The following is a 230,686-nucleotide window of genomic DNA, read 5'->3' as shown; positions in this document are numbered from 1 at the left end:
GTTGGAGAGCATAATCAGCAGTTTTTGTAATATATGCTTTTACTTTATCATCAGTAGCTTCCATACGAGAGATTACATCTTTCGTAATTTCTACAGCGGAAATTTCTTTATTAACGAGCATGTCATGAAGTTCATGCGCTGTTTTATTAAATAATTCCACTACAAAGCCTCCTTCTTATTCTTCAACGATTTTTGGAACACGGAAATAGCCGTCTTCTTGTTCTGGAGCATTAGACAAAGCTAAATCGCGATTAAGTGATGGTTTTACAACATCTTCACGGAATACGTTTTGAATTGGCAATACATGTGCAGTAGCTGCTACATTTTCAGTATCTACCTGCTGTAATCTATCTACATATTCAAGAAAATCGCTAAGCTCCTGTATATTTTTATCCATATCTTTTTCATCAATTCTAAGACGGGATAAGAGAGCTACATTTTCTACATCTTCTCTCGTAACTTTCATTTTTTCACCCCATTTTCAAAATAAACTGTTTCCATTCTATCATATTTTATCAAATGATTGAATAGTGTTTTCAGTTACTATTATTTATTATATCAACTAAAACACAAAACCATAAAAAATTTTATATATTAATTAAAGTTAAATATAAAAAATAATTTCTTCAATAAAAAAAGACAGGAAATAAATCCTGCCTTTTTATCGTTTCATTTATTAATAAGCATATCCTTGAGCAAGCATTGCATCTGCCACTTTCAAGAAACCAGCAATATTTGCACCTACTACAAGATTGCCATCAAAACCGTATTCTTTTGCAGTTGTTGCTGCATTTTTGTAGATATTTACCATGATAGAATGTAATTTTTCATCTACTTCTTCAAAAGTCCAGCTTAAACGTTCACTATTTTGGCTCATTTCAAGACCAGAAGTTGCTACACCGCCAGCATTTGCTGCTTTTGCTGGAGCAAAGAGAACTTTATTATCGAGGAAATAATTAATAGCTTCGATAGTAGATGGCATATTAGCACCTTCACCAACTGCAAAGCAACCATTAGCAACGAGTGCTTTTGCAGATTCAAGGTCAATTTCATTTTGAGTTGCACAAGGAAGAGCAATATCACATTTAACAGTCCAAATACCTTTGCAACCTTCATGATATTGTGCACCTTCAACGCGTGCTGCGTATTCTTTAATGCGTTTGCGTTCAACTTCTTTAATCTGTTTCATTACATCAAGGTTAATACCGTTTTTATCTACAACGTAGCCATTGGAATCACTCATAGCAATGACTTTAGCACCAAATTGTGTAGCTTTTTCAGCTGCGTAGATTGCAACATTACCAGAACCGGATACTAAAACTTCTTTACCAGCAAAATCTTGACCATTATCTTTAAGCATTTCTTTTACGAAATAGCATAAGCCATAGCCTGTAGCTTCTGTTCTTACTAAAGAACCGCCAAAAGATAATCCTTTACCAGTCAATACACCAGTAAATTCATTGCGAAGGCGTTTATATTGACCGAATAAGTAGCCAACTTCACGCGCACCAACACCGATATCACCAGCAGGTACGTCTGTATCTGCACCAATGTGTTTAGCGAGTTCAGTCATAAAGCTCTGACAAAAACGCATGATTTCCATATCGGATTTACCTTTAGGGTCAAAATCGCTACCGCCTTTACCGCCACCCATAGGAAGTGTTGTTAAAGAATTCTTCAAAACTTGTTCAAAGCCTAAGAATTTAATAACAGAAGCACAAACGGAAGGATGAAGACGAAGACCACCTTTATAAGGTCCAATAGCAGAATTGAATTGTACGCGATAGCCACGATTTACTTGAACATTATTGTTATCATCTACCCAAGTTACGCGGAAAGTAATCATGCGTTCTGGTTCAACCATACGTTCAATGATATTAGCTTTTTCATAAGCAGGATTTTTTTCTATAGCAGGTGTGATAGATTCTAAAACTTCATATACTGCTTGATGAAATTCAGCTTCCCCTGGATTTTTAGCTACTACTTTGTCATAAACTTTTTGTAAATAAGCATTTTTTAAACTCATGATGTAAAATACAACCCCTTATAAAATTATGTCATTATAAACAGAAAAACAAAAAAATCAAAAAAATTTTACATATAAAAATATTAATTTAATTATAAAATAATTTATTTCTTCGCTGAAATTCATTATAGCATGATAAAACCTGTTTTGCCTAGAGTTTTTTTAGGTATTAACAATTAAATACTGTATACAATATTAACTGAACAACAAAAATAAATACAAAAAATTCACTATCATATTATATTAAATAATGCCCATCTCATTTTTATGCTATAATTAATTCTGTTTTAATAAAATTTTAAGGAATTGATGTTATGCAAGAATTAGATATGTATCTTAAAGAACAAATAAAAAATTTTGCAGGAGATTGGTCGTATTTAATCCAAAGATATGATGATGAAAAATTACCCAAAATTTCTTATCAAAAAAATTATGTACACAAATCTGCCAGCATGATTAAAGTTTTAATTTTAGCGACTTTATGCGATAGTGATATTGATTTTGCTAAAAAAATTCGCGTTGATACAGTGCCACACGTAGAAGGCGGTGGAGCATTACAAGAAATAAATGGTGATGCTAAGCTTACCATTAAAGCACTTGCTTCTCTCATGATTGTACTAAGTGATAATCTAGCGACAAATTTACTGATTAATCAAATAGGCATGGAGAAAATTCAAGCTTATGCCGATAAACTTCATTTGACTAATACGAAAATACAACGCTGTATGATGGATTTCGTCGCTGCCAAAAATAATAAAGAAAATTATATGAGCGTTGCTGATTATAACACGTTACTTTACCATATTTACACTAAACGCAATGAAACAAGATTTTCATTTGCTTGGGAAGTCTTGGCACGTCAACAATTTCGCGACCGTATACCGTATTATTGGGATGAAAATATCATTTTCCACCATAAAACAGGCATGCTCGATTATGTTGAACACGATGGTGGCGTTTATGAAGGTAAAAATGGCGTTTACAGCATTATATTTTTTGCTTCTAATCTGCCATCTAATGCCGTGGGCGGTCACCAAATGGGTGAACTCGGCAAATATACTTTAGAATATCTAGACTCCACAAAACAAAGGAGTTGATATCGTGCGAAAAATTTTAACATTGATGATGATTTTATGTACATTTATCATTGCAGGTTGTAGTGATACAGTCAACAATGATACTGTGCGCTATGCACTAGAAGCAGAACCTGCTACACTTGACCCAGGCAAAAGCACGGCACTTGCTGAGTCTAATGTCGAATTAGCTTTATTTGAAGGTTTAACTCGCCTTGATGAAAACGAGCAGCCTCAGCCTGCCGCAGCTGAAAAATGGGAAATTTCTGCTGATGGTACAGAATACATTTTTCATTTGCGTGATGGACTCGTTTGGAACGATGGTACACCGCTAACTGCATATGATTTTGAATACGCTTGGAAACGAGTACTAAATCCTGAAACAGCTTCCGAAAATGCTTATATGATGTATCCTTTATTAAATGGTGAAGAATATTTTTCCCAGAAAAAAACAATTGATGAAGTTGGCGTTAAGGCACTTGATGACAAAACCTTATTTGTAAAACTAAAAGCACCAATAACGTATTTTCTAAATTTGACATCTTTTCACTGTTATTATCCTGTGCCGAAACACGTTGTTGAAAAAGACCCAGAAATTTGGGCAGCAAATGATAAAATTGTATCCAATGGGCCATTTGTATTAACGCGTTGGATACATTCCAATCAATTACAATTTGTTAAAAATGATAAATATTGGGATAAAGACAATGTAAAACTCTCCACCATGCTTTGGCCTATCAGTGAATCACAAAGTACCCGCGTTTCCATGGTAGAAAGTGGACAAGCAAATTTAACAGTAGAACCACCAATTTCTGAACAAGACCGCTTGACTAAAGCTGGCTTATATCATATCAGCCCTTATTTTGGTGCATATTATTACAGCTTCAACACAGCTAAAGCACCATTTGACAATCCAAAAGTCAGAAAAGCTTTTTCCATGGCTGTCGATAGAGAAATGCTCGTCAATAACATCATTAAAGGCGGGAAAAAACCTGCTTATGCTTGGGTACCTCCAGGACTAAAAAATCCTGCAACAGGTGTAGATTTCCGTGAAGAAGGCGGCAATTTTGTCGAGTATAATCCAGAAAAAGCTAGAGAATTACTGGCTGAGGCAGGTTACCCTAATGGTGAAAATCTGCCACCGATAACAATTTTATATAATACAAATGAAATGAATAAAGCTGTAGCAGAAATAATTCAAGCCATGTGGAAAGATAATTTAAATGTAAATGTTGAATTGTTAAATCAAGAAACAAAAGTTTATCTTGACGCTAGAAATCAAGGCAATTTCCAAGTTGCTCGTGCTTCTTGGGTAGGCGATTATGCTGACCCTATGACATTTATGGATATTTACCTCGATAAAAATAATGATGGACAATATCATAACCCTGCATATAATGAATTAGTCTCAGCAGCACAAAATACAAATGACCAAGCTATACGCATGGAAAAAATGCATGAAGCAGAAAAAATTCTCATGGATGATGCTGTTGTCCTACCAATTTATTACACAACACAACCATATATCGTTCAACCATATGTAAAAGGTTATCGCTGGTCTATTTTAGGCACAATTGATTTTAAAGAAGCATACATTGAAGAACAAACTCCGTGATAAAAAAACTACCTGCAAAATAAAAAAGCAGGTAGTTTTTTATACGTACAATTAATTGACGCACACAAATTACCATGCTATGCTAATAAAGTATACTAGTTTAATATTATAAAGAAGGAGGACTCCTCTAATGATTAATCCGCGTCATAAAGGAAAAGTTCTACAATCTGGAAGCTGTATTGGCATTGTAGCTCCTGCTTCTGCCTGTGAAAATTTCGATTATACAGCCGGTATAAAATTATTACATGAATGGGGATATACAACTAAATTATCAACGACATTAACAGCAAATGAAGGTTATTTAGCTGGCAGTGATAAGCTTCGTGCTGATGAATTAAATAAGTTTTTTGCCGATAAAGAAGTTGATGCCATTTTATGCTTTGGTGGCGGTTATGGTTGCACTAGAATACTTGACTATCTCGATTACCAACTGATACGTCAAAATCCTAAACTTTTAGTCGGTTTCAGTGATGTTACAGCGCTTCATACAGCTATTGGTCAAAAAAGTCGTCTTGTCACAATTCACGGTCCAATGCTGAAAAGTTTATCACAAAATCCTACTAAATATACCATTGCTAGTTTTTGCCGAGGTCTTTGTTCATCCTTGCCTATTGGTGCTTTCCCAATACCTAAAAAATATAAAATGCAAGGTTTCTATCCTGGCAATGCTTTTGGCAGACTCATCGGTGGTAATTTAAGTGTTATTGCCGCAATGTGCGGTACACCATATGAATTAAAAGGCGATAATTCCATCTTATTTTTAGAAGATGTTGGCGAAGAAGCTTATGCTATTGATAGAATGCTCCAACAATTATGGCAAAATGGTTTGCTTAAAAATATCAAAGGACTCATCTTTGGTCAATTTACTCATTGTACACCTACAAAACAGTCCAAATATGAATTCACTGTCAAAGAAGTATTGATGCAATACGCTAGACTTGCCAAAGTGCCAACAATATATGGATTTCCAGCAGGACATGAAAAGACAAATGCTTTTTTACCGCTCGGTGTAAATGCAAAAATAAATATCAATGATGAACATGTTGAATTTTTCATTAGTGAAGCACATTGCAAAATACGTTAAACTTTAAGAAAGAATTTTATTACTCGATGAATAAAAATGATTTAAAACAAGAAATATGTAGAAAAATTGACCAATTAGCACCGCTACTGTATCAATTAGCAGATTTTTTAGCTAAAAATCCTGAAATCAGCGGTAAAGAAATAAAAGCTGTCAATTATTTACAAAAAATTTTAAAACAATTTAATTTTGATTTTACGCCAATTTTAACAGATAAGTATTCTACCGCTTTCATAGCAGTTAAAGGAAATACACATAATAAAAAAATTGGCTTTTTAACTGAATACGATGCTTTGCCCGATATCGGTCATGCTTGTGGCCATAATTTAATATCCATGATGAGTATTGGGGCAGCAATTGCCTTTAATCAACTCACGGATAAAATTGCTCAAACAATTGTTTTCGGTTGTCCCGCTGAAGAAACAGTCGGCGCTAAAATAGATATAGCCGAAAGTGGTTTTTTTGATGATGTCGATGCTGCACTCATCATTCACCCTGATGATAAAACTTCCATCGGTGGCACATCTTATGCTTCGCACCCACTGCAAGTCAATTTTATCGGCAAAGAAGCTCATATCGCTGACCCTGTTTATCATGGTATCAATGCTCTAGATGCACTCGTTGATTTTTATACAAAGTTAAAGCAGCTACAAAATACTTTCACTGAGCCTAATTTAATTGGCACTATTATAACAGAAGGTGGCATTGCGCCAAATATCATTCCTGCTAAAGCAACACTTCGTTCTACAATTCGCGCTTTAAATAGCGATTATTTGGAAAATACCATGCTTGTACAGATAAAACAATTGGCAAATGATATCGCCAAAAAACATAATGCAAAAGTTGAATTGTACCATTATGAACCACTTTATAAAGATTTGCGCAGTGATATGCGTTTAAATGAATACTATAAACATAATTTTAATTTACTCGGTGAAAAATACAGTATTTTTCCTGATGATTATGCTGATGGTTCAACTGATGTTGGCAATGTCAGTCATGTAACGCGTACATGTCAACCAACAATTTGTATTGGCAAAGATATTTTTGCACATACTGCTGAATTTGCTTGTGCTGCTAACTCTGCATTTGGCAAAGAGCAAGCAATAAAAGGTGCAAAAGCAATGGCTATGACTGCCATTGATATTTTGTTTGAATAAGAGGTATACCATGAAAATAATAAAAATAGAAATCGGGAAAGTTAAAATTCCTTTAAAAAAACCTTTTATCACAGCATTGCGTCATGTCGATTTTGCTGAAGATATTATAATAAAAATTATCACAGATACGGGCAATGTCGGCTATGGAAATGCACCACCTACTGCCGTGATAACGGGTGATAGCCAAGATTCAATTATTTCCGCTATACAAAATGTCATTGCACCTCAATTAATTGGACTTGATATCTGGGAAACAGAAGAAATATTTCAACGCATAGATAAATCCATGTTACATAATTCTTCTGCTAAAGCTTGCTTAGATATCGCTGTATACGATTTACTCGGTCAAATGTGCAATTTACCTTTGTATAAACTGCTCGGTGGCTATCGCCATAGCTTTAAATCTGATTTGACAATCAGCTTGCGCGAACCAAGCATAATGGCACAAGATGCAAGAGAAGCTGTGAATAATGGTTACACTGATTTAAAATTAAAAGTTGGTGGCAATGCAAAACTTGATTTTGAACGAGTAAAAGCCATTCGCGAAGCTGTTGGGGATAAAATAAACATTCGCTTAGATGCCAACCAAGGCTGGAAACCCAAAGAAGCTGTGCGCTTAATCCGCCAATTCGAAGATAAAGGCTTAAATATAGAGCTGATTGAACAGCCTGTAATTGCCCATGATATGAGTGGATTGAAATTCGTAACAGATAACGTTGATACTTTGATTATGGCTGATGAAGCGGCTTTTGGCACATATGAAGTCTTTCAACTTCTATCCAATCGAGCTTGTGATTTAATCAATATAAAATTGATGAAAGCAGGCGGTATTCATAATGCACTCAAAATTGCTGATATGGCTTCAACTTGTGGAGTTGAATGCATGATGGGCTGTATGCTCGAGTCTAAACTCGGTATTACTGCCTCAGCTAGCTTAGCTGGAGCAAAATCCATCATCACTCGTGCTGACCTTGATGCAGCTGATTTATTAGCTGAAGACCCAATAAAAGGTGGTATCAGTTACAATAAAAACACAATTTTATTGAATGAACAAGCAGGGCTTGGCATTAGCGAAATTCAAAATTGGCAATTTATCACAGAAATAAAATAAGCTGGAGATTTTCTCCAGCTTTTTATTTTTTATTAATACTATTAATTTTTAGCCATAGTTAAAAATTCTGTTTCAGTTAAAATTTTTACACCTAAAGTTTCAGCTTTTGTCAATTTACTGCCCGCATTTTCACCAGCCACTACATAAGAAGTTTTCTTAGAAACGGAAGAAGAAGCTTTTCCGCCTAAAGACTGGATTAATTCACTTGCTTCATTGCGACTCATCGTTGTGAGCGTACCTGTTAGTACAAAAGTCAAACCAGAGAATTTCCCTCCATTTGCTGTAACTTCTTGTTCCGTATTCACGCCAGCTTGTTTAAATTTTTCAAGCATTATTTTATTATCTTCATCTTGGAAGAAATCATATACTTGTTTAGCACTGATATCGCCTATATCATTTACTTCTTTTATCTCATCTTCATTAGCTTTAGATAATTTATCAAATGAACCAAAATGATTTAACAATGAGCGCGCTGCTGCTTTGCCGATATTTAAAATGCCTAAACCGCATAATAAGCGCCATGGCGCATTTTTTTTGCTATTTTCAATGGCTAAAAGTAATTTATCGGTATTTTTTTCTTTGCCAATTAAGCCTTTTTCAATCAATTCATCACGGTACATATATAAGTTATAAATATCTGCTGGATTTTTTATATAATTATTTTCAATTAAGGTTTTGATATACATCATGCCAAAACCTTTTATATCCATGGCATCGCGACCGACAAAATTTATTATCCAGCGTTCAATCTGTGCTGGGCAATGCGGATTGCTACATCTAATATCTGCTTTATCATCGCGAATTGTTTTAGCACCGCAGACAGGACAAGTATCGCCGATGACAAACGGCACCGTATTATCCGGTCTTTTTTCTTTGATTACACAGCGAACTTTAGGAATTATTTCACCAGATTTATAAACTCTTACTGTATCGCCAATGCGAATATCAAGGTCATTGATAAAATCCTGATTATGCAAAGTAGCTCTTTCCACTTTTGTGCCACAAAGTTGTACAGGTTCAAAAACAGCAGTCGGCGTAATACGTCCCGTTCTACCAACAGATAATTCAATATTTATGACTTTCGTTTCTTTTTCTTCTGGTGGATATTTATAAGCTACTGCCCAGCGTGGTACTTTAGAAGTAGCGCCAACAGTTTCTCTTTGCGCAAAATCATTTATCTTCACTACAGCACCATCTATATCGTATGGCAATTCACCGCGGCGAGCTCCAATTTCTTCGATTGCCTGCCAAACTTCATCTTTTGTCGTGCATACTTTATAAGAATGAATTATTTTCATGCCTTGTTTATGCATAAATTCATACGCTTGAGTATGTGTTATAAAATCTTTGCCTTCTGCTTTTTGTAAATTAAAAATGAACATGGATAAATTGCGTTCTTTTGTAATCTTACTATCTAATTGACGCAATGTACCAGCTGCGCAGTTGCGAGGATTAGCAAATAACCTTTTGCCTAAAAGTTCTTGCTTTTCGTTTACGAGTGCAAATGCTTCGCGCGTCATATAAACTTCTCCACGCACTTCAAAATACGGTATTTTATCTTTTAATTTTTTCTTTATATCTTTGATTTGCAGTGCATTTGCCGTTACATCTTCCCCTTGAACTATACCATCCCCGCGCGTTATTGCACGTTTTAATTCGCCATCTTGATAGCGCAAAGCTAAAGATAAACCATCTATTTTTTCTTCTACAACGAATTCTGGGTTTACAAGCTCTTGCTTCATATTATCTACAAAAGCATCTACTTCTTCACGTGAAAATACATCTTGTAAACTGAGCATAGGAACATCGTGCCGAACCAATACGCCAGCCTGTCTTTTAGCTGTACCACCCACTTTTTGCGTAGGCGAATCGGCTGTAATAAGTTCAGGATTTTCCTTTTCCAATCGCTTTAATTTTTCCATCATCATATCATATTCATAATCAGAAATCTCAGGCATATCCTGATTATAATACAAATCATTATGATATAAAATTTTTTGACGTAATTCTTCTATTTTTTGTTTTACATTATCCATAATTTCACCTACTAAAAATAAGCCAGCTATTATAAGAATAATAGCTGGTTTTTATCTAAATTTTTACTTTTTCTAATAACTTCACCAAAAGCTTTAATTCTTTTTCTGAAAAATTTTTATAAGCTTCTCGGTCAGTAGCTTCCATTATATTACCACATTTAGGTGCTAGTTCCAATCCATACGGTGTTAGATATAAATAATATTTCCGTTTATCAATTTTATCTTTAATTTTATAAACAAGGTTTTTACTCATCATCACTTTTATGGTATTTGTAACTGTTGGATTTGTAATATTCAAGTTAACTTCTAACATTTTCTGTGTTATTTTCTTATCTTTATTGACATATAAATAAATTAATATTAGTCCTTGTTGAACAGTTACTCCCATGCTTGTCAAATTTTTGTTTTGTTTGGCAATCATTTTTATATCAATATTATGTATTAATTGCCCCAATCTAACGATATCTTCTACTAACATAAACTTCACCACCTTTTATAAAACCTCTCACATTATATATTATATCAAAACAATAAAATTTTTTCTTGACAATAACACTCTTTTATAATACTATAATAAACATAGTTAGCTATGAATTTAAAAATAACCTTATAAATCAATTTAAAATAATATATTTATATTTTTTAAATAGCTAATTATATATTTTGAAACGAAGATTATAATGAATAAAATACAAAAATTATCACTAACTTTAGGTACAATTTTTACCGTAACCATTTCCTCAACCGTAGGATTTGCTGCTGAACAAACTACTACAAAAGTAGATATGTCTAGAGGCGACCAAATTATTACACCTATTACCGCTAGAAATATATTTGATGCAAAATCCAATACAAAAGTAGATATGCATCGCAATGACCAAGTTATTACTCTTGTTTTAGCAACAAATATACCTGATGAAAAAGTTAACACCAAAATAGACATGCAACGCAATGACCAAATTATCACGCCTGTTTTAGCAACAAATATTGAGGAATAACTACTAAATTTTAAAATTATACTGATTAAAATCAATATTATTTTTATTAAACTCACATCTTGACAATTAAATAATATTATATTATTATAATTAACATAGTTAACTATGTATTAGTTTTATTTATATTTTAAATATTATAGATATAATATTTAAAACTATATCTAAGTAACTATATAGTTTATTTTCAAATAGCTTCCCTTTTATTTTTAATTTATATATATATCCTTAGAACGCTATAACAATTAATCCTGTTATAGCTTTTCTTTTTATATTGATAATAAAATAAAAACTTTTTATCTTAGTTAAAAATATGCTAAAATATATAGGTTATATATTACAGCTATTTTAATTCTAGGAGGAATATAAATGCGCACATCTAAACTCTATGCGCCGACATTGCGTCAAACTCCAGCTGAAGCTGAAGTTCCAAGCCATCAACTCATGCTCAGAGCTGGTTTTATTCGCAAAGTAGCCGGTGGAGTTTATACTTATTTACCACTTGCTTGGCGTACATTACGCAAAATAGAACAAATTATCAGAGAAGAAATGGATGCTAAAGATGGACAAGAATTAGCTTTGCCAATTCTTCAACCAGCAGAACTTTGGAAAGAAACTGGCCGTTGGGAAGTATTCGGCGAAGAAATGTTCCGCTTAGTAGACAGACACAATCGTGAATTCTGCCTTGGCCCAACTCATGAAGAAATCATAACTGACCTCGTTCGCAATGAAGTTCGTTCTTATAAACAATTACCATTATTACTGTATCAAATCCAAAATAAATACCGCGACGAAATTCGCCCTCGTTTTGGCTTAATGCGCGGTCGTGAATTTATCATGAAAGACGGTTATTCTTTTGATAAAGATGACGCTGGTCTTGATAAATCTTACAATGATATGTACGATGCTTATACTCGCATTTTCAATCGTTGTGGACTCACATTCCGCCCAGTAGAAGCTGACGGTGGTGCTATCGGTAACGCTACAACACATGAATTCACTGTTTTAGCAGAAACAGGTGAATCCGATATAGTATACTGCGAAAACTGCGATTATGCTGCTAACAGCGAAAAATCCGAACTTAAAACAATTATTCCACCAGCAGAAGAAGAATTACCTTTAGAAAAAGTCTATACTCCACATACAAAAACAATTGAAGCTGTTGCAGAATACTTAAATACACCAATCGAAAAAAATATTAAAGCAGTTATCTTCCAAAACGAAAAAGACCAAGTAATTTGTGCTTTTGTTCGTGGTGACCATGAAGTAAATGACGTAAAATTACAAAATGTAACAGGCGCTATTACTTTAAAAATGGCAGAAGAAAGTGCTATTCGTGCAATCGGTGGTGTACCAGGCTTCATGAGCCCAATCGGCCTTAGCAAAGATGCCATTGTTGTCGTTGACCCAACTGTTATGGAAATGCACAATGCTGTTTGCGGTGCAAATGAAGAAGACCACCACTATAAAAATGCAAATCCAAAACGTGATTTCGGCGATGTAATCGTAGCAGATATCCGTCTCATTCAAGCAGGTGACCCTTGCCCACATTGCGGTCAGCCAGTAAAAATGACACACGGTATTGAAGTTGGTCAGGTATTTAAACTCGGCACAAAATACAGTAAAGCACTCGGCGCTACTTTCCTTGATGAAAACGGTAAAGAAAAACCTCTCATAATGGGTTGCTACGGTATCGGTGTAAGCCGTACTATGGCTGCCGCTATCGAACAGTTCCATGATGAACACGGCATAATTTGGCCAGCTGCTATCGCTCCATTTGAAGTTGTCATCGTACCTATCAGCGCGAAAGACGCTGCACAGATGGAAGTTGCTGAAAAACTTTATGCACAGATGAAACAAGCTGGAATTGATGTTCTTTTAGATGATAGAAAAGAACGCGCTGGCGTAAAATTCAAAGATGCTGACTTAATCGGCTATCCTGTACGTATCACAGTAAGTCCAAAACTTTTAGATGCACAGCAAGTTGAAATCAAAGTTCGTAAAAATGGCGAAACTATCAATGTAAATATTGATGAATGCAGTGCCAAAGTAAAAGACATGTTACAAAATCTTTAATTAGATAAACAAAAAGCGAGCATTTTAATTGCTCGCTTTTTTTATTGCTTGATTTACTTTTTATTAAAGAAGATAATTTCTTAATCCATCTATTATCATCTGTTGTCCATACTTAGAATCTTCTGTTCCGTGTACAGTAAAGCCATGTCTTGAACCCATGAATTTCTTAATTGTTACTTCTACGCCATTATGTGCCAATCTCATTGCATAATCAATGCCTTCATCACAAAGTGAATCGATTTCACAGACTAACATGACAGTTGGAGGCAATTTGCTCAATTCAGCATCACTTGCAAATATTGGTGAACAATGCGGATTTACTGACTGTTCGCTAGTGCAATAGCAACTGTTATAAAGCACGGAAACATTTGGTGGAATAGCGCCTTCAATGATTGGTTTTGTATATGGATTTTTAGCAAGGTCTATTGGTGGATAATCGAGAATTTGACATTTAAATGAAAATTCTTTTGTTTCATTTGCCATCATAGCCACAACAGTAGCGATATTTCCGCCAGCAGAATGACCACCGATTGCCATATTATTTGTATCGATATGGTATTTATCGTTATTCTTTACATAATAGTTTACTATATCATAAACATCTTCAATTCCTTGTGGCCATGGATTTTCTGGAGCTAAGCCATAATCCATGCTGATTACGCAAATATTTAATGTATCACTGATTAAACGAGATAATTTATCATCTTGTTCTAAAGAGCCGATGACAAATCCGCCACCATGAATATCAAAATAAACTGGAAGTGGTTTATCTAAATTATTTACATCCATACCTGTTGGATAATATACACATGCTCTGTATTCGCCGTTGCGTGTAGTGATTTTTTCTATTGTTCCGGATACTTTAACATCTCTTTTAATAAATATTATATATTTTAATTATAATAAACAAATTTTCGGAAATCAAATTTTTATGCAAAAAACTGCACCTTTAAAAATTATTATACGTCTAACTTTAAAAGTGCAGTTTAATTAACAATATTTTTTATTGATTAATCATCCCAACGGTCATCGTCCCAATCATCGTCCCAATCATCGTCATCATCATGTTCGTAGCGGTCATCGTCCCACCAATCGTCATCATCATGTTCATATCGGTCATCATCTCGCCAGTCATCATCGTCGTCCCAATCGTCATACATGATGATGTTTTTTTCTGTATTTAGCACATCTGTTTTTAATGGAAAAGCGTTTGTACTAACGGGAAAAAACATCACTGCCACTAACAATAAGCACCATAAAAATTTTTTCATCTTCTTCTCCTCCGTTTCTTTTTAGTTTATATATAATTGTATCATTCAATTGTTAAAATTCTGTTAAATTTTTAAATTTTTCATTGTAAATAATATATATATCAAATCAATATTAAATAAAAAGTAAATTGTATTTTAGTATCTATATAATCTTAATAATTTATTAAAAAATAAATAGAACTGTACCTCATATCTAACATTTGAAGTACAGTTCTATTAAATGATTTTTTATGTTTTTATTAAAGTTTTAATTGAGTTTTGATGCGTTCAACGGCTTTAATAGTATTTTCACGGCTACCGAATGCAGTAAGACGGAAATATCCTTCACCAGATGGACCAAAACCAGAACCTGGAGTACCTACGATGTTTGCTTCATGGAGTAATTTATCAAAGAAATCCCAAGAAGTCATGCCAGCAGGAACTTTAAGCCAGATATAAGGAGCATTTACACCACCAAAAGTAGTGAGGCCAAGGCTTGCTAAACCTTCACGAATGATTTTAGCATTTTCCATGTAATAGCCAACCATTTCTTTTGTCTGCTGTTGTCCTTCTGGAGTGAGAACAGCTTCAGCTGCACGCTGTACTACATAAGCAGTACCATTAAATTTAGTAGTATGGCGACGGTTCCAAAGAGGATTTAAAGCTTGTGCTTTACCATCTTTTGTGTAACCCATAACAGTTTTAGGTAAAACAATATAACCGCAACGAGTTCCAGTAAAACCTGCTGTTTTAGAGAAGGAACGGAATTCGATTGCTACATCTTTTGCACCTTCAACTTCATAAATTGTACGAGGTACATCATCTTCTGTGATATATGCAGAATATGCAGCATCATATAAGATTATAGATTTATTTTCTTTAGCATATTGAACCCATTTTGCTAATTCTTCTTTAGACAAAGTTGTTCCTGTAGGGTTATTTGGACAGCAAAGATAAATCATATCTACATGCTGAGTTGGAAGACTTGGAGTGAAGTTATTTTCAGCAGTACTTGGCATATATACTACACCTTCAAAAGTACCGTCTTCTTTTACAAGACCAGTACGACCAGCCATAATATTTGTATCAAGATATACAGGATATACTGGGTCTGTAATAGCAATTGTATTATCTTCGCCAAAGATTTCTTGAATATTACCGCAGTCAGATTTAGCACCATCACTTACGAAAATTTCATCAAGAGCAATATCTACACCGCGAGATTTATAGATTACATCACGGATTTTTTCACGTAAAAAGTCATAACCTTGTTCAGGGCCATAACCACGGAATGTTTCTTTATGAGCCATTTCATCAACAGCTTTATGCATAGCTTCGATACTTGCCTGTGGAAGAGGAAGCGTTACATCACCAATACCAAGACTGATAACTTCGGCAGATGGATTTTCTGCTTTAAATTTTTGAACGCGATGCGCAACTTCAGCAAAAAGATAACTGCCTTGTAATTTTAAATAGTTTTCATTAACTAAAGCCATTTATAATCCTCCTAATATAGTATAATATATTATATAATAATATTTTTTATTATACCGTATTTGAGCATTTAAAACAATGTTACAATATTTTATTGACAAAATATCTAAAAAAGCATACTATTTTAATAGAGATATTAATATTTTTAGTAGAAAGAGGTGTTTTTTATGATTAAATTGTTTAGAAGATTTGCTATATTTTTTGCAATATTGGCACTTTTTGCTGGCTATGCAATGCCAATTTCAAAAACAGAAGCTGCACCGCTATTCACCGTACAAAGCTATTGGAATGGTGATACAAATTATCCATTAGCCTTTTCACAAGGTACTACTAACAGATATGTAGATTTGTCTTCAGCTAAATTAGAAGAAAAAACTACTGATGAAGCAGGTATTACTACTGCAATATTCACTTTTAAAGTTGTAATGGTCAATAACAATGAAATGGTCAATAATTATGAATATAAAACCATGATAAAAGTTGGTGGAGAAGAACTTCTCATTGCGGCACAAAGAGCTAATAATACTAGTTGGTCTCAAATAACAAGTACTTCATTTAATCAACCACAGTACAATGCTACATTGATTTTAGCAGACCATTTTGGAATTCAATAAATAAAAAATAAATGGATATAAAAAAACTCCTGTCATTATAAAATGATAGGAGTTTTCTTTTTATTAAAGATTATTTTTAGCAACTTCAACGAGTTTTGCAAATGCAGCTGCATCATTAACAGCAACGTCAGCTAACATTTTACGGTTAACTTGAACGCCTGCTTTTGTTAAACCACAGATGAAACGGCTGTAAGACATACCGTTAGCACGAGTAGCAGCATTGATACGAGCAATCCATAATCTACGGAATTCGCCTTTTTTAGCACGACGGTCTCTGCGTGCATAATAAAGAGCTTTCATAACAAGTTCGTTAGCTTTTTTGAACTGTTTGCTTCTAGCTCCTCTATAACCTTTAGCTAATTTTAAGATTTTTTTATGACGTGCATGAGCGGTTACGCCACTTTTTACTCTTGGCATTATTTACCCTCCTAAATTTCTACAATATAATCAAACAATTAAGCGTATGGAAGCATTTTGCTTACGCGTTTATGGTCAGCAGCAGTGATGATAGCTGCTTTACGTAAATTACGTTTACGTTTTGGTGATTTCTTTTCTAAGATATGGCTTTTGAAAGCTTTATTACGTTTGAATTCACCAGAACCTGTAGCTGTAAAACGTTTAGCTGCAGCTCTGCGAGTTTTAATTTTTGGCATTAGTTTTTCCTCCTTTAGTTTGCGCTTTTTGTACTTTAGGCGCTAAAATCATAATCATATTTTTACCTTCAAGTTTAGGTTCGCGTTCAACAGTAACAGCGTCTTTCATCTGTTCAGCAACTTTTAATAAGAGTTCACGGCCCATTTCTGGATGTGAAAGCTCACGGCCACGGAACATTATTGTAGCTTTTACTTTATTGCCTTCAGCAATAAAACGCAAAGCATTTTTTACTTTGAAGTTAAAATCGTGTGTTTCAATACCAGGACGAAGTTTTACTTCTTTTACACTAATAACTTTTTGTTTTTTCTTAGCTTCTTTTTCGCGTTTTTGCTGTTCATAGCGATATTTACCAAAATCCATGATACGGCAAACAGGCGGTTTAGCCTTTGGCGCTACTTCAACTAAGTCAAGATGAGCTTCTTCCGCTTTGCGCAGAGCATCTCTTGTAGACATGATACCTAGTTGAGCACCTTTTACGTCGGTAACACGAACTTCTCTAGCGCGGATTTCACCATTAACTCTTAAAGATTCTTTACTAATAGGAAACACCTCATTATTTATAAATTTTTATATAATATTCGCGATAAAAAAGAGGATGACCTACGTCACCCTCTGATATTACAAATTAAATAATTAACATTATAACTTTAATTTTTAATAAGTAACCCTACTGACTGCGCGCCATAAGGTGAGAAGCGGTGACCTCTACTTGAAAACACATTAACAAATGCAACGTGAATACTATAGCACAATAAAAATAGGCTGTCAACAACTTTTTATAAAATAATCATTGTTTTATTAATCATTTATTATATCTAATAATCTAACAGATTAAACCCTATTTTATTATATACCTCTATTAAAATTCTCTATCCATTTTATATTAATTGTATTTCTCTGTACATAATTTTACTAATATATTCATATAAAATAAATAAAAAATTCTTACAAAAAAACTACACATGAATTTTATAAACAAAATCTTTATCCTAATGTCAAAAAAACTATCACAATATAAATTATTTATATTTTTCTCTACTTGCAATTATACTTTTAATATAATCAGATGGTTCATAATCATCATCATTATTGTCATTGTTTTTTTCCTCTTTTACAGGTGGTAAGTCTCTACCACAGTATCTACAAACTATAGCTTCTTTTTTTATTATTTCTGCACAATAAGGACATTTCTTTAAACTATCATCTTGTTTTAATAAAGCATCATCATTTTTACTAATACAAAGAGCATGTACAAGAGCAACTATAAAAAGGAAAAAGCCGTAAATATACCATAAAACAAACGAACGACCTTTATTACTAGCAATCAAAGCAGGAATAAGACCTAAAATTAAACAAAAAAACAACATTTCTAGTATACCGTCCAACATATCACCTTCTTTTATCATTTATCATTTAAATATATTTTATATTGCTATTAATCTTCAACGTCAAAAGATTTTAACACAAATAGTTATAGAATTCAAATATATCATATATTGCTATTAATCCACATAATTGAACATAATTGTAAATGTTTACACTTAATTCAAATACATCGTATGTTGCTATTAATCGTAATGCAGACTATTATAGACGCCCGCGCAATCGTAAAATTCAAAAACATCGTATGTTGCTATTAATCGTATTAAAAACACAACATACTTACACAATACCAAAATTCAAAAACATCGTATGTTGCTATTAATCAGCCGAGCGTGGGCAGGCGGAAACGGAAATTTGGGATTCAAAAACATCGTATGTTGCTATTAATCAAAGTTAGCATTTTGGATATTGGATAACTTAGATACATTCAAATACATCGTATGTTGCTATTAATCAAATCAGCTCAAGAACAATTAAATAATTTAAAAAAATTCAAATACATCGTATGTTGCTATTAATCAATTTTAGCATCAAAACCGCAACGAAAATTTCAAGCATTCAAATACATCGTATGTTGCTATTAATCAGCTGCTAAAGACATTGGTAAAGAAGTCCCAACAGAATTCAAATACATCGTATGTTGCTATTAATCTAACCTCCGTTAATAAGCTGTAATTTCGCAACGTCATTCAAATACATCGTATGTTGCTATTAATCTGTTGTTGGTGCTGTTGGCAATATTTGGAGCGCGCAATTCAAATACATCGTATGTTGCTATTAATCCGGCTGGAATCGTGGTTTTGGTAACGGAAGTGCAATATTCAAATACATCGTATGTTGCTATTAATCTTTAACATCTAAAAGTAGAACATTTGCACCAATCAAATTCAAATACATCGTATGTTGCTATTAATCTAAAGTTGATTCTTTTTTCTTGAAACAGCTGGATAGATTCAAATACATCGTATGTTGCTATTAATCGCCACAAACCCAATAAAATCAATACTTTTTACTCAGATTCAAATACATCGTATGTTGCTATTAATCTGTTTCTGGAGCGTCAGACCAGTACAAGCCTTGCGCATTCAAATACATCGTATGTTGCTATTAATCTTTTTCAAGCATATTGTATTGGTCAAATACACTTACATTCAAATACATCGTATGTTGCTATTAATCTAGATTAATCGGTGTATCAAATGGTGAATATATTAATTCAAATACATCGTATGTTGCTATTAATCACATAATTCATAAACGCTTTTCTATATTCAATAGAATTCAAATACATCGTATGTTGCTATTAATCGTAATAATCAACTTTTTACCTGTAGGAAATAGTTCCATTCAAATACATCGTATGTTGCTATTAATCCAAAATTGGCAATGAAAACATCTTTTATTTAGTCAAATTCAAATACATCGTATGTTGCTATTAATCGCTATACATAATAATGTCATCACGAAAAATAACATTATTCAAATACATCGTATGTTGCTATTAATCGCGACTGTCTTGTTTCCCGTATAAAATGCCATTACAAATTCAAATACATCGTATGTTGCTATTAATCAGAAAGGAGGAAATAAAGTGGCAAACGCAAAAACTTAATTCAAATACATCGTATGTTGCTATTAATCGCAAGAAGTGCTGTACCTGTTACATAAGCTGCTTTATTCAAATACATCGTATGTTGCTATTAATCTAAAATAATTGTGGCCAACAATAGACGTTACAGAATATTCAAATACATCGTATGTTGCTATTAATCTTAGCCATGTTCGGGTCTGTCATCCCAAATAAATTCATTCAAATACATCGTATGTTGCTATTAATCAAGGAATAAAAGAAAATGAAATTGCTTTTATTCAATTCAAATACATCGTATGTTGCTATTAATCTTATACGAACAATAATTATTTGGTTTTATTTGGGGAAATTCAAATACATCGTATGTTGCTATTAATCCTATGTATCCATATCCAACATACATTAACAAACGTATTCAAATACATCGTATGTTGCTATTAATCATAAACTGCGGATATTAAAATTGGAGGAATATAAAAATTCAAATACATCGTATGTTGCTATTAATCGAAGATTTATTATGGTCATTTATTGGATTAATTTCATTCAAATACATCGTATGTTGCTATTAATCAGCAATGTTTTTAGGCTCTATTTTAGGGGCAAGCAAATTCAAATACATCGTATGTTGCTATTAATCTATCCAGAAAAAAATAATTGATAAAACTTATTTTGTATTCAAATACATCGTATGTTGCTATTAATCCAGTAAAAACTATTTTTTATTTATGCTATATTTTTGATTCAAATACATCGTATGTTGCTATTAATCCCTCTATTTATCAAGGTTTCTTTTTTTATTATAATCTCTAAACCCTTGGTATTCAAGGATATGAAAAAATTTTACCAGGCGATTTTGATTTTTTATAGTCATGCTAAAAAACCGCTTCAAAAGCTTATATTTCTTAGCTTTATAGATTATTTATCAAAAATACACCTGGTAAAATCTTAATTTTAAGCTTGTACTGCTCCTATAAGTTCATTTACATCTTCAATATTGTGTTTTTTCATATAATCTGCAATGCCATCAGCTACAACTTTTAAAGCAGATGGGTCAACGAAATTATAAGCACCAACAGCTACAGCGGTTGCTCCTGCAAGCATAAATTCGATAGCATCTTCAGCACAAGTGATGCCACCCATGCCAATGATAGGAATTTTAACAACTTTTGCAACTTGCCATACCATGCGTACTGCTACTGGTTTTACAGCTGGGCCAGAAAGTCCGCCAGTTATATTGCCTAAAAGTGGTTTTCTTGTATTTATATCAATTACCATACCAGTTAAAGTATTTATCATAGAAATTGCATCTGCGCCAGCTTCTTCAACAGCTTTTGCCATAACAGTGATATCCGTTACATTTGGTGATAATTTTACAATTACAGTTTTGCTTGTATGCGTTTTTACTGCACGAGTTACAGCAGCGGCTGCTTTTGGGTCTGTGCCGAAAACGATACCGCCTTCTTTTACGTTCGGACAAGAAATATTTACTTCTACAGCATCTACGCCATCAATATCTAAACGCCATGCCATTTCAGCATATTCTTCTACTGTGCTTGCTGAAATATTTACAATAACAGCTGTATTGTATTTTTTTATTTTAGGTAAGATATCACAGATAAAAGCATCTACACCCGGATTTTCAAGACCGATACAGTTAAGCATACCAGCAGGAGTTTCTGCAATTCTAACGCCTGGATTGCCAGCACGCGGTTTTGGTGTAACACCTTTTGTTACGATTGCACCGATTTCATTTACATCGAGAAAATCTTCATATTCTTTACCAAAACCAAAAGTTCCTGAAGCACCCATTACAGGATTTTTTAATTCAAGATTACCAATCTTTACAGCTAAATTCATTTAAAAAACCTCCTTAGATGGAAATACAGGTCCTTCTGTGCAAACCTTGCGTCTTTTCTTTGTCAATTTGCCTTCAAAAGTACAACCAAGACAAACACCGATACCGCAAGCCATGCGTTTTTCTAATGAAACTTGACAGTCAATATCTTGTTCATGAGCAAGTTTAGCTACACCTTCCATCATTATATTTGGGCCGCAAGTGTAGATATGTTCGATTTTGTTTTCTGCTAAAATCTGTGGTAAAAGCTGAATTGTAAAACCTTTGAAACCAACAGAACCATCATCTGTTGTGATGTAGATTTTATCAGCAAATTCTTCTAAATAATCTTTCCAGAAAACTTCATCTTTATTTTTACCACCGATTAATAAAATCGGTTTTTCATCTTTTAATTTACGAGCTAAATAGATGAGTGGAGCGATACCAACACCGCCACCAATCAATAATGGTCTGCCGGATTTTAATTCAAAACCATTGCCGATTGGTCCTAAGATATTGAATTGTTCTCCTACTTTAAGTTCAGAATATTCAGCTGTTCCTTTACCTACAATACGATAAATTAAAGTAATAGTACCTTCATCTTTATTCACATCAGCAATACTAAATGGACGACGTAAAAAATTAACGCTGTCCATTTTTTTTACATGCACAAATTGTCCAGGCTGTGCTAAATCAGCAATTTGTGGTGCATCTATAACCATGCGCTTCACATTAACATTAATGGCTTCATTAACTAAAATTTTGCCAACTACTACGAGCTTTTTCAAAAAAATCCCTCCTAATTTTTTCACTTTATATTCATAATACTATATCAGTTGATATTTAGCAAAAACAAAAATCATCCTCCAAAAATTTTCTGTAAAATAAAAAATTATTAAAAATAAATTTTTTTCTATTTAAATTATTGACATATTTGTACGTACATGATATATTAATCTCAAACATATACGTACAAGTTTTAGGCTTTTATTTTAACAAGGAGGATTTTAACATGGCTAAATTTACAAAAGATGCAACATCTTTACTCGAATATGTTGGTGGTAAAGATAATATCCGCGCTGTCACCCACTGCGTAACTCGTATGCGTTTTGTCTTAGTAGATGAAAAAAAGGCTGATATAAAAAAAATAGAAGCTTTACCTTCTACTAAAGGAACATTCACTCAAGCAGGTCAATTCCAAGTTATTATCGGTAATGAAGTCAGTGAATACTACAATGAATTTACTAAAATAGCAGGCATTGATGGTGTTAGTAAAGATGCAGTAAAAAATGCTGCAAAATCAAATCAAACTTTCATTCAACGCTTGATGTCAAACTTAGCTGAAATTTTTACGCCACTTATTCCTGCGCTTATTTGTGGCGGTCTTATTTTAGGTTTTCGTTCTGTTATCGGCGATATCAAATTACTAGATAATGGTACAAAAACACTTGTTGAAAATTATCAATTTTTTGCTGGACTTTATTCTTTCTTATGGCTTATCGGTGAAGCTATTTTCCACTTTTTGCCAGTCGGCATTGCATGGTCTATCACTCGTAAAATGGGTACTACTCAAATTTTAGGTATCGTTTTAGGTTTAACACTCGTATCTCCTCAATTATTAAATGCCTTTGCTGTAGTTCCTGGTGCACAGATTCCTGTATGGGATTTTGGCATTTTTCAAGTTGAAATGATTGGCTACCAATCGCAAGTTATCCCTGCTATCTTAGCAGCATTTATTCTCGTTTATTTAGAAAAATTCTGGCGCCGTGTAACACCAGATTATATTTCCATGATTGTCGTTCCACTCATGAGTTTAGTTCCTGCTGTAATTTTAGCTCATGTTATCGTTGGTCCTATCGGCTGGGCTATCGGTTCATTCATTGCCAATATTGTTTATGCTGGTCTTACTTCTAGCTTTGGTTGGATTTTTGCTGGCATTTTTGGTTTTTTCTATGCACCACTCGTTATTACAGGTCTTCATCATATGACAAATGCCATCGACCTTCAATTAATGAGCCAATTTAATGGCACTATTTTATGGCCAATGGTAGCTCTTTCCAATATTGCCCAAGGTTCTGCTGTTTTAGCTATGATATTTTTACAGCGCAAAAATGAACGTGCAAAACAAGTCAATGTACCTGCTTGTATTTCTTGTTATCTCGGTGTTACAGAACCAGCACTCTTCGGTGTAAATTTAAAATATGGTTTTCCTCTTGTCTGCGGTTTAGTTGGTTCATGTATCGCTGCTATGATTTCAGTATCTAGTGGTGTAATGGCAAGTTCCATTGGTGTCGGCGGTATTCCTGGTATCTTATCTATTAAGCCACAATACATGTTTATGTTCTTTATCGCCATGCTCGAAGCTATCTGTGTGCCATTTATTTTAACTACAATAGTAGGTAAAAAGAAATTATCCCTAGAAGATATAAAAGGGGAAAATTCTTCCATAAGTGATAATACTCCAGTGCAAACAACTGAAAACAAAATTGAAACTACATTAACTGATAAAAGTGATATAGTATCTACTTTCAAATCACCGGTCAGTGGTATCACAAAAAATTTAAATGAAATTGAAGATAAAGCTTTTGCTAGTGGTGCGATGGGCGAAGGTTTCGCTGTTGAACTTACAGATGGTAAAGTAATAGCACCTTTTGATGGTGAAGTAATGGTATGCTTCCCAACTGGTCATGCTTATGGTTTAAAATCTACCGATGGTACAGAAATTTTAATTCACATAGGTATGGACACCGTTCAACTTGATGGCAAAGGATTTGATGTAAAAGTTGAAGCTGGACAAAAAATTAAACAAGGCGATGTTTTAGTTCAAGTAGACCTCGATTATGTAAAATCTCAAGGAAAACCATTGACAACACCAATCGTATTTACTGATGGTTCACATATTGAATTATTAAAGAAAAATTCCAATATTTCTATTGGCGATGATGATATCATTAAAATCACTAAATAAAATACAATTTATGTAATACAAACTAAAAATATTGTCAGAAAGGATGATGTCATATGACAGATTTTCAAAAGAAAGTAGTTTATGAAATTTATCCAAAATCTTTCTATGATACAACTGGTAATGGTACAGGCGATTTAAAAGGCGTTATAGCAAAATTGGATTATTTACAAAAACTCGGTGTAGATTATATTTGGCTAACTCCATTTTACTTATCACCGCAAAATGATAATGGTTATGATATCGCCGATTATTATAGTATTGACCCGTCTTATGGCACAATGGAAGATGTAGAATTATTGATTGCCGAAGCTAAAAAACGCAATATTTATTTGATGTTTGATATGGTTTTTAATCATGTTTCAACAGAAAGCATTTGGTTTAAAAAAGCTCTTGCAGGCGATAGTAAATACATGAATTATTTTTTCTTCAAAGATGGCAAAGAAGGTAATAAACCACCGACAAATTGGCAAAGTAAATTTGGTGGCAGTGCTTGGCAATACGTAAAAGAATTAGATAAATGGTATTTACATCTTTTTGATGTGACTCAAGCTGATTTAAATTGGGAAAATCCTGACGTTCGTGAAGAAGTAAAAAATGTTGTTCGTTTTTGGATGCAAAAGGGTGTTAAAGGTTTTCGCTTTGATGTAATCAACTTAATCAGTAAAAGTGCTTTTGAAGATGATTTTTCTTCTATCGGTGATGGCCGTCAATATTATACAGATGGTCCACGCATTCATGAATTTTTACAAGAATTAGCACAAAATAGTTTTGCTAAGGATATAGATATAATCACAGTCGGTGAAATGAGTAGCACGACAATGGAAAATTGTTATAAATATGCTGGGAAAAATACTGGCGAATTAACCATGGTATTTAATTTTCATCATTTAAAAGTGGATTTCATGGGCAATGAAAAATGGGTACTCGTGCCAACTGATTTTATGAAATTAAAACATATCTTATTTGATTGGCAGATAAATATGACGAAACATGATGCTTGGAATGCTCTGTTTTGGTGCAATCATGACCAACCGCGTGTTGTATCCCGTTTTGGCAGTGATGATAAATACCACGATGTATCCGCTAAGATGTTAGCAACTTTAATCCATTTATTGCGCGGCACGCCATACATTTATCAAGGTGAAGAAATTGGTATGACCAATCCACATTTTAAATCCATTGAGCAATATCGCGATATTGAAAGCCTCAACCATTATAAAATTCTCCAAGATAAAGGCATGACAGAAAAACAAGCTTTAATAATTTTAGATATTCATTCACGCGATAATGCCCGCACACCAATGCAGTGGAATAACACTGAAAATGCTGGTTTTACAACCGGTACACCGTGGATTAGTCCTGCTACAAATTACACAAAAATCAACGTAGAAAATAACTTAGCTGACGAAAATTCTATTTTTTACTATTATCAAAAATTAATTCAGTTGCGCAAACAATTAGACGTAATTGCTTATGGTGACATTAAACCATTATTATTTGAAGATAATAAAGTATTTGCCTATGAACGCAACTATAAAGAAACCAAACTTATCGTCATTTGTAATTTCTATCCAATTAATTATGAAATTGAGCTTCCTTATGACCTTACTGGCTATAAATGTCTCTTAAATAATTACCAAATTGACATAAAAAATAAAAAAATTGCATTAAAACCTTATGAAACAGCAGTTTTCTGCAATCTTTGATTGACAAAATAGATTTCTTGCTTTATATTAAGTATTAATCAAATTCATAGTAACCGCGCGGGGTTCAATCCATAGCGGTTACTTTTTTTCTGAAAGAAGCGAAGGGTATATTTATGGGAAAAATTACGATTATAGGATTAGGACCAGGAAATTTTGGTTTAATCACCCTTGACACTTGGGAAAAAATAACATCTACAGATAAATTAATATTGCGTACAGCTATTCATCCTACAGTAGCAGAACTAGATAAACGCAATGTCGTTTACACTGCTTGCGATGATTTTTATGAAAAATGTGCTTCATTTGAAGAAGTATATAACAATATTGCTGAAAAATTAATCACAGAAGCTAAAAAAGGATTAAATGTAGTATACGCCGTACCAGGCAGTCCACTCGTTGCGGAAAAAACAGTGGTGATAATTCGCGATAAAGCTAAAGAAGCTAATGTTGAATTAGAAATAATGCCTGGCATGAGCTTTATGGAAGTATTGTATCAGCGCTTAAATATTGACCCAATTGATGGGCTTACTATTTTAGATGCGGCTGACCTTGATAACTTGCCAAGCGAAGAAATGCCATCTGCGCTTGTTATAACACAAGTTTATAATCAACACGTTGCTTCCGATACAAAACTCACTTTGATGGAACATTATCCAGAAGATTATCCTGTTACATTTATTCGCAATTTGAGTTTGCCAGATGAAGAAATTCGTCAAATTCCATTATATGAACTCGACCGTCAACCAAATATTGACCATTTGACAAGCTTGTATATTGGTAAAATGCCTAAGCATGAAGAAACATTTGACCTTTCTCCATTAGAAGACGTTATACAGACATTACGTAGCCCAGGCGGTTGCCCTTGGGATATAGTTCAAACACATAAATCTTTGCGTCGCAACTTAATTGAAGAGGTTTATGAAGTAATCGAAGCTATTGACCTTGAAGATAAAGATTTACTCTGTGAAGAACTCGGCGATTTATTGATGCAAGTCGTATTCCATGCTCGCATGGCTGAAGAAGCAGGTATGTTCTCCATGCAAGATGTAATTGACGGTATCACAGAAAAACTCATTCGTCGCCATCCACATGTTTTCGGCGATATCAATGTAAAAGATGCTGATGAAGTTTTGAAAAACTGGGAAGAAATCAAACGCGCTGAGAAAAAAGACCGTAAATCTGTGCTCGATGGCGTACCAAAAGATTTGCCTTCATTAATGGCAGCGTATAAACTCCAGCATAAAGCTTCTAAAGTTGGCTTTGATTGGCCAGATATTGACCCTGTCTGGGATAAATTACATGAAGAAGTCAATGAATTAGAAGAAGCTACAGTTGATAGCTCTACAGAACGCATAGAAGAAGAACTGGGCGATGTTTTATTTACCATTGTAAATTTAGCTCGTTTCCTCAAGATTGACCCAGAAATTGCACTTACAGCAGCTAATCGCAAATTTAAACGTAGATTTTCTTATATTGAAAACAAAGTCAAGGATAAACAACAAAAATGGGAGCAATTGACGCTCTTAGACCTAGATGACCTCTGGCAAGAAGCTAAAATGCTCGAAGAAAATGAATAAGGACTATCAAGTCCTTATATAGCTGAAGAAAATCTACAAAAAAATCTTCTTTAGCTATATAAGGATTTGATAAGTTATGATATAATCCTTATGTAGAGGGAGCTTGCGCCATAATTTACTCACAAATTATGCTCTCGTTTAGAGGAAATAACCTCTTTAGCGGCGAACAAATATTAAATTTTGATAATTATTTTAAAGGAGGCTATCTTCGTGAATAAATCCGAATTAGTAGCAAGTGTTGCTGAAGCAGCAGAATTAACAAAAAAAGATGCAGAAAAAGCTGTTAACGCTGTTTTTGCAAGCGTACAAAAAGCTCTCGTTGAAGACGACAAAGTACAAATTATTGGTTTTGGTACTTTTGAAGTTAGAACTCGTGCAGCTCGCAAAGGTCGCAATCCTCAGACTGGCGAAACTATCGACATTCCAGAATCCAAAAACCCAGTATTCAAAGCTGGTAAAGCTTTAAAAGACGCTGTAAATCAGTAATTCTTAGCAAATTAATCCGTGAAGACCGAGTTCTTTTTAGAGCTCGGTTTTTTTCGTCTTTTATTAAAAAGGAGAAATTATCATCATGAAAATTGCCCTTATCACCGGCGGTACATCAGGTATCGGCCTTGCTACAGCAAAAATCTTTTTGGAAAATAATATCTGCACCGTATTAGTCGGCAGAAATAAAGATAAATACATCGAAGCTCGTAAATTCTTAAAACCGTATATCAAAAAAGATGTATTTTGTGATTTCATTCAATCAGATATTACTTCTGCCTCAAATTGCGAAAAAATAATCAACACAGTTATTGAAAAATATCATGGATTAGATATCTTGATAAACAACGCTGGTATTTATAAAGAAAACGCCATTGAAAACGTTTCTGAAGCTGAATTTGATGAAATTATGAATACTAATATTAAAGGTACATATTTTCTCTGTAAATACGCTGTTTCGCATTTGAAAAAGAGTCAGCACAATCCAGCAATAGTCAATGTTTCTTCTGATGCTGGTATTAATGGAAATTTCTTTTGTTCTGCTTATTGCGCATCAAAAGGCGCTGTGACTATCTTCACTAAAGCACTTGCACTTGAATTAGCCCCATATAATGTACGCGCTAATTGCGTTTGTCCTGGTGATATTGATACACCACTTACACGCAATCAATTTGCAGGCAATGAAGAAGAAGGCATTAAAGAAGCCGCTTCGCTTTATCCTATAGGACGTATTGGCAAGCCAGAAGAAGTAGCCGAAGTTATATATTTCCTTGCAAATGAAAAAGCAAGTTTTGTAACTGGAGCCGTTTGGAGCGTAGACGGTGGCATTACAGCTTGCTGAAAATTTTATAAAAAAAAGCCCTTGATTAAATCAAAGGCTTTTTTACATTATTTTTCTTCTATATATTGTATCTTTTTTAAAGGAAAAATCCATACTTTTCGAGGAATTTTATTTTCATCTTTTTGAACTTCTTGATATGGTTCATCTACAAGTTTGACAATTCCTTGATACGTGTATTTTTTAGGCTCAAACACTTCAAATAAATGTACCTCAACACCATTAGTATTTGACTCAGCTAATGTTCTATTTTGAGATTTAAGTACCTGGTCTCCATATTTTCCCATACCTGTATAATGTATTTCTTGATTGTAATATTTATCATCATACAAGGATTTTGTATGGTCTGCTATTATAACTAAAGTTCCCGTAGTCAATGAGCGTCTCATTCCGCCCATATTACCAACTTTAAATTCAGATACGATATCGTTATTAGAAACAACTTGTCCAATTTTAAATGAAGTTACAAATTTCATAAGTATTCCTTCTGTTTATTATTAGATATTTTTTCCCATATTATATGCTTCTTCCATGACTGGTTGTTCTTTGACTTTACCTGCATCCATCGTGTTTGGTGCATATAAACGGCCTTTTATTTCGTAGTGTTCAAAATGTTCTACAAAGCCAGTTATATCGCCTAAAGATTTTTCAATAATATCTGTGCCAAGACCAGCAGCAACGATATAATAAACTTCTTTACTGCCTAAATGTTGCCAAATAGGATACATACGGTCGATAAAAGTCTTCATTTGAGCACTAACACCATAAAAATAAACAGGTGTAGCAAATACAACTACATCAGCTTTTTGAAACAAAGTTATTATTTCAGCCATATCATCTTTTAAAATACAAGTACCACCATTGCGTATACATGCACCACAAGCACGACAAAAACCGATTTTTTTATCCATAATTCTAATGAGATTTACATTATGTCCTTGTTCTTTAGCACCTTTTTCAAATTGTTCGCAAAGTGTTTGAGTATTGCCGTTTTTGCGTGGGCTTGTAGAAATAATTAATACGTTTTTCATAAATATTCTCCTTTACCTTAAATATATTCATTAAATAATCATAAAGCTTATTTAAATTTTATCACAAAGATTAAAAATAATATGGAAAAATATTTTTATATGAATATTTTATTTCTATTTATAATACAAAAAAAGAGAACACTATTGAGTGCTCTCTTTCTTTAGCGTACTAATTATTTTACAGCTGCCATAACTTCTTCTACAAAGTTATCTGCTTTCTTTTCGATACCTTCGCCGAGTTGATATCTTACGAAACGACGAATGGAGATGTTTTCACCGATTTTAGCAATTTTGCTGTTTACGAGTTCGGAAATAGTTACGTCTGGGTCTTTAATGTATGGCTGGTCTAAGAGGCATACTTCTTTGTAGTATTTTTCAAGACGGCCTGCAACCATTCTTTCAACGATTTTTTCTGGTTTGCCTTCATTAAGAGCCTGTTCACGTAAAACTTCTTTTTCATGTTCTACTGCTGCTGGGTCAACTTCTTCACGACGAATGCAAGTAGGATTTGCTGCTGCAATCTGCATAGCGATATCACGAGCAAAATCTTTGAATTCATCAGTACCTGCTACGAAGTCAGTTTCGCAGTTTACTTCAACTAATACACCGATACGTCCACCAGCATGAATATAAGAAGTAACAACACCTTCAGCTGCAACACGACCAGCTTTTTTAGCTGCGGAAGCAAGACCTTTTTCTCTTAAAAAGTCAATTGCTTTATCCATGTCGCCATCAGTAGCTGTGAGGGCTTTTTTACAATCCATCATACCTGCACCGGTTTTTTCACGTAATTCTTTTACTAATGCTGCAGTAATAGCCATTAAAATTTCCTCCTTAGTCGATAAAAGGCAAGGGCAAAGCCCTTACCTTTTTCTTTTTAATTGTTATTTAAAATCTAAGATTAACTGATTAATTATTCAGCGTCTTCTGCAGTAGCTTCTTCTGCTACTTCAGCTTCGCCTGATTCACCCTGACGACCTTCGATAATAGCGTCAGCCATACGAGAAGTTAAAAGTTTAACTGCACGAATAGCATCGTCATTACCAGGAATTACATAGTCGATTTCATCTGGGTCACAGTTTGTATCAACAATTGCAACGATTGGAATATCAAGTTTTTTAGCTTCTGCTACAGCAATTCTTTCTTTGCGTGGGTCAACTACGAATAAAGCACCTGGTAATTTATCCATGTCTTTGATACCACCGAGGGATTTTTCGAGTTTTTCCATTTCACGTTTTAAGGAAAGAACTTCTTTTTTGCTGAGAACTTCGAAAGTACCATCTTGTTCCATAGCTTCAAGTTCTTTTAAACGATTGATGCTTTTGCGGATTGTAGCAAAGTTAGTCATCATACCGCCGAGCCATCTTTCGTTTACATAGTACATACCAGCTTTTAAAGCTTCTTCTTTAATAGCTTCTTGAGCTTGTTTTTTAGTACCTACGAATAAAATGCTTTTGCCTTCTTCAGCAACGCTACGTAAGAAATCGTAAGCTTCGTCAACTTTTTTTACAGTTTTCTGTAAGTCAATAATGTAAATACCATTGCGTTCTGTGAAAATGTATGGAGCCATTTTAGGGTTCCAACGTCTAGTCTGATGACCAAAATGAACGCCTGCTTCTAATAATTGTTTCATGGAAATAACTGCCATGATGGTGCACCTCCTGTTATTTTTTCCTCCACATTCTTTAGCTTTGTTTCAACCTTCAAAAATATTCTCTTTAGTAGACTAAACAGGTATATTTTAAAAGGCACAGCAACAAAATCGGAATGTGTGCGTTTTTTTACACCGTTTAGCATTATATCATAGAATTTCTTTAAATACAAACAAATTTTATGTCATTTTATGTTGATACTGCTACAAGTGCATAAAATAATGCAAAGTAATTTATCGCCATGGCATATGGCAATACTTTTTTTATGACTTTGTTATTATCTACTTGTATATACTGCATTACAGCAATATTTTGTACATCAATTGGGTCCATTATTTTTCGTAATGTATTCAATGACAACAACGCCATACCTAAAACCATAGGATTCATAGTAGTGGAAGCCATCACAACCGTGCTTAAACCTGCGCCCATACCTTGCAAATTAAACGGTCCTTTATACAGCACAAGTGGCGTCAAGATTGTAAAAAATAATAAACAGCCTGTAGGTGTTTGCGGTAATAAATGTAATAAAAGCGGTGCCATTAAATCAACAACAGCTTGTGTTTTAACAGCATGCATAAAAATACCAACAGCCCCTAATAATACAATAACATCTACTGATTTTATTATCGCTTCTTGCAAAGAAAACAACAAATCTATAAATGGTTTTTTACTGCCAATCACTAAATAACCATATGATAATGTTAAAATCAAACTACATTCTACATTTATCTTTAAAATATAGATAAAAACAACTGGCATTATTACCATACAAAGCAATTTAAAATTGACTTTTTGCTTTGCTGGTTTTTTCCAATTCTGTAATTTTATCATATTACTATTTATACTTATATAAACCATCAGCGCAATAAAACATAAACCAGCCATTATATAATAGAAATCTTTCACGCTTTCAAGATTTAAATTTAATAAGTTAGCATATAGTAAATGATATCCAGAATTTAAACAACTGCCAAGTCCCGTTGCGAGCAATAATAAAGATAGTGCTGTCTGTTTATTAAAGCCTATTTTTAAAAGCAGTGATATGAATAATATGGCTGATAACATGATTGCCCCAATATTCATGATTACAGTTGAAATTATTACAGTTACAATCGCAATACACCAAACAAGATAAACTGGTTTATCCATTAAATAAAATTCGCATAAATAATAAAGCTCATTTTTTATTTTATATTCAATGATAAATTTAGCAAACATCATACTTAAAACATAAATAAACATTGGTTCAGCTAAATTTATAACACCTTGAACGATGACAAAATTAGCAATATTTTCTCCATTACCTGTAATCGGCACACCAGCCAATAGGGCTGTGATGATACCAAAAGCAGGTAAAGCTCGTACAAATTCTATTTTTCTAACAATAATCATTCCTGCTGTGATTAGAAACATTATAAATATCACTACAGATAGTAATGTAAAATTTTCCATCATATCATCATCACTTTTTTTCGATAAAATACAAATTATTTAATAACAGGGTTATTGATTTCATTCACTTCGGCTATCGTTTCAGGTGATACTATGATTTTACAAGCACCTGCATCTTCAGGCATTAAATCACCTGGCTGGTATAAAAGACCGATAGAACCATCATGGCAAATAAAATAATTGTCGCTGACATATGGAATTGGCACTTCTAAATTTACACCATTATCAAGTCCATCAACGGCATATGCTCTACTATTGTTTAAAGCATCTTGCAACTGTTCTAATGTAATTGTCAAATATCTTGTTACAGGAACTTTTTCACCAGTATGTTTGTCATATGTCACAGTATAACCACTTAAATTAGACTGGCTAGAAAATTTTCTCGTTTTATTTACATAAAACATCAATGATATGATATTATCATCTTCGTATTTTTCATAGTAAGTCATATCAGCTTTTGTATACATTGAACTATCTACTTGCTGTTTAAGCTCTTCTGCTTGCGATAAAATATCATCATTTATTTTTTCTCTGATTTTTCTGTTATCTATTTGAACTACAGGATACGTAATTTGACAAGTATTATTATCATTCGTTAAAAACCCATTTGATACTTTAGCTTGGCTTGTTGATGGTATTACTCCAAGTATCAACAAAGATATCAAGCCTATGATAAAATAATTTTTCATAAACATCCCTCCGCAATTTAAAAATATATTATATATTATAAAACAAAAAGACGAATAATAATATAAATTTCTCATTTTTTAACTTAGTAAAAAGCGTACAGACCGTATATCTGTACGCTTTATTTTATACTCTTGTAATTGGAGCGTATTTTTGCATTAAAGCTTTTATGCCTTGACCTGGAAATGCGATTTTTAATTCTACTTCTTCACCGCTACCTTTTACTGATACGATTGTGCCAACACCCCATTTAGAATGTTTAGCTTTATCGCCAACTTTCCATTTTATGGATAAATCTGGACGAATAGTATTGCCTGCTGGTTTTATAGATTTAGCTCTATCATTTATGCTAGAAGAAATTTTCTTGCCAAAGATACTGCCACTTTCAGTGCCAATACTACTATTTACACTTCTATATGAATTGTAATGACTGTTAAAACCGCCACCAAATCCCATCTGTCGTTTTGCTTCTCTTTCTTCTAAATATTGAATTGGTATTTCACTTATAAAACGAGATGGTTCATAGCTTACACTTCTACCGAAAATCATTCGATTGCGCGCATTGGTGATGTATAATTTACGTTCAGCGCGCGTGATACCTACATAGCAAGTACGGCGTTCTTCTTCGATTTCCGTTTCATTCATTAAAGTGCGTGCATGAGGGAATAAACCTTCTTCCATGCCAGCTAAAAATACGATAGGAAATTCTAGACCTTTAGCTGAATGCATTGTCATGAGTGTTACGCAATCGCTTTCTAAATCAGCATTATCGATATCAGAAACGAGCGATACACTGCTCAAGAAATTTTCTAATGTAGGTTCTTCATTTGTCTTTTCAAAGTTTTTAGCAACGCTTAATAATTCTTTGATATTTTCTAAACGCGTCTGATTTTCAATCGTGTTTTCTTTTTCTAATTCAGCAATATAACCTGATTTTTCCATGACTTCTTCAATTAATTTATGCACTGGTAATTCCATGGAGCTGTTTATCATTTCTATGATAAATTCAGCAAAAGCAGTTAATGAATGTTTTGCTTTCGGTGTAATCGGTGCTGTTTCTGGTGCTGATACAGCATCAAATAAAGTCATATTGTACATATCGGCAAATTCAGCTAATTTATTCATGGTAACTGCACCTAAAGAACGCTTAGGCACGTTGATTATACGCATTAAGCTTACAGTATCTTCAGGGTTATAAATGAGTCGCAAATACGCCAAAATATCTTTTATTTCTTTGCGGTCATAGAATTTAAGCCCACCAACCATGGTATACGGTACGCCAGCTCGCATGAAACCTTCTTCTAATGCACGAGATTGAGCATTCGTGCGGTATAAAACTGCCATATCACCATAAGCTGTGTTGAACAATGTTTTTTGTTTAACAGCTTCTTGTGTTATAAAATTAGCTTCATCGCGTTCATCGTTAGCTGTATAGTGAATTATTTTTTCACCTTGTGCATTATTAGTCCAGAGCTTTTTCGGTTTGCGGTCGATATTATGTTCAATAACACTGTTGGCAGCACCTAAAATCGTCTTTGTAGAACGGTAATTTTGTTCTAATTTGATTACAGTTGCTTCTGGATAGTCTTTTTCAAAATCCATGATATTGCGAATATCTGCACCGCGCCAGCCGTAAATGGATTGGTCTGCATCGCCAACTACGCAAAGATTGCGATATTTACCTGCTAATAATGAAGTCAATTGATACTGTGCGCCGTTTGTATCTTGGTATTCGTCGACGAGAATGTATTGAAATCTATCTTGATATTTTTCGCGTATATCTGCATGTTCTTTCAATACTTTTACAGCCAACATCAATAAATCATCAAAATCGAGAGCGTTGTTTTCAATTAAATAATTTTGGTATACAGAAAAAATCTCTGCTACTTTGCGAGCAAAAAAATCACTGGCTTCACGGGCAAAACCCTCTGGTGTGAGCATCATATTTTTAGCATTGGAAATGGCAGATTGCACAGCGTACGGTGCATACTGCTTTTCATCAAGATTTAATTCTTTTAAGCATTTTTTTATCAAAGTTTGCGCATCAGAAGTATCATAGATGACAAAATTCTTTTTGTAAATGCCGAGAGCTTCTATTTCAAAACGCAAAAATCTTGCACAAAATGAATGAAAAGTGCTGAGCCATACGTATTTTGCCTTTTCACCAATCATATTATCAACACGTTGGCGCATTTCAGTTGCCGCTTTATTGGTAAAAGTAATCGCTAAAATATTATAAGGCGATACACCTTTTTCTAAAAGTGCCGCTATTTTACATGTTAAAACTTTTGTTTTTCCTGAACCTGCTCCTGCCATGATAAGAAGTGGTCCATCAGTATGAGCTACTGCTTGAGCTTGGGCAGGATTTAATCCATCGTATATATTCAAAAAAATCCTCCATTCTTTAAGAAAAATCCTATATTCTAAAAACAGTCTTTATTGTATCACAAAGCACCATCTTATTCCAAAAATTAAACAAAATTAAATTTAATCTTGCTCTAATGTATCCTTAATAATTATATGATATCATTAAGAAAAGATTAATTGTAAAGGAGTGTTAATAATGTATAAAAAATTATTAGTGGCTTTGAGCTTTTCATGTATACTCGGTATTCCTTTTTTAAGCCTTAATGCTGCAGAAGCTGCACCACCGCGACCACCACATCACCGTGTAGCGCCACCACCTCCACCACGTCATCGTGTAGAACCGCCGGCGCCACCAGCTGAAGTAACGCTTGAAAGATTGCGTCATAATAAAAGACCATTTGCTCCGCCCCCACCACCTCCACCAAGACCTCATCATAGATAAAAAATAAAAGAGCCAAGCAAAAATATAGCTATGGCTCTTTCTTGATTAATAGGATTGTGAGGTTTTTTTATTGAAATATATCGCAGAAGTCTTTTTTATATTGACGATGTTATTATTATCTACGACGACTATTTTTGCCAGTGAACAAAATAATGTGCTTAAAGGCACAGCTTTAAAACCGGGTGATTGTATCGGCATCGTTGCGCCAGCCTCTGGCATGGACGGCATGGATATTTCCATGGCTATAAATAAATTGCAAAGTTGGGGGTACAAAGTAAAATTATCGCCTAATTTATATCAACAAGCAGGTTATTTAGCTGGTGAAGATATACAGCGCGCAGCTGATTTAAATAATTTTTTCGCTGATGATGAAGTAGATGCCATTTTATGTCTGCGTGGCGGTTATGGCAGTGAACGAATTTTAGATTTATTGGATTATGAACTGATAAAACAACACCCTAAATTATTGATTGGCTACAGTGATATAACGGCACTTCATATGGCTTTATGGCAAAAATGTCATATGACGAGCGCGCACGGTGCTATGGTCATCGACATCAATGATAGTTCTTTAAATTACACGGACGAACAACTTCGCCATGGGCTTTCTTCTACGAATGTCAGTGAAGATGGACTTTTTCCTTTACCATACAATCAAAAATTAGAAGTTTTAAATGCAGGCGTAGCTGAAGGAACTTTAATCGGTGGCAATCTCAGTGTGATAGCTGCTCTTTGCGGCACACCATACGCTCTTGATAGTAAGGATTGTATTTTATTTTTAGAAGAAGTAGGTGAAGATTCCTATGCTATAGACCGCATGATGTGGCAACTTTGGCAAAGTGGTCTTTTGAAAAATGTTAAAGGCATGGTTATCGGCAATTTACGCCATTGTGAACCTACAAGTCCCAAACAATATGATTATTCTGTAAGACAAGTATTTGAACAGTACGCAAAACTCATGCAAGTACCTGTAATATACAATTTTCCAGTAGGTCATGGCAGTATTAATGGTTTTCTGCCGTTAGGTGTAAAAGCGAAAATAAATGCAGATAATACTAATCCTCAATTGATTATTGAAGAAAATTATGCTCAAAATTAAGTGCTTCATGATATAATATTTTTTTGCAAGCTATAGAATATATTATATTGAAAGGATTTGATTAAATGTTACCTTTAAATTCTCAAAAAGCAATGTTTTCAGCAGAAGAAACGGCTGTCATTCGCTTTGCTTTAAACATTTTTCTTCAAACTGATTTTTCAGGACTCACTTCTAAGCAGGAAGAAACGAAGGCTAAAAACTCAGCTAAAGAAATTATTGATAAAATAACAGCTAATATAAACGATTTTAAATTTAGAGAACTTTGTGTTATGGCTGGAGCTGTTGATAATATTATTTCATTGATTGATGATGGTGAAACTTTTGGCATAAGCAAAACTCAACTCGATAATTGTAAATTCTTTTTACCATCTGTTAAACAAAAATTAATTGAACTCGTGAAATAAATTTCCCCTTTTGATTGACATGAAGTAAACTCTAAATGTTATAGTATACACAAATCTTATTTTATTATTTATATAAATAAACGATTACTATAACAATGAGGTGATTTCATGAAAAAATGGATTATAGGTTTAGTTGTCATCATTATTATAGCAATAGTTGCAATCATGAATTATGCACCGCTAAAAAATAAAGTAATGCAACAATTTTTTGCAACGAAGGTATATGCACTGTTAAATGATGACGAGGTTATGAACCTGCATCAAGTTATTACAAAAGATAGCTCTAATAGTAGAACTGTAATGTGGCAGTCTTTAAATGACCGCGATGATTTTATTTTGGAATATGGCACTGATGAAGAAGGCGATTTGACAACTGTTTCGCCACAAAAATCCGTGCTGAATATTGATGATAAACAAATTTATATCTACAGTGTTTATTTAAATGATTTGACGCCAAATACCGCGTATAAATATCGCGTAGGTTATGCCGATAGCCGTACAAATTGGCATGATTTAAAAACGGCAGATAAAGATAATAACAATTTTAAAGTGTTAATCTTCCCAGACTCTCAATCAAATGATTATACTGATTGGAAAAATGTAGCTATGAATGCTTGGCAACAAAATCCTGATAGCAATTTCTTCATCAATATGGGCGATTTAGTTGACAATGGTTATGATTTATCACAGTGGAATGCTTGGTTTAATAGCGTAGAAGCAATGAATACACAAATACCTGTAGCACCAGTTCAAGGCAATCATGAATTTTACACTACTGAATGGGAAGTAGATTTGCCGATTGCATATGATAAATTCTTTGATTTACCATCTAATGGCACGGATAAATATAAGAATTTATATTATTCTTTTGATTATGGTGATGTTCATTTCACTGTACTCAATACACAAGATGATGAAATCAAAGAATATGAACCGAATTTATTACAAGATGAAATCGATTGGCTTCGCCAAGATTTAGCTTCTACAACGAAAAAATGGAAAATTGTCTTAATGCACCGCGATGTTTTAAATTACAGTCGCAATGCGGCACCGCTTGATGGCATAAGCTTTTCTCGCCATGGTGAAACATTCATGCCTATTTTCGATGAGTACAATGTTGATGCTGTGCTTACAGCTCATTTGCATACTTATCGCAGACGCGTACCAATTCGCGATTTTGCCGCTAATGATAACGGCACATTGTATATACTGACTGGTATTGCTGGAAATGTTCGTTATCCTAATCTTTGGCACAGAAATCTGCTTGATGCTTATGTTCCACCGCAACCAGAAACGGATAATTATATTGTGATGGATGTAAATGATGATAGCATAACATTTAATACGTATTTGCCAGATAATACACAAATTGATACAGTAACTTTACAGAAATAAATAAAAAACAATCTATGCTGAATAAATACTAGCATAGATTGTTTTTTTTATTTTCATTTATTTTTATTTAGTTTGTTTATCTTTTTCATATTCATTTATAACTTCTTCTAATACTTCAGCAGCTGTAGTAACTGTATTTAAACAAGCAACTTCTTTTGAATAAAATTTTGCTTTAATTTGCGCACATAAGCGAGAAGAAAATTTTGTTTGAAAAGCTCTAACTAATTTTAACATGATTGGTCTTAAATCAGCGCATTCATGTGCCTTTGTTTCAATATATTTACTAGATATCACGCAAGCTGAACCACTAAGAGCGCCACAGATGTCGCCAACTTGCAAGCCACCACCAAATGCTCCTGTCATGCGAAAAGCTTTTTCCTCAAGACCTAAATTGTAATATTCATTGCCGGCACGAGTGATGCTTTCAGCACAATTATAACCTTGTTTATAATATTGGGCAGCTAAATCTTTTAACATAAAAACTCTCCTTTATCAAAATAATCCATTGTACAAATTATTCATACAATAAGTAATATATACAATATGTAATATTATACTATTTTAGTTTTATTTTACAACATAGCGTTATTTTAACCACTTAACAAAATACCTTTTAGGCATAACACAGAATAAAAATAAGGTATTTGCTATTTTATTTTTAAAAAATTACAATAAAAATAAGAAAATATTAAGATTAAAAATACAATCATGAAATTCAATATAAATAAATGGAGGTTAAAATAATGGAAAACAATTTAAATTTAACTGATAAATGGGATAAAACTTTTCCTCAGAGTGATAAAGTAAATCATCGCAAAGTTACTTTTCATAATCGCTACGGTATAACTTTAGCGGCTGACCTTTATGAACCAAAAGATGCACAGGAAAAACTTCCTGCTATTGCTGTTTGTGGACCTTTCGGTGCAGTAAAAGAACAAGCTTCTGGTCTTTATGCTCAAATCATGGCTGAAAGAGGTTTTTTGACAATCGCATTTGACCCGTCTTTTACAGGTGAAAGCGGTGGTAGTCCAAGATATGTAGCATCACCAGATATCAATACAGAAGATTTTCAAGCCGCTGTCGATTTCCTTTCTGTACAGGATAATGTAAATCCAGAAAAAATTGGCATAATCGGTATTTGCGGTTGGGGCGGATTGGCAATCAATGCTGCTTCTGTTGATACTAGAATTAAAGCAACTGTTGCTTGCACGATGTACGATATGTCTCGCGTCACTGCCAACGGTTATTTTGATGCTGAAAACAGTGAACAAGCTCGCTATGAAAAACGCAAAGCTTTAAATGCTCAGCGCACTGAAGATTATAAAAATGGAAACTATGCGCTTGCTGGTGGTGTGCCAGATAAATTGCCTGAAGATGCACCATTTTTTGTCAAAGATTATTTTGATTATTATAAGACAAAACGCGGTTACCATGAACGTTCTTTGAATTCTAATGGTGGCTGGAATGTAACATCTTCTCTATCCTTTATCAATATGCCAATAATGCAATACATTTCTGAAATTCGCAATGCTGTATTAATCATTCATGGCGAAAAAGCACATTCTTGCTATTTCAGCAAAGATACGTATAAAAAATTAAAAGGCGATAATAAAGAACTCATGCTTATCCCTAATGCTGTTCATACGGATTTATACGATAGAGTAGATATAATTCCTTTTGATAAAATAGAAGATTTCTTCAATAAAAATATGTGAAATTTAAATACATCAGATAAATAAATACAGCTAAATTTTAGAGATTATGATAAAAGAGTACCTCTTGTCATAATCTCTTTTTTTATGGCGAAATATAAAAAATCCGTTGCTTGCGTAATGAGTTTTTCACTCTTATAATAAGTTTTGTATCATAATTTGAGGAGGGAGATTTTTGTTAGCTTATATTATAAAACGTATCTTCAATGCAGTAATAGTATTATGGGTTGTAACGACTATTACTTTCTTTCTAATGCATGCTATTCCTGGCGGGCCGTTTACTGTAGAAAAATCTTTACCGCCAATAGTTCAACAGAGCATTGAAGAGCGATATAAATTGAATGACCCACTTTATAAACAATATAGTGATTATCTGACGAATTTAATACAAGGCGATTTAGGCCCTTCATTTAAATATCCGGGACGCAGTGTCAACGATATCATAAAAGATGGTTTTCCTGTATCATTTCAATTAGGTATGGAAGCCGTTTTAATCGCTATTATCATCGGTATTCCTGCTGGAATAATCGCCGCTATAAATCAAGGAAAATGGCAAGACCATGCCGTCAATTTCTTCACGACTTTAGGGGTTGCTGTGCCTAGTTTTGTCGTGGCAGCACTGCTCATCTATGTATTATCTACGAAATTACATCTATTACCTTCGGCAATGTGGGAAGGTTGGCAGTATCAAATTATGCCAGCGTTGGCGCTGTCTGGTATGCCTACATCTTTTATCGCACGCCTCACTCGTTCTAGTATGCTTGATGTTTTAGGGCAAGATTATATAAAGACAGCTCGTGCCAAAGGTTTATCTCGTTTCACTGTTTTATTTAAGCACGCTTTGCCTAATTCATTAATTCCTGTTGTCACGTATGCTGGACCGATGACGGCTGGCATTTTAACAGGAAGTTTTGTCATTGAAAATATTTTTGCAATTCCAGGCTTAGGTCAATATTTTGTAACGAGTATTTACAATCGCGATTATACAGTTATTCTAGGTGTAACGATTTTTTATAGTATTATCATAATCGTATTGAATATGATAGTGGATTTGATTTATCCATTTTTAGACCCACGTATAAAACTCGGTGGCGGAAAGGGTGAATAAAATTGCTTAATAAAGATATGTTCGCTCCATTAGAGCGTGAAATAATCGAGGTGCAAAAACAGACTGAAACATTAGGTTATTGGCAAGATGCTTGGCTTCGTTTGAAGAAAAATAAAATGGCTACATTGGGTTTAGCCATCATTTTAATATTGATTTTAGCAGCCATATTTGTGCCGATATTTTCTGTTCATACCTATGATGAACAAAATTTGATGCTGCCTAATCAATCGCCGAGTTTTGAACATTGGTTCGGTACGGATAATCTCGGTCGTGATATTTTCATACGCGTATTGTACGGTGCGAGAATTTCACTTGCTATAGGTATTGTTGCAAGCCTTATAAATTTCTTTATCGGTGTAATTTATGGCGGAATATCTGGATTTTTTGGTGGTAAAGTAGACCGAATAATGATGAATATTGTCGATATTTTATATAGCATACCGACTCTTTTATATGTAATTTTATTGATGGTGGTATTAAAACCGGGACTTACTAATATATTCATTGCACTTGGTATCGGTTATTGGTTACAGATGGCAAGAATTGTGCGCGGTCAAATCTTAGCTTTAAAGCAACAGGAATTTGTCTTGGCGGCACGTTCTATCGGAGCAAGCAAGACAAGAATTTTATTGCGTCATTTAATCCCAAACACAATGGGAGCAATTGTCGTAACGATGACGCTTGCTATACCAGATGCTATATTTACAGAAGCATTTTTAAGCTTTATCGGACTTGGCGTATCTGCACCGATGGCAAGTTGGGGCGTATTGGCATCAGAAGGTATCAATAATATCAGAGCATACCCTTTTCAACTGTTCTTTCCTGCGGCGGCAATCAGTATTACTATGTTAGCTTTTAATTTCTTAGGCGATGGTCTGCGTGATGTATTAGACCCTAAAATGCGCCGTTGATATGAGGTGATTTTATGTTATTGCAAGTGAAAAATTTAGCCGTTTCTTTTTCCACTTATCGTGGCAAAGTAAAAGCAGTGCGCGATGTAAGTTTTTCTGTCGATGAAGGGAAAACCATCGGCATTGTAGGTGAATCTGGTTGCGGTAAATCTGTCACCTCACACGCTATCATGGGTCTTTTGCCACGCGAAAACAGCAAGATTGAACACGGTCAAATTACATTTAATGATAGAAATATCACTGATTTATCTGAAAAAGAAATGAATAAATTGCGCGGCAATGAAATTGCCATGATATTTCAAGACCCGATGACTTCATTAAATCCTGTTTTGACAATTGGTACGCAAATACAAGAAAGTTTATTTTTGCATAAGAAATTGACGAAACAACAAGCAAGACAGCGCGCTATTGAATTGTTAAAATTAGTTGGCATTCCTTCAGCCGAAATACGCCTTGATGATTATCCGCATCAATTCAGTGGTGGTATGCGTCAGCGCGTCATGATTGCCATGGCTTTGTCGTGTGAACCTAAACTTTTAATAGCTGATGAACCGACGACTGCACTTGATGTTACAGTACAAGCACAGATTTTAGATTTATTAAAGCAATTACAACGAAAAATGAATACAGCTATCGTATTGATTTCTCATGATTTAGGCGTAATTGCTAATTTATGCGATGATATCGCTGTGATGTACGCAGGTCAAATTGTTGAATACGGCAGTGCTGAGGATATTTTTTACAATACACATCACCCATACACAAAAGGTTTATTAAAATCTTTGCCACGCCTTACCGATAAAAAAGGTGAACCTTTATCGGTGATAGAGGGGCAACCACCTGATTTAAAACAAGATATAAATTTTTGCCCTTTTGCCATGCGTTGTGATAAAGCTATGCGAATTTGTGCAGCGCAAATACCAGCTGTTACACAGATAGGCAATCATCATTATGTAAAATGTTGGTTAGAGCATGAATTAGCACCAAAGGGGGAAGCTTGATGGCACTGTTAGAAGTAAAAAATCTATCAAAACATTTTGTAGTAGAACGTTCTTTTTGGGGCAAACCAACAAAAATCTTAAAAGCAGTAAATAATGTCAGCTTAAATATAGATGAAGGCGAAACACTTGGACTTGTAGGCGAATCTGGCTGTGGCAAATCGACAACAGGCAGAACGATTATGGGACTGTATAAACCGACAAGTGGAGAAGTGATTTTCAATGGTGAAAATATCTCAAAGCAAAATAAAATGCATAAAGACATTCAAATGATATTTCAAGACCCATACGCTTCATTAAACCCTCGCATGACAGTAGCGGATATAATTGGAGAACCACTGGAAATACACCATTTATATTCTTCATTAAATGAAAAAAATCGCCGTATTCATGAATTATTGTCTTTAGTAGGTCTTAGCCGAGAACAAGCCAATCGCTTTCCGCATGAATTTTCCGGTGGACAGCGCCAGCGCATTGGCATAGCTAGAGCTTTAGCGTGTGAGCCTAAGCTCATCATCTGCGATGAACCGATTTCTGCATTAGATGTATCTATTCAAGCTCAAGTTATAAATTTATTAGAAGAATTGCAACAGTATTTGGGACTTACTTATTTGTTTATCGCACATGATTTGGCAATGGTTCGCTATATCAGCCAAAAAGTAGCCGTAATGTATCTCGGCAGAATTGTCGAAATGGCTACGACAGAAGATTTATATGAAAATCCTCTGCACCCATATACAAAAGCACTACTATCGGCAATTCCAATACCAGACCCTAAAATAGAAAAAACAAAGCAACGCATACAATTAAAGGGTGAACTTCCCAATCCGTTAAATCCACCTACAGGTTGCCCGTTTAATACACGTTGCCCATATGCTAAAGATATATGTAAAAAAGAAAATCCCGAATTAAAAAATATAAATGGCAGATATATCGCTTGCCACTTATTTGAATGAAATACAATTTTACTAAATTAATATAGTTCATATTTAAATTGATTTAAAGGAGGCTTTCGTTTGTCAGGAGATATTTTTGTAAAAGGTGCGAGAGCACATAATTTAAAAAACATCGATGTAAAAATTCCACGTGATAAACTCGTTGTCATAACAGGTTTAAGTGGCAGTGGAAAATCTTCACTTGCTTTTGATACGATTTATGCAGAAGGACAGCGCCGTTATGTAGAATCATTATCTGCGTATGCCCGTCAATTTTTAGGTCAAATGGATAAGCCAGATGTCGACTATATCGAAGGCCTCTCACCAGCTATTTCTATAGACCAAAAAACGACGAGCCATAATCCGCGTTCAACAGTTGGTACAGTCACAGAAATTTATGATTACTTGCGTCTTTTATTTGCTAGAGTTGGTCATCCTCACTGCCCTAAATGCGGTAAGCCTATCACTCAACAGACAGTTGACCAAATGATAGATAATATTTTATCTTTGCCAGAGCGAACAAAACTATTGATAATGGCACAGATTGTGCGCGGTAAAAAGGGCGAACATAAAAAAATTCTCGAACAAATTCGCAAAGAAGGTTATGTACGCGTACGCATTGATGGTCAAATTGTAGATATCAATGAAGAAATTAATTTAGAAAAAAATAAAAAACACACGATTGAAGTAGTTGTTGACCGCCTCATAGTAAAAGATGGCATGCAACAGCGATTGGCTGATTCATTAGAAACAGCACTTGATATCGGTCAAGGCATTGTCTATGTTCAAATTGTCGATGGCGAATTATTGATGTTCAGTCAAAATTTTGCTTGCATTGATTGCGGTATAAGTTTACCAGAAATTGCGCCGCGAATGTTCTCTTTCAATAGCCCTTATGGTGCTTGTCCAGAATGTAGCGGACTTGGCAGTCATCAGCAATTTGATATTGATTTAGTAATGCCAGATAAAACATTAAGTCCATCGCAAGGATTATTTGCTCCATTATCAAAAAGTCCGACTTCTTATGCCATGGTACAGATTGAAGCAGTGCTAAAAAAATACGGCTATACACTCGATACTCCATGGAATGAAATCGATAAAAAAGTTCAAGATTATTTGTTGAACGGAACAGGTGAAGAACGCTTTAAGTATTCATATATAAATATGTATGACGAATACAAAGAATATTTTTCTCCGTTTGAAGGCGTGATGCCGATGTTGAACCGCCGTTATAAAGAAACAAATTCTGATGTGATGCGTGAAAGCTATGAAGCGTACATGAGCACTACGCCATGTCCAAAATGTAAGGGCGCACGCTTAAAACCAGAAATATTAGCGATTACTGTCGGTGGAAAAAATATCAAAGAAGTTACAGATATGACAATAGCTGAAGCAGATGAATTTTTCCACAATGTAAAATTCACAGAGCGCGAGCAACTCATCGCTAAGCAGATAATGAAAGAAGTACATGCGAGATTAGGTTTTTTAATCGATGTTGGCTTAGATTATTTAACATTATCACGAGCAGCTGGCACACTTTCAGGCGGTGAAGCACAGCGCATACGATTAGCTACACAAATCGGTTCAGGGCTTGTCGGTGTACTCTATATTTTGGACGAACCGAGCATTGGTTTACATCAGCGTGATAATAATAGATTGCTTGCAACGCTCAAACATCTTCGCGATTTAGGCAATACTTTAATTGTCGTTGAACACGATGAAGATACTATGTATGCTGCTGACCATATAATAGATATCGGTCCTAAAGCGGGAGCTGGTGGCGGTGAAGTTGTAGCACAAGGAACGGCGGAAGAAATAAAAAAATCTCTAAACTCCATTACAGGTCAATATCTCAGTCGTCGCAAATACATTCCTGTACCGCAAACTCGTCGCGCCGGCAATGGTAAATTCATTGAAGTCATCGGAGCAAAAGAAAATAATTTAAAAAATATTAATGTAAAATTTCCACTTGGTGTATTCACCGTAGTTACAGGCGTTTCTGGTTCGGGAAAATCCACTTTAGTAAATGAGATTTTATATAAAGGTCTAGCTGCAAAGCTCTATAATAGCAAAGGCAAACCGGGTAAACATAAAGAAATTAAAGGCATTGAAAATATAGATAAAATCATCAACATAGACCAATCACCTATCGGCAGAACACCGCGTTCTAATCCTGCAACGTATACAGGTGTATTCGATAGCATTCGCGAATTGTTCAGCCAAACAAATGAAGCGAAAATCAGAGGTTATAAACCTGGTCGTTTTAGTTTTAATGTCAAAGGTGGTCGCTGTGAAGCTTGTCATGGTGATGGCATCATTAAAATTGAAATGCACTTTTTGCCAGATGTTTATGTACCGTGTGAAGTTTGCAAAGGTGCAAGATACAATCGCGAAACATTAGAAGTAAAATATAAAGGCAAAACTATTTCTGATGTACTCAATATGACAGTGGATGAAGCGACTGTTTTCTTTGCCAATATACCGAAGATTTATCGCTATATGAAAGTCATTCAAGATGTTGGACTCGGTTATATTCAACTTGGACAGCCAGCAACAACTCTTTCAGGTGGGGAAGCACAAAGGGTTAAACTCGCTACTGAACTAGCTAAACGCAGCACAGGCAAGACACTGTATATTTTAGATGAACCGACGACAGGTTTGCATACAGCAGATATTCACCAACTTTTAAATGTATTGCAAAGATTAGTTGATGGCGGAGATACTGTTGTTGTAATCGAACATAATTTAGATGTCATAAAAACAGCTGATTATTTAATTGATTTAGGACCAGAAGGTGGCAATCGCGGTGGCACAGTAGTCGCCAAAGGAACACCTGAAGATATAGCCAAAGTGAAAAAATCATATACAGGTCAATTCTTAAAACCATTATTAGAAGAAGGTAAACGCCTCGCAAAACGCGATGCATGAAAAAAAGGCTTAAGTTTTAAACTTAAGCCTTTTTTTCTTAAATGAAGAGGGGTAAATATGTCATCAAATTGCACTATATAAAGTGTAAAGTGAGGAAAATAACAACATAACAAAAATTATACGATTAAACATTTTCTGCGAAAGATATGGAAATAATTTATTACCAAGCCATAAACCAACAAAGCAGAACGGTAATAAATAAATAGTTTGCTCAAAAGCAAATGAAAAATCTGTATTACCTATTAAAAATATAATGATTGCACTTACATTTGTTATAGCAAAATATGCTATACAAGTTGCTCGCATAGAAACTTTATCTCGTTTAGCATTAGCAAGATATAAAATAAGCGGTGGACCACCCATACTAGTAGCTGTTGTCAATATACCAGAGAGAAAACCTGCAACTGCTGTTTTTTTATCTGTTTCTTTTATAACTTTACGATTTAAATTCGATATAATCAAAAAAATCAAGATTGTAAGCCCGACAAATAATTTTAATGTATTATTTGGAGCAATTTGGAAAATAAATAACCCAACCGGTTGACCTATTATTGAACCAATGAATAATATCCACAAAAAATGTTTATCAATATTTTTATATAATGCCAAAGCAAAAAAAACATTAATTACAACACAGATGAGTTGAAGAATGAGTACGACTTGTTTAGGATCATATACCATTAAAAATAATGGTGTAGATACAATAGATAAACCAAAACCTGTCAATGATTGTATCATTGTTGAGCCAAAACCAATGAGAATAGCTAATATCAAATCTGAGGTAATCTCTGGCATAATATGCACCTCTATTCAGAAAATATATTTTATATTTTAAATTATAAACATAAAATCTATAACTTGTCAAATATAATTTTTTAAATATATCTTTAAAAATATATTTGACAAAAATTATTTTATAAGGTATGATGTACTTGTAAGTTTGAATTACACAAATTGTCAGTTTTATGAGAATTTAAACGAAAGGTGTGATATTATGACAAAATTGCAAAATGATAATATCGAATTAACGGTATCTAATCACGGTGCTGAAATACATAGTTTATTCGATAAAAGAACTTGTACAGAGTACATTTGGCAAGGTGACCCCACATATTGGCATTGGCATGGACCTATTTGCTTTCCTATTACAGGTAGAGTTCATGATGACACTTATACTGTTGATAAAAAACCATATCATTTAACAGTACATGGATTTGCAAGAGATTTTGATTTTAATTTGTTAAAAAAGACTGAAAATAATTTTATTTATGAATTAAAATATAGCGATGAAACTTTAAAAATCTATCCATATAAATTTTCCTTAAAAATAGAATATATTTTACAGTCCAATGGTGTTGAAGTTCTTTATTCTGTAGAAAATTTAGATGATAAAGACATTTATTTTGGTATTGGATTGCACACGGGATATAATTGTCCAATGGATAAAAATGATGATTTTGAAGATTATGAATTTATTTTAGAAAAAGAAGAAACATTATATCGTAATTTTTTAGAAAATGGCATTATGTCAAATAATACAGAACCTTTTTTACAAAATGAAAAAATAATTCCAGTAACAAAAGAATTATTTAAACGCGATATTATTTTTATGCAAAATGTACAATCCAAAAGCATTGTATTAAAAAGTAAAAAATCTAATAAAGCTATAAAAGTTTCTTATAAAAATTTTGACCACTTAGGTTTATGGACAAAACCTCAAGGAGCTCCATTTATTTGCATAGAACCATGGAAAGGTCTTGCTGATAAAAAAGATGTTCATGTAGATTTTTCTCAAAAAGATGGTAACAACTGCTTAAAACCATCAGAAACATTTAAATGTAGCTATAAAATAGAAATTCTTTGATTCTTAGATTTCTATTTAAAAATTAATAAAATATTTATTCAAAGGAGGACTCATTTATAATGGGCGATTTAGGGCAAGCAGTATCAACAACAAAGTTGAAACTCAAAGAAAAAATAGCTTACGGCTTAGGCGATGTCGGTAATAACTTTTTATTCGATTTAGGGCAAATTTATCTATTGAAATTTTATACTGACGTATTAGGACTTCCAGCAGTATGGGCAGGTTCCATATTCCTCGTAAGTAAGATTTTCGATGCTTTTGCAGATATGACAGTAGGTACAATTGTTGATTCGGGTAAATTTGGTAGTAAAAAACTTGGTAAATTTAGACCATTTATGATTTATGGTTTAATACCTTTAGCACTTTTAACTGTAGTATGTTTCACTAATCCAGATTTTTCAATTACTGGAAAATTAATTTTTGCATATGCTTCTTATATGTTATTCGGTTTATCTTATAGTATTGTAAACATTCCTTTTGGCTCTATGGCATCAGCAATGACACAAGACCCAATTGAACGTTCTCAACTAGCTGCTTTTAGACAAGCTGGTTCCAATACAGGTCTTTTAATTACAACTGTAGCATTTATGCCAATTGTTTTAATGTTTGACACTGAAGAACATGGTTACTTTGTAGCAGCATGTGTATTCGCAGTTGCTGGTGTTCTTGCTACATTATATTGTGCTTTAAATATTAAAGAACATGTTCAAATTGAACATAGAGCACATGAACGCGTACATTTAGGTAAAGCTTTTAGATCCATCTTAAAAAATACTCCACTTCTCGTTTTATGCCTTGTAAACTTATTTACATTCTCTGCTTTTAACGTAAAATTAGCAGTACAAGTTTACTATTGCCAATATATTTTAAATGATATGTCTATCATTCCTTATATGGGCTTCTTCAGTATTGGATGTGTATTCATCGGTGTAGCATTAGTAACTAAAGTCGTAAAATGGCTTGGCGGTAGAAAACAAACTTATATGTTTGGTTGTGCAGTATGGGCAATTGGTGATATCATCAACTATGTTTTTGTAACTGACCCAACAATGTTTATTGTATTCTCTTGTGTTGCATTCTTTGGTAGTTCTTTTGTAAACAGCTTAAACTGGGCACTCGTTGCTGATGCTGTAGAATTTGGTGAATGGAAAACTGGCGTCAGAGCCGAAGGTATCATTTATTCCTTCTTCACATTCTTCCGTAAATGTTCCCAGGCTGTTGCAGGTTTCGTTCCTGGTCTTGTTCTTACATTAGTAGGTTATGTACCAAATGCTGTACAAAGCGCAAGTGCTCTTGGCGGTATTAAAGGTTTAATGTTCATTTATCCAGGTGTATTAGCTATCGCAACAATTATTGTTATGGGCTTCTGCTATAAATTAAATGAACAAAAATTCAGAGAAATATTATTTGATTTACAAAAAAGAAAAAATCAACAAGCATAAATAAAACAATTACAATGGACTAAATAACATTTTCCTACAATAAAATTATCTTAATCAAAAATTTGTGGTAAAATAATAAGATAAATTATATAGAAGATAATAGTATAGTAATCATAATAAGAAATCATTTTATAGTTAATTTTGTTGTAAGGAGATTTTGACAATGGCTTTTAGTAAATCAGCCCCTATTCAATTACATTATCAGTTGGCAAATGAACTTAGAAATTATATACAAAGCGGTACTTGGAATATTGGAGATTTATTTCCTACTGACCGTGAAGTCATGGAAAAATATAATGTCAGTGCAACTACCGTACGTAGAGCAATTAAACAACTAGTAAACGAAGGTTGGATTGAAAGACGACCTGGAAAAGGTACTTTCATAAAAAAAGAACCGATAAAAGAATGATATGCACCCAAAATATTGGACATATTAATTAAGCTACTAATTGAGACTTAGTTCTGTATTCTACGGGACTAAGTCCTTTTAGTTTTATCTTTATCCGTTTTGTATTATAATATTTTATATAAGATTTTAACTCTTTTATAAAATATTCAACGGATTTAAATTTTTTTAAATAGAATAATTCGCTTTTTAGCAAACCAAAGAAATTTTCTATTACGGCATTATCTAAGCAATTTCCTTTTCGGCTCATGCTTTGGATAATGCCTTTTTCTTTTAATAACTTCTGATATCTTCTATTCTGATACTGCCATCCTTGGTCTGAATGTAGAATTATTCCTTTTGTTTCTTTTATCTTTCTTGTTGCATCTTCTACCATATCTAATACTTGCTTTAGTATTGGTCTTTTCGATATTTTATAACTTATTATTTCTCCGTTATATAAATCTATTATTGGTGATAAATATATTTTTTCATTACATAATGCAAATTCTGTTACATCTGTTGCCCATTTTTCGTTTGGTTTTGATGCTTTGAAATTTCTATTTAATATATTTTTGGCTATTTTCCCTTCTTGCCCTCTATATGATTTATATTTCTTTGCTCTTACTTTACATGTTAAATTTTCTTCTTTCATCAATCTCATAACTACTTTATGATTGACTTTTATTCCTTGTTTATGCAGCTGCAAAGTTACTCTTCTATATCCATATCTTCCATGATTTTTATTACAAATATTATGAATTAATGTTTTTAATCCTTTATATTTGTCTTCTTTTGATAATTTTTTTAATGCATCATAATATGTGCTTTTAGCTAATTTTGTATAGTTTAATAGGGCTTTTAGAGTATATTTTTTCCTTAATTTAGCAATTACTAAAACTAGTGTCTTCCTTCCTTTTCCCATTGCTTCATTAAGGCATGCCACTTTTTTAATAGGTCATTTTCCATCCTTAATTGATAATTTTCTTGTTCCAATTGTTCAACATAAGAAAGTTCTTTTTTAGGTTTGTTAACCTTATTTTTAGATTTAGATTTTTTCATAGATGGTCTACCTCGTTTCTTAGCAAGCAAACCAGAAAATCCATAAGAACGATACAACTTTTCCCATGTAGAAATTGTACCAGTATTAGGAATGGAAAATTTGGCTGCTGTTTGATTTAATGATAAATGATGTAGCCATTTATATTCAATAACTTTTTGCTTAAAGATAGGAGTATATTTACGATTTTTATGAAGAAGTTGTGAAATGCCACCATTTTCATAATGAAATATCCATCTGCGAAGAGAAGCTGTATTTGGCATGTTTAGAATTTTAGCTACATGATAAATAGAATCTCCTTTTAAAACCATTTTAATTGCTTTAACTTTAAATTCATTTGAGTATTTAGTCATAAAAAAACTGCACCTCCAAAAGTTGTTTTTTTGTCCAACTTTTGGGGTGCAGTTCAGAAGAATTAGGGCATTTGACAGGGTTTTTTGAAGAAATGACGAATAAGGGATTTGTACCAAATGCAGAGATTTTGGAAATAAAAGAAGTTATCGTAAACGATGCAGTCTTAAAAGAATTTCCAGAGTTAAAACGCTTAAATGAAGATAAATTAATGCTTATAAAAAAGCTCCATAAAATAAACGATAAAAAACTCGTATATGTAAATAGTTTTTGGACTTTAGAATACGGAAAAGAATTAGCAAAATATGATTTATCTAATACAGGTGTTTATGAAATTGCCAATAGGTTTTTAAATGTTCAATTAACAAGAGCAGAAGAAACCATATCTGCTAAAGCTGCTACTAAAGAAGAAGCTGAGCTCTTAGATATAAAAAAAGGTGAGCCTGTTTTATTGATGGAAAGATTAACATATCAAAATGATACACCAATTGAATATGCTTATAATGTGTATAGAGCAGATAGATATCGTTATAATATAGTTCTGCATAAAAACCAAATAGATAAAGAATGGCAATGATAATACTAGTTTAATAAATAGGTATAGGTTCTCTTATATTCAATTATAAGGAAACCTATACCATAAAATATATCTTGAAAAATATATTCTAAACGTTATATAATATTAATATAAAAAGTAATACTCAAATAGGAGGTTTTTGTAATGGCTTTAGTATCATTAAAAGAAATTTTAAGTCTTCAAAAAGAAAAAGGTGCTGTAGGAGCTTTCAGTACATATGATTTATTCAGTGCTCAAGGTATCATTGCAGGTGCAGAAAAAGTAAATATGCCTGTAATTCTCATGATTGGTAGTGCTGTACTCAGCAAACCTGGTAATGAAGAAATCGGTGCTCTCATGGTTAAATTGGCTAAAGAAGCTAAAGTACCAGCAGCAGTATTTCTTGATCATTCAAAAACATTTGAACTTTGTATGAAAGCTATTCAAATTGGTTTTAGTGCTGTAATGATTGATGGTTCTTATTTACCTTTTGAAGAAAACGTAGCTCTTACTAAAAAAGTTGTAGAAGCAGCTCATGCTGTAGGCGTTTCTGTTGAAGCTGAAATCGGTGCTTTGGCTGGTATTGAAGATGGTGAAGCTGTTGCTGATGCTAAGGTTACAAATCCAAAAGATGCTGCTGAATTTGCTAAACTCACAAATGTAGATGCTTTAGCTCTTTCTATCGGCAATGCTCATGGCTTATACAAAGGTGTTCCTCATTTACATTATGAAGTATTAGAAGAAACTGCTAAATTAATCGATACTCCACTTGTTTTACATGGAGGAACAGGTCTTTCTAAAGAACAGTTTGCTAAATGTATTGATTTAGGTGTTAAAAAAGTTAATATCGGTACAGAAATAAAACGTTCTTTCATGGACACATTCACAGCAGTACACATGGAAAATAAAGAAGCTTATGATTTCATCGGTGCTCCACAAAAAGCAAAAGCAGCTGTTGCTAAAACAGTAGAAGAAAATCTTACATTCTTTGCACAAGATTGGAAAAATAATTTAAAATAAAAGTTTGATTTAAATAGAATGAGGTTAATCTAAGATGGCAGCTAATGTCAATAAAATTGAAAAAATAGCAGTTGTCCAAACTGGTGGTTGTAGTGCTGTTATAAATTCTACACTAGCTGGTATTATAGACAATACACAAAAAAATAAATTAAAAATCTATGGTTTATTAAATGGATTTGAAGGGTTATTAAAAGATAAAATTATCGATTTGTCTAATTTGACAAATGATGAATTAACTAGACTTAGAAATACTCCAGCGATGTTTTTAGGTTCTAGTCGTATGTTTTTAACAGCAGAAATTTTTGCAGCTATTCCTCAAAAATTACAGGAAAAAGGTATTGATACCTTAATTATGATTGGCGGTAATGGTACAATGTACGCCGCTAAAGTAATCAGCGAATCAGCTGAAAAACAAAATATAAATTTAACAGTTATTGGTTCTCCAAAAACTGTAGATAATGATATGTTTGGTATTGAATACAGTCCTGGATTTGGTAGTGCTGCTAAATATATCGCTCAAGCTGTTAGAGATATAAGCATTGATTTAGAATCAATGAAAACATTTGAACAAGTCAGAATTATGGAAGTTATGGGACGTAGCGTAGGTTGGTTAGCAGCAGCTAGTGCTTTAGCAAAAAGAAAAGCAGATGGTGCTCCACATTTAATTTATCTACCAGAATATGATTTTGACGAAAATGAATTTTTATCTGAAGTAAAACGAGTTTATGAAGAAAAAGGTTTTGTCGTAGCAGTTGTTGGTGAAGGCATTCATGACAAAAATGGTTGTTCCATCGGTGAAAATCCTTTTGCTGATGTAAAACAAGCTAATAAAACATTTGATGGTGCTTCAACTTATTTAGCAAATTTAGTACATGAAAAATTAGGACTAAAAGCTAGAGCTCAAAACCTTACTATGGCTCAGAGATGTTTCGGTGCATTACGTTCTACTGTTGATGAAGAACGTGCTTATAAAATAGGTTTTGTAACTATATCAGCATTAATGGATGGTCATAAATCAGAAATGGTTGCATTATCTGATAATAATGTCGACTATTACACCATTGCATTAAGCGATGTTGGTGGAAAAGAAAAGAAAGTTCCAGTTGAATTCTATGATGTAACAACAAAACAAGTTACAAAAGATTTCATTGATTGGTTAGTACCAATTACTGGAGAATTTAAAGATAACTATTTATCTTTGGATGACATAAACTAAAATTTCATAAAAAAAGGAGTGTATATATTATGGCAATTAAAGCAGTTTTCGTTCCTCTTGCTAGAACTACATTTTATATGCCTAGTGCAGAAGAAAATTTTTCTAAATCTGTACAGCTTTTAAAAAATATTTTTGAAAATATCAAAGTTCCAGATAGTTTAATTACTGAACCATCTGATTTAAGTAAATATCTAGATGAAGTTTCCGAACCAGATTTAATCATTTATCAATGTACAACATTTATAGGTTCTGAATTTATGTATGAAATCATGCGTAAATCTAAATGTCCTGTACTCATTTGGGCTACAAGAGAACCTTCTATTGATGGTACACGATTAAAATTAAATTCATTAACAGGTGCTTTTTCTGCAGGAAATAGTGTATATACACAAAATAGAGATTTTGATTTTATTTTTGGCAATCCTGATGAAGACAGTGTTGTTGAAAGCTTAACAAAATACAATAAAGCAATTACTTTAATAAATTCTTTAAAAGAATTAATTATTGGTGTAGTAGGCAATCAACCAGCAGGATTTGGTTTTGGTAATGTAAATGAAACAGATTTAATCGGTACTTTAGGTAGTCGTGTTGCTCGTATTGAAGCTGCTGCTATTATGGACATGGCTAAAAATTATACAAAAGAAGAAGTTGCTGAAGATTTAGCTGAATTAAATGCTTGCACAATCAATACAAATATTCCAGATGAAAATATGGAAAAATATGCTCGTTTACACAAAGCATTTAAAACTTTTGTTGATGAAAACAATATTGGTGCTTTAGCATCTCGTTGTTGGCCAGATTTCTTCACTGGTTTTGGTGCTCCTGTTTGCGCTGTATTATCCATCTTAAACGATAATAATATTGCAGCATCTTGCGAAACAGATATTGGTGGAGCAATCAGCATGTTTATCGGTAGTAAGCTTACTGAACAAGCAACATATTTCGGTGACCCTGTAGCAATCGATGAAGAATGCGATAGCATTGTATATTGGCATTGCGGTGCTGGTGCTAGTACTTTAGCTAATAAATCTTGCGGTGCAAAACTCGGTGTTCATCCTAATCGTAAAATCGGCCCTGTTATGGATTTTGGTTTAAAATCTGGTGAAGTAACTGTAATAAGATTAGGCAAAGACCAAAACGGCTATAGAATGTTTATGTATAAAGGTGAAGCATTAGACGAACCTCAAAAATTCTATGGTACATCTGTAACAGTAAAACCACAAGGTGGCAAAGCTGCTGAATATGTTAAAAAATTCGTTAATGATGGTTGGGAACCTCATTTTGTAGTTGTATATGGAGATATTACAAAAGAAATTGAAATTATGTGTAAACTTCTCAAAATACGACTTTTCAAATATTAATAAATAAGTTATAAGTTAACTGAACAATTATAAAAATAATTTATTTGCAATAATTAGTAAACAACAATATTACTCCAAATCAATAATCTAAAAATCATAAATTAATACTCAATTATTAACTTTAGAAAATATATTTCGAAGGAGAAAAATATCATGAAAATTGGTTATATCGGATTAGGCTTAATGGGTGGTCCTTTAGCTAGAAATTTAATTCGTGCAGGTAAAGAAGTTATCGCATTTGATTTGAATAAAGAACATATTGAAAGAACATTAGCTGCTGGTACTACAGGAGTTGGCGCTAACTCTGCTGATGATTTAGCTGATTGTGACGTTGTATTTACAAGCCTTCCTATGCCAGCACATATTAAATCTACAATGCTCGGCGAAAATGGTTTATTAAGCAAAATGAAACCTGGTAGTGTTTATATTGATGTAAGCACAATTGACCCACAAACAGCAGAAGAATTAGAAAATTTTGCAGCACAAAAAGGTATTGGCTTTATGGGTTGCCCACTTGGTAAAGGCCCTGCACAAGCAGAAAAAGCTGAACAACCAATTTTTGCTGGTGGTAAAAAAGAAACTTTTGAAAAAGTAAAAGAAATTTTAGAAATTGTAGGTTCTCCTGTATATTATATGGGCGGTGCTAAACAAGCTTATGCTTTTAAGTTAATCAGTAATATGGTAGGTATGACAGACCTCGCTGTTTTATCTGAAGGTATGCGTCTTTGTGAAAAAGCTGGTATTGATGGAGAATTATTCCAAAAATTATTAGCTGATACTGGTGCAGATTCCGCACAACTTCATATGAGAGGACCATTAATGCTTGCAGGAGATTATGCAAATCGTTTTGGTGTAAAACTTGCACTCAAAGATGTTCGCCTCGGTTGTGAAATGGGTGATGCTTGGGGATTCGATGCAGCTTTTACAAAACTTGCTAAATCTTATTTTGAAAAAGCTGATGAAGCTGGTTATGGTATGGAAGACTGCGTAGCTGTTTATAAAATTATTAAATAATAAAAAAGAAGGTATTTTATAATGAGAAAAGCATTTATTTGTCCTACAAAATATGTTCAAGGTGAAAATGAACTTTTAAATTTAGGTTACTTTGTATCCACTTATGGAAAAACAGCATTACTTATTGCTCATCCTGATGATATTGCACGTGTTCAAGATAAACTTGATAAAACAGCTGAAAAATTTGGAGTAAAATTTGTTACTAGCTCCTTCTGTGGTCAATGTTCTCGCCAAGAAGTTGCAAGACTTCAAGAAGTAGCTAAAGAAAATAAATGTGATTGTACTATCGGCCTTGGTGGCGGTAAAGCTATTGATACAGCTAAATGCGTAGCTCAAGGCGATGCATTAATTATCGTTCCAACAATCGTAGCAACAGATGCTCCTACTAGCCATTCTGCAGTATTATATACACCAGATGGAGCTTTTGATGATTATGCATATTTCAAACAAAGCCCAAGTGTTATTTTAATTGATACTACAGTTATTGCTAATGCTCCTGTTCGTTTCCTTGTTTCTGGTATGGGTGATGCACTTTCTACTTATTTTGAAGCACGCGCAACTACTAGAGCTTTTGCTAATGTAAATGCTGGTCTTCCTTGCGGTTATCGTGAAGGTCTTTGTGGTCCAGCAAAATCCACAAACGCAGCATTTATCTTTGCTAAAACTTGCTATGAAATGTTATTAGAAAACGGCGTAAAAGCAAAACAAGCTTGCGAATGCAATAAAGTAACTCAAGCTTTAGAAAATATAATTGAAACAAATGTTCTTTTATCTGGCATTGGTTTTGAAAGTGGCGGTTTAGCAGCTGCACATGCTATTCATGATGGTTTAACTATTCTTGAAGGTAGCCATAAATATATGCATGGTGAAAAAGTTGCTTTTGGTACTATTATTCAACTCGTTTTAGAAAATGCTCCAAAAGAAGAACTTTATGAAGTTCTTGATTTCTGCTTAGCTGTTGGCCTTCCTGTATGTCTCGAAGATATCGGTGTAGATACAATTACTGATGAAGAATTAATGCAAGTAGCTGAAAAATCTTGCATTCCTGAAGAATCCATTCATTCTATGCCATTCCCTATTACTATTGAAGAAGTTGCTGCAGCAATTATTACAGCAGATAAAGTTGGTAAAGATTATAAATTAAGCAAAATGTCTAAATAATAAGGATAGATTTTATGAAAAAAATAATTAATAAACCAGAAACAGTCGTAAAAGAAATGTGTAGAGGTTTCGTTTTAGCTAACCCTACTCTTGAATTTATCGATAAATATAAAATAGTAAAGAAAAAAAATATAAATAAAAATAAAGTAAGCTTAATCAGTGGTGGCGGTAGCGGTCACGAACCAGCTCATGCTGGATTTGTCGGCAAAGGTATGCTTGATGCAGCTGTGTGTGGAGATGTTTTTGCATCTCCTTCACAAGTACAAGTTTATCAAGCTATTAAATCTACAAAAAGCGATAAAGGCACATTGTTAATTATTAAAAATTACAGTGGCGACATGATGAACTTCCAAAGCGGTGCATACTTAGCAGAAATGGACGGCATAAAAGTTGATTATGTAAAAGTTGAAGATGATATCGCTGTACAAGATAGCTTATATACTGTAGGCCGTCGTGGTGTTGCTGGAACTGTATTTGTACACAAAATTGCAGGTGCAGCTGCAGAAAAAGGTCTTGATTTACCTGAAGTAAAACGCATCGCACAAAAAGCTGCTGATAATGTAAGAAGCTTAGGTTTTGCACTTACTTCTTGTACTGTACCAGCTAAAGGAACACCTACTTTTGATATTAACGAAGATGAAATTGAATTTGGTGTAGGTATTCACGGAGAACCTGGTATTAAACGTGAAAAAATTTCTACAGCAGATGAATTATCTGCAAGAATTGTAGACGCTATTTCTAAAGACTTAAAATTAGCAGAAAATGATGAAGTAGCAGTTTTAGTAAATGGTTTCGGTGCAACACCTTTAATGGAACTCAATTTAATGAACTATGCTGTAACTAAAGAATTAGCTGCTAAAAATATAAAACCAGTTCGTATTATCATTGGTAATTACATGACAAGTATTGATATGGCTGGTGCTTCCGTTTCAATTTTAAAATTAGATGATGAATTAAAATCTTATTTAGTAGCAGAAGTAGATGCACCATCTTTAAAAATTTCTGCTGATGAACAAGATGTAAATATTCAAGACATCTTAGCTATAAACGAAAACAACAACGCTAAAGAAGTATCTTTCAATGTAGAAACTGATTCAAGTTATGCTGATGTATACAACAATAAAATTTCATTAAATAATATGATATATATTGTTGATAAAATGAGCGAAATTATCATTAAAAACGAAGTTCCATTCTGTGAATTAGACTCTCATGCAGGTGATGGAGACTTTGGTATGAGTGTTGCTAAAGGGTTCAAAGAATTAAAACGCCAATGGCATGAAGTTTTAGCTCAAGCAAAAGATATCGGTTCCTTCTTAGAAGCTTGCTCTATGGTTATCATGGAATATTGTGGTGGTGCTTCTGGTCCTGTTTGGGGATTTGCATTTAAAACTGCTGGCAAACGCTGTGAAGGAAAACAAGAAATTTCTGTAGCTGAATTTGCACAAATGATGCAAGGTGCTGTAGATGGTATACAAGATGTTGGTAAACGTGCTTTCGGTAGAGGAGCTGTCGTTGGAGATAAAACTTTAATTGATGCATTAGTTCCTTGCGCTGATATGTGGAAAGAAGCTGTAAAATACAACTGCAATATGCAAAATGCTTTTGAAAATGGTGCTAAAGCAGCTGTTGAAGGTGCAGATAAAACTAAAGAAATCGTAGCACGTATGGGAAGAGCTGGTACTGTAGGCGAAAGAAGTATCGGTTACCCTGATGCTGGTGCATATGCTTTAGGTGTTATATTTACAGAACTTACTAATAGTCTTAATTTTAAAGCATAATAAAAAAGGAGGTAAATAAATGGAAATAAATTACTTAAAAAATGGCTTTTCTGTAGTAGAAAACGGCAAAGTTATTTTTACTCATACAGAAGAAGCTCCAGCTATTTTTGTTGGTAAAGGTAAAGAAAAAATGGATATTTATCGCGGTAATTTCGATATCGAAGATTACGTAATAGAAAGATATCCTTTAAAAATAGCTAAAGAAGAAAATGGTAAAATTTTATTATCTGCTTGTCCAGATTCTAAACCAGAACTTGAATTAACAGCAGAATTAAAAGATAATTATGCTAAAATTAAAATTCAATCTTATGATAAAGCATTAAATCGTATCTGGATTAGAGTTCCTGCAGAAAAAGAAGAATTTGTATGGGGCTGCGGCGAACAAATGTCATATTTCAATTTACGTGGCAGACATTTTCCTCTTTGGACTTCAGAACCAGGTGTTGGTCGTGATAAAACAACAGAAATAACATTTTTGTCCGACAAATATAATAAAGCTGGTGGCGACTATTATCACACTAATTATCCACAACCAACTTTTGTATCTTCCAGAAAATATGCTTGCAATGTAAATAGTACAGCTTATGCTGATTTCGATTTTAGAAATGAAGCTTTTCATGAATTACAAATCTGGGAAATTCCTGAATCCATAGAATTCTTCACAGCAGATACATTCTTAGGTATTATTGAACAGTTAAGCGATAGATTTGGTAAACAACCAAAATTACCAGATTGGTTATATGATGGTGTTATCTTAGGATTAAAAGGTGGAGAAGAAAATACTTTCTCTCGCATGGAAAATGCTATAAATCATGGTATTCCAGTTGCTGGTGTATGGAGCGAAGATTGGGCCGGCGTAAGAGAAACATCTTTTGGTACAAGAAACTTCTGGGATTGGAAATGGGGTAAGAAACGTTATCCTAATTTAGATAAAAAAATCAAAGAACTTGAAAAAAGAGGTATTCGTTTCTTAGCATATGCATGTCCATATCTTTGTACTGATGGAGATTTATATCCAATTGCTGAAGAAAGAGGCTATTTTGCTAAAAATTCTAAAGGTGAAACAGCACTTGTAGATTTCGGTGAATTTTACTGTGGTATAGTTGACTTCACTAATCCAGAAGCAGCAGAATGGTTCAAAGAAGAAATCATTCAAAAAAATATGCTTGATTTTGGTGTTCGTGGTTGGATGGCTGATTTTGGCGAATATTTACCTACAGATGATGTTTATCTTTCAAATGGTGTAGATGCTAAAATAATGCATAATGCTTGGCCAGCACTTTGGGCTGAAGTAAATGCTAAAGGTGTTGCTGAAAGAGGTTTAACTGATGAAGTTACATTCTTCATGCGTGCCGGTGGAGCAGGAACTCAAAAATATTGTCCAATGCTTTGGGCAGGCGACCAATCTGTAGATTTTTCTCGTCATGATGGTTTAGTTACTGTTATCTGCGGTGCACTTTCTTCTGGTCTCTTAGGCAATGCATATCATCACAGTGATATCGGTGGTTATACAAGTCTGTTTGGTAATCGCCGTACTAAAGAATTATTTGACCGCTGGGTAGATATGGCTGTATTTACATCTATGATGAGAACACATGAATGTAACCGTCCATATGAAAACTTCCAATTTGACCAAGATGCAGGAACAATGGCACATCTTGCAAGAATGACAAAAATTCATCGTCATTTAAAACCATATTTAAAAGCTTTATCTGAAGAAGCAAGTCAAAAAGGCTATCCTGTTCAGCGTCCATTATTTGTTCATTTTGAAAATGATATTAAAACATACGATATGCAAACAGAATACATGTTCGGTCCAGATATGCTTGTAGCACCTGTTTGGCAGAAAGATGTTAAAGAATGGCAAGTATATTTACCAGCAGGAGAAACTTGGATAAATATATGGAATGACCAAGAAATTTGCGGTGGACAAAGTATGACAATAGATGCACCTATTGGTAAACCTCCTGTATTCTTCCGTAAGAATAGTAAATGGGCAGATTTATTCAAAGAAGTTAAAAATTATTAATTAATATTATTGTTACTAATGGTATAAATATAAATTGGAAGCAGTTTATTTTTATAGACTGCTTCCAGCAATTAATTTAATTTTATTTAAGTTGAATGGTTTATAATATTGAGAATATATAAAATAAATTGTAATATTGGGAGAAATTTTGATGAATAAACATTTATTAACATCTGCAATTATAACAGCTTTATTAAGTACAACTGTAGCTGGTACAGCATTAGCTGCTTCAAATCCTTTTAGTGATGTTCCAAAAGATAGTTGGGCATATGATGCCGTAGCTCAATTAGCTGCTGATGGCGTTATTGATGGTTATCCTGATGGAACTTTTCAAGGTCAAAATACCATGACACGTTATGAAATGGCTCAAATTGTAGCACGTGCTATGACTAAAACTGATTTAGATAAAGCTGATAAAGCTACAGTAGATAAATTAGCTTCTGAATTTGCTGAAGAACTTGATAACTTAGGTGTTCGTGTAGCAGACTTAGAAAAAAAATCTGATAATGTAACATGGACAGGTACAGTAAGATATCGTTACACTGACGTTGATAAAAGTACAGGCAATGCAAGCGAACACAATTTATTATATCGTTTAGAACCACATGCTTATATTGGCAATACAGGATGGATGGCTCATTCCCGTGTAGAATATTTAACTACTTTAAATGATGATGACAATTTTGATACAACTGTAGATAGAGCATGGGTTGAAGGTGATGGACTTGGCGCTCATTGGAAACTCGGTAAATATCCTATCTTACCAATGAACGGTATGTTACTCGATGATAAAGTTGCTGGTGCAGAAGCAAGCTTTGGCAGCGACGTTTTCAGAACAACTCTTCAAGCTGGTCGTTTTAACACTGATAGAAGTGCTAGCAATCCAGATATGGATGAAACAACAGCTGATTACTATTCTGTACAATTTAAATATAATCAAGATAAATGGACTGCTCAAGCAGAATGGTATTTATTTGACGATTATTATAAAAAATCCGTTATCGGAAATCAAGCATTCCCAGGATTCCCAAATGGTTTAAGCAGCCGTGATTTTAATGCTGATGAATTAAATCTCTGGTTTGTTGGCCTTGGTTATAAATTCGATGATAATGTTAAATTAGCTGCTCAATATGCTGAAAACACTAACGGCGATGGATATGATAAATACGGTTTAGTTAAAGGCGATGAATCCAAAGCTTATAATGTTGAACTTACTTATAAAGCATTTGATACAAAAGACCCTGGTTCTTGGGATGCTTTTGTAGCATATCGTTATGTAGGTGCTATGGCTTCAATTGCTCCTGTTTATAAAGGTGTATGGGCTGACCAAAAAGGTATCGAATTTGGTGTTGAATTCGTACCAGTAGAAAATGTATTAGCAACTTTAAAATATTTTGATGGTAAAGATATTTCCACTGATAAAGATGCAAGTAAATTCTTTGGACAGCTTGAACTTCAATTTTAATTAAATAGAAGGAGATATTATGAATAATAATACTGTTATAACTATTAGTAGACAATACGGTAGTGGTGGCCGTGAATTAAGTGAAATTCTGGCTAAAAAGCTTGGAGTTAAATTATATGACAGACAAATAATTCATATGGCAGCTGCTTTGCTTGGTATTGGTGACTTAAATGAACAATCCTTGCATGAATTAGAAAATAAAGTATTACCGTTATCATCAGGATTTATGCCATTTTATGCTTTTGGTTCTCATGCTGGCCCTAATGTAAATACAGAATTATTTTTCGCTGAATCAAAAGTAATTCATCAATTAGTAAATGATGGTTCTTGTGTTATTTTAGGTCGTTGCGCTGATTATATTTTAAGTGAAGAACCAAACCATTATTCTTTCTTTATCTATGCTGATGATGATTATAGAGAAAACCGTGGAAAAACTGCTTATAACGGCAAAACTCTAAAACAACTTAATGCTGAAGATAAAAAACGTGCTGAATATTATAAATATCATACTGGCAGAATTTGGGGAGAACCTAAAAACTACGATTGCATTATAAATACTAGCAAAATGTCTTTAGAAGAAGCTGCTGATATGATTATTGCTTATATAAACATCAAACAGAAAAAGGCTTAATGATTTAAAGATATTTTATTGTGAGGTTTTTTATTATGAAAAAAGTTACAGATGAAAGCTTTAAAAAATATGGCAGAATTCTTGATTTAGATACAAAAGAATTTGTAGAAGTAATGATGAAAAAAGATACTGTTATGGAAGGAACAGTATATAAAGCATCTGACCCTGATTTTGAACAATTACCATTGTTTACACAGCTACAAAAAGAAGTTTATGGTGATGTTCCAATTGAATTTGGTTATTGCAATGGTCGCAATAATAAATTAAATGCTGTTGAATATCATCGTTGTTCTGAAATTGACATTGCTGCAACTGACCTTATTTTAATGCTTGGTTGTCAACAAGATATCAATTATGCAAATAATACTTATGAAACAGAAAAAATAGAACAATTCTTCATTCCTGCTGGTACAGCTGTAGAATTATATGCAACTACACTTCATTTCGCACCATCTCGCGAAAATAATGAAGAATTCCGTTGTGGTATAGTTTTAATCAAAGATACTAACTTACCACTTGAAACAAAACCAACAGATGCTACAGGTGAAAATCGTCTTTTATTCGCTAGAAATAAATGGCTTATTTGTCATTCTGAAAGTAAACCAGCTAAAAATGGTGGTTGTATCGGCTTGATTGGCAAAAATCTTGAAATTTAATACTTAAAAATAAAAAGGCTGTCGCATAACATAATATGTGACAACCTTTTTTTACTTTAATAAGGGTGACACAAATGAATAAACCAATATATAAAAATGCTAAATACAATATAGAAGATAGAGTAAATGATTTACTTTCTAGAATGACTTTAGAAGAAAAGGTAATGCAATTATGTAGTGAATTACCTTCAAACTTTATATTTAACGGCGAAATAGATTATACTAAATTAAAATCATTCGGTAAAAATGGCTATGGACGGATAACACAATATTCACTTGTAGGATTAGTAAGTCCTCAAAAAATAGTAAAGACTAGTAATAGTATCCAAAAATTTTTTATTGAAGAAACACGATTAGGTATACCTATTATACTTCAAAGTGAAAGTTTAGTTGGTTATCCTGGAAAAGAGGGTACAATTTTTCCTTCCATGTTAAATTTAGCTGCAACATGGGAACCTTCTTTAGTAAAGAAAATGGCAGAAATTATAGGTGAAGAGTGCCACGCTGTAGGTATAAATACTGTCATGAGTCCAGTAGTTGATATATCCCGAGATTTACGCTGGGGAAGATGCTATGAAACTTTTGGCGAAGATGTATATTTAACTACTCAAATGGGAATAAATTATGTTAAAGGTATACAAAGTAAAAACGTTAGTTGCATAGCTAAGCATTTTTTAGGTTATGCTGAAACACAAGGCGGATTAAATACAGCTGTTACACGTTTAAACAAAAAAGAACTTTATGAAGTTTTTGCTACACCATTTGAAGCAATGGATAAAATTGCTAATTTAGATGGTATGATGGCTTCATATTCAGAAATTGACGGTTTACCTGTTGGTTGTAATAAAGAAATCATTCATGATTTACTCCGTAAAACAATGGGCTTTAAAGGATTATTAACTTCTGATGGAGCTGCTATTTGGAAAATATATGATTATTTTAAAATAGCTCAAACTTATGCTGAAGCTGGATTATTAGCTAAAAAAGCCGGTTTAGATACTGAAATTCCTGTCAGTGGTACATATAGACATTTGACCGATTTCGTAAAAAATAATAAATTAAATGAACACATTATCGATGAATCTGTAAAACGTGTTTTAACCATAAAATTTAAATTAGGCTTATTTGAAAAACCATATATTGAAGAAAAAAATATTTTTAATCAGTTAACTAACAATACTAAGAAAAAATTCAGTGAACAAATTGCTGAAAATTCAATTGTATTATTATCAAATAAAGAACATATTTTGCCAATAACTTCAAATTGTACAATAGGTTTAATAGGACCTCATGCAAATAGTAAAAGATATCCAATTAGTGGATATTCTTATCCAGCATATATAGAAATGGTTCAAGCATTAAAAAATAAAAGCAACAAAGACATTTCTTTTAATGGTGTTATTGATGAAGAAAATAAAATGCAAGATAGTCAAAGTTTCAATTCCATGTACAATATTTTCCAAAATACAGATTGGAATTATTTAAATAACACAAATACTATCATGCAAAATATACAAGCAACGACATTAAAAGAAGAATTAGAAACATTTTACAAACTAAATTATTCCATGGGTTGTGATATAACTAATACAAATTTTGATGATATTGAAAATGCCTATAAAATCGCACAAGAAAGTGATATTATTATCTTAACTGTAGGTGGTAATTGTGGTTGGGTTAATGTAACAATAGGCGAAGGCAAAGATAGATGTACTTTAGATTTACCTGGATTACAACAAAAATTATTATCAAAACTACAAATGGCAAATAAACATATAATATTGATAATGTACGGTACAATATATAATATTTCTTCTACTAAAAACATCAAAGCTATTTTATATGCAGGATTACCAGGCCCATACAGTGGAAAAGCTATTGCAAATATTATAAAAGGCAATGCAAATCCTAGTGGAAAATTACCTTTTACTATACCAAGAAGTGTTGGACAAATTCCTATATATTACAATCATAAAGTTGGTAGTGGATATCATTCTATCGGTGATAAAGCTATGTCAACTATCTTTAGCGGTGGATATATTGATGGAATTTATAGTCCATTATATCCATTTGGTTTTGGATTAAGTTATACATCATTTTTAATATCTGATATTAATATAAAAAATAAAATTATTAAATTAGGTGATGATATAAAATTATCCTGCAAAATAAAAAATACAGGTTCATTTGCTGGCTCTGAAGTAGTTCAAATTTATTACTATTTTAAAGAAGCTCATGTAATACGTCCTAATAAACAATTAATTGCTTTTCAAAAAATAACACTGAAATCAAATGAATGTAAAACTATATTATTTACTATAAATACTAAACAATTAGGATACTACAACGAAGAAATGCAATTTGTAATTGAACCTGGAATGGCTAATTTAATGATTGGCACTAGTTCTGAAGATATTATTTATCAGACAAATATCCAATTAATTGGTAACCCTCTTAATATTATTGGTAATCGAACATATTCTTCCCAGAACAAAATAATTTAATAAAAAAGACTGCTATTATTCTAGTTTGATAGATTTTAATAGCAGTCTTTTTCATAATGCTTTATATAAATAAAATATTTAATTTATAAAATTACACCAAAAATAATTAATATAATATATATTATATTGTCAATTTAAAGTTAGTAGCAACTTCTTTAATATTAAGTCGTTTACTCATTTCTATTTTGGCTTCTAAGCAAACACAATGTGCCGGATAAAGTGTCGGTATATTTTGTTTTGCTAGATATTCAATCGTTTTTTGCAATTTAGCGTCATTTTTTAATAAGTGAAAACCACCGATAATACCTAAAATTTGCTCATCATTACATATTTTTTTAGCATATTCGACAATATTACAAATACCACTATGGGAACAAGCCGTAATAATAAATATACCATTATCCGTTTTATAAGCAAGTGCACTATCATCAATATTAACATCTGGCACCCATTTATCATCTATCCATCTTTCACCTACGGGCACTCTTTCAAAATCAAAAATCGTAGGAATTTCACCTAAAAATACAAGATTTTCATTTATCCAATATGGTTTTTTTGTCAAATTTAAAGAAAAATACGACTCTAAGTCTTCAGGTTTAACAGATGAACCTATATCTTTACCATTTTTGCGTTTTTTATCAAAACAATTAGGGTGCGCTATAAATTGCACATTTTTCAATCCATAATTTAATAAATGTGTTATACCACCCGTATGGTCACTATGCCCATGTGAAATAATTAAATGTGTGATATTTGATAAATCTACATGCATAAGTTTTGCATTTTTTAAATAAATACCCGAATAACCTGTATCAAATAAAATTTTCTCTGTATCAGTTTCTAATAAATAACTAAGTCCAGGTTCACCAAAAAAATATTGGTCAATATACGTATTATTATCAAGTAAAACCGTTAATTTCATATAAAAACCTCTCTATTATCACCAATATTTATTAAAATTATGTATATAAATTACTTTAATTTTTTATTTTTATTTCTTATTATAATGTAAGAGCCTTTAGCTAAGTAAAGGCTCTTGGTTGTGTTAGATATTTATTTTATTATTCATTGCCAATTTAATAACGATAAATTTAAATAATTACTTTTTATTATATAATTTGTCAATATAATCAGTAAAGATTTTTATATATTTATATTTAGGATTTGATTTTTTATATAATAAATGACATTTTAAGCTAAAATTAGGGTCTATTGCATAGTATCCATCATAAAAGCCCATAGCATTTAATAAACGCTCAGATAAAACGGCACCGACTTGATTTTGTTGGCAATAATGCATAATAGCATACGGTGTAGAAAACCATGCTTCTATTTCTGGTGAATAATTATATTTCTTAAAGTAGTCCTGAATTGTTTCATACATTAAATAATATGGTGAATATTGCACTAAAGGATATTGACAAATTTCTTCGATATTAATGATATTACTGCCGTTTTGAATATTAGGCGCATAATAAACCATGCGTTCATTACAAAAGAAAATATTTTCATATTCATTTTCATCTAAATTTTCCAATGTAAATGTAGAAATAATATCAATGCTGCCATCTTCTAAACGTGATAATAATGAATTAGCTTCTAAATTAGATAAATTTATTTTAATATTAGCATTGTATTTTTTAAAATACGTTAAATGCTGGTCAAGTAAAACATCACCTAAAGACATCAAAGCTCCAACAGACAAGCAAACTTGTTCGCCGCCAGAAGTTTTTATATCTTTAACAGCTTGTCGTAATTGCTCTACAATATTTTCTACCTTAGATAAAAATAATTTGCCATCATCGGTTAATTCACTATTTTTATTGTTATGTGTTATTAATTGTATACCTACTGTTTCTTCTAACTTTTTCATTTGAAAACGAAAAGCTGATTGAGTTATACCTGCTTTTTCTGCAGCAAGTGCAAAATCTTTAAACTGACTATAAATAATAAAATTTTCTAATTGTTGGATGCTTGGTAATTCTATCATGCAAATTCCTCTCAATTGTTATAAATATCTTTTACAAAAAGTTATTTCTTTAATAGTATATCACAATATTGTTCATACATAGAAAAATTTTTACAATTTATTTTAATAAAGTTTTATTGTCAACTAATTTAAAATAGCAGTAAACAAAAAGGCCTTTTCGACAAAATAATTTATCGAAAAGACCCCATATATTTATTTACCTTCTAAAATACTACCTAAAGAATTAAGAAAATCTCCTTCAAAATCTTCAAATGTACCGGCATCACATCTTTGAGCTAAAGATGGCTCTATAGGTAATGTAGCAGTATTTGTAATACCATATCTTTCAGCTTCTTCTTTTAATTTAGATTGTCCAAAAATATGGTGTTTTTCTTTACAATTAGGACAAACAAAATAAGACATATTTTCTACAATACCTAAAATAGGAATACTTAAAAGGCCTGCCATATTAACGGCTTTTTCTACAATCATGGAAACAAGTTCTTGCGGTGTAGTAACAACAATAATACCATCAATTGGTAAAGATTGATATACTGTAAGTGGTACATCTCCCGTTCCTGGAGGCATATCTACGAACATATAATCAACTTCGCCCCAATTTACATCAGACCAGAATTGTTTTACAACTCCACCAAGAATTGGTCCACGCCAAACTACAGGGTCTGTTTCATTATCTAAAATTAAATTTGTAGAAATAATTTTTATACCTGATTTAGTCGTTGCTGGTGTTATACCAAGGTCTGTACCAGAAACTTTTCCTTGCAAATGAAAAACCTTTGGAATAGATGGACCTGTAATATCTGCATCTAAAATCGCTGTTTTATAGCCACGACGTTGCATAGTTACCGCCATCATAGAAGTAACTAAAGATTTACCAACGCCACCTTTACCACTCATAACAGCAATAACTTTTTTTATATGTGAATTTGGATTTGCTGGAACACGTAAGCTTTGTGATTCTTTACGTTCTCCACAAGTTGTACCACAACTTGAGCAATCATGATTACAATTTTCACTCATTATTAATTGCACCTCTAACTAAAAATAAATTTTCTTTATTATACTATATATTTAATCTTTATAAAAGTAAACTTGCGATATTATTTTGTCTATTGATTATAGATATGGTATTATAAGTATGATATTTTAGAATTATACTGTAATAGCAAAATTTAATTTGCACAATAAAATTAATTTAAAATAAGTAATATTTGAAAGGGGTTTTTTTATGGCTAGAATGTTTGGTACCGATGGGGTTAGAGGTAAATCGAATATAGAACTCACACCTGAATTAGCATATAAACTCGGACGAGCTGCTGCTATTTATTTTGCAAAAGAAAATGGAGATAGCGCAACAATTTTTATAGGACGTGATACACGTTTATCTGGCCCTATGTATGAAGCTGCTCTGACTGCTGGAATTTGTTCTGCTGGTGGTCATGCTGTATTAGTTGGCGTAATGCCTACACCTGCTGTAGCATTTTTAGCACGTAAACATAAAGCCAATGCAGGTATAGTAATTTCAGCTTCACACAATCCATTTTATGATAATGGTATTAAAATTTTTGGTGGCGATGGATATAAATTACCAGACGCTGTAGAAGATAAAATTGAAACTTTAGTACACAAAATTGAAGAAAATGATGATTTATATCGCCCTACAGATGAAAAAATCGGTTATTTAACTTATCGTCATGATTTATTAGATGAATATATCGGCTTTGTTGTAAGCACAACTGATATTGAACTTGATGGTACAAAAATTGTTTTAGACTGTGCTAATGGTGCAGCATATGAAGCAATGCCAAAAATTTTACGTCGTTTAGGTGCCGATGTAATTGTTATTAATGATAAACCAAATGGTATAAATATTAATGATAATTGCGGTTCTACTCATTTAGAATCCCTTCAAAAAGCTGTTATTGAAAATAAAGCTGATATCGGTATTGCTCATGATGGTGATGCTGATAGATGTCTTTGCATTGACGAAAAAGGTCAATTCATCGATGGAGACCATATGATTGCGGCTTGTGCAATTTACATGATGGGCAAAGGCACACTTAAAAATAATACTGTTGTAACAACTGTAATGGCAAACATTGGTTTCCATAAAGCTATTAAAGAAAATGGTGGCCGTACAGAAATCACAGCTGTTGGTGACCGCTATGTATTAGAAAATATGCTTGAAAACAATTATAACCTCGGTGGTGAACAATCTGGTCATATTATATTTACAGATTTCTCCACAACTGGTGATGGCCCTGTTACAGCACTTCAAGTATTATCTTATTTAAAACGTACACGTCGCAAAGCTTCAGCTATAACAAATATAATGACAAGTTATCCACAGCTTCTTGTAAATGTAAAAGTAGCTACAAAAGAAGGCTGGGAAGATAACGGCAATATTAAACTTGCTATCGAAGAAGGTAAAAAACAACTTGGCGAAAATGGTCGTATTCTCGTTCGTCCATCTGGTACAGAACCATTAATTCGCGTTATGGCTGAAGGCCCTGACCAAAAAGAATTAGAAGAAATTTGCCAAAAAATAGCCGCTGTAGTAAAAAAAGAACAGGGTTGAGTGCAATTTTTATTGACAAAAGCATAAGTTATATTTAAAATATGAGCATGTACAGAACAAAAGATATATTGTACATGCTCATTATTTATTTATTGAAAACGTTATAAAAAAAGTTTTACACTTTAGCGCTGGCTCTGCATGAGTTTAAGCAGAGTACGAGGAAGAAGTCGTCGAAATATCAGCGGATGCTTCTCGGCTTGGTCTAGTCGATAAAAACTGACAAAACTTTTAAGCGATTAAAAGGACAATACAGTAAAAGACCTCAATAGATATATTTGAGTTAAATTTCATTTATTTATTTGAGGAGGATATTGCTATGTGCGGTATTGTTGGTTATGTTGGTGAAAAACAGGCAGCTGATTTCTTAGTAGATGGCTTAACTAAATTAGAATACAGAGGTTATGACTCTGCTGGTATTGCTGTTTTTGATGGTGAAAAAATTGACATCGAAAAAACAGTAGGTCGTCTTGCCGCTTTAAAAGAAAAAATTAAAGGTCACACTCCAAAAGGTGTAATCGGTATTGGTCACACAAGATGGGCAACTCATGGACGTCCTTCTGATGTTAACGCTCATCCACATACAGATTGCTCCGGTAAATTTGCTATTGTTCACAACGGTATCATTGAAAACTTCATGTCCCTTAAAGAAGAATTAATCGCTAAAGGACATAAATTCGTTTCTGAAACTGATACAGAAGTTGTAGCTCATTTAATCGAAGATGTTTATGATGGCGATTTTGTAAAAGCTGTAAATGCAGTTTTAGACCGCATTGAAGGTTCTTACTCTCTCGTATTCATGTGCCAGGATTATCCAGATACACTTATCTGCACAAAAAAAGATAATCCACTCGTTATCGGTCTTGGTGATGGTGAAAACTTCATTGCTTCTGATATTCCAGCAATCATCGCTTATACTCGTCGCACATACATCATGAATGATGGCGAAATCGCAGTAGTTAAAAAAGATAGCATTTGGGTAACTGATAGAAAAGGCAATCCTATTACTAAAAAAGTATTCGAAGTAAATTGGAATGCTGAAGCAGCAGAAAAAGGCGGCTATGAACATTTCATGCTCAAAGAAATTTATGAACAGCCAAAAGCTGTAAGAGATACAATTTCTCCACGCCTCAATAAAGATAACACTGCTATTGTACTCAATGAACTTAAATGGACAAAACAATATGTTGAAGCTTTCAACAAAGTATATATCATCGCTTGCGGTACTGCTTATCATGCAGGACTTGTAGGTAAATACTATATTGAAAAATTAGCTCGTATTCCAGTAGAAATTGATATTGCTTCTGAATTTAGATACAGAGACCCTATCATCGATGACCATACACTCACTATTGTAATCAGTCAGTCTGGTGAAACAAGCGATACACTTGCAGCATTAAAAGAATCCAAACGCCTTGGTGCTAAAACTTTAGCAGTTACAAACGTTGTAGGTTCTTCTATCGCTCGTGAAGCTGACCAAGTTATGTACACTTGGGCTGGTCCTGAAATTGCAGTAGCTTCTACTAAAGCATATACAACACAGCTCGTTACAATGTTTATACTTGCTATGTATATGTCCAGCTTAAAAGGTACAATTTCTCCTGAAAGAACACATGAACTTTTAACAGAACTTCGTCATTTACCTGACCAAGTTGGTCGTACTTTAGAAGATGTTGAACCAATTAAAGCATTTGCTAAAAACTATGCTTATAACAACGATGTATTTTACATTGGTCGTTCTCTTGACTACTATGTAGCTCTTGAAGGCGCATTGAAATTAAAAGAAATCTCCTATATTCATGCTGAAGCATATGCTGCTGGCGAATTAAAACATGGTACACTCGCGTTAATCGAATCCGGTGTTCCTGTAATTGCCTTAGCTACACAAAAGAGCGTATATGAAAAAACTCTTAGCAATATCAAAGAAGTTAAAGCTCGTGATGCTGTTATCATCGGTATTGCTGCTGCAGATGACAATGAATTGGAAAAATACGTTGACCATGTAATTAAAGTTCCAACAACTGATGAATTATTAATTCCACTTCTTACAGTAGTTCCACTTCAACTTTTGGCTTACTATGCAGCAATCACTCGTGGTTGTGATGTAGATAAACCAAGAAATCTTGCTAAATCTGTAACTGTAGAATAAAATTTTATATAAATGTAAAACGGCTGTATTTTTTCAGCCGTTTTTCTTTAATTTTGTTTAATACCAGTTGACAAAATCTGAAAAAAATACTATTATCGAGAAAATACTTTTCATCATTTCATTTTTAGAGTATACTTATATTATACAAACTTAAGGAAAGAGGTATTGTCGTGGCATATTATTTTAAAGAAGCATCTCATACTTTTGGTGAATATTTATTGGTTCCTGGTTATTCTTCAGATAAATGTATTCCTGCGAATGTTTCTCTTAGAACTCCACTCGTAAAATTCGCAAAGGGTGAAGAACCTAAGATTTCACTTAACATTCCTATGACTTCCGCTATCATGCAGGCTGTATCAAACGATACAATGGCTATTGCTCTTGCTAAAGAAGGCGGCATTTCTTTTATTTACGGTTCTCAAACTATTGAAGAACAGGCTGCAATGGTTAGCCGTGTAAAAAATTACAAGTCTGGTTTTGTAAGTAGTGATTCTAATATTATGCCTTCCACCACACTCGGTGAAGTATTAGCTTTAAAACAAAAAACTGGTCATTCTACAATGGCAGTTACAGAAGATGGTACACCAACTGGTAAATTGGTAGGTATTGTTACTAGTCGTGATTATCGTATCAGTCGTATGACTCTCGATACAAAAGTAGAAACATTCATGACTCCATTCAGCAAATTAATTTATGCTGATGCTGAAACAACTACCTTATCTATGGCAAATGACCTCATTTGGCAGCATAAACTCAATATGCTTCCACTCGTTGATAAAAATCAACGTTTACGCTATATGGTATTCAGAAAAGACTATACTGACAACAAAGAACACAGTTTAGAACTTACTGACAAAAACAAACGTTACCTCGTAGGTGCAGGTATCAATACTCGTGATTATGCAGAACGTGTTCCAGCACTTTTAAAAGCTGGTGCTGATGTACTTTGTATTGACTCCTCTGAAGGTTTCTCCGAATGGCAAAGAATCACTTTAAAATACATTCATGAAAACTTCGGTGAAGATGTAAAAGTTGGTGCTGGTAACGTTGTTGATAAAGAAGGTTTCCGCTTCCTCGCTGAAGCTGGTGCAGACTTTATCAAAGTTGGTATCGGTGGCGGTTCTATCTGTATTACTCGTGAAACAAAAGGTATCGGTCGTGGACAAGCTACTGCTGTAATTGATGTTGCAGAAGCTCGTGATGAATATTACAAAGAAACTGGTATCTACATTCCAATTTGTTCTGATGGCGGTATCGTACATGATTATCATATGACACTTGCATTGGCAATGGGTGCAGATTTCCTCATGCTCGGTCGTTATTTCTCTCGTTTTGATGAAAGCCCAACAAATAAAGTTCGTATCAACGGCACATATCTCAAAGAATATTGGGGCGAAGGTTCTAACCGTGCTCGTAACTGGCAGCGTTATGACTTAGGTGGAGATAAAAAATTATCCTTCGAAGAAGGTGTTGACTCTTATGTTCCATACGCTGGTCCACTTCATGATAATGTAATGCTCAGCCTTAGCAAAATGCGTTCTACTATGTGCAACTGCGGTTCTTTAAACCTTGCTGAATTCAGAGATAAAGCAAAACTTACACTTGTATCAGCTACAAGTATCGTTGAAGGCGGTTCTCATGACGTTATCCTCAAAGATAAATTCAGAGGCAACGACTGATTTTAACTTAAACTATAATTTGATTTAAAATTAATAAAAGATTGCATTAGTATAAACTGATGCAATCTTTTTTTGTGCTTGACTTAGAGTTAGCACCATGTTTTATTATAAATAAGATGAACTAAAAGGAGCGATGAAAATGAACTTAAAAAATGTCATGCAAAAAATGATTGTATTACCTATGACAGCATGTGTATTGTTTTTAGGAATGCAATTCACAGAGGCTTCGCGTCTTAATCCGTTTTCTAATGTTCAAACATTAGATATTTCAGGCGAAGCTAAGGCAACTTATATCGATGAAAAGACTACAAACTTTTTTAATTCTCCAGCACCGACTGCAGAAGAATACATTGTACCAGATGGTTGGAAACAAGAAAAATTATCATTTGATGGCGTGCCGGTAGAAAAATACACATCTACAACAACAAAAACAGACCGAATTGTATTTTTCTTGCACGGTGGTGGATATGTTGGTGGATTAAATAATCTTTATCGCGATTGGGGCTTGCACAAAGCGGAAGTAGCGGGAAATGCTACTGTATTCATGCTCGATTACCGTTTAGCACCACAAAATGTATATCCTGCAGCTTTAGAAGATGCAGTTAAAGCATATAAAGGATTATTGCAAATGGGCTATAAACCAGATAATATAATTTTAATGGGCGATTCTGCTGGTGGTAATTTATCATTAGCATTAGCTGTGTATTTACGTGATAATAAAATCCCACAACCTAAAGCTATTGTCTTACTCTCACCTTGGACATATTTAGGAACAAATTTACCAGCGCATACAAACAATCTTGAAAAAGATAAAATGCTCGGCTCTAAAAATAAATTCATGTTAACAGAAGTAAGCAATCCATCTTATACTAAAGATATTGATATAACAAATCCATATGTATCACCAGCATATGCTGATTTGACAGGCATTTCTCCAATGCTCATCATAGCAGGTGGTGATGAGTTGCTTTTAGATGATACAGCACTTGTTAGTGCTCATGCTAAAGCTGCTGGCGTAGAAATAACAGAAAAAATTTATCCTGGTATGTCACACGATTGGGATATATTATTGCCGGAATTACCAGAATCAAAAGCTATGAATGAACAGATTGCTCAATTTATAAATCAAAAATTTAAATGATAAAAATAAAAAGGTAACAGAATTATTCGTTCTGTTACCTTTTTTTATACAGTAGATTGAATTAAAAGTTTTGTATATTCTTGCTGTGGATTTTGTAAAATTTCATTTGTTGAATTTTCTTCGACAATTTTGCCGCGATACATCACGATAACACGATTGCAAATCTGTCGCACTAAGGATAAATCATGCGTTATTAAAATTATGGAAAGATTGAACTGCTTTTGCAATTTTTTTAGTAAATCTACAATTTGTTTTTGACTGATGACATCTAAAGCAGATGTTGCTTCATCACAGATTAAAATTTTAGGTTTTATCGCAATAGCACGGGCAATAGCAACCCTTTGGCATTGACCGCCACTCAATTCATATGAGTATTTATTATTTATAAGCGATAAATCTAGCCCGACTAAATCTAACAAATATGGCAATTGTTTTTTTGCCTCTCGTTTGCTCATACCATTATTGATTAAAGGTTCAATTATAGCGTCATTTAATTTTTGATGAGGATTAAACGAGTCTTGCGGAAATTGAAAAACCATCTGCATTTTTTGATAAACACTATGCAATGATTTTCCTTTAGCAGAAGTGATATCTATTCCATTTAAAATGATTTTTCCGCTATCTACATCTTTTAAGCGCGTTATTAAATTGACTGTAGTGGATTTACCGCAACTAGACTCACCAACAATTCCCAAACAATCGCCAGAAAATAATTGAAAACTGATATTATCCACAGCTAAAACACTTGATTTATCTTGATTAAATCTCTTTGTTAGTCCTTCTACACTTAAAATAGGTTCCATATTTTGCTCCATCATAAATGATATATAGATTGTAATAATTCTTTTGTAAATTGATGTTGAGGATTGTGCATAATTTGCTTGGTGAAATTATATTCAACGATTTTTCCTTCTTGCATGATGGCAATTTTATTGGCTACACGGCTGACAAGATTTATATTATGCGAAACTAATATTATACTCGTCTGAAAAATCTGTTGCAATTTCATCATTTCTTTTATGACTTGCATCTGCGATACGACATCAAGAGCTGAAGTTGGTTCATCTGCCAATAAAAGTTTTGGTTTTAATAGCATAGCTATCGCAATGGCTATGCGCTGATTTGTGCCACCAGATAATTCAAATGGATAACTGTTTAAAATCTTTTCGCCATTTTGCAAACGAATTTTATCGAATAAATCAATTGCTTGAGCAAATATTTCTTTTTTTGTATAAGCACTATGCTCTGCAATAGTTTCATATAATTGTTGCCCTATTGTTCTAACAGGACAAAATGATGTTTTGGCATTTTGAAATATCATACTAATTTGTCTACCGCGTATTTCCTGCCATGCTTTGTTAGATAAATCATTTAGATTTTGCCCTTTGTAAAAAATCTCTCCACTTGTCAAAGAAGCATTATCAGGCAATATATTTAATATTGCCTTTAATAATGTCGATTTTCCGCAACCAGATTTGCCCACTATGCCGAGAATTTGCCCTTCATCAATCGAAAGGCTTACATCTGAAACAATATTTTTTTTATCATAAGTGATATTTACATTGCAAATATCCAATAATGCCATATTCATACCTCTCAATTATAATTTAAATCAGCAGTTAGCTCATAGTAATCCGAAGGGTCAGCTTCAAATCCCACTACATTTTTTTTCATGACGAAAGACATTTTTAAATGCGATACGAAAACAAATGCACAGTCATCTACGATTATCTGTTGCATTTTTATCGCTAATTCAGCTCGTTTTTGCGGGTTAAATTCATCGTGTAATTGGCGTGCTATCGCTTCTAAATCGATATTGTAATAATGACCTCTGTTTTTCGTTGAATTTTTTAAGCAATGTGTGGTAAAGAAATATTCTGGGTCGCCTGTCGGTGCTGTTACAAAAGCACTAGCATAGATATCCCAATCACCTCGATTGAAAAAATCCTGTTGATTAGTCGTATTATTTATGATGACATCAATCCCGATTTGCTTCAACGTTGCCTGTGCCGCTTCAGCGAGTAGTGGTAATTCTTGTCTACCGGGATAAGTGAGCCAACGAATTACTAATTTTTGCCCATCTTTATCTACATAACCATCATTATTCGTATCCGTCCAGCCAGATTTAGCCAAAAGCTCTTTTGCTTTTTCTATATCAAATTGAGGTGCTATTATATTTTGATTACCAAAACTAAAATTATCTGGAAAAGCCCCAGTTGCCACAGAGCCATTGCCGTATAATAGATTATTGCTAAAACTAGCTTTGTCTATGCCGAGTGCAATTGCCTTGCGTACATTGTAATCTTGAAGAGCTGGCGTTTCGTAATTGAATTGCATGAAGAAACAACGCGAAGTATCTGCACTGCTAATTTTATATTTATCGTTATTTTTAAATAAAGCTAAATTAATATACGACAAGCCTTGTACAGCATCAAGTTCACCTGATTGCATTGCCATTGTGAGCGTATCGCCATCGACTATTTCTTTGATAAATACTTTATCCATGCCTACCGTTCCATTCCAATAATCAGGATTTTTCTTTAACTCTATTTCTGTATTTGAAACTTTCGTCGCAATAAAAGGCCCTGTTCCAGCCACGTTATCATCTTCTGTTATGCCATATTGCATATCGATAATAGCACCATAAGGGTCGCTTAAATAATTTAATAATACAGGGATTTTTTCTGTAGATTTAATGGTAACAGTTTGCCCATCAGCTATTATACTGTCTATTTTTAAATCATTTGCTGCGCGGTCATGTACATGGATTAGATGTTCTAAACATTCTTTTACAGCTTGCCCGTCCAATTTTCGCCCGCTAGAAAATTTTATACTGTCTTTTAAAAATATCTTTACTGTATAATCATCAATTCGTTCATAACCAGAGGCTAACCATGGCACAAGCTCCATTTTATCGTTGAATTTAAATAAAGTTTCGCCCACACCATAGCGAACAGTAGACCAGCCAGAATAATTACTATGCGGATTAAGTCCCGTATTGCCCATTTCTATGCCATAAGCCGTTGTGCCATAACGAAAAATCTTTTCACCGTTGATATTATTATCAGTATTATTACCGCAACCTGTAAAAACTAATAGTGATAAAATAAAAAAATAAGCTAAAAAATATTTTTTCATTTAATGCTCCGTTGTTTAATTATAGATTGTATTTGTCTCGTATAACATCGCCGAACAAATTAAAAAGACTGACTGATATGAAAATAGCCATACCAGGAGCTAAAATCAGCCAAGGCGCTGTCTGTAGCATACTTTTACTGCCACTTATCATCGCACCCCATTCAGCCGATGGAGGAACTGCCCCTAATCCTAAAAAAGAAAGCCCTGCTATTTCCATTATTATTGTGCCTATCTCTAAAATTGCAGTGATTAAAATTATGCCAATTATATTCGGGAAAATATGCTTGAACATGATTTTCATATTACTGCAATTATTCAATCTAGCTGCAGCGATAAAAGTCGAACTTTTTACAGTCAATACCTGTGCTCTAGCTAATCTAGCAAATTTAGGCCAAGAAATAAACGTAAGTGCGATAACTGCATTTAACACGCTACCGCCTAACATACCAGCTATTGCGATTGCCAGTACCATGCCAGGAAAAGCTAAAAATACATCTGATATTCGCATTAAAATCGCATCTATTTTTCCGCCAAAATAACCACAGATAATACCGATAGTTGTGCCAATCGCTGTAGTGATGAAGGTAATCATCAACGAAGATAATATCGTGATTTGTGCACCTATTATGACACGCGATAATAAATCTCTGCCATATTGGTCTGTGCCAAATAAATGTATATTGTTTGGCGGAATTAAAGCGTTATTTAAATTCTGTGCATATGGGTCAAATGGAACGATAAATGGAGCAAAAAATACGATTATTAATAAAATGCTTATCAAGCTAGATAAAATAATAAATTTTACATTCATGAGCTTATTCCTTTAATCCCAATCGAATACGTGGGTCTAAATAGTGATATAAAATATCTGCAATCAAATTAAAAATTACATAAATGATGGCAAGCCATACTACATAAGCTAAAATAACTGGATAATCGCGCATTAAGATTGCATCAACTGCTAATTTGCCGACACCGTCCCACATGAAAATGGATTCAATTATGGCTGTTCCGCCCAACAGTGAACCGATAGATAATGAAATCAATGTTATAAACGATAATAATGTAACTTTAAAAACATCTGTTAACAAAATCGTTTTTTCACTGATACCACGAGCTTTTGCCGCTATAACATAATCTTTTTGCAATTCTTCTAATACAATAGAGCGAATTTGCCTGATGTATTTTGCGCTCATAGCGATGGTCAATGTCATAACTGGCATTATGAGGCTATGCAGGTTGATAGAAGAATTTATTATTGGCAGTAAATTTAATTGCAGTGAAAAAACGTATATCAATAATAATGCTACTAAAAAACCGGGCAGGGAATTGCCGACAAAGCTAAAGAAGCGAATTAGATAATCGCTCCATTTATTGTGATTGACAGCAGATATAAAACCAAGAGGAAAAGATATTATTATCGTACAAATTATTGAAGCTATCGTTAAAATTATTGTAGCAGGCAGTTTTTCTATAAAAATTGAAAAGACTGGTTTACCCGAAACAAAAGATTTACCCATATCACCAGATAATGTATTTTTTAGCCAAATACCGTATTGCACAACGAACGGTTTATCTAAATTGAGTTCAGCTCGCAACTTTGCTTTCGTTTCAGCAGATAATGCTGTGCCACGATTGGTTTCCATTATATCGACTGTATCACCTGCTACTACATGAATTAAACCAAAAGATAAAATCGTTACGCCTAAGAGTATTGGAATTAACTGTAATAAACGCTGTGCAACGTATCTTTTCATCGCAATTATTTCACCGCCTTGATTAAAAATAGCGGTGTTGGATTGTAAAATTGGTCATGTTCTTTATAAATGCGTTTTCCTACAGTTTCATCAGTATCAACGTGTGTAAAACCTATTTTTTTCAAAACATTGCTATCCCACTGTGGTCTTGTCAAATGAGATATATCGAGATTGTCTTTGATATAATCACATTCTTGCAGTAGTGTATAATTTATATTGTTATGTGCGTGATTTTTTGGCAATGAGTCTAAATCTTGCATGAAACGTTCTTTGCCATAATCAGCATCAAAATTTAATAAAAGACCGCCGTTTTTTAAGACGCGGTGCCATTCGCTATAAGCTTGTTGTGGATGTGGCAGTGTCCAAGTTAAATTTCGCGTAAGCACAACATCAAAACTTTCATTATCGTAAAGCAGATTTTCAGCATCCATGACTTTAAACGTAGCATCTACATTTGCTTTTTGTGCTAATATTTTGGCTTCATCAATCATTGAAGCAGTTAAATCAATACCTTCAACTGTATGACCGTATTTTGCTAATAAAATAGCAAAAAAGCCTGTACCAGTTCCTACATCGAGGATTTTGCAAGCTCTATTTGGCAAATATTTTTGAATTTCTTTAAGCCATAAGTCAGCCATATAACTGCTGAGTTCTTCATAGCGAAGATGAGCAAAGTCACTGCTGCGTTTATCCCAATAATTTACAATACGATTTTTTATTTCCATTATATAAACTCCTCAAAATAAATTAAAATACAATTAAGTTTAAAGCTTAAAGTAGACACAAAGTCAATAGAAACTGTCCTAGTTTATATTCAGTATAATAAGGAATAATAACTGTTACAAGCTCCACTGGGGGATATAAAAATAAAAAAAACAACAGAAAAAATCCGTTGTTTAATCAAAATTTTTGTAAATATAAAAGTAGATTTGTATATTTTTATTGCTATAATATCCATTAGATATAGATATTGGATAAATTTTATTTATAGAGTAGTTAATTGTGAATTTGCGATATTTAAGTATAATATATGTAAAATGAAGAGAATTGAGGCGATATTTATGAGTACAAAACAAAAATGGTGGCATAATGCAGTGGTTTATCAGATTTATCCTCGCAGTTTTTACGATAGTAATAATGATGGTATTGGCGATATCAATGGTATTAGAGAAAAGTTGCCATATCTTGAAAAATTGGGCATAAGTGTAATTTGGCTGAGTCCAGTATACTGTTCCCCTAATGATGACAACGGTTATGATATATCTGATTATTACGATATATCACCAGATTTTGGCACGTTAAACGATATGAAAGCTTTAATCAATGAAGCTAAAACGCATAATATAAAAATAATCATGGATTTAGTAGTCAACCATACTTCTGATGAGCATAAATGGTTTATTGAAGCAAAAAGCTCTAAGGATAATAAGTATCGCGATTATTATATTTGGCGCAGTGGAGATAAAAATACGCCACCAAATGATTTAAAATCTTGTTTCGGCGGTTCAGCTTGGGAATATGATGCTACTACTAATGAATTTTATTTGCACTTTTTCAGCAAAAAACAACCGGATTTAAATTGGAAAAATCCACAAATGCGCCAAGATATTTGGGATATAATGAATTATTGGATTGATTTGGGCATTGGCGGTTTTCGCATGGATGTTATCGATTTAATCGGCAAAGAAGTGGATTTAAAAATCAAAGAAAACGGCCCTAAATTACACGAATATATTCAAGAAATGTACGAAAACACATTAAAAGATAAAGATTTATTGACTGTCGGCGAATGTTGGGGGGCTAATCCAGATATTGCAAAATTATTCTCATCCGAAGATAGACATGAACTCAGCATGGTATTTCAATTTGAACATATCATGCTTGACCAAAATGGTGGAGATAAATGGAATTTAAAACCACTTGATTTACTGGAATTAAAGAGAGTATTTACGAAATGGCAAATTGAATTAAAAAATGAAGGCTGGAATAGTTTATTCTGGGATAATCACGATTTGCCACGCATTGTATCACGTTGGGGCAATGATAAAAAGTACCGTGTTGAATCGGCTAAAATGCTGGCAATCTTATTGCATGGCATGAAAGGAACACCGTACATTTATCAAGGCGAAGAAATCGGCATGACGAATATCGATTTTAATAATATTGAAGATTTTGCTGATATTGAAGCGATAAATGCTTATAAAGAACAAATATCTTTAGGCTATAATGAAAAAGATGTTTTAAAATCTCTGCGAACAAAAGCGCGTGATAATGCTCGTACACCAATGCAATGGAACGATAAAGCAAATGCTGGTTTTACGAAAGGCAAACCATGGTATCGCGTAAACTCTAATTACACACAAATCAATGTAAAACAAGCTTTAGCAGATGAAAATTCTATCTTTTATTGTTATCAAAAATTAATTCAAATGCGCAAAGAAAATCCTATAATGGTATACGGCGATTATGAATTATTATTGCCAAAGGATAAAAATATCTACGCTTATAAAAGAACGTATCAGAATAAAACATGGCTAATAATCTGCAATTTTTATGAGCATAATGTAGAATTTTCCTTAAACGGTACAGGCAAAATTTTAATAAGCAATTATGAAAACTCCTGCACTGATTTAACAAAAGGCAAACTTCGCCCATATGAAGCTATTATTTATGAATGGATACAGTAAAATGCTAAAATCACAAGAAATATCTGCAATTTTTAATGAACAAAAACAATTTTTTAACAAAAAAACAACTTTAAGTTATGAATACCGCTATGAACAGTTGACGAAATTAAAAAATGCCGTTTTAAAATATGAAACGGCACTTACTTCGGCATTGCAAAAAGATTTAGGTAAGTCAAAATTAGAAAGTTATACGACTGAAATCGGATTTGTGCTGCACAGCATATCCAATGCGCAAAACAATTTAAAAAAATGGGTAAAACCCAAAAAAGTAAAAACACCATGGTATTTATTTCCTGCTAAAAGCTATATAAATCATGTACCTTATGGCAATGTACTTATTATGGGGCCGTATAATTACCCTGTGCAATTATTAATCGAGCCATTAATCGGTGCTATTTCAGCGGGAAATTGCACTATATTAAGCCCATCGAATTTAACAGCTAATACTACGCAAGTATTAAAAAAATTAATAAATGAAACTTTTTCGCCTGCATATATTTACTGCACAGATGGAGAATTAGAAGAAAATATTGCTTTATTAAATCAGCCTTTTGATTATATATTCTTTACGGGCAGTAAACACGTTGGCAAAATCGTAATGCAGAAAGCTGCTGAAAATTTAACACCTATAACGCTGGAACTTGGCGGAAAAAGCCCTGTAATAGTCGACAAAACGGCTGATTTAGAAGTCTGTGCTCAGCGCATTATCTGGGGCAAACTGATGAATGCCGGTCAAACTTGTGTCGCTCCAGATTATTTATTCGTCGATAAATCTATACAACAAGATTTAATAACAGAATTAACTTTAGCTATACAAAAATTTTATGGCAATGATATCGAAAATAATCCTGATTATGGCAGAATTATCAACTTAAATCATTTTAATAGATTAAATCGCATATTAAAGCAAGATGAAGCGTATATCGTTTTTGGTGGAAAAACAAATGCAGAAAAATTGTTTATTGAACCGACACTGCTTTCACTTAAAAATGCGATGGCATCTTCCATGCAAGAAGAGATATTTGGTCCGATATTGCCTATTTTAACTTATGAAAATATAGATGAAGCTTTAGAGTATATCAATGCCCACGATAAACCACTCGCTTTATATATTTTCAGCCAAGATAAAAGACAGATGAATTATATTTTAAATCAAACAACCTCTGGCGGGGTATCCATCAACGATACGATAAATCACTTAACTAATTTAAATTTGCCGTTTGGCGGTATAGGTGCTTCGGGAATGGGAAATTATCATGGCAAATACAGCTTTGAAACATTTTCGCATAAAAGAAGCATTATAAACAAAACAACTAAAATAAATTTAAAATTGTTATTTCCGCCATATACAGATTTAAAATACAAATTAATACATCGCTTTTTCAAATGAGAAACATCAATATAGTATCATTTATCTTTTTGGTATTATATTGATGTTTTTTTTAGAATTACTTTTTCTAATACATTATTATCTAAGTCGTTTATATTGTATAAATGTGGTAAGATATCAAATGTTTCGTTTAAATTTCGCTTTGCACTATGCCAGCCTTTACCATCTGTAATCCAAATAAATTCTATATTAGATAAGTTTTTAAATTCTAAAGTCAATTCCTTATAACTACGTGCTACTTCATTTAATTTTGAACCACCTGTAGAATAAAAATTAGTTTCAATAATGTAGTATTTTTCACCATAAACGACAACAAAATCAAAGCGTTTTTCAGAAGAACTTCCATTTGTTTTGAATATTTCATTTAGTTTTATACTGGATAAATCCACTTTGAAATTTTCTTCTAATTTGCTTTTAGTCAATTGCTTAAAGTAATTTCTATCTTTCACAAAACCAGCTTTTATAAGATAGCTTTCAACTAAAGTTTCCATTGCTGTGCCAGTTCTATTTTTTCTAGCATTCGTATCAAGTCCAACTTCTACGCCTAAAACGTAATCGTATAAATTGGATATCAAATGATTAGTTAACAAATCGAATAAGCCTGTTTTTCGCATGAACAAAACATAATCATCATCAGAATAATTTTGTCGCTTAAAATTATAGTAGTATTTTTGTATAGCATCATTAATGATTATATTCGTTTCTCTTTTAGCAATTAATATTGGAATGGCTTTTAAAATTTGAGAATATTCTTTTAATAATTTCTTAAAATCAGCTTCTATATTTTGACTTTTTATTAAACTGTTTAAGATATATAATTCCGTTTTTATTTTGTCTACTTTATCATAAGCTTTTGCAAAATCAGTATAATAATCCCAAGTTGCTATGGAATCTTTCATTGTGTCTATCCATTTTAAAAAATCTCGTTTTTGCATAAATCTTGTCCTTTTACTTTTAATAATTAGTGATGATAATTTCTTCACCTTTACGGTTTTTAGCATCAGAATTTATATAACGGCGTACTGTTATTACTTTTTTATGATAATCTTGATAAAGGTCATTTATAAATTCAGTATTATGATTAGTCAACATACAATAACAACCGCGGCTACTAAGTTCTCCAAATAGTTTAGCCAATCGTTTATGGCTAGGTATATCAAATCCTTCTTTAGTATAGGCTTCAAAAGAAGTATCATTTAATGGAGCATAAGGACTATCAAGAAAAATAAAATCACCTTTTTTAGCATTTTGACAAGCATGTTCAAAATCGCCTTCTAATATGGTGACTTTCTGTAAAAAATGTGATACAGCTAAGATATTTTCAGCATTAAATGATTTAACATTACTATTATTAAATGGTACATTGAATAAACCTTTGCTATTTACGCGATACAATCCGTTAAAACAATGTTTATTTAAGTAGATAAATAGCGCGGCAAGTTCTAAATCGTATTCATCTTTCATCATTTTGTCATTGAATTGTTCTCTTTGTTCATAATAATATGCTTTATGTTCAAGTGGTATATCCGCATCTATTTTTGTCAAATACTGCATTAATTCATTGGGATGATATTTTATTTGTCTATATACATTAATAAGTGCTTTATTGATATCATTGATGATAACTTCTTTTTGGGGCATTAAATGAAATAAGACTGCACCACCGCCAATAAATGGCTCATAATAATTATCATACGTTTTAGGCATTAATTCTTGAATATATGGCAATAATTGTCTCTTTCCACCAGCCCATTTTATGAATGGTGCTACATTTTTATCAGTCAAAATCATATCATCTACTTTCTTTTTGAAATATAAATATATACTCATGTTTTATCAAATAACATTCATGTTCTCTTTGAGACCATTTTATTAGAGATTTACAATTATGTTGTTCTTTAATGATAATATCTTTTAAGATAAAACCAACTTTTAAAAATTCATTTATTACATAATGACCTAAAGGAATGAATTTCCAATTTTTGCGAATGTCAGCTACCATAATAGCACAAATTCGTCCGTTTTTTAATACACGATGTGCTTCCTTAGCTACTTTAGCCATTGCTTTAAAATATGAATTATACGACATTAACGAGAGATCATTTTTTATATCTGCGCTGTATTTTATGATATTAGCATACGGTGGATGTGTACAAATCAAAGAAATACTATTATCTTTGATAAAAGATAAATCTTGTGCATCGTTTATGCGTATATGAATATGTGATGTGCTATCATAAGCAAAATTTAATCTCGATTTTGTAATGGCATATGCTTTAGGATTTATATCAGTACCGATTATATTTCTATTCAATAATTTAGCTTCAATTAAAGTAGTTCCGCTACCCATAAATTGATCTAAAATCCATTCTTTTTCCAAAGAATATTTTAAAATTAAATTCCTAGGCACATACGGCGACCAATTGCCGGGATAATCACCATAATGAGTGTACCAATTTCCTCTATCGGGAAAAGACCATACAGAAGTTGTTTCTAATTTGAAATTTTTTAAATCCATGATAAATACCTGCTTTTTTCCTCTAGTATAATACATATTCAATTAACTAAGGTCATAGCATAAAATCATCAATTAATTTACCTCTTTTTAATTTAATATGTGTAATTAATTTTTACTTTACAAATAAAATTTTTCTACCTAAATATGGTACAATAGAAGATATTTATTTTTAAATATAATTTTTTTATTAACAAAAGAGGTATGTTATGAATTTGTTAAAAAGAAAGAAGAATATTCGCGTAATAAGCATAGAAGGCGAAATAAAAGCAAAGAATACTTCTATGATTAATAAACAATCTGAAAGTCAACTTGATTTATTAGAAAAACTTTATACTATCGAAATAGATGATAATATTCACGGTGTATTGCTTCGCATAGATAGCCCTGGCGGTGCAGCGGGAACTTCAGAAGAAATTTACCAAGCGATAAAAGCTATTGCCGTTAAAAAACCTGTAGTTGCTTCCATTGGTAATACAGGTTGTTCTGGTGCATATATGATTGCTTGTGCCGCCGATTATATCATGGCAAGTAAAATGGCTATTGTTGGCTCGGTTGGCGTCATAATGCAAATACCGAATGTGAGCAAAGTTAAAGAAAAAATTGGCATTGATATGATTACTATAAAATCAGGCAATATGAAGGATATGGGCAATATGTTTCGCGATATGAGTGAAGAAGAACGCGCCTTTATTCAATCTTTATCAAATGAATGTCATCAAGATTTTATTGACTTAGTAAAAAATAGTCGTGGTAATAAGTTGCAAGAAGGGGCAGATGAACTACTCGATGGAAGAATTTTATCACCAGCCACTGCCTTAAAATACGGCTTAATTGATGGCATTGGCACATATACTGATGCGTTGCGATTACTTTGCCAAAAATTAGATACTAAATTAGAAAAAGTAAAACTCATTCATGATAAGAAAAAAGCTGGTTTTATCAATAAGTTTATAGATTTATCTATGGAAAGTATTGCAGGAAATATGATTGTAAATTTACTAGAAAATCATAATCAAAAATATTTTAAATAGAAGATTGAGGAATAATATGAGAGAAAAACCGAGTATTCAACAATTAGAAAATTTTATTATATATGGGAAAGTGCATAATTTCGCTACGGCTGCGCGTTTAGCTAATATCACACAATCAGCTTTTAGCTTCCAAATGAAAAAACTAGAAGAAATTGTCGGTGTGCAATTGATAACTCGCTCTACACGTGGTAGCCATTTAACGCGTGAAGGCGAATTTTTTCTATCTAAAGCTATAAAAATTGTAGATGATTTAAATAATGCGATTGATGAATTACAAAAATTCAGCGGAAAAACTGTTTCTTTAAATATTGGAGCATTGATGTCTTTAGGTGATGTCTTGATGAATAGACATGTGAGTTATTTTAAGCGCCATAATAAAAATATAGATATCAATGTATATAATTTAGAAGCTAAAATACTCCTTCGCAAATTAGAAAATGGAGAAATCGATATTGCTTCATCTTTTTTACTGCCACAAATGTCTTTAGATGGATATGTTAAAGAATTTTTTTATCAAGATGAACTTGTTTATTATGCTCCTAATTTGAATTTATCAGATGAAGAGTTTTCATCAGATATCATTGAACAGATACCATTTGCAAGCTATTCACCAGATTATTTTATGGCAACAGCTATTGATGATTATTTTAAACAAATAAATATTAATCCAAATATTGAAGCACGCCTTTCGACGCCGTATGCTATCATGCAATACTGCAAAAGTAATAAAACTGGTGCATTTTTATCTAAGCGCATTTTATCTGAAATGGGACAATTAACAGGCTATTATCCACTTGAAAAACCATTGTGTTTCAATGCGTATTTAATTTATAAACATGAAAATCCTAAAATAAGTAGTATAAAAATATTTGTCGATTACATTTTAAATCTATATAATACAGCAAAAGAATAAGAGTACTCATCAAATTATTTTATAAGCTCCATTAATATCTTTGGCTATACAAAATTGTATACAGTGTATAAAATAAAAAACACCATAAAGATAATAAGTAATTGGAGATGAATTTTATGAGTTCTTACTCAAAAGAAAGTTTATGGACAAAAGATTTTATTTTGGATACGGGAATAAATTTTCTCGTGTATTTGATTTATTATTTGCTAATGGTAATAATTGCAGTTGTTGCCAAAAATGATTTACATGCATCACTTGCTGAAGCTGGTCTTGCCTCTGGTATTTTCATTGTAGGTACATTAATCGCTAGATTACTTGCCGGCCAACAAATTGAATTATTTGGTCGCAGAAAAATGCTTTATTGCGGTATTGTACTTTATCTCGTAACAACTTTATTTTATTTTTATATTCCGAACTTATCTATAATGTATCTAATTCGTTTGACAAATGGTTTTGCTTATGGTGTTGTTTCTACAGCAACAAGTACTATCATTGCTAGCTGCATACCACCTGCTCGCCGTGGTGAAGGCATCAATTATTATGGTCTTTCAACTAGCGTTGCTGCAGCAGTTGGCCCATTTATCGGTATGTTCATGATGACACGCACTAGCTTTAATGCCATCATTGAATTATGTGTAGGTTTGATTGTATTATGCGTTGTAGCTTGCCTCATGCTTCATATTGAAGAAATTAAACTTACAGATGCAGAAAAAGCACATCTCAGCAAATTTTCCTTTAATAATTTTGTAGAAAAACGTGTTTCTGTAATTTCCTTCATTGGTTTCTGGGTTGCTTTCTGCTATGCAAGTGTATTGAGCTTTTTAGCTGCATATTCTCAAGAAATCAATTTAGTAGATGCAGGTACATTCTTCTTCGTAGTTTATGCTGTAGTCATCACAATTTCCCGTCCAATGACTGGTGTTATTTTTGACCGCAAAGGTGAAAACTACGTTATGTATCCATGCTTCATCTTCTTAGCAATTGGCCTTTTCATGCTTGCCATTACAAATTCCGCATGGTTATTACTTTTATCTGGTGTATTCGTCGGTCTTGGTTATGGTACATTCATGTCTAATGGTCAAGCTGTTTGCATAAAATTAACACCTGCTCATCGTGTTGGTGTTGGTATCTCCACTTATTTCGTTGCTCTTGACTTAGGTCTTGGCGTTAGCCCATATATCCTCGGCGAACTTCGTCCTGTAATCGGCTTCAACGGTATTTATGAACTCGTTGCTATCATGGCAGTAATTTGCTTTGTTATGTATCACTTCATGTATGGCACAAGAAAACAAAAATACATCATTGCTGAAGAAAGCTCCGTTTCCAGAATGCCTGTTGAAGACTAATAAAAATACATCAAAAAATCCTGACTGCCACATTATGTGGTAATCAGGACTTTTTTTATTTATTTAGCTTTTAACACATAGATTTTAGAATCAAAATCACAACTTGTAGGACCACCATTTTGAACTTGCCCTGCGCTTGGGTCATTGATGATTAAACCGATATTCATAAGCTCATCACCAAAATATTGCCTTGTTGTGTTTTCTATTTCATAGCAAAAATCATCATTTAGTCCTTGCAGTTTAATGCGACTGTATGGAAGGTTTATGCCGTTTAATACGCGGTACCAGCCAACAATGACAGTCTTTTTATCTTCACTTACACTCATCCAAGCTGTAACATTATTTTCAAATGGACTTATTAAACGATAAAATGTGCCGAATTGAATGACTTCACGATATTTTTTCATGAATTTGATTTGCTGTTTAACGTCTTCTTGTTCTTCTAAAGTCAATTTATTTAAATCAAGTTCATAGCCGAATGTGCCGAAATACGCTACATTTGCCCTTGTATATAATGGCGTATTACGATAAATTTGATGGTTCGGCACTACTGATACATGGCTACCCATAGAACTTATCGGATAACAATATGAAGTGCCGTATTGGATTTTCAATCGTTCAATCGCATCAGTGTCATCACTTGTCCAACCTTGCGGAGCATAATATAAAATGCCTGGGTCGAAGCGAGCGCCACCACTAGCACAAGATTCAAATAAAATATGAGGATACTTCGTTGTTAAGCGTTCATAAAGGCTATACACGCCGAGAATATATCTATGAAAAACTTCACCTTGTCTATCAGCTGGAAGTTTTACGCTGTAACATTCTGTAATATAGCGGTTCATATCCCATTTAATATAAGAAATATGACTTTCACTTAAAATTTTATCAAGCATATTGTAGATATAATCAACGACTTCTGGACGAGAATAATCGAGCACATATTGATGACGACATTCTGATGAATGACGCTCTGGCACATGTAAAATCCAATCTGGATGCGCGCGATATAAATCAGAATTCATATTTGTCATTTCGGGTTCTATCCATAAACCGAATTTCATACCTAATTCTTCTATGCGTTTAGAAAGTCCCTTTATGCCATTCGGCAATAAATCGAGATTTGGTGTCCAATCGCCAAGCCCTGCCGTATCGCTCGTGCGTTTGCCAAACCAGCCATCATCGAGAACGAATAATTCAACACCGCATTCTTTAGCTTTTTGTGCGATTTTTACGAGTTTATCTTCATTGAAATCAAAATACGTTGCTTCCCAGTTATTGATTAAAATAGGACGTGGTCTATCTCGCCAATAACCTCTTGCCAAACGTTTTTGATATAATTTTTGATACGTTTGACTTAAATCATTTAAACCTTTATCAGTATAAACCATTACGGCTTCAGGTGTTTGGAATTGTTCACCTTGGTCTAATTTCCAATCAAAAGCAAATGGATTTATGCCGATTAAAACGCGGGTTACATCATGCGTATCAACTTCTGCTTGTGCTAAGAAATTGCCACTGTACACTAAACTAAAACCGATAGCTGTGCCTTTGTTTTCATCAGTTGAAGGACGTTTTAATATGACAAATGGATTGTGTTCATGTGAAGAAGCACCGCGCGTGCTTTCTACAGAAGTGATGCCCTGCTCTAATTTGCGCACTTTAAGATGGCGTTCTCTTGCCCAAGAACCAGAAAATTGCATCCATTCATAATCACAATCTGGCAAATCAAGGCAAAGGCTCATGGCTGTTGTCAAATGTACAGCTTGCATTCCTGTATTAGTGATTTTTGCACTGCGCGCAATGATACCAGCTTTAGCAAAAAGCGTATAAAGTAATTCTACTTGAACATGTGTAACATCATCTTCTAAAACGATTGTTAAAGTTTCAGCTTCGTTATCATTTTCAGTATATGTTGCTGGGAGATTGGCAAGTTTTGGTTTACCTGCACTGATGCTATGAGATTTATAACAGAAATTAGAAATAGTGCTACCATTAGCCTGTTTTATTTCAATTGCAGGATGGCGAAAATCTGTCGTACCGTAAACAGGGTATTCCTGTTTTAAATGAGTAAATGTGTATTTATTGTGGTATTCTTCGGAGATATACGTAGTAGTTGGGCGAGCTGATGTTTCAATCAAATAAGAAAAATCAGCTCTATCATGGACTTTTTTACCAAAATACAATTGAATTAAATTACCAGTTGGTAAAATGCTCATGATATAACTTATCTTATTATTTGTAAGATGAAAAGTTTTTGTTTGTTCGTTAAAGATAATACTCATTAAAGAACCTCCTCGTTTTAATTATTTGATAATTTTGTATTTTACTTCGATATATACATACCTTCATTATAAAAGCAATTTATTTAAAAATCTACATACTTATTTTAATAAAATTATAAATAAAGCCAGATATTTTTAACAATGAAAATACCTGACTTTATGATTAATCTTCCACTTTTTCTATTTTAAAAACATTAATAGTATCAACATCAGGACAGCAAAATACTGCTGTGCCTTCTGGCTGATTGGGAATGTTTCCACCATAGCGCAAAATATCAATATATGGGAATGCTACATGCATTGCCATAGGACAGAGTTTGCCACGTTCTGTATCGAAATCGAAACTATCGCCAACTTTATGGCCGCGATGGCAACCGCAAGGGCCTTTTCTATCGATTAAAGTCAAACGGATTTTTGGTCGTCTACTCATCAGCTAATCCTTCCTTTTTTTGAGCGTACATTGCTTTTAATTTTTTACGGCGTTTTTTCTTAAAAGAATTTGAATACCGTTCTTCTTCGCTAAAGATACAACCGCAATACGGCTGGCGATATAATTCTAATTCAAGGCTGATATCAACGCCTCTTTCATATCCTGGGCGGAAATCTTCATAATAAAATGGGATATCCACCACTTTAGCGATTTTTTCAGCTACATCTTTCATCATTTCATGATTTTGGTATGGACTGACAAATAATGTTGAAGTGAACGCATCAAAATGATGTTCTTTAGCATAAAGCGCTGTTTGGTGCAAACGCCAAGCATAACACATGCGACAACGTCTATTATCTAAATTCAATCCATCTGTATTTTTTTCAATTGTAAGTGCCTTTTGCAGAAAATCGCGCAGTTGATATTTATTGTCTACAACTATTGGTAAATTAACTTTTTGAGCAAATTCTTCTGCTGTAGTTAAACGATGACGAAATTCTTTATATGGATGAATATTAGGATTGAAAAAATATCCTGTGAGTTGATGCCCTTCTTCGCGAAGTTTTTCTACAGGAAAACAAGCGCAAGGGCCACAACACATATGCATTAATAAATTCATAGAAAAACCTTCTTTATTGATGATTATTAGGCTCTATGCCTAAATGTTTATATCCGAGTGGTGTAACTACACGGCCACGCGGTGTGCGATTGATAAAACCGAGTTGCATTAAATACGGTTCATATACATCACCGATTGTATCCGTTTCTTCACTGACAGAAGCGGCTAGAGTTTCTAAACCTACAGGACCGCCATTGAATTTTTTTATCATAGTGAGCAAGATATTACGGTCAATATGGTCAAGTCCCATTTTATCTATTTCTAACATGGCTAAAGCTTTATCAGCTATTTCATCAGTAATGATGCCATTGCCTTTTATCTGTGCATAATCGCGCACGCGTTTTAATAAGCGGTTTGCAACTCGTGGCGTTCCACGGGAACGACGTGCTATTTCCATTGCTCCTCTATCTTCAATAGGTATATTCAAAATTTCAGCTGAGCGTTTAATTATGAATACAAGAGCTTCCGGTGAATAATATTCTAAGCGAGATATAACGCCAAAGCGGTCGCGCAGTGGTGAGGCTAGTGCTCCAGCTTTTGTCGTTGCTCCGATTAAAGTAAATGGTGCGATATCCAATCTTATAGAACGAGCACTAGGGCCTTTGCCGATGATGATATCGAGTGCAAAATCTTCCATAGCTGAATATAAAACTTCTTCTACGCTATGCGATAAGCGATGTATTTCATCGATGAATAAGACATCTTTTTCCGAAAGATTTGTCAGTAAAGCTGCTAAATCACCAGAACGTTCAATAGCAGGTCCAGAAGTTACGCGAAAATTAACACCTAATTCATTCGCTATGATATTAGCAAGTGTTGTCTTGCCAAGACCTGGTGGGCCATACAATAAAACATGGTCAAGTGCTTCATTGCGATTTAAAGCAGCTTTAATAAAAATAGAAAGATTTTCTTTTACTTTATCTTGTCCAATATATTCATTGAGCTTTTTAGGGCGAAGCGAATACTGCCAATTATCAATATCCATTTCTCCACCCGATACAATACGTTCATTAATATCTTCCAAAATACAAATCCCTTCTGTAATTTATTTTATAAGCGGTTTGTTTAAAAAATCGCGTCCAAAAATTTTTATAGTATAGTAAAAACCAATGAGAAACGGTATATATTCTGCAAATAAACGCCATGTTACTGCAACGATACCAACTGTTCCTTCAGGTAACATTGAACTAAAAAGTAAAATAAAACCACCTTCAGCAATGCCAGAACCACCTGGAGTTGGTGAGAAATATAATAATATATTCAATATAATCATGCGTCCCATAACTAAAGCCAAATTAAAATCATCTGTCAAACTAGACATCAAAATTGGCACAATACCGTAAATAAATAACAAACTTAATCCTGATGTAAAGAAAACTTTAAACATATTCCATGGAGAAGAAATCAACAATTTTAAAGCCAGTTTATTATCGCGATAAAAAGCAAGAAGTGCTCTTGCTTTTTTAGGTGATAATCGACGCGCCATCTTAATTACAAAATAATCAAGATAATTATGTTTAAAACACCAAACCAATAATATTATGCCTAAAAATGCTGCTGATGAAATTATCATTAAAACATCATCGGAAATCCATGGAATAACTCCCGCATCATGCATGAAAATAAATGGCATACACATTATTAAAAACATAATTGAAACAACCGTTCTAACGATAACGATTACTGTAGCTTTGCCAACAGGAATACCCGCATGCCGCAAAAATAATACTTGAGCAATTGCGCCACCACTAAATCCTGGCGTTAACAGAGCTAAAAAATAATTGCCAAATACCACATGCAAAGCCTGCGAAAATGAAATTCTTTCATTAGAAATATTTACAAGTTGAACAAGACGTACACCATCTAAAAACAAGCCAAAACCAATTGAACAAAATGCTGCAATTATTGCTAAAGAATTAAATTCCGTCAGACTCTTTAATGTATTGATGTCTACAGTAAAATAAATTACTCCTCCAGAAATTGCAGATACCAATACGATTAAGATTATTAATCTTTTATAAAATCTGTTCATTAATATAATACCTCATTAATAAGGAATAAATTTAACACCGTTAATATTGTACCATTTTTTCATATATGGGTAAATTGACTGATAAAGAAAAAGACTATAATTATTAATTATAGTCTTCAATCTACATAATTTATTTTCTACGAATATTTTTTATGCGTGTTATCGGTATATTTGCCAATAAAGCTACGGAATCACTATCATTTTCTAATGATATTTCCATTTCACTTTTATCGATATCCACATAATGAGAAATCACTTCAATAATATCATTTTTTATAGACTGCATAATTTCAGGAGAAATATTTGCTCGGTCATGAATTAAAACAACTTTCAATCTGTCTTTAGCGATATCTTTAGATGTTTTATGATTTCTATTTAGTAATTTCAAGACAGCATCAAACATGTAAATCCTCCTTAATTAAAACAGCTTTCTTAATCTAGTAAAAAATGATTCTTTAACACGTAAATCCATAAATGGAACATTTTCACCACAAATGCGTTTTGTGATATTGCGATATGCTTTGCCAGCCATAGAATGTTCATTAGCTATAACAGGTTCGCCACGATTAGTTGAAGTAACTACTGCTTCATCATCAGGAATTTGACCAATACATTTTATAGCCAAAATATCATTTATATCATTAATATCGAGCATATCGCCTTTTTCAACCATTGCTGGACGAATTCTATTGACGATTAATAAAATATTTTCTTTACCAGCACGCATAAGCTCACCGATAATTTTATCCGCATCACGTACAGCTGAAATTTCTGGCATAGTAACAATTAAAGCAATATCAGCAGCTGCTACTGCTGTTTTAAAACCTTGCTCAATTCCAGCAGGGCAATCGATTAAAATATAATCAAAGTCTTTGCTCATTTCATAGCAAAGTTCTGTTACTTGTTCTGGTGTTACAGCTAATTTATCTTTAATCTGGGAAGTTGGTAATAAGAATAATTTATCATATTTTTTATGGCGAACGAGTGCTTTTTTATATGGCACACGACCAGAAGTTACATCTACTAAATCATACATAATACGATTTTCTAAACCAAGCAATAAATCTAAATTTCTAAGCCCAGTATCAGTATCAATTAAAGCTACTTTATAACCTTCCATAGCTAAACCGGCACCGATATTAGCAGTAGTTGTAGTTTTACCAACACCACCTTTACCAGATGTAACAACGATAATTTTACAATTGTCTTGGGATTGAGTCATATATATTAGTTCTGCTACTTTAATTGCACAGTAAGCGGCAGAAACTCACCTCATTTCATAAAAATTATAGTATATTTATTGACTTTTTGTGCAAAAAGTCAGCGAGTAAACGGTTCTAAAATAATATTGCCATCTTTTATCATGGCTTTTTCTGTACCCTTCAGAGATTTTGCTGGATTATCATCTGGACAACGAGCTATGAAACCAGCAATACGAATTTGTAGTGGAGAAAGATTATCAGCAATAATAAATGTATTCACATCACCAAAAGCACCGGCATGAACCACGCCACGGCAACTGCCATGAATATCGATATTTCCGCCAGCAATGATTTTAGCACCTGGATTTACATTACCATTAATGATAATCGAACCCTTATACGTAACTTCTTCGCCACCGCGTACAGTTCGATTGACAATTTTATCAGGAAGAGTCAATTTCTTATTTAAATCTTGTTTTGGAATAAATTTTAATTTTAACTTATAATCTTGAAAAATATCAGTTAATATAGATTTTTCCTCAGCAGAGAAAGAAAAATCTTCTAATGATATAACCGTATCAGGTGTAAAAAAATTCGTACAAGAAGCCAATTTATTTTTTAAGGCTTCTTGTAATTGAGCAAAATTAAGGCTTTTATCAAATATCACTTGTAAGCCTTTATTAGTACCTTTAAATGTTATTAATTCATGCATCTAATCACTTCAAATTATTATTTTTAATTTATTATTTTATTGTTGAGCTGGAGCGTTACCATTTGCATTAGCTTGCTGTTGTTGGTCTTGTGGTTTATCAAGTCCAAATGCAGCTGTTAAAATCTTATGACCAATAGGCACAGCAGAAGTTGCACCATAACCGGCATTTTCTACGATTACGGCTACTGCTATATTAGGATTATCAAATGGACCATAAGCTACAAACCAACCGTGTTCACGGCCTTGAGAGTTTTCAGCTGTACCTGTTTTACCTGCAATCGGCACAGGGAAATCTCTAAACATAGAAGCCGCTGTACCAATTGTACTAACTTCATGTAAGCCTTGCTGTACGAGTTGTGCTATAGCTGGGTCGATGTTTAAATCTCTGACGAGTACTGGGTCAAAATGTTTAATTACATTGCCATTGGAATCAAAAATATCTCGTACTAAATACGGTTTATATTTTTTACCACCAGTTGCAGCTTCACTCATAACAACTGCCATTTGAAGTGGTGTAGCAAGTGTAAAGCCCTGACCGATAGAAGCATCGAATGTTTCGGCTAAATACCATTCTTCATCAAATACTTTACGTTTGTATTCAGGACAAGCAACATTACCAGAAGCCTCATAAGAAAGGTCAATGCCTGTCTTTTCACCAATACCAAAAAGACGTGCCCACTTTGCTAAACGGTCAATGCCAAGTCGATTACCCATTTCATAGAAATAAACGTTATCTGAATGAGCTAAAGCTTGTACGAAGTTGATATAACCAAGTGCTTCGCCATCTGCATTTGTCTTTGGAATAATCCAGTGCTGACCAGAGTCAAAAATGAGTTCATCTGGTGTAACAACTTTTTCCATCAAAGCTGCTGTACCAGTTATGATTTTAAATGTTGAACCTGGAGGATATTCACCTGTAACAGCTTTATTATCAAGTGGATAATGTGGATTGTTATTAATAACATTCCAATCTTTTGTAGAAATACCGAGAGCAAATAAATTTGGGTCAAAATTTGGTCGACTGACCATAGCTAAAACTTCACCTGTCTGTGGATTTAATACGACAGCAGCAGCAGCCTGTGCGCCAATTTGACCGAGTACTTCATCCATAGCTCTTTCAGCAGCATCTTGGAGATGGTAATCAATCGTAAGACGAAGATTATTGCCAGCAACAGGTTCTTTCATTCCAAGACGTTGTACAGGTCTACCTGTAACATCGACTTCAACTTGTTCCCCACCTGGTGTGCCACGTAAGTAAGTATCATAATATTTTTCCAAACCAAATTTACCGATGATATCGCCTAATTTATAAGAATCATCGCCACTTTTTTTCTTGTCTTCCAGCTCGCTATCACTGATTTCACTTACATAACCGAGAACGTGTACACCTTCAGTTTTATAAATATAATTTCTTACAGGCTTCGTATCGATGAATACGCCAGGATACAAATCCTGTTGCTCTTCGATTACAGAAATAATTTCTGGAGTGACATCAACTTTTATTGTTACTGGGTCAAAACCAGAATGATTAGCTATTTTATTATTAATATCCTCAGCATTGAGATTTAATAATTTTGCTAAACGGTCAACAACTTCTGGTGAAACAGGTTCCAGTGATGGTAACAATTCTACTGTAAAAGCTGGTCTATTATTTACAAGTGGTACATCATTTCGGTCATAAATAACGCCACGTGGTGCCGAAGTAGAAACAAGACGAATACGGTTTCCATCCGCTAATTTGCCAAAATATTCACCTTGATAAATTTGTAAATAAACAAGGCGACTGATAAGAGCAACTATAATCAGTATTAAAATAATAGCTAAAATTTTAAGACGTTTATCACAAAATTTCACAGTTTTCTCCTATATAATAAATTAAGACACCTTTTTAGGTGTCTTAATTATATTTTGATATATTCTTTAAAAATATACAGATATAAAAATATGCTTACCTAAAAGTTAATATAATTATATCATATAAAAATCAAATATACATTGTATCGATTTAAAATTCTTGACTTTTTATTAAGTATTGTATTTTTTTATTGATATATACGACCAAGAAATATACAGGATATGCAACTATTAAATTATAAATAAGCATAACTATAATATTATTAAAAACTTGCCATATATTAAAATCATAACCTAATAAAAAGATGAGAATTGCAATCAAAACATTATTTAAAATTGTTGCCAGTAGCGAAGCTACCAGTGGTAAGAAGATATTTTCTTTATAGATAAATTGTGTTAAACGGTTAATCAGTATACATAATATCAAAAAAGTGAATATATGTATGCCTAAAAATGAACCGGACGCTAAGTCAAGAAATAATCCTGCACAAAAGCCATACAAAATAGCATATTTATCATAGAAAATACCAAAGAAAATAGTTATTAACAAAACTAAATCAACTGTAATACCATTGTATGAAAAAATATTGAAAAATGCTGATTGAAGTATGTACGCTACAAACAGCATTAAAAACCAAGGAATTAATGTTTTCATTTAGCTTCACCTTGATTTTGATTTGTTGCTGGAGCCGGTTGAGCATTTGCTGCTGGTTGAGTTGGAGCTTGAGGTTGAGGCGGCAACGCAGATACTGGTTCACGATAGTTAGTAATAACGGCAACATCTTCTAATTTTTGGAAATCTACAGCTGGATATAATACTGCGTATTGTAAAAGTCCACCAATATCATTTTTCAAAGAAGTTACAGTACCAATTACAATTCCTTTTGGATACATACCACCAAAACCAGATGTTACGATGATATCACCTTCAACAATATTTGCATTCTGTGGTATGTTTGTCATATTGATAGCAGAAGATGAATCTGCCGTTCCTTTGACAACCCCTGCCAGGCGAGAATCAGCACGTTGCACTATAGCGCCGACTGCACTTCTTGGGTCAGTGATTAATTCTACTTCAGAATATGCTGGATATGCTTCATGAATAGTGCCAACTAAACCATCTGGTGTTACAACCGTCATATTTTTATCTACGCCATCATTACTACCACGATTAATAATAATGTGATTACTCCATGTAGAACTATTTCTACCGATTACTGTTGCAGGTAATAAATCAAACTGCGGTGTATTTGTACGATAGTTAAGCAATTGACTCAAACGAGCATTTTCAGATTCAAGTTCAGCTGCACGAGTTACTTTCGACTTTAAATCATCATTTTCTGCTTTTAATTCTCTATTTTGGTCATATACATAAAATACGTCATGAACATAATCTCCAAAAGCGGAAATTTTACCCGAAACAGCACTTGTAACTGATTGAAATGGAGCAAGTACATTTATAACAATAGCGTGTGCAAGTGGTGTATTAAAGCGACTGATTGCCGCAAAAAATATAATACATAAAACACTGATAACAACAAAGATGACAACCAAAAGCCGTTTGGCAGAAAAATTATTATTATTGGAAGGAATTTTCATTATTTATTCAACTTCTTATCACTCAAAATTACATTATTGAGTAAATTAATATTTTCCAAAGATTTTCCAGTACCTTCACCAACGCAAGACAATGGGTCTTCGGCAATGATTACTGGCATACCAGTTTCCTGAGAAAGAACTTTATCGAGGTTGTGTAAAAGTGCTCCGCCACCTGTGAGCATGATGCCACGGTCTAAAATATCAGCAGCAAGTTCTGGTGGTGTTCTTTCGAGTGTCATTTTTACAACATCAACGATTTTTCTTACTGGGTCTTTTAATGCTTCTGTAATTTCATCAGCATGAATAGTGAGTGTTTTTGGTAAACCACTAACGAGGTCACGACCTCTGATTTCAAAATCTTGTTCCATGTCATCGCTAACCATGGCATTACCAATAGTCATTTTAATTTCTTCAGCAGTACGTTCACCAATCATTAAATTGTATTTGCGTTTGATATACTGAATGATTGCGCTATCAAGTGCATCACCAGCTACACGAATAGAACAGCTAGTAACGATACCGCCAAGTGAAATAACAGCAATTTCTGTAGTACCGCCACCGATATCTACAACCATACTGCCAGTTGCTTCTTCTACAGGTAAACCTGCACCAATTGCTGCTGCCATTGGTTCTTCAATTAAGAAAGCTTCTCTAGCGCCAGCTTGAATAGCTGCATCTACAACAGCTCTTTTTTCAACTTCAGTAACGCCAGAAGGAACGCCAATAACAACGCGTGGTTTGCTAAAGGAAGAGCCATTTCTAGCTTTATTTATAAAATATTTCAACATTGCTTGAGTTACTTCAAAATCAGCAATGACACCGTCTTTCATTGGTCGAATAGCTACAATGTTGCCAGGAGTACGGCCAATCATGCCTTTGGCATCAGAACCAACAGCTAAAACTGCGCCAGTATCTTTTCGGATAGCAACAACAGATGGTTCACGAAGCACAATACCTTTTCCTTTTAAATGTACTAAAGTATTGGCTGTTCCTAAATCGATACCGATGTCTTGGGAAAAACCACCAAATAAATTCCACTTCATGTTAAAAATTTACTCCCTTCATAGATTACAATAATTACAATCTGAATATCTATTTTATCATACCTTCTTGTTTTAAGCTAGTATATTTATTATCTCCAATAATAATATGGTCAAGAATTTCGATATCCAAGATTTTCCCTGATTTTATAAGGCGTAAAGTTACATTAATATCCTCTCTGCTAGGTGTTGGGTCACCGCTAGGATGATTGTGAACTAAGATGATACTAGAAGCACAATTTGCTATAGCACAGCGAAAGACTTCACGCGGATGAACAATAGAAGCATTCAAACTACCGATGGATATATCGGGAAACGAAATGACTTGATTTTTTGTATCTAAAAGCAAAATTGCAAAATGCTCACGCTTTTCATAACGCAATCGAGGCATAGCATAATTTGCTACATCACTAGGCGTTTTTATAGTATATTTATTACTTGCAGGTTTTTTAGCAAGACGCAAACCAAGCTCAATAGCTGCTAAAAGTGTAGCCGTTTTTGCGCTTCCCATTCCACTGATTTGCTTTAATTCACTTGGTGGAATATTTACAATAGAAGCTAATCCTTCATTTTTATAGGTAGATAAAATTTCTTGTGCGAGTTCTAGCACAGATTTTTTTCTAGTACCTGAATGAAGCAAAATCGCCAATAATTCCATATTACTCAAGCATTTTGCACCGAAAGTTAATAGTTTTTCACGCGGTTTTTCTTCATCGGGTAAGTCTTTCACCATTATCGTCATAGTTTTACATCAGCTTTCTTAGCTAAATCATATAAGCAACTAAGTGGTAAGCCAACTACATTAAAATAACAACCATTTATTTTTTTTATAAATACACTAGCAAGACCTTGAATAGCATATGCACCAGCTTTGCCATGCGGTTCGCCAGATTTTATATATGAATGTATTTCCGCATCGGTTAATTCTTTCATAGTAACATCTGTCACAGCTACATCATAATAGATTTTTTCACCACATACAAGAGCTATACCTGTATAAACTTGATGAGTATGGCCAGATAAATTTTTTAACATAAAATAAGCTTCATCATCATCTTTTGGCTTACCATAAATTTGACCGTAATAAGCGACTATAGTATCAGCTCCTAAAATGACTTCATCTTTATTTTCAGCAATAACAGCTGCTGTTGCTTTTAAAATAGCATTCTGTTTTACAAGTTCTTCAGGATTATTTTCTTGTAATGGAGAAATTTCTGCACAATCTGTAGGACGACAAACAAATTTACAATCAATTTGTTTCAAGAGTTCACTACGACGTGGCGAAGCGGAAGCTAAAATTAACATAAATAATGTATCCTTTCTAAAAATATTTTAAAGAACTTTTTGCAGTTTTTTGCAATTTGTTGTATTATATAATTGCTCAAGATAATAATAATTATAACAAATAAGATATGAATTTGCAGTAATATTAACTAAATTATATATACAATTAAGGTGGCATTTGTCTCCTTGACTGTATAATAAAATCAATGATATAATTTTGGATATAAATACATAATTTTTTATGTCATATAAGGAATTTAAATGAATTTAATTAAGGTAGCAAGTTTTTATTGTTTAGGAGAAAAGTGCGATGGTAATGGAAAATAGTAAAGATTTAGAAGCTAAGATTAATCATTTAGAACAGATGTCTGATGAAGAAATTGTTGCACAAATCAAAGAAAAGCACGATGATGTCGCACTGGATTTTTTAATAAAAAAATATCGCAATTTAGTCCGAGTTAAAGCACGTGCTTATTTCTTAATCGGTGCGGACCGAGAAGATATCATTCAAGAAGGGATGATTGGTTTATACAAAGGCGTTCGCGATTTTCGTAATGATAAGCAGTCTTCGTTTAGAGCTTTTGCTGAAATGTGTATAACGAGACAAATTATTACGGCAGTGAAAACGGCTACAAGACAAAAACACATACCACTCAATTCGTATGTATCATTAAATAAACCAATTTATGATGAAGAATCAGACAGAACGCTATTAGATGTAATCTCAGGTTCTGTAGTGATTGACCCAGAAGAAATGATGATACATAGGGAAGAGTTTTTAGACATTGAAGATAAAATGGAAAAACTTTTGAGTGATTTGGAATGGAAAGTTTTGATGGCTTATCTTGATGGTAAATCGTATCAAGAAATTGCAGTAGAACTTCATCGTCATGTAAAATCCATAGATAATGCACTGCAACGTGTAAAACGCAAATTAGAAAAATATGTAGATGGACATGGCAATATAGATATCAAAGGAAGTATGAGTGATTTCGGCTCGGTAGGAAAGTATTTAAGAGATTTATATTAATAAATGGTTATCCCTAAAAAACAGCAGTTTTAAAAGTAATTAATGGCTTTTAAAACTGCTGTTTTTGTTTTATCTAAAATCTATGATATTTTAACTTGGATATTTTAAATTTACAAATTAATTTTTTGTAAGAAAAATTCTTTAGAAAAATTACCATATGCTACACTTGTTACATTGCCTATTAAATTTACACTCCAATCATTATTTATATGAATATTAATGTTACCACCAGGCATATGAACATTTATATCATTAGTTGTTAATCCTAATTTATAAGCAACAGAAGCAGTAGCACAACTACTTGTTCCTGAGGCTAAAGTATATCCTGCACCACGTTCCCAAATTTCTATTTTAATATTATTTTTGTCGAGTATTTGCAGAAATTGTACATTAATTTTATTAGGAAACATTTTATTATTCTCAATCATAGGTCCTAAAGATTGTGCTATTTGACTAGAAATTTCATCCATTAAAATAACACAATGAGGATTTCCTATAGAAACACAAGATACATTGTAAATATTATTATTGATTTCTAGTGGACAATTAATAGCTTCTTTTGTAGAAAATTTAGTAGGAATTAATTTACTATCAAAAGTAACTTTTCCCATATCTACTTTTATAAGATTTGCATTATTATCTAAATATTCTATATTTACAGGGCCTCCTAAAGTATGTAATTTAAAAGATTTTTCATTTATATATTTTTCATCAAATAAATATTTAGCAAATTCTCTTATTCCGTTTCCACTTTTTTCAGCTTCACTACCGTCTGGATTAAATATTTTAAAATAAATTTCATTTTTATCGTTGAATATAGGTCCAAATAATATGCCATCAGAACCTATACCATAATTTCTATGACAAATAAGTTTTATCAAATCTTTATTTAATTTAAAATTTACATTGTTTGGATCTATTATAATGTAGTCATTTCCTAATGCATGGTATTTATAATAATCATATTTCATAATTTGTTCTCCTTAAATTTTATATACAATTTATTCATATTTTTAGATTGTGTTTTTACACATAATTATACAACTGACAGTTTGTTTAATTAGTAGTATTTGTTACAAAAGATATTATATACTTTTTAAAACAATAAAAAATCAATAAAAGTGCATAAAACATTGCAAAAAATACTTTGTATAATTGATGAAAATATATAAAGCATTATTACTAATGCAGATTATATAAATAAAAATGCAGTATTAAACAGTAAATTTACTTATAAACATTATATAATACATAAACATCTATTTATTTTACTTAAAATATTAGTTCAAAATTGATATATAACATTTATATTTTTAGTTTTTTAGGATTGTTGATATAAATAAAGATTTGATAGAAAAAAAGGCTTAGCTATAAATTACAGCTAAGCCTTTTTCATTTTTATCATTAAGCTTTAATTAAACGATAGAATTTTTTCTTGCCTTTGCGAACGAGCATACCATCGCCTTCGATATCTTCGGCTGTGATAACTCTTTCAACATCAGTCCATTTATCATCGCCAATGGATACACCATTTTGAGCGATTAAACGGCGACCTGCACCTTTTGATTCAAATACTTTAGCTTCAACAAGAACATCAAGCAATTTTTTACCAATATCTTCTGGTTTGATAAGGACTGTTGGCGCATTTTCTAAATTACCTTGTCCGCCGAAAAGTGCTTGCGCTGCAGCTTGAGCTTTGAGAGCTTCTTCTTCACCATGAACGAGTTTTGTAACTTCGAAAGCGAGAACTTTTTTAGCTTCATTAATTTGCTGGTCGCGAAGTGAACCTAAACGATGAACTTCATCCATTGGTAAGAATGTCAAAAGTGCTAAGCATTTTTCAACATCACCATCAGATACATTGCGCCAATATTGATAGAAATCATATGGAGAAGTTTTTTTCGGGTCAAGCCATAATGCACCTTTAGCTGTTTTACCCATTTTTTTGCCTTCACTATTAGTCAGCAAATTAAATGTCATACCATAAGCAGGTTTTGCTTCTTTACGACGAATGAGTTCTACACCAGCGATGATATTTGACCATTGGTCATCTCCACCGAGTTCCAATACGCAACCAAAACGGCGATTTAATTCCATAAAGTCATAAGCCTGCATAATCATATAATTGAATTCGAGGAAAGTCAAACCTCTTTCTAAGCGCTGTTTGTAGCATTCAGCAGCAAGCATGCGGTTTACAGAAAAATGAGGACCGATATCACGCAAAAGTTCAATATAATTTAATTTGCGGAGCCATTCACCATTATTGATTATTAAAGCTTTACCTTCAGAAAAATCGATGAAACGTTCCATCTGTTTTTTGAAACAGTTGCAATTATGTTCAATATCTTCATCAGTAAGCATTTTTCTCATATCTGTACGGCCAGAAGGGTCACCAACTGTACCAGTACCGCCACCAACGAGGCAGATTGGACGATGTCCAGCTTTTTGCATATGTGACATTGCCATTAAAGCGAGAAAATGGCCTACATGTAAACTGTCCGCTGTTGGGTCAAAACCCATATAAAATGTTACGTGTTCGTTTTCTAAAGCTTTTTTTAATTCTTCTTCATGTGTTACTTGTGCTAAGTAACCGCGTTCTTTAAGGGTATCAAATACACTCACTAAAAAAATCCTCCTAAATATCTATGTCTATCAATTTAAACCTTTTCCCTGTTGAATACTAGGGGCAGGAATATTTTGTCTTTCAGGCTCAATAGCCTCTTGTTCATATGATAGTCCTACTTCTGGAGCAGGTTCTTGCTCATCTGGAGTAGCTTCATTTACTGGACGGCGATGTTGTTCATTGATGCCATCTTGATGCTGTTCATCTCGTCTTGGAGTATTGTCTCTATCTCTTGATGAACGGCGTTCTCTAGTAGTTGTTTCTTTTTCTGACTCTACACTCGTTACTGGATTACTAATAGATGTATCCGAGCCATCAAAATTCTTAGCTGGAACATTTTGAAGTGCTGCATTCATGAAATTTTGCCAAATTTTAGCTGGAATAGTTCCGCCTGTAACACCTGGCATTTGAGCATTATCATCACAGCCCATCCAAACAACAGTTACGAGATTTGGTGTATAACCTGCAAACCAAGCATCTTGATAATCATCCGTTGTACCTGTTTTTCCAGCTGCTGGACAATTTATCTTAGCACCAGTACCAGTGCCTCTTGCTATAACATCTTGCAACATACTTGTTAAAAGTGTCGCTGTTCGTTCAGAAAGAACTTGCTTAGTTTCTGGTTTATTTTCATAAATGACTTTACCTTTGCGGTCAATAACTTTTACAACAGCAACTGGTTTAGTATAAATACCATGATTGGCAAATGCACTATAAGCGCCAGCCATATCAAGAACTGTTACACCTTGAGTTAAACCACCAATAGAAGCAGCTAAATTCTTATCATTTGGCTCTCCTGGAGCAGAATTCATAACTAAAGTTGAAATACCTAAATTTTGTGCTGTCGCCAAAACTTTATCAATTGAAACTTTTTCAGCTAAACGTACAGTTGGTACATTGAGCGAATTAATTGCCGTTTGACGCATTGTAACTGTACCGCTAAAAGTACGATTATAGTTTTGTGGTTGCCAATCACCTAATTTAAACGGCTTATCTTCTATAGTCGTATCTGGTGTCATATTAGCTTCTAAGGCAGTTGCAAAAGTGAATGGTTTAAATGATGAACCTGGCTGACGTACTGCCATTGTCGCGCGATTGAATTGGTCTGTACCACGACCACCAACCATAGCTTTAATATAGCCTGTAGTAGGGTCAATTGCTATTAATGCACCTTGTGGCTGTTTTAATCCATTAGCATCATCATAATATGTTGGAAGCAATGTATTTATGGATTGTTCAGCTGCTTTTTGCATATTCATATCAATTGACACATAAATTTTTAAGCCTTCTTTGTAGACGGCATCAGCTCCAAATTTATCAATCATTTCCTGTGTTACATAATCGATAAAATATGAAGCAGTATTATTCTGTTCTTCTTCTTTTGGATTTACTAATTGAAGCTGCTCTCTTTTAGTTTTAACAGCCATATCTGGCGTTATATAATCGTATTTAACCATTTGGTCAAGTACTTCACTGCGACGCTCCATAGCAGCACTTAAATTATTAAGTGGTGAATAATAATTTGGGCTACGTGGAATGCCCGCAAGCATAGCACATTCTGATAAATTCAATTGGTCTACATCTTTGCCAAAATAAGTCTGTGCTGCTGCTTGAACACCATATGCACCTCTACCAAAATAAATTTGATTGAGATACATCTCTAAAATTTCATCTTTTGTATATTGTTGTTCTAAGCGAAGAGCAATAAAGAATTCTTGTATCTTGCGCGTTATCGTTCTATCTTGTGATAAGAAAGCATTTTTAGCTAATTGTTGAGTGATAGTACTACCACCTTGGGCAACTTCACCACTGACAACATTTGAATACAATGCACGTAAAATACCTCGTGGGTCAACGCCATTATGTTCATAGAAACGATTATCTTCAACAGCAATAAACGCATTTTGTAGATTTTTAGGAATTTTATCCAATGAAACCAAAGTACGATTTTCTGTAGCATGAATATTCGTAATAAGGTTGCCATTCATATCAAAAATTTGTGAAGAGGCTGGAGGATGTATATCTGAAACATCTTTATCTCCACTCATGCCAATGGCTACTAATCCACATCCTACCCCTAAAAAAACTACAATTATTAATGATATCATAAATAATAATATTTTTTTTAGGCTAAAAGAACTATTTTTTTTCGGTTGTTTAGCGGGATTAGTATGCCGTTTACCATTATGCGGCTCTTTGTCCATATAATCCACCTCAAAATTGTTATAATACTACTATTTTATCATAAATAGCGGTATTTAGCATGGCTATTTTAATTTCACAGCAGTTACACCACTGCCACCTTCATCCATATCACCTAAAGTATAACTTAATACATTGCGATGATGTTTTAAATATTCTTGAATACCTTTTCTAAGTGCACCCGTTCCTTTACCATGAATGATAAGTACACGAGAAAGTCCAGCGATGACAGCATCATCTAAATATTTGCTAACTACATCGATTGCTTCATCGACCATCATACCACGGATATCAACTTCCGGACTGATTTGACTGACTTTAGCAATCATACTAAATCCACCAGCTTTTTTGCCTGGTTTTTCCTTTACTTTTACAGCATGAGAAACAAAAGAACAATCTTTTGCTTTTACATTCATTTTTAAACTGCCTAATTGCACTGTGAGGTCTTTGCCATTTATCTCAATTACTGTACCTTTTTGGCGCAATTTATTTACGTAAATAATGTCGCCCACAACTATGGTTTTAATATCGACAGCTTCGCCTGGTTTATTTGGGTCATCGCCTGGTTGATTTACTTTATCTAAACGACGGCTGAGTTTATGGCGCGCTTCATCGATTACTTCTTGACGTTTCTTACTGCCGAAATCATTGAATTGTGCTTTTAATTCTTTGATGATTTCTTCCGATTCGCGACGAGTACGACGCAACAGTGTAGCACATTGTTCTTTCGTCTTGCGCAAAGTCTGTTCTTTTTTTCGTGCCATTTCTTGCTTCATATCAGCTAATTGTTTTTCTAATTTTTCAATGCGCTGTTGACGTTCTGCAATATCAGCATTTTTTTGTTCGTATAAAAGTTTTTCGCTCTCTAATGTGTTTAATACATTTTCAAATTGAGCGTGGTCAGCTTTTATGAGTTGCTGAGCGCGAATAATCAAAGAATCAGATAAACCTAAACGACGGCTAATAGAAAAAGCATTACTAGCGCCAGGGATGCCGATTAATAAGCGATACGTAGGGCGCAATGTTTTTATATCAAATTCCACACTGGCGTTTTCAATGCCTTCTGTAGAGTAGGCAAATGTTTTTAATTCATTATAATGTGTCGTAGCCATGACAGTTGCACCGATTTGCATCAGGCGTTCTAAGATAGCCATAGCAAGCGCTGCACCTTCTTCTGGGTCTGTACCAGAGCCTACTTCATCGATTAATAATAAATCTTCACGTTCAATATTGTTTAAAATATAAACGATATTTGTCATATGCGCAGAAAATGTACTCAAACTCTGCTCAATGCTCTGTTCATCACCGATATCAGCATAAACATTTTGATAAATAGAAATTTCTGAGCCAGATTGCACAGGAATAAAGCAACCAGCTTGAGTCATCAATACGAGAAGTCCCAAAGTTTTCATGCTGACAGTTTTACCACCAGTATTAGGCCCAGTTATGAGTAAAGTGCGATATCCTTCGCCGATTTTGATATCGATTGGCACGACTTTATTTCTATCAAGCAATGGATGACGCGCTTTAAATAATTTTATAATGCCTTCATCATTTAATTCCGGTTTAGTCGCATGCATCTTGCGAGCTAACTTAGCTTTAGCAAAAGCAAAATCAATCTGTGCCATGATTTCGCAGTTTGATAGCAAAATTTCTGCTTGTTTGCCGATTTTTTCCGATATGACTGCCAAAATACGTTCAATTTCTCGTTTTTCATCAATAGCTAATTGTTTTATATCATTGTTTAAATCGACAATTGCCATAGGTTCGATGAATAAAGTTGAACCGCTAGAAGATTGGTCATGAACAACGCCGGCGAAGTGCTGGCGATATTCCTGTTTTATTGGAATTACATATCTGTCATCTCGAATTGTTACAATATTATCTTGAAAATACTTTTGGTAATCAGGATTTTTTAAAATGGAATCAATGCTTGTTTTGATGCGACGTTGTGAAGATTTCATTTCTCGTCTAATACGCATGAGTTCCACACTAGCACTATCGCGCATTGAACCATGTTCATCAACAATATTATCGATTTCTCGTTCTAATTGACCTAAAATCTCAATATTTTTCGCCCATTGCTTAAATTGTGGGCTATCCATTTCTAATTCCTTGAAAAATTTCTTTAAATTACGCATAGCGTACATTGTATTTAAAACATCGAGCAAAGATGCGACTTCAATGACTATGCCTAATTTAGTTTTTTTCAGCAGTGAACGAATGTCATGTATACCGCCAAACGGTGGTTCTGCATTTACTAAGATATTACATGCTTCTTCTGTCTGACTAATTCTTTCACTGACTTCATCAAAATCATTGCTAGGCAAGAGTTTTTCTGCCATTTCTTTACCCATAGCAGAAGTTGCCATATCTCTAAGCATAGAAATGATTTTAGGATATTCCAAAGTTTTTAATACAGATTGATTCATTTAAATCCTTTCCTAAAATGCTTCAATAGTTAATAGATTTTTTTATAACGATATTTAAATGCCTAAAATAGTCAGTGCAACAAAATTAATGATATGCACTAATTTATATTGCACTGAATAATATTATTCTACTCCGCGGAAATAATGACCTCTAGTGATATCTACTTCATATTTTGTGATATTTTCTGGCATGAGTGCTATATGATTTTTGCCTTCGATTAAGACTTCTTTATACAATTTTGTAAATGTAGCTAATTCTTTATCACCCATGTAACGACCGTCTATGCGCACACGATTTATGCCACTTTCTTTAAATTCTGGTAAATGTGCCAGCATATTGAGTTTTTTCGCGTTTAAAAGGTGCATATGGCAGAATTGGTCAGTGACAATCGGGAATTTTTCATTTTTGCGGTCACAGAGCCAATATCTATTTTTTTCACATGGTTTTGTGCAAGTTCCTTTATCTAAGTTGCCCAAGAAACTACCTAAAACGCAGTATTCAGAAACCATCAATTCCATATTTCCATGAACGATACATTCAAGTGGAAGCACGGAAGCTTTTGATAATGTTTTTATTTGTTTAAAATTAAGTTCAGGCGAAACGGTAGCACCTTGGATACCATAATTTGCTAAAAATGAAATAGTAGCATCATTATACGTATTAAAGGAATAATCGGCATATACTGGAACATCGCTCACTTTGCGAATTAAATACATTTGTGCTAAAGAATGAGCATAAATAGCATCGACTGATAAATCTTTTATATTTTCCAGCCATTTAGTAAATGCTGTCTGTTCATTATCTCGCATGATGCGTGGCGTTCCAAATGCTATTTTGCAGTTATTTTCATGACAAATTTGCTCTGCTTGTCTATACATATCTGGTGTAATAAATTCATGTTGATAAGAATCGCCACCGAATAATACGATATCAGCGCCATTTTTTACAGCAGTCTGCACTTTTGCCAAAGTATCCACAGCTACGACTAGTTTTAGTTGTACAATTTCATTATTATTCTGTTTAAAATCCTGTTGCCATAATTTATTGTCCATGACAACTGACTGTGGTCTTTCATATGCTTTAAGACGTAAATTCATCAATTTTTCAACTAATACGCGACGCGTATCATTCATAACGCTCATTGGCACGATGATATTATCATCGATATCACAAGTTAAATCACGCAATTCATAAATAGTCGTGCCAAGTCTATTCATTTGTTTTTCAATAGCTTGTTTATCAGTAGCTCTCTTTAAAGCTGTTTCAACGATAAAATCGCTTGTAGATTCTGCACTGTAGCCATTTTCATCTACAGCTTTAAGCTTAAACGGTTGACCTTGTTTAGCTATAGCTTCAATATCGAGTGCAACGCGACGTACTGGTGCATTAGTAGTGAAGAAAGCTCTAGCTTTTTGCATTAATTTCGCGTCAAATACTTTAAATACTCTATCGTGTGGGTGAACTCTACCTGGTACAGGTATAGAAACTTCCATACCGCTAGTAGCTTCGGTTACTTCTTTATTTTTGACAAAAATATTGCTTATATTTGTATTGACACGACCGCCGACTTTTACCCAGAAATCAATCGTATCGCCGATAGCTATATCTTCTGTTAATTTAATGATGGCACGGCGCAATTTATCATCATAGCGCACAACTCGACCGATAAGACGACCGCGGTTATTTGGTCGTTTATCACTCATCATGAATTTACCCTGTTTTTTCTCTAAATAAGCTGTAGTAAAATCACGATTGAAAATCTGTGATAGATTTTTTTGTACATCTTCCACTAAATCTGTTTTTTGATAAAATGCATCGATTTTTTGACGATATGAATTTACAACGACAGCTACATATTCTGGTTTTTTCATGCGTCCTTCTAATTTTAAAGAAGCAACACCTGCTTCAATTAAATCTGGAATTAATTCAATCGTATTCATATCGCGTGGACTTAATAAGTATTGACCAGCATCTTTTAATACGTTTTGACCATTTTTATCAACTAAAGAATACGGCAGACGGCAAGGCTGGGCACAACGACCACGATTACCACTTCTTCCACCAATCATACTGCTCATCAAACATTGACCAGAATAACATACGCATAATGCGCCGTGCGCGAATACTTCGATTTCAACATTGCAATTACGACAAATATGACGAATGTCTTTAAGCGTCACTTCACGCGATAATACTACACGTGAAAAACCTAATTCTTGCAAAGCTAAAACTCCAGCTAAATTATTGACTGTCATCTGTGTGCTTGCATGCATCGGCAAATCAGGCACAATTTCATGAGCTATTTTAGCAACGCCAAAATCCTGCACTAGTATAGCATCAGCGCCTACTTCATATAAATAACGCAGATATTCAACAAGTTCAGGTATCTCAGCATTATCAACTAATGTATTTACAGTTACATGAATTTTTACATTGCGTAAATGTGCAAATTCAATTGCTTCTTTTAATCCCTGTTCATCAAAATTATTGGCATATGCTCTCGCGCCAAACATTTGTCCAGAAAGATATACAGCATCGGCGCCACTTTCAACAGCAGCTTTTAAAGCTTCTATACTTCCCGCAGGTGCTAATAATTCAATCAAAAACTTTTCCTCCTGTCATTTTCTCAATTTATTATAATACACCAACTGATAAAAATAAATGGTAGGACAATATTTGCCTACCACTATCAACTACATTTACATTATTAATTATAAAGTATTTATGTATTTTTTTTATCAGAACGATTTTCTTCTAAAATATTCCAAAATTCATCATAATCTTTTTTTAAGCTTATTAACTGGTCTGCTAAATCAAGTGCTGTAAGCATAGCAATTCTATCTGGTGGAAGATATTGATTTTGACGCAACAAGGCACGCATTTTTTCATCAACCATTTTTGCTGCCATTTGAATACTTTCAACATCGTTTACACCTTTAAGTGGATATTTTACACCAAAAATTTCCACAGTTACCTTATTATTCACTTTATCACTCATAAAATCACCTTATTAAATACATACCATTATTAAAATATGATACATACAATTATTTATTTTAGTTGACTTTCTAAAATAATGAGCTATATTAGATGAAATCAAACAAAAACATTGAATTTATAAAATAACAATATCCCATGTTTATTATATAATATAAATTTATCTATAGCAAAAAGTTTATATTATTAATAAATTTTTTTGACAGGCTAAAGTGGATTTCATACAATAAATTATATTGTGTTTTAAGGAGAAATTATGAAGCAATTTGCAAGAAAATGGTTACTGCCGATATTGGCTGTAACATTGATGATTATATATTACATTACAAATATTCAATTACCCCCAGCTACTTCCATTGAACTAACTCAAAATTATCACAGTAAAATAATTTTAATCCCATTAGATACAAGACCGCCTTGTCAAAAAATGGTCGTCGATGCAGGAAAAATGGCAGGGATTGAAGTCATAACGCCACCGTCAGAAATCATGGATTATTACACTAAAAAAGGCGATAGTAAAGCTATTCAAAAATGGTTACTAGAAAATATATCTCAAGTAGATGGTGCTATTATTTCTATTGACCAACTGCTCCATGGTGGTTTACTTGCTTCGCGCGAAGCACAGACTACTGATGCAGAGCGCGTAGAGCTGATAAAATTTTTACATGAATTGCGCCAAAAAGCAGCTGATAAACCAATTTACGCATTTAATATTTTACCACGCATCACACCAACACCGACATTAGAGAGTGATAGCAAAAAAATCATCAAGATTTCTCGTCTTTTAGATGAAATAAGCATTTTTCAAAATGTAGATGATATAAAACTCGTCGAAGATTTAAAAGAGGATATAAAAGAAGAAGATTTAAATACGTATCTTGATTTATTCAAGAAAAATACCGCTATGAATAAGGACTTAATCCAATTGACACAGGATAATACTTTGACAAAATTCATAATCGGTCAAGATGATGGCGAAGATTTTGGCGTGCCTAATATGGAAAAACGCAGTTTACAAAATTATTTACACGCTGTAAATATCCCGTCAGAAAAAGTCATGATTACAAAAGGCGCTGATGAAGTTGCTCTATCTCTTTTAGCTAATTTTGTACAGCAAAAGACAAATTATCAACCCAAAATATACGTCGCTTATAACGATGAAAAAGCCGCAGGCACTATCATGCCATTTATGGCTGGTTCTGTAGGTTCAACCGTTAAAGAAAAATTAAATTTATCCAATGCTATAGAAGTGAATTCACCTGATAAAGCGGGCTTAATTTTATATGTATTTATTGGAAATGATGATAATTTATCGACTCAATATAAATCAGCTGTAGAGATAAAAAAATACCTTGCTCAAGGGAAAAAAATAGCTCTTGTTGATTTAAGCAAACATTTTTCAGCAAGTGAAACAGTGTTTCCTGAACTATTAAAGGAAAATGTACCTATAAATAATTTAGTAGCTTATGCTGGTTGGAATACGGCGAGCAATTCCATTGGCACAGCACTTGCCAATGCCATTATCTATAAGGCAAGCAGACCAGAGTTTAATACTACAAATGATATTTTAGCTTTAGAATACAATCGCTTGACGTTACTATACAATCGCATATTAGAGGATTATTATTATTTAAAGGAAATAATTGACGTTTTAAATATTACCTTGCGCACTAATGGCTATGAAAATGTAAATGATTTGGATATGGAACACAATTATATTTGGATGAATGACTTACTACAACAAGATATGAATAAACGAACTTGGGCATTATGGCATAGCAAATCAGCACAGCAACCTATCGCAGTACAAACACCAGATGGAATTTATAAATTGACCATCAGATATTTACAAGCTGAAACATTTTTTCCATGGCCACGCACATTTGAAATCTATTTACAATCACATTTAAATCTATATAGATTGCCATAAAATTTTATTTTAAAGGAGTAATAATAATTGATAGAATCTTTAATAATGATAGTTGGTGCCATTGCTGGCTATTTTATGTTACGTCTTAAAAGCTCGACGCAGAAAAATATCACTGTATTAAACGGAAAAATACAAATAATAATTGTCGCTTTAATCATCTTCATCATGGGAATAAACTTAGGTAGTATAGATGATTTTGCTCAAAAAATGATTACAATGGGCTTTCAAAGTTTAATTTTTGCCATTATACCTACTGCTTTTTCGGTAGCTATCGTTTACTTTTTTAGCCGAAAATTTATCGTAAAGGGGAATAAATAAAGTGGTATATATAGCTTTAATAGCACTTATCATAGGAATAATTTGTGGTCAATTTCTTTTTTCAGCTCAATATCATGATTATTTAGGTTTAATAGCAGATTATCTACTGTATATATTGATGTTTTCTGTCGGCATAAGCGTTGGCATGAATGAAACCATCATTCAAAAGATAAAAAATTATAATTTGAGCATTTTATTAATACCTATCGGTGTTACAGTAGGTTCTGTATTTGGCGGTTTTGTCTGTGGCTTTTTATTCGACATGCGCCTTGTCGATAGTTTGTCAATTGGTGCCGCCATGGGTTGGTACAGTCTATCTGGTGTAATGCTTGAAGCACTTTCAAGTGCACAGGTTGGGACTATTGCTTTTCTGAGCAATTTACTGCGTGAAATCATCGCCTTTTTAATGATTCCACTTCTCGTAAAATACCTCAATACGTATTGTGCTATTGCTGCTGCTGGTGCTACTAGCGAAGATACAACACTTCCCATGCTCATAAAATACAGCGGAGAAGAATTTATTATCATATCCGTAATAAATGGCGTACTTTGCTCCGTCGCTGTACCGATTTTAATAAACTTGTTTTTCTCAATACTATAATAAAAAAATTGCACTAGAAGTTATTATCTATTTAACTTTACTAGTGCAATTTTTTATTAATTTCTTTTTTATAATTTATGTGCCATTGGTTGCATCTTATCATAAGTATAAAAATATTTAAAACCTAAATCTTTTAATATCTTCTGCGTTTCTGCAATCTTAAAGCCATATTGACCTTCTTTATGTCCGTCAGAACCAATAGTTATTATTTCACCACCTAATTGTTTATACATTTTTAAAATATTTATAGACGGTGTCAAATCCTTTATTCCATAACGATAACAAGATGTATTCACTTCAATACCTTTTTTATCAGCAATAACTTGTTTTAATATCTCTTCAATAATTGGAGCCGTTTTTTCAAATGGATAATCTCCACATTCATCATATCGTTTTATCATGTCTAAATGACCTATTACACTATAATCTTTATACTGTCTTATTACATTTAAAATTTCTGCATAATATCTAAGATTATATTGTGCTTGCGTTTTATTTTTTTGAAATTCATAGTTCCAAAATTCCAAATTATCAACTTGATGACATGAACATATTATAAAATCAAACGGATATTTTTTAAAAAGTTCTTTATACTGGTCTATAGTTTTTGTTTGAATACCAAATTCCATGCCCCATTTTAAATTAATCTTATCTTTATATATCTGTCTATATTTCTTAAAATTCATTAACGACTTTTCACAATCACAATTTAAATCTGTTTTTACACCATAATCAATATGTTCCGTAAAACAAATTTCATCTAGTTTTTGAGCTATAGCATATTTTATAACAGTTTCCATTGGACAAACTGAGTCATCACTAAATTCACTGTGTACATGATAATCTGCGAGCATTATAAGACCTCCCTTATAAAGGTCATAATAATATATAATAAACACAAAATCAATCATTATTTACTTTATTTTTAAAACAATTATATTTTCAAAGTGCTCTATATTAATGATAAAATCTTAACACTTATAAAAAATACTATAATAAATATAAATAATACACTTAAATATTTATCATAACAAATACACTATTATTTTCTATTGACAACATCTATTAATCATACTAAAATAATAGTGTATTAATCGTGACAAAATTATATTTCATGTTATTTTATCATATAAATTATTATTACCTATTAGAATTAACGTATATTTTTATATATTTTAAACCTATTATTTGGGTAGGTTTAATGAAAGGAAAAGATTATGAACAACACACTTTTAACGATAAATAATTTAACAACTAGCGCAGATGATAAAACAATCTTGCGCGATTTAAATTTAAAAATAAATTCCGGTGAAACTCATGTATTGATGGGACCAAATGGAGCAGGAAAATCCACTCTTGGCAATGTGATTTTGGGCAATCCTCAATACACAGTGAATAAGGGTTCAATTGTTTGGGAAGATGAAGATATTACAGCGCTTCGCACTGATGAACGCGCTAAAAAAGGAATGTTCATGTCATTCCAAAGCCCAATTGAAATACCGGGTATATCTATTTCCCAATTCATTCGCACTGCAATGGAAGCAAATTCCACACAGAAAATACGCTTTAAAGATTTTCGTGCTAAGATGAATGAAGCGATTAAGACTTTAAATATCAACCCTAATTGGATTAATCGTGAGTTAAATGTAGGTTTTTCTGGCGGTGAACGCAAAAAAATTGAAATGCTTCAATTATTAATGCTACAGCCTAAATTCGCTATCTTAGATGAAACTGACTCTGGACTTGATGTTGATGCTGTAAAAACCGTTTCTCAAGGTATCGAAGCATTTCAAAAAGAAGATAATCATTCATTGCTCATAATCACGCATAATAGCAAAATTTTACAGTATTTAGATATAGATTATGTCCATATCATTGTAAATGGAACTATTATAAAAACGGGTGATGCTTCGTTGATTAAATTGATTAATGAACAGGGCTATGAACCATTTATAAATAGCAGACAAGGAGATTGAATATGAATAAACAAAATCAATATATTAATGAAGCTGCTATGCAAGTAGAAAATCGCTACGATTTCAGAAATGAAGAAAAAGATTCTTATCGCATAAATAAAGGTTTAACGCCTGAAATCATCGAAGAGATTTCTGCCAAAAAAGATGAACCGCAATGGATGAGAGATTTCCGCCTGCGTTGTCTTGAAACTTATCATGATTTAGATGTTCCACCGTGGGGACCATCTATTGATGGGCTAAATATCGACAATATTGTAACGTATGTAAAACCGAATACTTCCATGCAAGGCAAATGGAATGATGTTCCGGAAGATATAAAAGATACATTTGAAAAATTGGGCATTCCGCAAGCGGAACAAAAATCTCTTGCAGGTGTTGGCGCACAATACGATTCAGAAGTTGTTTATCACAATTTAAAAGAAGAAGTGGCAAAACTCGGCGTAGTTTACACTGATATCGAAACGGCATTAAAAGAGCCATATGAACCGATGATTAAAGAGCATTTTATGAAGCTCGTCACACCGCGTGACCATAAATTTGCAGCTTTGCACGGTGCTGTTTGGTCTGGTGGTTCATTTGTGTATGTACCGCCTGGCGTAAAAGTAGATATTCCGCTTCAGTCATATTTTCGTTTAAATGCGGCAGGTGCTGGACAATTTGAACATACTTTAATCATTGTTGATAAAGGTGCAGATTTGCACTTTATCGAAGGTTGTTCTGCTCCTAAATACAATGTAGCAAATCTGCATGCAGGCTGTGTAGAACTTTTTGTAGCAGATGATGCAAAACTTAGATATTCTACGATTGAAAATTGGTCAAAAAATATGTATAACCTCAATACAAAACGCGCTAAAGTCGGCAAAAACGGCACAATGGAATGGATTTCCGGCTCGTTTGGTTCTCATATTTCTTATCTGTATCCAATGACAATTTTAGCTGGCGAAAATGCTAAAGCTGAATTTACAGGCATAACATTTGCCGGTAAAGGTCAAAATCTTGATACTGGTGCAAAAATGGTGCACAACGCTAAAAATACATCTTCATTGATTAACACGAAATCAATTTCTAAAGATGGCGGAGCAAGCACTTTCCGCAGTTCTGTAGTCGTTTCTAAAAATGCTACAGGCAGTAAAGCACTCGTTTCTTGTCAATCGTTGATGCTGGATAATATTTCCCGCTCTGATACGATACCAGCCATGGACATTCGCACAAACAAAGCCAGCGTTGGTCATGAAGCTAAAATCGGGCGCATCAGTGACCAAGCGATATTTTATCTGATGAGCAGAGGTATGAGTGAAGCTGCGGCACGCGCTATGATTGTCAATGGTTTTGCTAATCCTGTATCCAAAGAATTACCAGTGGAATATGCTGTAGAAATGAATCATTTAATTCAATTAGAAATGGAAGGAGCTATTGGCTGATATGGAAAATACGATAACTATACAAAATGTAAATAAATTACCTGTTCCTACTTGGCGTTGGCTCAAATTAAATGACAGCACTATTTCTTGTGAGAATATAGGTAATTTTGTAGATATAAAACCGCAGATATTAAATTTATCTGATGAAATACAGCTTGATAATCATTTGCCACTTAATTTTCCGCAAATAAACACGGGTATGGGCGCAAATGCGAATGATTTTGTGAAAGCCCATGCTTTAGCGCAGAAGACTATTATAATACAAGAAAATGCTAAAATTACTGAACCTATCAGTTTTATTTATACATTAAATGACGGTGATACTTTCATCCATGATGATTATATTCATGCGAAGAAAAATTCTGAGGCAACACTTATTTTCGTCTATAATGCACCGTATAAATCGCAAGGTTTTCACGCTAGCAGTTTAAAGATTTTTGCAGAAGAAAATACTAAAATCAATGTAATTCAGTTGCAAACACTCGGCAAAGATTTTACAAATTTTGATGATGTAGGTATTTGCAGTGATGATACAGCGAAAATTTCTATAAAACAAATTGCTTTAGGCAGTGAAAAAAATTGGTTGGGTGTAAATGCCGATTTAATCCAGAATAATACTAAAGTAAAATTAAACCTTGATTATATCTTAAAGCAAAATCAAAACGTTGATATAAATTACGTTGCTAATATTTATGGAAAGAAAAATGATATTGAAATAACAGCTAATGGCATTTTAATGCACAATGCGAAAAAAATAATGCGAGGCACACTTGATTTTAAACAAGGTTGCAAGGGTTCAGTCGGCAATGAAAGTGAAAATGTATTATTGCTAGATGAAGATATTCAAAATAAATCCATTCCGTTAATTCTCTGCAGTGAAGACGATATCGAGGGCAATCACTCTGCTTCTATCGGCGAAATGGATGAAGCACAATTATTTTATTTGCATACGCGCGGTCTTAATGAAGAGCAAATTCGTCAAATGCAAATCAATTCTAAAATTCAATTACTTTGTAATGATTTACCAGATAAATTACATCAATATATTTTAAATTACCAAAAGGAGGCATTTTAATGTTTCGTCAAGATTTTCCGATATTGAACGATATAAATAATCCCGTTGTTTACCTTGATAATGGCGCGACTACACAAAAACCGCAAGCTGTTATAAATGCAGTGCGCGATTATTATATTGCTGAAAATGCCAATCCTTTACGCGGTTTATATTCTTTGAGCGTTAAAGCTACTGAAGCCTACGAGAAAGCTCGCCAAAGTGTAGCAAAATTCATCAATGCTAAAGAAAGTTGTGAAATCATTTTCACACGCAATACTACGGAGTCTTTAAATCTCATAGCATATTCATATGGTATGAATAAAATTCAAGAAAATGATGAAATTGTGATTTCCATTTTAGAACATCACAGCAATATTTTGCCATGGCAAATGGTGGCTAAAGCTAAAAAAGCTACATTAAAATACATGTACACAGATGTAGAAGGCAATATTTCTGATGAAGAAATTCTTTCTAAGATTACTGAAAAGACAAAAATAGTTTCTATAACGCAAGTTTCCAATGTATTAGGCGTAAAAACTCCACTGGAAAAAATAATAAAACGCGCTCATGCTGTCGGCGCTATTGTAGTTGTCGATGGAGCACAAGGCGCACCGCATTTAGCTACTGATGTACAAAAACTTGATTGTGATTTTTACGCTTTTTCTGGTCATAAAATGCTCGCTCCTATGGGTATCGGTGTTTTATACGGCAAAAAAAGCTTACTTGAAGAAATGCCACCATTTTTGCGCGGTGGAGAAATGATTGATATGGTAACTGAACAAGATGCTACATTTGCACCATTGCCAGAAAAATTTGAAGCAGGCACGCCGAACGTATCAGGTGCTATCGGTTTAAAAGCGGCTATCGATTATTTAAACAATGTAGGTTTTGATAAAATTGAAGCACAAGAAAAAGAATTGATTGATTTAGCTTATACAGAACTTGCCAAAATACCATATGTTACTATTTACGGCCCTAAAAACCCAGCTTTGCGCTATGGTGTTTTGAGCTTTAATATTGAAGGCGTTCACCCACATGATGTTTCCTCACTCGTCGATTATCACGGCAATATAGCCCTTCGAGCTGGTCATCATTGCGCGCAACCGCTCTTAAAATTCTTGAAAACTCCTTCAACTAATCGCATCAGTTTTTATTTTTATAATACAAAAGAAGATGTGTATAAATTTATCGAACAGATTAAACAAGTAAGGAAATGGATGGGTTATAATGATTAATTTATACAATGAAATTTTGACACAGCACAATATGCATCCTTCTAATAAGTACGAGTTGAAAGATGCTGATTTTCACCAGCACGGAATAAATCCAACTTGCGGTGATGAAATCACACTTTCGCTGAAATTAGACGGCGATATCATTGAAAATGCTTCCTTTGAAGGAATTGGTTGTGCCGTTTCTCAGGCTTCCACTGATATCATGATTGATTTAATGATAGGCAGTACGATAGATGAAGCAAAAGAACTTTGTCGATTATTTATCGGCATGATTCAAGGTACGATTACAGATGAAAATGAACTCGCTCCACTAGATGAAGCATTGACTTTTAAAAATATCTCTAAGATGCCAGCTCGTGTCAAATGTGCTACTTTAAGCTGGCATACAATGGAAACACTATTGAATACAGCTACTTCTCAAGTTAAATAACAAAAGGTATCTATCTGAATTAATGGATAGATACCTTTTTGTTTATAAGAAATTTTTAATTGTAGATGAGTTTAATATTTTATTTGCGAACAAAAGTCAACAGTATTGTATCTTTTCCATAGTTATTTTTAACTTGTTCATAATCTTTAGCTTCTACAGGTGTTATGACTATGGTTTTCAATGCTGGATGTAATTTATTTGCTTTTTCTACAACACCTAAATGTTCATCACCATGGAAAGCACCTTGCACATGAAGAACTTTTGTATTCTCATGTGCTTTTGAAAATTCGACTATACTTTCCGCCATGGTATCATCTTTTAAGCATTGTGCTTTATAAAATAATTCAATTCGCTCAGGTGTCATCTTCATCGGTTTACCAGCTTGTTCTTGCAACATATACTGTTTAAATTTGTTGTAATATGCCTCGTATTCAACGAGATGTTTTTGCGGTAAATACTTCTTATCTTCATCATTTATCAAAGAAAAATCTCCTGTTTTGGCATATTGTGCTGCCATTCGGCGTGGAATGTTTGAAGCTAATACAGAAATACCATTTTCTTTAGCAAATTCAACGAGTGGCTTATAATCTGTCAAATAATTATCCCACGGCCTACTAGAATTTAAAAATTCTTCTAGTGAAAATGCACCGTTTAAATAATCGTTAACAGTAGGCTGAACATCGCGTTCAAACATTTCCATGGATAATATCATTTTAGGATTTTGTCTATAAAACTCTGTAAAAAATTCTAATTCCGCCTGATGAATTGAACTTTGGTCATGATATTCATCGAAAAATACCACATCATAATCACCGGCTATCTTTACAGCCTGCGCCGAAGAAATTTCATTATCATCATAATAATATTTTACTTCAGCCGGTTTTTCCTGCGCAAAGCTTACAGCGCCTAGACAACCGGTCAGCAGTAGACTGCCGCAGACGAGCATTCGCATAAATTTCTTCAAATAATTCTCTCCTTATTAATAAAGCGACAAGCCGTTTTGCCTGCCGCTTTATTTTTTATTTTAAATCAGAATGTCCATTCCGCACCAAGACGCCATACCATGCCGTCTACAGTAATTGCATTAACTTTTTTGTCAAAAATGTTATCTACGCCGGCATAAACTCTGCAGCCTTCACCAAATTTTTTATTAACAGCAAGATTTAATGTGTTATATGTGTAATTTTCATCACTATATAGATAATCGTTTACCCACTGATTCCAAAGAACGGCACTATATCCATACGGGTCATTATCATCATAATTCAATTGTAATGTAGTGATATTTTTAGCACGCTGTGTCAATCGTGCACCTGTTTTTTCATTTTTAGCATCCAGCCAGTTGCTTGTTGCTTTTATGCTCCAATTATCATTGAATTTATGACCTAATTCCAATTCAACGCCATCGATTTTCGCTTTATCGATATTTTCATACTGTGATTTGTAGATACCAGCTGCTTCTTCTTCCGGTGTTTGATATTCAACGGCTGTTATCAAATTGGTTACATCATTATTAAAATATGTTACTTTACCCCAACTATTATTATTTTTACCAAATTCAAATTCATAACCGATATCCCATGAATTGGATTCTTCTGGCTGTAAATCTGGATTTCCGTACACATCAACCGTAGCTACACCCATAGCACGGTGCATATTCATATATAATTCACTGATTGTAGGAGCTTTAAAACCTTTACCCCAGTTAGCTTTAATACGACTGTTATCATCAACAAAATAGGTAATACCAATTTTCGGAGTTACTTCACCACCGAAAGAACTATGATGGTCATAACGTACTGCCGGTATAATCAGCCATTTTTCATTCGGCATCCATTCATCCTGAATATATCCTGCATACGTATCAATATCTTTTTCTGAATAATTTTTATTAACATTTATTCCATTACCTGTTTGCGTTACACTGTGTATATTATCTCCGCCATCTCCCATGCGAGTGCCTTCTACACTGTTTGTGATGTATTCGCCACCGTAGGTAAGCATATGCTTATCACTTATCTGCTGTGTATTTTTACCTTCAATACCCCACATAGTATAGGTTGATTTATCCCAATCATATTTTGGATAAATTTTTCCTAAAATATTTTCCATCATTCCGGGAAAACTTGCACGATTATTATATAAATTATTTTCTTTATCCAATCTGCTATAGAACGTTCTAATCATGTAGTCGCCGCTATCTGTTTTGCCGCTGTATCCTAAGCTGTAATCATAACGGGTAAAATCATACCATTCTTTTTTATCTTTATTGGAATACATTGTACCAGATAAAATGGAATCGCCATAATCAGCTTTAGTATGTTCATTATAATAGCCGAGGGTTAAATCAAGTTGTTTGCTATCGCCTAAATCATACGTTCCGCTGAAATTAAAATTCTGTACTGGACCATAGTAGTTACTATTTTCTGCTCCGTCAGCTACATTTTTACGTATATCAGTAAAGCGTGCATCAAAGGTTGAACTGAACTTTCCTTGTTTACCAAAATCAAAATGGTAATAATTATTTATAGAATCCGTTCCCGTCGAAGCTCCTACTGTAAATGAAGGCTTTTCCGATTTTTTCGTAATAATATTGATTACACCGCCCATAGCATCCGAACCGTACATAACAGAAGCAGGACCGCGTACAATTTCAATACGTTCAATATTAGCTAAATTCAAACGATCTAAAGCATATACATTCGTAGTTACACTTGTATCTTCACCTGCCTGACGTTTTCCATCAATTAATATTAATGTATGGTTGGTGCTCATACCGCGTATCATTGTACTGTGTCCGGTCATACCAGCTTTAGATAAATCTACATTTGAAGCAAGACGCAAAGCGGAATAAACATCCGTTGCTCCGAGTTTTTCAATATCTTCTTGCGTAATTACCTCCACCGTTTGCGGCACAGCCTTTACTTCTTCCTGCGTGCGCGTAGCCGTTACGACTACATCCGGTGTTTTTACCGTATCTGCATTAGTGCTGCTTTCAGCGGCATATGTAGGTGCAGATAAGCTCAATAAAATAGATAAAGTTAACAGTGCAGATTTTTTCTTTGCAATACTCATCATAAATCTCCTTATATTTAATAATAGTCATTCTCATTAAAAACGAGTAAAGCTTTCCTTACAATCCAATAATAATAGCAATTTTAATTTATAAACCGATGGAGATTTTGACTAAAAAAATAAAACTGCCGCCAAAATCTCCTAATCGGAATTTATTTCAAGCATGATTAATTTTCGATTTTCTTTTTAAATGTATTCATGGTTTTTTCGGTCAGCCATTCATTAATCGATGTCTTCGCATTTAAAAATTTCTTTGTTATTTCAATTAAACTCTGCGTAATGTTCTTTTGCCAGTACTGCCCGGCAATGGTCATCCTGTACATATGGCCTTTTTTCGTGAATAAACCGTGCTCCGTCCAGATATCGAGCACCGTTTCCAGCTGCATTAGCTCTTTATTGTATTTTTTCGCCAATTTGGTGAGATTTACGCCGCAGCTTTCCGTCTGGTCCTGAATATCCTTGTACAGACTGGCAAGCTCCGGCGCCCTGAGCATGAACATTATCGGCACTTTGCCTTTATCAATGCTGTCCATGTACTTTTTCAAATCGCGCTGCATGTATACGGAAATATCACCGACAAAACCGCCTGCGCCGGAACCGAACGGGATTACGTCGGCATCCGTTTTGGCAAGCGTGTTGTACAGACTGCGCTCGCGGTTGGACTTTGCCCAGTGGCAGACGCTGAGCCGCTTGTAATTCGCTTCTTCCAGAAATTCCGCAGCCGTTTTTAAATATTCTGCCTGCTCTGCGCTCGTTGCCACCGGCGGCAGTTTGCCCGTATCAAGCGATTTTTTCAGCAGGCTCTTTTCAAACACATTGAGCTGGTATAAATCCATGCCGTCAATCGGCAAATCATCAATAATTTTCAAATCATCCACGAATTTTTCCACCGTCTGATACGGCAGCCCATAGATTAAATCGACGATAATAACGGCCTGATTATAGCTTGCCGCCCTTTGCAAATTCTCAATAACGACTTCTTTCGGGTCGACTCTGCCTAAGCATTGGCGGATTTGCGTATCAAACGACTGCACGCCGACGGAAATACGGTTTACACCGCGGGCAAACCATGTTTGCAGTTTTTCATCGACTAAATCATGCACGCGCGCTTCCATCGTAATTTCACAGTCATTGGCAAGCGGCAGGCATTCATTCACGGCTTTTAAAAGTCTATCCGCGTTATACGGCGACAAAGTGCTCGGCGTTCCGCCGCCGAAAAATACGCTGTGGATTAAACTTTCCTGTACATAACGGTATTCTTTTGCCATTTCCAGCTGTTTTATGAGTCTGTCTACATACATCGTTTCTCTATCTTCATTGGAAAAGTTCTGAAAAAATCCGCAGTATATGCAAAGTTTTTCACAAAACGGAATATGAATATACGCCGCCTTTTTATGCTGCACCGAGCCTTGTGCATTCATCTGGTTTTGCCATGTCTTCTGATGCAGCGGCGGAAGTATCATACTGCCGCCGGCACTCGGGTGGTCGGGACGTCTTTTTTCAAAAGCTTCATTCAAGGGATTAGCGGATTTTACGCCCAAAAGCTCCCTGTATTTATCCGGCGGCAGTTCATTTAAAATATCCTGTACTGTTTTGCTCATTCATTTCTCCCATTTTTATTTAATTCCATTGCAGCCTTAATCTGTGCAAATACGGCTTTCGCATTGGCTAAATCCTGTGCATCGGGATGAGTGCTGGCTCTGCGGTGGCGTTCCAGACGTTTTTCATCTACGGCATGAAAATTTTCTTTTGATACCTTCGTGCCGAACATTTTGCGCATGACTTCCAACAGCTTCGGGTCAATTTTGCCTTGACAGATGAATTTGCCCATAAGCTCATTGGAACTATCCAGCATATCTATACCGTTTTGCAGACTTTTTTGCGCATGTTCCGTTTCCGGTTCCGCACCTAGCGTGGCAAAAACGGCAACCTTGCTGTTTTTAATCGACTTCAAATATGCAGAGGCTTTTTTGTCAGCCGTACCTTTATCCACCCAGTAACCGACAACAACTAAATCATAATCGCTATAATCGGGATTATCCTCCACGGGGAAAATATCACACTCCGGCGCTAAAACCTCCGCAATAGCCTCTCCCACCATTTTCGTATTGCCGGTCAAGCTGGAATAAACAACTAAAGATTTCATATGTTATCTCCTTTTTAAGATATATTTCTTATTTATATTATAACGCAATATTTCATTATTGGTTTGGTGCAATATAATTGCACCAGGTACTTTTTCTTTGTTGCCCAAAGAAAAAGTACCCAAAAAGAAATGCCTTAATTCGTGCACTGCTAAGAGATTTTCACTTTAAGAAAATAGTTTTTTATTTCTAACGTTCAAAAACTCGCTTACGCTCAAACATTTGAACTAAAAACAGAACTAAAAAACTATTTTCTTAATAGCTAAAGCTACCGTGAAAATCTCCAACGCAGACAAAAATTCAGCATGATTAGCGAATTAAAGTATCAACAGCTCAAATTGGTTTTCATCTGGAATTAGAAGACACGAGCCAAATTCCAAACGTTTCGAACTGTTGTTCCGCCTATTTTTAGAGAAAGACCGCGAAGGCTTGCCCAGTGCAGCGATAGCAAAACGTTAAAAAGGTTTTTTTTTACATGCTCTTATTACTTTAGTAATTAGAGCATGTTATACCTTTAGGTGATTTTTGGTTCATTTTTCTTTTGACCTTTCAAAAGAAAAATGAACATATATCTTACTCATGGTAATTTTTTAACTTATATGTTCCCCAAATAAATAAAGTTGCCGTGATAATGGTCAATATCACTATATCAATTAAAATATCTGTGCTGAAACTTTCGCTTCTAAGCAGATTATTCGCCAATGTAAGCGGCAGTACACTTACTATCGTTTGTAACAACGGCGGCAAGTTATTAAGCGGAAAAAATGTTCCGCAGAAAAAAGTCATTGGCATTATGATGAAATTCATTACGGAAGACAGTGCATCGGGATTTTTTATCCATAAACCGATAGCTATACCGAGCAGGCCGAAGCAAACGGCAGAAAGCAGTATGCCGATTATTCCCGCCAAGCTCAGCATTGGTACGTCAAAAAACAGCATGGCAATCATATAAATTATGCCTCCGGCAATAAAACCGCGCGTTACTCCGGCAAGCACAATGCCAATTATTATCTGTACTGCCGAAACAGGGCTCAACAGCAAAGTTTGAAACGTTTTAAAATAAAATCTGCCGACACTGACGGACAGAGCCGTTTGCTGAAAAGCATTCATCATTACCGTAATCGAAAGCATTCCTTTCGCCAGAAAAGGCAGATAACCGCCGTCAATCTGCATTACCGAGCCGATACCCAGCCCGAAGGCAAATAAATATATGAGCGGAAACATGACTGTTGAAAAAATATAGCCGAGCTTTCCCATTTTCTTTTGCAACAGCAGAAGTTCCCTGCTGTATACAGCCAGCCAGTCCATCAAAATGCCTCCCTGCCGATAAAGCGCAGAAAAACTTTTTCCAAAGTTAAATCCTCACTATTGTCTTTTGCCATAATATGCTTTAAATTCACGGCAGTATCCACCGCCATGAGTTTTCCCTCTTTTAATATGGCTATCCGGTCGCAAAGTCTTTCTGCTTCTTCCATGTAATGTGTCGTGATTATTATACCTATTCCCTGACAGCGCAATTTTTCTATTTCCCGCCAGATATCCAGACGCACATCCGGGTCAAGCCCTACACTCGGTTCATCCAGTAAAAGCAGTTTCGGTTCAGCAAGCAGCGCGCGTGCAATCATTGCTTTACGCGCCATACCGCCGGATAATCTGTCAATGCGGCGATTTTGCCACTTTCGCATACCAAATCGCTCAATCATTTTTTCCACAGCGAATTTTGCCTCTTTTACTTTATACAGCTTGGCATATGATAATAACGCCTCTTTCACGGTGAATTCCCGTTCCATATTATTGTCCTGCATGACAAAACCGATTAAGTTTTTTACTTTCTGCCGATACTGCACCGCATCCGTGCCCAAAATCCGAACTTTGCCGGAAGATGGCAGCATAAGACCGGAAATTATCTGCATGAGCGTTGTTTTTCCGGCGCCGTTCGGCCCTAAAAGACCTAAAATCTCACCTTCGTTCACAGCAAAAGAGATATTCTTCAAAATATCCTTCTGCTGAATTTTTTTACTGACTTCATTCAGGCTCAAAATCTGCATTATTGCTTCTCTCCCTGTCTTATGTCATACGGGAAGCAGACCGGATAGTCTTTGCCGCCTTGTCTTAAAGTCATCACGCTCGTCTTTACATCGTATAAATCGCACAGAATTTTTTCCGTAAATACCTCTGCTACATTGCCATCAGCAAAAATCCTGCCTTTTTTCACCGCTACAAGACGATTACTGAAACGCGCAGCATGGTTTAAATCGTGCAAGACCATAATCACAGTGATTTTTTTCGTTCGGTGCAATTTATAAACTAAATTCATCAAATCAAGTTGATGTTTTATATCTAAATAAGTTGTAGGTTCATCTAATAATAAAATTTCTGGATTTTGCGCAATCGCCATAGCTAGCCAAGCGCGTTGGCGTTCTCCGCCAGATAATGTATCGAGTCTACGGTAGCGCATATCAGAAGTATTAGTTTCAGATAGCGCTTCTTCTATCTTCGTTTTATCTTCATCGCTCGGTGTAGCAAATATTCCCTGATGGGGCATTCTGCCATAACAGACTAAATCGTATACAGTCATGTCTGGCGGTGCTATGGAAGATTGTGGCAATATAGACATCTTGCGAGCTATCTCATTTGAATTCATCGTTTGGATATCTTTGCCTTCTAATAAAACAGTACCGCGCGTTGGCTTTAGTAATCTGCCTAATGATTTCAAAAAAGTCGATTTACCCGAACCGTTCGGACCTATTATGGAAATGATTTCCGATTTATCCACATTGAAATCAAGCTCATCCGCTATAATGCGCGAACCGTACTGAAGTGTTAATTTATCTGCCTGTAATATCATCTTTTCTGCATTCCCCTTTTCAGTAAATAAAGGAAAAACGGCGCACCGATAAAGGACATGAATACACCGACGGGTACTTCAATCGGTTCAAATGCCGTTCTCGCCACCGTATCGGCAATTATGAGCAGAATACCGCCGAAAACCGCCGAACTCGGCAATAGATAATTAAAATCCGAACCGACTACAAGACGCATCATATGCGGCACGATAAGCCCTACGAATGTGAGCATGCCCGCCACACTGACCGCCGAAGCGGCCAAAAGAGCCGCCAGCGTTACCAGCAGAAAACGTGCCGTTTCCACGCGCGTTCCCAGAGATTTTGCCACATCATCTCCCAGTTGCAGAGCGTTCAGATAGCGGCAGCCGACCGTTGTCCCCAAAAGCCCAATGACCGTATACGGTAAAATCATGGTAACGTGCTTCCACGAAGCACCTGAAAATCCGCCCGCCATCCAGTTCACCGTGCCCTGAATTTTATCGGAGAAAAACACCATAAGACATGTCATGCCTCCGGCAAAAAATGCCGATACGGCAACGCCTGCCAGAATAAGCTTGAGCGGCTGAATACCGTTTTCCCATGCCAGCACGAATAAAATCATTGTCGCCGCCATCGCCCCGATAAATGCTACAATCGGCACAATCGCCGTATACTGCGGAAAAATAATCATGACAATCATTGCGGCAAGTCCCGCCCCTGCCGATACGCCGATTATGCCCGGGTCCGCCAGCGGATTTTTCAGCACGCCCTGCAAAATACATCCTGCAATCGCCAGATTGATACCGGCAAACATGCACGTCAAAACACGCGGTATGCGGATATGATACAGAATGCGGTAACTTTCCGTATTCTGCGGATTTACGAAAACATTATACAAATCGGCAAAACCGGTATTTGCCGTTCCGCACACCATCGCTGTAAACAAACTCACAATAAGCACTGCAATTCCCGAAAACATTACTATACTGCGTTTTCGGGAGCGAGGGTCTCCCATTTTAAGCCTCCTTATTATTAAATTATTAATTATTCTTTTTCATACATATCGTCTGCCAGAATATTCAAAGCCTCGGCAATTCTCGTTCCCGGATTTACGGCAAAAAGCTGATACGGGAGCACATAAACCCTGCCGTTTTTCACTGCCGCCACATCCTGCCATAACGGATTTTCGCCCAGCGTATTATCCAGCTCCGTTTTAACCGCACCAGGGTCGCCGTGCGTTACGATAAAGATAACTTCCGGATTTTGCGTAGCGATATACTCCATGCTGAGCGGAACGAAACCGCTGTTGTCCTTTGCCGCCGAGTTTATATTATCCGCAATGTTATTGCCGCCCAGTCTGTAAATCAGATTACCGGCAAATGATTTGCTCGTCGCCATGCTGAAACTGTCCAGCGTGCCCCAAATCATCAGCGATTTCGGCGGATTTTTCCCTTCGGTTTTAGCAATCGCCTGCTCGTATCCCGCTTTCACTTCGTCTATCTTCGCCTGTGCCGTCTCTTCTTTTCCCGTAAGTTCACCGTAAAATTTCAGCGTATCGAGAACGTCTTCATACGTATCGAGCGATTTTATCAGCACGGGAATATTCGCCTTCTCCAAAGTCGGTATCAACTGCTGATGAAACGGCACATTGATACCGATTACCAAATCCGGCTGCAAATTCAATATCGTTTCCACGCTCGGATTATGAATTACTCCCACTTCCGACACATTTTCCGTGCCTTTTTTCACTTCATCCGCCAAAGCCTCGGAAGTCGGCTTGCCGACTATGGTATCCTTCCCGCCGGCATAATAATATAAATCAAGATGTGAAGCATTGAGCAGTACCACTCTTTTCGGATGAGCCGGAATTTCCACTTTTCTGTCGGTACTGTCCGTTACCGTTCTCATCTCGTTTTCCTGCATTTTTGCGCCCTCGTCCTGACGGAATGCCAGCACCGCTCCGCCGACGGCAAGCAGGCATATTACTATAAAAATCAATTTTCTCAGCGTGCTGTTCATTTATTCACCTCTAAAATCATCTTTTATGCAGATATCATTAATCCGTCTGCCCACTTTCTGGATTTTATTGCATTTTGGGCATTTAATTTCCACATACTGAACCTTTCCCAGAAAAAGCAGCCGGTTGCACACTTTACATCTGACTTCCGGCAGTTTTTTTATTTCTTTTCGGGTAAGCTCCGTATCCTCATCAGCAAAATCCGTGCCGTTCATTTCCGTTTTAAAAACAATATTCTGCATTATCAACATCTCTTTTCTTCTATATTTTCCATTACGTTGAATTTCCTGTTTATAAACATCTTATAAACATCAATTTAAATAAAAATGTACAGGTACATCCATATTAATGCTGTCGTTCAAACCGTGCGGAAACGGACAGGAAGCATATACAGCATTGAGTGCGGCTTTATCGAGATTGCCGCCGGCACTCGATACGACGCTGGCGCTCACGAGATTTCCGTCCGCATCAAGTGTTACATTAACTGTAACCACGCCCTGCTGACCGAGACGCACCGCCGCATACGGATACGATTTATTGGACTCCACCGCCTGAGCAAACCTGCTGGCAACGGAATATCTGTCCTCTGTCGCACTGCCGCTGCCCGTGCCTTCGCCGCCGTCCGTGCTGCCGCCTTCACTATAACCTTCACTGCCGCCCGTACCTTCTCCCGCATTTTCACCTGCTTCGCCGTCTCCGCCGTTTTCCGATAAAACATCTCCCGTACCGCTGCCGCCGCTGTTTGGCAAAATGCCGTCCGGTGATGATAATTGACCGGAACTGTTTATCGGTTCACTGTTTTGATTTGAAGGTGCTTTATCGTCCGCACTTTCCGGCGAAATATCTTTTTGCGGCTTTGCCGTATTTTCTTTTACCGTATTGTTTTCCGAACCAGACTGAGGCTGAAGCATTTCCTTTAACGAACTGAGCGGCGAAGCACTTTCCTGCGCTTTGGCGATTTCTTCCGGCGTATCGGCAAGGTTTACGGTAATGAGTTGTTCCTCCGGCCGCTGAATTTCCTGATGAAATCCCGCCACCATGCTCCCTACGGTTACTATAACGACGATATGAAAAGCAAACGATAGTGAAAATGCTTTTTTCCAAATATGCTTTCTCTTCATCACTAAAAATCCTTATTTCTTTTCTTCTGTAGCAATTGCCAATTTAGTGACACCAGCTTTTTTTACTTCATCCATAACCGCAATGACTTTGCCATGCTCTACATTTTCATCAGCTCGTAAAATGACTGGCGTTTCTGATTTATCGGCTAATTGTTCTACGCGAGATTGCACTTCTTCGATTTCCACTACTGTATCGCCAATGCTAATCGTTCCATCTGTTGTTATAGTTATCGCTATAGGTTTAGGCACTTCTTGTTGATTTTGTGATGCTACGGGTAAATTTACAGGCATGGATTTTTGATATACCATTTGCAATGTACTGAATAAGAAAAATACCATTAAGAAGAAAATGATATCTATCATGGGAATTATCATTAAACGCGGTTGGCGAGCCACGCGATTACTTCTTATATTCATTCATCTTTACCTCTTGATTTATTGATTAAAAGCGTACAAACATTTTCCACATCAGTTAAAATCCCATCTAAACGGTTACTAAAATAGCTGTGCACAACTAAAGCTAATACTGCTACACATAAGCCTGTTGCCGTAGCAATTAGTGCTTCACCTACACCTCCAGTTATAAGTGCTGGATTATCGCCTGAAACATCTAATACTTTAAATGAACCAATCATGCCGATAACTGTGCCTAAAAGACCGAGTAACGGTGCCATGGTAACAATCGTATCCAAATAATTTAAATTGCGCTTTAATCCATTAGCTCGCACAGAGATAATCTCTTCAAAACTTTCCTTCATGGATATTGGACAGCTGCGATATCTTAAGCCATTCATCAACACATCACTGATAAAACAACGGCGAGTTGAGCAGAAATTCTCTATATCTTGCCATTTTTTTTCTTTAGCTAGTGCTAAGACTTTTTGCGATACTGTCATATTTGCAGTGCAAGTGCGGCGATAATACATAAAACGCTCTACGCCAATAGCCACGACTATGATAGAACAAGCTAGTAACGGATACATTACCCAACCGCCATGATGAAATATTTCTAATGCACTAAGTACAAAATCCAATATAGACACTCCTTTTATATAAAATAATAATTATTATCATTAATCTTAGAACAAAAAACTCCATAGAAATGCTATTAAAATCTATACCTAAATATATTTATAATAGATATAATTTATTAAATAACATATTCTATGGAGTTCCAAGACTCTCTAATGAAATTAACGAGTCTATTATACTGATAATAATTCTCAATGTCAATATATCGAATATTAAAATTTTTGCTCTGAATTTTTAAATTAATTATTATTTTTAGTCTTTAAGCCATTTATCAGCGATATATTTTTGAATTTTACTAAGAGTTTTTTCATCTTTGCCACCGATAGCTTTACCATCTAATTCATATGCACTGTTACATAAATCACCTGAACTGCTGACGATGATTTCATCAGCTGCAAATAGTTCTTCCAGCGTGAAAGGTCTTTCTTCCACTTCAATATTTAAAGCATGGCATACTTTTATTAAATTAGCACGAGCAATCCCTGGTAAAATATATTCATCAGCAGGATGAGTGATTAACTTTCCATCTTTTAAGATATGGATATTGCTATGAGCACATTCCGTTACGATATTTCCACGATGAAATACAGTTTCATCACAATTTTTTTCTTTAGCAAATTGAGCAGCTAATACACTTGGAATTAAATTCAATGTCTTTATATTGCAATACTGATAGCGTTTATCCTCCATCATTGTAAGTTTAAATTTTTTATCTATTTTAGTCACTTTTTCTGGTGTTATCGTAATCCAAAGATTTGCTTTTACCTCGCTATCATAGCTATGGCTTCTAAATCCATTTCCACCGCGTGTAACTTGCCAATATACGAATAAATCGCCTTCATCTAATTTATGCACTAATTCTTGCAATAAATCAGCTAAATACTCTTTATCAAAACCGAGATTTATATTTAAAGCTTTAGCACTGTTAAAAAATCTGTCGATATGTGCTTTAAGTTCCATTATTTGATAATTTCTCGCACAAGTAGCATCATAAACGCCATCACCAAACCAATGCACGCGGTCAGTCATTGGTATCATCATATTTTCAATTAAATCATATTTACCATTATAATAACCTAAATTTTGCATAATAAATTACCTCGTTAGATGAAAAAACCTCCAAATTAACAAAATTAATTGGAGGTTTTAGTATTTATAAAAATTAAGCTGCGCCGTCAACTTTTTCCACAAACTGTTTAGTAGGACAAACAATTGTGATGTCTTTTATTTCTGCACGGAAGAAATCAGCACGACGATTTGTATTGCTTTCATAAAAACAAATACAATCAGAACCCGGCAAAGAAGTATCATCGTGGTCTCTAAAAGATGTTGCTACTCCTGTATATTCTCTGCCATCAAAACAAGTTACTTTTACAATTAAATTTTTAAATTGATGAAAATCGCCTTCAAACATTTAAGTCGCTCCTTTACCATTTACTTTATTATTTATTTTAACGCATAAACTACGTATTATCAACTGAACATACAGAATGATTTAGAAAATATACTTAAATGGTTTTTTATCAAATAAATAGTTTATAATATAATTATATTATCTTTACAATAAAATTATATTGATGAGGGATTTTTATGCAAAATTATTTGGATATATTACAAAAATCAGCGTTATTTGCAGATGTAGATAAAAGAGATATTGAAAAGATGTTAGGCTGTTTACTTGCTAATATCAAAACTTACAATAAAAATGAATACATCGTTAAAGCTTCACACACGCTATTAGATGTAGGCATCGTTTTAGAGGGCAGAATTAATATTATCAAAGAAGACTATTGGGGTAATCGCAGTATCTTAACTACATTAAAAACAGGTGAACTATTCGGCGAAGCATTTGCTTGTGCTAAAACACAGTACAATATTTTTAGCGTAGTAGCTGCTGAAAAATCAAAAATCATGTTCATCAATTACGAAAAAATAACTTCACCATGCCAATTTGCTTGCAATTTTCATACAAAGATAATTAAAAATATGTTGAAGTTAATGGCACAAAAAAATATCATGCTGACGACTAAAATTGAGCATTTAACACAAAAAACTACACGTGATAAAATTTTATCTTATTTATCCACTGAAGCCATTAAACAAAATAGTCATAATTTCACTATCCCTTTTAACCGCCAAGAACTAGCTGATTTTTTATCTGTAGATAGAAGTGCCATGTCAGCAGAACTTTCACGCATGCATAAAGATGGACTAATCGATTATAATAAAAATAAATTTACCTTAAATAAAGAAGCTGATTTTTAGCTTATAGAGCAATAAGATATTTTCTTATTGCTTTTTTTGTTTTATTGCTTGACTTTGTTATAAATAAATGTATAATAATTGGTACTACCAATTATATAAATCAGAAGGTGTCTAAGTGGAAAACAGAGAATACTTTGCAGTTCTGCAATACATAAAAGCACTCATTATTCAAGGTGAATTAAATATTGGTGATAAATTGCCTACAGAACGTCATTTATCTGAAACATTATCACTGAGTCGCAATACAGTTCGTGATGCCATTCGTATCATGAGCAGTATGGGACTTGTTGAGAGCCGTCAAGGTTCTGGCAATTATCTATCTAATAAAATCAGTCGCAATATCTCAGCAACGGTTGATTTTATGTTACTGCTGGAACAGTCTAATTACCTAGAAATAAATCAAATTAGACGAGCCATTGCTCTAGAATGCTTTCGCAATATCTTTCATAAATGCACACCGCGTGATATTCGTCTGTTAAAAAAAGTTGTTGAAAAAATGCATCAAAAACACCGTCAAGGTCATTACGATAAATTATTTCATAATATCATTCTTAGAATTTCTAACAATAAACTTATGATTAGTATAATGAATGCACTTTCTGTGATTTGCGAAGATTTAATTGATAATTTATTTAAACTTTCTAATCAAGAAACACTGAAAAGAATTGTCAATTCACATAAACAAATCATTGAAAGTATTGTTAATCGTGATGAACTTGCAGGCTATACCGCTGTAAATGAACACTATGATTTAGTTGACAAAGAAATTTGTAGATGGAAAGAGGTTCTTTAAATGAGATTGCTTGAACAATTTGGTATTATTTTGACATTGACTTTTATCGTAGAAACAGTTAAGGAGCTTATTCCGTTACCTATCCCTGCTAGTATTTATGGACTTATATTGATGCTCACTTTATTAAAATTAAAAATAATTCCTATCATTTCTGTAAAACACGCTAGCAAATTTTTATTAGAAACAATGCCTATCATGTTTATTCCAGCCGCTGTTGGGCTTTTAAATACATGGGATGTAATTCGTTCATTGCTTATTCCGCTCACACTCGTTGTCAGCTTGTCTACCGTTATCGTTATGGTTATTTCAGGACATATCACTCAATTCGTTATCAATTTCAGTAGAAGAAAAGAGGTTCAATAATGTTACAGGATTTAATATTCAATTCTGCACTGTTTGGATTAATTTTAAGTTTAGTTGCTTATGAAATTGGTTTACGCATAAAGGCAAAATTAAAATTAGCAATATTTAATCCATTGCTCATTTCCATAGTTTTAATCATTGCCGTGTTACTTGTCTTTGATATCGATTATGAAGAATACAATAATGGCGCAAAATATTTAGGTTATTTATTGACACCGGCTACAATGTGCTTAGCCGTTCCATTATATGAACAGTTAGAAATACTTAAAAAGAACGTGAAAGCAATTATGGCAGGTATTATATCTGGTGTAATCACAAGTATGAGTTCTATTTTAGCATTGTCTATAATCTTTAATTTCTCACATACTGAATACGTTACAATATTGCCAAAATCCATTACAACTGCTATAGGTATTGGTATTTCTGAAGAACTTGGCGGTATAGTTACCATCACAGTTGCTGTTATCATCATCACTGGTATTTTCGGTAATATGACAGCAGAATTTGTCTGCAAGGTATTTAAAATCAATGAACCGATTGCTCGCGGTGTTGCTATTGGTTCTTCTGCACATGCCATGGGTACAGCTAAAGCTATTGAAATGGGACCGATTGAGGCTGCTATCAGTAGTTTAACTATTGCTGTTGCTGGTATCGTAACTGTTGTTGCTGTATCTTTCTATGCTACTTTATTATAAATGAATGAATGTAAAAAAGCTTATCTGCTATTAAAAACAGATAAGCTTTTTTTATTTATATAACAATTTGCAGGTTTTTTCTTTTATAAGATAGAAATAATATCATATCTATTACGTCGAATTTTTAAGAAATGAGTTGATTTTCTATGAGTACCCTATTTCTAGTTTTAGCCGTTGTCATCACATGGATTGCTTGGTTTACAGGAAAATACTTTTGGCGAAAAAAAAGATTTTTCCTAGCTTCATTCGTATTTTTATTTTGGATTATCGCTATCGCTATAATCAGCGTTTGTCGTCAACAATATCTATAAAAGGACTTGCATACTATGCAAAATCTTTTTTTCTTTTTTGATGATTCAGGCACACTGCATATTTCTAATGATATCGGAAAATTTGTCTATGCTGGCTTTGTATTTACTTCGCGCAAAGACATTGATAGCGCGCGAGTTCGCTATACTAATCTAGTAAAACAAATTCAAAAAACACTAAAAACCACGCGTGAACTCAAAGCTTGTAATCTGCGACCAAAATATAAACGTGCTTTATACAATGTACTGCGCAAAGAAAATAGTATTGCCCTAGTTGTCGATATTTCTAAAACGTATGATAAAATACTCTATTCTTCTCATTCTATTTGTCGCTATAAAGATTATATTTTAAAAATAGCAATTCAAACTGAAATTGACAAATTGATTGAAGCAAATACTTTAAATCCTTATGAAGATATTTCTATCTATATTTACATTGATGAACAATTCGCAACGACTGATGGCATTTACGGTTTACGTGAAGCATTAAAAGAAGAAATGCAATTTGGTATTTTTAATTACAATTACAGTAAAATACAAAATTCAATATTTAAAAGTGAAGTAAATGTACATCTGTCTTATTGTGATTCAAAAGTAAATTACATGATACAAGCCTGTGATATTCTTGCCAATCGTATTTTTTGTTCATATAAATATAAAAAAAATACATTGCGTGATATACCCAATCATCTTTGCTTGACTTTTCCCTAAGGCATTTATATAATTTAATTACAGGTATTAAGACTCGGTACACTGTTTACATTTGAGGTGCGATGAATAGCATTAAGCGTATAGTAAGTACGCCGTCTCAAATGGGGCTGTCAGAAATGACAGCCTTTTTTTATTTTCTAATATATTATTTGCTTTCAATGGCATCAATGGCATCGATTACAGCACTTCTAAAGCCTTTGCGTTCTAATGTAGCAACGCCGACAATAGTTGTGCCAGCTGGAGAACATACAACATCTTTCATAGCACCAGGATGAGCGCCTGTTTCTAATTGCAATTTACCAGTTCCCACTACCATTTGACTTGCCAATCTATACGCTATTTGACGGGATAAGCCATGCATTACACCGGCATCAGCCAATGCTTCAATGAACATACTAGCAAAGGCAGGGCCACAGCCAGCAACTGTTCCACCGATAGAAAGTTGTTTCGTATCCACAAATTGCACTACAGAGATAGTTGAAAACAGTTCTGTGAATAATTTTAATTCTGCTTCGCTCAATGAATTAGTATTTTCACAGATAAAAATACCTTCGCCAATTGATACAGGTGTATTTGGTATTGTGCTTAAATGGTGTGTACCTGGCAATAAAATTTCTTCATATTTAGCAAATGGGAAATTTGCCGCTATGGAAATCACTGTTTTTTGTTGTAATTCCTGTTTTATCGGTGTGATGACTTCTTCAATCATATACGGTTTTACAGCGATGATGACCATATCGACATTATCTACAACTTCTTTAGCTGTTTTGCAAGGATTAATACCTTTGCTTTGAGTGTTTTTGCAAAGTTTATCCCAATTTTTAGCACAAGCATAAATTTGATTACCGCTAAGTGCTCCTTGGCGAATTAAACCAGTTGCAATAGCACTGCCCATATTGCCAAAACCGATGATGCCTAATTTTAAATCGTTAAACATACAAAACAAACCTTCTCTCAAAATTATTTGCACATTAATCTGTTTATTGCATTCAATATTTCAATACAATAAATTCATTGATAAATGCATTATGTATTATAGTATATACTGTTTTACTCATCTGTTCCATATTTAAACTTGACTTGAAGTCGACTTTAAGTGATAGCATAAAAGCAAATAACTTTAGTACATTAAAGGAGTGTTTCACGATGAAAAAATTACTTTGTTTATTTGCCATGGTATGCTTCATATTAGGCACTACAGGAGTATCTTTTGCAAATGCTAAAGATAGTTCACTGAGCGAAAAAGAAAAAGCAATTGTACCTATTGCTTCTTTTATGGCAACAGGTGATATTACCAATTTAAAAACAGCTGTAAATAAAGGCTTAGATAGCGGTCTTACAGTCAATGAAACAAAAGAAATAATCGTTCATTTATACGCATATTGTGGTTTTCCTCGCGCTTTAAATGGACTTAGCGCTGTAAATGAAGTTTTAGAAGAACGTCAAGCAAATGGTATAAATGATGTCATGGGTAAAGAAGCTACACCTATTCCAGCTGATACGGATATCTTAAAAGTGGGCACAGATGTCCAAACAAAAGTTTCTGGCGCACCAGTGGATTTAACAGCTTTATCTCCAGCTATTGATGAATATTTAAAAACTCATCTTTTTGGCGATTTATTTGCACGCGATGTATTGAGCTTTACGCAAAGAGAAATAGCGACTATTTCTGCTCTTGCTAGCATGAGTGGAACGCAAAGCCAATTTCAAGCTCATTTAAATTGCGGACTAAACGTAGGCTTAACCCCTGCACAATTACAAGATATCGTAAATGTATTAAGTACAGAAGTTAATCCTCAAATAGCAACTGATGCTCAACCTATTTTAGATAAAGTTTTAACTGCTCGCAAATAATAAAAAACCTTCGATAATTAATTTGCCGATTATCGAAGGTTTTCTTTTATCTATTTAACAAATTCATTGTGCAACGATTTGCTTCATATTTGATTTTTTCTTCATCAATTGTTGTGAATTGTTTATTTTCCAATACAACTTTACCATCAACGAGTACAGTATTTACCATAGAAGAATTCATGCTATAAGCTAAAAGTGAAATCAAATCATGGCGTGGATAACACTGTGGTTCATTTAAATCGAACAATACAACATCTGCTTTATATCCTTCTTTAATTAAACCTACATCTTTTAAGCCAACAGCTTTAGCACCGTATTCTGTACCCATCTGTACGCCTTTAAATGCTGGTACAGCAAGTGGGTCTAAATTGTGTACTTTGTGTAAGAGTGTAGCTAAATTGATTTCTTCAAGCATATCAAGGTTGTTATTGCTAGAAGCACCATCTGTGCCTAAACCTACGCAAACGCCTGCTTTTAAAAGTTTTGGTACTGGAGCTACACCGCTAGCAAGTTTCATATTGCTTCCTGGATTGTGTGCTACACGTACATTGTATTTTTTCATAAGTGCGATATCTTCATCAGTTAAATAAACACAATGAGCTGCTAATACGCCACGGCTTAAAATGCCAACTTCTTCCATTAAAGCAATCGGTGTCTTGCCGTAATCTTTTAAGCAATTTTCTACTTCGCCTTTTGTTTCAGCTAAATGAATGTGAATTTCCGCATTGTATTCTTCGCTGACAGCTACGACTTTGCGCAAGAAATCTGGTGGGCAAGTATACGGTGCATGAGGACCAAACATTACTGTGATTTTGCCGTTATTAGCATTGTTGAAATCACGGAATAATTCCTTATTTTCTTCAAGTGCCTGCATGCCATTTGGTGCAGCACCAATCATGCCACGAGAAAGCACAGCTCTGATATCTGTATCGATACAAGCTTGTGCTACTTGTTCCATATCACCATACATATCAGCAAATGTTGTAGTACCACCTTTAAGCATTTCAGCGATACCAAGCATTGCGCCCCAGTAGATGTCTTCTTTTTTCATCTTAGCTTCAATCGGCCAAATTTTATTTTCCAACCAATCCATGAGTTGCATATCATCTGCATAACTGCGCAAAAGTGTCATGGAAACATGTGTATGTGCATTGACAAAACCTGCTGTTGCTAATTTATCTTTACCATTTATAATTTTATCAGCGACAAAACCTTCTGGAACTTCGCCAACAGCTACAATCATATTATCTTTAATAGCAATATTTGCTTCTTTTACAATGCCTTCTGGTAAAATTACCTTTGCATCTTTAATTAAAATATTCATTATCGTTCCTCATAAAAATAATTTATATATTACTTAAGAATTTAATCTAAAAAAAAGCGCCTAGCGCAATACATAGAAAAACTTTCTTATATTGCGCTAAAGCTTGCATTTCTAAATTTATTTTTAGTTAGCTTTATTTAAATAATCATATTGTTCTTTAGTGAGTTCATCAATGGAAACGCCTAAAGCTTTCAATTTAATTTTAGCGATTTCTGTATTGATTTCTTCTGGCATAACGTAAACTTTATTTTCAAGTTCTTCATGATGATTTACAACATGGAGTGCAGAGAAGAATTGTACAGCGAAGGATAAATCCATGATTTCAGCTGGATGTCCATCACCTGCTGCGAGGTTTACAAGTCTACCTTCAGCTAAGAGATATAATTTACGGCCGTCTTTTTGTACGTATTCTTCAATGTTTTTACGAACAACACGATGAGATACGGAAGAAGCAAGTAAATCATTTTTGTTAATTTCTACATCAAAATGACCGGAGTTAGCTAAAACTGCGCCGTCTTTCATTACAGCGAAGTCTTCACCATCGATAACATTTACATCACCAGTTAAAGTGAGGAAGATATCACCGATTTTAGCAGCTTCATTCATTGGCATTACGCGGAAACCATCAAATACAGCTTCAATAGCTTTGATTGGGTCTACTTCAGTGATTACTACGTTTGCACCAAGACCTTTAGCACGCATAGCGCCACCTTTACCGCACCAGCCATAACCTGCGATTACTACTGTTTTACCAGCAACAACGAGGTTAGTCGTGCGCATGATACCATCCCAAGTGGATTGACCAGTACCGTATCTATTATCAAATAAATATTTGCAATAAGCATCGTTTGCTGCGAGCATTGGGAATTTTAATTTTCCTTCATTAGCGAGTGCTTTATCGCGAATAACACCAGTTGTTGTTTCTTCACTACCACCGATGATATTAGGAATGAGTTCTGGGTGTTGGTTGTGAATACGATATACTAAATCACCGCCATCATCCATAATCATATCTGGTTTTGTAGCAAGTGCCATATCAATATAAGCATCATATTCTTCTGGTGTGCAATCGTATTTTGCAAATACAGTGATACCATCTTCTACTAAAGCTGCTACTACATCATCTTGTGTAGAAAGAGGATTACTGCCTGTTGCAATTACTTCTGCGCCAGCATTTTTTAATACTAATGCCAAATAAGCTGTTTTTGCTTCAAGATGCATAGTCATAACCATGCGTTTACCTGAAAATGGTTTTGTTTTGGAATATTCTTCGTCGATATGGCGAAGTACAGGCATAAAGTTTTTTACCCATGCAATTTTGTCATGACCAGATGGTGCCAATGTAATATCTTTAATTATAGATTTCATCAACTAAGACCTCCAAATTATTTAACTGTTTAATTTATTTAGCTTTATAAAATCTGTACGTTCCAAGGTTAATGGTGTTACAGAAATACAGCCTCGATTTACTGTAGCAATGTCTGTAAATTCATCATTGCCAATATCTTTTGCTCTACCTTGCATTTTATAAGCAATACTGCCATCATCTAAAACAACAGTATCAAATTCATTTTCATAACGACGAAAACCTTGTTTTGTAAACACAAATTCTATTTTACCACTATTTAATTCAATAGGAAAATTTATATTATACATAAATAAATTATCTGTTTTACAAAAATCATCTAATTTACTTGCCACAATTTTAGCTATCTGTTCAAAAGAAATTTCTGATTTACTCGAAACAGACACCGCTAAAGAACGCACTTTATGATTATACCCTTCAAGTGCTGCGCCTACTGTACCAGAATAAAGCACATCTGTACCAAGATTTGCACCTTTATTTATGCCCGAGATAACCATGTCTATCTGTTCATCTTTTAACAATACTTCCAGCGCTAATTTAGTACAATCTGCTGGTCTTCCATCAATACTAAAAGCTTTTTTTACAGATATAGGCAAATTCTCTACTTTTACTCTGAGCGGTATTCCAACTGATAAAGCTTGAGACATGCCACTTTGTTCACCTTTTGGAGCACAGATATATACTTCATGATTTTTTGTCAATTCTTTTGCTAAAATGTTTATGCCTTCAGCAAAAATACCATCATCATTAACCAATAAAATTCGCAATTAAACACTTCCTTGCAACGATTTTTTATTTTATAACTTATAAAATCGCTTCATAAGCTTATAATTGGTTCATCATTTTATGTGTTTGCGGTATTACACGCACATTTTTTAATACCTGCATTGCCTTACTCTGCCAATCGAGCATTTTTTGTGGAGGCGCTTCATGCAATCCCCCCATCGGAGTTATCGGCTGTAAAACTAATAGAATATTTTCATCTACATTTTTTATTATATCCAATGCTTTAACAAAATCTTCTTCTGTTGATTCAGCAGAAACTACGATTTTTACATAAACATCTTTTTGTTTAGCCACTTGCAAGAATTGTTCATGTTCTTGCCAATACGCTTTTTGTACATCGCTAGGCAATTTCATATCCATACTAATAATATCTATGATATCTATTACCTTTTCCAACTGCTGTGGCAAAGTACCATTCGTTTCTAAGAATAATGGTACATTAAATTGTTTTACTTTTTGAGCTAAATCACGTATAAAATCTGTGAATAAAAGCGGTTCTCCACCTGTTATGCTTATCGAATGATGCGGACTTTGCAAGCGATAATTTATATAAGGCATTAAGTCTTCTATATCTACAGGATTATCGAGTTTTAAATCGCCCTGATAGCCAGCTGCTTTTTCTAATATGCAAGGTACTGTCTTATCATGTGCTACATCATTCGTATCACAATACGGACAATTCATATTGCAACCGATTAAGCGAATAAATAATTGACGACAACCAACATATTTTCCCTCTCCTTGAATAGAAGAAAAAATTTCTGAAACTCCAGCTTGCACTTTATACGTCCTCTCTATAAATAACAGCAGATTTTGGTGATTCCCAAACTTTAATATAATTGAGTTTTACAGTACCATTGAAAATTTCATTTTGTTTCAATGTATTGTATATATATTGAGCTAAATTTTCTGCTGTTGGATTGATTTCTTTAAATGCTTCTAATTCATTTAAATATTGATGGTCCATATCATCTAAAACTTCCATGAGCATTGCTTTTAAAGTTTTAAAATCTGCTACCATGCCTATTTTATCTAGTTTATTGCCAATAACAGACATTTCTACAGTCCAGCTATGACCGTGTAATCTGTTGCATTTTCCTGGATAATCCACTAAACGATGAGCTGCTTCAAAAGCTCCGTTAACTACCAACTCGAACAAAAAAATTCCTCCTTATTTATTTCCTAACATCAAAATTATATCATAAAAATTATTCATTCAATATTAGCTTATCTAATCTCTTCTTATTTATTTGAATTTAACTTTTCTGAAACATGCAATAAAGCGATTAATTCCTCTTTAGTGAATTGATATTTTTCACCGCAGAAATGACAGCAAACTTCAGCATGACCATCATCAATTAAAGATTGTAAATCGTGCTTATTGAGTGTCATGAGCATATCTTCAATGCGCTGTTTAGAGCATTGGCATTTAAACGCTAAATCAGTTGTTGTCAAATATTCTATATCAAATCCATCTAAGAGTTTAGCGATAATGCCACGCGCATCTAATCCTTCATGTACCATAGTGGATACTGGTTTTATCTTTTTAAGATTTTCTTCCAATTTTGTAATCGTTTCATCACTTGCATCAGGTAATGGCTGAATGATGAAACCGCCAGCAGCAGCCGCTTTTAAATCCGTATCAACGAGTACACCGAGTCCCACACTAGATGGAGTCTGTTCTGATACGTATAAATAAGAAGTCAAATCTTCTGCAATTTCACCAGTTACGATTTCACAACTGCCTGTAATTGGGTCTTTAAGCCCTGTAAAACGAGTTACAGATACGATACCTGCACCGATACCGCCACCAACATCTAATTTTCCTTTACTATTTAATGGCAAATCAACATGCGGATGTTGCACATAACCGCGCACAAAACCTTCTGGTGTAGCATCAGCCACTACATTACCAAGTGGGCCATCACCGCAAAATTTTACTGTTATACATTCTTTATTTTTAAGATTAGCCGCTAATAAAAGCGCACCTGTCATAGTGCGACCTAAAGCTGCAGAAGCAACTGGGTAGCATTCATGACGTCTAATTCCTTCATTTACCAAATTTGTTGTAACGGCTGCATAAACGCGTACACCGTCAGCAATAGCTTTTACTAAATGATCTTTCATTTTATCCTCCAGTTATTTTCATAATCAATATTAGTATACCATAACATTATATCAGGCTGAAATATCATCTCACAAACATCTCTTCAACGCCTTTATTGTCAGCTGAATTATCGGTCCTGAAAGCAGAATGGTCAATATCGTACAGATACCGAACTGTCCACCTAAAAGCATACCTATTATAACTACTGCCGCGTCAAGTGCCATTCGTACCGTCTTTATCTGAAAATGTTTTCTTTCAACTATGGCAAACGTTACAGCTTCATAAGAGCCGCGTCCCCAGTCGACAAAAGCATAAATACCCGTACCTACGGCAAAAAGCACAATACCGAGCAGCATAATGCACAGTTGCAGATAAAAATTTTCCGGATACTGATGAAGCTGCGTAAAAACGTCAATGAAATAACTGTAAAAAATCTGATTGATAATCGTGCCTATATATATCTGTTTTTTATCATATATCAAAGCAAACGCTATCATCAGCAAAGCAACGGCAAATGAAGCCGTCCCTATAGTAATATCAAAAGTATACGCCACGCCCTCCCATAAAACAGCCAGCGTCGCCCCGCCAAAACCCGCTCCTATCGCCAGCGTTATTCCGTACGCCGCTATAATAGAACCCAGAATAATTACTGCAATCTTAAAAAATATACTCAAAACATCTTCCTCCTTAACATTCCATAACAAAAAAGGACTATAAACCCTGTTATGTTCAGAAACAGAAAAATTTATAGTCCTTACAAAGCTAAGACAAGCAAAATATTCTTTTGGTTTTTCATTCTATATCATCAATTTTATTTTGTCAATAATGCGCCTTATCAAATGTAGACAGGCATATCATTTTTTCCGTTTAAAAGGAACGGACAGCAATCCCAAAGCCACCAATACCAGTACCAGCCCGCAAAATGACAGCACGGTCGGTATTTCATTGTAGAAAACTATACCGAAAAACAGAGCCGCCACCGGTTCACTGGAAGCCAGTATCGCCACTTTGCCCGCTTCAACATAATTCAGCGCCACGGTGAACAGTACGTACGGCAATATTGAGGTTATGAGCGACTGAAGCAGAAAAAAACCGCTCATCGGCAAAGGCGAAGCTTCTATAATGCCGCCCATTGTACGCCAGTCGGCAAGCGGTATAAGTGCAATACATATGGCCAGCAAACTGTATGCCGTAATCGTCAGCGAATGGTAGTTCTTCATCATGCCGACTTTGGAGAATATACTGTACAGTGCATAAAAAAACGCACTCAGTACACCGATGAAAATTCCGAATACTGTCCATTTCACACTGCCGATTTCCTCCAGAACGCCGCTCGATAAAACACAGCCGATTAATGCCAAAACGGCACAGAATATTTTCTGCTTCGTAAGTTTTTCTTTAAAAATAACAGCCGCCAGCCCCAGCACAAAAACGGGAGACAGACATAAAAGCACCGCCGCCAGTGACAGTGTCAGCTCTTTTATGGCTTCGTTGTAACAGAGATTTAAACCCAGCATACTCAAAACGCCGGTACACAGAAAAATCCACACATCTTTCAATTTTATTTTAAGCAGATTTTTGTCCGTAATGAACAGACCGCACAACAGGATAACTACGGCGGGAACAACCCTGCTTTCCACAATGGTTATACTGTCCATACCGTATTCAGTTAAAATTCTTACAAAGATACCGGCAGAACCCCACATAATGCCGGACAAAACAGGCAATAACTGTATCATAGAAAACCTCCTATTAATTAAATAATTTTATGCTATATGTTAAAAAAATGAATAATTTATTGCCATTTTTACACGAACGTATACTTTTCAAATATTTTAACAGCATTTTCTTTTATTGTTGATATAATATGCAAATATATATCTGGCGTTAATTTGGTCTGAATATCCTAATCTTTCCTTGATAACTTCTAAAAAAATACCGGCTTCAGCAAGTATTTTTCAATGGCTTCTGTCCGAAATATTTACATACCAAATGTATTATATACGTTGCATTTCTAAAAATCGATTTTTTTATTGATGATTTATATTCATTTAACTATATTTGTGCATATTCAGCAAAAGAACATTACTCTCAATTACATTTTTACCAAGCAGCAACTTATTAAAAACAGACTGAACAGCAACATGCACTCCTTTAACTGTTTTAAATCTACTTTTCATCACTCTTTGTTTACCTAAGTTTTTTCTTTTATAAACACGAATTTTCCCTATGTTGCCACAATATCACTTGCAACCTTCTAAATTTATTTAAGAAATCGAACTAATATTAATTTTTAAAAGGTCTAATAATTAATCCTTGATATGTTAGAAAAATTGACATTTAGAAAAATTTTATTATAATGAAAGTACAAAGTCAACTTGTGAAGGATACGGCTGGGTTCCCGAATGGGAGTAGGCATTTGCTTAGAATTCCTTTGCCCCTGGGGTTGACTTATTTTGTTATAAAAAAAGCTCTACAGACAAACTGTAGAGCTTTTGATGTATCATCCAAAAAAAAATTAAAGCGCTTGTCAAATAAATAACGCGCGCTCGATAAAACCTTACGGTTTTGCTAGTAGCTAAATTATACATGTAAATAACTTTTACGTCAATAGTTTTTGATAAATTTAAATAGTACTTTTCTTATAAACATATATGTTGTTTTTATAGCATCATTTTTATTATAGTAATTTGCATGTTTCATCATGCGTTTTCGTATAAGCATTATTAACTCATCCTTTCGCATCTTCTTTAAGTGTTCACTTTTAACAATCAAAGGATATACTAACAATAAGCAAACGAAATCATGTACGGGCTTATTCTTCAATTTAGCATTTCGTACGCGCTTGCTAATAGTTTGTATAGTTTGTATTTGTCTTAATAACGTGGGATTAGACTTTGAATGATAATCCGCTCGTAAATTATGTATAAGACAATTATTATGAGCACAAGCGTTTCTTAAATCACGAACAAGAAATAATAATTTTGCATCAAAAGATAAGCGTTTAGGATAAATTTTATTATAAAACTCAATAAATTTACATAGCTCACCAAAGGATATTAATTCTACTAACACCCAAACCGGATAATCAGGATGATATTTATTTATCAACTCTTTACAATATGAAGTATTTAAATGTTTATAAATTTTATCTCTGTGTCGATTAGCACTATCCCATAAATTGACTATATGATATCCATTTTCAATGGGATTTTCTTCTATATCATGCAATAACATTATTTTTAAAGCATGTTCTATATCTAAACACATTTGAAGAATTAAATATCTTAAATGACAATCTATCGTTGATAAATCTTTTAAATATGCAAAATCTAAATCTATATATTGTCCACTCCGTTCACCTAAAGAGATTTTATTATAGTTTTTACGATAAGATGCTAATTTGAAATAATAATTATGCTCTTATAAGAAATTTTTAGCTTTTTTTCATCAACTACATTGAAAGTGATACCTTTTTGTTTCATATGTTTAATTAGTTCATCACTTGTTAATAATTTTTTATTCATAAAATCAATCTTTCCTTACAATTTAAAGGACTAGATTTTTTCTAGTCCTTTTTTGTTTTGTCTTAATTCAGCTTATAAGCCAAATAAATTTCCTTCCAAATATTATTTCTGCTGTTGATATTTGGGAACGAAATAAGCCAGAACGAAACAGATAACCGCTACAGCCGTACTGATTGAATATACATGACTTAAGGCAAAAAACAGAGCTTCCCGCAACAGTTCATGATACAGTGGCGCAGTATTGTCATAAAAATCCTGCATGGTAATGCCGGACAAACCGTTTGCCGAAATAAAACTGTCGGCATAAATATTTATAACGGCACCGAGTATCGTAACGCCGACTGTCTGGGAAAGCGTGCGCGTCAGCATATTAAGCCCTACTGCCGCACCGCGCCTGTCGTATGAAACAGAGTCTTGCACGATAAAAGTGAGTGTGTTGAGCGTACCCGAAAAACCAAAGCCAAAGAAAAATACATAAATCGCCATTTGCCAAAGCTCTGAATTAATCGTCAATGAACTTATCAAATAACAACTAAAAATCAAAATAGCGCAAGCACACATTACAATGTATTTAGCTTCAAACTTTTTCATGAGCGTAGCTAAAGATATGGAACTTAAAAACCATGCTACAGAAGTCCCAATCAAAGAAACGCCCGCAATCGTTGCACTATATCCCATTATAGATTGAATGTGCAAAGGCAGATAAACGCTGTTAGCAATTAAAATAAAAGAAATCCCAAACGTGATTAAATTTACTATTACTAAACCTTTATTCAAAATAAATAGCGGAACAATCGGTTCTTTCGTCTTCGTTTCTTGAAAATAAAACAAAATGCCTACAATAATCGTTATAGCAAATAAAATCATTGCCATTTTAAAATTTTCACCAATAATCATTACTCCATATAAAAATGAACCGATTGTTATAGAAAGTAACAATGCACCGATATAATCAATAGTGGGATGTTTCGTCAATTCAGGCTCATGCACATATTTTCCTAAAATATAAATGCAGAAAATGCCAAATGGAATATTGACAAAAAATATCCAATGCCATGATAAATAATCGATTAAAAATCCGCCGAGCAAAGGGCCGATAAGTCCAGCTACACCCCAAACCGTACTGATACCGCCTTGCACAATGGAACGCTCTTCTAAAGTGAATATATCGCCTATTATCGTAAAACCTATGGTTAAGATAGCGCCGGCACCCATACCTTGTACCATGCGAAAGAAGACGAGTTGATGCATACTCTGTGCCATTCCACATAATGAGCTACCGATTAGAAAAATTATTATACCGATGATGAACATGCGTTTTCTGCCATATAAATCGGCTAATTTGCCATAAATCGGCGTAGAAATCGCACTAGCCAATAAATACAATGAGAAAATCCAGCTAATCATCTCAAAATTATGCAGGCTTTTTACAATCACAGGTGCTGCTGTAGAAACGACAACGCCTTCAAAAGCACTAAGAAAAATAGCAATCAAAATGGCAAAAGCGATTTTTTTCTTCGTAATATCCATAAAATCTCACCTACTAATAAAAAAGAAGATTTATCAAAGATACGATAAATCTCCTTTTATCTTTTATTTATTAAGCAAAGCCATAGCTATTTTTTCACTTGTGATTGGCAATTCTTTAAACCAAACGCCAGTCGCATTGTAAATAGCATGAGCCAATGCCGGTGATGGTGTATTTATTACAATTTCACCGATGGATTTTGCTCCATATGGGCCAGATTGTTCATAGCTGTTTTCAAAAACAACGTGTAATTTCCCCATATCCATACGTGTAGGAATTTTATATTGCATTAAAGAGTTTTCAGCTAAAACGCCTTTATCGTTGTAAGTTACATCTTCATACAATGCCATACCAATACCTTGTACAATACCGCCTTCTGTCTGTACTCGTGCAAGGTTTGGATTTATTGGTGTACCACAATCTACAGCAGCATAATAATCGAGAATTTCCACATGGCCTGTTTCTTTATCCAATTCGATTTCTACAGCGCCAGCCATAAATGGTGGTGGAGATGATGGCATACTGTTTGTAACGGTGTTGACAAGTTCATCACAGTTACCGCACATAGAAGCTACAGCAATATCACTAAGTGATACGCTTTCTCCATTTTGTCTATTTTGAACTGCTTTTCCATCAAAATCAGTATCAGCAACATCACATTTTAACATTTTAGCACCGAATGCTTTAATTTTTTCAATTAACCCTAATGCAGCTTTTTCTGTCGCTTTGCCTGTTACGTATGTTGTACTAGAAGCGTATGAACCAGAATCATACGGTGTAGCAGCCGTATCAGCAGCACAAACGCCGATATCTTCCATATCGCACATCAATGTTTCAGCAGCAATCTGTGCCAATATTGTATCACAGCCTGTTCCCATATCAGCAGAACTAAAGGATAAAGTATAATTTCCTTCATCATTTAATTTTATACTTGCAGAACCAACATCGACATTTGTAATACCAGAGCCTTGCATTGCCATGGCGATACCAACACTTCTAACTTTGCCATTGCCCATATCGCGCACTGGATATTTTTCATCCCAGCCAATCATCTGTTTGCAACGTTCTACACAGCGATTTAGTGCGCAACTTGTAGCTGTTTCACCATAGTAAGCTGGCATATGGTCGCCTTCTTGTACCATATTCATTTCACGCAATTTAATCGGGTCAATATTGAGTTTAGCCGCCAATTCATTTACAGCAGACTCTACAGCAAAGATACCTTGTGTAGCACCGTAACCACGATAAGCACCAGCACTCATTTTATTTGTATAAACTACATCATATTCAAATTTAAATGCTTTTAATCCACGATAAAGTGGAATGGATTTATGACCAGAAAGACCTACAGTCGTTGGACCGTGTTCACCATATGCGCCTGTATTGGATAAAGTATATACATCAATTGCTTCAATCTTACCATCTTTTGTTGCACCAACTCGCACAGAAACTTCCATTTCATGACGTGGCGATGAAGCGATTTGACATTCTGTACGCGTGAATATCATCTTCGATGGTCTACCTGTTTTATACGTTACAAATGCAGGGAAAACTTCAGCAACGACAGTCTGTTTTGCACCAAAACCACCACCGATACGCGGTTTTGTCACTCTTATTTTAGATTGAGGAATGTCGAGCGCATGAGCTACAATACGGCGTACATGATAAACAATCTGTGTGGAACTGATTACATTTAATTTGCCATAAGTATCCATGTAGCAATACGTACAAAATGGTTCCATCATAGCCTGTTGACATGCTTTTGTATGGTATACGCCTTCAACGACTACATCACATTTTTTTAAAACTTCATCTACATCGCCTTCACTTTCGCAACCGCTACAGCAAAGGTTGCGCTTATTGTCCGCGCCAACTGGCACGAGTGAACGCCAATTATCTTCTGGATGAACTAAATTTGCATTGTCTTTCGCTTTGCGAAAATCAAGCAGTGGCTCTAAAACTTGATATTTTACTTTTATCATTTTTAAAGCTCTATCTACTGCTTGTTCTGTCTCACCAGCTACGATAGCTACAGGGTCGCCTACATAACGAACATGTTTATCTAAAATCAATCTATCATATGGGCTAGGTTCTGGATAAGTCTGCCCTGCCATAGTAAAACGCTTTTGACTGACATCATTATACGTATAGACGCCTACAATGCCTGGAACTTTAGAAGCTATAGCCGTATTAATATTTTCAATAATGGCATTTGCATGCGGGCTACGCAAAACTTTAACGATGAGGCAATCTTCTGGCGCGATATCATCGAGATAAACAGGCTTACCTGTAACGAGTGCCATTGCATCAGATTTCATAATTGGTTGATTTACATATTTCATGCTTTGGCACCTCCATTTTTATAATCGAGAAAAGCGCGAATGCCGCGGAGTTGTCCTTCATAGCCAGAGCAACGACATAAATTACCTGCTAGATATTCTAAAATTTCCTCATCACTTGGATTTGGATTTTCTCTAAATAATGCGATAGCGTTCATGATAAAACCAGGATTACAAAAACCGCATTGTTCAGCACCTTGATTAGCGATAAATGTGCCAAATTCTTTTGCTTCTTCTTGCAAACCTTCTAATGTCGTGACATGCTTCCCATCAACACGAGCCGCAAGCATTGAACAAGACAATACTGGTTTATCTTCAACAAATACAGTGCAAAGACCACAATTAGAAGTATCGCAACCTCTTTTAACGCTCTTACAATCATGAGCACGTACAAAATCTATGAGCAGTGTATCAGCACTGATTTCTTCTGATAAGCGTTTGCCATTAAGCCATAAATTTAAAATCATGCGTCAATCCCCCTTATAGATAATAAAGCACGTTTTACTAAAACATATGCTAAATGTTTGCGATAAAGCGCAGAACCTCTGATATTGGAATCTGTCTTAACCGTATCTTTTACATATTCAGCAAATTTTTCTATATTTTCCGTGTTAAAATCACTATTCAATAAATTATTTTCATCAGCGATAGTCACAGCACGATGAGGTGTTGCACCTAATACAGCTTGCCATTTATCATGGTGATGACTGACTGCAACAGCTAATGTAGGGAAATCTGTCTTAGTTTGACGATGTGATAAATATGCACATTTAAGAGGTACTTTTTTTACAATAATGCGCACCAATACATCATTATCATATGGCATTTTAGCAAATTCACTCATCGGTACAATACCAGCATGATGAAGCTGTACATAGCTATCGAGTGCCATGAACATAGTTAATACATCAGAAAAACCATATCTACCAAAAATACTACCGCCAACTGTAGCTAAGTTGCGGAATTGTACGCCGACAATATGACGCATAGCTTCACGCATAGCGTTATTTGTATATTCATTTAAACTTTTATTCGTTTCCAAATCGCGCAATGTAACCATAGCTCCGATAGAAAATTCTTCATCAGTTTCTTCTATCGTATCAAGTCCTAAACCTGATAAATCAATGGCGATATTCACATTACCTGTTTGCATTTTCATCCATAACATACCACCGATAATGCGATTTGTCTTCTTTTGGTTCAATTCATATGCTTCTTCTAAAGATTGTACTTTTCTAAACTCTTTAATTGTAAGCACATTAGCTCCCCTTTCTTAATAAAAAAGCTATCCGGCAAATATTGTCAGATAGCTTTAAGCTGAATTTTATTTTAAATAAGTCCAGCCATCTTGTTGCTTTACTTTGCCCTCTTTCATAAGATGACCTAACGCTCTTTTAAAAGCCGCTTTGCTGATGCCAAATCTTTCTCGAATAACTTCTGAAGAAGTATCATCGCAATACGGCATTTTTCCACCACGATTTTCTAATACTTCAAGTACCATATTTGCATCTATATCAATGGCTTTTTCTTTTGCTGGACGCATGGAAACATTAATTCGCCCATCTTCACGTATAAAGGTGACACGCGTTGATAAAGTCTGTCCGACACGCGGTTTATCTGTCATCTCTTTTTTAGATAAAAAAGCAATATATCGTTTTTCTGTAAAAATAAATGCACCTTGTTCCGTCAAATTATATACAGAACCTGTAACCATATCGCCTATTTTTACATCTTCGGCTGGGCGAGAGGCTCTACGCATTTCATCTTCAACTTTCATCGTCATAGCCAATCTACCCGATTTATCTGTATATAATTTTGCCCAAACAATTTCACCGACTTGAAGCTTACCGCGCATTCCTGCATACGGCATGAAAATACCGCGTTCAGCTCCTACATCTAAGAATGCACCATCTTTACTTGTATTAATTACTTTTAAGCGAGCAATCTGTCCTTCGCGCATTTTAGGCACTCGCATACTAGCAGTGAGTCTGCCATGCGGGTCTTTATAAAGAAATACTCGTACTTTTTCACCGACTTTTACTGGCACAGTCTGTTGCATCTTGTGTAGTAAAATATCATCACTTGTATTTCCCGTCTGTGCGTCCAAAAAAGCACCCATATCATTAATACGTGCAACTTTCATTGTCACTACCGTACTTGGCTGATATTTTAATGTTTCTTCTTTAATCAATTATAAATTAACCTCACATTAATCTTCATAATGCTCAATCGGAGCTTCTCCCCAAAGACTTTCCAATCCATAGAAACGGCGAGCTTCTTCTGTGAAAACATGTACAATACAATTGCCAAAATCAAGCAATATCCATTCAGCGTTTCTATAACCTTCTTTGTGTAAGAATTCTTCGCCTGCATTACTCATTTCTTCTTCAATATTATCAGCAATAGCACGAATTTGTGTAGAGCTTGTAGCACTGCACACAACAAAATAATCTGTAGTAGTCGTTAAATCATGCATATTCATAATCACAATATCTAAAGCTTTTTTATCACTTGCAGCTTTAGCTATTAATTTACTTTTTTCTTCTGCTGTTAATGTCATTTAATCACTTGCCTTTTCATAAAAATTAATCTATAAATCATTCAGAAGATGTCTCCTCTTCCGATACTGGCGGAAACATCTCATCTATCATCTGTTGAACTCTTGCCTTATCTGGTATCCACTCACCTGCACTACCTAAATTGCCTGGCAATATTTGTATATCTATTTCATTTGTATATAAGGTATTTATTATATCTATTACATTAGAAACATCTGTTATATTTATATTTGTATCCAGATTGTCATTGAAAATAGTAATTATCGTAGGCAATGCTGGCAATGTTTCTATTGATATCATTTTTTCAAATAAAGCTTCAGCAAATTTCTGTTGACGATGTACTCTACCAATATCACCTAAATCATCATTGCGGAAACGCAAATATTGCTGTGACATATCACCTGTTAAATGTTGATATCCTCTTTTTAAATGAATAGAGGTGCCACTTTCTGGGTCTTCATAATCCATATCTCTTTCTACATATATATTTACACCGCCAATTGTATCAATGAATTTACTCAAAGCTTTTCTATCAAGTGCAATATATTCTGTAATAGGGATATTCAATAATTGTGATACTGTATTTACGGTAAGTGGTGAACCACCATAATAATACGTAAAACTCAAATAATCTTCGTCTTTTCTGCCTGGAATTGTCGTTTTAATATTACGTGGCAAAGATAAAAAACGAACTTGACCCGTTTCGTTATCCATACTAACGAGCATAAGCGCATCTGCATAACGACCAGATTCGCCAATTCCTTCGACAGGCTGGTCATCTATACCGATTAAAAGAATATTAGTGTAGTTTTCAAATTTTTTATCAACAATTTGTGGAGCAATCGGTGGTTTTATCGGTTTACTGGGATGTGTTTCTCTGTACTGTGCATACTTTAAACTTGCAAAATTATATACTTCTGATACTGCAACATATGCACCGTAAATAATGCCAGATAACAATATCAATAGCAAAATCAGTCTGTCAAATCTTATACGTTTGATAAGTGGCTTCTTTTTTCGCCTAACTCTTCTAACTGTTCTATTCGTATTAGGCGTAGGCTTCTTTTTTTCTGCCATTACAATTATAATTCTTTAGTTAAAAGAATTTCATTACGAGCGGCAACTGTATACGGGTGTATTGTATGGCCTTTGCGCATAATGAAAGTTATGGATTGGTCAAAAGCACTTATCATAACTGTATCAAGGTCTGTTGTTGCTGCTAATTGACGAAGTTTTTCCACTCCATCATATTTGCGATGCGGTTCAATCATATCTGCTAAATAAATAATTTTATCTAAATCAGACATATATGCTCCTCCAACTGTATGTGAAGCAATTGCCTTTAATATAGCTGTATCATTTATGCCATATTCTTCTTTTGCAATAGCTGTACCGAGTGGAGCATGCATTAAAATCGGTAATTGTCTGTCAATATCTGTAATGAATAAATGGCGTTTTTCAGACTCTTCGATAAGATGACTCGTTTCAAATTCACGAGCACAATCGTGTAAAAGTCCAGCAATAGCTGCTTTTTCTTCATCTACATTAAATCTTTTTGCCAGCTCAATTGCTGTTTCCATTACTCCAATACAATGAGCATAACGTTGCGGTTTTAATTTAGTCTGCAACAAGGACTGCATTTCATTAATATCCACAGTAAACTCCTTCTTTTTGGTTGCTTATGAACTTACGTTCATTTTATTTTTTTATTCAACAAAAAAACTGCCTTAACGGCAGTATTTTTTACAAAAGTTATGAGTAATCAATAAGCCGAGTTTTGTTCCACTTGCGTGGTGATAATCATTTATCTTGGCATTATAGTTACCTATAAGCTCGAGCGACACAACCCGGAAGGATCTGCGGGCCACTTCATCCCTTCCCTATTCGGTCTTGCTCCATGTGGGGTTTACCTAGCCGTACAGTCACCTGCACGCTGGTGCGCTCTTACCGCACCTTTCCACCCTTACCCACTTTCGTAGGCGGTTTAAGTTTCTATAGCACTTTCCCTGAGGTCACCCTCGCTGGACGTTATCCAGCACATTGCCCTGTGGAGCCCGGACTTTCCTCAGATACGCAAAGTATCCGCGATTATCTTTCATACTCATGACTTTTAGCCATTAAATTATAGCATTTAAAATCGAATTGTGTCAATTCTACAGATACAAATATTATTTGATATCCATATTTATTTTAACATATGTTACGCATTAATACTATCACTAGGCTATTATTTAATCAAAAATTAATTTGTCTTTGTCTTTCGTACATAACCATTGAACCGGCAACAGCTACATTTAATGACTCAGCATTGCCCATCATTGGAATGTATATTTTAGATGTAGCACTTAGTAAATTATCTGAAATACCATTTGCTTCATTGCCTAAAATTATACCACATTTGCATTTGTAATCAACATTCCAAACGGCTTTGGCTTGTTTATCAAGTGCTGTAGCGTATAATTTTAAATCATTCTCTTGGCAAAAAGATAATAAATCCTCTTTATTTACTTTCACTACAAAAGGCACATTAAACATTGAACCCATGGCTGAACGCACTACTTTTGGAGCAAAGATATCGACGGTACCATTTAAGCAAATGATAGCAGTAGCACCCATGGCATCAGAAGTGCGGATTAAGGTTCCGATATTTCCTGGGTCTTGCAATCTATCTAAAATAACGACAAAACTTTCTTCATTTATATTTAAATCACTTAAAGCACAATTATTTTTTTGCACGACTAACATTATGCCTTGCGGTGATTTCGTATCGCTTATCTTTGTATAAATATGTTCTGATATTTCATATACAGGGCAATTGATTTTTTCGATGAGTTTTTCTGCACGTGGATTTTGCAAAATCTCAGGCGTATAAAAACACATATCAATCTTCACATCAGAAAAAACCGCCATTTCTACATTGCGAAGCCCTTCTAATAAGAACAAATTATACTTATCTCTGTATTTTTTCTGCTGTAAGCTAACAGCTAATTTCACTTTAGCATTTGATAAGCTATTTATTTGCTCCATTATTTTTCTAATTCCTCCAGTCCATTGATGCTTTCATTGCTACCAACTACAATGGCAATATCATTTTCGAGCAAAACTTCTGTAGGAAGTGGGGAAATTATCAAATTATCATGGCGCTTAATAGCTACAACGTTTAAGCCGTATTTAGCACGGATATTTGATTCACGCAAAGTTTTATTGCGCAATAATTTTGGAATAGCAATTTCTACAATACTAAATTTAGGCGATAATTCAATGTAATCCATGATATTAGTAGAAGCCAAGTTATAGGCAACGCGTCTTGCCATATCTCGTTCTGGTGCAACGACGCGGTCTGCTCCGATTTTTTCCAAAACTTTTATCTGCAAAACAGTGCGCGCAATAGCAACAATGTATGGCACGCCGATTTCTTTAAGCTGTAATGTAGTCATGATATTTGCTTCTGTATCTTTACCGATAGCTACAATGACTACATCAAAATTCAAAATACCTAAAGAACGCAATGCATCTTCATCTGTACTATCGGCTTGTACAACGTGTGTTACTTCATTGCTAAATTCTTGCACTCGTTCCATATCTTTATCAATGGCTAATACATCATAGCCCATATCATAAAGTGCTTTAGCGATGTTTCTGCCAAATCTACCCAAACCAATAACAGCAAATTGACGTTCATTTTGCGGAGACCAATTCACTATACAACACTTCCTTTTATTTTAAAGATAATTCTTTTAACGCAAATTTTATGATTTCTTCCGTTGATGAAATTCCCGTACATTTTTTCAATACTGCATTGATTTCTGCTTTCGTATAACCCAAAGCAGATAAAGCTTCGCCAGCTTCTGCAAATTTATCTGTAGCAGTATTTTCTATCGGTTCATCAATCAAAATAGGTTCATTAAATATTTCAGCAGATATATTTAAATCTGTCAACTTATCTTTTAATTCAAGGACAATTCTCTCAGCTGTTTTCTTGCCAATGCCTGGCGCATTTGTAAGTAATGAAGCTTGTTTATTTTGAATTGCCCAAACTAATTTTTCTGCTGGAAGTGCGGATAAAAGCCCCATGCCAGCTTTTGGCCCTATTTTTGATACAGAAATCAATTTACAAAAAACATTGTATTCCATTTGATTTAAAAATCCATATAATAACATGGCATCTTCGCGCACGCTCAAATACGTATATAATGTTACTTCTTGATTTAAACTCAATTTACTGCGAGCTTGCGAAGTGATGAAAACGCGATAACCTACGCCGTTTACATCAATAAAACAAAAATCAATGGCTAAAAAAGTAATTTTACCATGTAAATATCCTATCATTATATTCTTCCTTATTTATTACGCTGATAAAAACATATTTTACAATCTATTGCGCCATGTTAGGCTATTCATACAATGAGTTGTACAGATAGCAACAGCCAAAGCATCAGCAACATCATCGGGTTTCGGTGGCTCTGGCAAATGCAGTATTTTCGTCACCATATAAATTATTTGCTCCTTTGAAGCTCTGCCATACCCCACTACAGATTGCTTTATCTGCAACGGTGTACGCTCTACAAGTTCAATATTATTTTGAGCTGCTGTCAAAAGAACAATGCCACGCGCCTGTCCAACTGGTATAGCTGTCGTCACATTGCGATTAAAAAAAAGCTGTTCTACACCCATGACATCGGGTTTATATTTTTTAATAATATCTGTAAGTTCTGTATGAATTTTTAACAATCTATCTTGTGGTTGCATTTTAGGGCTGGTGAGTATTGCCCCATATTCCACGGCTTTTAAATGACTGCCTTGCATATCCACTAAGCCATAACCACAAATAGCAGTTCCTGGGTCAATTCCTAAAGCAAGCATTTAAATCTCCTCTTAGTATACCAAATTTAACAAAAATGTGCAGTTCACATTATATCATGATAAGAAAAAAAATAAAATAAAAGGGATTTTGTAGTTTTATGTAAAAATATATAAAAATATGTATACTAAATATATCTAGGGGGATATAATATTATATAAAAACATTAAGTAATAATACATAAAAGGAGCAATAAAATGAGTGAATTAGAAAATTTAAAATCAAGACAGCAAGAACTATTAGATAAAATTCAAGAAATAGGCGAACAATATGAAGGCATCGAAAATAAACATAATGCTCAAAAAATACAAGAATTAAATAAAGTGCAAGCTCAATTGATGGGCAATCAAAATAATTTAAAACAACAATTGCAATCAGTGCAAGAAAAATTAAAGACTATCAATAGCGAAATAGATAAATTATCTTCAACAGCAATAGATAAAATTCTCGAGGCGATAAAAAATCAACGTTGGTATTTCTTTAAAAATAAACAACATATATTAATGGATAAAACAACAGGTATACTATGGGCTAATTTAGATTATTTTCCTTATAGAAAAGAAAATAATACTACGTATACTTTAAATGAAGCAAAATCTTTAGTAAATAATTATAATGTAGATGGTATAGATAATTGGCAAATACCAACCTTAGAAGTATTTAAACATATGATATACGATAAGACTTTTCCCTTTCAACAAGGTAATAATTGGCGAATAAGAGGAAAAGATTATTGGTGTTGTAATGTAAATAATTCATCAAATAATAGCGTTGACTTAGATGATTGTAATCCATGCACGTGTAAAGGTTGGTTAATATCTTGTAGTTATTATTTAATACAAGATAGTGAATATGAAAAAAATGTATCGGAAGATAATCCATTGTATACAGAAAAAGAAAGATTGCAATTTACTTTGGATTTATTTAGAGAAAATGAATTTTTACCTATATTTGATGATGCTGAAATCACTGATTTATATAAGAAAATTTATTTTGAAAAGCCTAGATTATTGCAAGCATTGATCGAAGTAGAAACGCAGTTAGCACAGTGCGAAGAAGTGAAGACTATAACTGCTAATTTTGATTATAAGACATTATTAAATAAATACGATATCGCGTCTATTGATAAATCCATTATCAAATATTATGAAGCTGTACAACAATGGATAGATGAACTAATGGAATACTTAGCTGATTTTGAACAGCAAAAAGAAAATGTCATTCAAGACTGCAATCAAATCAGTTTGCAATTATCAACAACGTATAAAGATGATAGCAATTTAACAGAGGCAGAAAACGAATTATTGAAAAATCGCCAATATTATTTTAAAGATAAATTAGCTTTGGGCATGGATAAAGTACAAGCGAATTTATTAGAAATAAGACAAGAAGCTGATGATATTGAATACACTATCAATGAAATCGATGATGGCAGTAATGTTATTTATAAATTAGCACAGTTGGAGAAAAAAGGACGTGCAAGTTTTGCATTAATAGCTGAAAATACGGCTAAAATAGTGAATAAAGCATTGCAAAAAATAGATTTCTTTGAACATAATCGCGATTTTATCGTCAAAGCAGTTGAAGTATGGTCTAAATGGAATGAAGACTACAAGGTATTTAAGACTAAACAATATGAAGAATTAAAACACATCTGTGAAGAAGATGATATCGAAGCAGAAATTTGGCAAAAATGGTATGAAGATTGGCAGAAATTGCGTTTCACCATTGAAGAAAAACTTCAGCCAATGATAGCAAGAGGATTAAAAGGCGATATCGAAGCAAAAGAAGAACAAGAAACACCTATTATCATGCAGGCAATTTACGTTTTAAATGATTATAAAATCGCTGTTGATAATTTTTATCTTGAAGAACGCAAAAATATCTATCAACAATACGTATTCCAAAATTGTGGTGACTTGCAAGAAAAATTTGAAGTGGAAAAAGAGCTCTATGCTCGCACCATGAATTTACAAAAAGCATTGCAGAATATCATCTTTAATTGTAAAAAAGAAGCAGATAAAATTTTTATCTTGCGTTGGATTGATAATTTAATCGACATTCAAATCAATGAAATCATACAATTTGTAGCGGATAATAATTTAGAGCAGATTTCACAAGAAGTATTGAATGAATTTGCTAAATTAAAGCAGAAAAATTACTATATGTATTTAGCAGATATCAAAGCGTATAGCCAAGAACAAGCTAATCGAGAAAAAGCGTATAATTCATTGATTTTCAAAATGCGTAAAGGTTTAATGAAAAAATAATGAACAAATTCGATTTAATGAGTACAAATGTCTTTCCTAATTATGAAGTGCCTTGCATACCAGAAGAAGAAGAAGAAATATGGGTACAAAAAATGCCCCAAAAAGGCGACCATATCCGTGTACAAAGAATGAATGGCTTATACGCTCATCATGGAATTTATGTATCTGATGAAGAAGTAATTCACTTTACAGGGAAAGATGATGACAGTATATTGGACTGGTCAAAACCAGAAGTTATACAGACTGATTTAGCTTACTTTCTAAAAGGTGGTATATTAGAAGTAAAAGAATATACTGATGAGGAATTTGCTGATTTATACTCACCTGAACAAATAGTAATTTATGCTAGAGCTTGTTTAGGCGATAAGGGCTATAATCTGATTTTTAATAACTGCGAGCATTTTGCTAATGTATGTACTTTGGGAAGATTTCGCAGTCATCAAGTAGAAAAAGTTTTTACTAAGCGCAAGGAGAATGATTTTATGGGTATATGGTCTACAATAAAGAGCTGGTTTGGTGGTTCTAGTAGTGGCAGTCGTACTACTACTAATTATAATTATGAACCAGATAAAGTGAAAATAGCACAAATTGAAGCAGAAACCAAAATCCGCTTATCAGAAATGGAAACGGAACGCGTAGAACTGATAAAACAGGCTCAAATGGAATTATTAAGAGATGAAGCAGAAGCTAAAATTTTAGTAGAAGAAGCGAAGGCAAAAGGCTTCACTGTAATGGCACAGACAATCATAGCAATGCAAGAACAATTGACGCAGATTACTAACAATAGAATTGAAATAATCGAAAGAGCTTCATTGCCTATCGTAAAAGATATTGAAAATATGTATAAAGAATTAAATGATAGGATAGTAGCTGATAATGATAAATATAATACAGAAAAATTGCCAAATTTATTATCTATATTAGAAAAATATCCTGAAGGAACACCAGCACATAAATTATATTTCCAACAAATCCAAAATGATATGAATGCTCAAATGAAACATCATGATATGCAGTTAAAGTCTTTAGAGATTAGACAACAGCAAATTATAAGTGGTTTCATTAATAGCAAAGATAAAATATTAGAACAAACAGGCAATTTAACGCAAAATATAATAACAAATTTAATCAAAGATAATTTAAGCTTAGAAGATAAAACTCAATTAAGTAAATTTATTTTAGATGATAAACAAGCAAAAATTAGTTTGCCAAACGATAAAAAATTAGCATTGACAGAAAAACCCCAAGAAAAAAATTAATTTTTTAAGCTAAAAGAAAAGAACTGATTATACAATCAGTTCTTTCTTTATTTTAATAGTATTTAACACGATTATCGATTTCTTCAAAATATTTTTCGCTCGGCTGTTTTTCAATTGAACCAAATGGCATCTGTGCGATTAGCTTCCAAGTATCTGGTACGGAAAAGAGTTCTTTTACTTTGTCATCGATAAGTGGATTATAATGCTGTAAATTAGCACCTATATCATTATCTGCCAGTGCTGTCCAAATAGCGTATTGCAACATACCGCTTGCTTGCATAGACCAAACAGAGAAACTATCAGCGTACATAGCATACGTATCTTTCAATTCATTTATCATATCTCTATCTTCATAGTATAAAATTGTTCCCATAGCGTTATCGAAACGGTCAATTTTTTCAAGTGCAAGCTTTAAAGTATCTTCTTTCTTTTGCAGTTTTTCAGTTAATACATCTCTAGCTATCTGCCAAATTTGATGATGTTTTTCACCAAAAGCTACAATTAAATTTGTTGTAGCCATGTTAAAAGCGCTAGGTGTGTATTTAATGCAATCATTAATTATCTCTTTCACTTGTTTTTGTGATATTTCATCACTGCAACCTAAAAAATAAATACTACGGCGTTTGCTAGCAGCGTGTACAAATTCTGTATTCATATTTTCACCTCATATAAAAACAGACGCAGCATAAACTGCGTCTGCATAATACTATATAGATTATTCTTCTTCAATTTCGTAGTTGGAATATACGTTTTGAACATCATCATGTTCTTCCAACATATCCATGAGAGTCTGCATTTTTTCAGCATCTTTGCCTTCAAGCTTAACAGTAGTATCTGGTATCATAGTGATTTCAGCTTCAACTGTTTCAATTTTGTTTTCTTCTAAAGCTTGAGAAATTGCGTCAAAATCTTCTGGAGCTGCTGTGATTTCAAAAGTATCATCATTAGCAGTAAAGTCTTCTGCGCCAGCTTCAAGAGCGATTGTCATTAAACCGTCTTCATCGCTATAAGTTTCTTTATCTACAACGAAGATGGCTTTTTTATGGAACATCCAACCTACGCAACCAGTTTCACCGAGGTTTCCGCCATATTTAGAGAATAAATGACGAATATCTGCTGCTGTACGATTGCGGTTATCAGTCATGATATCGAGCATAACAGCGCTACCAGCTGGGCCGTAGCCTTCGTATACGAGTTCTTCATAATTGCTACCATCAGAAGCACCAAGACCTTTTTGGATAGCACGGTTGATATTATCTTTTGGAATGTTATTTGATTTAGCTTTGCTTAAAGCTAATTTAAGACGCATATTACCTGTAGGGTCAGCACCTCCCATGCGTACTGCTACAGTAATTTCACGGCCAATTTTAGTAGTTAATTTAGCGCGGATAGCATCGTTTGCGCCTTTTTTTCTTTTAATATTGGCCCATTTAGAATGTCCTGACATCTATTATGCACTCCTTAGTTATTAATTAATATAAAAATTTATGTACCTATAAAGGCTTTGTATTCTTCATCACTATATCTATATAGTAAGAAGACATCTTTTTAGAGTATAGCACACAAAATCCTTTATTGGCAATAATTATAATGTACATTGCGCATCTAATCTCAAAAAATAGCGTAAAAATCCTGCACGAATTTTATAAATCGAACGATGTGTTCTTGCAAAATATAATCCTTGCGGTAGGCAAAATACAGATTGCGCTTCGTTGAATAATTCGGCAGTTTAAAAACTAATAATTTTTCTTTTGCACTATCTTCGACAGCTTTTTCTGAAATAAACGATATTCCTAGCCCACTTGCCACTAATTTTTTTATCGACTCTTGGTCATTTAATCGCGCTATTATCTGCAAATCTTCTTCATTTATATTCATTTTTTCAAAATACGTTTCTATCGATTTTTTACTGCCACTGCCTTGTTCGCGCAAAATAATCGGTTCATTAAAAATTATGTCTTTTAATGAAAAGCTATCCTTATTTATATTTAAAAAACGCTCTTTTTTCGGCGTTATCATGACCATTTCATCTTGATAAAACGACACGAAAGAAATCATTTTTTCCTGTTGTTTCATGCCTACCATGCCCAATGAGAAATTGCCATTTAATAATCCACTGATGATATTTTGGCTATCATTTTGATGAATATAAAATTTTATATCCGGCTCGTGCTTCCTAAATACAGGCAATATTTCTGGCAAAATATAATCGGCTGGTATGGTTGAAGCTCCCACTCGAATTATCTTCTTGTTTTCCTCCGCCCAACGCTGTACTAAATTATCCTTTAATGAAAAAATCTGATGTGCACACTCGTATAATTCTCTGCCGTGCATTGTAACTTCTATGCTTTTTGTCGTGCGAATGATTAAGCGAGAATTCAGCTCTTCTTCTAACATGCGAATATGCGTGCTGATTGTCGGCTGAGAAATAAATAATTTTTCTGCCGCTTTAGAAAAACTCTTGTATTCCACTACTGCCATCAAAGATTGTAATTGTCTTAATTCCATTTATTTATCCTTTGTCAAATTAGCTAATGCGTCTATCGCTACATCAATATCTTCTTTTGTATTCCACCAACCAAAAGAAAAGCGAATAGTTCCTTTAGGATAAGTGCCAAGCGTTTTATGGGCAGACGGCGCACAATGCAATCCAACTCTCGTCATTATGCCATATTTTTCATCTAATTCATAAGCAATCTGTGCCATTTCCTTATTTTTGATGAATATAGATACAACGCCCATACGCCCAGAAATATCTTTTTTACCAGCGATTTGAATATTTTCATCATCAAGCGAAATTATTCCATCTATAAAATATTTTGTCAAATTGAGTTCATGCTCTTTGATTTTTTCCATGGTGATATCTTTTAACCAATTAAGCCCCGCATTAAGCCCGATTATTCCTGGCAAATTCATAGTTCCTGCCTCAAATCTATCTGGCATAAAACGCGGTACTTGTTCCGTATGGCTTATACTGCCTGTTCCGCCAGAAATAAGCGGTTCAATCTTATCTATCATATTTTCTTGCAATATAAATCCGCCAATTCCCTGTGGAGCAAGTAATCCTTTATGTCCAGTGAATGCCAAAGCATCTATATACATCTCCTGCATATCAACGGCATTTACACCTGCCGTTTGAGCCGTATCCACTACGAATTTTAAATCACGCTCATGGCAAAATCTCCCCACTTCTTTTATCGGTAAAACAGTCCCGCAGACATTACTAGCATTCGTTATGACAATCATCTTAGTATTTTGCTGTAAACACGGCTCTAATTTTTTTATATCCATCGTTCCATCTACATTGCAAGGCACGCGCGTAAATGAAACGCCCTTTTCTTGCAATTGCACCAGCGGTCGCATCACAGCATTGTGTTCCATAGAAGAAGTAATCACATGGTCGCCTGGTTTTAAAAATCCCTTTAAAATTACATTCAAGCTTTCCGTTATATTTTTAGTGAAAATAACATTCTTACAATCAGTTGCATTGAATAAATCAGCTAAATTTTGGCGCGTTTCATAGACAAGTTCTTCAGTGCGATAAGCGCTACTGTAGCCACCGCGTGAAATATTACTGCCAACTTGCGTCATATATTGATACATTGCCTCAGCCACCTGTTTAGGTTTTGGAAATGTCGTACTAGCATTATCGAGATAAATCTTTCTCAAAAAATCACCGTCTTTCAATTCTTCATTTTATATCATATAAAAATTTATTAAATCTCACTTTAATTTATTTGTTAAAACGCAATCCCTCTATATTATATCAATTATTTATTTATATTTTAAATAAATACTAAAAAAATATTAATAATTTTAATTAGACAGGTTTTTTAGCTGGTGTTATCATGAAAACATTGATAATATTTATGGAAGGAGATATTGTTTTGTCTTTACAAAATGAAAAATTTACAATTATTTTAGCAGGAATTATCATCGGTATAATAGCTTCTCTTCTTGTTTTCTTTGGAAATCCTGCTAATATGGGTTTCTGTATTGCTTGCTTTTTGCGTGATACTGCTGGAGGTCTCGGACTTCATTCTGCAGCACCCGTGCAATACATTCGCCCTGAAATCATCGGTCTTATTCTCGGTAGCTTCATCGTTGCCCTTAGCAAAAATGAATTTAACGCTAAAGGTGGCAGTTCACCACTGACTCGCTTTATTTTAGGCTTTTTTGTAATGATTGGTTGCTTGATGTTCTTAGGTTGCCCATTCCGCATGATTTTGCGTATTGCTGGCGGTGATTTAAATGCACTGTTCGGTTTAGTTGGCTTCATCGTTGGTATATCCGCTGGTGTATTCTTCTTAAATAGAGGCTATACATTAAAACGCACATATAAATTACCTCGCTTAGAAGGTTTTGTTTTACCAGTAATCGAAGTAGCTTTACTCGTTTTATTAATCGCAGCACCTGCATTCATTCATTTCTCTACAGCTGATAACGCTCCAGGTGCAAAACACGCTGCTATCGCTATCAGCCTTGGCGCTGGTTTAATCGTCGGCATTTTAGCTCAACGCACTCGCTTATGCATGGTTGGCGGTATCCGCGATATGATTTTATTCCGTGAAAATAAACTCTTACTCGGTTTTATCGCTATTTTAATCAGCGCTTTTGTCTGCAATTTAATTCTCACATCAGTTACAGCAGGAACATATTTCAACTTCGGCTTTGCAGGTCAACCAATCGCTCATACAGACGGTCTTTGGAACTTCCTCGGCATGTTTTTAGCTGGCTTTGGCTGTGTTTTACTCGGCGGTTGCCCACTTCGTCAGCTCGTTCTTTCTGGTGAAGGAAATACAGATAGCGCTATTACCGTAATCGGCTTAATTATCGGTGCAGCTTTTGCGCATAACTTCGGCTTAGCTTCTAGCGGTGATGGCCCTACTTTAAATGGTAAAATAGCTGTTATCATCGGTATCATCGTCATAACTGTTATTGCTTTCGTAAACACAATGCAAGCAAAAAAACAATAAAGGAGATTTTAGCATGAAAATCATAGATGCAAGAGGACTTTCCTGTCCTGAACCTGTCATCATGTTGCGTCAAGCAATGATGTCAAAAGAATCTGCTTATCAAATAATCGTAGATAACCATGCTTCTAAAGAAAATACTACTCGCTACGCTGAACATCAAGGTTATAAAACAACTATAACTGAAAAAGACGGCGAATATACTTTGACATTCCAAAAATAAAATGAAATACATCGCTACTTTTTACTCTCATTTCGGTGCAATTCGCTTCAAAAGACTCTGCGATGCACAAAATATCACGGCTAAAGTCATGCCAGTGCCACGCGATTTAAGCAGTAGTTGCGGTACTTGCGTTAAATGTGAAGGCGATTTAATCGCACAATCAGATATTCATGAAGATGAGATAGAACAGATTGTTGAAATAATAGATACTGGTTATCGAATTATCTATAAAGCAGAAAACAGCTAAAATAAAAACACAGCTTCATGCTGTGTTTTTCTATATCTACATTTATTTATACTCATAGAAAGGAGCTTTTTATGGAAACTGAAGTAAAATTGACGAAACTTGCTAGTTGCGCTGGTTGCGGTGCAAAAGTAGGCGCGGGAACATTGGTTCATATGTTAAAAGGATTTCGCACACACAGCGACCCGAATTTAATCGTAGGCTATGATAAAAGCGATGATGCCAGTGTATATGTATTAGATGAAAATAGGGCTTTAATTCAAACTACAGATTTTTTCCCGCCAATCGTTGATGACCCTTTTTTATATGGACAGATTGCCGCTACAAATGCTTTAAGCGATGTATATGCAATGGGCGGTGAACCAAAATTAGCTTTAAACATCATGTGCATACCAGATAAAATGAATTCTGCTGATGTACAAGAAATCTTGCGCGGTGGTTATGATAAAGCGTATGAAGCAGGCGCTATCATCACGGGCGGTCACACTATTCATGGTGCTGAACCGATTTATGGTTTAGCCGTTTCTGGTTTCGTTCATCCACAAAAAGTATTAACCAATAGCGGAGCAAAACCAGGCGACATATTAATCTTAACAAAACCACTTGGTATTGGAATTTTGACAACTGCAGCTAAAGCTGATTTAGTATCCGATGATATTTTAAAACGAATTTACACTCAAATGGCAACATTGAATAAAAAAGCGCGCGATATCATGGTGAAATATCCTATAAATAGCTGTACTGATGTCACAGGTTTTGCACTGCTTGGACATAGCTTTGAAATGGCACAAGGCAGTAATTGCACTTTGCACATTCAAACAGAAAAAGTATTATACCATAAAGAAGCTTGGGAATTTGCCGATATGGGATTTATTCCAGCCGGTGCATATCGCAATCGCGAATACGCACAAAAAGGCGTATTAGTAAAAGACAATATATCTCGTACCATGCAAGATATTCTCTACGACCCACAGACGAGCGGAGGACTTTTAATCTCTGTCCCTGAAAAAGAAGGAATGGCATTATTTGCTGAACTTCAAGCTCAAATTCCTAACGTAGCTATTGTCGGTTATGTAACACAAAAAGAAGATAATTGGATTTATCTTGAAAAATAATCCATTTATTATTTTGCATATCAAGCAATAAAAAAACTGCACTTAACTGTAAAAACAGATTTAAGTGCAGTTTTTTATATATTATTTTGTGTATTCACCAATGAATACTTTTTCACAATCATCAGTATCAAGAAGTCGTACTTCAATGGCTTCACGTGTTGCTGTCGGTACATTTTTACCTACATAATCAGCTCTGATTGGCAATTCGCGATGACCGCGGTCAATCAATACAGCTAATTGAATTTTTTTTGGTCTGCCAAGGTCGATAAGTGCATCGAGTGCTGCGCGGATTGTTCTGCCTGTGTATAAAACATCGTCGACGAGTACGAGTGTTTTATTAGTGATATCTTCTGAAATCTGTGTTTCTTGAATGAGCGGTTGATATGACATATGAGATAAATCATCACGGTATAAAGTGATATCCAAAATACCGATAGGAACTTTAACACCTTCGATATCATTGATTATCTTAGATAAACGTTCAGCAAGTGGTACACCGCGTCTTCTAATGCCGACGATAATCAAATCTTTTGTACCTTTATTTTTTTCTACAATTTCATGTGCGATACGTGTAAGTGCTCTTTGAATAGCTTGAGCATCCATAACAACGGTTTTTTCAATTAATTGTGCCATAAAATCACGTCCTTTCTTTGTTTATTACATATCAAATTGTTTGACGAAAATAATTTAGCAGATTTTGCATATCCTGAGGAATTGGTGCTGTAAATGTCATCTGCTGATTTGTTCTAGGATGATTTAATGTTAAATTCAACGAATGAAGTGCTTGTCCTTCGATATTGAATTTATTTTTACTATTGCAATACTTCGGGTCTCCAATCAATGGATGTCCAATATAAGCCATATGAACACGAATTTGATGGGTACGACCTGTGAGCAGACGGCATTTAACGTATGTACAATTTTTAAATCGTTCTAAAACGTGAAAAACTGTCGTCGCCGATTTGCCACCGGAAGTAACTACTGCCATTTTTTTACGGTCAACAGGATGTCTTCCAATATTTGCATTGATGATACCTTTTTCTTCTGTGATATTGCCATGAACGAGTGCTACGTATTCTTTAATAGCTGTTTTACTGCCAATTTGTTCAGCTAAACTATTATGAGCAAAATCGTTTTTAGCAACCACCATAACACCAGAAGTATCTTTATCAAGGCGATGTACAATGCCTGGGCGAATTTTACCATTTATACCAGATAATTCACCATGGCAATGGTATAAAAGCGCATTGACAAGTGTACCAGTATAAACGCCTGTTGCTGGATGAACCATCATTCCTCTAGCTTTATTGATGACAATGATATCCTTATCTTCATATAAAATATCCAGCGGAATATTTTCAGGCTGAACTTCTATTTCTTGCAAAGGTTGATAAGTCATGACAATATTATCTGATAAGCGCAATTTATAATTAGCGCGTTTTGTCTGACCGTTAACTGACACAGCCCCATCTGTAATCATTTTCTGTATGCTAGAACGAGATGGATTATCTGGCTGATTAGATAAAAAAACATCTAAACGTGTTCCCACTTCATCATCTGTAACAGTATATTCTTTATTCATGCCTTATCACCTCTTTCTGTGCAAAATAATAAATAAAAAGCAACGATTACGCAGCCTAAAACAATAGCTACATCAGCTAAATTAAATACTGGCCAAATGCGAAAATCCATATAATCGACCACTTTACCAATGAAAATACGGTCAATCATATTACCTATAGCTCCACCAAATAACAGAGCAATTCCCACTTGAAACAATTTAGCCAAGCATTTAATGCGTTTATAAAAATAAATTACAACTACTATTAATGCTATTGCAATTAGAATGAACAGCCACTGTTGATTTTCTAAAATGCCAAAAGCTGCTCCTGGATTTAAAATATAAGTTAAATGAAAAATTTGCGGTACGATAGGAATACTCTGTCCTACAAACATACTACTTGAAATATAATATTTTATAACTTGGTCTAATACGATAATAAGTAAAGCTAACAAAAACAAAATGTGTCCCTCTTAGATATAACGTTTTAATAAAACTACAGTGCGTCCTTTTTTCGTCTTGCCACGAATTTCTGCAACTTCCAAACGGCCGCGACCTCTTATGGAAATGACATCTCCTTCTTTTACAGTTTGCGAAGCATTTTTCACTGACTGCCAATTCAATTTCAATTTATCTGTATCGATATTAGTTGCCATTTTACTGCGTGAAGAACCAAACCCAGCAGCGGAGATGGAGTCAATGCGAAGTGATGCAACGGTAGCAGTTATCTCTTTGCAACGCTCTTCTCTTGGTGCAATTGAATCAAGGCTATCCATTTCACAGCTCACATTTGCTGCACCGATTTGAGTCAAATTCTGCAAAATAAAATCTGCTAATTTTTCAGTGCAAATGATTTTTACACTGCCAAGTGTTATAAGCAAATCGCCGATTTGGCTGCGCTTTATACCAAGCCCCATCAATGCTCCAAGCACATCACGATGTGACAGACGATAAAATTTATCATTCCATACAGCTTTTACAACGGCTATAGGATAAGATACTTTTCCCATGAAATCATCATGAACAAAGCAGGCACATTGTCTTTCAGCTCCCATATAGCCACCATTGAAATTAACGGATATATTTTCATAATGAGCAGCAACAGTTTCTGCTATTTCACAGCCGTAAGGGTCTAAAAAGTCAGTAATACGGAATTTGCGCGTTTTATTAACGGCTTCAATAGCATCAACCAATCTTATGACGATTTCTTCGCCTTCTGTTCCTTTATAAAAACGAATTATTTTTTCACGGTCAGCCATTATGTCTAATCATTCCTTTATTTTATTGTTGTATAATTAATCTTCCCACGGCATAGTGGTGTTTTGCGGTTGTTTTTTCGTTTCTTCTGAGAAATTTACACTAACATTATCAGGTGCGCACATGAATACATTTTTGCCAACTTTTTTAATATCACCTGATAAAGCGTATGTTGTACCACTGATAAAATCAATAATACGTTTAGCAATATCACCATTTGTATTTTCAAAATTTACAACGACTGGTTTATGATTTCTAATATGGTCAGCTACTTGCTGGGCATCATCAAAAGAAACAGGTTCAATTACCATTACTTTCATCTGACTAGCTGTTTTAGCTTTATTTTTAAAATCCACTACATTATCAGCTTGCTGACGATTTTCTTCTGGTTCTTCTTCCTGTACAGGAGCTGCTGGCTCTTCTACATACTCCTCAGTATCCTGATTTGCACCCATTTTGTTGCGAATTTTATCTACAATACTCATTTTAAAAACTCCTTATTAATTAATGAATTAATATTGACGAGGTCCAAAAATAGCAGTGCCAACGCGCACGATATTTGCACCTTCTTCAATGGCTATTTGATAATCATGCGTCATGCCCATGGATAAATATTTTATATCAGCATTTTTAAATGGTATTTTTTGCACCTTAGTAAATAACTGATACATTTGATTGAACATAGGACGAACATCTTCTAGATTTTCTACGATTGGAGCGATAAACATAAGTCCCATGAGTTTTAAATTTTCCATAGTATCAATGCTCTTTAAGAGTTCATCTAAATCTTCAAGATAAACACCTGTTTTAGAAGCTTCTTTTACAAGATTTACTTGAACAAGTATTTTTTGAACTTTGCCAAGTTTCATAGCTTCTTTATTGATTGCTTCAGCTAATTTTACGCTATCTACAGACTCTATCATATCAAAAATCTTTACAGCGTGTTTTACTTTATTTGTCTGCAAATGACCAATTAGATGCCATGTTACATCGCGGTCTAATGTTTCATATTTTTTTTGTGCTTCCTGCACGCGGTTTTCACCGATGACAACAGCACCTGCATCAATAGCTTCGCGCATAGCTTCTACATCATGATTTTTAGTAACTGCAACGAGTTGAACTTCTTGACTGATGATATTGTGACGTTTCTTTATACTTTCTTGAATATTATTTTGTACGGTTTTTAAATTTTCCACTATCATAATGGAGGTCATCTCCTGAACTTATAGTCTATTTTATAATATAATATTTAGCAAAATTTATCCATAGCTATAAAAATTTTATTAAATTATTTCTTTAAAGCTATAGTGCAAGCAATACGGCCAGTTTTACCACTATCAGCACGATAAGAGAAGAAAATCTCACTATTACAAGCAGTGCAAACATCAGCCATATCAATATTTTGCATCTTTAATCCCGCTTTTTGCAAAGTGAGTGCATTTGCTTTTTGTAAATTTAAATGATATTTCTGTGCTGTTTTATCCCATTTTAAAATCAAATCGCTGTCTTTACCATATAATCGCTTAAATTTATCAGCAACTTCTTCGCCTATTTCATAACAGCATACGCCGATATTAGGTCCAATAGAAGCCACACAATCAGCTGGATTTGTAGCAAATTTTTCTTGCATTAATTCCAAAGTATGCAAAGATATTTCTCCCTCTGTGCCACGCCAACCGCCATGCGCTGCCCCTACTACATTATGCACTGGGTCATAAAGCATAATCGGCGTACAATCGGCAAAAAATAAAGTCAATGCTACATTCGGTAAATTTGTTATCAGTGCATCTGTATCTGCTATCGTATCATCTAAACTGATAGAGCCAGCACCGCTATTTTCATCGGTTACACAAACAACATTATTTCCATGAACTTGCTGGCATGTAGTCATTTTAGCTAAATCAAGTCCTAAGCCTTCACAAAACAATTTGCGATTTGCTACGACATCTTCTGAATTGTCGTCAACATGTAATGCTAAATTTAAGCCATCAAATGGTACCGCACTCGTACCATTAAAACGAGTTGAAATCGCATTAATGACTTTATCTTCGGGAAAAACAGAAAATCTGCCATACCAAAGATTATTTGAACCATGATATAAAGAAAACATATTTCCTCCTTATTTGCAAACACCGCAACGCTTGCAACCATCAAAACACTGTATAGTATGCTTTTCTTGCATAGCCATATCTAATTCTTTCCAAAGATAATCCTTTGTAAAGCCCATATCTAAACTGTCCCATGGCAAAACTTCATCTTTATCACGCTGGCGGTATAAATACATATCAGCATTTAAGCCAAGTTGTTTCAATGAACGTTTAAATGCTTTACTGCCTCCATCTAAATGAGCTTGAAGCAAAGCTTTTGCCACTTTCCTATCGCCACGCGCTAAAACGCCTTGAATATACGTTTCTTTCGTAGACTCAAATTGCACTTCAATATTTTTATATTTTTTCAAAGAAGTCTTTATCTGTTTAAAATATTTTTCTGTTTGTTTTAAATCTGCCATAGGCAACCATTGAAATGGCGTGCACGGTTTAGCAATGAATGGATTGATACTAAGTGTAAGCGTTCCTTTAGAACCTAGCTCTTCCATGTATTTTTTCAATCGGATTGTCATATCTATTATAGCATCAATATCTTCTTGCGTTTCTTTTGGCAATCCTACCATGATATACAAGCGATAATTTTTTACACCTGCATTTATTCCCATCTCAATTGCTTTAAATAAATGCTCTTCTTCTATACCTTTGTTAATTACATTGCGAATTTTTATGCTGCCCGCTTCTGGTGCTAAAGTCAATGTACGCTGACCGCTTTGCGCCAAAGCTTCTACGAGTTCCTCTGTTACAGAATCAGCGCGGAAAGATGCAACAGACATCGGCATATTCAATTCGCGAATTTCATGACATAATTCATTTATCTGCGGATAATCAGAAATGGCAGGCCCCATAAGTCCCACTTTTTTATTCATTTTCATCGCTTCAGGCAATAATTTTATTAATTTTTCCAAACTGCGATGACGCGGTTTTCTAAAGCAATATCCAGCCATACAAAAACGACAATGACGACCACAACCGCGTGAAGTTTCAATCAAAAATAAATTAAATTCCGTATTTTGTGTAGTGATGACTGTCTTTGCTTCATAATCATCTAAATTGTGTATCCATTGGCGTACAACTTTAGCTGGCACACGACTATCTGCTTTAATAGCTACTAATTTATTTTCTTCATCATATACGTGTTCATAAAAACGTGGTACATAAACACCAGGTATTTGTGCTAATTTTAACAATAATTGTTCGCGCGACAAATCTTTATTTTCTGGTTGATGATATACATCAAGAAATCTATTTATCGTTTCTTCACCTTCGCCGATTATAAACGCATCAATGAATGCAGATAATGGTTCAGGATTAAATGTAGAACATGGGCCACCAGCAATGACGATTGGGTCTTTTTCCGTTCTATTCTCAGCTAAAAGTTCCACTTTGCCCATGCTGAGCATTTTAAGCACATTAAAATAATCCATTTCAAAGGAAATAGCAAAACCAATCAATGGAAATTCATACAATGGTATTTGATTTTCAATGCTCATAAGTGGCGTATCAGTTCGTTCATATTCTACTAAATCAGTCTTATCCGGCAAGAAAAAGCGTTCACAAGCACTATCTGTGCGTTTATTTATCTGTTCATAAATTATATGAAAACCGAGATTAGACATACCGACAAAATATGAATTTGGATATAAAAGCGCAAATGGTGTACGTGCGCCTTGTGGAAAAAGATAATAACCCTGTTCAGTTTCTAATATTTTTTGTAAGTTCTGTTTTAATTTCCAAGTCAAAAAATATGTTCCTCCAATAATATTATTTAATAAGAAAAAAGCTCACCGAAGTGAGCCTTTAATTTAACTTTTGTCTTTATTAGTTGCATTAAGATTTTCTAATTCCTGCTTAAAATTATCAATATCTGAAAACTTGCGGTAAACAGATGCAAAGCGGATATACGCAACTTTATCAAAAGTTTTAAGATACTTCATAACAACTTCGCCAATGGTTTTACTTGAAATTTCATGCTTCATCATATTTCTGAGTTCTTTTTCAATTTCATCAGCTAATTTTATTATCTTTTCCGCAGGAATATCTCTTTTATAACAAGAACGAATAATGCCTTTTAATAATTTTTCTTTATCAAAGACAGCGCGACGGCCATCATTTTTTATAACCATTAAAGGCACTTTTTCAACAGCTTCATAGGTGGTGAACCGTTTGCCGCAAACTGTACATTCACGGCGTCGTCTTATAGAATTACCATCATCAATAGTACGAGAATCTACTACACGGCTGTCGGGAGCTGCACAGAATGGACATTTCATAAAATCATTCACCTTCTAATTCATAAATTATTATTTTTGTTGTGGCTGAGCTGCTTGTTGAGGCTGAGCATTAGCAGCTGGTGCAGGCTGTGCTGCCTGTTGTTGTGCTGGAGCAGGTGCTTGAGCTTGCTGTTGTTGTTGCTGTGGCTGTTGTGGTTGTGCATTTGGTGCTACAAATGCTTTTGTTACAACTGCACCAACATCACCCATTTTGCCTTGTGGCTGACCATTGAAAGTAATATCAACAGCGCCGGCATTACCAACAGTTACTTCAACTTGATTATTACCTTTCCAATTCAAAGATGAACCAGCTTTAACTGTTTCAGACAATACTGTATTACCATCTACTTTTACTTCAGTCCAGCAATCTTGACTAAATGTTGCAGTGACATCGCTACCACTTACAGGAGCTGGTGCAGGTGCTGGCTGCTGTGCTTGTTGTTGCTGTGGCTGAGTCTGTTCTGTTGTTGGCTGAGTATCCGCTGCTGGTTGACTATCAGAACCTTGATTAGATAAGAAAGCAACAGCACCAACAATAATGAGAATAATGATAATAACGATGATAAAAACATTTTTCTTGCTGCCACTAGAATTCTTTGTTTCCAAATATTTTTTGCTTTCATTGAAATTATCAATATTTGGAACAGGTTTTGTAGCTGGTTTATCAGCAGTTGCTTTTTCTGGTTGTTTTTCTACTTTTTCTTCTTTTTTCAAATCAGCTTCAACTGTTGTTTTTTCAGTTGGTTGACTTGGTTCTGCCTCAATAGTTTTTTCATCATTATTAGGCAAAAGCTTTACACCACTTTTTTCTGCTTTATACTGTTCAATGATTTTCTGTCCATCTAATCCTAAGAACTTAGCATAAGTTTTCATAAAGCCTTTTAAGAAAACTTCACCCGGAAGTTTGTCATAATTTCCATCTTCGATGGCTTTGATATATAATTTGCGGATATTAGTCCCTTTTTCAGCATCTTCTAATGATAAATTTTTTTGTTCACGCGTTTTGCGTAATAAATCCCCTAACATTATGTTCTCCTTCTTTTATCTAAATATGACATATATTTCCGGTTTTGAAGCCGGTGATTATATTAATAAATATTATTCATACTAACAAATATTAAAATATTGCAGTATGCCTAATAACTTTACAAACAATTATACAATAAGCCAGTTTATAAATAAAGCTCTTCTTTACGAATATATTGTTGAACTTGTTCGGTGGTTATGTACTGGATAGAATAGCCTTTTTTTATACGCTGTCGAATATCTGTAGAAGAAATTTCCAGCTCTGGTGTTTCCAATAATTGAATATTATAATCACTGAATTCTTTTTCAATAATACTTAAATCAAATTCATAACTTGGTCGTTTAGTCGCGATAAATTTACAGATTTTTAAAAGTTCATCAATCTTGTGCCAAGTAGGCAATTCGTGAATACAATCAGCTCCAATGATAAAGTAAAAATCTGTATCATCGCCATACATTTTTTTCAAAGCTTTTATAGTATCAATAGTATACGATGGACCAACTCTATCCATTTCAATGGTTGATACTTCAAAATGTGGATTAGAACATGTGGCAAGCAATGTCATATTAAAACGATGTTTAGCTGAAGTCAGCACATCATGCTTATGCGGCGGATTGGCCGATGGAATGAATATGACCTTTTCTAAATTATATTCATCCCATACCGCTTCAGCTATCATCAAATGCCCTACGTGAATAGGGTCAAAAGTGCCACCCATAATACCGATTTTTTTCATATCTTACTCCATATATTATAAAATATTATAAAACAAAATATAGTAAAATCAATGCAGCTATAGTAGACACGATAATAAACAATAAAAAAGCTCTTAAATAATCATTAATATCATGTCTACCCTTAGGTGTAGCATAATAATCTTTAAATAATCTTAAATAGGAACGAAATTTCAACGGACTTGACCTTCACCATAGATTAAATATTTCATAGTAGTAAGTGCTTCAAGTCCCATTGGTCCTCTAGCATGTAATTTTTGGGTACTTATGCCAATTTCTGCACCAAAACCAAATTCATTGCCATCAGTAAAACGAGTAGAGGCATTTACATAAACTGCGGCTGCATCTACATTTTTTTGGAATTTCAATGCATTTGTATAGCAATCTGTGATAATTGCTTCTGAATGACCACTGCCAAAATTATTAATATGGTCAATTGCTTCATCCATATCTGTAACAATTTTTACTGAAAGAATTAAATCGCCATATTCTGTTGCCCAATCTTCATCTGTAGCTAATTTTAAATCTGGACAAATTTGACAGCATTTTTCACAACCGCGAATTTCCACTTTATACGATTTTAATTTTTCACATAATAATGGAAGAAATTCATTTGCTATACCCTGATGAATTAATACCGTTTCAACAGCATTACAAACAGCAGGACGAGTAGTTTTTGCATTGATGATGATTTTAGTTGCCATATCCATATTTGCCTTATCATCTACATAAATATGACAAATACCAACACCTGTTTCAATAACAGGCACTATACTATTTTCTACAACTCTTTTTATTAAGCCTGCTCCGCCACGTGGAATTATAACATCAATATATTTGTTTAAACGCATCATCACATCAACTGCACTGTGGTCAGTGATTTTTACAAATTGAACAGCACCTTCTGGAATTCCAGCACTATGTGCTGCTTCTGCTAAGATTGACGCTAAAATAGTATTCGATTTTATTGCTTCCGAACCACCACGCAAAATAACAGCATTGCCAGATTTTAAGCAAAGACCAATAGCATCAGCTGTAACATTCGGTCTTGCTTCATAAATAATGCCAATTAATCCAAGTGGCACGCGAATACAACGTATATCAAGCCCATTAGGACGACGATGTGACATTATACCATTGCCAATAGGGTCATCAAGACTTGCTATTTGGCGCAGTCCATCTGCCATTTGAGCAATACGTTCCGTTGTTAAAAGCAATCTATCTAACATGGCAGCGGATAATCCTTTTTGACGACCATCTTCCATGTCAAGCATATTAGCTTTTAAGATTATTGGTGTTTTTGTTTCTAGTGCATGAGCCATGGCATAAAGTGCTTTATTTTTTTCAGCAGAAGAAAGCAATGCTAATTTTTTAGAAGCTTTTTTAGCGGCTTTTGCCTGCTCTGTAACGATTGTATTAATATCTAAATCCATAAAATCACCTTCATTAACAAATTAAATCATAATAACCATATTATCACGATGAACAACTTCTTCTGAAAGTGGATAATTTGCATTAACCAGAAGTGTTTTAAATTCGCTTGTATGATGACCTTTTATTGTTTGTATTGCTACTGATGAATAATTTACACTACCGCGGGCAATTTCACTACCATCTTCAGTTATAATACGCACTGTATTTCCGATATCAAAGTTGCCACTGACAGCTTTTACACCTACCGCCAATAAACTTGAACCTGCTAATACAGCTTTTTTACAACCTTCATCAATAATAATATCACCAGATATTGGTTTACCAAAAGCTAACCATGATTTACGACGTTTAAGATGAACTTCTTTCGCTGGAAAAATCGTACCTAATACTTCACCTGAAAGCAAACGACGCAAAATATTGCGTTGTGCTCCCGAAGCAATCACCATTGTAGTACCTGAATTTACAGCAATTTTAGCTGCTTTTATTTTTGTACTCATGCCCCCAGTTCCCATCGAAGTACCTGCACCACCAGCCATTTTTTCAATTTCAGCTGTAATATGAGTCACTTCATCGAGAAGGCGCGCATTTTTGTCCTTTGCTGGATTTGCCGTGTAAAGCCCATCTATATCTGAAAGAATTATAAGTGTATCAGCATCGACAAGTGTCGCTACTGTAGCTGATAAAGTATCATTGTCACCTATTTTTAATTCATCGACAGCAACGGCGTCATTTTCATTGATAATAGGTATAACACCCATATTTAAAAGTGTCAATAGTGCATTACGCGAGTTAATAAATTGCGAATATTGTCGAGAATTTTCCTTTGTCAACAATACCTGTGCTACTGTCTGACCGTATTCAGCAAATAGTTTTTCATATAAATGCATCAATATGCCTTGACCTACGGCTGCTAGTGCCTGTTTTTCTGGAATTGTCTTTGGACGCTCTTTCATCTTCATGCGTTCAAGACCAGCACCGACAGCTCCTGATGATACTAAGATGATTTCTCGTCCTTGGTTTGCCAAATCAGATAGTTCACGGACAAGTAATTCGATTTTTTCAATATTTAATTTACCTGTAGCATAATTTAAAGTACTAGTACCCACTTTGACAATTATGCGTTTTGCTTGTTGTAATTGTTCACGAGAGGACATATTTATTCCTCATTTCTCTTATATTATTTTGGAAATTCGATTTTTGGCTTTTTAAAATTACGACGCCATAAAAGACCATTACGTCCGATAATCTGAACGATATCGCAATTTGTGCGTTCAGCTAAAGTGAAAACTGCCATTTCAACATCTTCAGGGCAATTTTGTAATACACGAACTTTTATAAGTTCACGTTTTTCTACAGCTTCATCAGCGCTATTTACTACAGCTGGAGTAACGCCATCTTTGCCGATTGGTACAACTGGTTCAAGTGTCATACCTAAAGAACGTAAATATCTTTTTTGTTTACCTGTAAGTGAATTCTTTATCAAGAAAAAACCTCCTATTTTTATTAATGTCTATTAATTAATTTTTATATTCAAATTCCATTTCACCGATGAATACACTATCGCCCTCTTTAATACCTTTTTCACGCAGTTTTTCATCAATGCCTTTAAGTCTCCAAATATATTGGAAACGGCGAATTGCTTCATCATTACCAAAGTTTGTCATTGCAACGAGTTTTTCCAAAGATTTACCAGAAATAATGAAGCCATTACCAGACATATCACGTTTGATTGTGATTTCATCAGCATTATCTTCTTCAGCTGTATAAACTTTTTCTGGATTTTCTTCTTCTGGTTCTTCCACATATTCTTGAAGCATCTGATAAACATAACGCATTAAATCGTTTAAACCTTCTTTAGTAGCAGCAGAAACAGGGAATACTTTTAACCCTTCTTTTTGTGCCATTTCTTCAATGCGTTTTAAATTTTCTTCAGATTGTGGTAAATCTATTTTATTTGCTGCAATTACTTGGCGACGTTTTGCAAGTTTAGAGCTATAAAGTTCTAATTCCTTGTTGATTTTATAAAAATCTTCTACTGGGTCACGGCCTTCAATGCCAGAAGCGTCGAGCACATGAATAATGACTTTTGTACGTTCAATATGGCGCAAGAAATCATGACCTAAACCGATACCTTCTGAAGCCCCTTCAATAAGACCTGGAATATCTGCCATGACAAAGTTTTGTGTATCGCCAAGGCTTACCACGCCTAAAACTGGTGTTATTGTAGTGAAGTGATAATCTGCAATTTCAGGGCGAGCTGCTGAAACACTCGCAATGATACTGGATTTACCTACACTAGGATAACCGACAAGACCGACATCAGCCAATAATTTTAATTCTAATAATAATGTGCGACCTTCACCTGGTTCACCGAGTTCAGCAAAAGTTGGTGCACGATTTGCACTTGTAGCAAATTTAGCATTACCACGTCCACCACGACCGCCTTTAGCTACAACAGCTTCATCACCTTCATGCACGAGGTCAGCCAATACTTCACCTGTTTCAGCATCTTTAACGAGAGTACCTGCTGGAACTTTTATGATGCAATGTGGTGCATTTTTGCCGTACTGATTTTTAATATCGCCATTACCACCATTTTTACCTACGAATTTACGATGATAACGAAAATCTAATAATGTATTCATATTGCGTTCTACTTTTAAAATAACATCTGCACCACGGCCACCATCACCGCCACTTGGGCCACCTTTTGGTACAAATTTTTCACGACGAAAAGCAGATTTTCCGTGTCCGCCATCGCCAGCTTTTACAATAATTTTTGTTCTGTCAATAAATTGCATTGTATTCCTACCTTATTATAAAATAAACAAATTGTGCCATAAAATAAATATTTCAACAGAAAATATCTTTTAGCAGCACAATACATAAAATAAAAATATCCTATGGGTCTAAACATACCAAAAAAATACAGATTTGTAAATAGTATAGCATTTTGTAGTATAATATAAATAGGAAAGAAAATGCAAGTGTATTTAATTGCTGAACGTAGGGCTTTGTGTTAGAATATATATCTATGAATTATGAATTTAATTATGGTTTTTATATCTTTATTATGGAAGGGAAGAATTTTCTTGAATTTTCGTAAGGTCAATATTTTAGGCGTTGAAGTGTCTTCTTTGACTATGCAAGAAGCAGTTTCTACAGCCGAAGCATTTATGGACAGCAAGACACCGCATTTAATTGCCACGGCTAATGCCGAAATGATTATGAATGCTACACATGACGAAGAATTAAAAAATATTTTAAATACAGCAGATTTAGTAGTACCAGATGGTGCTGGAACAGTTTGGGCTTCAAATTACCTCGGAGTCGATATGCCAGAACGCGTTGCTGGATTTGATTTAGTGCAAAATCTCTTTGCTAATGCTCCAGCTAAAAAAAGAAGGATTTTCTTCTTCGGTTCAGCACCTGGCGTAGCTGAAAAAGCAAAAGCCAAAGCAGAAAAAGATTTCCCAGGAATTAATATCGTCGGTGTGCGAAATGGTTATTTTAGCCAAAAAGATGAAGCTGAAATCATTGAACAAATAAAACAAGCAAAACCAGATTTACTTTTGGCTGCACTCGGCGTACCAAAACAAGAAAAATGGCTCAATACTCATATGAAAGAACTTGGTTGCCCTTTATCCATTGGTGTAGGTGGCACATTTGATGTTATGGCAGGGGTGATGAAACGAGCACCGCTATGGATGCAAAAAGCAAAACTTGAATGGCTTTTCCGCGGTATGCTTCAACCGAAACGTATCGGCAGATTAATGGCACTTCCTCGTTTTGTCATGGCGGTAAAATCATATAAAAAAATGACTGATAAAAAAGCTGTAAATGGGTAGACAAACATTTAGGGCTAGAATATAATTGGTGTAAAGGATTGTATTAAAAATCTAATATTTTATAGGAGGGGTTGGAGTGTTAAGATTGCCCATTGTTAAAGAAGGGTTTCCTTTTATTGGGATAGGTTTAATAGTTACCTTTCTTTTGGGTTATTTTGTGCATCCTGTAATTGCTGCTTTCCCAGCAGTATTAACGGCGTTTTTTACGTATTTCTTCCGCAATCCACGCCGCAATATTCCGCAGGAAAAAAATGTTTTAGTATCTCCTGCTGATGGAACTGTAATGGAAATTTCTGATGTAGACAATGATGATTTTATCAAAGCACCGGCTCGCAAAGTTGTAATATTTTTATCAGTATTCAATGTACATGTAAATCGCAGTCCGATGGCAGGTGAAATAAAATGTCAGCAATATAGTTGCGGCAAATTTGACCCTGCATATAAAAAAGATGTAGGCTTTGAAAATGAACGCCATATGATTGGCATTGAAAATGGAAATTTACGTATTACTGTAACTCAAATTGCAGGTATATTGGCACGCAGAATTGTTTCTTGGGTTACACTCAATGATGGTCTAACAAAAGGTGAACTATATGGTATGATAAAATTTGGTTCATGTACGGAAGTTGTCGTGCCGAAAAATGTAGAACTACTGGTGAAAAAAGGTGATAAAGTCATCGGTGGGGAAACAATTATCGGGAGGATTAAAAATTAATGAATTATAGAGTGATTATACCAAATATGTTCACATCAGCAAATTTGGTATTTGGTATGTGTTCAATTATTTCCACTTACAGTGGAAATCTAACTTTTGGAGCGGTGTTTATTCTATTAGCGCTATTTGCAGACGGCTTAGATGGACGAACAGCTCGTTTTTTTGGTGTAAGTAGTGAAATGGGTAAAGAAATGGATTCACTTTGTGACTGCGTTTCTTTTGGCGCCGCTCCAGGATTTTTGGCATATGCCTTTGTTTTGCATAATTTTGGACTTATTGGTTGGATTAGTGTAATTATTTATGCCGTATGCGGTATGTGGCGTTTAGCTCGCTTTAATGTAAATGCCTCTGTTATTCATGGCTATTTCATGGGAGTACCTATTCCAGCAGGTGGATGTTTAATTGCTACATGGATACTTTTCTCCACAGCAATGAATATCACACCACAAATTCAACTAGAAACTTTAGGTTATGGTTTACCAATACTAATTTTAATAGATGGATACTTACTTGTTAGTACTTTCAAATATCCTGATTTTAAAGGTAAAGGCGAAAAAATCAGCAAACTGGCTTTAATTATTGTGGCTATATTTGCCATTTGTGTATTATATTTTGGTCGTGATGCCATTGGCTACGCAATATTATTTGATATTTTCATTTCTTATGCGTTGCTTGGTATTTTAAATACCTTATTTACTTTCTTCGGCCGTAATTAATAAAAAAGGAGCTAAAAGGGATTTCTATGCTTATTCTCGACTGGATTATGGTGCCGATACAGGTAATAATTTTTCTATTTACCGTCTATTATTTTTTAATAGGTATAAATGGTTTATGGCGCCGCAAAGAAAAGAAAATATTAACACCGCAAAAAACTTTTGCTGTAATTGTAGCGGCACATAACGAATCGGCAGTAATTGGACAACTTGTAGATAATCTTAGAGAGTTAGATTATCCAAAAGAATTATATGATATCTTTGTTATCGCAGATAATTGTAGTGATGATACAGCTCAAATCGCTAAAAATTGCGGAGCAATAGTCTGTGAACGTTTTAATGATAAAGAAAAAGGTAAAGGGTTTGCTTTAGAATGGATGTTTGCTAAATTATTCGAAATGCCTCGCCAATATGATGCAGTTGCCATCTTTGATGCGGATAACTTAGTAGATAAACGTTTCTTGTTAGAAATGAACAATCGTCTTTGCAAAGGCGATAAACTCATTCAAGGATACCTCGATTCTAAAAACCCTTATGATACTTGGGTATCAGGTACATTCTCCATTGCTTTCTGGGTTATTGACCATATCTGGCATTTAGCTAAAACAAATATCGGTCTTTCCTCCGTACTCGGTGGTACTGGTATGTGTATCACAACCGATGTACTAAAAAGACACGGTTGGGGTGCTACTTGTCTTACAGAAGATATGGAATTTACCATGAAATCCTTAGTAGAAGGCATTAAAACTACATGGGCACATGATGCCATTGTTTACGATGAAAAACCATTGACTTTTAAACAGTCTTGGAACCAACGTAAACGCTGGGCACAAGGTCAATTTGATGTAGCACATCGCTTCATTCCAAAAATGCTCAAAGAAGGTATTCGCCGTCACGATATCAGAATTTTAGATGGCTGCTTACATCTCCTTCAACCGCATTTTCTACTTATATCCACATTCTACGTTATCTTATCCTACGTACAAATGGGAACAGGTTATCCACTGTTTACTAATATTTACCAATTCATACCGTCCAATTTGCTTACAGTAATCACTATGGGACAGTATATTTTACCAATAATCATACTTGCTAAAATCCGTGTTAAATGGAAAGCATGGTTTTATTTAATATTATATCCAATCTTTATTTACAGCTGGATACCAATTGTATTCTTAGGTTTTCTACACCGCAATGACCATGAATGGTCTCATACAAAACATACACGTGCAGTTAGTTATGATGAATTGACACGTTAATAAATTAAAAAGATAGACAGGATTTTTTAAACTGCACCCCAAAAGTTGGACAAAAAAACAACTTTTGGGGTGCAGTTCAGGATTTTTCCCGCCTATCTTTTTTTATTAGCTCTATAAAAAACACAAAAAAGATAGGTAGAATAACAATCTACCTATCTATATTAATCTCAATATTAAATTAACAATAATATTAACTATTAATTAATTTCATAAAAAGAAGGCTCAAATGCTGAATAATATCCTTTTAAATAACTATCATACCATTTTTGTGAACCATAGAATTTCAAACCATAAGCTAAATAAAACGCCATTTCACCAGCAGGCATTGATACACCTGATTCAGCCCAAGAACCTAATGGTTTTAAATATACCCAACTAGAATTACCATTGCGGTCAATATACATTTGTCGTAAATCCCAATTATAGAAGAAACGATACGGTTGTACTTTAGAAATAGTTGTATTGCCACGGTCTGCGTTATCTACTGTGCAAACATTAGCCACAATAATATATTGAGGCGGAGCATATTTTTCAACATATAAAGAGCTTCTATCAAGATACCAAGCTACCCCCATATGTCCATCAACTAAAATAAAATTATTATTACCTCCTAAATACTGCGGATATGGATTAGAAGCCCAAGCAACATTTCCCAATAAAAAAAGACATACTACTGTTGCCAATAAAAATATTTTTTTCAATTAAATCACACCCTTTTATATTAAAATTACATAATATATCGTAACACATAATTATAAGTGTTACAAAACTCAACTATTTTACAATAGATATTATTAATAACCCTAATTATCCTAATTTTATCTTATATAGATAAAATTTATTAACTAAAATATAAAATATATTTAATTTCTTTAAATTTTATATTTAAAACTTAAAATACTACTTACAAACGATTTTTTCGTAAATTTTTTAAAATGATACTATATGTATCAATTATGACACTGTCACGAATTGCCATAATCAAATAAATGTATAATAATTTATTTAGATATTAATTTTGCTTATATTATATAAATTAATATAAGCAAAAATCTCATTTCCAAAGGAGAGTTTTTATGAATAAACGAAAAGTAAAATCAGTATTAGTATCTTTTGGTATTATGGCAACATTAGGATTAGCACCTATAAACTCTGATGGACAATCTATATTATTAAATTATCCACAAGCTGAAGCTGCTGTAAATTTTGAACCAAGTGGATATTGGAATGGAGATGCAAACTATCCACGAGTATTTTATCGTGACGGTGGTAAATGCAGTTGGTACATTGATTTATCTTCACTATATATACAAAATCGTGCTGATGGTGGCGTATCTGTTAATCTTTATATAACGTATACTGTCGATAATCAATTCGAAAAAAATGCATTCTATAACATTCATATAACAAGAAATAATAGCGGATATCATATTTATCAAGGTGGCAAAGGGCTTAGAGAAATAACAGGATTTGGTTATGAACAACCTGCATACAACGCTGGCTTATTTTTAATTAATTACTTAGGTTTATAAACTTTTATTACAAAAATAAATACAAAAACAAAAAGTTTTACGGATTTTTCGTAAAGCTTTAATTTTATTAAATATATTTTTATATTCAATCAAAAGTATACTTTATGAAAAAATACATGAATAATTTATTGTTCAAACTATAAAAATTACTTTTAAAATGTTATCAAAATAGTATTTTCATCTTATTTTAGGCAACAAAAAAAGGCTTTACGAAAACCCGTAAAGCCTTGATTTATTAACTTATATGATGAAGTAATTTTATAATCTCCAAGTGTATTATCTTTTCTATCAAGAATAATCAAGCCATGCTTCAGATATTCTTATCGAATAAATTATTCATAACCATAAAAATTAAATCTCTATTCTACTTTTATTTTGTTTATTTCTTCTATACTTAAATTAGTATATTTAGAAATAAGCTTTATATCTACTTTATCTTTTAGCATATTTTTTGCAGTTTGTATAGCTTGTTGATATAAACCTTGTTGTATTCCTTCTTGTAAACCCTGCTGTAATCCTTCTTCTTTAAATGCACTCATATATGAATAATAATCTCTTATTGCTTTTTCTCTTTGTTCGTATGCTCTACGTTCTATTTTATCCTGTAGAAATGTATCTTCAAATTCTACTGCTTCTTTAATTGCTGGAGTTGTCATCGCTATTTCCTCCAATTCTTCTTTACTATATTTTCCTGAAAAATAAGCAATCCATGCTTCAGATGTTCTTATTTTTCTCATATCCTTTAAAGTAAATTTAGGCAATTCTAGAAAATGTATCTCTATATGGTCTGTAAGTTTTTTATGAGATTTCGCATTTAATAGATTATAGATGTTATGCCAGTCTTGCTCATCTTCTAAATAATCAAATGCTAATAGATTTATAGCTATAGCTTTCTTCAACTTTTTATATTCAGCACCTTTTTCTAATTGCTCTGAATACATCTTTGACCAATAATATAATGACCGCTCTGCCATTAATTTAAACGGACAAACTTGTACCTCAATGTCTACTTGTGTACCATCGTTTAAGTCTGCCCTAATATCCAACTTAGATAGTTTGCCATCTAATGTTAATGGTTCATTATCTTTATCTAAAAAAGTTATATCCGTAAAACAATTTTTATCATCTTTATTTAAAATCCCATTTAGAAAACTAAGTGTTAAATTCTTTCTTTTTTTATCTCCTAGAAGCTTTTTGAAGTATAAGTCATTCAATCTATTAAAATTTTCCATGATACTCACTCCTTACTTTATATTATATCAAATTTTTAAAGCAAATAATTAAAATAATAGGTATAGCAAATGCTATACCTATTATTCATTCATTAATTTTTAATTGTTATAAACACGTTTTAAATATTTATCAAACTGCGGAACAGTAAAATCTACCTCTCCTCGTTTAGCTGCATAAATAAAACCTTTATGAATTAATTGAGCTCTAAGTGGAGAAATAGCTTGTATTGATTCACCCATAATATTTGCAATTTCTTTTGTTGAACATGGTAATTTTTCACAAGCCACCATTGCTGTCATAAATTCTATTTCTCTTGCTGTTGCTCTATCATGTCTAACTTTGAAAAGGCTTTATCTAAGCTTTGTTCAAACTTGTCATAAGCTTTATCAACTATTTTTATATCGATAATACTTTCTTCCTGCTTACATTCCCAAACCCATTTACCATATTCTTGTAAAAAGTATGGATATCCTTGAATTATTTCTATGATTTTATTAATAGCTATATAGTTATGGAAATTATAAAAAACAAATACGATTAAATAATCACTACAAACAATTATTACAAAACGAATATTTCAATAAAGGATACCTTATAAACGAAAAAAATAAATTGTTATCAAAATGGTATCAAAATAGTATTTTCATCTTATTTTAGACAGCAAAAAAGGCTTTACGGATTTTCCGTAAAGCCTTGATTTTACTAGTGGTGCCGAAGGCCGGACTCGAACCGGCACGTAGGGGACTACGCTTGATTTTGAGTCAAGTGCGTCTGCCAATTCCGCCACTTCGGCATTTGTTATGAACAACAATAAAGATTATATCATCAAAGAATTTTCTTGTCAATATATTTCACTTTAAATATTTTACTATTATTATTTAAAAAAGAAGTTTAGCTAATTCTGTAATGACAAATTTTAAATCATTTTTCGTATGACTAGCTGATATCGTTAAACGCAATCTACTTTGATTTTGTGGGACTGTAGGCGGGCGAATAGCCGATAAAATAATATGTTTTTCATAGAGTTTTTTAGCTATTTGCAACGCTTTTTCATTACTATGAACAATAATAGGCACAATAGGTGTCATCAATTTCATATTTATATTATTTTGCTGCAATAAATCTTGTACATAAGAAATATTATCATATAATTTATCAACTAAACTATTATCGTTAGTGATTAAGGATAATGCTGCAAGACTACTTGCTATATCTGCTGGTGTCAGTGCAGTGGAAAAAATATAGCTGCGAGCTTTATTGATGAGATATTCAATTAAAATTTTCTTGCCAGCGACAAAGCCACCTTCTGAAGCTAATGCCTTACTCAAAGTGCCTAATTGAATGTCTATCTTTCCTTGCAAATGAAAATGTTCTACACTACCATGACCTTTGCCCAAAACACCTGTGGCATGTGCATCATCAACCATAGTTAAAGCATTGTATTTATGCGCTAAATATGCGATTTCATCCAAAGATGCAATATCACCATCCATGCTAAATACGCTATCTGTAACGATTAATTTCGTATTAGAATACGGCAATTTTTTTAATATATTTTCCAAATCTGCCATATTTTTATGAGCATAAATTAAAGTTTTGGCTTTGCTAAGACGACAACCATCAATTATACTTGCATGATTTAATTCATCACTTATAATGTAATCATTAGAACTAGTTAATGCACTGATAGTTCCAACATTAGCCACATATCCAGTATTAAAGACTAATGCTTTTTCTGTAGATTTAAATTCAGCAAGTGCTTGTTCTAATTTTGAAAATAAAATATGTGAACCAGATATCAAGCGAGAACCACCAGAACCTGTGCCGTATTTTTCAATGGCATTGATAGCCGCTTTTTTCACCTCTGGATGATGTGTAAGTCCTAAATAATTATTTGAAGCCATCATTAAATATTCTTCATCATCTTTTATGACTTTAGTGGCAGAAATTGGAATATACGTTATAGGCTTGCGATATAATTGCTGTTGATGCAAAAATTCTATTTCAGTTAAATATTTATTTAAATTATCTTGCATAATAAACTCCATTTCAATTTATAAATTAATATCTACAAGTACGGGTTGTCTTTCAAGATAATTTTGCAAAGCTGTGATATCTACAGGTGTTTTTACAAAAAATACTCTACCGCCTTGACTACTATGTAGTGGTTTCATTTTAGTAATGCGGTGATAAATATTATTAGCAGATACATAACCGATGATATAGTTAGGGTCATCGGACCAACACAATTCGCCTATGACATTAGGCGCAGATAATACTTTACTTGCCAAGACAAGGGCTTCTTGAACATGGTTATCTGTATATCCCAATTCATCAAAATGTTTTTTAGCTTGTAATGTATCTTTAAAGTCCATACGACTAACGCGAATTCCTCTCATGCCTGTATTATCCAAGCGTTTTCCAGTAGTAACATCAATTAAAATAGCACCACGCATATTTTCTTTTAGGGATAATAAAGAAGACATAGCATTATCTATTGCCATTTTAGAAATACCTGCATTGGCTAAAAAATCACAAGCATTTTTATGTCCATCATTTACATCAATAGCATTATATGTTTCCATTTTAAGCATAGGAATAGTTATGATATCTTTAGGCTTTACTTCTTCAATGGTAAGACGGATAAAATCTGCTCTACCTTTTTCATGATTTAGTGCTCGCTTAATTAATGTTTCAGTGATTTTTTGTAAGTCTTGTTTAGTGATTAAACGTTCAGCTCCTGAAATATGATGACCACCATATTCATGAGCACCACCTTTAGCTGAACGCATGCGGATACTGTAGAGCATAATATTATCTCCTTTTATGAATTATTTTCTTTAAGATATTTACCAAAATGGGAGAAGCTATTGCTGTGAAAATAAGCCCTGGGAGTGTGAATAAAAGCATAGAAAAAGTCAAAGCACCTAGATTGCCTAAAAAGAAAAATAGACTAAATCTAGCAATAAGTGATGCGATAGGGCCAGCAATGACAATCATATAAAGATGATTTTGTGCCAAATATAAAAGTAAGCCCACGATTAAGCGAAATTGCATGGCAATTGCTACATTCAATATATTTTGAGTGCCTAAAGCCAAACAAATAATACTGGATAAAATTCCGCTGATGATGTATTTCTTAAAGCCAAATACACTACAAATTGCCACAGCAAGCGGTGCAGATAATTGAAATTCTATACCAGGAATAATATTAGGGATTTTAATAGAGCCTAATATAGAAATCATTGCTACTAAAATAGCGATTTCACACAGTGTAGATGTTTTATACTTCACATTGTTAACCTTATTTTATTTTTAGTTAACATTTTAAATGAAGATAATATAATTGTCAAATAAAAAATGGCATCTTCAAAAGTTATTTCTAACCTTCGAAAATGCCATTTACTTTTTTTATTTATGCCATCATATTATTAGAAATCAATTTTTCTTTACGTGATGTTTTTACCTTCAAAATAATTGCAATGATTAAGCTTATGATGAACAATCCAGAAAATACATATAAGCAAAGCGCATAGCTCTGTGTTGTTTCACGGATAAAAGATAATAATAAAGGACCTGCGATACCAGCCATGCCCCAAGCAGTTAAAATTCTGCCATGAATTGCACTGAGCTGTTTTGTACCAAATAAATCGCTTAAATATGCAGGCATACAAGAGAAACCGCCACCATAGCAAGATACTATAATCAATACAAGTACCTGGAATAAAAACGCTTCTGTTGTATTTGCCAATGCGTAAAAAGCAAAAATTTCAATTAAGAAAAATAATACATAAGTGTTTCTGCGTCCTAAATAATCAGATATAGTTGACCAAGCAATGCGACCAAAACCGTTTATTAAACCGATTACACCAACCATAGAAGCTGCTGCAAGTGGGCTCATTTTTACAACTTCTTGAGCCATTGGAGAAGCAACAGCTAAAAGACCGATACCACAAGTGATATTTGTGAAGAAAACCCACCAAAGTGCATAGAATTTCCAATCTCTTGTAGCTTCACCAACAGTATACTGTCTAATAACAGTAGGAGCTTTAGTTATTGTTGATAATTTTGCTGTATTTAATTTAGTTGGCTGTTTTGGTGGTGGTGCTAAATAAAGAGAAGAAGCACTCATAATCACAACGTATGCACAGCCTAAAATGATGAAATTAGTAACGAGTCCGAAATTAGCAGTGAGTAGTTGCATCAAAGGACCAGCAACAAGACTTGCAAAACCAAATCCCATTATAGCAAGACCAGTTGCAAAACCACGTTTTTCTGGAAAATATTTAACGAGTGTAGATACTGGTGTTATATAACCTATACCAAGACCAATACCACCAATTACACCATAACAAATATAAAGCAAAACTAAATTATGCAAATAAAGTGCTAATGCTGTACCGAACATACCAATACCAAAAAATGTAGTCGCAGTAAGACCACTTACACGTGGGCCGTGTTTTTCAACAAAAGTTCCTAAAAATCCAGCAGAAAGACCTAAAAATAAAATAGCTAAAGAAAAAGTCCATGTCGTTTCCTGTAAGCTAAATCCCATTTGTTCCATAATTGGCTTTGTAAGTACGCTCCAAGCGTATACACTGCCAATACAAATATGAATTCCTACAGCTGATAAAGCGATAAGCCATCTGTTTTTCATGATATAATCTCCTTTACAAAAATTAAACATAAAAGAAAACTTATGCTTCAAACAAAAAACCGTCTGAGCAAAAATTTTCTTTGCCCAGACGGTCGACTTTTCTTTAGCTTTGCGGTTCACGTGGTTAATTCCACTTTAAATCCGTCAGTCCCGCACTGCTTATTAAATTATGCTTTTATTATAACAAATATCTAACACATGTCAACAACAAAATTAATTTTATTTATTAAACTTCCATGATAATCGGTAAAATCATTGGACGACGGCGGGTTTTTTCATATAAATAACGTCCAATAGCTTCACGAATATCATTTTTAAGCACAGACCATTCTGTTATATTATTGGCTAAACAATTTTCAATGGCAGTTGTAACGCGTTCTTTAGCTTCTTCCATCAATGCTTCAGATTCTCTAACATAAACGAAACCACGTGAGACGATATCAGGACCAGCAGCTATGCAACAACGTTCTTTATCCATTGTAACAACTACGATTAAAATACCATCTTGAGAAAGCTGACGACGGTCGCGCAATACGATATTACCTACATCGCCAACACCCAAGCCATCGATTAAAACTTTACCAGCAACTACTTTACCAGCAACATGACCTTCATCGCGTGTGAATTCCAACACTTGGCCATTTTCACTGATAAAGATGTTTTCTTTTGGCATGCCAATGCTTTCAGCTAATTTAGCATGTTTTACTATATGATGATATTCACCATGCACCGGTATAAAGAATTTTGGACGAACCAAATTGTGCATGAGTTTTAATTCTTCTCTACTAGCATGACCAGATACATGAATTCCTTCATCACGGCCATATACAACATCAGCACCTTGTTTCAACAAATTATCAATAGTTCGTGAAACAAGTTTTTCATTACCTGGAATAGGTGTAGCTGATATTATAATCGTATCACCTGGCAAAATACCAACTTTGCGATGATTAGAAGTAGACATACGAGTCAAAGCTGACATTGGTTCTCCTTGGCTACCTGTAGTTATAATGACTATTTGATTTAATGGGTAGTTATTGATTTCATCAACATCAATCAGTACACCTTCTGGAATGTTGAGATATCCCAATTTTATAGAAATATTGACAACATTTATCATACTGCGACCGAGTATAGCTACATGGCGATTGTATTTCACAGCTGTATCGACTACTTGCTGAATGCGATGTACATTAGAAGAAAATGTAGCGATGATAATACGATTTTTTGCCTTGCGGAACGTTCTATCAAACGCAATGCCTACAGTGCGTTCGCTCGGTGTATGGCCTTCACGTTCAGCATTTGTACTATCTGCTAAAAGTGCTAGAACACCTCTATTACCTAAATCAGAGAAAGCTCTAAAATCTGTCATTTTGCCATCAATTGGCGTATAATCAAATTTAAAATCACCTGTATGTACAATCATACCGATAGGTGTTTTTATTGATAAACCACATGCATCTGCAATACTATGATTTACACGAATAAAACCAACAGTAAAGCAACCTGCACTGATTATATCTCCATGATGTACAGGATGGAGTGTACTAGCATCTACTCCGTTTTCTCTGAGTCTGCCTTCCAAAATTCCAAGTGTCAAACGTGTACCATATACTGGTACGCCAGGAATTTGTCTTAAAACATAAGGCAAAGCTCCGATATGGTCTTCATGACCATGTGTGAGCACAATAGCTCTTATTTTGTCTTTATTTTCTAATAAATACGTAATGTCAGGAATAACTAAGTCTATACCCAGCATTTCTTCTTCAGGGAACATTAATCCGGCATCTATAACTAGAATATCATCGCCATAACGTACAACTGTCATATTTTTGCCGATTTCGCCAAGTCCGCCCAAAGGAATTATTTGCAATTTTTGAACTTCCCTTGCCAAAAATAGCACCTCCAAATATTAAATTATTGTATATTTATAGTATTCAACTATTATTTATTAACTAAAAAATGACGCTCCGTCCATAAAAACAACTCATAAAATATAAATTCCGAAACCTTAACACTTTCGAATTAATTATATAACTAAATCCCATCTTTGTAAAGAATAAGGGCTGGTTTCCCAGCCCTTGACAACATATATACTATAATAAAAATTCACTAAACACTATATTTCCAAATTTCATACCCTTTGAAGTTAAATATATTGCTTCATCTGTTTCTTTTAAAAGACCTTTTTTTATCAATTTTAATATTATATTTTTGTATATTTTATGAATATCTTCATTGAATGTATCCTTAAATTTTTGTTTATTTATACCCCATATAGTTCTCAAGGCTAAAAAACAAAATTCTTCCATATGCGCTTTTTTATCCACATTTTCTTCTGCTTCATATGGGAATATTTTTTGATTACATTTGTTTATATACATTTTTATATCAAAAGGATTTTGTACCCTTTTATCGCCATAATATCCATGCGCCCCAGCACCTAAACCAAGATACGGCTTATCTTGCCAATAAGAAAGATTATGCCTACTTTCAAAATTCGGTATAGCAAAGTTAGAAATTTCATATCTTCTATAGCCATATTTAGGCAATTTCTGCGTCAAATAATCATACATCATTTCTGTGTCTTCTTCTGCTGGCAAAATCAATTTTCCTTTATCGTATAAATTACCAAAAACAGTGCCATCTTCTATCTGTAAACCATAAATAGAAATATGCTGTATATCTTTATGCACAGCCCATTGTACGCTTTGCTCTAGCATCTCTAGTGTTTGACTAGGTAATCCATACATCAAATCAACACTTATATTATTAAAGCCAGCTTTCTTAGCTAAATCTATCGCCAAGTCTGCTTCTTCTATCGTATGAATACGCCCTATTTTTTTCAATAACTCATCTTGTACTGCTTGTACCCCAAAACTGAGCCTATTTATTCCGTTTTGCTTTAATGAATTTAGTTTTTCTCCATCAACTGTACCTGGATTTGCTTCTAAAGTGATTTCGCAATTACTATTGAACTTAAAATTTTCACTTACTGTTTCAAGCACTTTTTTTATTAAATCAGCTGACAAGATAGAAGGTGTTCCACCGCCAAAATAAATTGTATCAAGACAAATATCAGGAAACAATTCCCGATAGAGAACTATTTCCTGACAAAGAGCTTCTATATACTGTTTATAAAGTAAATTATCATCTTTACTTGATTTAACTGAAGCAAAATCACAATAAAAACATTTCTGTTTGCAAAACGGAATGTGAATGTACATTCCAAAATTTTTCATCAGTCTATTTTTAAAATCGCCATGAAAGCTTCTTGTGGAACTTCTACAGAACCTACTGCCTTCATGCGTTTTTTACCTTCTTTCTGTTTTTCCAACAATTTACGTTTACGAGTGATATCCCCGCCATAACATTTTGCCAATACGTCTTTACGCATTGCGCGAACGTTTTCACGAGCGATAATCTTATTGCCCACCGCAGCTTGAATTGGAATTTCAAACATTTGACGCGGAATTATATTTTTAAGTTTTTCAGCTAATTGACGACCACGGCTAGCAGCTCTATCAACGTGTACAATAGTAGAAAGTGCATCGACTGGTTCACCGTTGAGCAAAATATCCAATTTAACAAGTTTTGATGGCTGATAATCAGTCAATTCATAATCAAGTGAAGCATATCCACGTGTAGCTGATTTCAATTTATCAAAATAATCATAGATGATTTCACTAAGCGGAATGTGATATACAACCATTACACGGTTCACATCGAGATAATCCATTGTCTTAAATACACCGCGTTTATCCTGAGAAATTTCCATAACAGGGCCAACATAATCATTTGGTACAATGACAGTCGCTTTTACATATGGTTCTTCAATATGTTCAATTTCAGTTGGTGGTGGCATAGAAGCAGGGTTATCAATTTTTACCATTTCTTTATTCGTTTTATATACATGGTAAATAACACTTGGTGCTGTAGTTATGAGTTTTAATTTATATTCGCGTTCCAAACGTTCTTGAATAACATCCATATGCAAAAGACCTAAGAAACCGCAACGAAAACCAAAGCCGAGCGCAATTGATGTTTCTGGTTCAAAAGTCAATGCCGCATCATTTAATTGCAATTTTTCCAAAGCATCTTTTAAATTTTCATAATCAGAGCTATCAACTGGATAAAGACCACAATAAACCATTGGTGTAACACCACGATAACCTGGAAGTGCTTCATCAGCTGGATTATTAGCAGCAGTTATCGTATCACCGACACGTACATCACGCACATTTTTCAAACTACCTGCAACAAAACCAACTTCGCCACTTTCTAACATATTTATATTTACTGGAGCAGGACGGAAGCAACCAATATCTGTTACTTCAAATTCTTTGCCTGTAGCCATCATTTTTAATCTCATACCAGGTTTAATCATGCCATCTACGACACGAATATGAGCGATTACGCCTTTATACGCATCAAAGTATGAGTCAAAAATGAGTGCTTTTAATGGTTTATCATTATCAGCTGGTGGTGCCGGAATTTTTTGTACAATCTGTTCCAAAATATCTTCAATGCCGATACCAGTCTTAGCGCTGGCGAGCACAGCATCAGAAGTATCAAGTCCGATGATATCTTCAATTTCTTGTTTTACCATTTCAGGTTCAGCACTTGGTAAATCAATTTTGTTGATAACTGGAATTATCTCTAAATCATGTTCTAGTGCTAAATACACATTGGCAAGAGTTTGAGCTTCTACACCTTGCGTAGCATCGACAACGAGCAATGCACCTTCACACGCCGCTAAGCTACGAGATACTTCGTAGTTAAAGTCAACGTGGCCCGGTGTGTCAATTAAATTGAGTTCGTAAATCTCGCCATCTTTTGCCTTATAATGTAGGCGCACAGTCTGGGCTTTTATGGTGATACCGCGTTCACGTTCTAAATCCATATTATCCAAAACTTGTGCTTCCATTTCACGCTCAGTGAGCGTACCTGTATATTCAATTAATCTATCCGCTAATGTAGACTTTCCATGGTCAATATGTGCTATAATGGAAAAATTTCTAATATGTTTTGCGTCCAAATTACTACCTCCGTTAAATTTTTATTTCATATAATTATATCATTTCTCAAAACGCTCTAGCAATAGTAATTGATTTCCTAGTATTTTAATAGTAAAATATTTATAGAGATGAGGTGAATTCTTATGAAAATATCTACTAAGGGTCGTTACGCTCTACGAACAATGATTGATTTAGCTGTAAACGACAACGGCAGTCCCATTCCTTTAAAAGATATTGCCGCTCGCCAAGATATCAGCTTAAAATACATGGAGCAAATTATCGCTCTTCTCATAAAAGCTAAATTGGTAAAAAGTGTACGTGGAAACAATGGTGGTTATTTACTAGCAAAATCCAGTATGCAATATACAGCAGGTGATATTCTTCGTGCTGCTGAAGGAGACTTAACACCTATTGATTGTTTGAAAAAAAATCATATTGCTTGTACTCGTGCTGATACTTGCACTGTGCAACCATTCTGGCTAGGGTTAAAAAAAGTGATAAATGGCTATTTAGATAGCATTACATTATCTGAACTTGCCCGCCAAGCAAAAGAAAAATCACTTATACGATTTTAAAGGAGCAATATAGCTCCTTTTTATTATTTTTCTGTAGAAAAACATTTACAGTTATATTTGTCCAAAAAATCATAAAAAAATTACAAATTTACACATTTTCTGTTGTGTAAAGATTAATTCACCTATATAATATAGAAATATGGTTATTTACGTTATACGTTACAAAAATTTACAGAAAGGACTTTTTTATGCAAAAAATTAAAACACGTGATGTAATCGTAATCGGATTTGCTTTATTTTCTATGTTCTTTGGCGCTGGAAATCTAATTTTCCCGCCACATTTAGGAATGACTTCTGGAGATGAATGGTTGACCGGCTTTTCTTGCTTTATCTTCGTTGAAGTATTTCTTTCCTGTGTTGGTATTTATGCCATGGTACTCGGTGGAGGTAGTATCACAGCACTTGAAGATGCTATTGGAAAAATCCCTGGTAGAATTTTAAATATCATTATTATTTTATGTACAGGTGTATTGATTGCTCCACCACGTACTGCCGCTACTACCTTTGAAATGAGTATCGCACCATTTACTGATAAAATCTCATTATTGGCTTTTTCCATTATCTTTTTTGCCATTGTATTTATAACGACAATTCGCCCGACTCGCTTTGTTGATATAATCGGTAAATATTTAACACCAATACTTGTCATTTGTACATTTATCTTAATCATAGCAGGTATTGTAAACCCTATTGGTGAAATTGCACCACCATTATCTTCTACAGTAGCACAAGATGGTGTTATTGCAGGTTATCAAACAATGGACATTTTAGCCGTTGTTGGTTTTGGTATTGTAATGCTCAATACACTTCGCCTCAAAGGTTACACTGACCACAAAGTACAATTAAAAGCTATCATTTATATTTGTATTGTTGCAGGTCTTTTGCTTTGCTCTATTTATGGCGGACTTGCTTATCTTGGAGCAACTTCTAGCCAAGTCATAAGTCATGACTTAAACCAAGCTCAGCTCATTGTCGCTATCACACGCCATTTACTCGGTAGCACAGGTACACTTATTCTCGGTATTATCGTTGGCTTTGCTTGCCTTACAACAGCTATCGGTCTTGCTGGAGCAACAGCATATTTCTTTGAAAAAATTTCCAATGGCAAAATAAAATATCAAACTTGGATTGTAATAAACATCTTAATCAGTGCTTCATTATGTAATCTCGGTCTCACATCTATAATCAATTTAGCTGTACCGATTTTAACTACAATTTGTCCACCATTTATGGTTACAGTAATCTTGCTTTTATTCCGCAACCATATTAAAAATAATGCCATTTATAAAGTATGTGCATTCATCGGTCTTATCTTTGGTCTTTACTATACAATACAATCTTACATTTAAATTTTAGCTTTAAATTAAATGCTGATTTTTATTGCTATACTTATTCTTGACTTTAATGTAGTTGCTAAGTATAATGATATTTGTCTATAATTGTATAGTTATAATAAATCCCTTGATACAGAGTAGTAAACTTTGTAAAGTCTTTTCAGAAAATAGGCGGTTGATGTGAGCCTATAGCTTTATGGTTGAACTCGCTGTGGAGGAGCACTTGTTGCCGCTAATCCCGTTAAGATTTTAAGAGGACAGCTATCTGTCAATCAGGGTGGTACCGCGATTAATTCGTCCCTGGCATATATTGCCAGGGGCTTTTTTATTGCTTAAAAATTTTACAGGAGTGTTTTATTATGGAAAAATATTGTCCACAGACCATTGAAAAAAAATGGCAAAAAATCTGGGACGAAACTAATGCTTATCAGATTAAAAACGACCCAAGTAAACCAAAATATTATGTACTTGAAATGTTCCCTTATCCTTCTGGAAATCTACATATGGGACACGTTCGCAACTATTCCATCGGTGATGTTATCGCTCGTTACAAAACCATGAACGGCTTTAATGTACTTCACCCAATGGGATTTGATGCTTTCGGTATGCCAGCAGAAAATGCTGCTATCAAACACGGCGTTCGTCCTTCCGATTGGACAGAAGACAACATGGCAAACATGACTCGCCAGCAAAAAGAAATGGGTCTTTCCTATGACTGGGATAGAAAAGTTGCTACTTGCCATGAAGATTATTATAAATGGACACAATGGCTTTTTGAATTATTCTATAAAAAAGGTCTCGCTTATAAGAAAAAAGCTTCCGCTAACTGGTGCGAAACTTGCCATACTGTACTTGCAAATGAACAGGTTATCGATGGCAAATGCTGGCGTTGCGATTCCACTGTTGTAAAAAAAGACCTTGAACAGTGGTTCTTAAAAATCACAGATTACGCTGATGTACTCTTAAAAGACCTCGACAAACTCAAAGGTTGGCCAAACCGCGTAAAAATCATGCAGGATAACTGGATTGGCAGAAGTGAAGGCGCACAATTCAGCTTTGATGTACCAGAATACAATGAAAAGATTTCAGTTTATACAACTCGCCCTGATACCGTTTTCGGTGTATCTTATGTAGTTTTAGCAGCTGAACATCCACTTGTAAAAAAATTCATCAAAGGCAAAGAAAACGAACAAGAAATTTTAAAATTCATTGAAGAAGTTCACAACATGAACGAAATCGAACGTACTTCCAGCGAATCTGAAAAGAAAGGTATGTTCACTGGCGTTTATGCTATAAATCCATTCAACGGCGAAAAAGTACCTGTATGGGTAACAAACTATGTTCTCTATGAATATGGTACTGGTGCTGTTATGGGTGTTCCAACTCATGATGAACGTGACTTCATGTTCGCTAAAAAATACAATTTACCAATGAAAATTGTTATCCAGAATAAAGATAATTCCCTCACACTTGAAACAATGGAAAATGCTTACGTTGATGATGGTGTACTCGTAAATTCTGGTCAATTCACCGGCATGAACAATCGCAAAGCTATCACAGCTATGATTGATTGGCTCGAAGAAAACAAACTCGGTGAACGTCATGTAAATTACCGTTTACGCGATTGGCTCATTTCCCGTCAACGTTATTGGGGTGCACCAATTCCAGTAATTTACTGCCCTCATTGCGGTGAAGTTCTCGTACCTGAAGAAGATTTACCTGTTAAATTACCAAAAGACGTTAAATTTGAAACTGGTGCTACTTCTCCACTTGCTCAATCCGAAGAATTTGTCAACTGCACTTGTCCAAAATGCGGTGGCCCTGCAAGACGTGAAACAGATACTATGGATACATTCATTTGTTCTTCTTGGTATTATATGCGCTATGCTGACCCACACAATGACAAAATGCCATTCTCTAAAGAAGCTGTAGATTACTGGCTCCCAGTTGACCAATATATCGGCGGTATCGAACACGCTATTTTGCATTTGCTCTATTCCCGTTTCTTCACTAAAGTCTTAAAAGACGCTGGTCTTGTAAACTTTGATGAACCATTCACAAACCTCTTAACTCAAGGTATGGTTATCAAAGATGGTTCTAAAATGAGTAAATCAAAAGGCAATGTAGTATCCCCAGAAGAAATCATCAAAAAATATGGCGCTGATACAGCTCGTGTCTTCATCTTATTCGCTGCTCCACCAGAACGTGACCTCGAATGGAGTGACCAAGGTGTAGAAGGTGCTTGGCGTTTCATTCAGCGTGTTTGGAGAATTGTTCTCTCCTATGCTGATAAAGTAAAAGAAAATCAGCCATTTGATAAAAATGCTTTAACTAAAGAAGAAAAAGAATTATTCCGTATCTTAAACGTTACAATTCAAAAAGTAACAGAAGATATCGGCACTCGTGGCACATTCAACACTGCTATCAGTACAATCATGGAACTTGTAAATGCGTTCTATACTTTCAAAGATGGCAACTTAAATGCTGGTCTTGCTCGCGAAGTTGTTATCAACTTGATTAAACTCTTAGCACCATTTGCTCCACACGTTACTGAAGAACTCTGGCAACAAATCGGTCAAAAAGGCAGTGTACATCATACAACTTGGCCTACATTTGACCCAAAAGCAACTGTTGCTGATGAAGTTGAAGTAGTTGTTCAAGTTAATGGTAAAGTACGTTCTAAAATCATGATTGCTTCTACTGCAACTCGTGAACAACAACAAGAACAAGCACTTGCTGATGAAAAAATCAAAGGCTTAATCGAAGGTAAAACTATCGTTAAAGTAATCAGCGTACCACAAAAACTTGTAAACATTGTAGTAAAAGGCTAATAACAATATATAAACTAAAAAATGTTGAAATTGGAGAACTCTCTCTGATTTCAACATTTTTATTTATCACTATTTAATTTTATAAAGGATTTTTATTTTTTATGTATAAAAAACGCTATGAACTATTAGATACCTTGCGAGGTTTTAGCCTTCTAAATATGATAGGCTACCATTTCATTTGGGATTTAATATATATCTTTTCCGTTATAGATAATACCCTGCCGAATTTATTTTATATTTGGCAACAATTTATTTGCATTTCCTTTATTTTTATATCAGGATTTTGCTGGCAACTCAGCCACAATCACATAAAACGCGGCGCTTTAATCTTTATCTGCGGTTTATCAATCAGCTTAGTTACATATATCTTCACACCAAAAAACACAATTATATTCGGTATTCTGACTTTTTTAGGTTCCGCTACATTAATTATAATACTACTGCACAAAATATTATCTCATTTAAAACCCCTAACAGGCTTTTTATTAAGTTCATTTTTCTTCATCTTTTTCAGACAGATTACCCGCGGTTATATCGGTTTTCCTTTTTATAAAATCCAACTTCCCGACAAAATCTATACCAACCATTTCACCGCTTATCTGGGTTTTCCTCATGATGATTTCACCTCAGCCGATTATTTTCCGATACTGCCATGGATATTTTTATTTATAAGCGGTTATTATGCTTATCAATATTGCTGCAATCATAAACTCTTATCATATTTTGAGAAAAAACTATCACCTTTTTTAAATTACCTCGGCAAAAAATCTTTAATAATCTATCTGCTACACCAGCCAATAATATATTCCCTGCTAAATATCGCATTATAAAAAACCGAAACTATGAAGTTTCGGCTTTTTATTAAATATATTAATTATTATTCAAAATATTATCTGATTGTTCTTGAAGATAATTTAGAGCAATATCTTCATTTTGTTCAATAGCAATTTCTACAGATTTTTTAGCAGCTTCTAACAATAATTTACTTTGATTATATAATAATTTTGATTGCTTTATATAACAAGTAATTTTTTGTTGTATATTATCATTTAAAATAGGTATACAAATTTTCTCAAATTCTTCTTTACTTATTGCTGTTAAAATAGTACCCGAACAACCTTTTTTCATTAAATTCTGCAATATTTCTGATTTAAATAAAACTAAAAGTGTCTCTGATGTAAATATTCCCGATTTTATTACAAAAAAACCAGTAGAACAAAAAGCTCCATCAAATTCTTCTGTTATCAATGCACACTTATTTAAAGAACCTTCAATTGATGAAACAATCACATCTCCTGTATGAACAATTCTTCTTGCTCTTGTTGGTAAATTCACTCCAAAATCTTCTGTACAATCAATTATATTTCCTATATTGTCAATATTAGCTAATTCTATATATTTATATTTTTTATTATCTTTAGGTGTTATATTTTTATCCTGTAATGTTATTATAGAACATATATTTCCTTTTTTAGGATATTTATATATATTTTTTTGTAAAGCTTCATATTTAGCTAAATAATATTCAGCATCTAAACGTCCACTATTACTAAAAGAATTATTAAATGATTTTATATTAATATTACTATTATTTTCTATTTTTATATTTAATTCTTTTACTAATAATTGTTCAGCTTTTAAATAAGCTTTATTTGCTTGTTGCATTAAATTTTCAGTAATATCTAATTTAGAAATTATCCTATCCACCAACTTATCAAAAAATGGTATTTTCAATTTTTCTATAACATTTGTTGATATAGTCGGTTGAGCAGATATTTTTAACTGCCTTTTTATTTGTAAAAAACCATATTTAGTATAAAAAAATACCGCTACATATTTTGCCAAGAATTCATTTTTCAAAGAAACTGCAATAATATTAGGGCTGATAGTTATATTATCTCTATTAGATACCCCTATTTTTATATCTCCCACTCTAGAAAAAAGTACTGTATTTCTACCATATTTTTTTAAGTTGTTATCATGCAATGTTTCTTCTGAAATATATACTAAATTTTCGTTTTCTATTGTAAGCTGTTTTAAATTAAAAGGTCTAACAACTAATACACCATTTATTTCATACTTATCATCTAATAAACTTGAACCAAATGGTCCACAATTTATTGAGTTAACATACATACCTAACTCATTATAATTAGCTAGTTTTTTCTCTATGCTTAAATATATTTTTTTATAATATTCAGCTTCTAATCTAAATAAATTATCATGTATATTATTAAAATATATTTCACTGCATTCTAACCCACTCATTAAACGATTATATTTTTCTTCGTCAAATGGTGGGTTATTTAGAAAAAACTTAGTTTTTCCTTTTTCGCAAATTCAATAAAAGCTTCTGCTATACCATCTTGTGTTAATCCATCATGATTATATAAATCGTGTTTTACAATAAGATGCCCATGTGTATCTAATACAGGTTTTCCGTCTTTGGTTACATATATTTTTTCACCAGAATTATCTTTACTAGGTTCTTGCATGGTAGCGAAGAAAATTGGATAATCTTCTTTATATGGACAAAGTTCATTATCCCATTTTTGCACAAAAAGAACCGATGTTTTAGTACCTGTATGCGGTTTAAATACATTTCCATGCAAACCTACAACAGCAAGAATACGACAATGTTTTGCAATATAATCTCTAATATATTTATCACCGCTATTATTAAAACGTCCTTGTGGCAATACTACAGCCATTCTTCCGCCAGGCTTTAAGAAATTTAGATTTCTTTCAATAAATAAAATATCTCTGCCTACTTTACTTTGCATTTTTCCTTTAGCATTTTTACCAAGTTCATAACAAGATATCATCTTGCTTTCTTTAATATCACCAGCAAAAGGTGGATTAGCCATTAAAATATCAAAGTTAAAAAATTGATTGCTATTCTTTATAGACCTTAATTTTTTTAATTTTTTCCAACCTTCATTATAGGTATCTGTCCATTGTTCTTCTTTTGTAACTTCGTCCCAACGTTCATAATCTAAAGTATTTAAGTGAAGAACATTCGTTTTTCCATCTCCTGCTATAAGATTTAACATTTTAGCTACTCGAACGCATTTTATATCAAAATCTATTGCAAAAATATGTTCATTTACATAATCTGTACATTCAACAGGTTTTTCTTCTGATGTAAATAAATTACTCTGCTTTATGCCTTTTTCTCGCAAAATCTGTTTCCAAACATAAAATATTGTATGAATAGGAAATCCACAGCTACCAGCAGCTGTATCAATCATATTTTCATCTTCGGTAGGATTTAACATTCTAACACACATTTCAATAACATAACGTGGTGTAAAATATTGTCCCTTTTCACCTTTTTGACTCTTACTCATCAAGTATTCAAAAGCATCATCTATTACATCAAGATTAGAATTAAATAATTTTACGTCTTGCAAACTAGATACACAAACGGATAAATGTGAACCTGTTAATTCTATTTTTGTAGACTCTCCAAATATACCTTCCCATTTATTTTTGGCTTGTTCAAATAAATTTTGAATTTTTTCTTTTAATTCTGTTTCTGTATAACCATAGTTTCTAAACTGTAATACTCGCTTTTTATCTCTACCGCTTTGTAATTCATCAAATAATTTAGTAAATATTAGCTTAAAAACTTCTTCAAAAACATCAACACCAGCATTTGCTAAAACTTCATCTTCCATTTCAAGAATTAAATCCTTTAAAGATTTACGTTCTTGCACTAATTTATCTTTCTGTATTAATGTATCAATAGTCCATCGTTCTGTTAAAATATCTGCTAAACTTTCATCCACAGATGGAATATTTGGTATATCTTCAAAATAATTAGGATCTTTTCTGTTATAAAATGAAATCTGTTCTCCATTAGTCCATACACCAATAGGCGCACCTGTTGCATTACAATATGATTTTAATTGTTCTTTTCCATCTTTTAATTTAGGTTTTTTTAATTCTACTATAATATATGGCGCAGTCTTTCTATCTTTATCAAAGATAACAATATCAGCTTTTTTCTTTTCTCTACCAAAAGAAACAACATATTCAACAGCCATACGATTAAGTGGATATCCATATTGTTTATTTAATTTATCTATATATAATTGACGAACTATTTCTTCTGGCTTTAACATGATAAGCTTTTTTCGTATTAAACATTCCACATATAAAGCAGGTTTTCCCTTATTATTTTTTTCAATAACTCGTTCTAATAAAGATGTAATACTTTCTTGACTAAATTGTGTTAAATTATATTTACTACCATTAAGAATGTCTTCTATATTCATTTTTTACCTCACTGTCAAGTTATTTATCTGTCATTTTAGCAATTTTACGTAATTTTCTATAGCCTTCTGTTCCTGTAATTTCTAGCATAGAATACTGTTTTAATATACTTTTTATTGTTTGAGATATTTGTAGTGGAGAATAATCTGTTAAAGCTTGATTATTATTCATAATTCCTAAAAACTTATTTCTCTTCTGATTGTACGCACTCCAAAAAACATCTAAATTATTATTTAAATTATTTAAAGATATTTGCTCTAAAACTTTTCCAACAAATTGATTTAAATTTTCATTTTTATTTTCTTTTAGAAAATCATTTTTAGATTTTTCTACCAAATCAGGTGAAATTATGCTTTGTTCTGTCGCACTAATAATTCTATCTATATAAGAAAATTCAGTATTAGTTATAGCTTGTTGCTTAAGAAAAAAATAATTTTTTTGCAAATTTCTCAATAACTCTTGTTGTTCTTTAATAGATAACACATATTGATAGAATTTATTAATATTATGATAACTTTTATTATCTATTTTCCTAATAAAAACATGCTTATATCTATCCCAATAATTTTCATTCATTAATGGTAAAGACTCATAAAAAGCTTTAAAATTTAATCCATCATCAGTTATATATGATTGAATTTGTTGCATTCTTTCTTGTAACTCATCTATTTGCAAAACAATCATAGAAGCATAATCTTTAGTTTTTCCCCGCTCTTGCCAAATATAGACGAATATTGCCGAAGTTCCAACTATTATTAACGCCATATTTACCCAGTTTGCAAGCAAAAAATTCCAAAATAAATTTCCCAAAAAATCTATCATAAAATATAACCTTCTTTAATCATTAATAAAAAAGGCAAAAAGTAAATTAAAAATCTACTTTTTGCTTTTTATTAAAAATATATTATTCTACTAAATCAGGGTTAAAGCTTTCTTTCCAAGGAAGTCCCCATTTATTAAGTGCATCCATAAATGGATCTGGATCGAATTCTTCTACATTATATACGCCTGGTTTTCTCCATTGACCGTTCATGATAAGCATTGCACCAATCATTGCAGGTACGCCAGTCGTATAAGAAACTGCTTGTGAACCAACTTCTTTATAGCATTCTTGATGGTCGCAAACATTGTATAAATAATATACTTTATCTTTGCCATCTTTTTTGCCTTGGAAAATACAACCGATATTTGTCTTACCAACAGTACGAGGACCAAGACTTGCTGGGTCAGGTAATACAGCTTTTAAGAATTGAAGTGGCACAATTTTATGACCTTCAAAATCAATAGGTTCAATTGAAGTCATGCCTACATTTTCAAGACATTTTAAATGTGTCAAATAAGATTGACCAAAAGTCATGAAGAAGCGAATACGTTTAATGCCTTTTATATTTAAACCTAAGGATTCAAGTTCTTCATGGTGAAGCAAGTACATGTCTTTTTCGCCAACTTCAGGGAAATTGTACACGCGTTTTATTTCCATAGGTTTTGTTTCTACCCATTTGCCATTTTCCCAATAGCTACCATTTGCAGAAACTTCGCGAATATTGATTTCTGGATTGAAGTTTGTAGCGAATGGATAACCGTGGTCACCAGCATTGCAATCGAGAATATCAATATAGTTGATTTCATCAAACTGATGTTTCATAGCATAAGCGGAGAATACACCTGTTACACCTGGGTCAAAACCGCAACCAAGAACAGCCGTGATACCAGCTTTTTCAAAACGTTCACGATATGCCCATTGCCATTTATATTCAAATTTTGCAGTATCAAGTGGTTCGTAATTTGCAGTATCAAGATAATGAACTTTCGTTGCAAGACATGCATCCATAATTGTCAAATCTTGATAAGGAAGTGCAAGATTGATAACTACATCTGGTTTTACTTCATTGATGAGATTGATGAGCTGATTTACATCATCAGCATCAACTTGAGCTGTTGTAATTTTTGTTTTACCGCCACTTAATTTTTCTTTTAACGCATCACATTTACTTTTTGTACGGCTAGCAATACAAATTTCTTCAAATACATCACTATTTTGACAGCATTTATGGATAGTAACACTTGCTACGCCACCACAACCAATAATTAGAGCTTTACCCATTTGGCAAATTCCCCCTTTTATAATAATTTTTATTTGTTATTTATATTATAATCTAAAGCCAATAAATATTCACGCAGTAATTTTAAAGCCGTAGCTGTAGATATACCGCTTTGGTCATACGGCGGAGAAAGTTCCACCATGTCTGTGCCCACGATATTGCAGTTTTCAGCTACAAGTTTCATAGCACAGCGAAGTTCATCAAAGGAAACACCGCCAGCTTCTGGAGTGCCTGTACCTGGGAATACAGCTGCATCAAGCACATCAAGGTCAACTGTAAAATAAACAGGTTTTCCTTTTAAAGCCATCACAGTTTCTTTTAAATTATTAAAATTAAAACGCTGTGTCTTCACATGGTCTTTGCCCCAGACAAATTCTGATTTATCGCCACTTCTAATGCCAAACTGAAAAATTTTATTATCGCCAACGATATTCCAAACGCGATGAAGCACTGTAGCATGGGATAATTTAGCGCCGAGATAATCATCTCGCAAATCAGCATGAGCATCAAAATGAACTATGTGCAAATCAGGATATTTAGCAGCTACAGCGCGAACAGCACCGAGTGTAACAAGGTGTTCACCGCCAATCATCAACGGCAATTTATCGCAATCAATGATTTTTTGTGTGAACTCTTCGATATCTTCTAAAGCATTTTCCACGCTACCGAACGGAAGTTCTAAATCTCCGCCATCAAAAACAGCAGCATCCTCTAAATCTAAATCAAGATAAGGACTATACGTTTCAAGTCCATATGATTCAGCTCTCATAGTACGGCTGGCAAAGCGCGTACCAGGGCGGTATGAAGTAGTGGAATCAAAAGGTGCTCCGAACAAAACGATTTTAGCTTCTTCAAATTCCTTATCACAGCCTAAAAAAGTCTCAATGTTTTTCTTCAACATCTTCCATTAACTCCTCTACATAATTTGGTAAAGCAAATGAAGCATTGTGCAAATTAGCATTGTAATATCGTGTTTTAAGTTTTAAATCATTCCATTTTTTGGCATCAAAATCAAGTGTTGGGTGATACTTCTTAGAAGCAAAACCAAATAGCCAATGACCAGATGGATATGTTGGAATGTGAGCTTGATATACTCTGCTTATAGGGAAAGATTTTACAATGCGCTGATGAGCTCTTTGCATAGCAAAAGCATCTTCATCATAAAATGGGCTTTCATGCTGATTTACCATGATGCCATCTTCTTTCAAAGCTTTATAACAATTGCCATAAAATTCTTTTGTAAATAAACCTTCACCAGGGCCGAATGGGTCTGTAGAGTCTACGATTATCAAATCGTATTCATTTTCGCAATGGCGAATGAATTTAAGTCCATCTTCAAAAAATAGATGTATTCGCGTATCATCAAAACCGCATGCTGTTTTTGGCAAAAATTCGCGAGAAATATCGACAACGCGTTTATCTATTTCCACTAAATCGACAGACTCTACATTTTTATAACGCATTAATTCACGTGCTGCACCACCATCGCCACCACCGATAATCAAAATGCGTTTTGCATTAGTGTGTACAGCCATCGGCACATGCACAATCATTTCATGATAAATGAATTCATCTTTTTCTGTCAGCATTACATAGCCGTCTAATACCATCATTCGACCAAATTCCTTGGACTCTAAAATATCAATGCGTTGAAATTCAGTCTGTTCACTATAAAGCTGTTTGTCTATCTGTATCGAGAATTTAACATACGGTGTATGAAACTCGCTGAACCATAAATCCATTTATCTTTCACTCCTTAATAACATTTAATCGTTTAATTTCCATATCTTCAGGGCCAGTCATAGAACAGCCTTTATCTTTAGCATAATGAATATACTCTAATATTTCCGGTGTTATTAATTCTCCCGGTGCTAAAATTGGAATACCTGGAGGATAACACATTACAAATTCACTGCAGACTCTACCGCAACTTTCATCAAGTGGTAAGGACTCTTTATCACTGTAAAAAGCATCTTGCGGTGCACAGATTACTTTTGGACTGATATATTCTGCCTCTAACATTCCCTTATGGTCTTTTTTATAATTGCGGCGTATTTCAGCCAACGCACTTACAAGGCGTTCGATATCCTTTGCTCTATCACCAACTGATACGTATGCAAGCAAATTGCCGATGTCGCCAAATTCTGCTTGAATATCGTATTCATCGCGCAATATATCATAAACTTCAATGCCAGCAAGACCGATAGGCAGTGTGTATATGGCAAGTTTCGTTATATCAAAATCATATACGCTATCGCCATTTATCTTTTCATCAGCATAAGCGTAATAATCGCCGATATTATTTATTTCATGGCGCGCATAACCTACTAAATCAATTACAAAATCAAATATTTCACTGCCGTATACAGCTAAATTAGAACGTGAAATATCAAGACTCGACATCAACAAATATGAGCCACTCGTCGTTTGTGTGAGGTTTATTATCTGATGAACATAGCCCGCTTTTACATTTTTGCCAATCAATAAAAATGAACTCTGTGTCAATGAACCACCTGATTTATGCATGCTTACAGCCGCCATATCAGCACCAGCATGAATTGCTGCCTGTGGCAAACGATGATTGAAATAAAAATGTGTGCCATGTGCTTCATCAGCGAGAACCAACATATTATGCTCATGTGCCACTTTTATTATTTCCGACAAATTGGAGCAAATTCCATAATAAGTTGGATTATTCACTAAGACAGCTTTTGCATCAGGGTTTTCTTTTATAGCTTTTTTTACATCATCAACGGACATACCGAGGGAAATTCCCAACTGTTTATCCATTTGTGGATTTATATATATAGGCACAGCTCCGCAAAGTATCATAGCATTTATAGCACTTCTATGCACATTGCGTGGTAAAATAATTTTATCACCACGTTTGCAGGCCGTTAAAATCATTGTTTGTACAGCTGACGTCGTACCGCCAACCATAAAAAAAGCATGTTCTGCGCCAAACGCATCAGCAGCAAGCTCTTCCGCTTCCTTTATCACTGATACAGGATGACACAAATTATCCAATGGTTTCATGGAGTTTACATCTACGGATAAACATTTTTCACCCAAAAAATCTAATAAAGCTTTATTTCCTCGTCCCCTTTTATGTCCAGGAACATCAAATGGAACAATTCTCATCTTTTTAAATTTTTTCAAAGCCTCATATACAGGCATACGTTTTTGTGCTTGTCTATCCAATAATATCACCAGCCCTTATATTATATTTAAAAAACATTGCTGCCACTAAATATCTCTATCATTTCTTGGCGCAATCTATTATTTATAATCAAACGTGTTTTTGGAGGAATTTCGTAAATATCTGTGTTAAACAGATAATTACTTAAATCTAATTCTTTTATCAACATTCTAGTATGAAATAAATTCGCTTGATATACATTTATATCTACAGCATCATATTTCAAAAGCGTATCCGGCATAATATAATCCTGAATAGATGTTATTTTATGGTCCATAAACAATTTTCTACCACGTACATCACGCGTAAAACCGCGTACGCGATAATCCATCGTTATTATATCCGAATCAAATTTGCCTATCAAATAATCAAGCGTGCTAAGCGGTGTAATCTCGCCACAAGTAGAAACATCAATATCCACTCTAAATGTAGCAATACTCGTTTCAGGATGGTATTCTGGATAAGTGTGCACTGTGATATGGCTCTTATCCAAATGAGCTAAGATTATTTCTGCCCTTTCTTCGCTATCACTTTTGCAAGGTCTCATATTTTCATCAGCTAATAAAATGGTCACACTAGCACCTTGCGGGTCATAGTCTTGGCTGGAAACATTAAGCACTCTAGCACCTATCATTTCCGCTACATTCGTCAATATTTTTGTCAATCGTTCAGAATTGTATTGCTGGTCAATATATTTTATATAATCATGTTGTTCTCGTGGAGTCTTAGCATAACAAACATCATAAATATTAAAACTTAAAGATTTTGTAAGATTATTAAACCCATATAATTTTAATTTTTCGGCCACCCAATATCTATCCTTTTTCTACTGCAAATTTAGGTTAACAAAGGCAAACCTATAATCCTTTTAATTTCTGCGTATTCATATCCTCATTAGGATGAGTTGGCATTTTAATAGTAAAACCTCGACCGGCAACTTCTGAAGTATCCGTGATAATCATAAAAGCTGTAGGGTCTAAAGCATTGACTATGAGTTTAACTCTACTTACTTGTGTCAAGCTCACCACTGCAAAAATTACCTTCTGATTTTTATGGCTGTAAGCTCCTTCACCATGAAGGAAAGTAACGCCGCGTCCAATATGTTGTATAATCGTCCAGCCTATAAGCTCAGAAAATGGGGACATAATTATCACTAGTTTTTTACGATTAAAACCAGCTACTACTTTATTAGTAATTTCGCCCACTATATACATATTAATCAATGTATATAGACCGATAGAAACATTAAACAGTACAATACCCACTAAAATAATAATAAGGTTAAAACCAAATACCACTGTACCTAAATCGAGCGAATAATATTTCTTAATAACAGCACCGAGTACATCAAAACCGCCGCCATTAGAATTAGCTCTAAATACAATACCACAGCCAATACCTACCAACACGCCACCAAATACAGAATTTAAAATAGGGTCTTCTACAAGATTATAACTGCCGATAAAACTTGTAGCATCAATAGCGACAGACAGCATGACAGTACCAATAATCGTATCTATTGCATATAATTTGCCAAAAACTTTATACGCAATATACACAATAGGTATATTGTAGATAATAAGTTGTAAACCAATTGGTAAATCAAGCAAGTAATAAACAATTACAGCAATACCACTCAAACCGCTTGCTAATAATTTCGCCGGTATAATAAATGTGCTATATCCCAAACCAGCAATAAGTGAACCAATAAAAATTTTTAGATAGCGGCCAAAATGACTCTCCATTACATAACTGGTTTTACCAATCAAAGAACGTAAAAAAAGCTTAAAATACCGCCCAATCATAATAAAATCCTCCTGTAAAATTATTTTTCTGTTACGTTTGAAAGATAAGCAAGAAGTATTGTATCATATTTAATTATCTAATTGTACTATTTAATATCATCCTAACTAGATAATAACAAGAAATTCATAATTAATCCAGCTAATAAATTTAATTGAAAAAAATTATCAAAAAAAATATAAAATAGATATTGAAAATTATTATCAATTATGTTATATTAAATACAAGCTTTTCCTTAGCTCTCCAATATAATATATACACACAAAAAAAGCGCGTAAAAAAACGCGCTTTTTTTGTTATCTCATCTATATAATCATTCTTTATTATTTAAGTCTTCAATAGCTTGAGCTGCACCCATGATAGCGATTAGAGAATGTTCCATGGTAAGTGCGCCTTGAAGATATACATTGTACGGTTCACGGATAGGACCATCAGCACTAAGTTCAATAGAAGCGCCTTGTACAAATGTTCCAGCAGCCATGATGACTTGGTCTTCATAACCCGGCATATCCCATGGTTCTGGAGCTGCAAAGGAGTCTACTGGAGAATATTTTTGAATACCTTGACAGAAAGCAACAAGTTTTTCTTTAGAGCCCAATTCAATAGCTTGAATGATATCATTGCGTGGTGTCTGTGGTGCTGGCAATGTTTTAAAGCCCATCATATCGAATAAAGCAGCGGCAAATATAGCAGATTTAACAGCTTGAGCTACAACGTGCGGTGCTAAGAATAAACCTTGAAATAATAAGCGATTGTTAGATAAGGAAGCACCGAGTTCTGCCCCCATGCCAGGAGCTGTCATGCGATAAGAAGCAAGTTCTACTAATTCTTTTTTACCAACAATATATCCACCAGTTGGAGCAAGTCCGCCACCTGGATTTTTTATAAGTGAACCAGCCATGATATCTGCGCCGACTTCAATTGGTTCTCTTGTATCTGTAAATTCACCATAACAGTTATCTACATAGCAAATGCAGTTTGGATTTATGGATTTAACGAATTTACAGATTTCGCCGATTTCATCAATGCTAAGTGTTGGACGCATCATATAACCGCAAGAACGCTGAATTACTACCATTTTAGTTTTAGCAGTGATTTTTGTCTTTGCTACTTCAAAATCGACTCTACCTTCTGCATTAAGAGGAACTTCATCATACAAAATGCCAAATTCTTTTAAAGAGCCTGGGCTATCTGTTGCATAACCGATAACAGTCTGCATAGTATCGTACGGTGCACCTGTAATATAGATAAGTTCATCACCTGGGCGCAAGATACCAAATAAAACTGTAGCCAAAGCGTGTGTACCAGAAACGAACTGAGTGCGCACTAAAGCAGCTTCTGCTTTAAATACTTCAGCATATAATTCTTCTAATTTGCCTCTGCCGATATCATCATAAGCATAACCAGAAGTTGTATTGAAATGAGCTTCGGATACTTTTACTTTGCGCATAGCATCGAGAATTTTCAATGTATTTATTTCTGCAATTTCATCAGGACGAGCAAAATAATCTTTGCATTTTGCAAGTGCCTGCTGTTTTAATTCAATGATTTTTTTAGAAAAAGCCAATGAAGTAACCTCCTAAAGTTTTAGATGAAAATTTATTTAAATAATTATATCATTAAACAATCATTAGCATGACAATAAAAAAAATAAGCCACTTATTCATAAGCAGCTTATCTTTTATAATGTCCGTAGACCATTAAGCACGTTGGATTTTACCAGAACGCATGCAGCTAGTGCAAACATTAACACGTTTAACTTCACCGTTAACAACAGCACGTACGCGCTGAATGTTTGGTTTCCAAGTGCGTTTTGTTTTTAAATGAGAATGGCTTACATTCATACCTGCTCTTTCGCCTTTAGCGCAGATTTCGCAAACATTTGCCATCGAGCACACCTCCTTAATTACTGGAAGATAGAAAAATTACTAGGTTATTTTCAAAAACACAGTGTTAACATTATATCACATAAATATTTTATATTGCAAGCATTTTATTTATTTGTTTGTATGATTACTTGTAAATAAAGGTAATTCGTGATATTGTTATACCATAAATATTTACAAAGAAAATTAATTTGCATAAAGGCGGTCATTATATGTTAAAAATCTGTTTCAGCCAAATTGAAGTTGAACCAGGTCATCCTGACCTCAATTTTTCTAAAATGCTTCAGGCTATAAATGAAGCTAAAGCAAATAATGCTGATATCATCATATTCCCAGAAATGGTCATTCCTGGCTATTTGCTCGGTGATACATGGGAACAAACTTCCTATTTAAAAGATTGTTTATCCTACGGCGAAGATATCATCGCACAATCAAATGATATCTGCATTATTTTTGGTAATATTGCTGTTGATTGGCAGAAAAAAAATACGGACGGACGTGTACGTAAGTACAATGCTTTATATGCAGCTTACCAAGGTAAATTAATTCAACCAGAAAAATCACCATATCCTTTTGCTATAAAAACGCTTTTCCCAAATTATCGCGAATTTGATGATAGTCGTTATTTTTATAGTTTACAAAGTTTAGCTGATGAACTTGATACTTCTGTAGATGATTTATTATCACCAATGAAGGTAAATATCAAAGGACAAGAATTAAATTTAGGTTGTATATTATGTGAAGATGGTTGGAGTGATGATTATAATTTTTCACCAATAGATATTTTGTGCAAAAATTATAAATTGGATATGCTCATCAATATTTCAGCATCTCCTTATACTTTTGGCAAAAATAATAAGCGTCATCGCGTATTTTCTAAACAAGCAAAAGACAATCAAGTCCCACTTATCTATGTCAACAATATTGGTATTCAAAACAATGGTAAAACCATATATACTTTTGATGGTTCTAGCACTGTATACGATAAAAATGGTAATATCATCGCTTGTTGCCCAGCTTATAGCGGAAAAAATAATTATATAAATTTAAACAGCAATGAAGATTATACTCCGCTTCCTATTCCACAAAATGATGATATTTCTAATATTTACCAAGCACTCAGCTACGGTATTAAAAAATTCTTAAAAGATATTCATATGAAAAAAGTCGTCATCGGTATATCAGGCGGTATCGACTCAGCTGTAGCTTCTGCTTTATATGTAAATATTATAGGTAAAGATAATGTAACTTTAATCAATATGCCTAGTAAATTCAATTCTGAAACGACAAAAGGTTTATCCAGCCAATTAGCGCATAACCTCGGCTGTCAATACGCTATCGTGCCAATTCAAGAAGTCGTTGATTTTACTGTAAATCAATTTGAACATACAGATGTAGTCGATTTAACAACTCAAAACGTAAATCACTTAACTATTTCGTCTTTCGTTAAAGAAAATATTCAAGCACGTGACCGCTCAGCTCGCATTCTTGCTGGTATGTCAGCAGCTATCGGTGGTGGCTTCACTTGCAATGCTAATAAAGCTGAAACAACAGTAGGTTATTCTACATTATACGGCGACCAATCAGGATTTTTAGCAGCACTTGCTGACCTTTGGAAACATCAAGTATACGATTTAGCGCGTTATTTAAATAAGGAAGTTTATAAACGCGAAGTAATTCCACAGGGAATTATCGATATCATACCTAGTGCTGAACTTTCTGCTGAACAAGACGTTGACGCAGGCAAAGGTGACCCAATAAAATATCCATACCATGACTATTTATTCCGTTCTTTTGTCGAAAGCTGGCAAAAAGTAACACCAGAAGATATTCTTACTTGGTACAGTGAAAATACACTTGAAGAACATATCGGCTGTGAAAAAGGTTTAGTGGCAAAATACTTCTCAACTGCTAAAGAATTCATCGCTGACCTTGAACGCTGGTGGAATTTATTCACTGGTATGGCTATTGCAAAACGCATTCAAGCTCCACCAATTCTTGCCATAAGTCGCAGAGCTTACGGTTTTGACCACCGTGAATCTCAAAATGGCGCATATTATACAAGAGCATATAAACAGCTTAAAGCTAAACTTTTAGGTGAAACTGCATGAGAATTATTACAGGTTCAGCCCGCGGTGCAAAGTTAAAAGCACCAAAGGGACAAAATACGCGTCCTACGGCTGATAGAATAAAAGAATCGCTTTTTAATATTTTAGGTGCTTTCGTCTATGATAAAAACGTTTTAGATATGTTTTCTGGTACAGGCAATCTAGCATTAGAGGCACTCAGCCGAGGTGCTAGTCATGCCACCATGGTTGATATGGCACTTGAAAGTATTTCCATCATAAAATTCAATACAGCTCATACTAAATTAAATGATAAAGCTACTATCTTAAAATCTGATATTTTCATGGCAATAAAAAAATTTCATCAAAACAAGATGAAATTTGATATAATATTCTGTGACCCACCATATCACAAAGAATTATGTATGAAAAGCTTGCAGATTTTGCATGAATACCCTGTATTAAGTGATGATGGTATAATTATTATGGAACACGCTCTTGAAGATATTTTACCAGATAAATATGAAGAATTTTCATTGTTGCGTCGTCAAAAATACGGTTCAACAACACAAATAAGTATTTATGAAAATACTAAAATGGTTAAAAGTGAGGAATAAAATATGATAACTGCAATTTGTCCTGGCAGCTTTGACCCTGTTACAAATGGACATATCGACATATTCAAACGTGCAACAAAAATGTTTGATAATGTTATTGTTGGCGTTTTCAACAATGTTCACAAAAAGCCTTTATTTACAGTTGAAGAACGCGTAGCACTTTTAAAAGAAGCTACAAAGGGAATACCTAATATCACTGTAGATGCATTTGATGGATTACTTGCTGATTATGCTCATGATAAAGATGCACATGTAATTGTGCGTGGATTACGTGATGCCAATGATTTTCTGTATGAATTTCCACGTGCTATGCTGATTAAAAGTATGGCTCCAGATATTGAAAATATCTTTTTAACTACAGATAATCGTTATTATCATGTATCTTCATCAGCAATACGTGAGTTAGCACAATTTGGCGGAGATATCTCAGCACTCGTACCGCCATGTGTAGAAGCTGCTATCCATGCCAAAGTAAAAAAATAATCTTTCTTACAATATAAAATTTCAAAGGTTGGATTATAATGGATATTATAAAATCAATTCATGAGCTAGAAGATTTAGTAACTAATTCTTCTCGATTAGTATTCACTAATAAATGCTTAATCGAAGAAGATAAGCTCGTTCGCCTCATTGATGACATTCGTAAAGAATGGCCTTCTGCTCTAAAAGAAGCAGAAGAAATCACGCAAAATCGAGATAAAATCATCGAAGATGCACGCGCAGAAGCTAAAAACATCATTGAACAAGCTAAAGCATATGCACAGAAAAAAGCTTCTGAAGATGAAATAACTTTAGCCGCTCAATCTAAAGCTAAAGATATTTTAAATAAAACATATGCTCAATCTGAGGCTATGCGCAATGATTCTATTGAATATGCTCAGCAAGTTTTTGACCATATGGGCATATATGTACAAAATGTAATGAACAATATTCAAGCTGCCAAAGAAGGGCTAAAGAATATTGAAACAAAACCAGAAGATAAATCGGAAGAAAAAGAATAATTTATATGTATAAAAAGCTACTGTCTTGGATTTGTCTAAGCAGCAGCTTTTTTCATGAAGAAAGGACGTTGTAATTGATTAATATAAAGCCGTCTATTTTACAATCGGTAACTAAACCTGCTCGTTATACTGGCGGGGAACTAAATGCTATTCATAAAAATCATGCTCAAATGAAATGCTTATTTGCTCTTTCTATGCCTGATGTTTATGAAGTTGGTATGTCCAATCTCGGACTAAAAATCTTATATGAAGTATTAAATGAACGCGAAGACACAGCAGCAGAACGCGTCTATGCTCCATGGCTTGATATGGAAAGCAAAATGCGTGAAAATAATATACCACTTTATACATTAGAATCTTTTACTCCGCTCAAAGAATTTGATTTTGTCGGATTTTCCTTGCAGTACGAAATGATTTATACAAATGTGCTCAATATGCTTGATTTAGCTGGTATTCCTGCTTGGCAAAAAGACCGCACAGATGATGAACCATTTATAGTTGGCGGTGGCCCATGCGTTTATAATGTTGAACCAGTTGCCGATTTCTTTGATTTCTTCATCATCGGTGAAGGTGAAGAAGTATTAAATGAAGTTGTAGATACTTTCGTAAAATGGAAAGATAACGGCAAAAAAGGTGGCAGAAAAGGCTTTTTACGTGAAGTGGCGAAACTTGATGGTATATACGTTCCTTCTTTATATGAAGTTCACTACAATGAAGACAATACATTTAAAGATATAACGCCACTTGTAGATGAAGCAAAACCTGTAATCTACAAACGCATTATCAAAGATTTCCGCAATTCCTTTGCTACAAAAAAACCTGTACTTCCATACATTGAAATCGTACATGACCGCATAATGCTCGAATTATTCCGTGGCTGTACACGCGGTTGTCGTTTCTGCCAAGCTGGCATATCTTATCGCCCTGTACGTGAACGCACAGCTGATAGATTGCGCACTATAGCTAAAGAAATGCTCGATAACACAGGTTATAATGAAATGTCTTTGACTTCTTTAAGCTCTGCCGATTACAGTTGTTTAAATGAATTAGTCGATGATTTATTAGAAGACTACAAAGATGAAAAAGTATCCTTCTCCTTGCCATCATTGCGCATAGACAGTTTCTCCATTGACCTTGCGCATAAACTCCAACAAGTACGCAAAAGCGGTTTGACATTTGCTCCTGAAGCTGGTACACAGAGATTGCGCGATGTCATCAACAAAGGCGTTACAGAAGAAAACTTGATGGAAGCAACAGGCGCAGCGTTCCGCCATGGCTGGAAGACAGTTAAACTGTATTTCATGATGGGGCTTCCTACTGAAACAGATGAAGATATCATCGGCATTGCAGAACTCGGTTCAAAAGTAGCTAAATTATACCGCTATATCACAAAAAGACGTGATATTAAAGTAACTGTCAGTGTATCTTGCTTCGTACCAAAACCATTTACACCATTCCAATGGTTCCCACAAAATACAATTGAAGAATTCCAACGCAAACAACAATTATTAAAATCACATATCACTGACCGCGCTGTTCAATTCAACTACCATACAGCCACTACCAGTGAATTAGAAGGTGTTATTTCCCGTGGCGATAGACGACTCAGCAAAGTCATCTATCAAGCATGGAAAGATGGCGCAAAATTTGACGGTTGGAGCGAAGAATTTAAATATGATGTTTGGATGAATGCTTTCAAAAAATGTGATATTGACCCATATTTCTACAATATGCGTGAATATAAATTTGAAGAAAAATTACCATGGGAACACACTACACCAGGCGTAAGCAAAAAATTCTTGCAAAGAGAATATGAAAAAGCATTAAAAGGCGAATTAACAAAAGATTGTCGCCATGATAATTGTAATGGTTGCGGTATCTGTCCAGTACTTGGTACAGATATGGATACGATAAAATAAAGAAAGGCAGTTGTATAAATGATAAAATATCGTTTAGAAATCACAAAAGGAGAACCAGTAAGATATATTTCTCATCTCGATTTTGCAGCACTGATGCAAAGAGCAATTTGTCGTGCTCATCTGCCAGCCGCTTATTCAGAAGGGTTCAATCCTCATATGAAAATTGCATTTGCTTCTGCCTTATCTGTTGGCATCACTAGCACTTGCGAATACATGGATTTAGAATTAAAAAAGGATATGTGTCAGCCAGAAGTATTTGATAAATTGCGCAAAGCATTGCCACCAGGAGTAAAGCTTTTACAGGTAAAACAAATTGATTTACGCTCTAAAGCTTTGATGTCTATTGTCGATGAAGCTTCTTATGAAATAACTTTACCAATTTATGATGATGCTTCCAAATTGCAAAACACTTTAGATGAATTCAATAAAATGTCAGAAATCGTCATCGTTCGTGAAACACCAAAAAAACGCAAAGAAATTGAGATAAAACAATATTTGCCGAAAAAAATCACATTCTCTACAGAAAAAAACAATTTAAAATTAAACATGAATATAAAAATCACATCTACAGGAACCGCAAAACCAAATGAAATTTTGGAAGTATTAAACGATAAATTTACAGCAAATCTACCAATAGAGCAAGCTTTAATTTGTCGTACAGGCTTATACAGCAAAGGTAAATCCTTGATAGATAACGATTAATAAATTAACATCTAATAGTTCGTTTTTCATTTTTTTATAGAAAGACGAACTATTTTTTTATTTTATAATCAGAAAAAAAGGGATTTTTAAAGATATAGCGAAAAATAATAATATAACAAATAGAATTTATACTCTACGTTTTATTATAAGGAGGATTTTATCATGGGTAAAATAAATAAAATTTTGGTTCCAGTAGATGGTTCTGACAATGCATGCAAAGCTGTTGACCGCGCAATAGATATGGCTGAAAAAGCAAAAGCTTCATTAGAATTCGTATATGTTGCTAGCCATATTAATGAACATATCCCTAGTGAAATCGTTTTTGACCGTATTTGGGAAAAATTACCAGCAGGTGTTTCTGCAACAAAACATGTAGAAACAGGCTCAAGACCAAAAGCAATTATCAGAGTTGCACAAGAAACTAATTCTGATATCATCATAATGGGTAGCCGTGGTCTTGGTATTTTCAAAGGTGCATTAATCGGTAGTGTAAGTCAAAAAGTTATTGAAGA

The 230,686-nt window shown here is 34.0% G+C and carries 219 protein-coding genes, 1 tRNA gene, 1 other RNA gene, 1 pseudogene, 1 CRISPR repeat array, 1 riboswitch and 1 other annotated feature (2 of these 225 only partly in view); of the genes and pseudogenes, 85 read left to right on the top strand and 137 right to left on the bottom strand.

The window, feature by feature from the left end:
• From gatA to gdhA, 3 genes are all read right to left on the bottom strand, one after another.
• On the bottom strand, positions 1–160 hold the beginning of the coding sequence (gatA, locus tag CKV65_RS02745) for an Asp-tRNA(Asn)/Glu-tRNA(Gln) amidotransferase subunit GatA (protein WP_027890870.1). The gene continues 1,304 nt to the left of window position 1, outside the view; the window shows 160 of its 1,464 coding nt (coding positions 1–160); the start codon lies at positions 158–160; the stop codon falls past the left edge of the window.
• A 15-nt stretch (positions 161–175) separates the two neighbouring features.
• Complete coding sequence (gene gatC / locus CKV65_RS02740) at positions 176–466, bottom strand: Asp-tRNA(Asn)/Glu-tRNA(Gln) amidotransferase subunit GatC (protein ID WP_027890869.1); 291 nt, start codon at positions 464–466, stop codon at positions 176–178.
• Between the two features lie 210 nt (positions 467–676).
• A complete protein-coding gene (gene gdhA / locus CKV65_RS02735; RefSeq protein ID WP_027890868.1) occupies positions 677–2,026 on the bottom strand; it encodes an NADP-specific glutamate dehydrogenase in 1,350 nt (449 codons plus the stop codon).
• Positions 2,027–2,340: 314 nt separating this feature from the next.
• Here gdhA and CKV65_RS02730 point away from each other — a divergent pair, with 314 nt between their 5' ends.
• The 5 genes from CKV65_RS02730 to CKV65_RS02710 all read left to right on the top strand — a co-directional run bounded on the left by CKV65_RS02730 (position 2,341) and on the right by CKV65_RS02710 (position 8,066).
• Complete coding sequence (locus CKV65_RS02730; RefSeq protein ID WP_027890867.1) at positions 2,341–3,123, top strand: serine hydrolase; 783 nt, start codon at positions 2,341–2,343, stop codon at positions 3,121–3,123.
• Positions 3,124–3,127: 4 nt separating this feature from the next.
• Positions 3,128–4,714, top strand: coding sequence for a peptide ABC transporter substrate-binding protein (locus CKV65_RS02725; protein WP_231922703.1), 1,587 nt, complete (start codon positions 3,128–3,130; stop codon positions 4,712–4,714).
• 130 nt (positions 4,715–4,844) lie between these two features.
• Positions 4,845–5,798 (top strand): S66 peptidase family protein, encoded by a 954-nt coding sequence (locus CKV65_RS02720; RefSeq protein WP_027890865.1) that lies wholly within the window; start codon positions 4,845–4,847, stop codon positions 5,796–5,798.
• A gap of 26 nt (positions 5,799–5,824) precedes the next feature.
• Positions 5,825–6,955 carry an amidohydrolase gene (locus CKV65_RS02715; RefSeq protein WP_027890864.1) on the top strand — a complete coding sequence of 377 codons (1,131 nt, stop codon included), beginning with the start codon at positions 5,825–5,827 and terminating at the stop codon, positions 6,953–6,955.
• Between the two features lie 10 nt (positions 6,956–6,965).
• Positions 6,966–8,066 carry a dipeptide epimerase gene (locus CKV65_RS02710; RefSeq protein WP_027890863.1) on the top strand — a complete coding sequence of 367 codons (1,101 nt, stop codon included), beginning with the start codon at positions 6,966–6,968 and terminating at the stop codon, positions 8,064–8,066.
• Positions 8,067–8,107: 41 nt separating this feature from the next.
• On the opposite strand, the gene ligA is transcribed toward CKV65_RS02710, so the two are convergent.
• Positions 8,108–10,102 carry an NAD-dependent DNA ligase LigA gene (gene ligA / locus CKV65_RS02705; RefSeq protein WP_027890862.1) on the bottom strand — a complete coding sequence of 665 codons (1,995 nt, stop codon included), beginning with the start codon at positions 10,100–10,102 and terminating at the stop codon, positions 8,108–8,110.
• A gap of 55 nt (positions 10,103–10,157) precedes the next feature.
• Complete coding sequence (locus CKV65_RS02700; protein ID WP_027890861.1) at positions 10,158–10,580, bottom strand: MarR family winged helix-turn-helix transcriptional regulator; 423 nt, start codon at positions 10,578–10,580, stop codon at positions 10,158–10,160.
• Between the two features lie 202 nt (positions 10,581–10,782).
• Here CKV65_RS02700 and CKV65_RS02695 point away from each other — a divergent pair, with 202 nt between their 5' ends.
• Both CKV65_RS02695 and CKV65_RS02690 read left to right on the top strand, forming a co-directional pair.
• On the top strand, positions 10,783–11,100 hold the full coding sequence (locus CKV65_RS02695) for a hypothetical protein (protein WP_036254988.1): 318 nt from the start codon (positions 10,783–10,785) through the stop codon (positions 11,098–11,100).
• A 366-nt stretch (positions 11,101–11,466) separates the two neighbouring features.
• Positions 11,467–13,173: a proline--tRNA ligase gene (locus CKV65_RS02690; RefSeq protein WP_027890860.1), complete on the top strand. Its 1,707-nt coding sequence runs from the start codon at positions 11,467–11,469 to the stop codon at positions 13,171–13,173.
• Positions 13,174–13,236: 63 nt separating this feature from the next.
• On the opposite strand, the gene CKV65_RS02685 is transcribed toward CKV65_RS02690, so the two are convergent.
• From CKV65_RS02685 to CKV65_RS02675, 3 genes are all read right to left on the bottom strand, one after another.
• Positions 13,237–13,962 (bottom strand): alpha/beta hydrolase, encoded by a 726-nt coding sequence (locus tag CKV65_RS02685; RefSeq protein WP_051177660.1) that lies wholly within the window; start codon positions 13,960–13,962, stop codon positions 13,237–13,239.
• A gap of 221 nt (positions 13,963–14,183) precedes the next feature.
• The gene (locus CKV65_RS02680) at positions 14,184–14,444 is read right to left on the bottom strand and encodes a hypothetical protein (protein WP_027890858.1); all 261 of its coding nucleotides are present in this window, start codon (positions 14,442–14,444) and stop codon (positions 14,184–14,186) included.
• A gap of 239 nt (positions 14,445–14,683) precedes the next feature.
• A complete protein-coding gene (locus CKV65_RS02675) occupies positions 14,684–15,919 on the bottom strand; it encodes an LL-diaminopimelate aminotransferase (RefSeq protein WP_027890857.1) in 1,236 nt (411 codons plus the stop codon).
• Positions 15,920–16,084: 165 nt separating this feature from the next.
• Between CKV65_RS02675 and CKV65_RS02670 the strand changes: the two genes are divergently transcribed.
• Positions 16,085–16,531: a hypothetical protein gene (locus CKV65_RS02670; protein WP_051177659.1), complete on the top strand. Its 447-nt coding sequence runs from the start codon at positions 16,085–16,087 to the stop codon at positions 16,529–16,531.
• A gap of 63 nt (positions 16,532–16,594) precedes the next feature.
• Here the strand turns inward: CKV65_RS02670 and rplT are convergent, their stop codons facing one another.
• From rplT to CKV65_RS02640, 6 genes are all read right to left on the bottom strand, one after another.
• Complete coding sequence (gene rplT / locus CKV65_RS02665; RefSeq protein WP_027890855.1) at positions 16,595–16,948, bottom strand: 50S ribosomal protein L20; 354 nt, start codon at positions 16,946–16,948, stop codon at positions 16,595–16,597.
• A gap of 38 nt (positions 16,949–16,986) precedes the next feature.
• Positions 16,987–17,184, bottom strand: coding sequence for a 50S ribosomal protein L35 (gene rpmI, locus CKV65_RS02660; RefSeq protein WP_008538462.1), 198 nt, complete (start codon positions 17,182–17,184; stop codon positions 16,987–16,989).
• Complete coding sequence (gene infC, locus CKV65_RS02655; protein WP_027890854.1) at positions 17,171–17,734, bottom strand: translation initiation factor IF-3; 564 nt, start codon at positions 17,732–17,734, stop codon at positions 17,171–17,173. The genes rpmI and infC overlap by 14 nt, the downstream gene beginning before the upstream one ends.
• A 470-nt stretch (positions 17,735–18,204) precedes the next feature.
• Complete coding sequence (locus CKV65_RS02650; protein WP_197695387.1) at positions 18,205–18,573, bottom strand: zinc ribbon domain-containing protein; 369 nt, start codon at positions 18,571–18,573, stop codon at positions 18,205–18,207.
• A 23-nt stretch (positions 18,574–18,596) separates the two neighbouring features.
• Positions 18,597–20,931: a CRISPR direct-repeat array (repeat unit 30 nt; unit sequence ATTCAAATACATCGTATGTTGCTATTAATC).
• A gap of 182 nt (positions 20,932–21,113) precedes the next feature.
• Entirely contained in the window at positions 21,114–22,019 is a 906-nt protein-coding gene (locus tag CKV65_RS02645) for a dihydroorotate dehydrogenase (protein ID WP_027890853.1), read from the bottom strand.
• A complete protein-coding gene (locus tag CKV65_RS02640) occupies positions 22,020–22,784 on the bottom strand; it encodes a dihydroorotate dehydrogenase electron transfer subunit (RefSeq protein ID WP_027890852.1) in 765 nt (254 codons plus the stop codon). It abuts the gene before it with no gap.
• Between the two features lie 224 nt (positions 22,785–23,008).
• Between CKV65_RS02640 and treP the strand changes: the two genes are divergently transcribed.
• The 5 genes from treP (at position 23,009) to CKV65_RS02615 (ending at position 29,574) form a co-directional block, all read left to right on the top strand.
• Positions 23,009–24,964 carry a PTS system trehalose-specific EIIBC component gene (gene treP / locus CKV65_RS02635; protein WP_051177658.1) on the top strand — a complete coding sequence of 652 codons (1,956 nt, stop codon included), beginning with the start codon at positions 23,009–23,011 and terminating at the stop codon, positions 24,962–24,964.
• A gap of 53 nt (positions 24,965–25,017) precedes the next feature.
• Positions 25,018–26,670, top strand: coding sequence for an alpha,alpha-phosphotrehalase (treC, locus tag CKV65_RS02630; protein WP_027890851.1), 1,653 nt, complete (start codon positions 25,018–25,020; stop codon positions 26,668–26,670).
• A 113-nt stretch (positions 26,671–26,783) separates the two neighbouring features.
• On the top strand, positions 26,784–28,247 hold the full coding sequence (yabN, locus tag CKV65_RS02625; RefSeq protein WP_027890850.1) for a bifunctional methyltransferase/pyrophosphohydrolase YabN: 1,464 nt from the start codon (positions 26,784–26,786) through the stop codon (positions 28,245–28,247).
• A 210-nt stretch (positions 28,248–28,457) separates the two neighbouring features.
• Positions 28,458–28,733, top strand: a complete 276-nt coding sequence (locus CKV65_RS02620) for an HU family DNA-binding protein (RefSeq protein ID WP_027890849.1) — start codon at positions 28,458–28,460, stop codon at positions 28,731–28,733.
• Between the two features lie 82 nt (positions 28,734–28,815).
• The gene (locus CKV65_RS02615) at positions 28,816–29,574 is read left to right on the top strand and encodes an SDR family NAD(P)-dependent oxidoreductase (protein WP_027890848.1); all 759 of its coding nucleotides are present in this window, start codon (positions 28,816–28,818) and stop codon (positions 29,572–29,574) included.
• Positions 29,575–29,621: 47 nt separating this feature from the next.
• Here the strand turns inward: CKV65_RS02615 and CKV65_RS02610 are convergent, their stop codons facing one another.
• The 7 genes from CKV65_RS02610 to pcrA all read right to left on the bottom strand — a co-directional run bounded on the left by CKV65_RS02610 (position 29,622) and on the right by pcrA (position 36,784).
• Positions 29,622–30,047 carry an SRA domain-containing endonuclease gene (locus CKV65_RS02610; protein WP_036254986.1) on the bottom strand — a complete coding sequence of 142 codons (426 nt, stop codon included), beginning with the start codon at positions 30,045–30,047 and terminating at the stop codon, positions 29,622–29,624.
• 21 nt (positions 30,048–30,068) lie between these two features.
• Complete coding sequence (locus CKV65_RS02605) at positions 30,069–30,602, bottom strand: flavodoxin family protein (protein WP_027890847.1); 534 nt, start codon at positions 30,600–30,602, stop codon at positions 30,069–30,071.
• A gap of 173 nt (positions 30,603–30,775) precedes the next feature.
• Positions 30,776–31,423, bottom strand: a complete 648-nt coding sequence (tsf, locus tag CKV65_RS02600) for a translation elongation factor Ts (protein WP_027890846.1) — start codon at positions 31,421–31,423, stop codon at positions 30,776–30,778.
• A 92-nt stretch (positions 31,424–31,515) separates the two neighbouring features.
• The gene (gene rpsB / locus CKV65_RS02595) at positions 31,516–32,250 is read right to left on the bottom strand and encodes a 30S ribosomal protein S2 (RefSeq protein ID WP_027890845.1); all 735 of its coding nucleotides are present in this window, start codon (positions 32,248–32,250) and stop codon (positions 31,516–31,518) included.
• Positions 32,251–32,443: 193 nt separating this feature from the next.
• Positions 32,444–33,712 (bottom strand): hypothetical protein, encoded by a 1,269-nt coding sequence (locus CKV65_RS02590; RefSeq protein WP_231922700.1) that lies wholly within the window; start codon positions 33,710–33,712, stop codon positions 32,444–32,446.
• 32 nt (positions 33,713–33,744) lie between these two features.
• Complete coding sequence (locus tag CKV65_RS02585) at positions 33,745–34,398, bottom strand: hypothetical protein (RefSeq protein WP_027890843.1); 654 nt, start codon at positions 34,396–34,398, stop codon at positions 33,745–33,747.
• 124 nt (positions 34,399–34,522) lie between these two features.
• Entirely contained in the window at positions 34,523–36,784 is a 2,262-nt protein-coding gene (pcrA, locus tag CKV65_RS02580) for a DNA helicase PcrA (protein WP_027890842.1), read from the bottom strand.
• A gap of 175 nt (positions 36,785–36,959) precedes the next feature.
• Here pcrA and CKV65_RS02575 point away from each other — a divergent pair, with 175 nt between their 5' ends.
• The 4 genes from CKV65_RS02575 (at position 36,960) to CKV65_RS02560 (ending at position 40,103) form a co-directional block, all read left to right on the top strand.
• The gene (locus tag CKV65_RS02575; protein ID WP_027890841.1) at positions 36,960–37,205 is read left to right on the top strand and encodes a hypothetical protein; all 246 of its coding nucleotides are present in this window, start codon (positions 36,960–36,962) and stop codon (positions 37,203–37,205) included.
• 70 nt (positions 37,206–37,275) lie between these two features.
• Positions 37,276–38,304, top strand: a complete 1,029-nt coding sequence (locus CKV65_RS02570) for a S66 peptidase family protein (protein WP_231922699.1) — start codon at positions 37,276–37,278, stop codon at positions 38,302–38,304.
• A 65-nt stretch (positions 38,305–38,369) separates the two neighbouring features.
• The gene (locus CKV65_RS02565; RefSeq protein ID WP_027890839.1) at positions 38,370–38,708 is read left to right on the top strand and encodes a hypothetical protein; all 339 of its coding nucleotides are present in this window, start codon (positions 38,370–38,372) and stop codon (positions 38,706–38,708) included.
• Between the two features lie 108 nt (positions 38,709–38,816).
• A complete protein-coding gene (locus tag CKV65_RS02560) occupies positions 38,817–40,103 on the top strand; it encodes a purple acid phosphatase family protein (RefSeq protein ID WP_027890838.1) in 1,287 nt (428 codons plus the stop codon).
• Positions 40,104–40,166: 63 nt separating this feature from the next.
• On the opposite strand, the gene CKV65_RS02555 is transcribed toward CKV65_RS02560, so the two are convergent.
• On the bottom strand, positions 40,167–40,580 hold the full coding sequence (locus CKV65_RS02555; protein WP_027890837.1) for a C-GCAxxG-C-C family (seleno)protein: 414 nt from the start codon (positions 40,578–40,580) through the stop codon (positions 40,167–40,169).
• Positions 40,581–40,846: 266 nt separating this feature from the next.
• Between CKV65_RS02555 and CKV65_RS02550 the strand changes: the two genes are divergently transcribed.
• The 6 genes from CKV65_RS02550 (at position 40,847) to uvrA (ending at position 48,695) form a co-directional block, all read left to right on the top strand.
• Complete coding sequence (locus CKV65_RS02550; RefSeq protein WP_027890836.1) at positions 40,847–41,818, top strand: alpha/beta hydrolase; 972 nt, start codon at positions 40,847–40,849, stop codon at positions 41,816–41,818.
• 172 nt (positions 41,819–41,990) lie between these two features.
• Positions 41,991–42,923 carry an ABC transporter permease gene (locus CKV65_RS02545; protein ID WP_027890835.1) on the top strand — a complete coding sequence of 311 codons (933 nt, stop codon included), beginning with the start codon at positions 41,991–41,993 and terminating at the stop codon, positions 42,921–42,923.
• 17 nt (positions 42,924–42,940) lie between these two features.
• The gene (locus tag CKV65_RS02540) at positions 42,941–43,834 is read left to right on the top strand and encodes an ABC transporter permease (protein ID WP_051177666.1); all 894 of its coding nucleotides are present in this window, start codon (positions 42,941–42,943) and stop codon (positions 43,832–43,834) included.
• Positions 43,835–43,848: 14 nt separating this feature from the next.
• On the top strand, positions 43,849–44,835 hold the full coding sequence (locus tag CKV65_RS02535) for an ABC transporter ATP-binding protein (protein ID WP_027890833.1): 987 nt from the start codon (positions 43,849–43,851) through the stop codon (positions 44,833–44,835).
• The gene (locus CKV65_RS02530; RefSeq protein ID WP_027890832.1) at positions 44,835–45,788 is read left to right on the top strand and encodes an ABC transporter ATP-binding protein; all 954 of its coding nucleotides are present in this window, start codon (positions 44,835–44,837) and stop codon (positions 45,786–45,788) included. Before CKV65_RS02535 ends, CKV65_RS02530 begins: the two co-directional genes overlap by 1 nt.
• Positions 45,789–45,848: 60 nt before the next feature.
• Positions 45,849–48,695 (top strand): excinuclease ABC subunit UvrA, encoded by a 2,847-nt coding sequence (gene uvrA / locus CKV65_RS02525; protein WP_027890831.1) that lies wholly within the window; start codon positions 45,849–45,851, stop codon positions 48,693–48,695.
• A gap of 63 nt (positions 48,696–48,758) precedes the next feature.
• On the opposite strand, the gene CKV65_RS02520 is transcribed toward uvrA, so the two are convergent.
• Entirely contained in the window at positions 48,759–49,490 is a 732-nt protein-coding gene (locus tag CKV65_RS02520) for a sulfite exporter TauE/SafE family protein (RefSeq protein WP_027890830.1), read from the bottom strand.
• A 199-nt stretch (positions 49,491–49,689) separates the two neighbouring features.
• On the opposite strand from CKV65_RS02520, the gene CKV65_RS02515 reads away from it, so the two are divergent.
• The 3 genes from CKV65_RS02515 to CKV65_RS02505 all read left to right on the top strand — a co-directional run bounded on the left by CKV65_RS02515 (position 49,690) and on the right by CKV65_RS02505 (position 52,410).
• Positions 49,690–50,559, top strand: coding sequence for an aldose 1-epimerase family protein (locus CKV65_RS02515; RefSeq protein WP_036254984.1), 870 nt, complete (start codon positions 49,690–49,692; stop codon positions 50,557–50,559).
• Positions 50,560–50,618: 59 nt separating this feature from the next.
• Positions 50,619–52,001 (top strand): glycoside-pentoside-hexuronide (GPH):cation symporter, encoded by a 1,383-nt coding sequence (locus CKV65_RS02510; RefSeq protein ID WP_027890828.1) that lies wholly within the window; start codon positions 50,619–50,621, stop codon positions 51,999–52,001.
• A gap of 163 nt (positions 52,002–52,164) precedes the next feature.
• Positions 52,165–52,410 carry a GntR family transcriptional regulator gene (locus CKV65_RS02505; RefSeq protein ID WP_027890827.1) on the top strand — a complete coding sequence of 82 codons (246 nt, stop codon included), beginning with the start codon at positions 52,165–52,167 and terminating at the stop codon, positions 52,408–52,410.
• 28 nt (positions 52,411–52,438) lie between these two features.
• On the opposite strand, the gene CKV65_RS02500 is transcribed toward CKV65_RS02505, so the two are convergent.
• Both CKV65_RS02500 and CKV65_RS02495 read right to left on the bottom strand, forming a co-directional pair.
• Positions 52,439–53,332 (bottom strand): IS3 family transposase, encoded by an 894-nt coding sequence (locus CKV65_RS02500; RefSeq protein WP_157738442.1) that lies wholly within the window; start codon positions 53,330–53,332, stop codon positions 52,439–52,441.
• Positions 53,287–53,799 carry a helix-turn-helix domain-containing protein gene (locus CKV65_RS02495; protein ID WP_095197679.1) on the bottom strand — a complete coding sequence of 171 codons (513 nt, stop codon included), beginning with the start codon at positions 53,797–53,799 and terminating at the stop codon, positions 53,287–53,289. Before CKV65_RS02495 ends, CKV65_RS02500 begins: the two co-directional genes overlap by 46 nt.
• A 41-nt stretch (positions 53,800–53,840) precedes the next feature.
• Between CKV65_RS02495 and CKV65_RS02490 the strand changes: the two genes are divergently transcribed.
• From CKV65_RS02490 to CKV65_RS02435, 12 genes are all read left to right on the top strand, one after another.
• Positions 53,841–54,374 carry a GntR family transcriptional regulator gene (locus CKV65_RS02490; protein WP_231922698.1) on the top strand — a complete coding sequence of 178 codons (534 nt, stop codon included), beginning with the start codon at positions 53,841–53,843 and terminating at the stop codon, positions 54,372–54,374.
• 144 nt (positions 54,375–54,518) lie between these two features.
• Positions 54,519–55,373: a class II fructose-bisphosphate aldolase gene (locus tag CKV65_RS02485; protein ID WP_027889324.1), complete on the top strand. Its 855-nt coding sequence runs from the start codon at positions 54,519–54,521 to the stop codon at positions 55,371–55,373.
• 34 nt (positions 55,374–55,407) lie between these two features.
• Complete coding sequence (locus CKV65_RS02480; protein ID WP_051177556.1) at positions 55,408–56,589, top strand: diphosphate--fructose-6-phosphate 1-phosphotransferase; 1,182 nt, start codon at positions 55,408–55,410, stop codon at positions 56,587–56,589.
• Between the two features lie 29 nt (positions 56,590–56,618).
• Entirely contained in the window at positions 56,619–57,950 is a 1,332-nt protein-coding gene (locus CKV65_RS02475) for a sugar isomerase (protein WP_027889323.1), read from the top strand.
• Positions 57,951–58,061: 111 nt separating this feature from the next.
• The gene (locus CKV65_RS02470) at positions 58,062–58,964 is read left to right on the top strand and encodes an NAD(P)-dependent oxidoreductase (RefSeq protein ID WP_331715174.1); all 903 of its coding nucleotides are present in this window, start codon (positions 58,062–58,064) and stop codon (positions 58,962–58,964) included.
• Between the two features lie 21 nt (positions 58,965–58,985).
• Positions 58,986–60,125 carry a glycerol dehydrogenase gene (locus CKV65_RS02465; protein ID WP_027889321.1) on the top strand — a complete coding sequence of 380 codons (1,140 nt, stop codon included), beginning with the start codon at positions 58,986–58,988 and terminating at the stop codon, positions 60,123–60,125.
• Positions 60,126–60,139: 14 nt separating this feature from the next.
• A complete protein-coding gene (gene dhaK, locus CKV65_RS02460) occupies positions 60,140–61,906 on the top strand; it encodes a dihydroxyacetone kinase subunit DhaK (protein WP_071601696.1) in 1,767 nt (588 codons plus the stop codon).
• Positions 61,907–61,925: 19 nt separating this feature from the next.
• Positions 61,926–63,935: an alpha-glucosidase gene (locus tag CKV65_RS02455; protein ID WP_027889320.1), complete on the top strand. Its 2,010-nt coding sequence runs from the start codon at positions 61,926–61,928 to the stop codon at positions 63,933–63,935.
• Between the two features lie 151 nt (positions 63,936–64,086).
• The gene (locus CKV65_RS02450) at positions 64,087–65,400 is read left to right on the top strand and encodes an S-layer homology domain-containing protein (RefSeq protein WP_027889319.1); all 1,314 of its coding nucleotides are present in this window, start codon (positions 64,087–64,089) and stop codon (positions 65,398–65,400) included.
• 19 nt (positions 65,401–65,419) lie between these two features.
• Positions 65,420–66,031: a cytidylate kinase-like family protein gene (locus CKV65_RS02445; RefSeq protein WP_027889318.1), complete on the top strand. Its 612-nt coding sequence runs from the start codon at positions 65,420–65,422 to the stop codon at positions 66,029–66,031.
• Between the two features lie 35 nt (positions 66,032–66,066).
• Positions 66,067–66,687 (top strand): DUF4867 family protein, encoded by a 621-nt coding sequence (locus tag CKV65_RS02440; RefSeq protein WP_027889317.1) that lies wholly within the window; start codon positions 66,067–66,069, stop codon positions 66,685–66,687.
• 74 nt (positions 66,688–66,761) lie between these two features.
• Positions 66,762–69,191, top strand: coding sequence for a glycoside hydrolase family 3 N-terminal domain-containing protein (locus tag CKV65_RS02435; protein WP_027889316.1), 2,430 nt, complete (start codon positions 66,762–66,764; stop codon positions 69,189–69,191).
• Positions 69,192–69,312: 121 nt separating this feature from the next.
• On the opposite strand, the gene CKV65_RS10895 is transcribed toward CKV65_RS02435, so the two are convergent.
• The 3 genes from CKV65_RS10895 to CKV65_RS02420 all read right to left on the bottom strand — a co-directional run bounded on the left by CKV65_RS10895 (position 69,313) and on the right by CKV65_RS02420 (position 72,201).
• Complete coding sequence (locus tag CKV65_RS10895) at positions 69,313–70,113, bottom strand: MBL fold metallo-hydrolase (RefSeq protein WP_027889315.1); 801 nt, start codon at positions 70,111–70,113, stop codon at positions 69,313–69,315.
• A 177-nt stretch (positions 70,114–70,290) separates the two neighbouring features.
• On the bottom strand, positions 70,291–71,181 hold the full coding sequence (locus tag CKV65_RS02425) for a LysR family transcriptional regulator (RefSeq protein ID WP_027889314.1): 891 nt from the start codon (positions 71,179–71,181) through the stop codon (positions 70,291–70,293).
• Positions 71,182–71,373: 192 nt separating this feature from the next.
• Positions 71,374–72,201 carry an Mrp/NBP35 family ATP-binding protein gene (locus tag CKV65_RS02420; protein WP_027889313.1) on the bottom strand — a complete coding sequence of 276 codons (828 nt, stop codon included), beginning with the start codon at positions 72,199–72,201 and terminating at the stop codon, positions 71,374–71,376.
• A gap of 208 nt (positions 72,202–72,409) precedes the next feature.
• On the opposite strand from CKV65_RS02420, the gene glmM reads away from it, so the two are divergent.
• The 4 genes from glmM (at position 72,410) to CKV65_RS02400 (ending at position 78,725) form a co-directional block, all read left to right on the top strand.
• Positions 72,410–73,759 (top strand): phosphoglucosamine mutase, encoded by a 1,350-nt coding sequence (gene glmM, locus CKV65_RS02415; RefSeq protein WP_027889312.1) that lies wholly within the window; start codon positions 72,410–72,412, stop codon positions 73,757–73,759.
• Between the two features lie 316 nt (positions 73,760–74,075).
• Positions 74,076–75,905 (top strand): glutamine--fructose-6-phosphate transaminase (isomerizing), encoded by a 1,830-nt coding sequence (glmS, locus tag CKV65_RS02410; protein WP_027889311.1) that lies wholly within the window; start codon positions 74,076–74,078, stop codon positions 75,903–75,905.
• Between the two features lie 170 nt (positions 75,906–76,075).
• Complete coding sequence (locus CKV65_RS02405) at positions 76,076–77,584, top strand: IMP dehydrogenase (protein ID WP_027889310.1); 1,509 nt, start codon at positions 76,076–76,078, stop codon at positions 77,582–77,584.
• A gap of 139 nt (positions 77,585–77,723) precedes the next feature.
• Complete coding sequence (locus CKV65_RS02400) at positions 77,724–78,725, top strand: alpha/beta hydrolase (protein WP_051177555.1); 1,002 nt, start codon at positions 77,724–77,726, stop codon at positions 78,723–78,725.
• Positions 78,726–78,769: 44 nt separating this feature from the next.
• On the opposite strand, the gene CKV65_RS02395 is transcribed toward CKV65_RS02400, so the two are convergent.
• From CKV65_RS02395 to CKV65_RS02370, 6 genes are read right to left on the bottom strand one after another with little or no spacing between them, the layout of a single operon-like run.
• A complete protein-coding gene (locus tag CKV65_RS02395) occupies positions 78,770–79,528 on the bottom strand; it encodes an ABC transporter ATP-binding protein (protein WP_027889309.1) in 759 nt (252 codons plus the stop codon).
• 11 nt (positions 79,529–79,539) lie between these two features.
• Positions 79,540–80,310 carry an ABC transporter ATP-binding protein gene (locus CKV65_RS02390; protein ID WP_197695386.1) on the bottom strand — a complete coding sequence of 257 codons (771 nt, stop codon included), beginning with the start codon at positions 80,308–80,310 and terminating at the stop codon, positions 79,540–79,542.
• Between the two features lie 11 nt (positions 80,311–80,321).
• Entirely contained in the window at positions 80,322–81,863 is a 1,542-nt protein-coding gene (locus CKV65_RS02385) for an ABC transporter substrate-binding protein (protein WP_027889307.1), read from the bottom strand.
• 19 nt (positions 81,864–81,882) lie between these two features.
• A complete protein-coding gene (gene nikC / locus CKV65_RS02380; RefSeq protein ID WP_027889306.1) occupies positions 81,883–82,674 on the bottom strand; it encodes a nickel transporter permease in 792 nt (263 codons plus the stop codon).
• 4 nt (positions 82,675–82,678) lie between these two features.
• Complete coding sequence (locus CKV65_RS02375) at positions 82,679–83,620, bottom strand: ABC transporter permease (RefSeq protein ID WP_027889305.1); 942 nt, start codon at positions 83,618–83,620, stop codon at positions 82,679–82,681.
• A 5-nt stretch (positions 83,621–83,625) separates the two neighbouring features.
• Positions 83,626–84,345 (bottom strand): class I SAM-dependent methyltransferase, encoded by a 720-nt coding sequence (locus tag CKV65_RS02370; protein WP_027889304.1) that lies wholly within the window; start codon positions 84,343–84,345, stop codon positions 83,626–83,628.
• A 336-nt stretch (positions 84,346–84,681) separates the two neighbouring features.
• Between CKV65_RS02370 and CKV65_RS02365 the strand changes: the two genes are divergently transcribed.
• Both CKV65_RS02365 and CKV65_RS02360 read left to right on the top strand, forming a co-directional pair.
• Positions 84,682–86,307: a glycoside hydrolase family 13 protein gene (locus tag CKV65_RS02365; RefSeq protein ID WP_036254247.1), complete on the top strand. Its 1,626-nt coding sequence runs from the start codon at positions 84,682–84,684 to the stop codon at positions 86,305–86,307.
• The gene (locus CKV65_RS02360) at positions 86,291–87,697 is read left to right on the top strand and encodes an aldehyde dehydrogenase (protein ID WP_036254245.1); all 1,407 of its coding nucleotides are present in this window, start codon (positions 86,291–86,293) and stop codon (positions 87,695–87,697) included. The genes CKV65_RS02365 and CKV65_RS02360 overlap by 17 nt, the downstream gene beginning before the upstream one ends.
• Positions 87,698–87,732: 35 nt before the next feature.
• On the opposite strand, the gene CKV65_RS02355 is transcribed toward CKV65_RS02360, so the two are convergent.
• From CKV65_RS02355 to CKV65_RS02345, 3 genes are read right to left on the bottom strand one after another with little or no spacing between them, the layout of a single operon-like run.
• Positions 87,733–88,632 (bottom strand): type II restriction endonuclease, encoded by a 900-nt coding sequence (locus CKV65_RS02355; protein ID WP_036254243.1) that lies wholly within the window; start codon positions 88,630–88,632, stop codon positions 87,733–87,735.
• A gap of 19 nt (positions 88,633–88,651) precedes the next feature.
• Complete coding sequence (locus CKV65_RS02350; RefSeq protein ID WP_231922697.1) at positions 88,652–89,527, bottom strand: DNA adenine methylase; 876 nt, start codon at positions 89,525–89,527, stop codon at positions 88,652–88,654.
• Complete coding sequence (locus CKV65_RS02345; RefSeq protein ID WP_197695385.1) at positions 89,490–90,215, bottom strand: TRM11 family SAM-dependent methyltransferase; 726 nt, start codon at positions 90,213–90,215, stop codon at positions 89,490–89,492. Before CKV65_RS02345 ends, CKV65_RS02350 begins: the two co-directional genes overlap by 38 nt.
• 206 nt (positions 90,216–90,421) lie before the next feature.
• On the opposite strand from CKV65_RS02345, the gene sppA reads away from it, so the two are divergent.
• From sppA to CKV65_RS02330, 3 genes are all read left to right on the top strand, one after another.
• Entirely contained in the window at positions 90,422–91,246 is an 825-nt protein-coding gene (gene sppA / locus CKV65_RS02340; RefSeq protein WP_051177554.1) for a signal peptide peptidase SppA, read from the top strand.
• A gap of 16 nt (positions 91,247–91,262) precedes the next feature.
• On the top strand, positions 91,263–92,159 hold the full coding sequence (locus tag CKV65_RS02335; RefSeq protein ID WP_027889298.1) for a LysR family transcriptional regulator: 897 nt from the start codon (positions 91,263–91,265) through the stop codon (positions 92,157–92,159).
• 116 nt (positions 92,160–92,275) lie between these two features.
• Entirely contained in the window at positions 92,276–93,505 is a 1,230-nt protein-coding gene (locus CKV65_RS02330; protein WP_027889297.1) for an MFS transporter, read from the top strand.
• Positions 93,506–93,564: 59 nt separating this feature from the next.
• On the opposite strand, the gene CKV65_RS02325 is transcribed toward CKV65_RS02330, so the two are convergent.
• The 14 genes from CKV65_RS02325 to CKV65_RS02260 form a co-directional block, all read right to left on the bottom strand.
• Positions 93,565–95,790, bottom strand: coding sequence for an alpha-galactosidase (locus CKV65_RS02325; protein ID WP_027889296.1), 2,226 nt, complete (start codon positions 95,788–95,790; stop codon positions 93,565–93,567).
• Between the two features lie 163 nt (positions 95,791–95,953).
• Complete coding sequence (locus CKV65_RS02320) at positions 95,954–96,220, bottom strand: TIGR04076 family protein (RefSeq protein ID WP_027889295.1); 267 nt, start codon at positions 96,218–96,220, stop codon at positions 95,954–95,956.
• Positions 96,213–96,839, bottom strand: coding sequence for an epoxyqueuosine reductase QueH (locus CKV65_RS02315; protein ID WP_027889294.1), 627 nt, complete (start codon positions 96,837–96,839; stop codon positions 96,213–96,215). Before CKV65_RS02315 ends, CKV65_RS02320 begins: the two co-directional genes overlap by 8 nt.
• Before the next feature lie 13 nt (positions 96,840–96,852).
• Positions 96,853–97,854, bottom strand: a complete 1,002-nt coding sequence (ruvB, locus tag CKV65_RS02310; RefSeq protein WP_027889293.1) for a Holliday junction branch migration DNA helicase RuvB — start codon at positions 97,852–97,854, stop codon at positions 96,853–96,855.
• 30 nt (positions 97,855–97,884) lie between these two features.
• Positions 97,885–98,871 (bottom strand): lysylphosphatidylglycerol synthase transmembrane domain-containing protein, encoded by a 987-nt coding sequence (locus CKV65_RS02305; RefSeq protein ID WP_027889292.1) that lies wholly within the window; start codon positions 98,869–98,871, stop codon positions 97,885–97,887.
• A gap of 130 nt (positions 98,872–99,001) precedes the next feature.
• Entirely contained in the window at positions 99,002–99,274 is a 273-nt protein-coding gene (minE, locus tag CKV65_RS02300; protein ID WP_027889291.1) for a cell division topological specificity factor MinE, read from the bottom strand.
• Positions 99,275–99,289: 15 nt separating this feature from the next.
• Entirely contained in the window at positions 99,290–100,093 is an 804-nt protein-coding gene (gene minD, locus CKV65_RS02295; protein WP_027889290.1) for a septum site-determining protein MinD, read from the bottom strand.
• A gap of 98 nt (positions 100,094–100,191) precedes the next feature.
• Positions 100,192–100,785: a septum site-determining protein MinC gene (locus CKV65_RS02290; RefSeq protein WP_027889289.1), complete on the bottom strand. Its 594-nt coding sequence runs from the start codon at positions 100,783–100,785 to the stop codon at positions 100,192–100,194.
• A gap of 36 nt (positions 100,786–100,821) precedes the next feature.
• On the bottom strand, positions 100,822–102,639 hold the full coding sequence (gene mrdA, locus CKV65_RS02285; RefSeq protein WP_027889288.1) for a penicillin-binding protein 2: 1,818 nt from the start codon (positions 102,637–102,639) through the stop codon (positions 100,822–100,824).
• Between the two features lie 151 nt (positions 102,640–102,790).
• Entirely contained in the window at positions 102,791–103,294 is a 504-nt protein-coding gene (gene mreD / locus CKV65_RS02280; RefSeq protein WP_027889287.1) for a rod shape-determining protein MreD, read from the bottom strand.
• Positions 103,291–104,238, bottom strand: a complete 948-nt coding sequence (gene mreC, locus CKV65_RS02275) for a rod shape-determining protein MreC (protein WP_027889286.1) — start codon at positions 104,236–104,238, stop codon at positions 103,291–103,293. The genes mreD and mreC overlap by 4 nt, the downstream gene beginning before the upstream one ends.
• Positions 104,238–105,281, bottom strand: a complete 1,044-nt coding sequence (locus tag CKV65_RS02270; protein ID WP_027889285.1) for a rod shape-determining protein — start codon at positions 105,279–105,281, stop codon at positions 104,238–104,240. Before CKV65_RS02270 ends, mreC begins: the two co-directional genes overlap by 1 nt.
• A 49-nt stretch (positions 105,282–105,330) precedes the next feature.
• A complete protein-coding gene (gene radC / locus CKV65_RS02265) occupies positions 105,331–106,020 on the bottom strand; it encodes a RadC family protein (RefSeq protein ID WP_027889284.1) in 690 nt (229 codons plus the stop codon).
• A complete protein-coding gene (locus tag CKV65_RS02260) occupies positions 106,017–106,583 on the bottom strand; it encodes a Maf family protein (RefSeq protein WP_027889283.1) in 567 nt (188 codons plus the stop codon). Before CKV65_RS02260 ends, radC begins: the two co-directional genes overlap by 4 nt.
• A gap of 289 nt (positions 106,584–106,872) precedes the next feature.
• On the opposite strand from CKV65_RS02260, the gene sigH reads away from it, so the two are divergent.
• Positions 106,873–107,592: an RNA polymerase sporulation sigma factor SigH gene (sigH, locus tag CKV65_RS02255; protein WP_027889282.1), complete on the top strand. Its 720-nt coding sequence runs from the start codon at positions 106,873–106,875 to the stop codon at positions 107,590–107,592.
• A gap of 110 nt (positions 107,593–107,702) precedes the next feature.
• On the opposite strand, the gene dapF is transcribed toward sigH, so the two are convergent.
• The 6 genes from dapF to CKV65_RS02225 form a co-directional block, all read right to left on the bottom strand.
• Positions 107,703–108,563: a diaminopimelate epimerase gene (gene dapF / locus CKV65_RS02250; protein WP_027889281.1), complete on the bottom strand. Its 861-nt coding sequence runs from the start codon at positions 108,561–108,563 to the stop codon at positions 107,703–107,705.
• A gap of 433 nt (positions 108,564–108,996) precedes the next feature.
• Entirely contained in the window at positions 108,997–110,214 is a 1,218-nt protein-coding gene (gene tyrS / locus CKV65_RS02245) for a tyrosine--tRNA ligase (protein WP_027889280.1), read from the bottom strand.
• A gap of 30 nt (positions 110,215–110,244) precedes the next feature.
• Entirely contained in the window at positions 110,245–112,419 is a 2,175-nt protein-coding gene (locus CKV65_RS02240; RefSeq protein ID WP_027889279.1) for a transglycosylase domain-containing protein, read from the bottom strand.
• A gap of 63 nt (positions 112,420–112,482) precedes the next feature.
• The gene (locus CKV65_RS02235; protein WP_027889278.1) at positions 112,483–114,849 is read right to left on the bottom strand and encodes an endonuclease MutS2; all 2,367 of its coding nucleotides are present in this window, start codon (positions 114,847–114,849) and stop codon (positions 112,483–112,485) included.
• Positions 114,850–114,972: 123 nt separating this feature from the next.
• Positions 114,973–117,453 carry a U32 family peptidase gene (locus tag CKV65_RS02230; RefSeq protein WP_027889277.1) on the bottom strand — a complete coding sequence of 827 codons (2,481 nt, stop codon included), beginning with the start codon at positions 117,451–117,453 and terminating at the stop codon, positions 114,973–114,975.
• Positions 117,454–117,572: 119 nt separating this feature from the next.
• Complete coding sequence (locus tag CKV65_RS02225) at positions 117,573–117,848, bottom strand: cell division protein ZapA (RefSeq protein ID WP_036254238.1); 276 nt, start codon at positions 117,846–117,848, stop codon at positions 117,573–117,575.
• Positions 117,849–118,103: 255 nt separating this feature from the next.
• On the opposite strand from CKV65_RS02225, the gene CKV65_RS02220 reads away from it, so the two are divergent.
• The 3 genes from CKV65_RS02220 to CKV65_RS02210 are packed head-to-tail and all read left to right on the top strand — an operon-like array spanning position 118,104 to position 120,696.
• Positions 118,104–119,777 (top strand): DUF4127 family protein, encoded by a 1,674-nt coding sequence (locus CKV65_RS02220; protein ID WP_027889275.1) that lies wholly within the window; start codon positions 118,104–118,106, stop codon positions 119,775–119,777.
• A 27-nt stretch (positions 119,778–119,804) separates the two neighbouring features.
• Positions 119,805–120,095, top strand: coding sequence for a hypothetical protein (locus CKV65_RS02215; protein WP_027889274.1), 291 nt, complete (start codon positions 119,805–119,807; stop codon positions 120,093–120,095).
• A gap of 1 nt (position 120,096) precedes the next feature.
• The gene (locus CKV65_RS02210) at positions 120,097–120,696 is read left to right on the top strand and encodes a LysO family transporter (RefSeq protein WP_027889273.1); all 600 of its coding nucleotides are present in this window, start codon (positions 120,097–120,099) and stop codon (positions 120,694–120,696) included.
• 68 nt (positions 120,697–120,764) lie between these two features.
• On the opposite strand, the gene CKV65_RS02205 is transcribed toward CKV65_RS02210, so the two are convergent.
• Positions 120,765–121,550, bottom strand: coding sequence for a histidinol-phosphatase HisJ family protein (locus CKV65_RS02205; protein WP_027889272.1), 786 nt, complete (start codon positions 121,548–121,550; stop codon positions 120,765–120,767).
• A 363-nt stretch (positions 121,551–121,913) separates the two neighbouring features.
• Here CKV65_RS02205 and sufC point away from each other — a divergent pair, with 363 nt between their 5' ends.
• From sufC to sufU, 5 genes are read left to right on the top strand one after another with little or no spacing between them, the layout of a single operon-like run.
• Positions 121,914–122,672, top strand: a complete 759-nt coding sequence (sufC, locus tag CKV65_RS02200) for a Fe-S cluster assembly ATPase SufC (protein WP_027889271.1) — start codon at positions 121,914–121,916, stop codon at positions 122,670–122,672.
• Positions 122,673–122,674: 2 nt separating this feature from the next.
• On the top strand, positions 122,675–124,093 hold the full coding sequence (gene sufB, locus CKV65_RS02195; RefSeq protein WP_051177551.1) for a Fe-S cluster assembly protein SufB: 1,419 nt from the start codon (positions 122,675–122,677) through the stop codon (positions 124,091–124,093).
• A gap of 1 nt (position 124,094) precedes the next feature.
• Positions 124,095–125,168 (top strand): SufB/SufD family protein, encoded by a 1,074-nt coding sequence (locus CKV65_RS02190; protein ID WP_027889269.1) that lies wholly within the window; start codon positions 124,095–124,097, stop codon positions 125,166–125,168.
• A complete protein-coding gene (locus CKV65_RS02185; protein WP_027889268.1) occupies positions 125,168–126,382 on the top strand; it encodes a cysteine desulfurase in 1,215 nt (404 codons plus the stop codon). Before CKV65_RS02190 ends, CKV65_RS02185 begins: the two co-directional genes overlap by 1 nt.
• Positions 126,375–126,812 carry a Fe-S cluster assembly sulfur transfer protein SufU gene (gene sufU / locus CKV65_RS02180; RefSeq protein ID WP_027889267.1) on the top strand — a complete coding sequence of 146 codons (438 nt, stop codon included), beginning with the start codon at positions 126,375–126,377 and terminating at the stop codon, positions 126,810–126,812. The genes CKV65_RS02185 and sufU overlap by 8 nt, the downstream gene beginning before the upstream one ends.
• 79 nt (positions 126,813–126,891) lie before the next feature.
• On the opposite strand, the gene CKV65_RS02175 is transcribed toward sufU, so the two are convergent.
• From CKV65_RS02175 to CKV65_RS02105, 15 genes are all read right to left on the bottom strand, one after another.
• Positions 126,892–127,776 carry a ChaN family lipoprotein gene (locus CKV65_RS02175; RefSeq protein ID WP_027889266.1) on the bottom strand — a complete coding sequence of 295 codons (885 nt, stop codon included), beginning with the start codon at positions 127,774–127,776 and terminating at the stop codon, positions 126,892–126,894.
• Positions 127,777–127,841: 65 nt separating this feature from the next.
• Positions 127,842–129,887, bottom strand: a complete 2,046-nt coding sequence (locus tag CKV65_RS02170; protein ID WP_027889265.1) for a TonB-dependent receptor plug domain-containing protein — start codon at positions 129,885–129,887, stop codon at positions 127,842–127,844.
• A 167-nt stretch (positions 129,888–130,054) separates the two neighbouring features.
• The gene (gene hutW, locus CKV65_RS02165) at positions 130,055–131,488 is read right to left on the bottom strand and encodes a heme anaerobic degradation radical SAM methyltransferase ChuW/HutW (RefSeq protein ID WP_051177546.1); all 1,434 of its coding nucleotides are present in this window, start codon (positions 131,486–131,488) and stop codon (positions 130,055–130,057) included.
• On the bottom strand, positions 131,485–132,033 hold the full coding sequence (locus CKV65_RS02160) for a flavodoxin family protein (protein ID WP_027889264.1): 549 nt from the start codon (positions 132,031–132,033) through the stop codon (positions 131,485–131,487). The genes hutW and CKV65_RS02160 overlap by 4 nt, the downstream gene beginning before the upstream one ends.
• Before the next feature lie 571 nt (positions 132,034–132,604).
• Complete coding sequence (locus CKV65_RS02155) at positions 132,605–133,339, bottom strand: ABC transporter permease (RefSeq protein WP_036254236.1); 735 nt, start codon at positions 133,337–133,339, stop codon at positions 132,605–132,607.
• A complete protein-coding gene (locus CKV65_RS02150) occupies positions 133,339–134,079 on the bottom strand; it encodes an ABC transporter ATP-binding protein (RefSeq protein WP_027889262.1) in 741 nt (246 codons plus the stop codon). Before CKV65_RS02150 ends, CKV65_RS02155 begins: the two co-directional genes overlap by 1 nt.
• The gene (locus CKV65_RS02145; RefSeq protein WP_027889261.1) at positions 134,079–134,879 is read right to left on the bottom strand and encodes an ABC transporter ATP-binding protein; all 801 of its coding nucleotides are present in this window, start codon (positions 134,877–134,879) and stop codon (positions 134,079–134,081) included. Before CKV65_RS02145 ends, CKV65_RS02150 begins: the two co-directional genes overlap by 1 nt.
• On the bottom strand, positions 134,876–135,835 hold the full coding sequence (locus CKV65_RS02140) for a FecCD family ABC transporter permease (RefSeq protein WP_231922696.1): 960 nt from the start codon (positions 135,833–135,835) through the stop codon (positions 134,876–134,878). The genes CKV65_RS02145 and CKV65_RS02140 overlap by 4 nt, the downstream gene beginning before the upstream one ends.
• Positions 135,836–135,900: 65 nt before the next feature.
• Complete coding sequence (locus CKV65_RS02135) at positions 135,901–136,875, bottom strand: ABC transporter substrate-binding protein (RefSeq protein WP_027889259.1); 975 nt, start codon at positions 136,873–136,875, stop codon at positions 135,901–135,903.
• The gene (locus CKV65_RS02130) at positions 136,876–137,115 is read right to left on the bottom strand and encodes a Com family DNA-binding transcriptional regulator (RefSeq protein ID WP_036254230.1); all 240 of its coding nucleotides are present in this window, start codon (positions 137,113–137,115) and stop codon (positions 136,876–136,878) included.
• A 69-nt stretch (positions 137,116–137,184) separates the two neighbouring features.
• Positions 137,185–137,994, bottom strand: coding sequence for an energy transducer TonB (locus tag CKV65_RS02125; RefSeq protein ID WP_036254226.1), 810 nt, complete (start codon positions 137,992–137,994; stop codon positions 137,185–137,187).
• Positions 137,995–138,006: 12 nt separating this feature from the next.
• The gene (locus CKV65_RS02120; protein WP_027889257.1) at positions 138,007–138,411 is read right to left on the bottom strand and encodes an ExbD/TolR family protein; all 405 of its coding nucleotides are present in this window, start codon (positions 138,409–138,411) and stop codon (positions 138,007–138,009) included.
• Positions 138,408–139,037 carry a MotA/TolQ/ExbB proton channel family protein gene (locus CKV65_RS02115; protein ID WP_422730533.1) on the bottom strand — a complete coding sequence of 210 codons (630 nt, stop codon included), beginning with the start codon at positions 139,035–139,037 and terminating at the stop codon, positions 138,408–138,410. Before CKV65_RS02115 ends, CKV65_RS02120 begins: the two co-directional genes overlap by 4 nt.
• A gap of 241 nt (positions 139,038–139,278) precedes the next feature.
• On the bottom strand, positions 139,279–140,115 hold the full coding sequence (locus tag CKV65_RS02110) for an aminotransferase class IV (protein WP_027889255.1): 837 nt from the start codon (positions 140,113–140,115) through the stop codon (positions 139,279–139,281).
• A 73-nt stretch (positions 140,116–140,188) separates the two neighbouring features.
• Entirely contained in the window at positions 140,189–140,440 is a 252-nt protein-coding gene (locus CKV65_RS02105) for a hypothetical protein (protein ID WP_027889254.1), read from the bottom strand.
• Positions 140,441–140,616: 176 nt separating this feature from the next.
• On the opposite strand from CKV65_RS02105, the gene CKV65_RS02100 reads away from it, so the two are divergent.
• The 6 genes from CKV65_RS02100 to CKV65_RS02080 all read left to right on the top strand — a co-directional run bounded on the left by CKV65_RS02100 (position 140,617) and on the right by CKV65_RS02080 (position 144,161).
• Positions 140,617–141,291 carry a Crp/Fnr family transcriptional regulator gene (locus CKV65_RS02100; protein ID WP_027889253.1) on the top strand — a complete coding sequence of 225 codons (675 nt, stop codon included), beginning with the start codon at positions 140,617–140,619 and terminating at the stop codon, positions 141,289–141,291.
• A gap of 115 nt (positions 141,292–141,406) precedes the next feature.
• Entirely contained in the window at positions 141,407–142,084 is a 678-nt protein-coding gene (locus tag CKV65_RS02095) for a FadR/GntR family transcriptional regulator (protein WP_027889252.1), read from the top strand.
• Entirely contained in the window at positions 142,085–142,447 is a 363-nt protein-coding gene (locus CKV65_RS02090; protein ID WP_027889251.1) for a CidA/LrgA family protein, read from the top strand.
• The gene (locus CKV65_RS02085) at positions 142,447–143,142 is read left to right on the top strand and encodes an LrgB family protein (RefSeq protein ID WP_027889250.1); all 696 of its coding nucleotides are present in this window, start codon (positions 142,447–142,449) and stop codon (positions 143,140–143,142) included. The genes CKV65_RS02090 and CKV65_RS02085 overlap by 1 nt, the downstream gene beginning before the upstream one ends.
• A 146-nt stretch (positions 143,143–143,288) precedes the next feature.
• A complete protein-coding gene (locus CKV65_RS10755) occupies positions 143,289–143,453 on the top strand; it encodes a hypothetical protein (RefSeq protein WP_155909532.1) in 165 nt (54 codons plus the stop codon).
• A gap of 15 nt (positions 143,454–143,468) precedes the next feature.
• On the top strand, positions 143,469–144,161 hold the full coding sequence (locus tag CKV65_RS02080; protein WP_027889249.1) for a DUF3800 domain-containing protein: 693 nt from the start codon (positions 143,469–143,471) through the stop codon (positions 144,159–144,161).
• 145 nt (positions 144,162–144,306) lie between these two features.
• Here CKV65_RS02080 and proC read toward each other — a convergent pair whose 3' ends face one another.
• Positions 144,307–145,098, bottom strand: coding sequence for a pyrroline-5-carboxylate reductase (gene proC, locus CKV65_RS02075; protein WP_027889248.1), 792 nt, complete (start codon positions 145,096–145,098; stop codon positions 144,307–144,309).
• Positions 145,099–145,307: 209 nt separating this feature from the next.
• Here proC and CKV65_RS02065 point away from each other — a divergent pair, with 209 nt between their 5' ends.
• Positions 145,308–146,015, top strand: a complete 708-nt coding sequence (locus CKV65_RS02065) for a carboxymuconolactone decarboxylase family protein (protein WP_027889246.1) — start codon at positions 145,308–145,310, stop codon at positions 146,013–146,015.
• 46 nt (positions 146,016–146,061) lie between these two features.
• On the opposite strand, the gene CKV65_RS02060 is transcribed toward CKV65_RS02065, so the two are convergent.
• The 22 genes and pseudogenes from CKV65_RS02060 to ruvC all read right to left on the bottom strand — a co-directional run bounded on the left by CKV65_RS02060 (position 146,062) and on the right by ruvC (position 166,413).
• Positions 146,062–147,339, bottom strand: a complete 1,278-nt coding sequence (locus tag CKV65_RS02060; protein ID WP_027889245.1) for an amidohydrolase — start codon at positions 147,337–147,339, stop codon at positions 146,062–146,064.
• Between the two features lie 123 nt (positions 147,340–147,462).
• Positions 147,463–148,707 (bottom strand): adenosylhomocysteinase, encoded by a 1,245-nt coding sequence (locus CKV65_RS02055; RefSeq protein WP_027889244.1) that lies wholly within the window; start codon positions 148,705–148,707, stop codon positions 147,463–147,465.
• Between the two features lie 21 nt (positions 148,708–148,728).
• Positions 148,729–149,472 (bottom strand): 5'/3'-nucleotidase SurE, encoded by a 744-nt coding sequence (gene surE, locus CKV65_RS02050; RefSeq protein ID WP_027889243.1) that lies wholly within the window; start codon positions 149,470–149,472, stop codon positions 148,729–148,731.
• Between the two features lie 58 nt (positions 149,473–149,530).
• A complete protein-coding gene (locus CKV65_RS02045) occupies positions 149,531–150,271 on the bottom strand; it encodes a 7-carboxy-7-deazaguanine synthase QueE (RefSeq protein ID WP_027889242.1) in 741 nt (246 codons plus the stop codon).
• A gap of 1 nt (position 150,272) precedes the next feature.
• Positions 150,273–150,650 (bottom strand): 6-carboxytetrahydropterin synthase QueD, encoded by a 378-nt coding sequence (queD, locus tag CKV65_RS02040; protein WP_027889241.1) that lies wholly within the window; start codon positions 150,648–150,650, stop codon positions 150,273–150,275.
• Positions 150,651–150,733: 83 nt separating this feature from the next.
• Positions 150,734–151,618, bottom strand: coding sequence for an Hsp33 family molecular chaperone HslO (gene hslO / locus CKV65_RS02035; RefSeq protein WP_027889240.1), 885 nt, complete (start codon positions 151,616–151,618; stop codon positions 150,734–150,736).
• Between the two features lie 69 nt (positions 151,619–151,687).
• Positions 151,688–152,272 (bottom strand): YczE/YyaS/YitT family protein, encoded by a 585-nt coding sequence (locus CKV65_RS02030; protein ID WP_027889239.1) that lies wholly within the window; start codon positions 152,270–152,272, stop codon positions 151,688–151,690.
• Positions 152,273–152,452: 180 nt separating this feature from the next.
• Positions 152,453–153,337 (bottom strand): DMT family transporter, encoded by an 885-nt coding sequence (locus tag CKV65_RS02025; protein WP_027889238.1) that lies wholly within the window; start codon positions 153,335–153,337, stop codon positions 152,453–152,455.
• A gap of 868 nt (positions 153,338–154,205) precedes the next feature.
• Positions 154,206–155,006, bottom strand: a pseudogene (locus CKV65_RS02020) (Abi family protein); the annotation flags it as partial.
• A gap of 221 nt (positions 155,007–155,227) precedes the next feature.
• Positions 155,228–156,655 carry an MFS transporter gene (locus tag CKV65_RS02015; RefSeq protein ID WP_027889237.1) on the bottom strand — a complete coding sequence of 476 codons (1,428 nt, stop codon included), beginning with the start codon at positions 156,653–156,655 and terminating at the stop codon, positions 155,228–155,230.
• A gap of 63 nt (positions 156,656–156,718) precedes the next feature.
• Entirely contained in the window at positions 156,719–158,995 is a 2,277-nt protein-coding gene (locus CKV65_RS02010; protein ID WP_027889236.1) for a xanthine dehydrogenase family protein molybdopterin-binding subunit, read from the bottom strand.
• Positions 158,992–159,459 (bottom strand): (2Fe-2S)-binding protein, encoded by a 468-nt coding sequence (locus CKV65_RS02005; protein WP_027889235.1) that lies wholly within the window; start codon positions 159,457–159,459, stop codon positions 158,992–158,994. Before CKV65_RS02005 ends, CKV65_RS02010 begins: the two co-directional genes overlap by 4 nt.
• Entirely contained in the window at positions 159,456–160,250 is a 795-nt protein-coding gene (locus CKV65_RS02000; RefSeq protein ID WP_027889234.1) for an FAD binding domain-containing protein, read from the bottom strand. The genes CKV65_RS02005 and CKV65_RS02000 overlap by 4 nt, the downstream gene beginning before the upstream one ends.
• A 66-nt stretch (positions 160,251–160,316) precedes the next feature.
• Complete coding sequence (locus CKV65_RS01995; RefSeq protein ID WP_197695398.1) at positions 160,317–161,135, bottom strand: CvfB family protein; 819 nt, start codon at positions 161,133–161,135, stop codon at positions 160,317–160,319.
• Between the two features lie 66 nt (positions 161,136–161,201).
• On the bottom strand, positions 161,202–161,552 hold the full coding sequence (gene rsfS / locus CKV65_RS01990) for a ribosome silencing factor (protein ID WP_027889232.1): 351 nt from the start codon (positions 161,550–161,552) through the stop codon (positions 161,202–161,204).
• 37 nt (positions 161,553–161,589) lie between these two features.
• Positions 161,590–162,627 (bottom strand): LCP family protein, encoded by a 1,038-nt coding sequence (locus CKV65_RS01985; RefSeq protein WP_027889231.1) that lies wholly within the window; start codon positions 162,625–162,627, stop codon positions 161,590–161,592.
• Between the two features lie 5 nt (positions 162,628–162,632).
• Positions 162,633–163,205, bottom strand: coding sequence for a bis(5'-nucleosyl)-tetraphosphatase (symmetrical) YqeK (yqeK, locus tag CKV65_RS01980; RefSeq protein ID WP_027889230.1), 573 nt, complete (start codon positions 163,203–163,205; stop codon positions 162,633–162,635).
• 96 nt (positions 163,206–163,301) lie between these two features.
• Positions 163,302–163,654, bottom strand: an RNA gene (gene rnpB, locus CKV65_RS01975) — RNase P RNA component class A.
• 131 nt (positions 163,655–163,785) lie between these two features.
• Positions 163,786–164,577, bottom strand: a complete 792-nt coding sequence (locus CKV65_RS01970) for a TrmH family RNA methyltransferase (protein ID WP_027889229.1) — start codon at positions 164,575–164,577, stop codon at positions 163,786–163,788.
• Entirely contained in the window at positions 164,577–165,251 is a 675-nt protein-coding gene (locus tag CKV65_RS01965; RefSeq protein WP_027889228.1) for a potassium channel family protein, read from the bottom strand. Before CKV65_RS01965 ends, CKV65_RS01970 begins: the two co-directional genes overlap by 1 nt.
• A 16-nt stretch (positions 165,252–165,267) precedes the next feature.
• Entirely contained in the window at positions 165,268–165,879 is a 612-nt protein-coding gene (ruvA, locus tag CKV65_RS01960; protein WP_027889227.1) for a Holliday junction branch migration protein RuvA, read from the bottom strand.
• A gap of 39 nt (positions 165,880–165,918) precedes the next feature.
• Entirely contained in the window at positions 165,919–166,413 is a 495-nt protein-coding gene (gene ruvC, locus CKV65_RS01955) for a crossover junction endodeoxyribonuclease RuvC (RefSeq protein WP_027889226.1), read from the bottom strand.
• 195 nt (positions 166,414–166,608) lie between these two features.
• On the opposite strand from ruvC, the gene CKV65_RS01950 reads away from it, so the two are divergent.
• Together CKV65_RS01950 and CKV65_RS01945 are read left to right on the top strand one after the other, a co-directional pair.
• Complete coding sequence (locus CKV65_RS01950; RefSeq protein WP_027889225.1) at positions 166,609–168,681, top strand: hypothetical protein; 2,073 nt, start codon at positions 166,609–166,611, stop codon at positions 168,679–168,681.
• Positions 168,681–169,940 (top strand): lecithin retinol acyltransferase family protein, encoded by a 1,260-nt coding sequence (locus CKV65_RS01945; protein WP_027889224.1) that lies wholly within the window; start codon positions 168,681–168,683, stop codon positions 169,938–169,940. Before CKV65_RS01950 ends, CKV65_RS01945 begins: the two co-directional genes overlap by 1 nt.
• A gap of 52 nt (positions 169,941–169,992) precedes the next feature.
• On the opposite strand, the gene CKV65_RS01940 is transcribed toward CKV65_RS01945, so the two are convergent.
• The 4 genes from CKV65_RS01940 to CKV65_RS01925 form a co-directional block, all read right to left on the bottom strand.
• Positions 169,993–170,595: a nitroreductase family protein gene (locus CKV65_RS01940; protein ID WP_027889223.1), complete on the bottom strand. Its 603-nt coding sequence runs from the start codon at positions 170,593–170,595 to the stop codon at positions 169,993–169,995.
• A gap of 60 nt (positions 170,596–170,655) precedes the next feature.
• On the bottom strand, positions 170,656–171,387 hold the full coding sequence (locus tag CKV65_RS01935) for a YebC/PmpR family DNA-binding transcriptional regulator (RefSeq protein WP_027889222.1): 732 nt from the start codon (positions 171,385–171,387) through the stop codon (positions 170,656–170,658).
• A gap of 164 nt (positions 171,388–171,551) precedes the next feature.
• Positions 171,552–172,448 carry a selenium metabolism-associated LysR family transcriptional regulator gene (locus CKV65_RS01930; protein ID WP_027889221.1) on the bottom strand — a complete coding sequence of 299 codons (897 nt, stop codon included), beginning with the start codon at positions 172,446–172,448 and terminating at the stop codon, positions 171,552–171,554.
• Positions 172,449–173,609, bottom strand: a complete 1,161-nt coding sequence (locus CKV65_RS01925; RefSeq protein WP_027889220.1) for an aminotransferase class V-fold PLP-dependent enzyme — start codon at positions 173,607–173,609, stop codon at positions 172,449–172,451. It lies immediately after the preceding gene.
• Between the two features lie 179 nt (positions 173,610–173,788).
• On the opposite strand from CKV65_RS01925, the gene yedE reads away from it, so the two are divergent.
• The 4 genes from yedE to selD all read left to right on the top strand — a co-directional run bounded on the left by yedE (position 173,789) and on the right by selD (position 176,495).
• Complete coding sequence (yedE, locus tag CKV65_RS01920) at positions 173,789–174,916, top strand: YedE family putative selenium transporter (protein ID WP_231922695.1); 1,128 nt, start codon at positions 173,789–173,791, stop codon at positions 174,914–174,916.
• Positions 174,917–174,929: 13 nt separating this feature from the next.
• A complete protein-coding gene (locus CKV65_RS01915) occupies positions 174,930–175,136 on the top strand; it encodes a sulfurtransferase TusA family protein (protein ID WP_027889218.1) in 207 nt (68 codons plus the stop codon).
• A gap of 1 nt (position 175,137) precedes the next feature.
• On the top strand, positions 175,138–175,383 hold the full coding sequence (locus CKV65_RS01910; protein WP_027889217.1) for a putative Se/S carrier protein: 246 nt from the start codon (positions 175,138–175,140) through the stop codon (positions 175,381–175,383).
• 71 nt (positions 175,384–175,454) lie between these two features.
• Entirely contained in the window at positions 175,455–176,495 is a 1,041-nt protein-coding gene (selD, locus tag CKV65_RS01905) for a selenide, water dikinase SelD (protein ID WP_027889216.1), read from the top strand.
• An 81-nt stretch (positions 176,496–176,576) separates the two neighbouring features.
• Here selD and pyrR read toward each other — a convergent pair whose 3' ends face one another.
• The 15 genes from pyrR to obgE form a co-directional block, all read right to left on the bottom strand.
• On the bottom strand, positions 176,577–177,128 hold the full coding sequence (pyrR, locus tag CKV65_RS01900; protein ID WP_027889215.1) for a bifunctional pyr operon transcriptional regulator/uracil phosphoribosyltransferase PyrR: 552 nt from the start codon (positions 177,126–177,128) through the stop codon (positions 176,577–176,579).
• 31 nt (positions 177,129–177,159) lie between these two features.
• On the bottom strand, positions 177,160–178,077 hold the full coding sequence (locus tag CKV65_RS01895; RefSeq protein ID WP_027889214.1) for an RluA family pseudouridine synthase: 918 nt from the start codon (positions 178,075–178,077) through the stop codon (positions 177,160–177,162).
• Positions 178,074–178,517 (bottom strand): signal peptidase II, encoded by a 444-nt coding sequence (lspA, locus tag CKV65_RS01890; protein WP_027889213.1) that lies wholly within the window; start codon positions 178,515–178,517, stop codon positions 178,074–178,076. Before lspA ends, CKV65_RS01895 begins: the two co-directional genes overlap by 4 nt.
• Before the next feature lie 12 nt (positions 178,518–178,529).
• Complete coding sequence (locus tag CKV65_RS01885; RefSeq protein WP_027889212.1) at positions 178,530–179,315, bottom strand: YlmH family RNA-binding protein; 786 nt, start codon at positions 179,313–179,315, stop codon at positions 178,530–178,532.
• A gap of 36 nt (positions 179,316–179,351) precedes the next feature.
• Positions 179,352–179,798: a cell division protein SepF gene (locus CKV65_RS01880; protein ID WP_027889211.1), complete on the bottom strand. Its 447-nt coding sequence runs from the start codon at positions 179,796–179,798 to the stop codon at positions 179,352–179,354.
• Between the two features lie 27 nt (positions 179,799–179,825).
• Entirely contained in the window at positions 179,826–180,515 is a 690-nt protein-coding gene (locus CKV65_RS01875; RefSeq protein ID WP_027889210.1) for a YggS family pyridoxal phosphate-dependent enzyme, read from the bottom strand.
• Between the two features lie 86 nt (positions 180,516–180,601).
• Positions 180,602–181,423 (bottom strand): peptidoglycan editing factor PgeF, encoded by an 822-nt coding sequence (gene pgeF / locus CKV65_RS01870; RefSeq protein ID WP_027889209.1) that lies wholly within the window; start codon positions 181,421–181,423, stop codon positions 180,602–180,604.
• A gap of 9 nt (positions 181,424–181,432) precedes the next feature.
• Positions 181,433–183,160: a TIGR03960 family B12-binding radical SAM protein gene (locus CKV65_RS01865; RefSeq protein WP_027889208.1), complete on the bottom strand. Its 1,728-nt coding sequence runs from the start codon at positions 183,158–183,160 to the stop codon at positions 181,433–181,435.
• A 63-nt stretch (positions 183,161–183,223) separates the two neighbouring features.
• Positions 183,224–183,691: a transcriptional regulator NrdR gene (gene nrdR, locus CKV65_RS01860; RefSeq protein ID WP_027889207.1), complete on the bottom strand. Its 468-nt coding sequence runs from the start codon at positions 183,689–183,691 to the stop codon at positions 183,224–183,226.
• A 30-nt stretch (positions 183,692–183,721) separates the two neighbouring features.
• Entirely contained in the window at positions 183,722–184,717 is a 996-nt protein-coding gene (locus CKV65_RS01855; RefSeq protein WP_027889206.1) for a helix-turn-helix domain-containing protein, read from the bottom strand.
• Positions 184,718–184,863: 146 nt separating this feature from the next.
• Complete coding sequence (gene nadD / locus CKV65_RS01850; protein WP_027889205.1) at positions 184,864–185,454, bottom strand: nicotinate-nucleotide adenylyltransferase; 591 nt, start codon at positions 185,452–185,454, stop codon at positions 184,864–184,866.
• 171 nt (positions 185,455–185,625) lie between these two features.
• The gene (locus CKV65_RS01845; RefSeq protein ID WP_027889204.1) at positions 185,626–186,885 is read right to left on the bottom strand and encodes a glutamate-5-semialdehyde dehydrogenase; all 1,260 of its coding nucleotides are present in this window, start codon (positions 186,883–186,885) and stop codon (positions 185,626–185,628) included.
• A gap of 21 nt (positions 186,886–186,906) precedes the next feature.
• Entirely contained in the window at positions 186,907–188,040 is a 1,134-nt protein-coding gene (gene proB, locus CKV65_RS01840) for a glutamate 5-kinase (protein WP_027889203.1), read from the bottom strand.
• Positions 188,041–188,063: 23 nt separating this feature from the next.
• The gene (yhbY, locus tag CKV65_RS01835) at positions 188,064–188,369 is read right to left on the bottom strand and encodes a ribosome assembly RNA-binding protein YhbY (protein WP_027889202.1); all 306 of its coding nucleotides are present in this window, start codon (positions 188,367–188,369) and stop codon (positions 188,064–188,066) included.
• A gap of 34 nt (positions 188,370–188,403) precedes the next feature.
• On the bottom strand, positions 188,404–189,687 hold the full coding sequence (gene obgE / locus CKV65_RS01830) for a GTPase ObgE (RefSeq protein ID WP_027889201.1): 1,284 nt from the start codon (positions 189,685–189,687) through the stop codon (positions 188,404–188,406).
• Between the two features lie 252 nt (positions 189,688–189,939).
• Between obgE and CKV65_RS01825 the strand changes: the two genes are divergently transcribed.
• The 4 genes from CKV65_RS01825 (at position 189,940) to CKV65_RS01810 (ending at position 193,421) form a co-directional block, all read left to right on the top strand.
• Positions 189,940–190,734: a WecB/TagA/CpsF family glycosyltransferase gene (locus CKV65_RS01825; protein ID WP_407382234.1), complete on the top strand. Its 795-nt coding sequence runs from the start codon at positions 189,940–189,942 to the stop codon at positions 190,732–190,734.
• Positions 190,735–190,810: 76 nt separating this feature from the next.
• Complete coding sequence (locus CKV65_RS01820) at positions 190,811–191,449, top strand: phosphatidylserine decarboxylase family protein (RefSeq protein WP_027889199.1); 639 nt, start codon at positions 190,811–190,813, stop codon at positions 191,447–191,449.
• Positions 191,449–192,165 carry a CDP-diacylglycerol--serine O-phosphatidyltransferase gene (pssA, locus tag CKV65_RS01815; protein WP_027889198.1) on the top strand — a complete coding sequence of 239 codons (717 nt, stop codon included), beginning with the start codon at positions 191,449–191,451 and terminating at the stop codon, positions 192,163–192,165. The genes CKV65_RS01820 and pssA overlap by 1 nt, the downstream gene beginning before the upstream one ends.
• 26 nt (positions 192,166–192,191) lie before the next feature.
• Positions 192,192–193,421, top strand: a complete 1,230-nt coding sequence (locus CKV65_RS01810; protein WP_051177536.1) for a glycosyltransferase family 2 protein — start codon at positions 192,192–192,194, stop codon at positions 193,419–193,421.
• Between the two features lie 197 nt (positions 193,422–193,618).
• On the opposite strand, the gene CKV65_RS01805 is transcribed toward CKV65_RS01810, so the two are convergent.
• Complete coding sequence (locus CKV65_RS01805; RefSeq protein ID WP_027889196.1) at positions 193,619–194,122, bottom strand: hypothetical protein; 504 nt, start codon at positions 194,120–194,122, stop codon at positions 193,619–193,621.
• A 375-nt stretch (positions 194,123–194,497) separates the two neighbouring features.
• On the opposite strand from CKV65_RS01805, the gene CKV65_RS01800 reads away from it, so the two are divergent.
• Positions 194,498–194,953 (top strand): hypothetical protein, encoded by a 456-nt coding sequence (locus tag CKV65_RS01800; protein ID WP_027889195.1) that lies wholly within the window; start codon positions 194,498–194,500, stop codon positions 194,951–194,953.
• Positions 194,954–195,312: 359 nt separating this feature from the next.
• Here CKV65_RS01800 and CKV65_RS01795 read toward each other — a convergent pair whose 3' ends face one another.
• The 10 genes from CKV65_RS01795 to lepA form a co-directional block, all read right to left on the bottom strand.
• On the bottom strand, positions 195,313–196,185 hold the full coding sequence (locus CKV65_RS01795) for an Rpn family recombination-promoting nuclease/putative transposase (RefSeq protein WP_036254218.1): 873 nt from the start codon (positions 196,183–196,185) through the stop codon (positions 195,313–195,315).
• Between the two features lie 99 nt (positions 196,186–196,284).
• Positions 196,285–196,485, bottom strand: coding sequence for a helix-turn-helix domain-containing protein (locus tag CKV65_RS01790; protein WP_027889193.1), 201 nt, complete (start codon positions 196,483–196,485; stop codon positions 196,285–196,287).
• A gap of 407 nt (positions 196,486–196,892) precedes the next feature.
• Positions 196,893–196,979 (bottom strand) — tRNA-Leu (locus tag CKV65_RS01785).
• An 85-nt stretch (positions 196,980–197,064) separates the two neighbouring features.
• Positions 197,065–198,222, bottom strand: a complete 1,158-nt coding sequence (gene bioF / locus CKV65_RS01780; RefSeq protein WP_027889192.1) for an 8-amino-7-oxononanoate synthase — start codon at positions 198,220–198,222, stop codon at positions 197,065–197,067.
• 18 nt (positions 198,223–198,240) lie between these two features.
• Entirely contained in the window at positions 198,241–198,996 is a 756-nt protein-coding gene (locus CKV65_RS01775) for a 6-carboxyhexanoate--CoA ligase (RefSeq protein WP_027889191.1), read from the bottom strand.
• A 4-nt stretch (positions 198,997–199,000) separates the two neighbouring features.
• Positions 199,001–199,480: a hypothetical protein gene (locus CKV65_RS01770; RefSeq protein WP_027889190.1), complete on the bottom strand. Its 480-nt coding sequence runs from the start codon at positions 199,478–199,480 to the stop codon at positions 199,001–199,003.
• A gap of 121 nt (positions 199,481–199,601) precedes the next feature.
• A complete protein-coding gene (locus CKV65_RS01765; protein ID WP_027889189.1) occupies positions 199,602–200,843 on the bottom strand; it encodes an L-lactate MFS transporter in 1,242 nt (413 codons plus the stop codon).
• A gap of 75 nt (positions 200,844–200,918) precedes the next feature.
• Positions 200,919–201,005, bottom strand: a riboswitch (ZMP/ZTP riboswitch).
• Positions 201,006–201,069: 64 nt separating this feature from the next.
• Positions 201,070–202,737: a ribonuclease J gene (locus tag CKV65_RS01760; protein WP_027889188.1), complete on the bottom strand. Its 1,668-nt coding sequence runs from the start codon at positions 202,735–202,737 to the stop codon at positions 201,070–201,072.
• 202 nt (positions 202,738–202,939) lie between these two features.
• Entirely contained in the window at positions 202,940–204,085 is a 1,146-nt protein-coding gene (hemW, locus tag CKV65_RS01755; protein ID WP_027889187.1) for a radical SAM family heme chaperone HemW, read from the bottom strand.
• Positions 204,085–205,881, bottom strand: coding sequence for a translation elongation factor 4 (gene lepA / locus CKV65_RS01750; RefSeq protein WP_027889186.1), 1,797 nt, complete (start codon positions 205,879–205,881; stop codon positions 204,085–204,087). Before lepA ends, hemW begins: the two co-directional genes overlap by 1 nt.
• Before the next feature lie 123 nt (positions 205,882–206,004).
• Between lepA and CKV65_RS01745 the strand changes: the two genes are divergently transcribed.
• The 4 genes from CKV65_RS01745 to CKV65_RS11015 all read left to right on the top strand — a co-directional run bounded on the left by CKV65_RS01745 (position 206,005) and on the right by CKV65_RS11015 (position 211,431).
• Entirely contained in the window at positions 206,005–206,436 is a 432-nt protein-coding gene (locus tag CKV65_RS01745; RefSeq protein ID WP_027889185.1) for an RrF2 family transcriptional regulator, read from the top strand.
• Positions 206,437–206,624: 188 nt separating this feature from the next.
• Positions 206,625–207,785, top strand: coding sequence for a branched-chain amino acid transport system II carrier protein (gene brnQ, locus CKV65_RS01740; protein WP_036254215.1), 1,161 nt, complete (start codon positions 206,625–206,627; stop codon positions 207,783–207,785).
• Positions 207,786–207,888: 103 nt separating this feature from the next.
• Positions 207,889–208,075: a binding site (T-box leader), on the top strand.
• Between the two features lie 54 nt (positions 208,076–208,129).
• Positions 208,130–210,601 (top strand): leucine--tRNA ligase, encoded by a 2,472-nt coding sequence (gene leuS / locus CKV65_RS01735; protein WP_036254213.1) that lies wholly within the window; start codon positions 208,130–208,132, stop codon positions 210,599–210,601.
• Between the two features lie 101 nt (positions 210,602–210,702).
• Complete coding sequence (locus CKV65_RS11015) at positions 210,703–211,431, top strand: heparan-alpha-glucosaminide N-acetyltransferase domain-containing protein (protein ID WP_071601695.1); 729 nt, start codon at positions 210,703–210,705, stop codon at positions 211,429–211,431.
• Positions 211,432–211,471: 40 nt separating this feature from the next.
• On the opposite strand, the gene CKV65_RS01725 is transcribed toward CKV65_RS11015, so the two are convergent.
• The 11 genes from CKV65_RS01725 to rpmB all read right to left on the bottom strand — a co-directional run bounded on the left by CKV65_RS01725 (position 211,472) and on the right by rpmB (position 223,872).
• Complete coding sequence (locus tag CKV65_RS01725; protein ID WP_051177533.1) at positions 211,472–212,869, bottom strand: restriction endonuclease subunit S domain-containing protein; 1,398 nt, start codon at positions 212,867–212,869, stop codon at positions 211,472–211,474.
• A gap of 38 nt (positions 212,870–212,907) precedes the next feature.
• Positions 212,908–214,881 (bottom strand): type I restriction-modification system subunit M, encoded by a 1,974-nt coding sequence (locus CKV65_RS01720; protein ID WP_027889182.1) that lies wholly within the window; start codon positions 214,879–214,881, stop codon positions 212,908–212,910.
• 19 nt (positions 214,882–214,900) lie between these two features.
• Positions 214,901–215,701 carry a hypothetical protein gene (locus CKV65_RS01715; protein WP_027889181.1) on the bottom strand — a complete coding sequence of 267 codons (801 nt, stop codon included), beginning with the start codon at positions 215,699–215,701 and terminating at the stop codon, positions 214,901–214,903.
• 82 nt (positions 215,702–215,783) lie between these two features.
• Positions 215,784–216,983, bottom strand: coding sequence for a saccharopine dehydrogenase family protein (locus tag CKV65_RS01710; RefSeq protein ID WP_027889180.1), 1,200 nt, complete (start codon positions 216,981–216,983; stop codon positions 215,784–215,786).
• Between the two features lie 29 nt (positions 216,984–217,012).
• A complete protein-coding gene (speB, locus tag CKV65_RS01705) occupies positions 217,013–217,882 on the bottom strand; it encodes an agmatinase (RefSeq protein ID WP_036254210.1) in 870 nt (289 codons plus the stop codon).
• Complete coding sequence (speE, locus tag CKV65_RS01700) at positions 217,863–218,723, bottom strand: polyamine aminopropyltransferase (RefSeq protein ID WP_027889178.1); 861 nt, start codon at positions 218,721–218,723, stop codon at positions 217,863–217,865. Before speE ends, speB begins: the two co-directional genes overlap by 20 nt.
• Positions 218,724–218,730: 7 nt before the next feature.
• Positions 218,731–220,158 carry an aminotransferase class I/II-fold pyridoxal phosphate-dependent enzyme gene (locus CKV65_RS01695; protein ID WP_197695397.1) on the bottom strand — a complete coding sequence of 476 codons (1,428 nt, stop codon included), beginning with the start codon at positions 220,156–220,158 and terminating at the stop codon, positions 218,731–218,733.
• A 50-nt stretch (positions 220,159–220,208) separates the two neighbouring features.
• Positions 220,209–220,988, bottom strand: coding sequence for an adenosylmethionine decarboxylase (gene speD, locus CKV65_RS01690; protein ID WP_027889176.1), 780 nt, complete (start codon positions 220,986–220,988; stop codon positions 220,209–220,211).
• 49 nt (positions 220,989–221,037) lie between these two features.
• Complete coding sequence (locus tag CKV65_RS01685; RefSeq protein ID WP_051177530.1) at positions 221,038–221,985, bottom strand: YitT family protein; 948 nt, start codon at positions 221,983–221,985, stop codon at positions 221,038–221,040.
• 311 nt (positions 221,986–222,296) lie between these two features.
• Positions 222,297–223,550, bottom strand: a complete 1,254-nt coding sequence (locus CKV65_RS01680) for a methionine gamma-lyase family protein (protein ID WP_027889174.1) — start codon at positions 223,548–223,550, stop codon at positions 222,297–222,299.
• Positions 223,551–223,683: 133 nt separating this feature from the next.
• Positions 223,684–223,872 carry a 50S ribosomal protein L28 gene (rpmB, locus tag CKV65_RS01675; protein WP_027889173.1) on the bottom strand — a complete coding sequence of 63 codons (189 nt, stop codon included), beginning with the start codon at positions 223,870–223,872 and terminating at the stop codon, positions 223,684–223,686.
• 209 nt (positions 223,873–224,081) lie between these two features.
• On the opposite strand from rpmB, the gene nadE reads away from it, so the two are divergent.
• From nadE to CKV65_RS01645, 7 genes are all read left to right on the top strand, one after another.
• A complete protein-coding gene (gene nadE / locus CKV65_RS01670) occupies positions 224,082–225,980 on the top strand; it encodes an NAD(+) synthase (RefSeq protein WP_027889172.1) in 1,899 nt (632 codons plus the stop codon).
• Positions 225,977–226,552: a 16S rRNA (guanine(966)-N(2))-methyltransferase RsmD gene (gene rsmD, locus CKV65_RS01665; protein ID WP_027889171.1), complete on the top strand. Its 576-nt coding sequence runs from the start codon at positions 225,977–225,979 to the stop codon at positions 226,550–226,552. The genes nadE and rsmD overlap by 4 nt, the downstream gene beginning before the upstream one ends.
• A gap of 3 nt (positions 226,553–226,555) precedes the next feature.
• Positions 226,556–227,035, top strand: coding sequence for a pantetheine-phosphate adenylyltransferase (gene coaD, locus CKV65_RS01660; RefSeq protein WP_027889170.1), 480 nt, complete (start codon positions 226,556–226,558; stop codon positions 227,033–227,035).
• Between the two features lie 38 nt (positions 227,036–227,073).
• The gene (locus tag CKV65_RS01655) at positions 227,074–227,553 is read left to right on the top strand and encodes an ATP synthase subunit B family protein (protein WP_027889169.1); all 480 of its coding nucleotides are present in this window, start codon (positions 227,074–227,076) and stop codon (positions 227,551–227,553) included.
• Between the two features lie 74 nt (positions 227,554–227,627).
• Positions 227,628–229,472 (top strand): TIGR03960 family B12-binding radical SAM protein, encoded by a 1,845-nt coding sequence (locus CKV65_RS01650; RefSeq protein WP_027889168.1) that lies wholly within the window; start codon positions 227,628–227,630, stop codon positions 229,470–229,472.
• An 18-nt stretch (positions 229,473–229,490) separates the two neighbouring features.
• A complete protein-coding gene (locus CKV65_RS11010) occupies positions 229,491–230,174 on the top strand; it encodes a TIGR03936 family radical SAM-associated protein (protein WP_027889167.1) in 684 nt (227 codons plus the stop codon).
• Positions 230,175–230,336: 162 nt separating this feature from the next.
• Positions 230,337–230,686: the 5' portion of a universal stress protein gene (locus CKV65_RS01645; RefSeq protein ID WP_027889166.1), read on the top strand. The gene runs 31 nt beyond the window's last position; 350 of the gene's 381 nt are visible here — the first part of the coding sequence; its start codon is at positions 230,337–230,339; its stop codon lies beyond the right edge, outside the window.

This window comes from Megamonas hypermegale, assembly GCF_900187035.1.
GTDB classification, from domain to species: domain Bacteria; phylum Bacillota; class Negativicutes; order Selenomonadales; family Selenomonadaceae; genus Megamonas; species Megamonas hypermegale.
The sequence above is the reverse complement of the archived record's forward strand: the minus strand, read 5'-3'. Positions and strand labels throughout refer to the sequence as shown.

Bases quoted from the DNA above. Each gene is read 5' to 3' on its own strand.
- gatC (WP_027890869.1), bottom strand. From the start codon at position 466: ATGAAAGTTACGAGAGAAGATGTAGAAAATGTAGCTCTCTTATCCCGT.
- gdhA (WP_027890868.1), bottom strand. From the start codon at position 2,026: ATGAGTTTAAAAAATGCTTATTTACAAAAAGTTTATGACAAAGTAGTA.
- CKV65_RS02730 (WP_027890867.1), top strand. From the start codon at position 2,341: ATGCAAGAATTAGATATGTATCTTAAAGAACAAATAAAAAATTTTGCA.
- CKV65_RS02720 (WP_027890865.1), top strand. From the start codon at position 4,845: ATGATTAATCCGCGTCATAAAGGAAAAGTTCTACAATCTGGAAGCTGT.
- CKV65_RS02715 (WP_027890864.1), top strand. From the start codon at position 5,825: ATGAATAAAAATGATTTAAAACAAGAAATATGTAGAAAAATTGACCAA.
- CKV65_RS02710 (WP_027890863.1), top strand. From the start codon at position 6,966: ATGAAAATAATAAAAATAGAAATCGGGAAAGTTAAAATTCCTTTAAAA.
- ligA (WP_027890862.1), bottom strand. From the start codon at position 10,102: ATGGATAATGTAAAACAAAAAATAGAAGAATTACGTCAAAAAATTTTA.
- CKV65_RS02700 (WP_027890861.1), bottom strand. From the start codon at position 10,580: ATGTTAGTAGAAGATATCGTTAGATTGGGGCAATTAATACATAATATT.
- CKV65_RS02695 (WP_036254988.1), top strand. From the start codon at position 10,783: ATGAATAAAATACAAAAATTATCACTAACTTTAGGTACAATTTTTACC.
- CKV65_RS02690 (WP_027890860.1), top strand. From the start codon at position 11,467: ATGCGCACATCTAAACTCTATGCGCCGACATTGCGTCAAACTCCAGCT.
- CKV65_RS02685 (WP_051177660.1), bottom strand. From the start codon at position 13,962: ATGGATGTAAATAATTTAGATAAACCACTTCCAGTTTATTTTGATATT.
- CKV65_RS02680 (WP_027890858.1), bottom strand. From the start codon at position 14,444: ATGAAAAAATTTTTATGGTGCTTATTGTTAGTGGCAGTGATGTTTTTT.
- CKV65_RS02675 (WP_027890857.1), bottom strand. From the start codon at position 15,919: ATGGCTTTAGTTAATGAAAACTATTTAAAATTACAAGGCAGTTATCTT.
- CKV65_RS02670 (WP_051177659.1), top strand. From the start codon at position 16,085: ATGATTAAATTGTTTAGAAGATTTGCTATATTTTTTGCAATATTGGCA.
- rplT (WP_027890855.1), bottom strand. From the start codon at position 16,948: ATGCCAAGAGTAAAAAGTGGCGTAACCGCTCATGCACGTCATAAAAAA.
- rpmI (WP_008538462.1), bottom strand. From the start codon at position 17,184: ATGCCAAAAATTAAAACTCGCAGAGCTGCAGCTAAACGTTTTACAGCT.
- CKV65_RS02650 (WP_197695387.1), bottom strand. From the start codon at position 18,573: ATGTTGGACGGTATACTAGAAATGTTGTTTTTTTGTTTAATTTTAGGT.
- CKV65_RS02645 (WP_027890853.1), bottom strand. From the start codon at position 22,019: ATGAATTTAGCTGTAAAGATTGGTAATCTTGAATTAAAAAATCCTGTA.
- treP (WP_051177658.1), top strand. From the start codon at position 23,009: ATGGCTAAATTTACAAAAGATGCAACATCTTTACTCGAATATGTTGGT.
- treC (WP_027890851.1), top strand. From the start codon at position 25,018: ATGACAGATTTTCAAAAGAAAGTAGTTTATGAAATTTATCCAAAATCT.
- yabN (WP_027890850.1), top strand. From the start codon at position 26,784: ATGGGAAAAATTACGATTATAGGATTAGGACCAGGAAATTTTGGTTTA.
- CKV65_RS02610 (WP_036254986.1), bottom strand. From the start codon at position 30,047: ATGAAATTTGTAACTTCATTTAAAATTGGACAAGTTGTTTCTAATAAC.
- CKV65_RS02605 (WP_027890847.1), bottom strand. From the start codon at position 30,602: ATGAAAAACGTATTAATTATTTCTACAAGCCCACGCAAAAACGGCAAT.
- tsf (WP_027890846.1), bottom strand. From the start codon at position 31,423: ATGGCTATTACTGCAGCATTAGTAAAAGAATTACGTGAAAAAACCGGT.
- rpsB (WP_027890845.1), bottom strand. From the start codon at position 32,250: ATGGCAGTTATTTCCATGAAACAATTATTAGAAGCAGGCGTTCATTTT.
- CKV65_RS02590 (WP_231922700.1), bottom strand. From the start codon at position 33,712: ATGATGGAAAATTTTACATTACTATCTGTAGTGATATTTATAATGTTT.
- CKV65_RS02585 (WP_027890843.1), bottom strand. From the start codon at position 34,398: ATGAAAAATTATTTTATCATAGGCTTGATATCTTTGTTGATACTTGGA.
- CKV65_RS02575 (WP_027890841.1), top strand. From the start codon at position 36,960: ATGTATAAAAAATTATTAGTGGCTTTGAGCTTTTCATGTATACTCGGT.
- CKV65_RS02565 (WP_027890839.1), top strand. From the start codon at position 38,370: ATGTTACCTTTAAATTCTCAAAAAGCAATGTTTTCAGCAGAAGAAACG.
- CKV65_RS02560 (WP_027890838.1), top strand. From the start codon at position 38,817: ATGAAAAAATGGATTATAGGTTTAGTTGTCATCATTATTATAGCAATA.
- CKV65_RS02555 (WP_027890837.1), bottom strand. From the start codon at position 40,580: ATGTTAAAAGATTTAGCTGCCCAATATTATAAACAAGGTTATAATTGT.
- CKV65_RS02550 (WP_027890836.1), top strand. From the start codon at position 40,847: ATGGAAAACAATTTAAATTTAACTGATAAATGGGATAAAACTTTTCCT.
- CKV65_RS02540 (WP_051177666.1), top strand. From the start codon at position 42,941: ATGTTCGCTCCATTAGAGCGTGAAATAATCGAGGTGCAAAAACAGACT.
- CKV65_RS02535 (WP_027890833.1), top strand. From the start codon at position 43,849: ATGTTATTGCAAGTGAAAAATTTAGCCGTTTCTTTTTCCACTTATCGT.
- CKV65_RS02530 (WP_027890832.1), top strand. From the start codon at position 44,835: ATGGCACTGTTAGAAGTAAAAAATCTATCAAAACATTTTGTAGTAGAA.
- CKV65_RS02520 (WP_027890830.1), bottom strand. From the start codon at position 49,490: ATGCCAGAGATTACCTCAGATTTGATATTAGCTATTCTCATTGGTTTT.
- CKV65_RS02515 (WP_036254984.1), top strand. From the start codon at position 49,690: ATGACAAAATTGCAAAATGATAATATCGAATTAACGGTATCTAATCAC.
- CKV65_RS02510 (WP_027890828.1), top strand. From the start codon at position 50,619: ATGGGCGATTTAGGGCAAGCAGTATCAACAACAAAGTTGAAACTCAAA.
- CKV65_RS02505 (WP_027890827.1), top strand. From the start codon at position 52,165: ATGGCTTTTAGTAAATCAGCCCCTATTCAATTACATTATCAGTTGGCA.
- CKV65_RS02495 (WP_095197679.1), bottom strand. From the start codon at position 53,799: ATGACTAAATACTCAAATGAATTTAAAGTTAAAGCAATTAAAATGGTT.
- CKV65_RS02485 (WP_027889324.1), top strand. From the start codon at position 54,519: ATGGCTTTAGTATCATTAAAAGAAATTTTAAGTCTTCAAAAAGAAAAA.
- CKV65_RS02480 (WP_051177556.1), top strand. From the start codon at position 55,408: ATGGCAGCTAATGTCAATAAAATTGAAAAAATAGCAGTTGTCCAAACT.
- CKV65_RS02475 (WP_027889323.1), top strand. From the start codon at position 56,619: ATGGCAATTAAAGCAGTTTTCGTTCCTCTTGCTAGAACTACATTTTAT.
- CKV65_RS02465 (WP_027889321.1), top strand. From the start codon at position 58,986: ATGAGAAAAGCATTTATTTGTCCTACAAAATATGTTCAAGGTGAAAAT.
- dhaK (WP_071601696.1), top strand. From the start codon at position 60,140: ATGAAAAAAATAATTAATAAACCAGAAACAGTCGTAAAAGAAATGTGT.
- CKV65_RS02455 (WP_027889320.1), top strand. From the start codon at position 61,926: ATGGAAATAAATTACTTAAAAAATGGCTTTTCTGTAGTAGAAAACGGC.
- CKV65_RS02450 (WP_027889319.1), top strand. From the start codon at position 64,087: ATGAATAAACATTTATTAACATCTGCAATTATAACAGCTTTATTAAGT.
- CKV65_RS02445 (WP_027889318.1), top strand. From the start codon at position 65,420: ATGAATAATAATACTGTTATAACTATTAGTAGACAATACGGTAGTGGT.
- CKV65_RS02440 (WP_027889317.1), top strand. From the start codon at position 66,067: ATGAAAAAAGTTACAGATGAAAGCTTTAAAAAATATGGCAGAATTCTT.
- CKV65_RS02435 (WP_027889316.1), top strand. From the start codon at position 66,762: ATGAATAAACCAATATATAAAAATGCTAAATACAATATAGAAGATAGA.
- CKV65_RS10895 (WP_027889315.1), bottom strand. From the start codon at position 70,113: ATGAAATTAACGGTTTTACTTGATAATAATACGTATATTGACCAATAT.
- CKV65_RS02425 (WP_027889314.1), bottom strand. From the start codon at position 71,181: ATGATAGAATTACCAAGCATCCAACAATTAGAAAATTTTATTATTTAT.
- CKV65_RS02420 (WP_027889313.1), bottom strand. From the start codon at position 72,201: ATGAGTGAAAATTGTAATCATGATTGCTCAAGTTGTGGTACAACTTGT.
- glmM (WP_027889312.1), top strand. From the start codon at position 72,410: ATGGCTAGAATGTTTGGTACCGATGGGGTTAGAGGTAAATCGAATATA.
- glmS (WP_027889311.1), top strand. From the start codon at position 74,076: ATGTGCGGTATTGTTGGTTATGTTGGTGAAAAACAGGCAGCTGATTTC.
- CKV65_RS02400 (WP_051177555.1), top strand. From the start codon at position 77,724: ATGAACTTAAAAAATGTCATGCAAAAAATGATTGTATTACCTATGACA.
- CKV65_RS02395 (WP_027889309.1), bottom strand. From the start codon at position 79,528: ATGGAACCTATTTTAAGTGTAGAAGGACTAACAAAGAGATTTAATCAA.
- CKV65_RS02390 (WP_197695386.1), bottom strand. From the start codon at position 80,310: ATGGCATTATTGGATATTTGCAATGTAAATATCACTTATGATAAAAAA.
- CKV65_RS02385 (WP_027889307.1), bottom strand. From the start codon at position 81,863: ATGAAAAAATATTTTTTAGCTTATTTTTTTATTTTATCACTATTAGTT.
- nikC (WP_027889306.1), bottom strand. From the start codon at position 82,674: ATGAATGTAAAATTTATTATTTTATCTAGCTTGATAAGCATTTTATTA.
- CKV65_RS02375 (WP_027889305.1), bottom strand. From the start codon at position 83,620: ATGAAAAGATACGTTGCACAGCGTTTATTACAGTTAATTCCAATACTC.
- CKV65_RS02370 (WP_027889304.1), bottom strand. From the start codon at position 84,345: ATGGAAATAAAAAATCGTATTGTAAATTATTGGGATAAACGCAGCAGT.
- CKV65_RS02365 (WP_036254247.1), top strand. From the start codon at position 84,682: ATGAGTACAAAACAAAAATGGTGGCATAATGCAGTGGTTTATCAGATT.
- CKV65_RS02360 (WP_036254245.1), top strand. From the start codon at position 86,291: ATGAATGGATACAGTAAAATGCTAAAATCACAAGAAATATCTGCAATT.
- CKV65_RS02355 (WP_036254243.1), bottom strand. From the start codon at position 88,632: ATGCAAAAACGAGATTTTTTAAAATGGATAGACACAATGAAAGATTCC.
- CKV65_RS02350 (WP_231922697.1), bottom strand. From the start codon at position 89,527: ATGAGTATATATTTATATTTCAAAAAGAAAGTAGATGATATGATTTTG.
- CKV65_RS02345 (WP_197695385.1), bottom strand. From the start codon at position 90,215: ATGGATTTAAAAAATTTCAAATTAGAAACAACTTCTGTATGGTCTTTT.
- sppA (WP_051177554.1), top strand. From the start codon at position 90,422: ATGAATTTGTTAAAAAGAAAGAAGAATATTCGCGTAATAAGCATAGAA.
- CKV65_RS02335 (WP_027889298.1), top strand. From the start codon at position 91,263: ATGAGAGAAAAACCGAGTATTCAACAATTAGAAAATTTTATTATATAT.
- CKV65_RS02330 (WP_027889297.1), top strand. From the start codon at position 92,276: ATGAGTTCTTACTCAAAAGAAAGTTTATGGACAAAAGATTTTATTTTG.
- CKV65_RS02325 (WP_027889296.1), bottom strand. From the start codon at position 95,790: ATGAGTATTATCTTTAACGAACAAACAAAAACTTTTCATCTTACAAAT.
- CKV65_RS02320 (WP_027889295.1), bottom strand. From the start codon at position 96,220: ATGAGTAGACGACCAAAAATCCGTTTGACTTTAATCGATAGAAAAGGC.
- CKV65_RS02315 (WP_027889294.1), bottom strand. From the start codon at position 96,839: ATGAATTTATTAATGCATATGTGTTGTGGCCCTTGCGCTTGTTTTCCT.
- CKV65_RS02305 (WP_027889292.1), bottom strand. From the start codon at position 98,871: ATGAACAGATTTTATAAAAGATTAATAATCTTAATCGTATTGGTATCT.
- minE (WP_027889291.1), bottom strand. From the start codon at position 99,274: ATGTTTGATGCTGTCTTGAAATTACTAAATAGAAATCATAAAACATCT.
- minD (WP_027889290.1), bottom strand. From the start codon at position 100,093: ATGACTCAATCCCAAGACAATTGTAAAATTATCGTTGTTACATCTGGT.
- CKV65_RS02290 (WP_027889289.1), bottom strand. From the start codon at position 100,785: ATGCATGAATTAATAACATTTAAAGGTACTAATAAAGGCTTACAAGTG.
- mreD (WP_027889287.1), bottom strand. From the start codon at position 103,294: ATGAAAACATTAATTCCTTGGTTTTTAATGCTGTTTGTAGCGTACATA.
- mreC (WP_027889286.1), bottom strand. From the start codon at position 104,238: ATGAAAATTCCTTCCAATAATAATAATTTTTCTGCCAAACGGCTTTTG.
- CKV65_RS02270 (WP_027889285.1), bottom strand. From the start codon at position 105,281: ATGAAGTGGAATTTATTTGGTGGTTTTTCCCAAGACATCGGTATCGAT.
- radC (WP_027889284.1), bottom strand. From the start codon at position 106,020: ATGACGATAATGGTGAAAGACTTACCCGATGAAGAAAAACCGCGTGAA.
- CKV65_RS02260 (WP_027889283.1), bottom strand. From the start codon at position 106,583: ATGTTAATTTTAGCTTCCGCTTCGCCACGTCGTAGTGAACTCTTGAAA.
- sigH (WP_027889282.1), top strand. From the start codon at position 106,873: ATGGTAATGGAAAATAGTAAAGATTTAGAAGCTAAGATTAATCATTTA.
- dapF (WP_027889281.1), bottom strand. From the start codon at position 108,563: ATGAAATATGATTATTATAAATACCATGCATTAGGAAATGACTACATT.
- CKV65_RS02240 (WP_027889279.1), bottom strand. From the start codon at position 112,419: ATGGACAAAGAGCCGCATAATGGTAAACGGCATACTAATCCCGCTAAA.
- CKV65_RS02235 (WP_027889278.1), bottom strand. From the start codon at position 114,849: ATGAATCAATCTGTATTAAAAACTTTGGAATATCCTAAAATCATTTCT.
- CKV65_RS02225 (WP_036254238.1), bottom strand. From the start codon at position 117,848: ATGAGTGATAAAGTGAATAATAAGGTAACTGTGGAAATTTTTGGTGTA.
- CKV65_RS02220 (WP_027889275.1), top strand. From the start codon at position 118,104: ATGAAGCAATTTGCAAGAAAATGGTTACTGCCGATATTGGCTGTAACA.
- CKV65_RS02205 (WP_027889272.1), bottom strand. From the start codon at position 121,550: ATGCTCGCAGATTATCATGTACACAGTGAATTTAGTGATGACTCAGTT.
- sufC (WP_027889271.1), top strand. From the start codon at position 121,914: ATGAACAACACACTTTTAACGATAAATAATTTAACAACTAGCGCAGAT.
- sufB (WP_051177551.1), top strand. From the start codon at position 122,675: ATGAATAAACAAAATCAATATATTAATGAAGCTGCTATGCAAGTAGAA.
- CKV65_RS02190 (WP_027889269.1), top strand. From the start codon at position 124,095: ATGGAAAATACGATAACTATACAAAATGTAAATAAATTACCTGTTCCT.
- CKV65_RS02185 (WP_027889268.1), top strand. From the start codon at position 125,168: ATGTTTCGTCAAGATTTTCCGATATTGAACGATATAAATAATCCCGTT.
- sufU (WP_027889267.1), top strand. From the start codon at position 126,375: ATGATTAATTTATACAATGAAATTTTGACACAGCACAATATGCATCCT.
- CKV65_RS02170 (WP_027889265.1), bottom strand. From the start codon at position 129,887: ATGAGTATTGCAAAGAAAAAATCTGCACTGTTAACTTTATCTATTTTA.
- hutW (WP_051177546.1), bottom strand. From the start codon at position 131,488: ATGAGCAAAACAGTACAGGATATTTTAAATGAACTGCCGCCGGATAAA.
- CKV65_RS02160 (WP_027889264.1), bottom strand. From the start codon at position 132,033: ATGAAATCTTTAGTTGTTTATTCCAGCTTGACCGGCAATACGAAAATG.
- CKV65_RS02155 (WP_036254236.1), bottom strand. From the start codon at position 133,339: ATGGACTGGCTGGCTGTATACAGCAGGGAACTTCTGCTGTTGCAAAAG.
- CKV65_RS02150 (WP_027889262.1), bottom strand. From the start codon at position 134,079: ATGCAGATTTTGAGCCTGAATGAAGTCAGTAAAAAAATTCAGCAGAAG.
- CKV65_RS02145 (WP_027889261.1), bottom strand. From the start codon at position 134,879: ATGATATTACAGGCAGATAAATTAACACTTCAGTACGGTTCGCGCATT.
- CKV65_RS02140 (WP_231922696.1), bottom strand. From the start codon at position 135,835: ATGTTTTCGGGAATTGCAGTGCTTATTGTGAGTTTGTTTACAGCGATG.
- CKV65_RS02135 (WP_027889259.1), bottom strand. From the start codon at position 136,875: ATGAACAGCACGCTGAGAAAATTGATTTTTATAGTAATATGCCTGCTT.
- CKV65_RS02130 (WP_036254230.1), bottom strand. From the start codon at position 137,115: ATGCAGAATATTGTTTTTAAAACGGAAATGAACGGCACGGATTTTGCT.
- CKV65_RS02125 (WP_036254226.1), bottom strand. From the start codon at position 137,994: ATGAAGAGAAAGCATATTTGGAAAAAAGCATTTTCACTATCGTTTGCT.
- CKV65_RS02120 (WP_027889257.1), bottom strand. From the start codon at position 138,411: ATGAATATAAGAAGTAATCGCGTGGCTCGCCAACCGCGTTTAATGATA.
- CKV65_RS02110 (WP_027889255.1), bottom strand. From the start codon at position 140,115: ATGCAAAATTTAGGTTATTATAATGGTAAATATGATTTAATTGAAAAT.
- CKV65_RS02105 (WP_027889254.1), bottom strand. From the start codon at position 140,440: ATGTTTGAAGGCGATTTTCATCAATTTAAAAATTTAATTGTAAAAGTA.
- CKV65_RS02100 (WP_027889253.1), top strand. From the start codon at position 140,617: ATGCAAAATTATTTGGATATATTACAAAAATCAGCGTTATTTGCAGAT.
- CKV65_RS02090 (WP_027889251.1), top strand. From the start codon at position 142,085: ATGAGATTGCTTGAACAATTTGGTATTATTTTGACATTGACTTTTATC.
- CKV65_RS02085 (WP_027889250.1), top strand. From the start codon at position 142,447: ATGTTACAGGATTTAATATTCAATTCTGCACTGTTTGGATTAATTTTA.
- CKV65_RS10755 (WP_155909532.1), top strand. From the start codon at position 143,289: ATGAGTACCCTATTTCTAGTTTTAGCCGTTGTCATCACATGGATTGCT.
- CKV65_RS02080 (WP_027889249.1), top strand. From the start codon at position 143,469: ATGCAAAATCTTTTTTTCTTTTTTGATGATTCAGGCACACTGCATATT.
- proC (WP_027889248.1), bottom strand. From the start codon at position 145,098: ATGTTTAACGATTTAAAATTAGGCATCATCGGTTTTGGCAATATGGGC.
- CKV65_RS02065 (WP_027889246.1), top strand. From the start codon at position 145,308: ATGAAAAAATTACTTTGTTTATTTGCCATGGTATGCTTCATATTAGGC.
- CKV65_RS02060 (WP_027889245.1), bottom strand. From the start codon at position 147,339: ATGAATATTTTAATTAAAGATGCAAAGGTAATTTTACCAGAAGGCATT.
- CKV65_RS02055 (WP_027889244.1), bottom strand. From the start codon at position 148,707: ATGAAATCTATAATTAAAGATATTACATTGGCACCATCTGGTCATGAC.
- hslO (WP_027889240.1), bottom strand. From the start codon at position 151,618: ATGAAAGATCATTTAGTAAAAGCTATTGCTGACGGTGTACGCGTTTAT.
- CKV65_RS02025 (WP_027889238.1), bottom strand. From the start codon at position 153,337: ATGATACAGTTATTGCCTGTTTTGTCCGGCATTATGTGGGGTTCTGCC.
- CKV65_RS02015 (WP_027889237.1), bottom strand. From the start codon at position 156,655: ATGGATATTACGAAGAAAAAAATCGCTTTTGCCATTTTGATTGCTATT.
- CKV65_RS02010 (WP_027889236.1), bottom strand. From the start codon at position 158,995: ATGAAATATGTAAATCAACCAATTATGAAATCTGATGCAATGGCACTC.
- CKV65_RS02005 (WP_027889235.1), bottom strand. From the start codon at position 159,459: ATGATTTTAAATTTATGGCTTAATGGCAAACGCTTATCAGAAGAAATC.
- CKV65_RS01995 (WP_197695398.1), bottom strand. From the start codon at position 161,135: ATGAAAGTTGCACGTATTAATGATATGGGTGCTTTTTTGGACGCACAG.
- rsfS (WP_027889232.1), bottom strand. From the start codon at position 161,552: ATGACATTAACAGCAGAAGAAAAAAGTAAATTAATAGCTAAAGCTGCA.
- CKV65_RS01985 (WP_027889231.1), bottom strand. From the start codon at position 162,627: ATGGCAGAAAAAAAGAAGCCTACGCCTAATACGAATAGAACAGTTAGA.
- CKV65_RS01970 (WP_027889229.1), bottom strand. From the start codon at position 164,577: ATGGAGCAAATAAATAGCTTATCAAATGCTAAAGTGAAATTAGCTGTT.
- ruvA (WP_027889227.1), bottom strand. From the start codon at position 165,879: ATGATAGGATATTTACATGGTAAAATTACTTTTTTAGCCATTGATTTT.
- ruvC (WP_027889226.1), bottom strand. From the start codon at position 166,413: ATGCTTGCTTTAGGAATTGACCCAGGAACTGCTATTTGTGGTTATGGC.
- CKV65_RS01950 (WP_027889225.1), top strand. From the start codon at position 166,609: ATGAGTGAATTAGAAAATTTAAAATCAAGACAGCAAGAACTATTAGAT.
- CKV65_RS01945 (WP_027889224.1), top strand. From the start codon at position 168,681: ATGAACAAATTCGATTTAATGAGTACAAATGTCTTTCCTAATTATGAA.
- CKV65_RS01940 (WP_027889223.1), bottom strand. From the start codon at position 170,595: ATGAATACAGAATTTGTACACGCTGCTAGCAAACGCCGTAGTATTTAT.
- CKV65_RS01935 (WP_027889222.1), bottom strand. From the start codon at position 171,387: ATGTCAGGACATTCTAAATGGGCCAATATTAAAAGAAAAAAAGGCGCA.
- CKV65_RS01930 (WP_027889221.1), bottom strand. From the start codon at position 172,448: ATGGAATTAAGACAATTACAATCTTTGATGGCAGTAGTGGAATACAAG.
- yedE (WP_231922695.1), top strand. From the start codon at position 173,789: ATGAAAACATTGATAATATTTATGGAAGGAGATATTGTTTTGTCTTTA.
- CKV65_RS01915 (WP_027889218.1), top strand. From the start codon at position 174,930: ATGAAAATCATAGATGCAAGAGGACTTTCCTGTCCTGAACCTGTCATC.
- CKV65_RS01910 (WP_027889217.1), top strand. From the start codon at position 175,138: ATGAAATACATCGCTACTTTTTACTCTCATTTCGGTGCAATTCGCTTC.
- selD (WP_027889216.1), top strand. From the start codon at position 175,455: ATGGAAACTGAAGTAAAATTGACGAAACTTGCTAGTTGCGCTGGTTGC.
- pyrR (WP_027889215.1), bottom strand. From the start codon at position 177,128: ATGGCACAATTAATTGAAAAAACCGTTGTTATGGATGCTCAAGCTATT.
- CKV65_RS01895 (WP_027889214.1), bottom strand. From the start codon at position 178,077: ATGAATAAAGAATATACTGTTACAGATGATGAAGTGGGAACACGTTTA.
- CKV65_RS01885 (WP_027889212.1), bottom strand. From the start codon at position 179,315: ATGGCTGACCGTGAAAAAATAATTCGTTTTTATAAAGGAACAGAAGGC.
- CKV65_RS01880 (WP_027889211.1), bottom strand. From the start codon at position 179,798: ATGAGTATTGTAGATAAAATTCGCAACAAAATGGGTGCAAATCAGGAT.
- CKV65_RS01875 (WP_027889210.1), bottom strand. From the start codon at position 180,515: ATGATAGTGGAAAATTTAAAAACCGTACAAAATAATATTCAAGAAAGT.
- pgeF (WP_027889209.1), bottom strand. From the start codon at position 181,423: ATGTTTTCTTTATATCATGGTTCAAATAATCTTTGGTATGGCAGATTT.
- nrdR (WP_027889207.1), bottom strand. From the start codon at position 183,691: ATGAAATGTCCATTCTGTGCAGCTCCCGACAGCCGTGTAGTAGATTCT.
- CKV65_RS01855 (WP_027889206.1), bottom strand. From the start codon at position 184,717: ATGTTAGGGGATTTATTACGCAAAACGCGTGAACAAAAAAATTTATCA.
- nadD (WP_027889205.1), bottom strand. From the start codon at position 185,454: ATGAAAAAAATCGGTATTATGGGTGGCACTTTTGACCCTATTCACGTA.
- CKV65_RS01845 (WP_027889204.1), bottom strand. From the start codon at position 186,885: ATGGATTTAGATATTAATACAATCGTTACAGAGCAGGCAAAAGCCGCT.
- proB (WP_027889203.1), bottom strand. From the start codon at position 188,040: ATGTCCTCTCGTGAACAATTACAACAAGCAAAACGCATAATTGTCAAA.
- obgE (WP_027889201.1), bottom strand. From the start codon at position 189,687: ATGCAATTTATTGACAGAACAAAAATTATTGTAAAAGCTGGCGATGGC.
- CKV65_RS01825 (WP_407382234.1), top strand. From the start codon at position 189,940: ATGGTTTTTATATCTTTATTATGGAAGGGAAGAATTTTCTTGAATTTT.
- pssA (WP_027889198.1), top strand. From the start codon at position 191,449: ATGAATTATAGAGTGATTATACCAAATATGTTCACATCAGCAAATTTG.
- CKV65_RS01810 (WP_051177536.1), top strand. From the start codon at position 192,192: ATGCTTATTCTCGACTGGATTATGGTGCCGATACAGGTAATAATTTTT.
- CKV65_RS01800 (WP_027889195.1), top strand. From the start codon at position 194,498: ATGAATAAACGAAAAGTAAAATCAGTATTAGTATCTTTTGGTATTATG.
- CKV65_RS01795 (WP_036254218.1), bottom strand. From the start codon at position 196,185: ATGGAAAATTTTAATAGATTGAATGACTTATACTTCAAAAAGCTTCTA.
- CKV65_RS01790 (WP_027889193.1), bottom strand. From the start codon at position 196,485: ATGACAGCAATGGTGGCTTGTGAAAAATTACCATGTTCAACAAAAGAA.
- bioF (WP_027889192.1), bottom strand. From the start codon at position 198,222: ATGCAAGATAATTTAAATAAATATTTAACTGAAATAGAATTTTTGCAT.
- CKV65_RS01775 (WP_027889191.1), bottom strand. From the start codon at position 198,996: ATGCTCTACAGTATCCGCATGCGTTCAGCTAAAGGTGGTGCTCATGAA.
- CKV65_RS01765 (WP_027889189.1), bottom strand. From the start codon at position 200,843: ATGAAAAACAGATGGCTTATCGCTTTATCAGCTGTAGGAATTCATATT.
- hemW (WP_027889187.1), bottom strand. From the start codon at position 204,085: ATGAAAAATTTTGGAATGTACATTCACATTCCGTTTTGCAAACAGAAA.
- CKV65_RS01745 (WP_027889185.1), top strand. From the start codon at position 206,005: ATGAAAATATCTACTAAGGGTCGTTACGCTCTACGAACAATGATTGAT.
- brnQ (WP_036254215.1), top strand. From the start codon at position 206,625: ATGCAAAAAATTAAAACACGTGATGTAATCGTAATCGGATTTGCTTTA.
- leuS (WP_036254213.1), top strand. From the start codon at position 208,130: ATGGAAAAATATTGTCCACAGACCATTGAAAAAAAATGGCAAAAAATC.
- CKV65_RS11015 (WP_071601695.1), top strand. From the start codon at position 210,703: ATGTATAAAAAACGCTATGAACTATTAGATACCTTGCGAGGTTTTAGC.
- CKV65_RS01725 (WP_051177533.1), bottom strand. From the start codon at position 212,869: ATGAGTGGGTTAGAATGCAGTGAAATATATTTTAATAATATACATGAT.
- CKV65_RS01720 (WP_027889182.1), bottom strand. From the start codon at position 214,881: ATGAATATAGAAGACATTCTTAATGGTAGTAAATATAATTTAACACAA.
- CKV65_RS01715 (WP_027889181.1), bottom strand. From the start codon at position 215,701: ATGATAGATTTTTTGGGAAATTTATTTTGGAATTTTTTGCTTGCAAAC.
- CKV65_RS01710 (WP_027889180.1), bottom strand. From the start codon at position 216,983: ATGGGTAAAGCTCTAATTATTGGTTGTGGTGGCGTAGCAAGTGTTACT.
- speB (WP_036254210.1), bottom strand. From the start codon at position 217,882: ATGTTGAAGAAAAACATTGAGACTTTTTTAGGCTGTGATAAGGAATTT.
- speE (WP_027889178.1), bottom strand. From the start codon at position 218,723: ATGGATTTATGGTTCAGCGAGTTTCATACACCGTATGTTAAATTCTCG.
- CKV65_RS01695 (WP_197695397.1), bottom strand. From the start codon at position 220,158: ATGCCTGTATATGAGGCTTTGAAAAAATTTAAAAAGATGAGAATTGTT.
- CKV65_RS01685 (WP_051177530.1), bottom strand. From the start codon at position 221,985: ATGATTGGGCGGTATTTTAAGCTTTTTTTACGTTCTTTGATTGGTAAA.
- rpmB (WP_027889173.1), bottom strand. From the start codon at position 223,872: ATGGCAAATGTTTGCGAAATCTGCGCTAAAGGCGAAAGAGCAGGTATG.
- nadE (WP_027889172.1), top strand. From the start codon at position 224,082: ATGTTAAAAATCTGTTTCAGCCAAATTGAAGTTGAACCAGGTCATCCT.
- rsmD (WP_027889171.1), top strand. From the start codon at position 225,977: ATGAGAATTATTACAGGTTCAGCCCGCGGTGCAAAGTTAAAAGCACCA.
- coaD (WP_027889170.1), top strand. From the start codon at position 226,556: ATGATAACTGCAATTTGTCCTGGCAGCTTTGACCCTGTTACAAATGGA.
- CKV65_RS01655 (WP_027889169.1), top strand. From the start codon at position 227,074: ATGGATATTATAAAATCAATTCATGAGCTAGAAGATTTAGTAACTAAT.
- CKV65_RS11010 (WP_027889167.1), top strand. From the start codon at position 229,491: ATGATAAAATATCGTTTAGAAATCACAAAAGGAGAACCAGTAAGATAT.